Consider the following 226166-nt stretch of genomic DNA (forward strand, 5'->3'; position numbering starts at 1 on the left):
GGCGTCCAGAACGGATTGTTGTGATGTTCGCCGCCTTCCATCCGGTTGCCGATATAGGCGGCGTGCTCCGGCCGGCCTTTTTCGTAGATCACGACCGGCAGATAGCGGCTGTGCCCGATCGCATCCATTGCGGCGAAGAAGATGAATTTATAGCCGCCCAGCAGATATTCAACATTGTGCTTGGAGGTGGCGACGAGCACGTCGATGCCGGCCTCTTCCATGAGGCGGTCGACGCGGGCCTGATCGAACGGGATTTCGATGCCGGTATTCTTGCCGGAAGGTGCGTTCATGATCTCTCTCCCTGGCTGCATATAACTGGTAGGACCAGTTATATGCAATATCCAGCCGGCATGCGGGCGGCCTCAGGCCGCGTGCGATTCCCGGGCCGCCGCGCGCTTTCGGGCAAGCTGCAACCCGGCAATGGCGGCGGTAACGGCTAGCGCCGCCCCGATCGGAATCAGGCTGGACGGCTGGTCGGCCTTCTTCAGCACCGCTGTGACGTCATAACCGACATCGAGCCCGATGCGCTTGGCGTAAGAGCCGAAGCCGACATTGGTGATCATCAGCGTATCGCCGGCCGGCGTGATGGTGAGGCCGATGCGGCGCAGTCGCTCCAGCGGTTCGGCCGGCTCGCCGAGCGGCACGTTGACGGTCTTGCGTACGTCGTCGCCCATCAGGTCGATGCCCTCGACGACGAAGTTCAGCCGGCCGCCGGGCGGCGCCTGCTCGACGGCGGCAAGGAATTCGCTGGCCGGCAGTTCCTCATAAGGCGGCGAGACCTGATTGAGCCACCAGTCCGGGCGGAACAGCGTGAAGCAAACAAGCAGCAACACGGCGCTTTCCCAAAGCCGGCTCTTCGTGACGAAGAAGTTCATCGTCGCCGCCGAGAAGATGAGGATGGCGGCCAGCGAGACGGCGGCTACCCAGAAGATATGCGGCCAGGTGTCTACGCCGATCAGCAGGATCGACGGATTGAAGATGAAGACGAAGGGCAGGATCGCCGTGCGCAGGGAATAGAATGCACCCTGGAAACCGGTGGCGATCGGGTCTTCCTTGGAGATCGCGGCCGCCGCGAAGGAGGCCAGCCCCACCGGCGGCGTGATATCGGCCATGATGCCGAAATAGAAGACGAAGAGATGGACGGCGATCAGCGGGATGGCCAGCCCCGCTTGCGCGCCGAGATCGACCACCACCGGCGCCATCAGCGTCGCCACCAGGATGTAGTTGGCCGTCGTCGGTATGCCCATGCCGAGCACGAGGCTGATCGCGGCAATGAGTATCAGCATTAGGATGACATTGCCGCCCGAGATGAACTCGACAAGTTCGGTCATCATCAGTCCGAGGCCGGTCAGCGTGATCGTGCCGACGACGATGCCGGCGGTGGCGGTGGCGACGGCGATGCCGATCATGTTGCGCGCGCCGAGCGCTAACCCGTCGATCAGGTCGGCGCCTGCAGCCCGGGTCGCCCCAGTCAGGTTCTCGCGGCGAAAGATCGCCATCAGCGGCTTACGAGTGGCCACGATGGCGAGGATGGTCACCGTCGCCCAGAAGGCCGACAGGCCGGGCGAAAGCTGCTCGACCATCAGGCACCAGAGCAGGACCACAATCGGAATGAGGAAATCAAGCCCGGTCCGAGTAACGTCCCAGGCGCGCGGCAATTCCAGAATCGGCGTGTTGGGGTCGTCGAGTTCCAGGTCCGGATAGCGCGACGAATACCAGATGGTGGCGACGTAGAGGACGATGCCGGCAAGGGCGAGCAGGGTCGGCGCGGCCGCGCCGAAGGCGGCCTGGATGGCGATGATGCCGTAGTAGAGAATACAGATCGCAAGGATGCTGCCGGAAAGCCCGAGGCCCATGCGCAGCCACCGCTCCCGCCTTGGGGTCGGGCGTTGCGGGATAGGCTGCATGTCAAGCTTTACCGCTTCCAGATGCACCATGTAGAGCAGCGCCAGATAGGAAAAGACGGCGGGCATGATCGCGTGCTTGATGATCTCCGAATAGGGGATGCCGACATACTCGACCATCAGGAAGGCTGCCGCACCCATGACCGGCGGCATGATCTGGCCGTTGATCGAGGCCGTAGCCTCGATCGCGCCGGCCTTCACGCCGGACAGGCCCGTGCGCTTCATCAGCGGGATGGTGAAGATGCCGCCGGAAACGACGTTCGACACGGACGAGCCGGAGACGACGCCGTTCAGCGCCGAGGAAACCACTGCGACCTTGGCCGGGCCGCCACGCAGATGGCCGAGCAGCGCGATCGAGATCTGCATCATCCAGTTGCCCGCGCCGGCCTTTTCCAGCAGCGTGCCGAACAGCACGAACAGGAAAACGAAGCTGGTCGAGACGCCGAGCGCGATGCCGAATACCCCCTCGGTGGTCAGCCATTGGTGATTGAGGAATTTGACCAGCGAAGCGCCGCGGTGCTGGATAACGTCCGGCATGTACTGGCCGGCGAAGGTGTAGAAGATGAACACCGAGGCGACGACGACCATGGGCAGGCCGAGCGCACGGCGGGTGGCTTCGAGGAGAAGCACGATGCCGACCGTGCCGGTGACGAGGTCGAGCGTCGTGGGCTGGCCCGGACGCCCGGACAGCTGGACGTAGAAAAGGAACAGGTAAGCGCCGGCAAAGGCGCCGACTAAAGCCAATATCCAGTCCAGCAGGGGAACGCGGTCGCGCGGCGAGGATCTGAGAGCTGGGTAGGCGGTAAAGGTCAGGAACAGCGCAAAACCAAGATGGATGGCGCGCGCTTCGGTGTCGTTGAGGACGCCGAATCCGAAGATGAAAGGCAGGGGCGAGGCGTACCAGAGTTGGAACAGCGACCAGGCCACCGCCACCCAAAGCAGCGCCTTTCCGGCAAGCCCGACTGCATGGCGGCCTCCGGTATCCGCCTCGGCGACGAGCTGCTCAAGCTGCTCGAGATCGACCTCGGCCGGCTGTTCCTTGGCTTCGCTCATGACGCCCTCCCTCTTTATGGATTATCGCCGGCAGGTCCCCCACGAACCCGCCGGCGTATCGTCAGGTCGCGAAGCTTACTGCAGCCAGCCCTTCTCCTTGTAGTACTTTTCCGCGCCGGGGTGCAGAGGCGCCGAAATTCCGTCCGTGACCATCTTCTGCGGGTCGAGATTGGCGAATGCCGGATGCAGCGACTTGAACTCGTCGAAATTCTCGAACGTCGATTTCACGAGCTGATAAACCGTCTCCTCGGGAACATTGGCCGAGGTGACCAGCGTGGCGAGGACGCCGAAGGTCTCGGTGTCGTCCGGGTTGTTGTTGTAAAGACCGCCCGGAATGGTCGCCTTGGCGTAGTATGGATTGTCGGCGACCAGCTTGTCGACCGCTTCGCCCGTCAGCGGCACCAGCTTTGCGGCACAGGTGGTCGTCGGGTCCTGGATGTTCGCAGAAGGATGGCCGACGCCGTAGAAGAAGCCGTCGATCTTGCCGTCGCAGAGCGCCGGGCCGTGCTCATCGGCCTTCAACTCCGAAGCCAGCGAGAAGTCGGCCAGCGTCCAGCCCATGGCGTCGAGCAGGCGCTCCATCGAAGCGCGTGTGCCCGAGCCGGGATTGCCGACATTGAAGCGCTTGCCCTTGAAATCCTCGAACTTGGTCACGCCTGCATTCGGATGCGCAAGCACGGTGAAGGGTTCCGGATGGATCGAGAACACGGCCCTAAGATCGGTATGCGCGCCGCCTTCCTTGAAGGATTCCTGGCCGTTGAAGGCATTGTACTGGACGTCGGACTGGGCCATGCCGAAGTCGAGTTCGCCTTCCTTGATCGTGTTGACGTTGAAGGCCGAGCCGCCGGTCGATTCCACCGAGCAGCGAATGCCGTGGGTCTTGCGGTCCTTGTTCAGGAGCCGGCAGATCGCGCCGCCCGCGGCGTAATAGACGCCGGTGACGCCGCCGGTGCCGATCGTCACGAAATTCTGCTGCGCCATCGCGCCGCCTGAAAACAGCAGCGCAGCCGACAAGGCCACCGCCTGCGTTCCGCGACGCATAATCCGGTCATGTTTCATCTAGTTCTCCCTTGGTGTTGCGTGCCGATGCGGCCATCGCGTGCTTTTTGTATCGAAGGCACGTCGCGCCATGCTACGATTGTTGCGCTTTATCAATCAAGGGGAATACTTGTTACATGGATGGGCGGGACACGGGTTTCGAGGAGGTCCAGGGGCGCATACTGGCCGACCTGCCCGAGCTGAGTTCGGAGCTTCGCAAGGCGGCGCGCTTTCTGGTCGATCATCCCGACGAGGTGGCGCTGGTCTCGATGCGGGTGCTGGCCTCGCGATCGGAAGTGACGCCCACGACCTTTGTGCGGCTGGCGCGGCGGCTGGGCTTCGCCGATTGGGCGGCGCTGCGGAAGCCTTTCGAAGACCGGCTGCGCTCCGGCAACGCGCCTTTCGCGGCCAAAGCCGACGCGCTGGTCAAGCGCGGCGCGGAGGCGATCTTCGCGGAATCGCTGAAGACGATATCCGCCAACCTCGCCGCGGCCGAAGCGGTCAACGGCAGCGACGAAATCGCCAGGGCATGCGCCATACTGGAGCGGGCGCAACGCATACGCGTCGCCGGCTTCCGCAGCTGCCGCGCGCCGGCCCACGCGCTCGTCTATCTCTGCCGCATGTTCCGGCGCGACATCACGCTGCTCGGCGGCGACGGCGGCGCTCTGGAGGCGGAACTGGCCGCGCTCGGCAAGCGGGAAGCAATCGTGGCGATCGGCTTCTCGCCCTATTCGCGCGAGCTCGGGCCGGTGGTGGAAGCGGCGCGGCGGCACGGCGTGCCGATCATCGCCATCGCCGACAGCATGGCGGCGGCGGTCGCGCGGCACGCGGAGGTGACGCTGCGCTTCTCCACCGACAGCCCATCCTTCTTCCCGTCGGTGGCGGCGGCGATGGCCATCGTCGAAGCGCTGGCCGCGACGATGCTGGCGCGCAGCGGTCCGGCCGCCGCCGAACGGGTCAGGGAAACGGAGCTGGAACTGCAGGCGTTCGGGGCGTATCTGCCGGAGTGAAGGAACTATGCGGCAATTGCCGCGTCGATCGCGTCGCCGAGCCGTTCGACCACCGCATCGATCGTTGCGGCGTCTATGATGAAGGGCGGAGCGATCAGCACGTGGTCGCCATTGACGCCGTCGATCGTGCCTCCGCCGGGATAGACCAGCAGCCCTCGCGCCATCGCCTCGCGCTTGATCTTCGCATGGAATTTCAGCTTTGGGTCAAACGGCGTCTTGCTCAAGCGGTCCTCGACCAGTTCCACGCCCATGAACAGCCCGCGCCCGCGAATGTCGCCGACATGCGCATGGTTGCCGAAGCGTTCGCCCAGGCGGCGGGAAAGATGCGCGCCCATGGATCGGACATTGGCGAGCAGGTCGTCGCGCGCGATGACCTCCTGCACGGCGAGCGCGGCGGCGCAGGCCATTGGATGACAGATATAGGTGTGGCCGTGCTGGAACAGGCCCGAGCCGTTGGCGAAAGCGTCGAAAATCTTTTGGCTGAGCAGCACCGCACCGATCGGCTGGTAGCCGCCGCCGAGCCCCTTCGCCACCGTCATCAGGTCCGGCGCGATGCCGTCCTGCTCTGAGGCGTGCAGCGTGCCGGTGCGGCCCATGCCGCACATCACCTCGTCGAGGATCAGCAGAATGCCGTATCGGTCGCATATGGCGCGGATGCGCTTCAGATAGTCGGCGACGGGCGGCACCGCTCCGGCCGTGGCGCCGACCACCGGCTCCGCCACGAAGGCCATCACCGTCTCCGGACCAAGCTCGAGCACCTTGTCTTCCAGCGCCTGCGCCGCACGCGCGGCATAGCTTTCGTCGCTCTCGCCCGGCTCCTGGAACCGATAGGCGTAGCAGGGGTCGATGTGGTGTGTCTCGATCAGCAGCGGGCGAAACTGAGTGCGGCGCATTTCGTTGCCGCCGGTGGCCAGCGCGCCGAGCGTGTTGCCGTGATAGCTCTGGCGGCGGGCTATGATGTTGCGACGCTCCGGCTCTCCGGTTTCGACGAAATATTGGCGCGCCATCTTCAGCGCCGCCTCGATCGCTTCCGAGCCGCCGGAAACAAAATAGGCATGGCTGATGCCCTGCGGCGCACCTGCCACCAGCCTCTCGGCCAGCCTTTCGGCGGGCTCGTTGGTGAAAAAGCTCGTATGGGCATAGGCAAGCCTGTCCGCCTGGGCATGGAGCGCGGCAGTCACATCGGGATGGCCGTGGCCGAGGCACGACACTGCCGCACCGCCCGAGGCATCGATGTAGGAGCGCCCATCGGCGTCAAGCAGATGCACCCCCTGGCCGCCGACGGCCACCGGCAGGCTGGCATGGATCTGGCGATGCAGGATTTTGGTCATGATGTCCTCGGAGGGCCGGCTTGGCTATGGGAAGAACCTAGACCCGCTGCCGGAAAGATGCAACATATGTTACATCACAGCTTGAAGTGAAACAAATGGATTGAACCGCGTGACCGCACCAGACCTGAACGTTGCCGCCCCCGTCGCCATTGCGGTAGCGCCGAATGGCGGCAGGCGCACCAAAACCGACCATCCGGCGCTACCCATGACGGCGGCCGAACTTGCCGCGACGGCTGTGGCTTGCCTGGAGGCGGGCGCGTCTATGATCCACGCGCATGTGCGCAACCGGGATGGCGGACATCTGCTGGATGCTGAAGCCTATCGTGCCGCCATTGCGGCCATCCGGGCCGCGGTTGGCGACAGGCTGGTGATCCAGATCACGAGCGAGGCGCTTAGCATATATTCGCCCGCCGAGCAGATGGAGGTGGTGCGCCAGGTGCGGCCGGAGGCAGTGTCGCTCGCGCTCAGGGAATTGCTGCCGGACGATAGCCACGAGTCCGGCTTCGCTGAGTTTCTGGGCTGGCTTAGCCGGGAAAAAGTCATGCCGCAGATCATCCTCTACACGCCCGAAGAGGCGGTAAAGCTGGCCGGAGTGAAGAAGCGGGGCCTGATCCCGTTCGAAGACATTCCCGTGCTTTACGTGCTCGGCCGCTACAGCGCCGGCCAGAGATCGTCGCCCGCTGACCTCCTGCCGTTTCTCTCGCCCGGCATGCCGCGCTTTGGCCACTGGTCGGTCTGCGCTTTCGGCGGGCGCGAAACCGCCTGTGTGGCGACCGGAGCGCTGCTCGGTGGCCATGTCAGGGTCGGGTTTGAAAACAATCTATTCCTGCCCGACGGTTCGCAGGCAAAGGATAATGCCGATCTCGTCGCGGCGGCGGCAACCGCGATCGCCACTTGCGGCCTGCGCCCGGCAAGCGCGGATGAACTGCGCCAGGACTGGCAGCGGATTGGCTGACCCAACCCCGAGTGGACTTGGTTTGTCTTGCATATCGAGGGCGATGACAACCTCGCCCTTGCGGCAAGCCATGCCCTAGCTTGAGCTGCTCTTTTGCGCGGTCGACGGGTTGATCTGCAGATTCTTCGGCAATGGCAGACTTGAGCATCGCATATGCATCTCGCGGGCGAGGAGCTTTCGTTGCTTTTCCTGGTGCTCTTTGCCGGCTGCTACGAGCGCAAGCCCATACGGGCCAATCAAGAGACCGGACGCCCAGTTGAGGTTCCGCTCCTTGTAGTTCAAAGCCTGCGCGCGGATTTGTTCGCACTCCGGCGACAGCCATTTTGGGTCCTGGTTCGAGAGCGTGGCTGCATAGTCGGCGGGCGATGTCGTGCATCCGGCGACCATTGCCGCCACAACACCTACCGTGATCCAGATCTTAGCTGTTCGCATCATTTTCGGGTCCGCCTTCCCTGGCTTGTCATCCTTCGGTGAAGCCATCGAAGCGCATTGCCCAAACAGATGTTGGAAACCCGACGGGCCGCAACCCGTTGAAATATTTGGTGGAGCCAAGCGGGATCGAACCGCTGACCTCCTGCATGCCATGCAGGCGCTCTCCCAGCTGAGCTATGGCCCCATTCCGGCTTGAAGGCCGTCGCCGTTTCCGGCGGGAATTCCGGTTCGGGCATCCGGCCCGAGCCGTCATCGAAGGCGGCTTCTAAACCGGCTCCGTTCGCAGATCAAGCCTTTGCATCAGGCTTCGATCGAATTGTATGGCGCCGCGACATCATGGACAGGGCGCCATTTCCGGCTCAGACGTCGTCGTCGTCGCCGACGCCGATAATGTCGGAAACGTCGTCGTCGTCTTCCTCTTCGTCCTCGAGGAACACGTCCTCGTCGTCGTCGCCGAGGTCGACATCTTCCTCGTCCTCGATCTCGGGAAGATCGTCAGCGGTCTTGGCCTCGTCGTCGGCCTCTTCGAGCGAAACGATTTCGGCGCCTTCCTCCTCGGCGTCGAGTTCCTTCTCCTCGACCTCTTCCTCCTCTTCGTGGATCTTGCTTCCGGCCGATTCGAAATAGGAAAGCGGATACGTCTTCCCGGTGTACGGAGAGACGATCGGATCCTTGTTGAGGTCGTAGAATTTGCGGCCCGTTTCCGGGTCGATGCGCTTTGTACCGAGTTCGGATTTCGCCACTGCTGAGCCTCGTCCTTGAAAGTCGGTCCCCTTAGCCGCTGTTTCCGGGTCTGTCAAAGCCAAAATCCTGGCTTTACGGAACGGCCGCCGCGGGGGATGACCAAGGCTCCGACGCATGATAGGAACCGCCGCGAAGATCAGGAAAATGGGGGTTTTTGCCGCCGTTTCCGCATGGGGAAGAATATGGCGCACCACTCGCCCGCACAGCCGGCAACGGCAAAAAAATCAGCCGCGCTCGCCGGAACGGTCCGGATGCCCGGAGACAAGTCGATCTCGCACCGCTCGTTCATGTTCGGCGGGCTCGCTTCCGGGCAAACGCGCATCACCGGCCTGCTCGAAGGCGAGGACGTGATGCGCACCGGCGAGGCGATGAAGGCGATGGGCGCACGCATTGAGAAGCGCGGCGCGGAATGGATTATCGACGGCACGGGCAATGGCTGCCTGCTGGAGCCGACCGCGCCGCTCGATTTCGGCAATGCCGGCACCGGCTCGCGGCTGACCATGGGCCTCGTCGGCACCTATGACATGGAGACCACCTTCATCGGCGACGCCTCGCTGTCAGGCCGGCCGATGGGCCGCGTGCTCGACCCGCTGCGCGAAATGGGCGTCCAGGTGCTCAAGGCTTCGCCGGGCGCCCGCATGCCGATCACGCTGCGCGGGCCGAAGACCGCTGCGCCGATTTCCTATCGCGTGCCGATGGCCTCGGCGCAGGTGAAGTCTGCCGTGCTTCTCGCCGGGCTGAACACGCCGGGCATTACGACAGTGATCGAGCCGGTTATGACGCGCGACCATACAGAGAAGATGCTGAAGGGTTTTGGGGCGAACCTGGAGGTAGAAACCGACAGCGATGGCGTGCGCCACATCCGAATCGAGGGCCAAGGCAAGCTCGTCGGCCAGACCATCGCCGTGCCCGGCGACCCGTCTTCGGCCGGCTTCCCGCTGGTGGCGGCTCTGATCGTGCCGGATTCCGACATCATCATAGAGAATGTGCTGATGAACCCGACGCGGACCGGCCTCATCACCACACTTTTGGAAATGGGGGCGTCCATCGATCTGCTCAATCCGCGCAATGCCGGCGGCGAGGACGTCGCCGATTTGCGCGTCCGCTCTTCCCAACTGAAAGGCGTCAGCGTTCCCGCCGAGCGCGCGCCGTCGATGATCGACGAATATCCGGTTCTCGCCGTCGCCGCATCCTTCGCCGAGGGCGACACGCTGATGCAGGGGCTGGATGAGCTGCGCGTCAAGGAATCCGACCGGCTCGGCGCCGTGGCACGCGGGCTGGAGGCCAACGGCGTCGACTGCACGGAGGGCGAAGCCTCTCTCGCCGTGCGCGGCAAGCCGGGCGGCAAGGGGCTCGGCGGAGGGACAGTCGAGACGCATCTCGACCACCGCATCGCCATGAGCTTCCTGGTGATGGGTCTTGCCACCGATAAGCCGGTCACCGTCGACGATCGGGCGATGATTGCCACCAGTTTTCCGGAATTCATGGGGCTGATGACCGGAATGGGCGCGGAGATCGAGTGACATGTACCAGCCGCCGCATTTTCGCGAAGATGATCTCGCCGTTCAGCATGCGTTGATCCGTGCCCATCCGCTCGGCCTGTTGATCACGGCCGGAAGCGGCGGTCCGACGGCCAACGCATTGCCGTTTCATCTGGTCGCAGAGGGTTCGCCCAAAGGTGTGCTCCAGGTCCACATGTCGCGGGCCAACGGGCAATGGAAGGAAATTGCAGCGGGCGCGCCCGTCCTAGTCGTCTTCCAGGGCGAAAATGCCTACATCACGCCCTCCTGGTACGCTACCAAGCGCGAGACCGGCAAGGTCGTGCCGACCTGGAACTACGCCATCGTCCAGGTGCGCGGAACCGCAAGGGTCATAGATGACGCCGCATGGCTGCGCACCCAGATCGAGGCGTTGACCGGCGAGCACGAACAGCCGCGGCAGACGCCCTGGCGGGTAGACGATGCGCCGGAGGCATTCGTCGACGCACAGATCAAGGGCATCATAGGCGTCGAGATCGCGATCACCCACATCGAAGGCAAATGGAAGGTCAGCCAGAACCGGCCGAAAGCGGACATTGCCGAGGTCGTCGAAGGGCTGGGCGCAGCCGCTGAGGTTCATGCCAATCCGGGAATGGCCGACCTCGTGCGGCGCTATGGTGCCGATCGATGATCATCGCCATCGACGGTCCGGCCGCTTCCGGCAAGGGTACGCTCGCCCGGCGGCTTGCGGACTATTACCACTTGCCGCACCTCGACACCGGCCTGGCCTACCCGCGGTCGCGCAGCGCCTGATCGCCCACGGCCTGCCGCTCGACGGCGGGGTGATGCGAGGTGTTTAGGCGGCGAGTTATTGCCCCAAATTGATCTGAATGGGATCGCGGCTCAGCGCCTGCAATCGGAGTTCGGCGTCTTTCCACTTTTCGCGCGCCGCAACCCCCAGGTAGAGACGAGCGGCGTCGATGTCGCGCGGCGTGAGATCGCCATCGGCATAAAGCATCCCCAGTTCGTAAGCAGCGTCTTCAGTGTCTCCAATATTCGGTATCCAATCCAGCGTCGGTCGGCCGGTTCTGAACCCTTCACGCGGGGCTCCCGCCAAACGTTCACGCCTATCTGGGGGACGGGGCATCGATATCGACGCGGCGCGCTTCAGGAAGTGTATGGCCTTTTCGCCATCTATAGGCAGACCGTGCAGACCATACTTGTAAGCCTTGCCCAGCAAGGCGTTGGCGGGCACACTCAAGGGGTTGGCTGCCGCTTTTTCCATCTGAGCCAGCCAATCGGTTGTTTCGGGCGAAGGACCGTTCAGCAGTCCGAAAGCTAAATGTTCCATTGCCGAGAGAATGCCGGCATCTGCCGCCAAACGGTAGTGTTCGAGCGAAGCTTCGCGATCGGTCTGCGCGTGCAGGTGACCCATTTCAGCGTGGACATCTGGCCAGAGCGACGGATCAAATGGTAGCAGGGTGCCCCGGCTCCCAAGGATTGCGGAGAGCCGCCTGAGTTTGTCCTTTCTGTCCGGATGACCGGGCGTGCCGGAAAGATGAAGCGCGCATGCAAGCGCCGTAAGTTCATCTAACCCGCCGCGTTGGCATAGCCATTGCTTTCCTTCTTCGTAGCGAACCGGATCGTCGCGCATCCGATAAGACTGCATTCCGATGTTATATATCGCCGCCGCGACACTTCTGTCGGCAGGCGCGCGATACCATTCGCGTGCCTGCTGTTCGATCTGCTCAACCCTCGCTCGATTTTCGGGGAAGAATTTGCTGATCTCGATCATTGTACCCAGATTGTTTGCTGCGACATCATCGCCATTCCAGATCAGGGTCCGATAGAGCAGCTCGGCCTTCCAGGACTCCATGCCAAGGTCGGCGCGCATTGCCCATCGACGGCGCATTTCCATGGATGATTCAATCGGCGACAGCAGAAAGCCGATACCGAGCAGGCTAGTCGTGAGCGTGGCGATAACCAGGAGAGTGAGGCGCTTTCTCATGGCGCAATGGCTAACAGGGGCCCGCTAAGATTCACTGAATCAGTACCTCAAGGACGGCCTGAACCTTCCGCCTTTTGCATCCCAATGTCGTCGTTAAGGTCTGAGGTCCTCTTGCAATTTGACTGCCAGTCGGCTTCAAGCGCCGTCATGACCTCTCCGCTTCTCATCGCCATCGACGGTCCGGCCGCTTCCGGCAAGGGTACGCTCGCCCGGCGGCTGGCGGACTATTACCATCTGCCCCACCTCGACACGGGCCTGACCTACCGGGCGGTGGCGCATATGCTGATCCTGAACGGCTGGCCGCTGGACGACGAGGCGCACGCCATCGAGGCTGCAAGGCAGGTCGATCTGGCCAGTCTGGACAAGCATGCGCTCTCTGCGCATGAGGTTGGCGAGGCGGCATCGCGTGTGGCGGTCATTCCCGAACTGCGCCGGATACTGGTCGAAAAGCAGCGGGCCTTCGCCCGAAATCCGGCCGGCGCGGTGCTTGACGGGCGCGACATAGGGACCGTCGTCTGTCCGGATGCCTGCGTGAAGCTCTACGTCACGGCGAGCGCGGAGGTGCGCGCGGAACGGCGGCTTCGCGACATCGAATCGCGCGGCGGCAGGGCGGATTTCGGCGAGATCCTTGCCGATATCGTGCACCGCGACGAGCGCGACATGGGCCGCGCGGACTCGCCGCTCAAGCCCGCCGCCGACGCGCACTTGCTCGATACGTCGGAAATGTCTATAGAAGCCGCGTTTCTGGCAGCCAAAGCCATCGTGGACGATGCCTTGGCCAAAAGAGACAAGGCCTGAAATCCGGCCAGCCGTGCTTTTCCCGGGGGAATCTGCGGCACCGGATTTTGAACGAAGCACCGCCTGCCAGCATTCTCATGCGCCGGAAATCGCCGCGAAAGCGGCACCAGGGCCCTTTGGCCCGGAATGCGGGCAAGCTAAACGCAACGCAAACAACGGCGCCGGCTCCAGCGACAATGCCGGAGCGTTCCAGGAGAAAATATGTCAACTGCAAACCCCACTCGCGATGATTTCGCGAGCATGCTCGAAGAATCCTTTTCCGACGGCCACTCCGGCGAAGGCCAGGTCGTCCGCGGCACCATCACCGCGATCGAAAAGGACATGGCCATCATCGATGTCGGCCTGAAGGTTGAAGGCCGCGTGCCGCTGAAGGAATTCGGCGCCAAGGCCAAGGACGGCCAGCTCAAGGTCGGCGACACGGTCGAGGTCTATGTCGAGCGCATCGAGAACGCGCTGGGCGAAGCCATGCTGTCGCGCGACAAGGCCCGCCGCGAAGAGAGCTGGGTCAAGCTCGAAGAGAAGTTCAACAAGGGTGAGCGCGTCGAAGGCGTTATCTTCAACCAGGTCAAGGGCGGCTTCACCGTCGATCTGGATGGGGCCGTGGCCTTCCTGCCGCGCAGCCAGGTCGATATCCGTCCGATCCGCGACGTTTCGCCCCTGATGCACAACCCGCAGCCCTTCGAGATCCTGAAGATGGATCGCCGCCGCGGCAACATCGTCGTGTCGCGCCGCACCGTGCTTGAGGAAAGCCGCGCCGAACAGCGTTCGGAGATCGTGCAGAACCTCGAAGAGGGCCAGGTGGTCGAAGGCGTGGTCAAGAACATCACCGATTACGGTGCGTTCGTCGACCTCGGCGGCATCGATGGCCTGCTGCACGTCACCGACATGGCCTGGCGCCGCGTCAACCATCCGACCGAGATCCTCAACATCGGCCAGACGGTCAAGGTGCAGATCATCCGCATCAACCAGGAAACCCACCGCATCTCGCTCGGCATGAAGCAGCTCGAGAGCGATCCGTGGAGCGAGATCGGCACCAAGTTCCCGATCGGCAAGAAGATCACCGGCACCGTCACCAACATCACCGACTACGGCGCCTTCGTGGAGCTGGAGCCGGGCATTGAGGGCTTGATCCACGTCTCCGAAATGTCGTGGACGAAGAAGAACGTGCATCCGGGCAAGATCCTCTCCACTTCGCAGGAAGTCGACGTGGTGGTGCTCGAGGTTGATCCGGCCAAGCGCCGCATCTCGCTCGGCCTCAAGCAGACGCTCGAGAATCCGTGGGAAGCTTTCGCCCGCAACCATCCGGTTGGCGCGATCGTCGAGGGCGAGGTCAAGAACAAGACCGAGTTCGGCCTGTTCATCGGCCTCGAAGGCGACGTGGACGGTATGGTCCACCTCTCCGACCTCGACTGGAACCGTCCGGGCGAGCAGGTCATCGAAGAGTACAATCGCGGCGACATCGTCAAGGCGCAGGTACTCGACGTCGACCAGGACAAGGAGCGCATCTCGCTCGGCATCAAGCAGCTTGCGCGTGATGCCGTCGGCGAAGCCTCCACCTCCGGCGACTTGCGCAAGAATGCGGTCGTCACCTGCGAGGTCACCGGCGTCAAGGACGGCGGGCTGGAAGTCCGGCTCGTCGACCACGGTATCGAAACCTTCATCAAGCGCAACGATCTGTCGCGCGATCGCGACGAGCAGCGCCCCGAGCGCTTCACCGTCGGTCAGAAGGTCGACGCGCGCGTCATCGCCTGGGACAAGAAGACCCGGAAGATTCAGGTGTCGATCAAGGCGCTGGAAATCGCCGAGGAGAAGGAAGCGGTCGCCCAGTACGGCTCGACCGATTCCGGTGCTTCGCTCGGTGATATCCTCGGCGCGGCTCTGAAGCAGCGCGGCGGCAAGGACGAGTAATCGTCCTTACCAACGGTTGAGAAAAAGCCCCGCCGGAGTGATCCGGCGGGGTTTTTGTTTAGTGATATCCTGGAGGCTTCGCCGCTGTGCGTTTACCGGTACCGGAACGCCGGGCAGACGGAGCTTGCCTTCCCGGTTCCGCCCCGAAATTCAGGCGACGTGAATTTCGATCAGATAGGTTTTGCCCGAGGCCCGCTTGAGCGCGGCCGGCAGGTCGGAAATCTCATCCAGCCGCTCGGCCGAAACGCCATACGCGTCGGCGAGCCGACAAAAATCCGGCGGCGCGGGCGAGACGCCGACGGGTTCGACCCCGACTTCGCGCATCGAAGTTTCGATCTCGCGGTAGCCGCGATTGTTCCAGACCACGAAAATGACCGGCGTTCCGGCATCCAGCGCGGCGCCGAGTTCCGGCAGCGTGAACTGGAAGCCGCCATCGCCGGTTAGGCAGACAACTGGAGCACTCGGATCGGCGAGCGCCGCTCCAATCGCCGCCGGGGGCCCGTAGCCCAGCGCGCCGAAGCCGGTGGCGGCATTGAACCAGCCGCTCGGCCTGTCGTGATCGTAATAAAGATTGGCGGCATAGACGGGCTGCGTCGAATCCCCGACGATGACCGATCCAGGCAACGTATCGCGGATCATCTCGACCACTGAGACCTGCTCGCGCATAGCCCGGCCGATCTCGGCGAGGGCGGCGCCTCGCGCCTTCTCGGCCCGTGCGGCGCCACCGGATCGGGTTCTGCCGGCGGTTTCTGCGGAGCCGATGGCAGCTTCAAGCGCGTCAAGCGCGACCGCGCAATCGGCCTGGATACCGACGGTTGCGGGATGACGCCTGAGTTGATCTGCCCCGAGGTCGATCCGAACCAGGCGTGCCGGCAGCACAAATCCGCCATCGGCGTACATATCGTAATCGGTAGGGCCGAATTCCGTGCCGGCGGCGATGACGAAATCCGATTCCGCCATCAGCGCGCGAACGGCCTGCAGGCTCGGACTGGCGTGGACTCCGAGTGGATGGCGGTGGAGCAGCCCACGCGCGTTGGCGGTGGTGATCACGGGCGCGTCGAGACGTTCGGCCAGTCTCGCCAGCTCGGCTCCGGCACGCTTTGCTCCGCCGCCGGCAAGGATTAACGGGTTTTCGGCGGAAAACGCCAGCCTTGCCGATTCAGAAATTGCGGCTTTGTCGGGCGCTGGGGGCACAACGTTGCCCAGAAGCATCGCCAGTTCGCCGGCGGGCTTGCCCATGACATCGGTCGGTATCTCGATATGCACTGGTCCGGGCCGCTGAGTCGCGAAAATGGTGAAGGCCCGCGCCAGCACCGCAGGCAGCTCGGGTGCCTGCTCGACCCGGTGAGAGAACAGCGCGACCTTCTCCATCATGCCGCGCTGGTCGGGCAACTCGTGCAGGTAGCCGAGCCCCTTGCCGAGCGTGCCCGTCGCGTTGACCCCGGATATGACCAGCATCGGGACTGAATCGGCACGCGCCTGGCCCATGGCGGTGATGGTGTTGGTCAGGCCCGGTCCGGTAATGACGAAGGCGACGCCTGGCTTCCCCGAGACCCTCGCATAGCCGTCGGCCATGAACCCCGCGCCCTGTTCGTGCCGCGGGGTGACGTGCCGCATCTTCGAGCCCGCGAGGCCACGATAGAGCTCGACCGTATGGACCCCCGGAATGCCGAACACGGTGTCGACGCCATGCGCCTCGAGCAGCGAGATCAACGCTTCGCCTACCGTTGTCATATCGCTCCTCCTCCACGCAAATCCAATCCAAGAAGGGACTCGACCGTGGTGATTCCGATTTCGGCCAGTTCGCGGCTCTCGAACATGTCGCCGGCCAGGCAGCCCTCGATCCACAACCCGTCTATGATGGCATTGATGGCGATGGCATGTCGCCGCAATTCGCCGGGGCCTGCATTCCTGCCTGCCGCTATCAACACCTCGGCCACAAGCGCCTCCACCTCGTCGCGAAAACCCAGATAACCCTCGCGATGGGCGATTGAGAGCGCCGGGTCGGAGACCGCACGGCCGATGAAACCCGCCCAAAGCGAGAAGACGCGCGCATCGACCACCGGAGGCCCGAGATTGGCTCCGACAAAGGCTGCCAGCCTGCGTCTCGGACCTGCGCCTTCAAGACCGAGCGCTGCCTTCGCCTGCTCGGTCATGCGCCCGACAATGGTTGCATAAGCAGCCTGCAGCAGCTCTTCCTTGCCGGGGAAATAGTGGCGGATGAGGCCGCCTGTAACGCCGGCGCGCAACGCGATGGCGCGTACTGTCGCGCCCTGCAGCCCACGCTCGGCGACGCAATCGAGCGTCGCCTCGATCAGGTCCTGACGGCGACGCTCCTCGCCCTCACGGCGAAACTTGCGTCGGCCGGGAGCGGTCATTGGCGCAGGATCGGGCGCGTCAGGCAGGTCGGTCCGCCTTCGCAGGCAATGCATAGCGCATCGGCCTCGAAGGTTTTCACCGTGCAGCCGGCGGCTTCCATGGCAGCCTTGGTCTTCGGATAGCCGGCCACGGCGATCACCTCGCGCGGGCTCGTCGGCAGCACATTGAGGCTGAGCCCGCTGGAAGCGAAGAACTCATCGGCGTCGCCGGCGACGAGCGTTATGCCGCGGTCCTTCAGCATCTGGTAGAAAGGCGCCGGCAGAAGGGGCGCATAGACCAGCGCCAGGTCATCGGCCAACGGACTGATCACGGACATCAGATGCAGGCAGGCCTCCTCGCCATGCCAGAGCGGCAGGTCGTAGCCGTAGACCTCGATACCGAGCGGGGTCAGCATATTGGCGAGCTGCTGGATACCGTGCTGGTTGGTACGGACGCCCCTGCCCACCGCCAGGGTACGCGCGTCGACCCAGACGCAGTCGCCGCCTTCGACCTGACCGGGCGCCGCGATGCGCCCGAGAATCGGAATGCCCAGGCGCCTGTAGGTCTGTTCATGAAGTGCCGGCTCGGAATTCCGTAACTGCTTACCCATGGAAAGGACGATCGCGCCATGGTCCGTCATCAGCGACGGGTCATGGGTGAAAACCGAATCCGCAAGGCCGTCCTCCCGGTCCTCGATCCATTCGATGCCAGCGCCCGAAGCAGCTACCAGTTCGGCGAGAGCGGCATGCTGGGTCGCGGCTCTCGCAGGGTCGAAACCCGGACCGTAATGCCAGGCCGTCCGGTCCGCTCTGCGCATCGCATTCTTCGCCGACCGCATCAATACGCGCCGGAGCGGCGCCGCCATGGACTGAGAGCCGTAAGCGTTCACGAAAGCCTCTTGGTCTGGAGAAACGAGGAATGGTTTTGCTGACAACCTATTTATACACTTGCATAACAACGTCGCAAGTGCCGTAATGGGCGGGATTGACGGGTCCGCGCGATCGGGTCCATGCTGATCGGGGAAAGATGGTTGCGTGACGTAATGACGAGTAGCGGGGCAGGCATTCGGGGGATGGAAATGCATCCCGTAGAGGAGCGAGGATGAGCGCCAGCGGCGCATCACTCGCAACAGCGACCCCAGCGTCAGACGGCGCGGCCGAGGCCATTCACGTCGAGAATCTGCACAAGAAGTTCGGCCAGCTGCATGTCCTGAAAGGCGTTTCGATGTCGGCGCGCGACGGCGAGGTCGTGGCGATCATCGGCGGCAGCGGCTCGGGCAAGTCGACGCTGCTGCGCTGCATCAACTGCCTGGAGAACCCCACCAGCGGCCTCATCCGTGTCAATGGTGAGGAGATCCGGCTGAAACCGGACCATCACGGCGGTAGCGTACCGGCCGATCGCCGCCAGATAGAGCGCATCCGCTCCAGGCTCGGAATGGTTTTCCAGAGCTTCAACCTCTGGAGCCATATGACTCTGATCGAGAACGTCATCGAGGTGCCGGTGCATGTGCTCGGCGTCAAACGCGACGAGGCCATCGCCGGCGCGGAAAAGCTGCTGGAACGGGTGGGGCTCTCGGAAAAGCGCGACGTCTATCCGGCCTTCCTGTCGGGTGGGCAACAGCAGCGCGGCGCGATTGCGCGCGCGCTGGCGGTCCAGCCGCGCGTCATGCTTTTCGACGAGCCGACTTCTGCGCTCGACCCCGAACTGGTCGGCGAGGTGCTGAAGGTGATCGCCGATCTGGCGCGCGAAGGCCGCACAATGGTGCTGGTGACACACGAGATGAAGTTCGCCCGCCAGGTCGCGAGCCATGTCATCTATCTCTATAACGGGCTGGTCGAGGAGGAAGGACCGCCGGAGCAGATTTTCGGCGATCCAAAGTCCGAAAAGCTGAAACAATTCATCCGCAACATCCACTGATTGCGGGCGAATAGTGGGAACACGTCAATCAAAACAAAATGGGAGTGCGTTACATGAAAAACATACTGAAAACCGCCGCGCTGGCGTTGGCGCTGGGCATGGCCGGCCTCGCCGCCGCTGGCGCCGAACCGGTCAAGGTGGGCTTCTCGCCGGAAGCCTATCCGCCGTTCTATTCCGCCGACGCTTCCGGCAACTGGACCGGCTGGGAGGTGGAGATCGTCCAGGCGATCTGTGCCGAGGCCAAGTTCGAATGCGAGCTTACGCCGATCCCGTGGGACGGCCTCATCCCGGCGCTGACGACGAAGAAGATCGACACGATCATGAACTCGATGTCGATCACCGAGGAACGCAAGAAAACAATCGACTTTTCGGACAAGTATTACAACACGCCGACAGCCGTGGTCGGCGCCAAGGGCGAGGAATTCGACGCTACGCCCGAGGGCCTAAAAGGCAAGATCATCGGCGTTCAGGTCTCGACCGTTCATGCCGCCTACGTGAAGAAGCATTTCACCGAGGCGGCTGAGGTCAAGGAATACCAGACCCAGGACGAGGCGAACCAGGATCTTGCGGCCGGGCGCATCGATGCGACCCAGGCCGATTCCATCGCGCTCGATGCCTTCCTTAAATCCGAGCAGGGCATGGCCTGCTGCGATCTCAAGGGTCATGTCGCGGACGATCTCGAAATCCTCGGGCCCGGGGTCGGCGCCGGCGTGCGCAAGGAGGACACGGAGTTGAAGGAAAAGATCAACGCCGCGATCAAGGCCATCCGTGAGAACGGCAAGTACGACGAGATCACCAAGAAGTACTTCGACTTCGACATCTACGGTAGCTGACCAGCTGTGAAGGGCGGCTGCGCGGATCAAAATCCGTCGCAGCCGCGTCCACAAGGAAGCGGATTAACCCGCTCTAAAGTGCAGGACCGAGCCGATCGAAGCGTTTCTTCTTCCGCTGTCGCAGGCGAGCATTTTCGACCTTTTGGCGCTCGAGCCGCCGGGCTGGGGCGGCAACCTGTTGCGCGGCTTGATGAATTCCATAATCATCGCGCTCGGCGCGTTCGGCTTCGGCCTGGCCATCGGCACCGGCGGCGCCTATGGCAAGCTGTATGGCGGGCCGATCGTGCGCGATCTGTTGGAAGTCTACACCACTATCGTTCGCGCGGTGCCGGAACTGGTGCTGATCCTGCTTCTCTATTTCGCGGGAACCGACCTGATCAACCGCGTTCTGGAGGCCTTGGGATACGCACGCATCGATATTAACGGCCTTGTCGCCGGCATCTGGGTGCTGGCCTTCGTGCAGGGCGCTTACTCGACCGAGGTCATTCGCGGCGCAATCCTTGCCATCCCCCAGGGCCAGATCGAAGCCGCCCGCGCCTACGGCATGTCGCCTGGACTGCTCCTGCGCCGCATCACCGTGCCCGCAATGCTGCCCTTTGCCATACCCGGGCTCGCCAATCTCTGGCTGATCGCGACCAAGGATACGGCCTTGCTGGCCATCGTCGGCTTCAGCGAACTTACCCAGGAGACGAGGACGGCGGCCGGCCAGACCAAGGCCTATTTCACCTTCTTCATGGCTGCGGGGGTGCTCTATCTCCTGCTGACGATGTTCTCCAACGTCATCATCGCGCAAATCGAGCGCTGGGCGCGGCGCGGCACGCCTCGGATCGCCGGGGGCGACCGATGAGCGCAAACACCGCAACCGGCCTCGTCGATGCAACGGCCCGGGCTTCGCTCTGGCTGCAGCCGCATCGCATCGTGCTGATCGCAGTGGCTCTGGCGCTGGTCGTATCCGCCGCTGTCTTCATGCGCTGGGACTGGATTCCGGCCTATTACAATCTGGCGCTCCAGGGCATCTGGCGGACGATCTGGCTTCTCGTGGTCACCGGCATACTCGGCTTCGCGCTGGCGCTTCCGGTAGGCCTCGTGCAAGTGACGGGGCCACGTTGGCTCGCCTGGCCGGCCAACGCGTTCTGCACCGTGATCCGCGGGACCCCGCTGCTGCTTCAGCTCTGGCTCCTCTACTTCGGGCTGGGCTCGCTGTTCCCGCAATTTCCCTGGGTCCGCGATTCGTTTCTCTGGCCCTATCTCAGGCAGGCATGGCCATATGCGGTGCTGGCGCTGACGCTCTCCGTCGGCGGCTATGTCGGCGAGGTCATGCGCGGCGCCTTTGCCGGCGTGCCGCGCGGCCAACTGGAGGCGGCGCGCGCCTATGGCATGCGCCGGCTGACGATCTTCCGGCGCATATGGCTGCCGCAGGCGATCTACAGCGTGCTGCCGACGCTGGCCGGCGAGGTGGTGCTTCTGCTCAAGGCGACGCCGCTGGTGGCGACGATCACCGTTGTTGATATCTACGCCGTCGCCTCTCGGGTACGGCAGGACACTTTCATCGTCTATGAGCCGCTGCTGCTGCTCGCGCTGATCTATCTCTGCATAACAGGCATCATCGTCTTCGCCTTCCGCAAGCTCGAAGCGAAAATCCCCACGCGGCTTGGTTAGCATGACCGAAACCGTCACCATCGGCATGGAAGAGGCGCTGGCGCTGTGCGAAGGCGCAGCGAAGGGTGCAGGTGCAAGTGCTGAAGTCGCGGCTTCGCTGGCCCGGGCGGCGGTTGCTGCCGAAGCGGAAGGACAGGCATCGGTCGGGCTGGCGCATTTCACCGATTATCTCGAAGCCTTGGAAGCTGGCCGAATCGACGGACAAGCCGTGCCCGAGATCACCCGCCCGGCCGGCGCGATCATCCGGTCCAATGCAAGAGGCGGCGCGGCGCATCCCGGATTCGACCGAGCGTTCGAAGACCTCGTCGACACGGCCCAGAAATTCGGCGTCGCAATCTTCAGCCAGAAGAACGCCTTCACCTGCGGCGCGCTCGGCTATTTCGCCGGGCGGCTGGCCGCACGCGGACTGGCGGCGCTGGCTGCGACCAACGGACCGGCGCTGGTTGCCGGCGCCGGCGGCACAAAGCCGGTCTACTCCACCAATCCGCTCGCCTTTGCCGCGCCTGCGGCGGGAGGGCCGCCGCTGCTGATCGACCAGTCCTCCAGCGCCACTGCGTTCGTCAATATCCGCAGGGCGGCCCACGCCGGCCAGAGCATCCCGGAAGGCTGGGCGCTGGATGCGGCGGGCAATCCGACCACGGATGCACGCGCCGCGGTCAAGGGAACACTGCTTGCCTTTGGCGGCAGCCGCGGCGCAAACATCGCGATGATGGTGGAAGTTCTTTCCGCAGGCCTGTCGGGCGCGAACTGGTCGCTCGATGCGCCGGCCTTCGCGACCGGCTCGGAATCCCCGGGCACGGGTTTGTTTGTGGTCGCCATCGAGCCGAAACTCCTCGACCCGGATTTCGAGACCCGGCTGCAATCGCAGATCGACCGGCTGTCCGGAGAATACGGAGTCCATATTCCCGGCGCGGGCAAAGTCGCGGCGCGGCAGAAATCTCGCGAACGGGGTCTCGCGGTTCCGCAGCCCGTCTACGACGAGATCGCCCGCCGCGCGGACCGCGGTTCTTTCCGAGACAGGTAAGCTTCGTCTTCGTGGCCAAATCCGGAAACCAGTCGGTGGTGCGGCGTCGCGCCTATACCACGATCAGGCTGGCATTCAGGGGATAACGGCATCGAGGTCGCCCAGCCCACGGTTCAGGTGGGAGATGATGAGAAGTCGGCGGCGGCCGCCTCAACAACGACCGCAATGATGCGCAAGAAGGCCATCGAGGCGGTGCGGGCCTGGAGCCGTTCTCATCTAAACTGAAGTGTTCTGCCGGAGGAAATTCCGGTCAAGATCAAAGGATTTGTAGCAGCGCCGGTTACTGCTCGTTCCACTGCGCATCACCCCAATCCAGCCGCCTCGCGGCCTTGAACGCCGCACCCTCGCGCCGGGTCACGAGCCGCTCGGTTGCGGCGCCGTTGGCCTGGCATAGCTTCAGCCGCACTGTCCCGCTCGCCGTCTGAGGCGGCGCCAGCACGCGGGCGGCTGGCGCATCGGCGGGCGTTCTGGACGCGGCGATGAAAATGTATTTCTCGTCTTCCCACGGCACATCGCCGCCCTTGGCGAGGCGATGCAGCCTGGAGCGCGCGACGCGGCGTGCGAAATGGCACCAGTCGGGCGCAACGAGCGGGCAGGCGGCGCTATGCGGGCAGGGTGCGGCGAGATGGGCGCCGGCCGCGATAAGGCGCGACCGGACGGCCAATATGCGCTGCCAGCCAGCCGGCGTGCCGGGCTCGACGACGACAAGCGTGTCGCGCGTCAGGGCCCACAGCCGGTCGATCAGGGGCTCGATCGCCGATGGCTGAAGCTCGTCCAACACATAGGCGAGGGTGACCAGATCGGCGGGCTTCAGGTCGGCGAGCCCGGTGGCGAGGTCCGCGGCCAGCCACTCGGCGCGCACCGGCGCTGCCTCCGTGAGCTGTTTTCCGACGCGGCGAATCGCTTCGCTGGTCTCGACCAGCGTTGCGGTCTCCAGGCTTTCGAAACAGTCGCGGGCGGCCCACAGCGCCGTTCCCGGACCCGCGCCGACATCGAGAAGGCTTTTCGGAGCAAGTTCCGGCAGCACTTCGGCGACAGACCCTAGGCTGGCGCGGACCGCCGCATAAGTGGCCGGCAATCGTGTCGCCAGATAGGCTTTCGCCGCGAGATCGTCGGATATATGCAGCCTGCCGTCCCGGACTTCGCTGCGGTAACGGCGCGAAAGCAGGTCAGCCGCCTGCTTCAACTCCGAAAGAGATGTGCCTTCCAGCACCTGCTCTACGGCCTGCCGGAGTGGGGGAGGAAGTTCCATTGTGCGCCTTGTGTCTCAGGCAGCGCCGAATTTCCGGTTGGCGTCGAGCGCCAGGCCAAGACCGACGCTGCCGAACATGTCGCCCTCGACCGCGACCGCGGCCGGAAACATGTCCAACACGCACTGCTTTAGCAACGGAATGGCGGTCGAGCCGCCGGTCAGGAACAGCGTCGTGATCGCCGTCGGCTTTACCTGCGCGTCGCGCAGCGTGCCGGAGATGACATCGGTGATCTTCCGCACGGCTTCCTCGATCGTCGCATTCAGGCCGGCCTGGGTTATGGGCAGGCTCAGCAGCTCGTCGGTCAGGCGCAGTTCCATCGCTGTCTCCGCCAAATCCGTCAGCTCGATCTTGGCGCGTTCGATCTTTGATGCCAGCAAATGCCCCTGCCTGTGCCTGACGATGTCGATCATCCGGTCGACCAGTTCCGGCCGCGCCGCCTCGTAGCGGATCTGGCGAAGATCGGTCATCGCCTTGTTCGAGTAAAGCAGGTTGATGCGCTGCCATGTGGCGAGATCGAAGAAATAGCCGGCCGGCAAATTGCGCTTGCCGTCCTTGGTCTGCGTCTTGTAGCCGAGTTCCGGCATCAGATGCGCCATCGAAAGCAGCCGGTCGAAATCTGTGCCGCCTATATGGACGCCGGTGCTGGCCAGTATGTCGTCCTTGCGGGCGGCGGCGGCGGCGCGCTCGGGCGAGACCCGTACGATCGAGAAGTCGGACGTGCCGCCGCCAATGTCGACGATCAGCACCAACTCTTCTCTCGTGACACTCTGCTCGTAATCGAGCGCGGCGGCGATCGGCTCGAACTGGAATGCGATATGCTTGAAGCCCTGGGCGCGGGCGGCCTTTTCGAGCTGCGCCTGCGCCTCCGCGTCGGCTAGCGGGTCGCCGTCGACGAAATGCACCGGACGGCCGAGCACGACGGTATCGACGGTCTCGCCCAGCTCGGCGTCGAGCCGGCCTTTGAGGTAGCCGATGAACGAGCCGATAATGTCTGAGAAGGCGATAGAACGCGCCTTGATCCGGGTCTTTTCATGGATCAGTGACGAGCCGAGCACGCTTTTCAGCGCCCGCAGCAGGCGGCCTTCGGCATGGTCGGTGTAGTCCTCGATGGCGCGCCTGCCGAAATACGTGAAATTGTCCTCGAAATTGTAGAATACCGCGCTCGGCATGGTGACGTGGTCGCCCTCGAGCTGAACCAGCCGCGGGCGGCCGCCATTCATCACCCCGACGGTGGAGTTGGAAGTGCCAAAGTCTATTCCGCCGCTGACCGGTCGCATAATGGGTCCCGAGATCGTGGAGATTGCCGCCCGAAAGCGGAGTGAGGCGGTTACACAAGGATGCCGGCAATGTCGAGGCCGCATGGCGCATTGCAGCTCTGCGGCAATCTCGCCGATGCACGCGTCCGGCCATACCCATACCGGCAGAAACGCGCTATAGACGCCGCGCTGAAAGCGGAGATTCCACCCGGCGCGATGGCCAAGATTGCCCTGAAACTGGACGAACTGATCGATGGCGCAGCACTCCGCTGCGAGTTGACGGCGCTGACTGCAGCCTTTGAGGGCGACGGCTCGAGCCCGGCTGTTCGCGCGAAGGTTCTCGCAATTCTGAAGGAGCGCATCGCGACCGGACGGGCAGTGGCGGAACGGATGCTGACCGAGGACGGCGGCGGCACGGCTTGCGCGTCCAGGCTGTCGCATCTGATGGACGAAATTATCCGCGCGCTCTATGACTTCGCCGCGACGCATGTGTATCGCGCAAAAAACCCCTCATCGGCCGAGCGCATGGCGGTGGTCGCCGTAGGCGGCTACGGGCGCGGCACGCTGGCGCCGGGCTCGGACATCGACCTCCTGTTCCTCCTGCCATACAAGCAGACGCCATGGGGCGAGCAGATCGTCGAATACATGCTCTATATGCTATGGGACATGGGGCTGAAGGTCGGCCACGCTACCCGCAATATCGACGAGTGCCTGCGTCTGTCGCGCTCCGACATCACCATCCGCACCTCGATTCTGGAAGCGCGCTATTTGTGGGGCGAGCGCAAGCTCTACGACGAGTTGCTGGCGCGCTTCGACAAGGAAGTGGTGAAGAATACCGGCGCGGAATACGTCCAGGCCAAGCTCGCCGAGCGTGACGACCGCCACGCCAAGGCCGGCGAAAGCCGCTATCTGGTCGAGCCCAACGTCAAGGACGGCAAGGGCGGTCAGCGCGACCTGCACACGCTGTTCTGGATCGCCAAGTATTTCTACCGGGTGCGCACCGGCGAAGAACTGGTCGAGCAGGGCGTGTTCACGCGGGCCGAATACAACCAGTTCCTCAAAGCCGAGGATTTCCTGTGGGCGGTGCGCTGCCACATGCATTTCCTCACCGGCAAGGCCGAAGAGCGCCTGCACTTCGACATACAGCGCGATATCGCCGAGCGGCTCGGCTACACCAGCCATCCCGGCCTCTCAGCCGTCGAGCGCTTCATGAAGCACTACTTCCTGATCGCCAAGGATGTCGGCGATCTGACCCGCATCTTCTGCGCGGCTCTGGAGGAGGAGCAGGCCAAGCACGTGCCGGGCTTCAACCGGATCTTTCTCACCTTCTCCAGACGCCGGCGAAAACTTGCCGGCACCAGCGACTTCATCGTCGACAACCACCGCATCAACGTCGCCGACGATCAGGTTTTTGTGCGCGATCCGGTCAATTTGGTGCGGCTGTTCTGGTTCGCCGACAGGCATGGGCTCGAATTCCATCCCGACGCTTTGAAGCTGCTGACGCGTTCGCTCCGCCTGGTCGACAGGAGCCTGCGACGCGACGCCGAGGCCAATCGGCTGTTCCTCGACATATTGACCTCCGACCGCAACCCGGAGCTCAATCTGCGGCGGATGAACGAAGCCGGGCTTCTCGGCAAGCTGATCCCTGATTTCGGCAAGATCGTCGCCATGATGCAGTTCAACATGTATCATCACTATACGGTCGACGAGCATCTCCTGCGCTGTATCGGCGTCCTGTCGGAAATCGAGCGCGGTGGCGGCGAGAAGATACACCCGCTGTCTCACAAGCTGATGCCGGGTCTGAGGAATAAGCGCGAGGCGCTCTACGTCGCGGTGCTGCTGCACGACATCGCCAAAGGCCGCCCCGACGACCATTCCGAGGCGGGCGCAAAGATCGCCCGGCGGATCTGCCCGCATATGGGCCTGTCTCCTGCCGATACCGAAACGGTGGCCTGGCTGGTGGAAAACCATCTGGCGATGTCGATGACAGCGCAGACCCGCGATTTGAACGACCGTAAGACGATCGAGGATTTTGCCGCGTTGGTGCAGTCGGTGGAGCGGTTGAAGCTGCTTCTGGTGCTGACCGTCTGTGACATACGCGGTGTCGGGCCGGGCGTCTGGAATGGCTGGAAGGGGCAACTGCTGAGGACGCTCTACTACGAGACCGAGCTTCTCCTGACCGGCGGCTTCTCGGAAGTGGCGCGCGTCGAGCGGGCGGCGCAGGCGCGCGAAGTGCTGGCCGAAAATCTTGCCGGCTGGCCCGATGCGGCGCGCAAGCGCACCGTTGGCCTGCATTACGAAAACTACCTCTTGGCCGTCGATCTGAAGGATCAGCTGCGCCACGCCGAGTTCATCCGCGCGGCCGACGAAGCCGGCAAGAAACTGGCCACCATGGTCAAGACGCACGAATTCGAGGCGGTGACGGAAATCACCGTTCTGGCGCAGGACCACCCGCGCCTGCTGTCGGTGATCGCCGGGGCCTGTGCGGCCGCCGGCGCCAACATCGTCGACGCGCAGATTTTCACCACGTCTGACGGGCGCGCGCTGGACACGATCCTGATCTCCAGGGAATTCGACCGTGACGAGGACGAGCGGCGGCGTGCCGAACGGGTGGGAACGCTGATCGAGGACGTCCTTTCGGGCAAGAGCTGGCTGCCCGAGATGATCGCGAAACGGACCAAGCCGAAACGCGGCTCCAAGGCGTTCCGCATCGAACCGCGCGTTGAAATCCGCAACACGCTGTCGAACCGGTTTTCCGTGATCGACGTCTCGGGGCTGGACCGGCCGGGCCTGCTGTCGGAAATCACCGGCGCGCTGTCAGACCTTTCGCTGGACATCGCCTCGGCGCACATCACGACGTTCGGCGAAAAGGTCATCGACACCTTCTATGTCAGTGATCTGACAGGCCAGAAGATCGACAACCCGGCGAGGCTCCAGACCATACGCAATCGGCTCATTGCCACGCTCAACGGCGAGGCAGGCCAGCGCGGCGTCAAGGCGCGCGTCTCCGCCGCTGCCGAATGATCACCAACAACACAGCCGTTCCGGAAGCCCACAAGCGATGAGCCTGGTCAAAAAATTCGCCGGCGTGGGAAGCGCCACCATGGCAAGCCGCCTGCTGGGCTTCGTCCGCGAGGCGCTGATCGCGGCGACTCTGGGCGCCGGGCCAGTGACCGACGCCTTCTACGCCGCCTTCCGCTTCCCGAATCTCTTCCGCCGGCTTTTCGCCGAGGGAGCGTTCAACACTGCTTTCATCCCGCTCTTCGCCAAGGAACTGGAAGGCGGCGGCATGGAGGCGGCGCGGAAATTCGGCGAGGACGTGCTGTCCGTACTCATTGCGACGCTGCTCGTCCTGTCGGCCGGTGCTATCATCGCAATGCCGTTCCTCGTATCGACGATCATCGCGCCGGGCTTTTCCGACACGCCGGACAAGTTCGACCTGACCGTACTGATGACCCGCATCATGTTCCCGTATCTCTTCTGCATGTCGATGGTCGCCATGCTGTCGGGCGTGCTGAATTCGATGCGGCGCTATTTCCTCGCCGCGTTCGTGCCGGTCCTACTCAATATCGTCCTGATTCTGGTCCTGATGGCGGCGCTGCGCGGCGGCGTGGACGACCGCCTGACCGGCCTTTGGCTTGCCTGGGGTGTATTCCTGTCGGGCGTACTGCAACTCGTCTTCCTCGTCTGGGGTGTCTGGCGGGAAGGTTTTTCGATGCGGCTCCGGCTGCCGAGGCTGACGCCCGACGTGAAGCGCCTGCTCATCCTGATGGGGCCAGCGCTCCTCACGGGCGGCGTCGTTCAGATCAACCTCCTTGTCGGCCAAATCATCGCCTCGGCCCAGGACAACGCCATCAGCCTGCTCAACTTCGCCGACCGCATCAACCAGCTTCCGCTCGGCGTCATCGGCGTGGCGGTCGGTGTGGTGCTGTTGCCGGAACTGTCGCGGGCGCTGCGCAGCGGCGACCATGCCGACGCGGAGCATCTCCAGAACCGCTCGCTCGAATTCGCGCTAGGCCTGACGCTGCCCGCCGCGATCGGGCTGATCGCCATGCCCGGCCCGATCGTCGCAATGCTTTATGAGCGCGGCGAATTCACCGCCGAGGCGACTGTGCTGACCGCGCAGGCCCTCGCCGCCTTCGCTGCGGGCCTGCCCGCCTACGTCTTGATAAAGGTGTTCTCGCCGGCTTTCTTCGCCCGCGAGGACATGAAGACGCCCATGTGGTTCTCGATCGTCGCGGTCGCTGTCAATATCGTCGCGAGCCTGGCGCTGTTCCCGATCTACGGCCATGTGGCGATCGCGCTGGCCACCACGGTCTCGGCCTGGCTCAATCTTCTGCTTCTCGCCGGCACGCTGTGGGCGCGAAACGATTTCCGGCCGTCTGCCGTCACGGCCAGGCGCGTCGTGTTGATCGCGACGGCGAGTTTCGCCATGGGCGCACTGATATGGGTGCTGCAGATGCTGCTTGCGCCGATGATGGAAAACCCGTCGGGCCTGGTTCGTCTTGCCGCCGTGCTGGCGATCATCGCCGCCGCGGCGATCACCTATTTCGCCATTGTCATTGGCACCGGCGCGGTCGATAGACAGCAACTGGTCGGCGTCGTCCGGCGCAGAAGAGGCCGCCCTATCGAAGCCGGGACGGCGGCATCCGATCCGGAATAGGCCGAGTGGCCGAGGCTTTTGCTAAAACTGTTCGACGTCCCGACACCGGTTTCTTAACGAAATGCGTCCAGAACGGTGACCTGCCGGCTGGTGCGTAAGCGCCGGTCGCCTGTCGGGTGGGGGCATGCAGATGAGCGGCAGACTCTATTACGTCGACTGGTTGAGGGTCATCGCCTTCGCCATTCTCGTCGTCTATCACTGCTCGGTCGCGTTCTTTCCCGACATGTCCTGGCTGATGAAAAGCGCTCAGGGAAGCGAAACGCTCTCGCTAGTGATGAAATTCCCACGCGCCTGGCGGCTGGCGTTGCTGTTCTTCGTTTCGGGCATGGGTACGTGGTTTGCGTTCCGCTCCAATGCCGGGCTGGCCTTCCTGAAGGACCGGACCATTCGCCTTTTGGTGCCGCTGCTATTTGCCATGTGCGTCATCATCGTGCCGCAGGTCTGGTTCGAGCGCGTCTACGAGGACGGCTATGACGGCTCGCTGATGAGCTTCTGGCTGACACGTTACTTCACCGAAGGCAAATACCCGCAGGGCAATTTCACCTGGGCGCATATGTGGTTCGTCGCCTACCTGCTGGTGATGGCGTTCCTGTGCTATCCCATTTTCCGGCTGATCATCGACCCGCGCATGCGCCGGCTGACCGGCTGGTTCGAGACCGTGGCCCGCTCCAACGCAATCTACCTTTTGTTTCTGCTGCCGCTGGTGCTCAACATCGCGCTGTCGCCGATCTTCCCGCGCCAGACCAACTCGCTCTACAATGACGGCGCCTGGTTCGCCGTGTGGGCTAGTTGGTTCGGGCTCGGCTTCCTCGTCGCGCGCCACCACCACGCGGTAATCGAGGCGATCGTCGAGCGTCGCTGGTTGAGCGCGTCCTTTGCATTGGCGCTTACCGTGATGCTCTACCGGCATTCATGGGCCGCCGATCCGGATGACGCTTTCATCGGCGATTACGACAACATGACCGTGCTCTACAAGACGGCCCTCTTCGGCCTTGCCTGGAGCATGATCCTCACAGCCGTGGGTTTCGGCGCGCTTCATTTGAACCGGAAGAGCAATGGACTTGCCTGGCTGAATCGCAAGATATTCCCGCTCTATATCGTGCATCAGACCATTATCATCGCCGCGCTGTTCTACATCCTGCCGCTGGACGCGGTCGTGGCGGCAAAGATGTCGCTCGTGCTGCTTGCGACGATCGGCGGGTCGTTGGTGTTGTGCCTCCTGTTCGAACAACTCCCCTGGCCGTTCCGCGCCCTTGTTGGTCTTCCCGAACGGCCTGCCGGCGCGCCCGCGCCTGAAAAGAGCACGGTTCCGCTGCGCTATTAGCGTAGTCGTCGCCTGGAGTTCGCCCGTGCGCAAGGCTTGATCGCGCACGCGCCTTCGTCCATAAGCGCAACTCGATTTTCGCCGCGCGCGAAACGGCCCTCCACAAGCCACGAGGAAACCATGACCGCCTTCAAGCCGCTCGTCTTTTCGGGCGTTCAGCCCACCGGAAACCTGCATCTCGGCAATTATCTCGGCGCGATCCGCCGCTTCGTCGCCCTCCAAGACAGCCACGACTGCATCTACTGCGTGGTCGACCTGCATGCGATCACGCAGTGGCAGGAGCCTGCCGAACTGATGAAGGCGACACGCGAGGTGACCGCGGCCTTCCTGGCCGCCGGCATCGACCCGAAGAAACATGTAGTCTTCAATCAGAGCCGCGTGATGCAGCATGCCGAGCTCGCATGGGTGTTCAATTGCGTCGCCCGCATGGGCTGGCTCTCGCGCATGACCCAGTTCAAGGAGAAAGCCGGCAAGGACCGTGAGAACGCCTCGGTCGGCCTGTTCGCCTATCCGACGCTGATGGCCGCCGACATCCTGGTCTATCGCGCCACTCATGTTCCGGTTGGCGACGACCAGAAGCAGCATCTGGAGCTGACCCGCGACATCGCCCAGAAGTTCAACAACGACTTCTCCGACCGGATCGCCGATCTTGGGCTGGGCGTCGAGATGAAGGTAGGCGAGGAGAAGGTCAACGGCTTCTTTCCGCTTACCGAGCCGTTGATCGAGGGTCCCGCGCCGCGCGTCATGTCGCTTCGCGACGGGCTGAAGAAGATGTCGAAGTCGGATCCTTCGGACCTGTCGCGCATCAACCTGACCGACGACGCCGACGCGATATCCAAGAAGATCCGCAAGGCAAAGACCGATCCAGCCGGCCTTCCTTCCGAGATTGAAGGCCTGAAGGAACGGCCGGAAGCTGAAAATCTCGTCGTTCTCTATGCAGCTCTCGCCGAGACTTCGAAGGAAAAGGTGCTTGCCGAGTTCGGTGGTCAGCAATTTTCGGCATTCAAGCCGGCGCTGGCTGACCTTGCTGTGACGAAGCTCGCGCCGATCGCCGCCGAGATGCGGCGGATTTCATCGGACGAGGCCTATGTCGACGGGGTGCTGAGGGACGGCGGCGAGCGCGCCGGCGTCATGGCCGAAGCCAACATGAAGATGGTGCGCAATATCGTCGGCTTGCTGAACGGTTGAGAGCCGTTCAGCAAGCCCACTTGCCGACGCCCGGCGCGGGTGACAGATTGCGCCGGAACGGCATGTCGTCTCAGCAGGATTAGAACATGGTTTCCAAACGACTGATCCGGGAAGCCGGCCACCGTCGGAAATTCCTGGCGATCATCGACGATACGCCCGAATGCGAGCGCGCCGTCGCCTATGCCTCGACGCGCGCGAAGACGACCGGCGGCGTGCTGGTGCTGCTCTATGTGATAGAGCCGGGAGACTTCCAGCATTGGCTGGGGGTCGAGAAGATCATGCGCGACGAGGCCAATGCCGCGGCCAATGCGGCGCTCGACGGCTATGCCACGACCGTGCGCGCCAAGCTCGGAATCGAGCCGGAACTGGTGGTGAGAGAGGGCAAGCCGGCCGAGGAAATCCACAAGCTGATCGAGGAGGACCAGGACATCGCCATCCTGGTGCTGGCTGCAGGCGCAGGCAAGGAAGGTCCGGGGCCGCTGGTCGCTTCGATCGCGGGCAAGGGCGCGGCGTTTCCCATTCCGGTGACCGTCGTGCCACAGAACCTTTCCGACGACGACATCGCCAGCCTCGCCTGAGCCGTCTGCCTCGACAAAGCGGATGCCTCGGGAGAAAATCATTTCCGACGGCCGCCGAAAGTATGGCGCATTTGGCTTGAATGTCGCCGGAACCAGGCATATTTAGAACTATTCCAAACTTTGAGCGCACGGAGATGCGGCCATGTTCATCCAGACCGAGGCGACCCCCAATCCCGCCACGCTGAAATTCCTGCCCGGGAAGGAAGTGCTGATCGAAGGCACCGCGGATTTCCGCGACGCCGAAACCGCGCGCGCTGCCTCGCCGCTTGCCGGAAGACTGTTCGACATTCCGGGCGTCACAGGTGTGTTTTTCGGCTATGATTTCATTACCGTCACCAAGGATGGCCCCGACTGGCAGCATTTGAAGCCGGCCATCCTCGGCGCGATCATGGAGCAGTTCATGTCGGGCGCGCCGGTGATGAATGTCGGCCGGCCCGAAACGCCTTCTGACGAATCCGGCGAGTTCTACGACAAGGCCGATTCGGAGATTGTCGTCACTATCAAGGAACTGCTCGACACCCGCGTTCGTCCGGCAGTCGCCCAGGATGGCGGCGACATCACTTTCCGGGGCTACGAGAACGGCACGGTTTTCCTGCACATGAAGGGAGCTTGCGCCGGCTGCCCGTCCTCGACCGCGACGCTGAAGCACGGCATCCAGAACCTGCTGCGCCATTTCGTTCCTGAAGTCGAGCACGTCGAACAGATCGGCTGATCCTCGCGCTGAAAAGCCTCACAACAAAAAAGCCGGGCAAATTTGCCCGGCTTTTTGCTGTGGACGTCCGTTGTTGCCGAGACGGTCCGCGTAGTTATTTGACGATGACCTTGGCTCCGACTTCGGCGCGGTTGTAGAGGTCGATGATATCCTGGTTCATCAGCCGGATGCAGCCCGATGACATTGCCTTGCCGATCGAAGCCCATTCCGGCGTCCCGTGCAGGCGATAGCCGGTGTCGCCGCGCTTGTTGTAGAGATAGAGGGCACGCGCGCCGAGCGCGTTGGTGATGCCCGGCTCCATTCCGCCGCGATATTTCGCGAGTTCCGGCTGCCGCCTGATCATCTCGGCCGGCGGCGTCCATACCGGCCATTCGCGCTTTGCCGCGACACGGGCGGTGCCCTTCCATTCAAAGCCTTCGCGGCCGACGCCGATGCCGTAGCGCACCGCTTCGCCCCTGGGCAGGACGAAGTAGAGATACTTCTCGGCAGTGTCGACGATGATCGTTCCGGGCTCCTCGCCGCCGTTGTAAGCGACGATCTGGCGATGGTATTTCTTGGGCACCTTGTAGATGGGAATGCTCGGAAGGCGATAGCCGGCGTCCGTTCGGCTGCCGTAATCGGACGAAAACACCTTGTACGAGCCGAATGTGCTGCACCCGGAAACCGCGGTAGCGAGCGCCAGCCCGACTGCAAGGGCAAGTGTTTTCATCTGCATGATTAAATTCGCCGCTCCGGTCCAAATATCGATTTGGCCCGATTCGGGGCCGCAATTTCGCCTTTATTTACGGGGGCGAATTCCTGCTTGCCAAGAGCTTAGTGGCTGAGCCGGCTGCTTACGCAAGCGTAACCAGTTTGCTATTGCATTTCGGCAACAGCGTATCACGGGAACGTGATTGCTTGCCGCATGGGGTTGTGCGGTGCCAATCTTTGTTAGGGAGAACAAAAAGGGTTCAAAGCAGCGTTTGAAAATGCGATTATCTCCGCATGCCGATCATCAGCCCGATTCTCGCCAATCCGCTCGTCGACGGCCGCCAGTCTGAACGGGCGATGGTGGTCAGGCGCGGCGTCCAGCGACTGCTCATGCAGATGGGCGCGCATGTGCTGCCGGAACTGTGCCTGGCAACGGGCCGGCGCGCCGACCTCGTCGCGCTGACGCGGACGGGCGACGTCTGGATCATAGAGATCAAATCATCGATCGAGGATTTCCGGGTCGACCGCAAATGGCCTGAATACCGGCTGCATTCTGATCGCTTCTTCTTCGCCACGCACCCGGAGGTGCCGGCCTCGATCTTTCCCGAGGAATGCGGCTTCATCCTCTCCGACGGCTATGGCGCGGAGATCATGCGAGACGCGCCGGAGCACCGGCTGGCGGCGGCAACCCGCAAGGCGCTGATGCTGCGCATGGCCCGTGCCGGCGCGGCAAGGCTGCTGGCGGCGGAATTGGCGGGCGTTTCGGTGCCGGCGCTGGACGGAGAAAGTGAGTAGTGAATAGTGCGTGGCAAGTAGTGACAGTGAGGATCGCGGCTCGGTCGCAGAGCCGACGTTCTACTCACTATTCACCAATCGCTCAACGGGGCGCACGCTTGGCGAGGATGCGCTGCAGCGTGCGCCGATGCATGTTGAGCCGCCGGGCGGTTTCCGACACGTTGCGCTCGCACATCTCGTAGACGCGCTGGATATGCTCCCAGCGTACGCGGTCGGCCGACATCGGGTTTTCCGGTGGCGCGGCGCGCTCGCCGGCAGTGCGGGTCAGCGCCGCGAACACGTCGTCGGCATCGGCCGGCTTTGACAGGTAGTCGACCGCGCCGAGCTTCACAGCCGTCACTGCCGTTGCGATGTTGCCGTAGCCGGTGAGGATGATGGTGCGGGAATCGGTGCGCTTTTCGCGGATCGCCGCAACCACGTCGAGCCCGTTGCCGTCGCCGAGCCGCATGTCGACCACAGCATAGGCGGGCGGGTGGGCGCGGGCTTTCGCCACCGCTTCCTCGACGCTTTCGGCGGTCTCGACCTGAAAGCCCCGCGTCTCCATGGCGCGCGCCAGGCGGGTGAGGAACGGTTTGTCGTCGTCCACGATCAGCAGCGACACATCGCCTGCGCCGACGATGCCCTGAACGGTTTCTTCATTGATCATTTCTTGTTCGTCCGTGTTGCCCAGATTTGCTTCAGATATAGGCTCAAACCACACTATTTGCCACCTTGGGCCATCAGGCCTCAATCGAACTCTATGCGGTGTCGAACATCGTACTCGCCGCCGAGCCGGGGTTAAGGAAGGCTTCACGCGGCCAGCTTACCTGAACGACCGCCCCCTTGCCCCGCTCATTCGCATTGTAGAAGGAAAGCACAGCGCCCGAACGCTCGAGCAGCGTCTTGGCGATGAACAGGCCTAGCCCGAGGCCACCACCCGGTTCCGCCCCCTGGCGGGTCGACATATAGGGCTCGCCGATCCGGTCGATGATTTCCGGCGGAAAGCCCGGCCCGTCGTCGACGATATCGAAGGCGACTTCCCGCTCGTCCCAGCGCCAGCGTATCGTGACCGTGCTGGCAGCGAAGTCGACGGCGTTTTCGACGAGATTGCCGAGGCCGTAAATCACGCCCGGATTGCGCCGCGCGACCGGCTCGGGGCCGACCCGTTCACCGGGTTCGAGCCGTATAGCGATGCCGAAATCGCGGTGTGGTGCGATCACCTCCTCGACCAGCGAGGTCACCGGCAATCGGGCGAGATGCGCTTCGCCCTCGGACGACAGGCTGGTCAGGCGCTTCAGGATCTCGCGGCAGCGCTCACTCTGAGAACGCAGAAGAGTGACGTCCTCGTGGTATTTGGGATCGCCGCGCAGCGCGCGTTCCATCTCCCTAGCGACGAGGGCGATTGTGGCGAGCGGCGTGCCGAGTTCGTGCGCCGCCGCCGCCGCAAGCCCATCCAGCGCCGAAAGATGCTGTTCTCGCTGCAGGACGAGTTCGGTGGCGGCGAGCGCGTTTGCGAGCAGCCGCGCCTCCTCCGCGACGCGCCAGGCATAGACGGCGGTGAAGGTGGTCGAGCAGAACACAGCCGTCCACATGCCGGCGACGTAAATGAAGGGCATCGAAAGCTCGGCGCCTTCAAACCACGGCAGCGGCAGATGGAAGAAGGCCAACAGCGTGGCCATGGCCATGACGAGGACGCCAAGCAGGGCCGTGAGCGGCAGCGACAGGGACGTTGCCGAGATGATGACCGGCACCGTCAGCAGCAACGAAAACGGGTTTGTCAGCCCGCCGGTCATGTAGAGCAAGCCGGCAAGCTGCAGCGCATCGAAGGTGAGCGTGATGAAGGCTGCGCGCGGTGTCAGCCGGTGAGCGGCCGGGTAACGGAAGGTGAGGAACAGGTTGAGCCAGGCGGAGCAGGCGATGAGCGCGAAGCACAGGCTGACGGGAAGGGGAAAATCAAGCCAGTAGGCGACAAAAATGACGGTGACGCTCTGGCCGACGATCGCCAGCCACCGCAGCCTTATCAAGGTGTTCAGCCGCAGCCGGTGGCTCTGCTGGAGGTCGGGTGTTCGCAGCTTTTCGATCATGGGCCGTTTATGCCCCTCGCCGGCTCCCGACGCCAAGCGCTATTTAACGCGCGGCTTGGCCCGTGGCGTCGCTTCGGCCGAAGCCGGATCCTCCGGCCAGAAATGTTTCGGATAGCGGCCGCGCATTTCGGAGCGTACATCGGCCCAGGAGCCGCGCCAGAAGCCTGGCAGGTCGCGGGTCGTCTGGATCGGCCGATGCGCGGGCGACAGAAGCTCCAGCGTGAGCGGCACCGTGCCGCCGGCGATCGTCGGGTGCCGGTCGAGGCCGAAAAGTTCCTGCACGCGAATGGCCAGCACCGGCCATTCGCCATCGTACCTTACCGGCACGCGGCTGCCGGAAGGAGCATCGAAGTGGGTCGGCGCCAGCGAAGCGATCTTGCGCTGCAGGTCGTGCGGCACCAGCGACATCAGGCCGGCGTGGAGCACACCTGCGTCGAGGCGCTGGAAAGAAGCCTCGCCGGGGAGAAATGGCGCGAGCCAATCGTCGAGCGATGCGAGCAGCGCCTCGTCCGAAACGTCCGGCCAGGGCGCGCCGATACCACGATGCAGCCATTGCAGCCTATGGCGGAGCGTTTCGGCTTCCCTGCTCCACGGCAGCAGGGCGAGGCCGTGTGCCCTTAGCGCATCGAGTATGGCGCGGTCGGCCTCCGCTCCGGTCGGCGGCGGCAGCATGCGCTCGGAAAGCACGATCGCGCCGAGGCGCTCGGTCTCGCGCACCCTGACCGCACGCTTTTCAGGGTCGAAGCTTGAATCCACCTGCCGCGAAATGCGCGCGCGGAGCGCTTCGCGTATCTCACCGATCGGAACGGCGGCGGCGGCGGCGATCCGCGCATTCTGCGCCTTGCCCTTAAGGTCGGCGACGACAATGAAAGCCTCGCCGGCCAGCGGGTCGGCTTCGTCAAGCATGGCGCCGCTGCCGTTGGCGAGCACGAACCGGCCGCGTGCGCCGCGCGCCTTGGCGACGCGATCGGGCCAGGCGTGGACGAGGAGAGAGCCGATAGGCGGCGATATTTGTTCGCCACCTCCCGCGTGAGGGGCGGTTCTCGCTCCACCCGCCTGACGCGCCAGACGCTCGGCGAGTTGCCTGGCGGCAGTGGCGCGCGGCGACTTGTCACCGCGGAAGCGCATCAGCCGCCGTTCGAGGTCGGCGCTGTCGCCGCCGAGCCCGCGCTCGGTGACGAGCACCGCAAGCATGGCCGCCGCCAGAGTGTGACCCTCTTTCGCCGCATCCGCGACCATGTGCGCGAGCCGCACCGGCAGCGCCAGTTTGCGCATCGCTTCGCCCGACGGCGTCAGCCGTCCAGCAGCATCGATGGCGTCGAGATCGGCAAGCAGCGCTCGCGCCTCGGCAAGGGCCGGAGCCGGCGGCGGGTCGAGGAAGGCGAGGCTGGCCGGATCGGCCACGCCGAAGGCGGCGCAATCCAGAACCAGCGACGAGAGGTCAGCTTCCAGGATCTCTGGCGGCGTGAAGGCCGGCAGCGCCGCCGTCTGCTCGGCGCGCCAGAGGCGGATCGCAACGCCCGGCTGGGTGCGCCCGGCACGGCCGGCGCGCTGATCGGCCGAAGCGCGCGACACGCGCACAGTCTCCAGTCGGGTCAGGCCGGTGGACGGCTCGTATTTCGGCAGGCGCGACAGGCCGCTGTCGATGACCACGCGCACGCCATCGATGGTGATCGAGGTTTCGGCGATGGATGTGGCCAACACTACCTTGCGGCGACCCGGCGGCGGCGGCCTGATCGCGGCGTCCTGCGCCTTGCCGTCGAGCATGCCGTAGAGCGGCGCAACGTCGATATCCGCGCCGAGACGGCCCTGAAGGCGTTCGGCGGTCCGCTCGATCTCGCGCTGGCCGGGCAGGAAGGCGAGCACGCTGCCCGGCTCGGAAGCAAGCGCCTCTCGGATGGCCTTTGCCATCGCATCCTCGACAGGCACGCCTGCCGGGCGCTCGTCATAGCGAATGTCGACGGGGAAGCTGCGCCCCTGGCTCTCGATGACCGGCGCTTCGCCCAGCAGACGCGCCACACGGGCGCCGTCCAGGGTCGCCGACATCACGAGCAGCCGGAGATCGGGTCGCAGCCCGCCCTGCACATCCAGCGCCAGGGCCAGGCCGAAATCACCGTCGAGCGAGCGCTCATGGAACTCGTCGAACAGGACCGCCGAGACGCCGGGCAGTTCCGGATCGTCGAGGATCGTGCGCGCCAGCACGCCCTCCGTCACCACCAGTATGCGGGTCGCGGCCGAAACCCGGCGCTCCATGCGCATGGCATAGCCGACCGTACCGCCGACGTCCTCGCCGAGTAATTCGGCCATGCGCCGGGCCGCGGCGCGTGCGGCGAGCCGGCGCGGCTCCAGAAGCAGTATCTTTCCGCCGCCGAGCCATGGCGTGTCGAGCAGCGCCAGCGGTGCGAGTGTGGTCTTGCCAGCGCCCGGCGGAGCCACCAGCACGGCCTTGCCAAAACGCTCCAGCGCCTGGAGCAGAGCCGGAAGCGCCGCGGTGACGGGAAGGTCGGGGAGCGCTCGCACAATCATTCCCCGATGCGGATCACAGGCCCGTCGGCCGCTTCGGCGTCGGCTTCGTCATGAGTGACCAGCAGGACGGGCAAATAGCTGGTGCGGGCCTTCGCAAAGACGAGCTCACGCATCTGGCTGCGCAGCCCGGCGTCGAGTTTGGAGAAGGGCTCGTCGAGAAGCAGCATTCGCGGCCCCGAGAGCAGCACTCGCGCCAGCGCCACCCGCGCCTTCTGACCACCTGAAAGCGTGTCGGGGTCGCGCGCTGCCGTCCCGGCCAGGCCGACGCCATCGAGCGCCTCCTTAACCAAGGCCGAACGCGCGGCCCTGCCCCTGACCGAAGGCGGGATGGCGAAAAGGAGGTTACCGCCGACCGACATGTGCGGGAAAAGCAGCGGATCCTGGAATAGGATACCGGCATGGCGCTCCTCGGCCGGCAGCGCGGTGATTTCTTCGGTACCGGAAAACACCTTGCCGGTGGCCGAAAACGCCCGGTCGAGAAAGCCGCCGATATAGGCGAGCAGCGTCGATTTGCCCGATCCCGACGGCCCCATCACGGTCAGCACGCTTCCGGGCTCGACGCGGTGAGTGACGGAAAGCAGCATGCGCGCACCGAGCGCGATCGTCACCTTGTCAAGGAAAAGCTGCTGCTCGGCCATCTGTCCCGCTGGGTTGCACCTGAAAACCGGACGCCTGTTCTACATCCGCATGGCGCGGCGGTTGCGGAATACCAGCGCCGGGACAAGCGTGGCAACAGCAAAGCCCGCCGCCGGTAACAGCATCTGCAGAAAGGCATAGACGCCGATAACGCGGCGGTTGCCGCCCGACGCCAGTGCGACGGCTTCGGTGGTGATGGTTTCGAGCCGACCGGCTCCGATGAGCACGGTCGGTAGATATTGCCCGATAGACACCGCAAATCCGACCGCCGCTGCGACCAGTATGGCCCGCGACAGCATCGGCAGGCGGACCCGGAGCAACGTCGCTGTTCGCGACTTGCCGAGGCCGGCGGCGATCGCCTCATAACGGCGGTCGTAGGCGCGCCACGGATCCGACAGCGACAGGAAGACATAGGGCATGACGAAGATGAGGTGCGCAAGCACCAGCGCCGGCAGGCTGGCGACGCTGCCGGTGAAGACGAACAGCAGTTGCAGCCCGAACAGGAATGCCGCCTGCGGCACCAGCAGCGGCAGATAGAGGAAGAGCAGCGCCCGTCGGCCGGCAGTCCGGCCGGTCTCGTTCTCGCGCATCAGGCAAAGCAGCGCCAGCGCTGCAGCCAGGGCGGTGGACAGGGCGGCGACCACAAGCGTGACCGACAGCGGAGCGGCGAGCCGTGGCGCTGTTTTCATCCAGGTCTTCGCCGTGAACATTTCGGGCAAAGCATCCGGAAACTGCCACAGCCCGGCGAACGACCAGACGGCCAGCGTGGCAAGACCGGCGAGTACCGTCAGCGCGGCGGCGACCATGGCCGCGAGCGCGGCTCGGCGCAGCCATGCGTCCCGGCGGAAGCGCACCCCGGATCTACGCAGCCGGCGCAGCATCGCCGCACCGAGACGTTCAAGCGCAATCCAGATGAGCAGTGCCGTCGCGGTGACGCAGAGCTGGAGCAGCGCGCCGGCGCTGGCGAAGAAGCGCATCGACAGTTCGGGGTCGTTCATCCAGCCGACCAGGCGCACGGCAAGCGGCGCCGGCGTCGTCGGCCCGAGGATCGCCGCCACGTCGACGACCGATGTGGCGAAGGCGATGACGGCAAAAACCGCGAGCCGCATCTGCCGGTAGAGCGGCGGCCAGACGCCTTGCAGGAACCCGGCGATGCGGCCGTAGCCGAGCGATGCGGCCAGCGCGCGGGTGCGCGGAAGGTCGACCTGCGGCAGAGCCGCGAGCGCGATCAGCAGCAGGAAGGGGATTTCCTTGACGATCAGCCCGGCGATCATCGACAGGCCCATAGGGTCATTGACGATCAGGAGGTCGGGCGGACGCTCCCAGCCGGTCAGCCATGGTGACGCGATGCGCGCAATCATGCCGGATGGTGCGATCAGGAAGGCAAGGCCGAAGGCGGCTGCGGCATGCGGGACCGAAAGTAGCGGCGAAATCAGATGCTGGATGCGCGAGAAGATGCGTGTTCCGGCCCAGCCGGCGATGAACAGCATGACCACGCCGAGCGACACGGCGGTTGTGATCAGGCCGGCCGCAAGGCTGATCAGTGCCGACATCAGGATGCCGGGCTGGGCGGCCAGCTTCTCGACATGCACGAGCGTAAAGTCAGTCCCGCCAAGCGCAGGAAGGTAGCCGAAAGCCGGCAGCAGGGTGCCAGAGAGCCCGAGCAGGATCGGCCCGGCAAGGATCGCGACCGTAAGTGGCGGGCCGAGGCGGCTCAGCATGGGAGGCTAACCGCAAGGGGAGGGTAAAATGGCGGCGGCGTTCAATTCGCCGCGCCGTAGCGCTGCTTCCATTCCGTCTCGATCCTGTCCATCCAGCTTGGATGCGGCTCGTCGAGCGCCGGGCCAAGTTCGTCTGGTTTCAGCGTGGCGATGCCGAGGTCGAGAGCCTCAAAGCGGGCGCGGCCAGATGCCTCAAGCTTCGAGACGGCGAGCACCGTCGGATCGCCCCAGACCTGCGGATCCTGCTTGCGCGCCTGCGCCTCCGGCGAGATCAGAAAATCCGCCGCCACCAGCGCGCCGGCCTTGGCGGCGGCGTTATAGGGGATAGCGACGAAATGCGTGTTGGCGAGTGTTCCGGCCGGAAATGTGAAAGAGCGCACCGTGTCGGGCAATTCGCCATTGGCGATTGCGCTGGAGGCTTCCGACGGGTTGAAGGCGAAGGTGATGTCGACCTCGTTGTCAGCAAGCAACTGCTTCATAGCGGGGTAATTCTGCGGGAAGGCCTTTCCGCCGCGCCACAACAGCGGGTTCAACTCGTCCAGATATGAAAACAGCGGCGCGACGGTCGCCTCGAACGACGCCTCATCCACCGGTTCCAGGAGCGCCGAGCGGTCCGCGACCAGTTCGGAGAGAACCTGCTTCAGGAATGACGAGCCTGTGAAATCCGGCGGCTGCGGATAGGTGAAGCGGCCGGGATTCTGCTTCGCCCATGCGAGCAGTTCCTTCGCCGACTTTGGCAGGGAAGCCGGTTCGGTGCGCGCCGAATCGTGGAAGAAAACCAGCTTGGCCATGCCCCACGGGCTTTCCAGCCCCTCGACCGGAACGGTGAAATCGGTTCGGATGGTCGGCTTTCCCTCGACGTCTACGAAACGCCAATTGGGCAGCTTCTCGGCCCAGCCGGGCGAGAAAAGCAGTTGCTGCCGCTTCATCGACGAAAAATTTTCGCCATTGATCCAGATCAGGTCAACCGTGCCGCCTTCGTTACGGCCGGCGGTCTTTTCGGCCACCACCTTGGCGACCGCATTGGCAGTATCATCGAGCTTCACGTGGACGAGTTTGACGCCGTAGCGCTTTTCCAGCTCCCGGCCTGCCCATTCGATATAGGCGTTGATGTTTTCTGCGCCGCCCCAGGCGTTGAAATAGACCGTCTCGCCACGGGCATCGGCCAGTACCTCCTGCCACTTCTCCGGGTCGGGTTCTCCGGCCAGCGCCTGAAGCGTCATTGCGGCAACCGATAAGGCAGCGATGAGAAGCTTTTTCAATTGAATCCCCGGTTCCGGTTTGGGTCCGGCGCGATTGAGCATCGTTGCGACAAGCCGGTCAATGCGGGCTCCGGACGAGGGAGGTCAATTCGCGGTGAGAGACGCGTGAGAGCGCCTCAGGAGACGTCGGTCCAGCGGCCCTCGCGAAACGAGCGCGCCATGGCGTCGACGGTGCGCTCGATCGTGATTCCGTCCTCGAAGTCGATGGCGACAGCGGCCTCGCCGCGCATGCGTCCGATCAACTGGCGGCATTCGACGATCTTCAGCTCGTTGAAGCCGAGCCCATGGCCGGGAGCGGGAATGAAGCGATCATAGGGCGGGTGGTGCGGAGCGGTCAGCACGGTGCGGAAGCCCTGTTCGGTCGCCCGGTCCGCAGTCAGATAGAGCTGGAACTCGTTCATCCGCTCCTGGTCGTAGAGGATCGAGCCTTTCGATCCAAATATTTGCACGGCGATGCGGCCTTTGCGGCCCCAGGCAGTGCGGCTGAGCGCGATCATGCCGGATGCGCCGTTGGCGAGGCGCAGCAGGATGGTGGCGATATCGAAAACCTCGACCGGGCGCTCACCTTCGCTCGTCCTGCGGGTCGGGTAAGGCTTGGCCATGTCGCACATGACGCGCGACACCGGGCCAAAAAGCATCGAGATCAGCGACAGCGGATGCACGCCGAAGTCGTCGATCGCGCCGTGACCGTTGGAAGCCTCGTGCCTCTGCTGGAACGGCGCGTCTGGATCGGCCATGAAGTCCTCGTCCATCTCGATGCGGACGTTGTTGACCGCGCCTATTGCGCCTTCGTCGAGCAGCTTCCGTATGTGGCGGATGGCGGGGTTCTGGATATAATTGTAGCCGAGGATGGCGGTCTTCCCAGAGGCCCGCGCGGCGGCCAGCATCGCCTCGGCCTCGGCGAGTCTGGGCGCCATCGGCTTTTCGCACCAGACATGCTTGCCTGCCTCGAAGGCGGCGATTGCCATTTCGGCGTGGAACCGGTTGGGCGTCGTAATCGACACGACATCGACTTCGGGGTCGGCGATCACGTCGCGCCAGTTGCCGGACGCTTTGGCGAAACCGAATTCGGCAGCCTTCCTTGTGGCAAGATCCTGGTTGGCTTCGCCAAGATGGACGAGCCGGATGTCGGGCACGTCGCCGAATGCCGGCCTGACGCCGGTCCAGGCCATGGCGTGGCACTTGCCCATATAGCCCGTGCCGATCAGTCCGACGCCGATCTTGTTCATGTAGGATCTCGCAGCTTCAACCGGATGTGAAAAGACCGGGGCGTTGGAACGCCCCGGTCCGACAAGCGCGCAGACTTATTTGTACTGTTCAGCGTTGCTCTTGTCGACGAGCACCGTGCCGGTGTCGATTACCGGCGGGATGGTCTTTCCGGCCTTCAGGTCGACCAGTGCCTGGATGCCGAAGGCACCCATGTTCTTCGGCGCCTGCGCGACCGTTGCGGTCATCTCGCCGGCCAGGATGGAAGCGGCCGCGTCCGGATTGGCGTCGAAGCCGACGACCATCACGTCTGCCAGCTTGCCGGCTGATTTCAACGCTTCGACGGCGCCGAGCGCCATATTGTCGTTGGAAGCGAACACCGCCTTGATGTTCGGGTTGCCGGTGATGATGTTTTCCATCGCCGCCTGACCCTTGGCGCGGTCCCATTCGCCGGTCTGCTCGGCAACCACTTTCAGGCCACAAGCTTCGAGGCCTGCCTTGGAGCCGGTAGCGCGGGCCTGGCCGGTCGACTGCGTGATGATCCCTTGCAGGATCGCCACTTCGGAGCCCTTCTCGACCTTGCCGCAAATGTAGTCGGCGGCAAGCTTGGCGCCGGCCTCATTGTCGGTGCCGATGAAGGTGACGCCTTCATTGGAGCCCTTGGTGTCGACGAAGACGACCGGAATGCCGGCGGCCTTGGCCGCATCGACGACCGGGGCGAGGGCGTTCGGGTCGGTCGGCGCCAGCGCAATGCCGTCCAGACCCTGCGCGATCATATCCTCGATCTGCGCGATCTGCGCGGCGACGTCGGATTCGGTCGGCGGTGACATTACCATCACCTCTACGCCGAGTTCCTTGCCCTTTTCCATTGCGCCGGCTTCCACCGCCGCCCAGAACGGGTTACCGGCGCCCGGACCCTTCATGTCGAGCAGGAACTTGTCGGCGAGCGCCGTGCTGGACATCAGCACGAGCGCCGCGCCGGCCAGAATGAGTTTCTTCATGATATCCTCCCAGATCAAAACGTCTCCGATTGAGGATTGCGCCCGGCGCGGAGACGGCGCCGGGCGCAATTTTCGACTACCGTCTCACCGCTGCATGGCGGCGCAGAACGTCGATGTAGACGGCGGCGATGATGACCAGACCGATCAGGATCTGCTGCCAGAAAGGGCTGACATTGTTCAGGTTGAGGCCGTTGCGCATCAGTCCCATGATAAGCACCCCAGCCAAAACGCCCAGCACGGTGCCGCGGCCGCCGAAGAAGGACGCGCCGCCGATGATGACGGCGGCGATGGCGTCGAGTTCGGCGTTCTGGCCGGCGAGCGGAAAACCCGAATCGGTGCGGCCGGCGAGCAGCAGCCCGCCGAGCCCGGCGAAGAAGCCGCTGATCGCATAGACATATACCAGCACGCGGTCGACATTGATGCCGGACACGCGGGCGGCGTGCGGGTTGCCACCGATGGCGAAGATATGCCGGCCCATCGACGTCCGGTTGAGGAAGAACCACATGCCGACCGCGCTGATTACAACAACAAAAAGGCTGGCAGGCAGGCCGGTCGGCGGCGGGAAGATGCCGAAATCATAGTTCGCCTGGCCGAGGTAGCGCACCTCCGGCCCAAGCCCGGAAACGGGCGCGCCGCCGGTGAGCAGGCTGGAGAGGCCGCGCGCGATGTTGAGCGTGCCGAGCGTCATGATGAACGGATGCGGTAGCCTGAGCACGGTCAGCCCGAACCCGTTCACCAGGCCGGCGGTGATGCCGACCAGCGGCCCGATCAGAATGACGATTGGCCACGGCACGCCGGCCTTGGCGGCGACCGCCAGGCACATCATACCGAGCGCCATCACCGAGCCGACAGAAAGATCGATGCCGGCGGTCACGATGACCACGAACATGCCGAGCGCCAGCAGGGCCAGCGTGGCGTTCTGCTTGATGATGTTGGTGAGATTGGCCAGCGACAGGAACACGTCGGGTCGGGTGGCATAGAGCAGCGCCATCATCACCACGACGATGACGACGATGCCGTAATGCTCGAGGAAGCTGGAAATTTTTGGGCTGTTGCCGAGCATCAGTGCTGCACCTTGTCGTGGGCGAAGGACTGGGTGTGGCCTTTGGTGCCCATGATCCACCCGATGACCTCGTTGCGGTTGGTGTCCTTCAGCGGCGCGTCGGCGAAATTGGCGCCCTGGTAGAGCGCCATCACCCGGTCGCAGCAGTAGAAAATGTCGTCCATACGGTGCGAGATGATGATCACCGCGACGCCGTGCTCCTTCAGTGATTTGATGAGGTCGAGCACCTTGCCGACCTCCTTGATGGCAAGCGCCGCGGTCGGCTCGTCCATGATCACCACCTTGGCGTCGAAGGCGGTCGCCCGCGCGATCGCCACCGCCTGGCGCTGCCCGCCAGACAGTTCCTCGACATTCTGGTCGATGCTCTTGACGTGGATCTTCAGCTTGTCGAGGTGCTCGGCGGCCATGCGGCGCGCAAGCTCGCGGTCGATGATCGTCAGGCCTGCGAACTTCCGTCCCGGCTCGCGACCGAGATAAATGTTCTCGTAGATCGGCATGTTTCCGGCCAACGCGAAATCCTGGTAGACCATCTCAATGCCCACCTGGCGGGCGTCGCGCGGCGAATGGAATTTCACCGGGGAACCGGCGAAATAGAGCTGACCCTCGCTGGGCGTATAGAGGCCGGAGAGTATCTTCATCAGCGTGGACTTGCCGGCGCCGTTGTCGCCTACAACGCCTAGCGCCTCGCCCGGCGCGACGTGGAAGCTCACGCCGTTCAGCGCTGTGATGGCGCCGAAATACTTTTTAACGCCACGCGCCTCAAGCAATGGCTCGGCTGCCGGCCCGCTCCCGTCGGTCATACCGCGAACTCCTCCACACCGCTGTTTCGCAGTTCCAGAATTGGAACAAACAGTGCATTATGCTTTTAGGTGTGGAATATTCATTCCATTTCTGATTGACTACGTCAAGGGACAAAATGTCCGCCAAGGATGCCGGCCGATGAATGTCACGGATGCCTCTCCTAAGGATTACCAGGCACTTCGCGCGCTGATCGCGCAGCGCGCCGAGGATCTGCCGCGGCGGCTGATGCAGGTTGCCGGTTATGCGCTCGAAAATCCCGACGAGATCGCCTTCGGCACAGTGGCCAGCATCGCCGCCAAGGCCGACGTTCAGCCATCGGCGCTGGTGCGCTTTTCGCGCGCGCTCGGCTATCAGGGCTTTACCGAATTGCAGGACATCTTCCGCTCGCGGCTCAGAGAGCGGGTGCTGAACTATGATGAGCGGCTGGCCAAGATGCGCGAGCACGGCATCGCCACCAGCAAGTCCGGGCTGGTGCTGGACGGGTTCCTGGAAGCAGCCGAACAGTCGGTCGGGCGTTTTCGCGAGAAGGTCGACCATGAGGCCATCGAGCGGGCGGTCGACTTGATGGCCAGGGCGGAAACCATCTACCTGATAGGCCTGCGGCGCTCGTTTCCGATCACCTCCTATATGAGCTACGCGCTCGGCAAGCTCGGCATTCGCAACATACTGGTGGATGCAGTGGCCGGCATGGGCGCCGAGCAGGCGAGCTTTATCACCGAGCGCGACGCCGTCCTTTCGATCAGCTTTACTCCCTACGCCAGCGAGACGGTGACGCTCACCAATGCCGCCAAGGCGCGGAGCGCGGCCATCGTCTCGGTAACCGATTCGGTGTTCTCGCCGATTGCTCCCTCCGCCGATGTGTTGCTGGAGGTAGTCGAGGCCAACTTCGAGGGCTTCCGCTCCATGGCCGTCACCATGGCGCTGGCCATGACGCTGACGGTTTCGGTCGCGGCGCGCCGGGGGGAGAACCCTTAGCGACTGATTGCGTCAGCTTAAATGGTGGGACGTGGCTAAGGCGCAGTCCCTCCCTTCGATTGGCAGGTGGCCCTTAAATCGCCGGCAGCGCGGTCGGGCTGTCGCCGGCGCCCAGCACCTGCTGGTCGAAATCGATGATCGAGCCAGTCATCAGCCCGCTTTCGGCGCTGGCGAGAAACGCTACGGCGCGCGCGACTTCCTCGGTCTTGAGCAGTCTTCCGAACGGCTTTTGCGCCTCCGCGCCATGCAACCAGCCGTCATTGGCCCCGTGGAAGACCTTCATGATGCGGTCTTCGCCCGGCGTGTCCATATGGCCGATGGTCAGGCCGTTGACGCGGATCTGCCGGTTCATGACGCTGTAAGCGACGTTCTTCGTCAGCGTGATCAGCGCTCCCTTCGAGGCGGAATAGGCGGTGATGAAGCTTTGCCCGCCATGGCCTGACATCGAGATGATATTGATGATCGAGCCCTTTATCCGTTCACGGTCCATCACCTTCAGCGCCTGCTGCATCAGGAAGAACGGAGCGCGCACGTTGATGGCGAACATGCGGTCGAAAAATTCCGGCTGCGTATCCCATATCGTGCCGCGGTCGGTCAGCCCGGCCGAATTGACGAGGATATCGACCCGGCCGAACGTGCTATCTGCAGCGGCGATGATCTTGCCCGTGTCCTCCATGGCCGCAAGATCGGCCGGGACGAAAATGGTTTTCACTCCCTTGCCTTCCAACGCCGCCTTGACGCGCGCGCCATTTTTCTCGTTGCGGCCAGTCACGACCAAGCCGGCGATGCCGCGCTCGGCGAAGAGATGCGCGATGGTCTCGCCAAGCCCCTGCGTCGAACCGGTGACGACGGCGATTTTTCCTTCCAGCGAAGACAGCGCGAGCGAGGCCGGATCAAACATCGTGCCTGCTCCTATCGGACTGCCACGGCCTGGCCGGTCTTCAGCGATTCGGCCGCCGCTTCCGCGAGCTTCTGCGCCATCAGTCCGTCATGGCCGCTGGCGCGCGGCGCTTCGCCCTTCTCGATCGCCGTCAGGAAGGCGTTGATCTCAATGCGGTAGGCGTCCTCGTAGCGTTCGATGAAGGAGAACGGGATCAGATCACTGGTGAAGCCGGCGCTGTCGGCCTTTTCCAGCGTGGTCAGATGAATGTTGCCGGCCCGCAGCATGCCGCCCGAACCGTGCACTTCGATGCGCTGATCGTGCCCGTAGGTGGCGCGGCGCGAATTGGTGATGGTGCACATCTTGCCGGTCGCGGTCTGCATGTGCACGGCGGCCGTGTCGATGTCGCCGACCTGGCCGATCGCCGGGTCGACCAGCGAAGCTCCTAGCGCGTGAACCATGACGGGATCCTCGCCCAGCAGGAAGCGCGCCATGTCGAAATCGTGGATCATCATGTCACGGTACAGTCCGCCGGATCTCTCGATATACGAGACCGGGGGCGGCGAGGGGTCACGGCAGGTGATGGTGACCATTTCGACATCGCCGATCTCGCCGGCGCGCAGGCGGCGCTCGAGTACCGAGAAATTCGGATCGTAACGGCGGTGGAAACCGATCATCAGCGGCACGCCGGCCTGCTCGACGACCTTCAGGCACTCCTCGATGCGCTCGACCGATAGAGAGACTGGCTTTTCGCACAGGATCATCTTGCCGGCGCGCGCGGCCTGTTCGATCAGATCGGCATGGGTGTCTGTCGGCGTAGCGATCAGTATGGCGTCGACATCGCTCGCCGCAATCACGTCGTCGACGGAGGCGGTCTTCGCCCCGACCGAACCGGCGAGAGAGGACGCGGCGTCGGGCATTGCATCGGCGACATAGGCGACCTGCGCCCGCCCCGATTCATGCAGCGCCCTGGCGTGCACCTTGCCTATGCGTCCTGCCCCCAGAACTCCGAAACGCAGCATATGCCGTCTCCCTGACCGCGATTTCAAAAACGGAACAAACATTCTGAATTGACTAATTGGCAGAATGTCTGTTTCATAAAGCAATCTCTTATGCCGTAACGTGCGGCGCGTCCATAGGCAACTCCGCCGGCGCGCCAAAAATGAAAGGACCGGGTCATGTCCGAGGCGGACCCCAGGCGGCTCGACGTTATCACCATGGGGCGAGCCTCGGTCGATCTTTATGGCCAGCAGATCGGCTCACGGCTCGAGGACATCACCTCCTTTGCAAAATCGGTCGGCGGCTGTCCGGCAAACATCGCCATCGGCACTGCGCGCCTTGGCCTGCGCTCGGCTCTGCTCACCCGCGTAGGCGACGAGCAGATGGGCCGCTTCATCCGCGAACAGATGCAGCGCGAGGGCGTCTCGGTGGACGGTCTCGTCACCGATCCGGCCCGGCTGACGGCGCTGGCGATCCTCTCGGTCGAGAACGACAAGAGCTTTCCGCTGCTGTTCTATCGCGAGAACTGCGCCGACATGGCGCTGTCGCAAGACGATATCGATGCGGGCTTCATCGCCTCGGCGCGCGCGCTGGTGGTGACCGGCACGCATTTTTCACGGCCCAACACCGACGCCGCGCAGCGCAAGGCCATGCGGCTGATGAAGGAAGCGGGCGGCAAGGTCGTGCTCGACATCGACTACCGCCCGAACCTCTGGGGACTGGCCGGTCATGCGGCCGGCGACAACCGCTACATCGCGTCGGAGCGCGTCTCCAACCAGATGAAGACGGTGCTCGCCGATTGCGACCTTATCGTCGGCACCGAAGAGGAGGTGCTGATCGCCTCGGGCGAGAGCGAATTGCTGAGCGCTCTGAAAACGATCCGTGCGCTGTCGCCGGCCACGATCGTGCTGAAGCGCGGACCGATGGGCTGCATCGTCTATGAAGGGCCGATTTCCGACGACCTCGAGGACGGCATCGTCGGCGAGGGCTTTCCGATCGAGGTCTATAACGTGCTCGGCGCCGGCGATGCGTTCATGTCGGGCTTCCTGCGCGGCTGGCTTGGCGGCGAGAGCCTGGCGACTGCGGCGACCTGGGCCAATGCCTGCGGCGCGTTCGCGGTGTCACGGCTTTTGTGCTCGCCGGAAATTCCGAGTTTCGAGGAGTTGCAGTTCTTTCTGAAGCATGGCAGCCCGTATCTGGCGCTGCGCAAGGACGAGGCGATCAACCATGTCCATTGGGCGACCAACCGCCGGCGCGACATCCCTTCGCTCATGGCGTTCGCCTGCGACCACCGCATCCAGCTTGAGGAGATCGCCAGAAAGGCCGGCGCCGACCCGTCGCGCATCGCGGCTTTCAAGGTACTGGCCGTCAAAGCGGCGGCGCAGGTCGCCGCCGGTCGCGACGGCTACGGAATGCTGATCGACGAGAAGCATGGCCGCGAGGCGATGTTCGAATTCGCGCGTTCATCGCTGACCTGGCTCGGCCGACCGGTCGAGTTGCCAGGCTCGCGGCCGCTGCGCTTCGAGTTTTCGCAGGACATCGGCTCGCAACTGGCCGAATGGCCGGTCGACCACTGCATAAAGTGCTTGTGCTTCTACCATCCCGACGATCCGGCGGAGCTCAAGGAAGAGCAGCAGCAGAAGCTGCGCGCGCTGTTTGAGGCCGCGCGCAAAGCCGGCCGCGAGCTGCTCATAGAGATCATCGCCGGCAAGCATGGCGCGCTGGCCGAGGACACTATCCCGCGCGCGCTCGAAGAGCTTTACGCGCTCGGCATAAAGCCCGACTGGTGGAAGCTTGAGCCGCAGGCGTCCAGCGCGGCCTGGCGAGCCATTGGCGCAGTGATTGAAAATCATGATCCGTGGTGCCGCGGCGTAGTGCTGCTCGGACTGGAAGCGCCGCAGAACGAACTGGCGGCCGCCTTCGCCACGACCGCCGAGGCGCCGGTAGTCAAGGGCTTCGCGGTCGGGCGGACGATCTTCGCGGATGCCGCGGAAAAATGGCTGGCGGGCACGATTTCGGATGAGGCGGCAGTCGCCGACATGGCCGAGCGGTTCGAAAGACTGACCGAAGCCTGGCTTGCCGTGCGCGGCCGCAAAGCTGCATAGTCGGCCCTATCGGCCGGGAGGAAATAGAAGATGGGAAAGACCATTCGCCTGACCATGGCGCAGGCGCTGACTAGGTTTCTGGCGCGGCAGATGACCGAGATCAACGGCGAGAAGCTGCCGCTGTTCGGCGGCGTCTGGGCGATTTTCGGCCATGGAAATGTCGCCGGGGTGGGCGAAGCTCTGTATCAGGTAAGGGAAGACTTACCAACATTCCGCGCTCACAACGAGCAGGGGATGGCGCACGCCGCGATCGCCTACGCCAAGGCGAACTTCAGGCGGCGCATGATGGCCGCTACCACGTCCATCGGCCCCGGCGCGACGAATTTGGTCACGGCGGCTGCGCTGGCGCACGTCAACCGCCTGCCGTTGTTGTTGTTGCCAGGTGATGTCTTCGCCAACCGCATTCCCGACCCGGTGCTGCAGCAGGTGGAGGATTTCGGAGATGGCACGGTCTCGGCCAATGACTGCCTGCGTCCGGTGTCGCGCTATTTTGACCGCATCACGCGGCCCGAGCAGATCGTCCCCGCGCTCAATCGCGCCATGCAGGTTCTCACTGATCCGGCCGATTGCGGCCCGGTAACGCTGGCGCTCTGCCAGGACGTGCAAGCAGAAGCCTATGATTATCCCGAAAGCTTTTTCGACGAGCGAATCTGGACGCCTCGCCGGCCGCGGCCGGATGCGGGCGAATTGGACGCAGCGGTAGCCGCGCTGAAGGAATCCAGAAAGCCGGTGATCATCGCCGGCGGCGGCGTTCTCTATTCGGAAGCGGCAGCAACGCTGAAAGCCTTCGCCGAAAAGCATGACATCCCTGTCATGGAGACCAATGCCGGCAAGTCGAGCTTGCCGCACGACCACCCGCTCAACATGGGCTCGGTGGGGGTGACCGGGTCCTCAGCCTCGAACCTGCTTGCCGAGCAGGCCGATGTGGTGCTCGCCGTCGGCTCACGGCTGCAGGATTTCACCACCGGATCGTGGGCGCTGTTCAAGGCGGAAGGTGTCAAGATTGTCGGTCTGAACGCTCAAGCCTTCGACGCCGGCAAGCATCGCGCGCTGCCGCTGGTGGCCGACGCCCGGGCAGGGCTCGAGGCGCTGGAAGCGCGGCTCAAGGATTTCAAGTCGCCCGAGGCCTGGGTCGCGACGGCCAAGGCCGCCAAGACCGAATGGCTCAAGGCTGCCAAGGCTGTGACCGACCCGACCAACGCATTGCCTTCCGATGCGCAGGTAATCGGCGCGGTGCATCGCGCGCGCGGCTCGAAGGCGACGCTGGTCTGCGCGTCGGGCGGGCTGCCCGGCGAGTTGCACAAATTGTGGCCGTCCGGCGCGCCGGGCAGCTACCACATGGAATACGGCTATTCGACCATGGGCTACGAGATCGCCGGCGGCCTCGGCGTCAAGCTCGCCAAGCCCGACCACGACGTTATCGTCATGCTCGGCGACGGCAGCTACATGATGATGAATTCCGAGATCGCCACCTCGGTGATGCTGGGCTTGAAGCTGACCATCGTGGTGCTCGACAATCGGGGCTTCGGTTGCATCAACCGGCTGCAGATGGCGACAGGCGGGGCGAACTTCAACAATCTGCTCAAGGATGCCAGGCACGAAGTGCTGCCCGAAATCGACTTCGCCGCGCACGCCGCCTCGATGGGTGCGGTGGCACGTAAGGTTTCCTCGATCGCGGAACTGGAACACGCTCTGAAAGAGGCCGAGGCGGATACGAAAACCTCGGTGATCGTCATCGACACCGACCCGCTGATCTCGACGGACGCCGGCGGTCACTGGTGGGATGTGGCGGTGCCGGAAGTTTCGGTGCGGCCGAGCGTCAACGAGGCGCGCAAGGAATATGACGAAAAGCGCAAAATGCAGCATGTGGTGAATTGAAGAGCTGCTTATCCCGCTTTTGGGCATCTTGAAGATCGGAGAAAAGACTTGAAGGCCAAACTCGGCATGTCCCCCATTGCGTGGTGGAACGACGATCTTGTGGAGCTCAGCGATGATGTGTCGTTGGAGGAGTGCCTGCGGCAGTCGAGGTCGGCGGGCTTTACGGGCATGGAGAAGGGCCGGCGGTTTCCCGACGATCCCGACGTGATGCTGCCCATCCTCAAGAAGGCCGATGTGACCCTCTGCGGCGGCTGGTTCTCGGGCACGCTGGTCGACGAAGATCTCGCGGCGAACAAGGATCGCATCCAGCCGATGATCGACCTGTTCAAGGCCGTGAACGCGCCGTGCATAGTCTATGGCGAGGTCGGCCGTTCGATCCAGGGCGACCGCTCAAAGCCGCTTGCCACCAAGCCCAGGCTTTCGGGCGACGAGATGAAAGCCTATGCGAAGCGGGTCACGCAATTCGGTGAATGGTGTGCCGATCAGGGCATGCCGCTCTCCTATCATCATCACATGGCGGCCGTGGTCGAGACCGAGCCTGAGCTCGACGCCTTCATGAAATATTCGGGCGCCGGCATTCCGCTGCTCCTCGACGCGGGTCACCTGGCTTTTGCCGGCGGCGACGTTCTGCGGGCCATCGACAAGCACCACAAGCGCATCAACCATGTGCATGTGAAGGATGTGCGCATGGAGGTGATCGACAAGCTCGACCGCACGAAACAGTCTTTCCTCGATGCGGTGGCCCTCGGCGCATTCACCGTGCCGGGGGACGGCTCGCTGGATTTTGGCAAGATCGTGCAAAAATTCGCCGACTACGGCTACGAGGGCTGGTTCGTGGTCGAGGCTGAGCAGGATCCCCGGAAGAATCAGCCGCTCAGGATGGCGCAGGTCGGCTACAAGGAATTGATGCGGGTCATGACGGCGGCTGGTTATACAGTCGAAACACAGGGCTTTCCGAATGCCTGATTGCTGCACTCTCGACACCGGTATTAGCTGATGGCGGGTGAGGATCATCCGTTCCTGCGGCCGCTGTGGCGGCGGGTGGCGCTGGTCGCCTTCTGTGCGGCCTGGACCATATTCGAGGTCGTCTACGGCCAGTCCTTCTGGGCTATGATCGCCGCAGGCATGACCGCCTACGGCGCCTGGATCTTCCTGATCGCCTACAAGCCCGGACCCGAAAAGGAAAAGGAATAAGCGATGTCGAAACTGCTGGTGAAGCCGCAAGAAAGAGGCGGGCGCGTGACCCATGTCACACCGCAAAGCGCCGGCTGGACCTATGTCGGCTTCGACCTTCACCGCCTGAAACCGGGCGAGACGGCGTCGGCAGCCACAGCGGATCGTGAAGTTTGCCTGGTGTTCGTCACCGGAAAGGGCGCGGCCAAGGCGGCGGGCCAGGACTTCGGCACGGTCGGCGAGCGCATGTCGCCCTTCGAAGGCAAGCCCTGGTCGATCTATGTGCCGGAGGGCTCGAATTGGTCGGTGACGGCCGAAACCGATCTCGAACTCGCGGTCTGCTCGGCGCCTGGGCTGGGCGGCGGACTGCCGGCCCGGGTCATTGGGCCGGACGAGGTCGAGCAGGAGGTGCGCGGCAAAGGGAGCAATACGCGCCACGTCACCAACATCCTGCCGGAGGGCGAGCCGGCGGATTCACTGCTGGTGGTCGAGGTGATCACGCCGGCCGGGAACACGTCGAGCTATCCGCCGCACAAGCACGACCAAGACGATCTTCCCCACGAATCGCATCTCGAGGAAACCTATTATCACCGCCTGAACCCGTCTCAGGGTTTCGCCTTTCAGCGCGTCTATACCGACGACCGTTCGCTGGATGAGGCGATGGCGGTGGAGGACGGTGACGTCGTGCTGGTGCCGAAAGGCTACCACCCCTGCGCCACCTGCCACGGCTACGATCTCTATTATCTCAACGTCATGGCCGGGCCGAAGCGGACATGGAAGTTCCACAACGCGCCAGAGCACGAATGGCTTCTGAAAGCCTGAAACCGGATAGGGCCTGGCAGCCCGCTTGCGTCACCGGCTAATGACTTTGCAGGAGGCATCTGCTATCAGCCGAAATCTACCCGGCTTCGTCATTCCGTCATACAAATCGCCTATGGCATCGACGCTGGCGAAGGAATTTCGATGCGTTACGCAATCTATTTCACACCCGAACAGGACGATCCGCTCACCCGGCTCGCCGCAAGCTGGCTCGGCCGCGATCCGTTCACCGGCGCCGCAACCGAACCGCCGGCAAGCACCATTCTGTCGCCCGCCGAGATCGCTTTCCACACCGCCTCGGCCCGCCGTTACGGCTTCCACGCAACGCTAAAGGCGCCGTTCGGCCTCGCCGCGGGCGAGACCGAAGCCGGCCTCCAACGCGCCATGTCAGTCTTTACTCAACGGGCCGAGCCGGTCGTCATCCCGCGTCTCGTAATCAAGCAGATGGACGGCTTTTTTGCGCTGGTTCCCGGCGACGAAAACCCCGGCCTGCAGCGCTTCGCCGATGACGTGGTCACCGGCTTCGATCGCTTCCGCGCGCCGCTGAGCGAGGCGGATATGGAGAGGCGCAACCCGGATGCGCTGAGCCCAGCCGAATTCCGCAACCTCTGCCAGTGGGGCTACCCCTACGTGTTCGACGCGTTCCGCTTTCACATGACGCTAACCGGCCGCGTCGGTGCGGTAGAGAGCCCGCGCATCCGCGCCGCCATCGACGAGGTATTCGGAACTGCCCTCGACAGGCCAGTCGCGATCGACGGCCTCGCCCTTTTCGTGGAACGTGAAGCCGGCGCACCCTTCACTGTGCTATCCTATCATGCGCTCGGCGAACGGCGCGACCGAAAGACAGCCTGACATGACTTCCGAAACCATCCTGACCAATGCGCGCATCGTGCTTGCTGACGAGGTGATCGAAGGCTCGCTCGTCATGCGCGACGGCAAGATCGCCGATTTCTCCCCGGGCGTGACCCGGACCGGCGAAGACATTGAGGGCGACTTCATCATTCCCGGGCTGGTCGAGCTTCACACCGATCACCTCGAAGGCCACTACGCGCCGCGGCCGAAGGTACGCTGGAACCCGATTGCTGCCGTTCTGGCCCATGATGCGCAGGTGGCGACGGCCGGCATCACGACCGTGTTCGACGCGCTCCGCGTCGGTTTCGACGGCGACGCCGACACCAATGCAGCCGACATGCGCAAGCTTGCCGACGCCATCGAGGACAGCGTGCGCAACGACCGGCTGCGGGCTGACCACTTCATCCATCTCCGCTGCGAGGTCTCGGCGTCGGATTGCCAGAGCAGCTTTGCGCTATTCGACAAGGACGATCGTGTGCGCCTGGCCTCCCTGATGGATCACGCGCCTGGCCAGCGCCAATTTGCGCGCATCGAAGCCTACGCCATGTACTACCAAGGCAAGCTGAAAATGTCCGACGAGGCGTTCCGGCAGTTCTGCGAGCGGCGCATGGCGGAATCCGCGCTGAATTCCGCGCCGAACCGGGCGGTCATTGCCGCCGCATGCCAGGCGCGCGGCATCGTTCTGGCCAGCCACGACGATGCGACGGTCGCCCATGTCGATGAGGCCGTGTCGCAGGGCATCAAGGTGGCCGAGTTTCCGACCACGGCGGAGGCGGCTAAGGCATCCAAGGACGCCGGACTCGGCGTCCTGATGGGAGCGCCCAACGTCATGCGGGGTGGCTCGCATTCGGGCAATGTGTCGGCCCGCTCGCTCGCCGAAAACGGCCTGCTCGACATATTGTCGTCGGACTACATTCCGTTCAGCCTGATCCAGTCGGCCTTCTTCCTCGGTGAAGTCGTCGAAGAGATTTCGCTGCCGCAGGCGGTCGCCATGGTCTCGAAGACCCCGGCCGAGGCCGTTGGCCTCTTCGACCGCGGGACGATCGAAAAAGGCCGCCGCGCCGATCTGGTACGGGTGCGCGTCGACGAGCACGTGCCCGTCGTCCGCACCGTCTGGCGCGAAGGACGCCGCGTCGCATGATGGCGTCCGCGCTCATCGAACGTGAGCAGGCTCGCGCCGAATTCCCTATACGCAACGGTGTTTTCATTGCCGTGGTCGGCCCGAGCGGCGCCGGCAAGGACACCGTGATCGGTTATGCGGCGGAGCGGCTGTCGGCGGATGAGGGCGTCGATTTCGTGCGCCGCGTCATCACGCGTCCCTGCGACGGGTCAAGTGAAATCCACGACACGCTGGCCGACGCCGAGTTTGACGAGGCCGAGGCGTCGGGCGCCTTCGCGCTGACCTGGGAGGCGCATGGGTTGAAATACGGCATTCCGGCCAGCGTCGACGATGCCATCGCCAATGGCCGCGTAGCGATCGCCAACGGCTCGCGCAGCGCCATTCCCTTCCTGCGGGAGCGCTACGCCAACGTCGCCGTGGTCGAAATCACCGCTAGACCAGAAATCCTGGCCGAGCGGCTCGCTGCACGGGGCCGTGAATCGCGCGGCGAGGTTCTGGCGCGGCTGGCGCGTGCGGCCGCGGTCGAGCTTACCGGACCGGGTGTGGTTTCGATCGACAATAGCGGCCCGCGCGAGATCGCCGGCGAACGCTTCGTCGCTATTGTCCGCAAGGCCATCGCGCATTCGGACGTGTCGGGCACGGTCTGACCTCCATCTCCTGAACTGCGAGCGCGGGGAGCCTCGAAGAACGCACCTCACCCGATCCGGGACAGGTGATTGTCCCAGACGTAATCGTCGGCCGCAGCCGAGCCGCCCTCGGGGTCGACGATCTCTCCCGCGCCGGTCGTTGCGAGGAAGCCGCTCCGGTCGGGCGCGATACCGCAGACTTCGGCGAGCCGGCTTGTCGAAACGACACGCTCGCCGGCCGCTTCGATGATCACCAGCGCGTTCCCTTGCGGCGAGGAAACCGCGATCGTGCCGGCCTCGGTATTGGCGGCCACCGAACCAACATAATTGCGCAGGCCACCCAGCACCTCTTGCGGCATCTCGATCAGCCCGAAGCTTTCGCCGGGCCTTGCGCGCCCGACCAGCGCCGGCCGTTCGCTCGCCGGCCCCTCGTGCTGGCAGCCGAACCAGACCGTGCCGCTCTGGTCGACCGCCACGTGGCGGATCGACAATTGGTGCAGTTCGGGCGGCAGCTCATGGCGCTCGAGCAGGTCGCCCGACAGGCGGTCGACGAAGACGAGAGACGGCTTCATGGTCGCAAGGTTCAGCTTGGCGCGGCCGAAATCCGGATGCGTCTCGATGCCGCCATTGGCAATTGCCAGCGTGCGGCCATCGCCAAGAAGCAACAACTCATGCGGTCCGACGCCATGCGTCGGGAACTCGCCTAGCCGCCGGAAGCCGTCGCTCGCGTCGTAGACGCCGATCATGCCGGCCGCATTGTCGAAATCGTTTTCGGTGGCGTAGAGCAGCCGGCCGTCCCGCGAAAAAACGCCGTGGCCGAAGAAGTGTCGGCCGGCGATACTGGCGATGGTCGCCGGCTCTTTCTTGCCGGTATGGTCGAAAACGACCGCGAAAGTGCCGGGCTGGCGGGCGAACACCACCGAACGCCGCGACACGGGATCGAAGGTCACGTCGTGCCCCCGGTCGGGCAACTCGACCCGGTGCAGGATCGCTCCTGCTTCGGACAGTATCGCCGCCCCGTAGCTGCCGTCGCGCCGCTGGTAGGCCGTGGCGAACACCGCGTCGGCATCCAACGTCCTGGCATGGGCGCGGAGCGACAGCGATGCGAGAAAGCCGGCTCCGGCGGCTTTGAGGAAATCCCGGCGATCGATCAGCGCCGTTTTCACAGTCAATCCCCGTCCAGCGAGGAGAAGCCTGCGGTCAGCCCAAGCGCGGCGGTGAGCTTTGCGCCGAAAAGCTCCGACAGGCTTGAGGTGACAAGACGGGCATAGGCAAGCTTTTCCCGCTGTGCGGGGTCGGCCAGGATTTCGGCGATTGGCCCGTCCATGTCGAGGGCGCGCCCGGCATTGGCGAATTCGAAGCCGACGGAATCCGCGATCCAGGCGGAATCCTGCGGAAGCAGGCTGGAAAAGCCGCTTGCCTCGAAAAGCTTTCGCAGGCCGCGGAGATTGGCGTCGATTGAGGCGAGGGTGGCCCCGGATCGCCAGAAGATGGCCTGCTTCGGCTTGTCGCCGTCGGCCTCCTCCCCGAGAAAGCCGTTCAGACGCACGTCGCGCACCATTTCGAATCCGTGGATGAAGATGTCGAGCAGTTCGGTGAGCGCCTCGCCGTCGGTGCGATAGAGCGAATTGTCGGCGCCGGGATTTGCCCATTGCCGCGCTATGCCGTCGGGGGACTGCCAGCCGGCAAGAATGGCCGCGGCCATGCCCTGCAGATTGGCCGCGATCGCGCGGCCATAGGCGCAACGATAGGCGCCGCCTGGTTCCACGAGCCCTTCCGCTCCGGTGCCGAACAGGATGAATTCAAGCGCACCCAGTCCCTGCATGGCGACGCTTTTGCCTGCGAGCGTCGCAGGATCGGCGGCGCTGGCGTCCTCCTCCGCCAGCGCCCGCTGCACCTGCTTCAGGCCGATGCTCTTGCGGTCCGGCCAGAACAGGATGCGTTCCAGCCTGTTCTCCTCCGTCGCCGGGCCGAAGCGGATGATCTCGACCTCCGACCATGCGGTGACGGCTGCGAGGAAAGCGCGTTCGGCAGCGCTCAGCCTCTCCGCTGATGGCTTAGCGCAGAGCGCATCCATGTCACCGCCGAGTTTCGATGATGCCGAATGAAACGTCTCGTAGGCCGGCCTGACAAACCCTGCGATCACGTCCGGGATCACAGGATTTGCCCGGGCAGGGCCGCACAGCGCAAAAGCGATCGCCAGGAACGGCAGAAGCACGAGCTTCATCACAGCGACTCCAGGAATTTTATCAGCGCGTCACGGTCGGATTTCGGGAGGGCGGCAAAGCCGTCCCGGGAGGACCGCGCTTCACCGCCGTGCCAGAGGATCGCCTCGGCCAGATTACGCGCGCGGCCGTCGTGCAGGAAGAAAGTATGGCCGCTGACCCGCTCGGTAAGTCCAATGCCCCAGAGCGGCGGCGTGCGCCATTCCCTGCCGGTCGCGTCGCCGACGCTCTGGCCGTCGGCCAACCCCTCGCCCATGTCGTGCAGCAGAAAGTCGGAATAGGGCCAGATGAGTTGGAAGGCGTGCGCCTTGTTGGGCGCGTCGCGCCGCGTCACGAATTTCGGCGTGTGGCAGGAGGCGCAGCCGAGTTGGTAGAAAACCTGCTTTCCGGCAAGCACCTCCGGTTTTCCGACGTCGCGCCGCGCCGGTACGGCGAGGTTCTGGGAATAAAAGGTGACGAGGTCTAGCACCGGGTCGGGCGCTTCGGTTCCGCCGAGACGCTCTTGCACGCCGTTAGGCAGCGCAAGGCAATCTTTCTGGGCGCCGCTGCAATCGCCCCAGTGGCGCGGCGCATCCGGCGTCGAGATGCCGATATCGCCGGCGAAGGCTTCCGCCGATTGCTGGCGGATCGAAGGAGTCGACGCCTTCCAGCCGAACCGTCCTAGCGCCGGCTCGCCGCTCACCGGGTCGCTCATGATGGACACCTTTCCGGAAATGCCGTCACCGTCGCGATCGTCGGGGTCGGCCTTGGCGAGAATGTCAGCCGGATGGATCTGCTCGACCAGACCGAGCCCGATCATCGGCGGCGTCACCCGTGGCGACAGTGTCGTTGCTGGATGCAGCGGACCGAGTGACAGGCCGCTGATCGAATAGCTCGGCTCGCGCAGCGACAGGGCGGTTCCGTCTGCGAGCGTGACCGGCTTCTCCTCGTAGGCGATCGCCATTTTTCCCTCGGCGGCGAGCCCGGGGACGGCAAGGTCCTGCAACTGGCCGCCATAGACGGGATCAGGGAAGTTGAGTGCTGCTTTTTTTGCCAGCGCTGCTTCTTCCTCTGCGGATTCAGCGTCCCGGGCGAGCCGCAGAAACATGGAGGTCGAATCCGGATTGCCTTCGGGTGGATGTCCGCGCCCGTCCTTGAGATGGCAGCTCTGGCATGCCCGTGCGTTGAACAGCGGTCCGAGGCCGTCGGAAGCCTGCGTGGAGGAGGGGGAAGAGACCCAGAGCTTACGGAACAGGCCATTACCGACTTTGAACGTGCCTTGTTCCTCGAAAGTCAGATTGGCGGACGGATGGGAGAAGGCGTCCTGGTTGATGCGCTTGCGCGAGGTGGCGGCTCCGCCCGGCAACTGCTCAAAGTTCTCTGGTTTGGAGAAATCCGCCGTCGGCGCGGTGACCGCTTTGACGCGGGCGAGGTCTTTTGCGGTGAGGTCGGTGCGGGATGCCGGAAAAGCCGCCTGATCGGACGAAGCGGCGAGCCCTGCCAGCCCAAGCATCGCCGGGAGCAGGGCAGCGACAGAACAGCCGATGCGAACGCGGCGCGTCAGTGCTATGGCGCGCCGCATCGCATATCCTATTCGGCGTCTTCCGCCGAAGCTGCGTTGAGCAGGCCGTAGCGTTCCTCGCCGATGCTGCCGAGCAGCTGGAGTTGCGTTTCGAGGAAGTTGATGTGGCCTTCCTCGTCCTTCAGCAGGTCCTCGAAAAGCTGCATGGTGACGTAGTCGCCGAGTTCCTGGCAGATTTCGCGCGAGCGCTTGTAGGAGGTTCGCGCGTCATACTCGCCGGCCAGGTCGGATTCGAGCACTTCGCGGACATTCTGGCCGATGCGCAGCGGCGCCAGCGACTGGAGGTTCGGGTGACCTTCCAGAAAGATGATGCGCTCGATGATCTTGTCGGCGTGGTGCATCTCCTCGATCGATTCCTCGCGCTCCTTCTTGGCCAGCTTGAAAAAGCCCCAATCCTCCAGAAGGCGGTAATGGAGCCAGTATTGGTTGACGGCGCCAAGTTCCAGAAACAGCGCCTCGTTAAGCCGCTCGATGACTTGTATTTCGCCCTTCATGGCGTCTGCTCCCGAATTGGGACCGCAGCTCTCGGACGCGGTCCAGGTGTGAAACGACGTCCGCCCCGTTCGCCTCCGAACGAAGGTGGTAGTTTTCGGTTACCCGAATGATCGTTTCCACCACATTTGGGAAGCAGCCGCAACAGCGACCGCGTTTTTGCAGCCAATGATAGACCTTCGCCGGCACGATGAGGTGCCAGGGATCGGCTTCCAGAAGCTGGATGATGGCCTCTTCGATCTCCTTTTCGGTGATCAGGTTGCAGTGACAGACAATCATATTGAACTCTGTTGGGTCCCGGCGCAGGAGCGCCGGCCTGGATAGTGGGTAAGCTTACTGAAAGACCTTGTCGGGAGCGTCGAGGCTGTCGGAGCCTTCGAAGGCGATCGAATCGAGCTTCAGCGCCGCGACCGCGCGCTCGATCGACCTGGTCTGGTCGATCAGCCCGTCAATGGCGGCTTGCACGGCGGCATTGCCCTCGGCATTGCCTTCGCCGATCTGCTGGTCGTAGGCCTCGCCGCCTTCGGCGCGCTTCGCCACTGCTTCCATCGCGGCTATCGTGGCGTCGAGCTTGCCCGTCAGCTCGTTGTCGAGCGCGGGATCGGCTTCCCTGATCATCGCGGCGACCGACGGCCCCTCGATCACGGTTCCGTCGACGCGTTTGTACTTGCCGAGATAGGCGTCGCGAACGCCAATCGCGTCATAGAGATGCGAGATATGGGTATTGTCGGAGAAACAGTCATGCTCCTCTTCGGGATCGTGCAGCAGGAGCCCGAGCTTCATGCGCTCGCCGGCGAGTTCACCGTAGGAAAGCGAGCCCATGCCCGTCAGTATGACCGAGATGCCGGCTTTGGGGTCGCCGTCGAGCAGGGCTTTCCGCGCAGCACCCTCCCCGCCCCAGTTGGCGACAATTTCCTCTAGGTCAGCCACCAGCAGGTCGGTCGCGGCCGCCAGATACTGCGCGCGCCGCTCGCAATTCCCGCCGGTGCAGTTTGCCGTGTCGTAATCGGTGAAGGGGCGGTTGCCCGCGCCGGGGCCTGTCCCGTTCAGATCCTGGCCCCAGAGCAGGAATTCGATGGCGTGATAGCCGGTCGCGACATTGGCCTCGATGCCGCCGGCTTCCTGCAGCGTGCCGGCAAGGAATTCCGGCGTGATCTGGGAAGCGTCGACCTCAGCCCCGTTAATCTCGATCTGCGGGTTGGCGATCACATTGGCTGTGTAGAGCGTGTTCTCGTCGGATTCGGTGCCGTAACCGGCATCGACATAGTCGATCAGCCCTTCGTCCAGCGGCCAGGCGTTCACGCGGCCTTCCCACTCGTCCACAATCGCATTGCCGAAGCGATACACCTCGGTCTGCTGGTAAGGGATGCGGGAGGCCTTCCAAGCGGCGCGCGCGGCCTCGAGCGTTTCCGCCGACGGCTTCGCGATCAGCGCGTCGGTAGCCTCGTCCAGCTTGACGGCGGTCGCCAGCGCGTCTTCGTATTTCGCCTGGGCGATGTCAGCATAATTGGCCAGCACCGCCTTTGGATCGGTATCGGCCTTTGCCGGCAGCACGAAAATGGCCGCCGTCAGCATCGCCGTCGCGGCTATTGCCGCCAATCTGCTGCCCTGCGGCGTCGTGACCCATGCTTGCATCGTCGTCTTCTCCTCAGGATTGGCCGGCAAGCGGCGCGAAGCGGGAATGCCAGACGGCGCGCAGTTGCCCGCAACGATGGGCGGGAACGCGCAGTGCGGCCACTAGGCTGGCTGGAATGCCGGAAGGCGTACGCCGCTTCAAAGGAGGGCGGACCGCGCAGGGGCGCGGATCGGAAAAAGCAGACACAAAGGTCCTCCAATCGAAAGGGTTCAAGGCCCAGACATCAAAGGGATACGCTCTTCGAGCACGCGCCATAAAGACTTAAGACGCGCAAAAGTCAAGAAGCATTCCTACATTAACATTTGAAATCAATAGATTAGAACTGTTCTAAGTAGATGCGTGATACACTCGATCCTGCCATCGGCCCAAATGCGGCGCGCTTGACATCGCAGCATCCGGAGTGCGACCCGGAACGGGCCGGCAATGTCGGAATCGGGACGATCGACGGGTTGCGCGCCATCCTATCCTGCGCGTCGGAAACACAGGCATCATGAAGAATGGCGTAGTCATACTCGGTGCGGGACATGCGGGCGTGCAAGCGGCCGCGAGCCTGCGCGAGGAGGGTTTCGACGGCCGCATAACTTTGATCGGCGACGAGAACGAACTTCCCTACCACAAGCCGCCTCTGTCCAAGGCCTTCATGAAGGACGCCGGCGCGAAGCCGCAAATGCTACGCGCCGAGGCTTTCTACACCAATGGCCAAATCGACCTGATGCTGGGCGCCGGCGTCGAACGGATCGACCTTGCCGGCCGCCGGCTAGATCTGTCCGGCAGCCGCCATATCGCCTTCGATCGCGTAATCCTGGCTACCGGCTCACGGCCGCGCACGCTGGCCCTGCCGGGCTCCGACCTCGCCGGCGTGCTGTCGCTGCGCTCCGTCGCCGACGCGCGCGCCATCCGTGAGGCGGCCGCCGGCTGCGAAGACATTGTGGTTCTCGGCGGCGGCTTCATCGGGCTGGAAATTGCGGCGACGCTGGCGCTTGGCGGCCGTAATGTTGTTGTTGTCGAGGCGCAGGACAGACCGCTCGCCCGCGCTGCCGCGCCGGTGATCGCCGCCCATGTCCGCGCCCGCCTCGAGGAGTCGGGCGTGCGCCTTTTGACCAACACGACGATCGAGCGGCTGGAAGGCCAAAACGGCCATGTCACGGGAGCGGTCACGTCGTCAGGCGAGAGGCTGCCGGCAGGGCTTGTTCTTGTCGGCATCGGCGTCGTTCCAAATTCGGAACTCGCCGAGGTGGCGGGCATTTCGGTCGGCAACGGCATCCGCGTCGATCCCCAGATGCGCAGTTCGCAGTCCGAAGTCCTGGCCGTCGGCGACAACGCCAACTACCGGCATTGGCTTTCCGGCGCCGATGTACGGCTGGAATCGGTGCAGAACGCCACCGATCAGGCGCGGCTCGCGGCCCGCACCATCACGGGCCATGAAGAAGGCTATCGAAGCGTTCCCTGGTTCTGGTCCGATATCGGCGACATGAAGCTGCAGATGGTGGGGCTAGCCGCCGGCGGCGACCGCAATGTTGTTGTTGGCGAGGCGGCCGAAAACCGCTTCTCCGTGTTCCACTATCTGGGCGACAGGTTGATCTGCATCGAATCTGTCAACCGGCCCGCCGACCACATGCTGGGCAGGAAAATGCTCGCCGCCGGCTTCTCACCGCGGCCAGAAGCGTTGGGCGGCGACCTCAAGGCCGATTTCGCCGCCTGGCAGCAGCTGCAGCCGACAGAGCCTGCCTGACCGTGGCGCGAGCCGGCTGGCCGCCGCCGGGAACCTGCCCCGCCCTGTACACGTTCTGCGGAGAAGGTGAGGGCTTCATGCCGTCTCCGGCCGTAGGAGGTTCAAGGCATGACGTTGGACAGTACTTTCACCCGGATCGCTAACAGGGTGGCGCATGCCGCCGGCATGCCGGCGAGCTTTATCGCTTGTTGCCTGGTTGTCCTTCTTTGGGCCATCAGCGGCCCTCTCTTCGGCTTTTCCGATACTTGGCAACTCATCATCAACACCGGCACGACGATCGTCACCTTCCTGATGGTGTTCCTTATCCAGAACACGCAGAATCGCGACGGCGCCGCCGTTCAGGCCAAACTCGACGAACTGATCCGGGTCACGGCGGCGTCGAACAAATTCATCGGCATCGAGCATCTGACCGAGCAGGAAGTTGAGGAGTTCCGCTTGCGCTGCGAGCGCGCCGCCAAGAGGAAAGTCCTGGAGACCCCGCAAGCTCTGACGGACGAGTGGTGAGGGTAGTTTATTTACCGTCCGGCGCGGCGGCGGGCCGTTCGATCGGCTTCAGCCACGGTTCGCGCCGATGCGCCCACAATTCGTAATGCGGCGAAAGATCGGTGGGCGCAGTGTCCAGCGTGCCGATCTTGATCTCGGCCTCGCCGCCATCGATCTCGAACAGCCGCGAACCGCATTCAGGGCAGAAATGCCGGCGCTCCCACTGCCTCGTTTCGCCACTCGTTTCGAACGCGGATTCGGGCCAGACCGCGAAGGCCGTGAACACGCTGCCGGATTCCTTGCGGCAGCTTGTGCAGTGGCAGATGCCGGCTCGCAACGGTTCGCCCGCGACCCTATAGCGGACCGCGCCGCAACTGCATCCGCCTGACCTGTAGCGCATCGGCGCCTCCTCGGCATGATCCAGAACCAAAGGGCGGCGAAGCAAGATCATGCGGCAAAAGACTCTCGGACCTGAAAACCTCGCCGGCTCCAACTGGTTCCAACGGACGGACCGATGCGCGCCCCCGACGGCGGAACGCAAATCCGATTTCGGCGTTGGTGTGCGTTCGCGCGAACAAAGTTCCCGAAGCACCGGACCCGAATTTAGAGCACTGCAATCGAATAGTCGGCGGCGAACGAGAACGGAAAGCTGTAAAGGTGGCGTCCCTCACTGTCGGTCACGTCGAACTCCGCGCCACGCGGTACAGGCTCTCCCCTGAGCAATGCGTGGGCGATCATTTCCTTGGCGGCGAACATGGCTTCTCTGACGGCGGCCTCCTCGTCGGCGAGTTCCGTCCCTTCGAGATCTTTCGCGATCTTGCCGCCTTCGCGAAAATGAAAATGGTAGCGTGGCATTTCAGCCTCCGGCGCCGGGCCAAACCGCGGGCTCGCCGAATATGTTCCAGACATTGCTGCGCGAGCTTTCGGCGATGACAAGGGCGATAAATAGTTTGGCGGCGAAGGCCGCTATTCCGCCAGCAGATCCGGACAAGGAGGCGACGGCCGAGGCGCGCAGGAAAGTGATATCGGCCGCGCGGCCACGGAACATTCTTTTGAGGGGGTTGAGCGCCCAGGATTTTGCCTTGATCAGGCCTCGCCTCGAGCCGTCGACTTTGCAGGCTAGGGATGTGCTCGAAGAGGTGAACAGGCCGATAGAGCACGCCTATTTTCCCGAAGACAGCCTCATCTCGGTCATTGCGACGCTGCGCGACGGGAAGGCCGTAGAAGTCGGAATGGTCGGCCGCGAAGGCATGACCGGAACAGCTATCGTTCTCGGCAATGGCGAGGGGTTGAACGAGTGCCGCGTACAATTCGAGGGATCGGCGCTGCGAATTCCGGCGGCAGCGCTGCGCGATCTTCTCTCGCGCAGCGCCTCCCTCCATGTGCATTTCATGCGCTACGCACAGGTTATGCTGGTGCAGGCGATGCAAACCGCCCTGGTGAATTCGCATCTGACGGTTGAGAAGCGTCTGGCGCGCTGGCTGCTCATGATGCAGGACCGTGTCGGCAAGGACGAGTTCGACCTGACGCATGAATTCCTCGCCACCATGCTGGGAGTGAGGCGGCCTGGCGTCACTGTGGCCCTGCACATGCTGGAAGGCAGACGTTTCATCCGTTCCACCCGCTCGCATATCGGCATCCGCGACAGGGCCGGACTGGAGGAATTCGTCGCTTCGGGCTATGGGATTCCCGAAGAACATTACAGAAGGCTTTTTCCCGGCGCGGGCTTCTGAACCGCGGTCCCGCTTCTGATTGCCCTTTGCAGGGAAGAAACTGCATCGCCGTTGCCAATCCCGTTTATCTCCATCGAGGGAGGGAAGCCCACGTGCACCGATCTCCCTTTCGTACAACGGCCGCGTTAGTACGTTTCAACCTAACTTTTTGATCTTGCAGGATTTAGTTCTTCTGCCGTGCTCTGGAGCAGTGATCCCAATGCCGCGCTATTTTTTCCACTATCGGGACGGAGATCGGCTCAGCGAAGATTACGAGGGCGAGTTGCTCCCGGGAATCGCAGCTGTCGAGGAGACCGCCATGGCCTCGGCCAAGGAGATCATCGCCGAGGGGCTTTTGGGTGGCAATCCGGTTTTGACCGGATACAGCTACGAAATCCGCGATGAAGCCCGGAATCTGGTGCTCGTCTTCCCGTTTTCAGAAGCGGCTGGCTCGCTGGCTCCTGCTGTGCGACGATCGCGTCACCGGCGATAGGCTAACGATCACACATGAATTCCTGGCCATCATGTCCGGCGTCCGGGCGTCACCGCGTTGCAGATCCTGGAAGGCAAGGGCCTTATCCGAGTCAATCGCGGCGAGATCATCTTGCGCCACCGCAACGGCCTTGTCGAGCTCGCCGACGGCGCCTACAGCGAGCCGGAACGTGAATATCGACGCCTGGTCGGCGAGATGGGATAGCCCTTTCGCGCTCCGGCGGATGCTCTTAGACGAAAGTAGTGTCCCCCACCGTACGAAGCACCGTTTTGGCGTCGACAAGTGTCGTCGCCCCTGCCACATTTATCTGCTGCCTGAATACGATCAGACAAAAAAGGGAGGTATGAAATGAGTCTCGTTTCAATCTCTGTGCGGTCGGCTCAGGACGCCGCTGAAGCCTATGTCCTTTCACGGCGTAAATCCCCGGTCCTGTCCACCGCAATGGCCATCAGGGCCATTCGCACGCTGCTACCCAAATGTCAGTCTACCGACCGGGAACTCGCGGATATGGTCGCATCCGCCGCCATCCATCGCGGGCTTTCCGTCTCGTTCGACGGGGCAGATCGCGGCGAGGTCCGCGTTCCACATGAACTCTGACCGGGTTCCAAAGGCTGGAATCCTCGCAGCGCTTGCCGCCAGTTCCGAAGACGATCCAAGAATTGGCCGGGTGGTCTCGACATCCAAAGCGCTCGAAGCGCTTCGGCATTTGACGGGAGACCGGACGACGCCTGACGAAGAACTGGTGGCGCTCCTGGCCGATGCCGCTGTCGCGTCGAGTTGCTCGGTCATTTTCGACCACCGCGAAAGCGACTTGCACGGGCGGGCGGCTACCGCTGGTTAGCCGGCTCAGGGATGATCCTTCCAGCTTGTCTTGAGCACGCGGCGGCGCGGTTTTGCCTGTTTGCGTTCGGGGCTGATCTCCAGGCCGTGCGTGGCCGCGTAGCGCTTGATCATATCCGCGAGTTCGGTCTCGGAAATCGCCGCCCGGCCTATATGGGCGCGCACCCTGCGCACACCGTCTGCCACCGACACCGGCCATTGCCCGCCCTTTGTCGCAGCGAAGAACGCTTCGATCGCCGCTTCGACATCGACGGATTGACCTGCGCTGTGCCGTGTTCTCATCCAGGCGGCGTGCTCCGGTTCAAGCGGCGAGCCGCAACCGGCGCTGGGAGGAGCATCGTCGATGAAGACGCCGGCCGCGTCTCGTCCGCACTCCCAACAATATGCCCTTGCGATTGTTCCTTTAAACGCATCGGGCCGCCGAACGCGGCCCGATCTGCCCTGGAACAAACCATCTGGCCTGCGGTCAGCTAGAGCACCAGCCTTGGCACCGCGACGAGGAGACTTGGATGAGAGCATTGTGTCGGCGGGCCGGTCGAGCGCCGCCTGACCCGATGCGGCCGTCGACGCTCAGGGACGATCCGCACAACCGGAGGAAATTCTCGAATTTTGGGGTCCCGCTCGGCTGATTGCGGTTCTGCTCAGGCCGGCTCGACAGCCGGCCTGCGGCGCTCGCCTCCTTCTTTCGCCACGAGATTCGCGACCGGCGCCTCGATACGGCATTCGACGCCGGAGCGCCGGTAGCTGAGTTCGACCTTGGCCCCCAGCTCCGATGAAAGCATGCGCTCGATCATGCGTGTGCCGAAGCCTGTCTGGGAGGGCCGTTTAACCGGTGGGCCTTGATGTTCCGTCCACTGCCAGGCGAGGCTGTCGCCCGACACCGCCCATTTGATGCGCACACAGCCGTCGGTATTTTGCAGGGCGCCGTATTTGGCCGCATTGGTGGCCAGTTCGTGCACCGCCATGGAAAAAGCCAGCGCCGCTTTCTCGCCGATGCGCAGCGGCGGGCCCTCGATCTCGAACTGTTCGTTGCGGAACGGTTGCAGCGTGTTGACGACTGTTTCCTTCAGATCGGCGCTCGTCCAGTTGCTGGCCATCAGCTGCTGGTGGGCGCTGGCCATTGCGCTGAGGCGGCCGCTGAATACAGCGAGCGCATTGCTCGATGCCTCGCCCCTGAATGTTTGCGCTGCCACCGCCTGGACGGTGGCCAGTATGTTCTTGATCCGGTGCTCCAGTTCCCTGGCCAGCATGTCGCGATGTTCTTCCGCTTTTTGGCGCGCCGACCTGCCTTCCACCACTTCGTCCATGAAGCCGTCGATCGCCGCGCCAACTTCCGAAAGCTCGCCGCTATCATGCGACATGCCCGTGCGCGATGCCGTATCGCCGGCGCGCCACGCCTCGATCGTTGCTAACATGCGATTCACCGGCCTGCTCACCAGACGGTTACCGGTCAGGGCGGCGAGTGCGAATGCAATCACGGCTCCCAGCCCGGCAATTACGACACCGCGTTGCGTCGCCTGGTAGACGGGCAGCATGGCGGCGTCATAGGAGACGCCCGCGCTGACATAGATGCCGCCATCGGGCGCCGCCGTCACGGGGCGGTAGCCGAGAATCCGCCGCGTGCCGTCCTGGCTCATCACCTCGAGCGTTCCAGGCCCCTCCGCGGTGACGAGATGCAGGTAAGACTCGGGTATGCGCGTTCCCACGAACCGCTCGGGAAATGGGTGGCGCGCGATAATCACTCCGTTGCGGTCGGCCAAGGTCAAGGCGTCGTTTTCGGGATACTGGCGCTCGGCGAGCGCATTATTGAGCCAGTCTAGGCTGAGACCGGCGACGATCACTCCCTTGAAGGCCCCATCCCTATCACGGATCGGGACGGCGAGAGGCAGCGACGGCTCACCTGAGATTCTGCTCGTCTCGTACGTTCCGACGACGAAATCGCCATGCGCCATGACTTCGCGGAAATAACTGCTTTCATTTACCCGCACCGGTGTCGCCGGCGCATCCGGCCGGCACCGGACCACTCCTTCTGCGTCCACTGCCGCGATCGAGGTGAACTGCGGCGATTGCGCCTTCACATCTGCCAGGAAAGGGGCGCAAAGAGCGGCGTCGAAATCGCGGATCGAAGGGGCGTTGGCCAGTGTGCGCAGCACGCCTTCCGACCCATCGATGATCCGCTGAATCTCCAGCGACGCCAGTTCGCCGACGCGCATAGCGGTGCGATGCACTTCGACCTCGCGTTCCCGGCTCGTCACGACCTCGTTGTACAGGAGGATTATCAGCGCGGGAGCCAGCGCCACCGCTGTCAGCAGATACAGGCGCTGACGCAATGAAAGCGTGCTCAGTCTCACTCCGTGCTTTCTCCTCGTTGCCCCACCCGCAACGCGGCAAGCTAATCATGAATGCCACCTGCCTGCAAATTGGATGAAGACCGGATCGAGCCTCCCGCCGGCGCTGGAACTCCGGGCAAGGATCGGCGTTGATCCGCAAGGCGGGCGATGGAGCGATTTTGATGTTGAGACTGTTGCTTCTCGGGTTGATCGGCGTGGCGGCCTACCGGATCGGCAGCGAGATTTTCCGGACAATCCCATCCGATTTCGAGCCGGTGCCGGCGCCGGCCGGAAATCCGGAACAATCCCGCACGACCGACAAAGGAAAGAGCAACTCCGAGTTTCGAGGTGGCGATGTTGGCGACCGCTAGCGCGCTCGTGGCCGGCTCGATCGGAATGGCGGTCGTCGATGTGAGCTTTCTTGTGCTGGCATCCACCATAGGGCTGCTGCTCATCCATTACGAAGGCAATTGATCCCAGGCCGGCTAATCGCCGTTCATGGTCTCGCGCCTTCGTTGCAGCGCGGCCTGCAATTGTTGGGCAAGCCTGGTCAGATTCTGCGGAACCGGCTCGTTTTCGATCTGAACCAGAATATTCCTGATCTCGCGATCGAGTCGGTGCGTTTGGGTCGATTCCCGACGGTCCGACTGATTGGCGTCGTTCGGTTTCATGCCTCAAGCCTAGACTCGGTTCTTTGACCGGCAATGCTCAGATAACCGAACCGCCATTTCAACGGATTGTTGCCAACGTGACTGAAGTTTCGACCGTCATCTACACTTTTTTGGGAGGCCGGCGCTGTTCATGAAAAGCGACGGCTCAGAAAGGGCGATCCGGCCAGGCCGAAGCGCCAGGGCGTTTCGATCCCCTTGGTGATGCCCACCCTCCTTCCGATAGCGAGGTCGGTGATTGCCGGCGCATCGAAAATCCGGAACGGCGGAGCGGTCAGGGAAAGACCGTCATGGCTTTTGTCGATCGCAAGAGCCGAGCAGAGCCGACCCGGCCCCGAGCATAGTTTCAGTGACTCCGTGGTTTCTCGCCGCTCCTGCATTTGCTCGATCCCGAAAATCGGCTGGATCGCTCTGATAAGAACCGCGCTGGCGGGCAGGCAGACGAAGTTCAGGCACCAGTGCATGCCGTAGGACCGGTACACATAGGCGTGGGCCGGCGGCCCGAACATCGTGGCGTTGGCGTTCTTGAGGCCGCGGAAACTGTGCGAAGCGGGATCGTCCGGACTGTAGGCCTCTGTTTCGACAATGGTGCCGCCCACGCCATCGACGGTGAGTTGCTTGCCGATCAGGTCGCGGGCGACGGCAACCGCTTCACGGGCGTAGAAGGCAGTGGGGAGCGTCGCGGCCTCCCTCGGCAATGTTTGTTCCAACGGCAAACGTCCTTTCTGATGCGCGCTCCAGATGAGGCGGGGCTTTGCTTCGGCCTTGGCAGCAACCAGTACTGTCCGCAACCGTACTTTATAGGAACTCCCCTCTTCGCGCCTGCGTTGGTTCGCCAGTTGCCCCTAAGCAATCCTGAAATTCAAAGGAATCGGTCATGAGTCATACCGATATTCCAACCGAGGCCACAACCCAACGGGACGGCCGGCGCGCAGACCGGGGCGAGGTTGTGACACTCATCCCCGCATTGCGCGCTTTTGCCCGAACCTTCTGCAGCGACGCCAACGACGCCGACGATCTCGTCCAGGAAACGCTGATGAAGGGCATCGCCAACATCAGCCGTTTCCAGTCCGGCACCAACATGAAATCCTGGCTTTTCACCATCATGCGCAACACCTTCTACACGCGCATCAAGATGGCGAACCGCGAGGGTCCAGGCCTGCTCGATTGCGCTTCGAGCCGGCCCGCCACGGCGGCCAGCCAGGAGTGGTCGCTGCGCAGTCAGGAGATGGCGCGCGCCATCGAAGCGCTGCCCGATGATCAGCGTCAGGTCATCGTGTTGATCGGCGTCCTCGGCACCAGTTACGACGACGCGGCAAACATATGCGGCTGTGCTATCGGAACCATAAAGAGCCGCCTGAGCCGCGCGCGCAACCGACTGCTTGAGACACTTGGCGAAACATCTCCGCACGACGCGGTGATCACGCCCGACGTCTCGGCGGCCGCCATCCGTTCCGATGAGGCGGTCGTCTGAGCCTGCCGGCATACGCCAAGTGGATTGCGCCAGTGCAACCTCAATAAAAACCGGCTGTCTTGCCGGGCAGCTGTCGATAATCTCCACGCGACCGGGTTAAGAAGGGTTGGGCGAGAGAGTCGTCCTGTTTCTTACGCCGGTTGAGGAGGCTTTCTTGAGCGAATCGCTGTTCGATCTGACAGGCACGCGAGCGTTGATCACGGGATCGAGCCAGGGCATAGGCTTGGCGCTGGCGGAGGGTCTAGCGCGACACGGCGCCGAGGTCGTGCTGAACGGCCGCAACGTAACGAAGATCGGCGAAGCCGCCGATGCGCTCGCCACCAAAGGCTACAAGGCTGCCAGCGCCGTGTTCGACGTTACCGACGCGGCGGCGGTTGCGGCAGGCGTCGCCGATGTCGAAGCGCAGCTCGGCCCCATCGACATATTGGTCAACAATGCCGGGATGCAGTTTCGCGCGCCGCTGGAGGACTTTCCGGCGGAGAAATGGGACGAGCTGCTGCGCACCAACATTTCAAGCGTGTTCCATGTCGGCCAGGCCGTGGCGCGACACATGATCCCGCGCCGTCGGGGCAAGATCATCAACATCGCATCCGTGCAGAGCGAGCTGGCGCGCCCGAACATCGCGCCCTACACGGCGACCAAGGGTGCAGTCCGGAACCTGACGCGGGGCATGTGCGTGGACTGGGCGAAATACGGCCTGCAGATCAATGCGATCGCACCGGGCTATTTCAAGACGCCGCTCAATCAGGCGCTAGTCGACGATCCGGAATTTTCGGCCTGGCTGGCCAAGCGCACGCCTGCCGGCCGCTGGGGGAATGTCGACGAACTCGTCGGCGCCGCGGTCTTCCTCGCCGGGCCAGCTTCGTCCTTCGTCAACGGGCATACGCTCTATGTAGATGGCGGGATCACGACCGCGCTTTGATCAGCGCTGCCGATCTGCCCGGAAGCGCGGCGAGGTCGTCACTTTTCGGTGGGAATTATGCTTAGGTGGCCGCCGACCTCGAGAACGGCGAACTTGATCTGGTCCAGCCGTTCCAGCCCATGCTGCTCGCGGGCGGCGTCCAGTACGTCGTCGAGCGCGACCCGCGCGCGCTGCATGGCGCGCTGGTCGGGCTTGCCAAGGCTGATTAGCACTGTTGGTGTCCCGTCGATCCATTTGGCGGCGCTTGGCACCCATGCCTTGACGTAGGAGAGCAGGATGTCGGTCACGAACAGGGTCAGGATCAGCAGCACGGCATTTGCGATCGAAAAATCGTCGCCGAGCAAAGCCTGCTGCGTCGTCTCGGCGATGATCAGCAAGAGCACGAAGTCGAAGGCCGTCATCTGCGCGAGCGTCCTGCGGCCCGAGAGCCGCAAGATGACGAGCAGGATCGCATAGATCGCTATGCCGCGTAGAACCGATTCCATAGCCCTCTCCTACGGCAGAACGACTGTGGTCACGTTGACCGGACTGCCGCCATCGAGCGAAATATCGTAGCGAGCGATGCCTGGCCTCTGAGACCGCATGTGCAGGACGACCTTCGCTGGCGCGCGGTTGTCCGACCGGAACACCATGACCTCGCCGGCGGGTGTTGCCAGCGACCGCTCCGGCAGCGGCTGGATGTCTTCGATCTGGAAGAATTGCGAAAATTGCGGCGAGAGCGTTAGCCTATGCTCTTCGCCTGGCTGGCCGAAGGTTACGGTCACTTCGTCCGACGATTCCCATCGGGCAATGCGCGGATATTCGACCTCTCCGGCTTCCATCTCGGCCTTGGTATGAGCCAGGAAGCCGCCGCCGCCGCCCAAGCCTGCAAGTGCGAGGAGGAGGATCAGGCCGAAAATCATCCACGCCCAGCGTTCGACGGTCCAGAACCGCTCCTGGAAACCGCGTTGTTCTTCAAGTTGCAGTCCGTCGTCTCTGATGGGGATGGGGGATTGAGAGGTTTCGGCCTTGTTCAACTTGCGCTCCCTTGCACATCCAGAAACAAAGATGTCGCTGGTTGGTTCCGGGCGTGAAGGCGGGCGGCTGCCGGCTCAGATCGCCGGCACCCATTTCCAGAACACCCCCTCCATGCGCTCCGGGTAGTATTTGAACTCGCATTCGAAGCGCCAGCCATAGGCCTTGGCTGCGCTCAGCGCCTGATCGCTCGCGGGCTTCATGCCGGTTCCGGGTGCAAACCAGTCTTCGAGGAGATCGTCAGGCACATATGCGCCGATCCTGAGCGGCAAGTGCTTCAGAACGGCGTCCATCGATTTCGGCGGCACGTCTCTTCCCTCCGTGCAAACCGCAACATCAACAATTCCGCTACCCAATAAGTTCCCGGGGCTGAAACGATAGCGTTTGAAAGGCGGTTTATCTGGTCTTGACCAGCCTGAACGCCGCTCCGTCCCAGTGGCGGAACGGCCGCACGCCGGCCAAGACACTTTCCAGTTCAGCGGCATGTCCTAGTCGTTGGACATCGGTCCGGGCCTGCTCAAGCGAACCCTCGTACGAGTAGTTGAGGATAACAAGCTCACCGCCGGGCTTCAGCACCCGCCCCACTTCAGTGAAATGGCGTTCGGCCAAATCGTCGCCCGCCGCAACCAGGTACGGAAACGCATCGACCGCCAGCACGCAGTCGAAGCTCGCATCGGCGAACTCAGCCAAATGCATGCCTGAGGTGAGTCGGAACTCGACATTGCTGCATCTCGCGCATCGCTCTTGCGCGATCCTGATCATCTCCGCGGAAACATCCGTTCCGACGATGGGGCCGACTTCGGCGGCGAGCACGGCTTCAAGCCGGCCGATACCGCAGCCTATATCGAGGACGGTTTTGTCTGATCCCAGCAACCTCTTTTCGCGCAACCAAGCCACGATTTCAGCGGTTGCGGCAGCCAGCCGCTCGGGATCGCCGAGCGAATAGAGCGCGACGCTCGCCTCCGGCGATAGTTTTGCCGCCCGGTCGAACGATGCGGCAATATCCGCGATGGCTTTGTCGGCAGGTTTATCCGCGGCGGCCTCATGCGACACGGCGGCGGCGGCCACATGCAATTTGCGCCAGGCTTCCGGGTGGCGGCGGGCGAGACCGGCAAGCTTGCGCAGACGGGCCGCCGATTTCCGATTGAGAGCCGGGATTGCGAGCGCGAGATGCCGGTCGAGGTCGTCCGCGCTCTCGGTCACCATGACCAGCCGCATCAGCGCGACATTCTCAGGTAGCGACGCGTCGGCGCAGACGCGCAGCACCGTGACCAGCGTTGCCGGCGGGCTGCGGGCGGTCACGGCGGCGAAACCCTCCGGAACGTGCGCCGCCGGTTCCAGCGATCGGTCGCGCCCCAGCTGTATTTGTAGGCTTCGCGGCCGCGCAGGAAATGGAACTCCTTCGCTCCTTCGCGGATCGTCTCGGCGATGGCGTGGCCGGTCAGGATTGAACCGGGACTTTCTTCGCTGAAGGCTGGATCGAAGCCGCCCAGATAGGCATAGGCGCGCCTGCCGTCGCACATGCCGTAATAGGCTCCGGCAATGCTTCCGCCTATCCGGATTTGGTAACAGCGCGCCAGGCTCGCATCGCTCAGCGCCGCCAGTGCCGTGCGGTGGAAATCCTGGACGGGCCTGTCTCGGACGACACCGGCCTCGCCACGCTTTGCCCAACGCGCGCCATGCAGCCGGAACAGACGATCAAGAAACCCATCGGTGTCGCCGGATGCCGCTTCGATAGACACTGACCAGCGTTTGGCCGTGGCGGCATGGGCCCGCCGGAGCTGTCTGCGCCGTCGCGCCGGCACGCAGCCGGTTAGGTCGGTCCCGCCTTCGAGGACAACCACGGGGCAGGCGCTTTGCTCGTCCGCCGCGTTGGCCAATGTCTCCGGGCAGGCAAGGCTGGCGGCAAGCGCTTCGGGACGAAGCTCCTCGAATTCCCATCGGTTCCAGCTGAGGTTTAACCCCGCCTTGAAGATCAGCACTGCCGCCTCGTTCTCCATCCCCGGTTCGATCAGCAAATCGAGATAATCCGAAAGCGCGATGCCGACCGGCAGCAGACGCGTCTCTTTGCCGTCTTCGAGGTAGAAGGGGGCGAGGCCGACAAGGCGGCCGTCCCGCCACACGGCGATCGCCGCGAGCCTGCCCGGCGCGAAATGCCGCCACCAGGGCAGCAGCCAGGCCGGTGTCTGAAAGGGCGTGGCAGAAGGGCAACTCCGCCATAGCTCCCACCACTGCGGCGCAAGCGCTTCGAACGCCTTGCCGTCGGTGATGATCTCGGCCCGGAGCGGCATCGCGCTCACATTGCGGCCGCCGGGACCGCCTCCTTGCGGCCCGTCGCGGCCAGGGCTTTGTAAACGTCCAGATAGGTGGCGGCCATGCGGTCGAGCGAAAAGCGTCTGCGCGCCGCAGCCTTGCATTCTTCGGGATCGAGGGTTCTTGCTGCGATCATCGCGTCGGCCATTTCGGCGACGTCGTTGACAAGGAAACCGGTGCGGCCATGCTCGATCACGTCGGGCAGCGCACCGTTCGGGAAGGCCACGACCGGAGTTCCGCAGGCCAGAGCCTCCATCGCCACCAGCGAACTCGTCTCTGCGGCGAGACTCGGCACCACCAGGCAGCGGGCGGCATTGAGAAAGCGGCGCTTGCGCCGGAAGCCGAGCGGGCCGAGGAAGCGGCACCGCCGGTCGAGGCGGGGCAGGATCTCTTCCGAGAAATAGCGCTCGTGCCATTGGTAGCGGTAGACCTGGCCGCCGACGATCAGCGGCAACTCGGCAAGGCGCGCCGCATCTAGCGCCAGATGCACGCCCTTTTCCGGGCATATGCGGCCAAGAACGAGCGCGAACTCACGACGCGCGTGGCGGCGGTCAAGCGCCTCGATATCGACGCCGTTCGGGATAGGCGGCTTGAGTTTTGCGGCGGCCGGCGCACTGGCCTGCTGCGATTCCGAAACAGGATGCATCCAGAGATCGTCCCTCGCCGGGCTGAGGGCCCCCGGCGGATACCAGCCCAGCGGCAAGTGGAGCGTCACCAGCGTCGGGCCATCTTCCGGCAGGTAGTCATGGAAATCGATGCCGTGCAGGTGCACGAGATCGATCGGCCACCGTCGCCGCACCGCTGTCATCGCCTTGCGGTGGCGGACATGGGCGCGTTGCTTGGCTGCCTCATCCAGCACGCCGCTTTCAGCCGGTACGGCAAACAGCGTGCCGGCTACGCTCGATCCCTCGCAGGCCAGAACGATCGAGCGGTGGCCGGCTTCGACAAGCGCCTTGTCCAGCGCGACCAGCACCTGCTCGGCGCCGCCGACGGCGTCCTGGCTGACCGGCGCGAGCGGATAGGCGACGTTTAGCACGGTTAGCGTCATGTCTCCTCCAGGCCCAACTCGCGAACGGTGCGATGGACCAGTTCCGGCCAGTCCTTGCCGCGGAATCCCACGGGCAAGGTTTCGTAGAAGAGGCGACCGCCATTCGGCAGCTTGCGAAAATTGTAATGCGGCGCCGCGCGGAAGCGCTCGACGCTTGCCGTGAAGGGCGCAAGCGTGCGGCGCTGGGTGACGTGGCAGGCGAGCATGCGCCGCTTCGCTGCTAGTGACTCTTCATCGAGGAGGATTTCCAAACTTGGCGCTGCTGGCTCGGCGGCAAAGTTCTGGAATATGGGTCCGTTCGGGCCGGCATGATAGCAGGCGAATTCGATAATCTGCGGAGCAATGCACCCCTCCCGCCGCATCAGCCGGCAGGCGGCATCGACCGCAAAGGCGGTCGCGTCGTGGTCGGGGTGCCCGCCTTCGAACGGATGCGTGCAGACGAGGCGTATCTCGCGCGCGGCAAAAAGCCAGGCCAGGCGGCGGGCGAGCGACGCCATCGCATATGCAACCTGCTCGTCCGGAAGGCCGATGGCAACCAGGGCCAGGGGATCGATGCCGGCGATCGCCATACCGGCTCGCAGTTCCCTGTGACGTGCATCGGCATAAGACTGCCAATCGTCAAAACCGTTCGCCCGCGCATCAGCGAGATCGCGTGGCGCGCCGTCGGTCACATGCGCGATCATTGCTCGCCTCAATCGTCGAAGCTGGCCGCCAAGCCCAACCGTCTCGTCGTCGGGATGCGCCGCGACGACCAGAAGCGCATCGCCGCCTGAGTTTTCAGCCGAAGAGAGCAGCTGCGCAAATGCGGTCAGCGATGGATGCACGGCCGCCCTGGCGCGTTCCATCGCCGCCGCTCCTCATGCCGCCGGAAGCCGCATGGGCTCGGCGGCGGCGATACGGGCGCTTCCGGCGTAGCGGCGTATCATCGAGGCGCAGAATTCAGCGAATTCCTCTGGAACCAGCGGTGCGCTGGTGTGATGCGGCATCATCCCGCGGTGTTCAGGCGTGAAGCAGAAAGTCAGTGTCACGTCGAAATCGGCGAGCGCCTCCATCTGGCGGTCGAACCAGTCGAGAGCATTGGGGCGGAAGCTGTCGGCCCATGACAGGCCGGTGCGCAGATAGGTGATGCCGAGCCGCTTCATCCAGCGCACAGCCTCATCGAGTCGGTGGTCCTCGAAATGGAACCATTGAGCCACCCCGAGGTCTGGGGTGTGCCGCGCGAATTCTTCTGCCGCCGGCTTGGGCGAGCCGTCCTCGCGCAGCAGCCCCATATAGAAATGGCGGTAATAGGACGATCCCTCCGCCTCGCGGTGCCGTGTCGTCGCGCCCCACGCCATTGGCAGGTCGTAGAGGCTGTACCATTGTATCCGCGGCGCCTTGCCGATCAGTAGTTCGGCGGTCCGCTTCAGGCCCCAGAGCTGCACCTCCTCAGCACCGAAAGTCGAGATGCCGACCTCGCTCACCCAGATCGGTAAATCGGTCTCGGCCCGGATCTCGTCGAGCTTGGCTGGCCATTCGTCGATCTGCCAGAGGTTCCAGTCGAGCGGGAAACCGTGCACCGCAATAGCGTCGATATGGTCCAGCACGCCGTGCGACCGCATGCGCTGCACGAACAGCGGATCGATGGGCGAGATGCCGCCGAGCACTCTGGTGACATCCGCATTTTCGGCTTCGATCGCGTCGCCGGCCATCATTGCCATCTCTGAAAAGCGCAGCCATTCGGGATCGACTTCCGGATCCCAGTGCGACTTGTTGTTGGGTTCGTTCCAGATCATGGCGGCTTCAATCATGCACTCTTCCTTTCGCGGGATAGACTGCGCCGTCGTCCCCGTTCCTTTCGGCGAGCCGGCACAGATAGACCTCCTGTTCGGGATGGCTGATGATTTCGAAGCCGGCGCTCCGTAGCATCGCCTCGGCGCAGGCGCGGTTGGGGACCCACCAATTGGTGGGATCGTCGGCATAGCGGTGCTCGATGAAATGAAGCTTTGGGAAATCCGGCTCGTTGAAGAGCTCGTAGTCCCAGAACGGATAGTTCTTCTCCAACGCCGCGGCTTCCGTGCTGCCGCGCTGCATGGACTGGAACACCATCAGATCGCCCGCGACGTGCTCGCGGATAAGGTCTAGCGCCAGAAGCGGGTGGCGCAGATGGTAGAGCACGCCCATGAACAGCACGATGTCAAAACGCTCGCTGAGCGCACCGACATCGTAGACGGACAGGCGGCGAAACTCGATATCCATGTCGGCGACTTCGGCGGCAAACCGGGCCTGGGCCAGATAGGCGTCGTCGAAGTCTATGCCGAGCACGCGGTCGGCGCCCCGCTGCTTCATCTCGATCGAGTAGAAGCCGGCATTGCAGCCGATGTCGAGCACGCTCTTGCCGCTGAGGTCGGTAGGGATGGCCGATGCGAACTTCTGCCATTTCACATAGGGATAGTTGCCCAGGAAATGATCCGGCGCGGTCGCCACGCCGGCAAGGTCGATATTGTGGAACCAGGGCCCGAGCGCTTCAACCTGTCGGCGGATTTCGATGCTGGAGAGCGGCATGGGTGCTATCCCTTGATTGCAGAGACCGCGGCCGAGCCGACACGGCCTCCGCCGTTCCCACCCCGGCCCGCCGGAACGGCCGCAGACCACCCGTCCCGGGCCTTGCTAAGCAGGTTGATGGCTTCGCGGTAGCCGTTGAACGTGCCGACATCGACATAGGCTGTGCCGACCTTGACGCCGACCGCTTCGCCGCCTTGCGCCAGCCAGGCGTTGACCAGCGTGCCGATATATTCGTCGCGCCCGTCGCGGGCGCGCCACAGCGCTCTGAGTTCGTGGAGCACACGGCCTGGCATTTTGAAGGCACCCCAGACCCAGTTGGATGCAGCATTGAGCTTCTTGACCTGGATCTCGCGCACCATGTCGTTCCCGCCCACTACAACCGCATCGAAGAATTCCGGATGGTCGACCGGAAACAGCAGGAAGGCTAGCCGGTCGTCGGGCAGCGCGCAAAATCCGTCTGCTGGATACCAGACCGTATCGGGCAGGCCGATCAGCACCGGCTCGTCATCATGCACCAGGGGCGCGGCGCAGAAGATCGCATCGCAGAGGCCGGCGGGTGTGGGCTGCACCACGAAGACCGCCGAGGTTTCGCCATAGCCGCCGGCATAATATTCCAGGATGTCGGATTTTCCCGGTCCGATGACGAAGCAGATCTTGTCGGCTCCGCCCTCAACCATTCGCTGGACCAGATACTCGCTGACGGCGCAGGGCCGCTCGACCAGCCCCTCGACCCGGCTGCCGACAGGCAGGAGTTCCTTGGAGAAGCCCAGCGGCTGAATGCGGCTGCCACGTCCCGCGGCCGGCACGATGCCCAGCATGTCACGCCACCTCCGAGATCTGGTGCGGCGGCCGGCGCGCCGCGAAGGCGTCGGACAGGATCGCTTCGAGTTCCTGGGCGCGGCGCTCGGATGTGTGGTCGGAAAGAACCCGCTCGCGAGCGTTTCGTCCGACCTGCGCCAGTTCGGCATCAGTCAGGTCGAGCGCGGCGATCACGTCCTCCGTACCGCGCATCGTGATCACCTCGCGGCCGGGTTCGAAGAAATCGTCGAGACCTTGCCAGACATCGGTGGCGATAGCCGTGCCACAGGCCGCCGCTTCGAACAGGCGGCCGGAGGGGCACCAGCCCATTTCGGCCATCGCGCCCCGCGTGACGTTCAGCGTCAGCCGCGACGAGGCGTAGAAGGCCGGGTGGTCGGGTGGCGGCAGATGGCGGACGAAGTGAATGTTCGCCGTCCATGGAAAATCGTGGGGATAGAGTGCGCCGCCAATCACGAACCGTTGGTCCGGCCGCAATCTGGCGGGCGCCACTAGGTACCGCTCGACATCCGCCTGCCGGTCAGCCGCATAGGTGCCGAGATAAGAGAGGTCACCCGCAAAGTCGGGCCGAGGCTCCGCCGGCCGATACTGGTTCGGATCCACATGGCCATAGAGCGGCGCCGTCCGTCGCGCGCCGAGTGCGGTTTGGAGTTCGGTCAACGCTGCGCCGCCCGTGTAGCTCAAGACGAGATCGAATCCGCCGAGGCCGTCCGGCCCGATATATTCGGCCCTGCCGTCCTGCTTCAGATGCGAGAGCGTCACCGGCGTATCGAGATCGTAGAAGACACGCAGGGCCGAGGCCGCGTCGAGCACCAGGCCGGATGCCGCTATAGCGTCGGGGCAGTAGGAGGTGACGATCGCGACATCGGCATCTGCGATCTCGCGCTCGGCCTTCTGCCGCACTTCGCCCCAGTCGGCGTAGAAAACCAGTTGTCCGCCGTCGATGTGATAGAGGTCGCGCGCGCCGGCATAGTAGGAAACGTCATGTTCGAAGAAGGTGACCCACCAGCCGCGACGGGCCAGCGCGCCGATCAGCCCGCGCCACAGGGTGGCGTGGCCGTTGCCCCAGGACGAACTGACGGTCAGGCCGAAGATGACGATCTTCACGTCCGCGGCTCCCTCTGATTGATCATGCCACGACCTCGTTCAGCCCGAGCACCTTGCCGCCCCAGTCGCCGGTGACGACGGCGGTGATCGATGCCGGCGCAACGTCGAAGCGGAAGCAGCTCTGGACCGGCAGGCCGAAGTAGTGGCAGAGAGCAGCCTTGATCACGTCGGCGTGGCTGACCAGCACCACGGCTCCGCCGCGATGCTGTCTGGCCAGTGCTTCCATGCAGCCAAGCACGCGGCCCTGCACGTCGAGCATCGTCTCACCACCCGGTGTCCTGGCGATGCTACGGTCCTCGTTCCACCGCTTCCAATCCGGATCGTCGTTCAACTCGTCAAAAGTCCGGCCCGACCATTCGCCGAAGTCGATTTCATCAAGCGCGGGGTTGGCCTGGATCTCGCCGAGCCCGCATGCGCCGGCGATTGCGATCGCGGTTTCCCGCGTGCGCTCGCGCGGGCTGGCGTGTATCGCATCGAACTTCTCTCGGCGCATGCGCTGCGCAAGCCGTGCGGCCTGCGCCAAGCCGGTCTCGCCAAGTACGACACCGCTGGACCGGCCGGCGAGGAAATCGCCTACATTGTCATGCGCGGCGTGCCGGACCAGGAAGAAGGTGGTGGTCATTCCGCCGCGCCGAGCAGCAGCTCGTCCTCGCCCGCGATGAAGCGCAATGTGCGATCGCGCGCCTCCGCATCGGTGAATTGCTGCGGCGGCGACTTCATGAAATAGCTCGACGGACCAGTGAGCGCGCCGGCGATGCCGCGGTCCAGCGCCAGCTTGGCGCAGCGAACCGCATCAATCACGACGCCTGCCGAATTGGGGGAATCCCAGACTTCGAGTTTCAGCTCGGCATTGAGCGGCACCCCGCCGAAAGTGGTGCCTTCCAGCCTAATATAGGCCCATTTGCGGTCCGTCAGCCACGGCACGTGATCGCTCGGCCCGACATGGATGTCGCCGGCGGCCAGCGGAATGTCGATCTGGCTTGTCACGGCCTGCGTCTTTGAGATCTTCTTCGATTCCAGCCTTTCGCGCTCCAGCATGTTCAGGAAATCGGTATTGCCGCCGAAATTCAGTTGGTAGGTCCGATCGACCCGCACTCCGCGCTCGCGAAACAGATTGGCGAGCATGCGATGGACGATGGTTGCGCCGACCTGGCTTTTTATGTCGTCGCCAATGATCGGCAGACCGCGCTTCTCGAAGCGCCGGCGCCATTCCGGACGCGACGCGATGAACACCGGGATGCAGTTGACGAAGGCGCAGCCGGCCTCCAGAGCCCGCTCGGCATACCATTCGGTCGCCCGCTGCGATCCGACCGGCAGGTAGGAGACGAGCACGTCGGTTTCGCTGCGCCCGAGGATTTCGGTGACGTCGGCGACCGGCTCATCGGCTTCCTCGATCTTGTCCTCCAGATATTTGCCGATGCCGTCGAGCGTATTTCCTCGTTCGACCCGAACCCCGGTCAATGCTACGTCGGCGAAACGGTGGGTGTTGTTGGGCGGCGCGTAGATCGCTTCCGCCGCGTCCCTGCCGACCTTTGTCGACGCCACGTCGAAGGCGCAGGCAAGCTCGATATCGCCGACATGATAGCCGCCGAGATCGACATTCATCAGCCCCGGAACGGGCTCGTTGCTCTGCGAATTGCGATAGTAGGTAATGCCTTGCAGAAGCGAGGAAGCGCAGTTTCCAACTCCCACAACCCCAATCCGAACCTTTTTGGACTTCATGAAAATACCGCCTGTAGGCTGACTGAAATACGGTCTCCGGCCGCCTAACCGCGATGATGCCGGTTTGTTCCCGAGCCGCTGCAGCCGTCCTAAGCGAGGATGCCAGCTGCAGCCGCTCCTCCCAGATTGAGCCTCCGCTCAGGGTCGCGAGACGCGGAACATGTCGATGGCGTTTCCGTTCTAGAAACGGGCGGAGCTAATCAAAGGAGAAGAAAATGGCGAACGGCAGAGGAAGGTCCGGCGGAAGCGGATATGACAACGAATACGAGACCGAGGATCTGAGGTATGGCGGCCCCTACGAGCGAGGACGCCGGCCGGGCATGGGCGGTCAGGATTACGGACAGCAACGCGGCGAGCAGTTTTCCGGCGGCGGCTATTCGGGAAGCCGCACCTACGGCCAGAGCGATTATGCACGCGGCGGCTCACAGGGCGGAGGCTATGACGAATGGAGCAGCGGCGGCGGGCGGTTTTCGAGTGGGCAGGGCGGCTACCGCGGCGGTGGCGGCTATGGCGGACAGGAGCGCTATTCCGAGTATGGCGGGCCGGAACGCTATTTCGATTACCGCGGCCGGGAACGGCCGATGCGCTATGGCGCCCCCGGCCGCTTCTACGGCGGCGAAGAGCGTGGCTATGAACGGGGCGGCCGGGATTTCTGGGACAAGGCGAGCGACGAGGTCTCGTCCTGGTTCGGCGATCGTGAAGCCGAACGACGCCGGGAGATGGACCAGTATCGCGGGCGCGGGCCGAAGGGCTACACGCGCTCTGACGACCGCATCAAGGAAGATGTCAACGACCGCCTGACCGATGACGGCAGCCTCGACGCCACCGAGATAGAGGTCGATGTGAACGATCGCGAGGTTACGCTTTCCGGCACCGTCAACAGCCGCATCGACAAGCGTCGCGCCGAGGATTTGGCGGAAGCAGTTTCGGGCGTCTCGCATGTCCAGAACAACATCCGGGTGAGACAGAGCGAGCAATACACCCCCGGCGCCGCGACAATGCCGGTGCGCTGAGCTCAGGTCCGGCAATCAAAACCCTCCTCCGGTTGCGGAGGAGGGTTTTGCCGCCTGCTCTGGTCTGCATCAAACGATCGCTGACCGCCGAAAATAGCCCCAGAACTATCGCTGCCTCAGCGTTCCTGTTGCGAACCCATCTTGTCTCGGACGGTTTCTTCGGTTCGTTCAGCCGCGGATTTGAATACCTCGCCGACCCGGTCGGCCACCGTGGTCTTGTCGTCTCCGGTCAGCCCCTGCCGGTCGGCCTCTTTCTGGGCCGCACCATAGGCTTCAGCGGCGACGTCCTTGGCCTCGTCCATGCCTTTCTCGTACAGGTCCTCGCCAGCATGGCGCAGCTTCCTGCCGTATTTGCCGAGCGTCTCGTCCTCCAGGCGCGTATGCGGCAGCATGGCGCCGATCGCGGTTCCAAGCGTCAGGCCAAGTGCAGCAAGCACCAGCGGCTCGCGCTCGAACATGTCTTCCGCCGCATGGCGGGCCTGCGCGCCCATGCCACGCGACCTGTCGGCGAAGCTCCGGGCGCCGCCAGCAACGCCGCGGGCGCTCCCGGCTATGCTTTCTCCGGCGCCTGCGAGCGTCTGTCCGACCGAGCCGGCGGCTTCGCTAGCCATTTCCATGGCGGAACTGGCCGCGCCGGCAGCCTTGTCGGCGATCGAACCGCCGCCGCGTCCCGCCGAGCTGTAATCGCCCAGATCCGCATCGCTTGATGGGTAGTCGCCGTTCCAGCCCTCGCGCGCGCCATACTCGCCCATGCCGTAGCGGGCCTCGGCGTGCCGCGAGGAGGACGCGCCCTGCCCAAACATCAGCCAGGCCAGGCCTGCGCCGACAAGGGTCAGCGGCAGCGGGTTGTCGCGTACCTGCGCCTTCAGATTGTTGAGCGCGGCCGAGCCGTCGCCGCCCGCGAACATGCCGGTTATTTCGTCGATCATCTGGCCGGGCGTCATCTTGCTTCTGAGCGTTTCGGCGGTATTGGCCACTCTTGCCCGCGCGGCTTCCGCCTCGCGTTCCAGTTCGGCTGCGGATTTGTCCATCATTTCAATTGCTCCTTGACCACCCGGACGTCGCGCTTGAGCTGCTCCTCGGTCCGATCAGGGTTAAGTTCCGATGGTGACAGATTGGCTCTGCCGGTGCGAAGTAGGATGACGCCGATCACCGCGACCACCACGCCGACGGCCAGCGACGACCAACCGGCGCCGAGGCCGGCATTGGCGAGCGCGATCACCAGCGCCTGCAGGAGAACGATCAGCGCGGCGAGCAGGCAAACGGCGCCGCCGAGGATTTCGACCGCGCCGCTGCCAACGTTGCTGACTTTCTCCGACATTTCCGCGCGCAGCAGTCTCGCTTCGGTCTGCAGAAGCGTTGTCACCTGTTGCGCAAGATCGCTGAGCAGCGTCGTGACGCTGCGGCTGTCCTGATGCTCATTCATAGCCGCTGCTCCGGGTTTCGGTTCCGCCATATGGTTGCTGTGCTTCGCCGGTACTCTGCTGCATTTGCTGGCCGCTTCCAGCCGTCGGACCGAATTCATCGGCGGTCCACGGCTCGTCGCCGCCAGCCCGTCGTTGTGGCTGCTTAGAATCGGCGGACGCAGGCATGCTGCTCTTCACGAACCGGCCGAGCGCCAGTCCGGCAAGAAGCGATCCGGCGATGAGCGCGCCGGAATTTTCACGGCCAAAAGTTCGCACGTCCTCGATGACATCGGCGAAGGGCTTGTTCTTCAAAGAGCCGGCGAAGCGTTCGATGCCGTTCGCCGCCTGCAGCATGAACTGCGAGGCGGCGCGCTGATCGCTTCCGGCCAGATGGTCGCCTGCCGCCCGCAATGCGCCGCCGAAGGCGGCAAGACTGGCGCTGACGTCCTGTTGGGCGGCTTCCGCCTGCTCCGTTGCCGCGGCCTTGGCCTCGGAGGCGTATTCGCCGGCCTTCCGGGTAACCTCGTCGCGTGCATCGTGCAGCGCCTCTCTGGCCGATTGCGCTTCACGTCTGATTGTATCCTGCGCGCTGCCGACGTTCATGTCAGCCTGTTGCTGACGGCGGTCTGGATCGTTGGTTGGCATGGCTGCTCTCCTCACGAGAATCCGAGAAACGAAAGGATGGCCAGCACGACGACAATGAGGCCGATGAGATAAATGACACTGTTCATGCGGGGCACCTCCTGTTGGGGATCGAACTTCTGAAGTCACCCTGATGTTCCTGCGATGAGTGCATTTTTTTCCGGCTGGAGCCGCAGTCGTTACTGGGCTGTTCATGGGCGCTATTTGCAACCGATGCGGCCACTGGGAGTTCTTCGGCGGCAGGGCCTGAAATCCGGAGATGGCAGTGGCGGCGAAAACCGAATTTGCTGAGTTGGAAAATGGACGTGGCCGCGACGCCGACCGGCCGTCCGAAATCCCGCTGGCGGGGTGGAGGGATATTGTCTGGCGCGTCTGGCGGGAAGTCGGCCAGGACCGGGTTCTTCTGATCGCCGCCGGCGCAACCTTCTACCTTCTGCTAGCCCTTTTCCCCGCGCTCGCCGCCTTCGTTTCGCTGTATGGCTTCGTCGCTAACCCCGCCACGGTAGCTGACCATGTCTCCCATCTCGGAGGCCTGCTGCCTTCGGCCGGCGTCGACATCATCCGAAGCCAGTTGGAGGCGCTCGCTTCGCAGGACCAGCAGGCCTTGGGAATAGGCTTCCTGATCGGACTGGCGATCGCGCTGTGGAGCGCAAACAACGGCGTCAAGGCGCTGTTCGACGCCATGGACATTGCTTACGAGGAGACCGAAAAGCGCGGCTTCATAAAGCTGAATCTGATTTCGATCGCCTTCACAATGGGTGCGCTGCTGATCGCGATAGGTCTCATCCTGACGGTCGGCGTGGTCCCCGCCGTGCTCGCTTATCTGCGACTCGACGCCTGGACGGAAGCGCTCGTCGCCATGGGGCGATGGCCGGTGCTGCTCGTAGCCATCCTTGCCGGCATCTCGCTGATCTACCGCTTCGGGCCCAGCCGACGCCCGCCGAAATGGCGATGGCTGAGTTGGGGCGCGGTAATCGCCACCGTGGTATGGATCGGGGCGTCGTGGACTTTCTCGTTTTACCTGCGCAATTTTGCCGATTACAACGCGACCTACGGATCGCTGGGTGCAGTAATCGGACTGATGATGTGGACCTGGATTTCGGTGATCATCCTGATCATCGGCGCGGAGATCAATGCCGAGATAGAGCACCAGACGGCGCGCGATTCTACTGTCGGCGAGCGCCCCAAGCCGATGGGTGAACGCGGCGCCGTGGTCGCGGACACGCTCGGCAAGACCGCCGGGGAATTGTAGCTTTGGCTCGCTTGCTTACAAACGTTCGGACCGCCGTTCCGCGATCCTGTTGTGGATGGCGGTGGCGGCGATGGCCGCGTGCCCAACCGCCACGGAAATCTGGTTCAATTCGTTGACAATGTCGCCGGCCGAAAAAAGGCCGGGTACCGTGGTCTCCTGATGCGCATCGACGACAAGGCAGCCGGCCCTGTTGACCTCGCCTCCCAACATCAGCGCAAGGTCTGTCCTGGGCCTCGACCCCATTGCCAGATAGACGCCGTCGAACCAATTCGTCTGGCCATCGGGATGGACTGTGACAATTGCGTCCTCGGGCTCTTCAAGCCTTGTTACTGGAGTTTCGACCACTTCGACACCGGCCTCAGCCAGACCTTTTCGGTCGGATGCGCCGATGCAGCCCGAGGCCACCAGAAGGGTGATTGCTTCGCTGAAACTGCGTAGGAAAAGCGCCTCTTTCGCGGCGCGTTCGGCCTCTCCCCATACAGCGATCGTCTTGCCGATGAATTCGAAGCCATCGCAGATCGGACAAAGCCTGACCTTGTCGCGCATGATCAACTCTTCGCTGAAGCCAGGCACATCAGGCAGCTTGTCCTCGACTCCGGCGGCGGTCAGAATGTTGGCGGCGCTCAGTGTTCGGCCGCAGGCGGAGACCACGAACCCGTCACCCGAACGTTTGATCTCCGAAACCGTCCCGGTCTCGATAATGGCGCCAAAACGCTGCGCTTGGGCATGCATGTGACCGAGCAATTCCAGGCCGGAAAGTCCGCCGGGAAAGCCGGGATAATTGCGTATGGAACTGATCCACTTCGCGCGGCTGCGGCCGGCGTCGATCACCATGGCCCTGCGGCGAAACCTGGCGAGGTAGGTCGCAGCCGCCAGGCCTGCAGGTCCGCCGCCGATGATCAGGCAGTCCAGTTGCATATCGTTCATGTCACATCGATCGCGAAGTCGGCATGCGTGGTCGCCTGAACAGGCGGGCTTGGCGGTGATTATTCAAGATATCGTTGATGAGATCGGCGGGGCGGGCGCTGTCGCCGCCCCGCCGATAGACAAAGGTCATCCCATTTACATCGAGTCGACCCAGGAGCAGAGCTGCGTCATAGCAGTGCTGTAGGTGCCCGATCCCGCCGTGCCGCTTGCGGCCATATCGGACGAAGTGCCTGTCCCGGTCGTCGTGTCCGAACCTGTCGTTCCGGTGGTCGTCGAAGCCGTCGTATCGGTGGACGTGCCGGCGGCCTGGCCGGTTGTGTCGGTTGTTGTCGAAGCCGTTGTATCCGTCGATGTGCCGGTGCCCGTCGTTGTATCCGAGGCCGTGGTGTCGGACGGGGTTGTCGTCGTTGTTCCCGAAGCGGTTGTGTCCGTCGACGTCCCGGTGCTGGGGGCGGCGGCTGTGCTGCTCGAGGAAACGGTTGCGCAATCCTGCTTCACCTGCGCCTGCTGCTCGGCGCTCAGCGACTGCCAGCTGGACTGGATTTCAGCCTGGCTCTTGAGGGTGGTCATCGAGTCGTCGGTGAAGAAGGCGTCGCCGATCGGTCCCGACCAGTCCTTGGTCAGTGTCTTGTCCGCTTCCGTCATCATCATGGTGTCGGTCGCGCCAGGCGACGCGGTCGTGGCACCGCTAGTGCCTGTGGTGCTGCTTTGCGCAATGGCGCTTGTGCCCAGCGCCAGTGTCAGCATCGACGCTGCAAGAAGTTTGTACATCATGTTCATGAATCCCGTTTGTGGTTGGAGTTCGCCCCGCTCGGGGCGCAACCAAAACCGGTCTGTACGGCTGATGTTCCGATATTTTTTCCAAAAAATTCCCGACCCGGCCCAGCACTCGCGGCGGCCGAAATCCGCAAGTTCGTTCGTCTTTGCCGAGCCGCCGGAACATCGTCGGCGTCTCGCCGTTCGGCTAATGAGAGGAGGACGAAGCGGATGAAAAGGTCTTGGGAACTGACAAGTATCCTCGTGGTGGCGACAATAGCCGTCTTGATGCTGGTCGCTTTTCTATGGATCAACGGCGGCTTCGGCACGGCTCCTGTTGCAACTCCGGGGGGTGAGCACCCGGCCACCAGGGCGCCGGCCGGCGTCGAGCCGCCTGAGCCGAACACGCCTGGCGCCGAGCCGCAGTGAGCCCGGCCTAGAATGTTACCGAAAGAACTGCACTCACCGGATCAGAGGTGGTTCGGCGCAGCGGTCGCGAGTTCCGGCCGCTTTGACGCTTTCGAGACCACCGCGCCGGCTGCCTTAGGCGATGCGGACTTGCCCAGACTGATATAGCGCAACCCGTGCAGCGCGATCCTCTGAGCCGTGAACAGGTTGCGATAATCGATCAGCAGGCTTCCGGACATGGCATTCGCCAGCCGTTTCAGGTCAAGCGCGCGGTAATCCTCCCATTCCGTGAGGATGAGCACGGCGTCCGCACCTTGCGCCGCGGCATAGGGACAGTCGTGCATTTCGACGCCTTTGAGATGACGCGCGGCGTTGGCTTCAGCTTGGGGATCGTGCGCGCGCACCGATAGTCCTGCCTCCTGCAGCAGGGGAATTATCGTCAGCGCCGCCGATTCGCGAACATCGTCGGTATTGGCCTTGAAGGCGAGGCCGAACACCGCCACCCGCGCGCCCCGAGCCCGGTCGCCGAGTTCCGAGACGACACGGCGGGCCAGGCTGCTCTTGCGGGTCTCGTTCTTCGCGACAAGTGTCTCCACGAGCGACTGGCGGGCGCGGTGCTTGCGTCCCGTCGCCACAAAGGCTCGCGTATCCTTCGGAAAGCAGGATCCGCCGAAGCCCGGGCCGGGCGACAGAAAGCTCGTGCCGATGCGGCGATCGAGGCCCATTCCCCTGGCCACCGCCTCGATCTCGCCGCCGACCTGCTCGCAAAGATCCGCAACATCGTTGATAAACCCGATCTTGAGGGCGAGGAACGCGTTCGATGCGTATTTGATCAGCTCGGCATTTGCCGTGTTGGTGACGACCACAGGCGTTTGGCGCCGCGTGAGCGGCTCATAAAGCTCTTCGAGCAGGGCGGCTGCGCGCCGATCGTCGGCGCCGATGACGATGCGGTCCGGATGCAGGAAGTCCTCGATCGCCGAGCCCTCGCGCAAGAACTCGGGATTGGAGGCGACCGAGAAGTCCAGCCCCAGCCGTTTCTCGGCAATTACTTCGCGCAACCGCCGGCAGGTGCCGACGACAACCGTCGATTTCACGACCACGACGGTGTTCGGCTTCATGATGGGCGCAATCTGTCGGGCGGCTGCTTCAATGTAGCTCAAATCGATGTCGCCATTGGCCCCGGCCGGCGTGCCCACTGCAAGGAATATCGCGTCGGCCTTGCTGGCCGGTCTCTTCGTGTCGGCCGAGAAATCGAGCCGGCCGCTATCGCGATTCCTGCGTATCAAGGCATCCAGGCCGGGCTCGTAGATCGGCGTCTCGCCTGCGGCGAGGGCTTTGATGCGCGCCGCGTCCGTATCGACGCAGGTTACCGAATGGCCGAGTTTTGCCAGGCAGGCGCCTGTGGTCAGTCCGACATAGCCTGCGCCGATCATCACCACTTTCATGTGTTTTTCCTGCGTCCCGTGAAATCGATACTGAAACGGCTCTCCTAACAATCCTGCGCCTTGTGTTCCCGCAGGGGTGGATGGCGAAGAGCTGGCTTCGCCCGGCTCGCTGGACTAGTCGCGCGACTGCTCCGAACTCTCGAGTTCATCCAAAACGGTTTCGGGATCGACATCCTTCTTCAATTCGTCCAGTTCGGGGCTGATCGCTTCGGACAGACCGAGATGGTCGGTGATCGCCGACACCATGGTGATCAGTCTCGTGACCTCGTGTTCGGACAAAAGGCTGATCTGAAGATTGAGGTCTGCGCGCCGGGCATCGTTTTCCGCCATGCGGTTCTGGCTGATCAAGACGAAGCTGGTCAGGAAGATCGCCTCGACCGAAGCAGCCATCGCCAGGAGAACCAGCGACGGGTCCCATGGCTCCATTACCGGTAGCCAGCCGGTATTGACGACTATCCAGAAGGCGACGGCGGCCAGATGTAGATAGACGAAGGTCATGCTCCCTGTGAAAGCGGTGATGGTTTCGGCCAGACGCTCCTGAAAGCCGGCCGTTGCCGCCTCCTGGTCGCGACGCCGCACCATGGCGCGGATGTTATTTTCGAGCGCGGAACTCAGTCCTGCCGACTCCTCCCGCGACCGCTCTGGCGGTTGCCGTTTGCTGGACTCGGAGCGCTGCATGGGCCGCCTGCCTTATTCCGATGAGTCTCCCTAACTGCGTCGCGGGCGATCGGTTGCGTCTATGCGGATGCAGAGCCCAAGCAGCGAAATTCCCGCAATAATTGCAATCAGCCACCTTCCTGATGGACGCCGGGAACATTTTCGGGAGCTTGCGGTTCGGGAGCCGTATTTCGTGCAGAAATGTCGAGGAGCAATTTCTTGAAGAGGATCCTTATTACCGGTGGCTGCGGCTTCATCGGTCGATATGTAACGGACGAACTTTTGGCCAATGACTTCGAAGTGCGCATCCTGGACAGCTTTATCGAGCAGGTCCACGGCAAGACCGCGGCCGGAAATGCACAAGGGGTCGAGATTGTCAGGGCCGATTTGCGGGACGCAGAAGCCTTGGACGCTGCGCTCGACGGCATCGATGGCGTGGTGCATCTGGCGGCCGAAGTCGGCGTCGGCCAGTCCATGTACGAGATCGCCCGCTATGTCGGCGGCAACGATCTCGCCACGGCGGTTCTTCTCGAAGGGCTGATCCGCAAGCCCGTCAAGCGCATCGTAGTAGCCTCGTCGATGAGCGTTTACGGCGAAGGGCTCTACGAGACGCCCGACGGGCGGCGCATCGGCAATGCCCGGCGACAGCAGGCCCGTGTCAGGGCCGGCGCCTGGGACCTCGTCGGCCCTGGCGGCGAGCGGCTGACGCCGGTGGCAACTGACGAGGAGAAACCGGTGGATCTGGCCTCCATTTATGCGTTGACCAAATACGCGCAGGAGCGGGCAGTGCTGATCTTCGGCGATGCCTACGGGGTCGATGCCGTGGCTCTGCGTCTGTTCAACGTGTTCGGCCCCGGCCAGGCGCTGTCAAATCCCTACACGGGCGTGCTGGCGAATTTCGCCTCCCGCCTGGCAAACCGCCAGCCGCCGATGATCTTCGAGGACGGACGCCAGCGCCGCGATTTCGTCCACGTCAAGGATGTGGCGCGGGCGTTCCGCCTCGCGCTCGAGCAGCCGCAGGCGCGCGGGCACGTGATCAATATCGGCAGCGGCCAGGCTTATGCCATAAGCGAGGTGGCTGCGCTGCTGGCCGAAGCGATGGGTGTGCCGGAGATCAAGCCGGACATTCTGGGGAAGGCCCGTTCCGGCGACATACGCAACTGCTTCGCCGACATCTCCAAGGCGCGTGAGCTTCTCGGCTTCGCACCGCAGTTCCGGCTGGAGAACTCGCTCGGGGAACTGGCGGAGTGGGTGGGAGAGACCGGCGCCGAAGATCGAGGGTCGGAGATGAAGCGGCAACTCGAAGAGCGGGGATTGGTTTCATGACGAAACATCTATCCCCGCCCGCGGAACGCGGCGCCGCGGCGGGCGTTGGCGCGCTGGCAAAGCCGCCGATGATCGGCAAGGCCGCGCCTGTCGTCGTCATCGGGGGCAGCGGCTTCATCGGCTCCAACCTCGCGGCGAGTTTTCTGGCCGATGGCGAGGATGTTGTTGTTGTCGACAATCTGAGCCGCCCCGGCGTGGACCAGAATCTGGCGTGGCTGAAGGAGCGCTATGGCGCCAGGGTGCATCCGCTTGTCGCCGACATCCGCGATCGCGCCGCGATCGAGCCTGCTTTCGCGAACGCCAGGGCGGTGTTTCATCTGGCCGCGCAGACCGCGGTGACCACCAGCCTCGCCGATCCGGTCGAGGATTTCGAGGTCAATGCTCGCGGTACGATCAATGTGCTTGAAGCGGTGCGCAAGGGCGGCAGGCGTATCCCGATCATCTTCGCCAGCACCAACAAGGTCTATGGCGGTCTCGACGACCTGGCCATGGTCGAGATCGATGACCGCTATATCCCAGCCGACGAAGCCATCCGCAGCTTTGGGGTGGCCGAAAACCGCGGCCTCGATTTCTGTACGCCCTACGGCTGCTCCAAGGGCGTAGCCGATCAGTATGTGCTCGATTATGCCAAGAGCTACGGCCTGCCCACGGCCGTGCTGCGCATGAGCTGCATCTATGGGCCGCGCCAGTTCGGCACCGAGGATCAGGGCTGGGTGGCGCATTTTCTCATCCGCGCCCTCGAAGGCCGCCCGGTCTCGATTTATGGCGACGGCAAGCAGGTGCGCGACATATTGCATGTCACCGACGCAGTCGCGGCTTACCGGGCGGTTCTGGACGCCATCGGCTCCGTAACGGGAAACGCCTTCAATCTTGGCGGTGGACCGCTCAACGCCGTCAGCCTGCGCCTTCTGCTGCGCGAAATCGGTCGCATCACCGGCAGCGAAATTCCAGTGACTTACGGGGACTGGCGCCAGGGCGATCAGTTCTACTTCGTCGCCGACACCCGCAAGATCCAGTCGGCGCTGGGCTGGAAGCCGCGGATCGGCTGGCGCCAAGGCGTTCGAGATCTGGCGCACTGGCTGGAGACGAACCGCATCACGCCCGAAATGCCGGCGGCCATTCCCGAGCGGAGGATCACCGCATGAGAGTAGCCCTGGTAAATCCGTCCTGGACTTATGACGGCAGCATCTATTTCGGATGCCGCCATCCGCACCTGCCGCTGGAGCTCGGCTATTGCAAGGCGCTGCTCGAAAGTGATGGGCATGAGGTGCTGATGCTCGACGGGCAGCTGCAGCGTCTCGACAATCAGGCGCTCGCATCCCGCGTGGCGGATTTCTCACCCGGTATGACCGTCGTCACCACCGCCCCAACCTATCTTTTCTGGCGCTGCGCGCCGCCGGAACTTCGGGTGCCGGCCGAATTTCTTAGCGCATTGGGCGACAGCGGCGGCGCAACCGTGGCGGTCGGCCCGCATGCATCGGCCACGCCCGCTCCGACGCTGCGCAAGCTAAGCGTCGACATCGTCGTGCGCGGCGAATGCGAGGAAGTGGTCGCCGAACTCGCATCGACCCGCGACTGGAGCAACATCGCCTCGACGGCCTATCTCGAGGAGGGCCGCACAATCGTCATCGGACCCGTCCACGCCAGCTCTTTCGTGAACCATCCGGCGCTGAAATGGCCGGCGGACTGGCTCGCCAATCACCATCATCACCACCACCGCTTCGATAGCGAGCCACACGGTCTTGGGGCCGAGGTCGAAGCCTCGCGCGGGTGCCCCTACAATTGCAGCTTCTGCGCCAAGATCGATTTCCGCGATGCCTATCGGCGGCGAAATCACGAGGTGATCGTCGAGGAGATAGACGCGCTGATCGCGCAGGGCGTCGGCTACATCTATTTCATCGACGAGATTTTTTTGCCGCAGAAGGCACTGCTCGAAGCCCTTGTCGGACGGGACGTCCAGTTCGGGGTGCAGACGCGGATCGATCTCTGGAAACCGGAACTGCTGGAGTTGCTCGGCGCCGCCGGCTGCGTGTCGGTCGAGGCTGGGCTCGAAAGCCTGACGGTCGAAGGCCGCGAAATGCTGGCCAAGCGCTGCCGGCTCGGCACCGAGGAATTGGCGGAGCTGCTGATCAAGGCCCGCCGCCACGTGCCGTTCGTTCAGGCCAATCTGATTGGCGTGGTGCAGGACGAGAAGTCGCTGGTCGACTACTGGCGCAAGCACCTCATCTCCAACGGCGTGTGGGCAAACGACCCGGTGCCGCTCTATCCCTATCCGAGTTCGCCGAGCTACCGCGAAAAGTGGGGCGAGCCCGATGACCACGCCTGGGAGCGCGCCCACGATCACTACCTCGCCTCGTTCGACGCCTTCAGCGAAATCCAGGAACAGCAGCCGCTGCCGCTGCCGGTCCTGGAGCAGCAATGCTGCAGAGCGTGACCATGCCGCCGCGCCGCATATTGATGACGATCGACGCCGTGGGCGGCGTCTGGCGCTACGCCATGGATCTGGCGGCTGCGTTGCTAGCGGAGGACGTCGAGACTATTTTCGTCGGCCTCGGACCCCTTCCCTCGGCAGGTCAGCGGCGCGAGGCAATGGCGATCGGAACCCTCGAGTGGCTCGACGCGCCGCTTGATTGGATGGCGAAGGATGAACCGGAACTCGATGTGCTGCCGCGGCTCATTGCGCGGATGGCCGACAGGCACCAAGCCGATCTCATTCATCTCAATCTGCCGTCGCAGGCGCGCGGGCTCGACGTCTCCTGCCCGGTCGTGGTGGTTTCTCATTCATGCGTGGTGACCTGGTTCCGCGCAATGCGAGGCGCGCCGGTCCCCGAGGGGTGGGCATGGCAGCAAGGGGCCAACCGCGCCGGCTTTGACCGGGCCGATGCCATCATGGCCCCGAGCCGCAGCCATGCGGACATGCTTCGCGCCTGCTACGGGCCGCTTCCGCGCCTCACGGTAGTTCCCAATGCGGTGGCCGACCATTCGCCGGCGGTCTCTGCCTCCAGGGAAGACTTCGTCTTCGCCGCCGGGCGTTGGTGGGACGAGGGCAAGAATGGCGAGGTGCTCAGCAAGGCCGCTAGTGCGATGGCCTGGCCGCTCCTGATCGCCGGACCGACGACTGGCCCCGGCGGCCAATTCGTGTCGATGCAAGGCGTCAGGCAAATCGGCGAGGCGTCAAACACAAAAGTTCGGGCGCTGATGGCCGGCGCCGGCATCTTTGTCTCGCCGTCGCTCTACGAGCCCTTCGGGCTCGCCGCTCTGGAGGCCGCGCATTCGGGAACGCCGTTGGTCCTGTCCGATATCGCGACCTATCGCGAGATCTGGCATAGCGCGGCGCTGTTCGCCGATCCTCATCGGCCTGAAGCGTTTTCGGATGCTGTCAATCTGCTTGTCCTCGATGAGCACCTGCGCATGGAAATGGGCGCGAAGGCACTTGCCCGTTCACGCCGGTTTACGCCGGAGTCGCAGGCGGCTGCGGTACTCCGCGTCTATGAGGCGGCGGCTCAGTCGGCATGCCCGCTCGGCGTGGCGGTGTAGCGATGCGTATCATTTTCTATACCCACTCGCTGGTGTCGGATTGGAACCACGGCAACGCGCATTTCCTGCGCGGCGTCATGCGTGAACTCATCGCCCGCGGCCATGACGCGATCGCTCTCGAGCCTGAGGATTCTTGGAGCCGTCAGAATCTCTTGGCCGAGCGCGGCCCGCTTGCAGTCGAGCGCTTCCGCCGCGATTTCCCCGGCCTGGTTTCAAAGAGCTACGGCCCGGAGTTCGACCACGAGGCAGCGTTGCACGATGCAGACGTGGTGATCGTACATGAGTGGACGGAGCCTGAACTTGTAGCGCGGATCGGCCGCGCTCGCCGCAATGGCGGCAGGTTCACCCTGTTCTTTCACGACACGCACCATCGCGCCGTCTCGCAGCAGCGCGCCATCGCCGATCTCATCCTGCAGGATTACGACGGCATACTCGCCTTCGGCGAGACACTGCGGCAGCGCTATCTCGACTCCGGTTGGGGCCGTCTCGTGTTTACCTGGCATGAGGCGGCGGACGACCGGCTGTTCCGGCCGCTGCCGGACGTCGAGAGGACCGGCGATCTCGTCTGGATAGGCAATTGGGGCGATGACGAGCGCACCGCCGAGCTGGAAACGTTTCTGATCAGGCCGGTCGCCGAACTCGGCATAGACGGGACGGTCTGTGGCGTCCGTTACCCGGAGGAGGCGCTGGCCGCTCTTCGCGGCGCGGGTTTGCGCTACCGCGGCTGGATCGCCAATGCCGATGTGCCGCCGGCCTTCGCCCAGCACCAGGTGACGGTGCACATTCCGCGCCGTCCCTATGTGAAATCACTGCCAGGCATTCCGACGATCAGGATGTTCGAGGCTCTGGCCTGCGGCATCCCGCTGATATCGGCGCCGTGGGACGACGCGGAAGGCCTGTTCCGGCCGGGCGAGGATTTCCTGTTCGCGCATAGCGGCGCGGAAATGACCGCGCTCCTAAGGCAGGTGCTCTCCGACCGCGCGATGGCCGACAATTTGGCCGCCTCAGGCTTGGAGACAATCCGCGAGTGGCATACCTGCCGCCACCGCGTCGACGAACTGCTCGCCATTTTGGCCGATCACGGTTCGGCTCGCGTTATCGATCAACTTGCGCCGAAGGAAGCTGCACAATGAAGATCGCGTTCTACGGTTCCAGCCTGCTCTCGTCCTACTGGAACGGGGCGGCGACCTATTATCGGGGCCTGCTGAAAGCGCTTGCGGCACGCGGTTACGACATCACCTTCTACGAGCCCGACGTCTACGATCGCCAGAAGCATCGCGACATCGATCCGCCCGACTGGTGCCGGGTGGTCGTCTACGACGGCACGATCGAGGCGTTGCGGACCGTGACCCGCGAAGCGGCAAACGCCGACATTGTCGTGAAGGCGAGCGGCGTCGGCTTCGAGGATACTGCGCTGCTCGAGCACTCGCTGGCCTGGGCCCGCCCGGGAGCGCTCAGGATATTCTGGGATGTCGATGCGCCGGCAACCCTCGCAGAGCTGCGCGCTGACCCCGCCCACCCGATGCATCGTGCGCTGAAGCGGATCGATGTCGTGCTGACCTATGGCGGCGGCGATCCGGTCGTTTACGACTACCGGCAGATCGGGGCGGCGGAATGCATCCCGATATACAATGCGCTCGACCCCGAGACGCATCACCCTGCGGAGCCTGACCCGCGCTTTGCCGCAGATCTGAGCTTTCTCGGCAACCGCCTGCCCGATCGGGAGGAACGGGTCGAAAGCTTCTTCTTTGCGCCGGCAGCAAGGCTGCCCGGCCAGAGATTTGTCCTCGGCGGCGCCGGCTGGGGCGACAAGCCGATGTCGGGAAATGTCGACTACATCGGTCACGTCCCGACCCGCGACCACAATGCTTTCAATTCGACGCCCAAGGCGGTGCTCAACATCAGTCGCTCCAGCATGGCTGAGAACGGCTTCTCGCCGGCCACGCGCGTTTTCGAGGCGGCAGGCGCCGCCGCCTGCATGATCACCGACGCATGGACCGGTATTGACCTGTTCCTGAAGGACGGTGAAGAAATACTGGTCGCCCGCGACGGACAGGATGTCCAGGAACTGCTGCAGGAGCTTTCGCCGGATCGCGCCCGCGACATCGGGAAACGCGCCCTGGAGCGCGTCTTGCGCGAACATACCTACGCACACCGGGCCGCCGACGCGGATCGCATCTTCCGGAGCTTCGCCGGCAGGGCGCTAGTGGAGGCAGCGGAATGAAGAATCCGTCGCTGGACATAGTCGTTATCGGGCTTTCCCTTTCCTCATCCTGGGGAAACGGCCACGCAACCACGTTCCGCAGCCTGCTGCGCGGCCTTCATGCCCTCGGCCATTCGGTTCTGTTCCTGGAGCGGGATGTCCCATGGTACGCAGACAGTCGCGACCTGCCGGATCCCGACTTCTGCGTCCTGAAATACTACGACGGCATATCGGACATGACGAGCCGCTTTGCCAAGGCAGCGCGCGACGCCGATGCGGTGATCGTAGGGTCATACGTACCGCAGGGCGTGCAGATCATCGATGCTGTCGCCGCCATACGGTCAGGGCGCCCGCTGTTCTTCTACGACATCGACACGCCGGTCACCTTGGCCAAGCTCGCCAACCGCGACGAGGAATATCTGGCGCGCCGCCAGATTCCGCGGTTCGACACCTATTTCTCCTTTTCCGGGGGTCCGGTGCTCGACAAGCTTGAGAGCGAATTCGGCGCGCGCAACGCTGCCGCTCTTTACTGCTCGGTTGACGCCGGGCAGTACCGCGCCACCGGCGAACCAATCGAATGGGATCTCGGCTATATCGGCACCTACAGCCCCGACCGCCAGCAGACGCTCGAGCGGCTGCTGATCGAGCCCGCCCGGCTTCTTCCCGACAGGCGCTTCGTCGTCGCCGGGCCGCAATATCCGGCCGACATTGCCTGGCCGGCCAATATCGAGCGGATCGAGCATTTGCCGCCGGCCGAGCACGCCTCCTTCTACAGCCGCCAGCGTTTCACCCTCAACGTCACGCGCGCCGACATGATCGAGGCCGGCTGGTCGCCCAGCGTCCGGCTGTTCGAGGCGGCCGCCTGCGGCACGCCGATCATCAGCGATTTTTGGAACGGCCTCGACCATCTGCTGCCGGATGGCGACGCGATCGTGGTCGCCCGCTCGACGGATGATGTGATCGCCGCCCTTACGCAGACAAGCGACACCAGGCGGGAGGCTATAGCCCGAGCCGCGCGGGCGCGTGTGTTGGCAATGCATACGGCCGAAGTCCGGGCGCGCGAACTCGCTGCGCATTTTTCACCGGAGAGGCAGAGCCTGCGGATTCCGCAGGGGATTGCCGGCGGATTGACCGAAAGCGCGGCGTAAGGCGGCGTTGGTGAGAAGGAAAAGCGGCATGCATGGCGGGAATGGACGGCTCAAAACAAAGACCGCGCTGGTGGCCGGCGGGGCAGGTTTCGTTGGCTCGCATCTTTGCGATGCTCTGCTGGCGGCAGGGCACAGAGTGATCTGCGTCGACAATTTCCTGACAGGCTCGCTTCGCAACGTGGCGCCGCTCCAAAATTACCCCGACTTCAAGCTTTTGAAGCATGACGTGTGCGATGCGCTTTCCCTGCCGCGGCCGGTCGACTGGGTGTTCAACCTTGCCTGTGCGGCCTCGCCACCGCGCTACCAGGCCGATCCGGTACATACGATGATGACCAGCGTCGCGGGCACAAAGAATCTCCTGTCGCTTGCTGAGGAGCATGGCGCTGTCTTCGTCCAGGCGTCGACCAGCGAGATCTATGGTGATCCCGAGGAGCATCCCCAGCGCGAGGACTATCTCGGCCACGTAAACTGCACCGGCCCGCGCGCCTGCTACGACGAGGGCAAGCGCGCCGCCGAAGCGCTTTGTTTCGATTTTCTGCGCGCCGGCCGCGTCGATGTGCGTGTGGCGCGCATCTTCAACACCTATGGGCCGCGCATGCAGGCCGATGATGGGCGCATCGTCTCCAATCTGATCGTCCAGGCGCTCAAGGGCGAACCGCTGACCGTCTATGGCAGCGGCGAACAGACGCGATCGTTCTGCTACGTATCCGACCTTGTGCGGGGGCTGATCGCGCTGATGGAAGCCGATCCCAACCCGGGCGTCCCGGTCAATCTCGGCAATCCCGGCGAGTTCTCGATCAACGAACTGGTCGAAATGGTTTTGGCTCTGATCCCGACATCTTCCACGATCGCATACGGGCCGCTGCCCGCCGACGACCCGCAACGCCGCCGGCCCGATATCGGGCGAGCCATAAAGCTCCTCGGCTGGAAGCCGCGGGTGGCGCTGGAGCAAGGCCTGCGCGAGACCGTGTCGTGGTTCGAGGCGACTCTGAGCCGCGCGTCCGCTCGCCGGAGCCGGCGGAAGCTCGGCGTCACGACCACGGGCGGCCGCGTGGCGCTTCAGGCGGGCGAATAGCCCGCTATCCGAACTCCCTCAACTGACGCGCTTCCTCCTCGAGGATTTCGGCGATCTCATCGACGCTGATATGTGTTGCCATCAAGTGAATGGCGCATTCCAGGAAAGATATGGACGACCGCCGCAGATAAGCCTCGGTCGCCTCGGCCGCCATCTGTTTGGCACGCTTGACCTCATTCTTGCGCATGGCGCGCTCCCGCTCGGTTCTCCGATAAGCCAACCGACGAGCCGGTCACTTGTTCCGAATCCGCCATGAAACATACGGAACAATTGCCGAATCCTGCCGTTGGGCCGCCAAAACCGGGATTCGGAAACCATGCCGAGAAGATACAGAGCCGTGGTGCGGGACGAATTGTCCGCCGATGTGATCGACCAGTTCACTGGTCTGCCGGCGCGCTGGTTCGCCCATCCGCTGGTCGATATCGAAAGCGACGAGGCCACTGATCTCGCCGACCTTCTGAACCTGCTCGACCGCCGGCGGCGCATGCAGCACCAGCCGCGCGGCGCTGCTCGCTAGCGCCCGCCCACCGCCCGAGAGCAGCTGCGTCTTGCCCGAAGAGCGGCGGGGATTTGCCCCGAAGCGGAACGAACGGGCGGGCGGGTGGTTTTGGTTGTGAAGGAGACGTCGATGTTCGACACGCAACCGATATGGATGTTCGCCACGGTGCTTGGACCGGTGGTCCTGGGCGCAATTATCGCTTACGCCCTTTTGGCGCGCCGCCGCCTTTCGCCGCGTGAAAAGCGCGAGCGTGATGCCGCAACGCGCAGGCTCTATGACGAAGAAAGCAGCAAACACTCATAGGCCGCAGCGCGCCAGATCATACCTGCCGTTGGCCTCCAACGGGGCGGAACCTTTTCGCGTCACGATAGTTTGAAGGCTCAGCCAGCGCTGCCTGCATCCGCTTGCTCAAAAGACGATCGATAAGAAACTGGAGGAAGTGATGGACGACAAACGCTTTCCCTCGCCGCTCGAATTGCGCATTGCCGGAACCCATACGAGGCGGGTGGCCACCGTTTGGGAAGCCATCGAATGCCTTCAATCGCAATGGCCAATAACGACCCCGCCGGCGTACCGCGCGGCAATGCGCGCCTGCCGGGATGCGCTCGACGGGCTACGGCCGGTGTCGGAGGCGCGCCGTGCATTCCGCGCTGCTGCGCGTGAGGCCGGTCTTCTCGGCGCGAAAGCCCATCCACACGCACGATCCGTTTCGCAACTTGTGAATCCGAACCGGACCGGTGCGCTGCAATTAATCCCAAATCCGCGTGAAAAAGGCCACGATGCTGCAGAGCGTGTTTGAAAAGCCGGTTCAGGTGGTTCTTGGCCGGCAGGGCATAACCTCAGTCGTCGGCCCGGAACAGGCCACGCAATGTCTGACCAGCGGCTTCTGGCCGGATAAATCGGGCGTCGCCTTCGAAAACGCGATGAGCGCTTGTCTCAAATCGCTTTCCGGCGTCTGCGCGCCCGAAATGGCGCGCGAGGCCTTCATCTCGGCGGCCAGACGCGCTCATATTTTGGTGGAGGACGAGATCGCGCATTGAGTCCGCGGCCGATCCATCGGCGCCACCACGCATCCTTCCCGACGCCTGGGAGCCCAGGAACGAATCAGGCTTCCGGCCGTTCGCCTTCACTTGTATAGTAAAGGGCTTGGACGCCGTGGAGATGTATTATGGTAGCACGGGCGGTATGGAAGGGTTTTATGAAACTTGGCACCGTCACGTGCGGCGTCAAGCTGACGGGGGCGACGAGCGAAGCTGAGAAGGTGCATTTCCGCACCCTCAATCGCAAGTCGAAGCTGCCGGTTAAGGCCCGCTACGTCGACGAGGAGACCGGAGAGCCGGTCGAACGCGAAGACCAGATCAAGGGCTATGAGCTCGACAATGGCGACTTCGTGCTCATCGAGCCCGAGGAGATCAAGAGCCTGAAGGTGACGTCGGAGCACACGCTCGACATTGAAGGCTTCGTCGACAAGGCTTCCGTCCAGTCGCTCTACCTCGAAAAACCTTATTATCTCTATCCGGCAGATCGGGCCTCAGCCGAGGCTTTCGCCGTCGTTCGCGAGGCGATGAAGCGCAAGAAGCGGGTCGGCACCGCCTGCATAGTGCTTTATCAGCGCGAGCGCCCTGTCGTCATAGAGCCGCTCGGCAACGGCATGATCATGACGACGCTGCGCAACCACAATGAGGTCGTCGCCGCCGATACCGTGTTTGACGACATTGGCGACCGCAAGGTCGATCCCGACATGGCCGAGATCGCCTCGCTGATCATCGAGAAGAAGATAACGAAATTCGATCCGTCGAAATTCGAGGACCGTTACGAGAACGCCCTGATCGAGCTGATCAATGCCAAGCGCACTGGCAAGAAGTTGCCCAAGGCAGCCCCTGCGCCGAAGGAGAACGTCATCAACCTCGCCGATGTGCTGCGCAAGAGCTTGGAGAAGGAAGGCGTAAAGGCTCCGGCCAAGAAGCCGGCCGCCAGGGCCGAGCCGAAGCTCAAATCCGCCTGACGCCGTCAGGACGGGATGAAGATCGCGACGTTCAACATCAACGGCGTCAATGGCCGGCTGTCTCGACTGCTGGAATGGCTGGAGGAGGCGGAACCGGATGTCGTTTGCCTGCAGGAGTTGAAATGCTCCGACCGGCAGTTCCCGGCGAAGACGCTCGCCCGCGCCGGCTACGGAGCGGTATGGCACGGGCAAAAATCCTGGCATGGCGTCGCGATACTGGCGCGCGGGGCAGAGCCGGTCGAAACCGCCCGCGGCCTGCCAGGCGATGATGAAGACAGCGAGAGCCGATATATCGAGGCCGCGGTCAAAGGGGTGATCGTGACCTCGCTCTACGCACCCAACGGCAATCCGCAGCCCGGCCCGCGCTTCGACTACAAGCTGGCCTGGATGGAGCGGCTGCAGGCGAGGGCCGGCGAGCTATACGAAGCCGGCCTGCCGGTGGTTCTCGCCGGCGACTTCAACGTCGTTCCCACCGAAGCCGACATCTATCCGACCACTTCGTACCGCGACAATGCGCTGATTCAGCCCCAAAGCCGGGCCGCTTTCCGCGCCCTCCTCGCCCAAGGCTGGACCGACGCAATTCGGGCGCGATACCCGACCGAGACCATCTACACGTTCTGGGATTACAAGCGCGGTCGCTGGTCGCGCGATGCCGGCCTCAGGCTCGATCATTTGCTTTTGAGCGACGAGCTCGCCGGCAAGCTGATAGACGCCGGAGTTGACAAGGCGGTACGCGGCCGGGAAGGCGCAAGCGACCATGCGCCGACATGGATCGTGCTGCGGTAGCAGCCGCGCTTGAATGAGCCGAATTCAATCGGCTGCCGGCGCGCTGTTGGTGGTAGCGTCGGGCGTGTCGGTCTGCTGCTGGCCGCCTGTACCGGTCTGCGGTGTCGGGTCTGCGTCCACTTCGGGTGCAGGGACCGGCTCTTGCGACCCGGGCGCGTTCGGATCGGTTTCGCCGCAGCCTGCAAGCATGGCCAAAAGCCCAATGGCGAGTATGTCGATCTTCATTCCGTCTCCGTGGAGCCTGATCCCGTTGTTGGGATCGCGCACTTGCTCTCGTCAACAGACCGGCGGCTGATTCGTTCCGGTTCGGGGCGGGCGGAACTTTCCTTCGGATCCACTGTTTCGGAAAAGCCGGGCAATGCCGGCTGGCGACTTCTGGAGCATTATCCCATGAACACTGCGAACTTGCAGCTCGAGGGCCTTTATCTGGCCATTGCGTCCATCAACAGCGCTCTGGTGCGCAAAGGGCTGCTTACTGTTGAGGAGGTCGATATGGCGCTCCGCCGGGCGGAAGCGAACGCTATCGGCGAAGATCGGCTGACCGAAGATCTTTCGCCAGCCAACCGCGACGCGGTCTGCTTTCCGATCCGCCTGCTCCAGATCGCCAACAACAGCCAGGCGGCGGGCGAAGTTCCGCAATTTTCGGAGCTGGCGAGGCTCGTCGGCGAAACCAAGCGGCCCTACAACGACCAGATGTGACTGGCCGCTTCAGCTTCAGCGGCCGGGCGGTTAAGTCGAGGAGTCATCAGGCGCTCATCAGAAAGGTGAGAGCTGGCAGTTACATTGAGAAGTAGAATGGGCCAGCGACTCTTGCTTCGCGCCCGCCCAGTTCGGCGCTGCAGTTGGACTTGATATTCGAATTGCCGCTCATCTTGATTGTATCCGCGACAATGCGCATGCAGGTGCTGTTGGCGCTGTTGTTGCCGTTATACGTGAGTGCGCCATACGGAAAATAGAGAACGCCATCAAGGTCGGTGGCTCCGTTTCCGTTAAATAGATGTGATGCCGTGTTTGTGCGCGCCGACATGATGAGCATGCCTGCATAATCTCCGGTTTGAGGCGCGCTCAGCGACAACGATCCGTTGCCATTCACCGTTATGCCTCCGTCAGCCATGTAGATGGTTACCCCGGCCCCAGAGACCTTTCCTTTGACCGATAGCGTTCCCTCGACATAATAAAGGCCCGGCTCGAGCGTTTTGTCGCCGTTCAGATCGAGGTTACGATATCGTCCCGGCCTGACGGTCAAATCGCTTGAGCTCGGGTTTGGGTATAGTACAGGCGGTATCGGTTCCTTTAGGTTCCCCCAAGGATCGGGAAGTCGCCACGCGTTCAGCCGATTGTGCTCGCAATCAGTAGTCAGTCCGCTGGTTGCGACTATACCACCGGAGGATTGAAGGCAGTCTGCTTCAAGGGATGCACTGCCGCCAACGTAGATGGAATCCGTGGCTGATGAATTGGAGGCGATGATGCAGCCGTCCATGCTGACTACAGTACTCCCGGCTGCTTCGAAGGCACGGGGCGCAGTCCGATTAAGCGCATAGACGCACGCTGCGTCGCCGTTGTTGGAGGAAATTCGGGACTGCACGAGAATATTTGTCGAGGTGGGACTATCACCGGCGAAACGGGGAATAAGATAACGATAGGTGAGACGGGTTTCGGTCCTGAGACTTTGCGTCCCGTCCTGCTCCATTCCCATGCCAAGGTAGGTAAGCGACGGAGTGTCGTTCGCATCTATGTCGAGCGAAGCCAAGTTAGCCTTCAGAAGATTGTCTCCATAAGCTTGCAATTCGCTATCGCTGAGGCCGGAGTTTACCTTTACCGCAATCTCCATACTTGCTGCGTCCAAGGCCAATTGCAGCCTGCTTCTCTCCAAGGTCATGTTGGTCACATCCACAGCCACGCCGACCGCCCCCATAAGGGGGAGGAGCATGATACAAATACCCACGGCAAAGTTACCGCGGCGGTCTTGGACGAACCGTTTCAAAGAAACTCGCAGCTGGGATAGCAAGACCATGCGCCGCGCAGGGAAAATTCCTGCCAGGCCGGTCGCCAGCGCACAATTGCCTCTGGTATCCTGCAGAAACCTGCGGAACATGGAATTTCGCCCCCGTATCGCGGGGACATTCCCACAAAACCCCTAAACAGCCTGTTTTGGAAATCGCTCGATTGCCGCCGGCGCGTTTCATGCCGCGGTAACCAAAACCCCACATAGATCGAAACCGAACATTCCAGGTTTCTAATTATTCAGGATTGCCGCCTAGCGTCCGCTCCACAAAGGGGCGCGAAAGGCTGGTGGCGTGAGGGGCAAGGCAATTACCATGATAGGCATCGCCGCCGTGTTCGGCGCGATCTCGATCTTTGCCGCCGATCTGTGGATCAAGAGCGAGGCCAGCGCCCGCACAACGGAAGTTGCGGCGCCGTTGCCGGCCGTTCCGGAAGTCGAATTCAACACGATCGTCGTCGCCACCGACCCGCTGCGCTTCGGCATGCCGATTGATCGGGCGCAATTACGGGAGATTCCATGGCCGCAGGAGGCGCTGCCGCAGGGGTCGTTCAGCACCATAGACGCGCTTCTGGCCGAAGGCAGCCGCGTCGTGCTGTCGCCCATCGAGATCAATGAGCCGCTGCTGCTGGCCAAGCTGTCGGGTCCAAACGGCCGCGCAACCCTCTCCAACCTACTTTCGCCGGGTATGCGCGCCGTGACCATCCGCACCGACGAGATCGCGGGCGTCGGCGGCTTCGTCACGCCGGGCGACCGCGTCGATGTCGTGCTGACGCGCGACGCCGGCGCGATCAGCGAAGTCGAGAAGAATGCCAAGGGTGCAGCCGGCTCGACAATCACCACCGAGATCGTGGTCGAGAACGCCAAGGTGCTGACGGTCGGCCAGGGCGCCGACACACGCCAGACCAGCCCGCAAATCGTGGAATCGGTCACCATCGAAGTCGATGGCGAGGGCGCGCAGAAGGTTGCGCTCGCTCGCACCGTGGGGACACTGTCGCTGTCGCTCAGGTCGTCCAGCCAGGGCGGCGCATCGGTCGACGGCGTGACGACCATCTCGGCCTTTGGCGGTTCAGTGGCTGCCGGTGTGGCTGAAGCCACGGGCGTGCTGTTCGAGACCGCCGCCCAGGAGCCGGAAGGGCCGAAATTCACGACAGTCATCGTGACGCGCGGTACCGAGCCGCAAAGTTATCAGGTCGTATCGCCTGACGAATGAAATGCCGGCAGGGGCGCCGGTTGGGGACAGTGCAATGTTGGGGTGGATGAGGAATTCAGGACTGCGAGCCGTGGCGACTGCGCTTCTGGTCGTTGGGATCGCTGGCTCGATGCTGCTTGCGCCGCATGGCGCGCAGGCCGCCAATGATGTCGTTCACATCACTTCGGCCAAGAACGCTTCGATCAGGCTCGCCAAGGGCAAGCCCAAGACCGTCAAGACCGACGTGCCCTTCTACGAAATCGTTATCGGCGATCCCGAGATCGCCAACGTCAATCCGCTGACAGACCGCTCCTTTTATGTGCTTGGCAACAATCTCGGCACGACCGGCATCGCTCTGTTCGACGAGAACAAGCAACTCGTCGGCACGATGGATATCGAGGTATCGCTCGACACCGATCGGCTGGCCAGCACTATCCGCGACAGCGTGCCCGGCTCCGACATCAAGGTAAGTTCGGCCAACGGCCGCGTGGTCCTGTCCGGTTCGGCCGAGGATGCCGTCGCCGTCGACAAGGCAACGCGGATCGCGACACGCTTTTCCGGCGAAGAGGAGATCATCAATTCCGTAAACATCTCGTCGTCGCAGCAGGTCCAGCTCAATGTCCGCTTCGTCGAGATCAACCGGCAGGTCGGCCAGGAGCTAGGCACCAAGATCGGCGTCCGTTATCTCGGCTCCGGCGGCGGTATCTTGTTCAACTCCAATCCGTCGGCGACCACTTCGCCTCCTGCGGCCCAACTCATCGGCACACTGCTGACCAACGGCGTTTCGATTGACGTCGCCATCAAGGCGCTGGAGGATCGTGGTGTCGCCCGCCGCCTCGCCGAGCCGAATCTGATTGCGCGCTCCGGCGAAAAGGCCAGCTTCCTCGCCGGTGGCGAGTTTCCGATCCCGGTCTCGGAGGAGGAGGGCAAGATCACCGTCGACTACAAGAAATTCGGCGTCAGCCTCGATTTCACGCCGACAGTTTTGAGCGACGGTCTTATCGCCCTCGACATCGAGCCCGAGGTTTCGTCGGTCGACACCTCGGCTTCCTACAATATCGGCAATATCTCCATTCCCGGCTTCGTTGTCCGGCGTGCGCGCACCTCGATCGATCTGAAGAGCGGCCAGAGCTTCATGATGGCCGGCCTGCTGCAGAGCGAAAATGACATGGTGCAGCAACGCGTGCCGGGGCTCGGCAAGTTGCCGATCCTTGGGCCGCTGTTCAGCTCCAGGGCCTACCAACGCCGCGAGACCGACCTGGTGATCATCGTCACGCCCTTCCTGGTCAAGCCGATCGATCCAACCAAGAAGCCGCTGGCGCCTACGGACGGCACGATGGCGGCGAGCAACGTCGATTATTTTCTGGGCAATGTGGAGGAGGTGAAGGCCGGCGCTCCGCGAAACGCGCTCACGCCGGCCGCGCCTGTCGCCTCCGTCGGCCACTTCCTTGATCTGCCGAAGGAATGAACATGCGCAAGCTTCCGGCCACAGCCCTGTTGGCGATCGTCGCTCTCTCCGCCGGATGCGCCACCGAGGAGACGGCGCGCATGGACGGCCTGACCGTCGGGGCCGGCAACGCCATGGCGGCCAATACGGTCATGCAGATGGTCGACCCTTGGCCGCGCGGCGTAGAGGACACCAACCTCATCGTGCCTGCCGATATGGGCCAGTACAGGACTGACGAAGCGGCCGCCGTCGCGGCGGAGCGCGTCGACAGTTCGATCGGCGACAAATGACCAATCGGACAACACGACATGGCAGCCACCGGTAACAGCAAGCGCATTCTCCTCGTCTCGACCGACAAAGCGTTCCTGCAGGACACCAAGGCGGCATTCGCCTCGTCCGAGAAGATCGATCTGGTCGTTGTCGAGAAGAATGTCGGCGAACTGCGTGCCGAGATCCAGGAAGCCGACTGCGGCGCGGTCATCATCGACATGGACGCCGCGAGGCTCGACGAGATCGATGCGCTCCAACGCATCACGCGCCGACTCGAAGGCCGCGCCCCGATCATCGTCGTCACTCAGGAATTCAACGCTGCGGCGGTGCGCATTCTGGTGCAACTCCAGATCGCTGATTTCCTGGTCAAGCCGATCACCACGGCCGACCTCGTACGCTCCTGCATTCGCGCGCTGCAGGGGCCGGGCCGCGAAGAGAACGCGGAATCGCAGATCTATACCTTCATGCCAGCCGCCGGCGGCGTCGGCACGACGACGCTGACCCTGCAGACGGCGTTCCAGTTGCACAACTCGATGACCCGCGGCGCCTCCACCTGCGTCGTCGACCTGAACTTCCAGCAGGGCTCCTGCGCCGAGTACCTCGATCTCGAGCCGCGCTTCGACATCACCGAGATCGAGAACCAGCCCGAGCGCCTCGACCGCCAGCTTCTCGACGTCATGCTGTCGAAGCATTCGAGCGGACTGTGCGTGCTCGCAGCACCCACCCGGCCGTCCGAAATGCGCACGTTCAACGCTGATGTCGTCGTGCGTATGCTCGACCTGGTATCGGCCTATTTCGACAATGTCGTCATCGACATGCCGCGCACCTGGTTCCCGTGGACCGAAACGGTGCTGCTTGGCTCCAACAAGCTCTACATAGTCGCCGAGATGACGGTGCCGTGCCTTCGCCACACGCAGCGTCTGATCCAGGCCGTTTACGAGACCGCCGGCAAGGAAGTGAAGCCGAATGTGATCGTCAATCGCTTCGAGCAACGCATGTTCGACACCGGCATCAAGCAGGCGGACGTTCAGGAGATACTCGGCGACCATTTTGTCGGCGGCATCTCGAACAATTACCGGCTGGTGCGCGAGGCGGTCGATCGCGGCGTGCCGCTGCACGAGATCGACCCCAATGCCAATGTCGTGAGCGATTTGAAGCGGATCATCCTGCCCGAGGAAGCGGCGGCCGCGGTCAAGAAGTCGCGCTCGCTATTCGGCATCGGCAAGGGACTGTTGAGGAAGGCCGGATGACCAGCCGTTTCTCCGCACTGCAGAATCGCGATGTAAGGCCCGAGCGCCCGCCGGAGCCGGCCGCCAGCCAGCAAATAGCGGTGGTTATCCCGACGACGCGCAAGCCCGCGCCGCCAAAGGCCGAGGTAGGGCCGGCCAAGCCGACCAAGGTGCTCGACGCGCGCGTGCGCATCCACCGCATGCTGATCGAGGAGATCAATCTGGTGGCGCTCGAGCGCCTGCCGCGCGACGAGATGCGCCGACAGGTGCACGATTTCGTGTCGGAGAAGACCCGGCAGGAGCGGCTGGCGATCAACGTCGCCGAACTCGACGCGCTGGTCGACGACATCGTCGATGAGATGGTCGGCCTCGGTCCGCTGGAACCGCTGCTCAAGGATCCGACCATCAACGACATCCTCATCAACGGCCACGAGAACTGTTTCGTCGAGCGTCGCGGCAAGCTGGAGCAAGTGCACATCCCGTTCAAGGACGAGGCGCATCTTCTGCGCATCATCAACAAGATCGTCGCGGCCGTCGGGCGGCGCGTCGACGAATCGCAGCCGATGGTCGATGCGCGCATGCTCGATGGCTCGCGCTTCAATGCTGCGATCCGTCCGGTCGGCGTCGACGGACCGCTGGTCTCCATCCGCAAATTCTCGAAGAACAAGCTCGGCCTGCACAAGCTCGTCGAGTTCGGCGCCATCACCCAGAACATGGCCGAAGTGCTCGCCGCCGCCGTCCACGCCCGCAAGACGACGATCATCTCGGGCGGCACCGGCACCGGCAAGACCACCATGCTGAACGCCCTGTCGGCTTTCATCCCGGAAGACGAGCGGCTGATCACCATCGAGGACGCCGCCGAACTGCAACTGCAGCAGCCGCATGTCGCGCGCATGGAGACGCGCCCCGCCAACATTGAAGGGCATGGCGAGTTGAAGCAGCGCGACCTCGTCAAGAATGCGCTTCGCATGCGGCCCGACCGGGTCATCCTCGGCGAATGCCGCGGCGAAGAGGCGTTCGACATGCTTCAGGCCATGAACACCGGCCATGAAGGGTCGATGGCGACCATCCACGCCAACACGCCTCGCGACGCCATCAGCCGCCTGGAGCAGATGCTCGGCATGACCGGCATGCCGATGACGGTGCAGTCGATCCGCAGCCAGATTGCCAGCGCCCTCGACATCATCGTGCAACTGACCCGCCTCTCCGACGGTAAGCGCAAGGTGACGAGCGTCGCCGAAGTCACCGGCATGGAAGGCGACGTCATCCAGATGCAGGAGATCTTCCGCTTCGTGCGCACCGGCATGGAGGCCGACGGAAAAATCCTCGGCCACTTCGAGGCGACCGGCATCCGCCCGCGATTCCTCGAGGACATGAAAGCGATGGGCATCGAGTTTCCGGGCAAATATTTCGAGCCCGGCCGGCCGCTGGAATAGCCGCAATGTTCGACGGTTTCAGCGCCATCTACCTGATCTACGCCGGCGCGGCGCTCACCGGTATCATGATCGCCGAGGCGTTTTATCTGCTCTACGCCGGCAGTAGTGATCGCCGCGCCGCGATCAACCGCCGCGTCAAGCTGCAGGAGAAGAAGCTCAGTCAGGAGCAAGTGCTGATCCAGCTTCGCAAGGAGCGCGGTCTGGAAAGCGCGCCGATGTTGTCGCTCGACCGCTTCCGTGCGCTGCGGACCCAGTCCGGCCTGATAACTCCGCTGCCGAAATTCCTCGCCATCACCAGCGGCGCGGCCGCCCTATCCGTCTTTGTGGCGATCTGGAAGGGGCTTCCCGTCATGTTCGGGCTCGCAGCTTTCCCGGTTCTTTGCCTTCTTATTCCTGTGATGACGCTGCGCTTCCTGCGCAAGCGTCGCCACAAGATGTTCGGCCTGCAGCTTCCCGAAGCCCTGGAACTGATTACGCGCAGCCTCAAGGCCGGCCATCCCGTTCCGGTCGCCATTTCCATGGTCGCCCGCGAAATGCCTGACCCAATCGGCACCGAGTTCGGCGTCGTCGCCGACGAGGTGACCTTCGGCTCGGACCTGGTTACGGCGCTGCATTCGCTGTTCGAGCGTGTCGGGCACGAGGATCTGCCGCTTTTCGTGACCGCAGTCTCGATCCAGAGCAGTTCCGGCGGAAATCTGCGCGAGATCCTCGACGGGCTTTCCTCCGTGATCCGCGAGCGCGGCAAGCTCAAGCGCAAGGTCCGCGCCATCTCCACCGAAGGTCGGATGTCCGCCTACATCCTGACCGCTGTTCCTGCGCTGCTTATGACCGGCGTTCAGGTACTGATGCCGCAGTTTTACGAAGACGTCTGGGGCGAACCGATGACTTGGTATCTGCTCGGCGGGTCGTTCGTCTGGCTGATGATCGGCAACGCCATGATGTTCAAAATGTCGAACTTCAAATTCTGATGGAAACGCTGATCGCCTTCCTCGCCGCACTCCGGCCAACCTCCCTGGCGCCGGTTGCCTTGCTGCTTCTGGTTCTCGGCGGCGGCGCGGTGGCGTGGCCGCTGCTTGTCCATCGTGGCGGCCACAGCAACGTGAAGCGGCGGCTGAAGGTCGAGACCGACGTCCCGGTGGCGGCTGCGGATGCCGCGCCGAAGAAGAACCCTCGCGCGGTTCGCGAAAAGGCGATGAAAACCGCACATGATTTTTACGCCAAAAGCGATCCCGAAAACGTCGCGCGGTTGCGCATGCGGCTGATTCAGGCGGGCCATATGGATCCGTCCGCGGTCGGCAAGTTCTTCCTCATCCGCTTCATCGGCTTTGCCGTGGGCGCCGTCGGCGCGTTTCTAGCCGACCACTGGATGGGCGGCGACTCTTCTGCAATGAGCCGCGGGGCCTTCGTGATCATGGCGGGCGGCGCCGGCTATTTCTTCCCCGGCCTGGCGCTTTCCCGGCAGATCAGCGTGAAGATGCGCGAATATCGCAACGGCTTTCCCGATTTCATGGACCTGATGATCATCTGCTCCGATGCCGGCATGAGCATGGAAGCCGGCATCGAGCGCGTCGCCAAGGAACTGTTTCTCACCTATCCGTCGCTCAGCCAGAATCTCACACTGGTTTCGCTGGAATTACGGGCGGGACGCGGCCTCGACGATGCGCTGAAGTCTCTGGCCGACCGTTTGAGCCTCCAGGAAGTACGGTCTTTCGCCACGCTGCTGCAGCAGTCGAAGGAACTTGGCACCAGCCTGTCGGGGGCGTTGCGCGTATTTTCAGACGAAATGCGCCACAAGCGCATGTCGATGGCCGAGGAGAAGGCGCACGCGCTGCCGGCCAAAATGTCGGTGCCGGTCACGGTCTGCATTCTGCCTGTCGTTCTGATGGTGGCGGTCATTCCGATCATCGTGAAGATGACGATGATGGGCGAGTAAGCGTCGCTCTGGTTAACGCTTCCTATTAGAGCTTCCTAATTTTAACGACGTTCCGGCACTTTGATTTAACGGCTAGGCTGTAGTGTCGATCCTGGGTAACGACCCGGAAAACGGGCTCTACGGGACGGGGCAGATGCGTCACATCCATTTCGCGGCCATGGCCGCCATCGCGCTTGCGTCGGGCTGCACATCGAGCAAGATCGATCAGACCGAGACGACGGCTATAGTACCGGTCGCGCAGGACATCAGCGCAGCCGATCTTAACGTCGGCAAGACGCAGTTCCGCGAAGCCAATTACGGTCTGGCCGAGAAGCACTTCCGCAAGGCGGTCGAGCTCAACGCCGATAACGCCGAGGCCTGGATGGGCCTCGCCGCGTCCTACGACCAGCTCGGTCGGTTCGACTTTGCGGACCGCGCCTATGAGCAGCTCCTCAAGGTCGCCGGCCGCAAGGCGCGGATCGTGAACAATATGGGCTATTCGCAGTTCCTGCGTGGCAACAGGAAGAAGGCGCAGGCCCTGCTCCTGGAAGCCAGAGCGGGCATGGCCGACCCCACCATCGTCGACGCCAATCTGGCGCTCCTTGATAAATCGTAGAGTACGGTCGCGCTGAGAGGTGGACCTATTCGGATGGGCGCTCGGCAAGCAGCGCGCCATCCAGCGACGAAGGCAGACACGGCAGATCGCTATCGAGGCAAAGTTGCGCCTTAGCGCCTGATGCGGCTTCTTCCGACTGGTTTTTGCTCTCCAGGCCCAGATAGGTCAGCCGTACCGTTTCGGGCTGTCTGATATCGCTCAGGAAGTAGAACGACAAGAAAACCGCCACCGCCAGGACCGAAGCGGACAGGATGGCTTCGAAGAAGCCGAATGGCTGTTTTGGTTCCCAATGCATGTCTGGCCCGTGGTAGATCTGTCCTCATGAAACTGCTTTCTCGCGCCGGCGGTTCCGAAATTAATCTCCCGCATTGCCATCGGGTTTCGTCCACGGACCCAGGCGACTGTTGATCTCGATCGCAGGCTGCATCCGGTCTCGATGGAACGCTCCGCTGTCAATTGCATTGTTGCAGGAATACAACCGGGCATCGACGGAGGCTGGCAATTTGTCCGGCCATGACCGGCGTCGACAGGCGGCATTCCCGCCGTGCCCGAAACAGTGCATTATGCCATTGGATTTTTGAGAGAGGAGAGCGATATGGAAGACGCAGGCGTGGGTTGGATAGCTGCCATCATAATCGGCGGGGTAGCGGGATGGCTGGCCGAGCAGTTCATGAAGAGCAATCTCGGGCTCCTTATGAATATCGTTCTCGGCATCGTGGGGGCGATCGTGGCGAATGCCCTTCTTGGCCTCGTGGGCGTGAGCCTGGGTGGCTGGATCGGTTACCTGATCGCCGGCTTCATCGGCGCCTGTATCCTGATCGCCATCGGACGGATGTTCAAGCGCTAGCTAGAGCCGGCAGGCTGATCGAGCCGACAGTTAACCTCCAGCGTCAGGCTGGAGGTTAACTTGTGTTGCATGTCGCTCAGGCGGTCGTCTTGTCGCGAATAAGGCTTTTGCGCTTGTCGAACATGCGTACGATATTGTCTCCCAGATTCTGCTGCTGCGGATTCTCAGTTACTTTCTGGATGCTGTTGCGCTTACGCAGCCGCGCGGCGTCTTGCAGCATGCTGCCGGCCCAGCGATAGATGTTGTTGTCGCGCACGATTTCGCGCATCCGCCGCATGCGCTGGCGCTGTTCCTCCGCCGACATCGTCAGAGCGCGCATCATGGCCTCGCCCATCGCGGTTGCGTCGTAGGGATTGACGATCACCGCTTCGAGCAGTTCGCGCGCCGCCCCGGCGAAGGTGCTTAGGATAAGCACGCCCTGCTCGTCGTCTCTGGACGCCACGAACTCCTTGGCCACCAGATTCATGCCATCATGCAGGCTGCTGACCACGCAGGCGTCGGCGGCGCGATAGACGTTGTAGATGTCCTCCTGCGTATGGTGTTCCGCCAGCATGATGATCGGCTTGTAACCGTCGGTTCCGTACCGCTGGTTGAAGGCGTCGACGAAGCCGACGCATTCCTGGTGGAGGTGTTGGTAGGCCGGCAGCGTGCCGCGGCTTGGTGCTGCGATCTGCAGGAAGACCAGCCGGCCAATCCACTCGGGATGGTTGGTAAATAGCTCCTCGATGGCCTGGAAACGATCGACGATACCCTTTGTATAATCCATACGCTCGACCCCGACGAACAGCTTGGTGTCGTCCGACAGGCCGTACCGCTCGAAGATCTTGCGCCGGCACTCCTCGACCGGCGGCTGCGTTTCGAGCGCCGCGGGTGGCCACTCGATCGAGATCGGATAGGAATGCACCAGGGTCGTCTGGCCACCATAGGAGATTGAGGAGTGCTCGCGCTCGATCCGGCTTTCCAGGAAGCGGTCGACGCTTTCCATGAAATTGTTGCAGTGGAATTGGATGTGGAAGCCCATGATAGAACTGCCGAGCAGGCCGTCGAGGATCTGTTCCCGCCACGGGCAGATGCTGAACACTTCCGAGTTGGGCCACGGTATGTGCCAGAAGGTGATGATGATCGCTTCCGGCAGCCGCCGCCGGATCATGCGCGGCAACAGTGCGAAGTGATAATCCTGAATCAGCACGATCGGCCGTTCGTTGCGCGCCTCCTCGACGACGATGTCGGCGAATTTCTGATTTACCGCCTCGTAAGTCTCCCAGTCCGAGGCGCGGAACAGAGGCCGCGTGAACGCGATATGGCAAAGTGGCCACAGCCCGTCATTGGAGAAGCCGGAGTAATGACCGTGCTGCTCTTCCTCGCTTAGCCACACCCTGCGCAGCGTGTACGCCGGCTTGCCCGGCGGCACCTGCACGTGGTCGTGCTCGTCGACGGTGATCTTGTCGGCCGAACCGCCGCCATGCGCGATCCAGGTGCCGGCGCAGGCGCGGGTCACGGGTTCCAGAGCGGAAACCAGCCCGCTCGCTGGCACGATGAGATCGACCTCGCCGTCCTTCAGATTATGGATATAGGGTTCGCGGTTCGAGACCACGATGACCTGCGCGCCCGGCAGTTCCGTCCGCAGGATGCGGCGCAGCGTGTCGGGCGTCCATGAGACGAGGGGGTCGTCGACCGCTCCGCTGTTCTTTTCGAACTCGCGCAGCAACTGGCGTGCTGTTTCAGCTACTGGGCCGGTGTTCTCAAAAAACGGCTGGTGCGCGCCGTCGGCGAGCCGCCATCTCCAAAGCACGGCCGCCGAAAGGGCGACCGCCAATCCGGAAAGCAAAAGGCTGGTTGCAAGCAATCCCCACATTCCGCCGGGATATGCTTGCAGAAGACTGGGATCGACGTCTGTCATGATGGATTACGGGTTATAGTTGATGAAACTAACATCGGGTGGGTGTTTTCCTCGCGAGGGAGACAGGATGCGGCGGCCGGAAGCCGGCCACGGCATTCGGTCTGGAAGAGAACTCCCGGCGCACCGATCCGTTCCGGAAAAAATCGCCCTTCGCGGCTCTTGGTCAGGAACGCACGATCAGCGGCGCCAGCCCCTCATGGCGCGTCTCCAAATAGGCCACCACGCGGTCGCCGACGCGCTGGAACGACAGGTCCACTTCGGCGGCGCCGACGCTCAACCGGCGTATGGTAAGATGGTCGATGCCGATCGGCAGGCGCGGCCGGGTAACCTGGATTTCGCCTTTCAGCCCATCGATCTCCAGGCCGAGGCAGGCCTGCATCAGCATGAACACCGATCCCGACGACCAAGCCTGCGGCAGGCAGGCGACGGGATAGGCGATAGGTGCTTCGCCGGGCGCGCGGGTGAAGCCGCAGAACAGTTCCGGCAGCCGCATGTTGAAATGCACCGCCGCCTCGAAAGTGCCGCTCAGCAGCCTGACCAGGCTGTCGCGGACGCCGTAGCGGGCGAGCCCGGCGGCGCAGATTGCTGTGTCGTGCGGCCAGATCGAGCCGTTGTGATAGGACATCGGGTTGAAGAGGACCTCGTCGTCGGCAAGCGTACGCACGCCCCAGCCGGAATGAAACGGCGCCGACAGCAGTTGATCGGAGACATGCTGCGCCCGCTCCGGCGACGGCAGGCCGACAAAAAGCAAATGACCGGCATTCGATGTCCTGACTTCGCAGGGTCGCCCGTCACCGTCGAGCGCCAGGGCGTAGAAATTCCGGTCGTCCATCCAGAAATGCTCTTCCACGTTTCGGCGCATGGTTTCGGCGCATTCGGTCCAGTGCACCGCCTTACCGGCGTCCTCGCGCTGCAAAGCGAGCTCGGCGAGGCCGCGATAGGCGGCGTAGACGTAGCCTTGCACCTCGACCAGCGAGATCGGGCCTTTCGGGATCGTGCCATCCGCGTGGAAAACGGAATCGAAGCTGTCCTTCCAGCCCTGATTGGCTAGACCGGATTCGGCGGCCCTCTGGTAAGTGACGAAGCCATTGCCGTTCTGCTGGCTCGCCTCATCCATCCAGTTCGCGGCGGCGCAAAGCGAAGGCCAGAGAGAGTTGATGAACTCCATGTCGCCGGTGCGTTCGACATAGGCGCAGGCCAGGTATATATAGAGCGGCGTCGTATCGACCCCGCCATAGTAGCGCCCGAACGGCAGTTCGCGCAGCACCGCCATCTCGCCTTTGCGGGTTTCGTGCATGATCTTGCCCGGTTGCGAGTCGCTGAAGGGCGACGTTTCCGTCGCCTGGTGCTGCGCCAGGAACGACAGCACGCCCCGTGCCAACCCCGGATTGAGCCACAGCATCTGCAGCGCCGAGATCACGCCGTCCCGGCCGAAGGCGGTCGAGAACCAGGGTATGCCCGCATAGGGGTAGGGTCCGGTCGGCAGGTCGGTGGTGAGCAGTGCAATGTCAGCCCTCGCCCGCGACAACCAGTCGTTGAACACGCGGCCGGAACTGAAAACGGTGGCGCCGTGCCGTCGCTTCGCCCGCATGCCGAAGCGCGCCCGCGCCGCCGCCGCCCGGTATCTCTCGCGGCTCGGCTGGGCCGGCCTGTCGGCGCCGACTTCGATGAACAGCGTTTCGCTGCCCCGCTTCGACAGGCGCATGGTGAAATCGGCGCGGTCTGCAAGTATACGGTCAGGCCGCACCGAGAAGGCGATGGTCGAGTGGCGGTCGAGTTTGTCCAGCCCCTCGTAGCGCATGCTGACGCTGTCTTCCGTCGTTTCCACGTCGTAGTTCCGGCCGCGCCTGCTGCGGATCGAGCCGCGCACTTCGAACATGTCGCGGAAGTCGGCGGCGAAGCGCAGCGTCACGGGCACAAGCGCCTCGCGTTCACTGAAGTTCGAGAACTTGATGCGCTCGAACATCCGGTCCTCCCACAGCAGGCGCGAGCGCTCGATATAGATGACGCCTTGCGGGGTGGCGCTGCCGTCTAGCGTTGTAAGCGGCAGATTGGTCAAATTGGCTGTGAAAATCATATTGTCCTGGCTGAGCGATGCTCCCAGCAGGGAGGGAACGCGCTCGCCGACCAGCAACCTGAAATGCGATAGGACGCGTGTGTCGTCGCGGAACAGGCCGTCGCCGCTGCCGCGTATATCGCCATAGGCGTCGGCCACCACGAAACAGTCGGCATGCTTCAGCGCAAACTGCCGGTGCGGCTCGCGCGGGGCGGTATCGTCGAGTCCCGCCAGAGCGATGGCTGGATCGAGTTTGCGCTCGTCGAGTATGGTCATTGCTGTTCAACCAGTTTCGTCGACGCCGCGAGGCAGATCGCTTCGCGACGGTTTGCCATCGAGGAATCAGACGGCCACCGCGCCAATTCTATGTCCGTGGGATGCTGTGTCGAGCAGTTGCCTGTAGATGGCGGCATAATCGCGAGCCATCCGCGTTGCCGAGAAGCGCTTCTCGAACGCAGCCCGCACCAGGTTTCGGTCGAACTTTACAGCCCTTCCGACCGCCGCGACCGCCTCATCGATGGAATCGACGATATGGCCGGTCACGCCTTCGTCGATGATTTCGTGCATTGCGCCGCTGTTCCACGCGACCACCGGCGTGCCGAAGGCCATGGCCTCGATCACCACCAGCCCGAAGGGTTCGGGCCAGTCGATCGGAAACAGCAGCGCCGCCGCGTTCCCCAGGAAATCCGCCTTCTGTTCCTCGCCGATTTCACCCAGATATTCGACCGAAACGCCGTCGATCAGCGGCTCGACCGTGTCGTGGAAATAGGCGCGGTCGTCCTCGCCCACCTTGGCCGCCATCCGGAGCTTCAGGCCGCAGCGGCGGGCGATCTCGATGGCCCGGTCGGGTCGCTTGTCGCGTGAAAGCCGGCCGAGGAAGGCGAGATAGCCGGCCTCCTCACGCCGCGGGATCGGCCGGTATAGATCGAGCGGCAGGCCGTGGTGAACCGTTCCGACCCAGTTGGCCTCAGCCAACGGCTGCCGCTGGCGATGCGAGATCGAGATCATAGGAAAATGCGGCCAGCGCCGATATGCGCCGGCGAGATCCTTGTAATCCAGCCGTCCGTGCGGTGTGGTGACCGTCCGTTCGGGCATGTCCTGGAAGAACGGGAAATGCAGGAAATGGCTGAGGTGAAAATGGATGATATCGAATTCGTCGGCCCGCCGGCGGACATCGTCCAGCATGGCGAGATGCGCAGCGATCTGCGACTTCAGCGGATACGGATCGAGTCGCAGCGCCTGATCCCTGACAGGCACGAGGGTCGCCGTGGTTTTGGAATCGCCGCTGGCAAACAGCGTCACCTCGTGACCGAGCTCCACCAGTCCGTCGACGAGATATGCGATGATGCGTTCGGTTCCGCCATAATAGCGCGGAGGCACGCTCTCAAACAGCGGCGCGACATGCGCAATTTTCATAAAACATTCCTTTGGAATCCATCTTGTCGCAGGGCGCAATTCATCGCCCCACCAGACAGAAAGCCGGTTTCGGGAGGAAAGTTCCATGCCCGGCGCGTGCCGGATTCGGGCGGCGACGAGACGCCGCCGGTCGCGACGCGTTGCCGGGTGGGGAGGAAGACGATCGGCCGCATCTCGTCGGCGCCGAACAGCTCGGCTCGACTTATGTTCCATCGCAGCTGATTCCTGCATGCATGCCGGGCATTGCGCAAATCCGCGCCAGAAACCAAACTGGCTTGCTCGCGTTGGTCCGCTGCGGAGAACCTGATGGCAGAGACGAAGCTTTCGAAATACCGGTCGAAACGCGACTTCACCAAGACCGCCGAGCCGAGCGATAAGGCGGAAGCGTCGCCGTCTCCGCGCCTTCGCTTCGTCATCCAGAAGCATGCTGCGACGCGCCTGCATTACGATCTGCGCCTCGAAATGGGCGGCGTCTTCAAGTCCTGGGCGGTGACGCGTGGCCCGTCGCTTGATCCGCACGACAAGCGCTTGGCGGTCGAGACGGAAGATCACCCGCTCGCCTATGGCGATTTCGAAGGCACAATCCCCAAAGGCCAGTATGGCGGCGGAACGGTGCAGCTCTGGGACCGCGGCTATTGGAGCGTCGAAGGCCGCAAGACGCCCGAGAAGGCGCTGGAATCCGGCGATCTGAAATTCACGCTGGAGGGCAAGCGCCTGCACGGAAGCTGGGTTCTCGTGCGTATGAAGAATGACCGCGACGGCGGCAAGCGCACCAACTGGCTGCTCATCAAGCACCGCGACGCGGCTGCGCGCGAGGGCGACGGAGACGCCATCCTCGCGGAAGACCGCTCGGTCGCCTCAGGCCGCACCCTGGCCGAAATCGCCAAGGGCAAAGGCAAAGGCCCGACGCCCTTCATGCTGGCCGGCGACGGAGCGGCGAGCCCGGATGCGGTCTGGAACTCCAACAGGGGCGATAGCGAAAAGCTTTCTCCCAGGCAGGAATTGCGAAAGCCGGTCGCGCGCAAGCGCAGCAAGTCGGCGGGCATGCCCGATTTCATTGCGCCGCAGCTTTGCGAAACCGTGAGCCGTGCACCGAGCGGGTCCGATTGGCTTCACGAGATCAAATTCGATGGCTACCGCATGCAATTGCGCGTCGAGGACGGCCGCGCGGTGCTGAAGACACGCAAGGGCCTCGACTGGAGCGGCAAGTTCAGCGCGATCGCCGCGGAAGCCGATACGCTTCCGAACTGTATTATCGACGGCGAGATCGTTGCGCTGGATGGCTCCGGCAGGCCGGATTTCAGCGCGCTTCAGGCCGCTTTGTCCGAACAGGATACCGGCGATCTGGTGTTTTTCGCCTTTGACCTGTTGTTCGACGGGTCTGACGACCTGCGGCCGCTGCCGCTCACCGAGCGCAAGGCGAGGCTGCAGGAATTGCTGGCGGACAGCGCGGACGACGTGCCGCATATCCGCTTCGTCGAGCATTTCGAAGGCGATGGCGAGGCGGTGCTTCGTTCGGCAAGCAGTCTCGGCCTGGAAGGCATCATCTCCAAGAAGGCGAGCGCGCCTTACGAATCCGGAAGAACTGCGAGCTGGACCAAGGCCAAGAGCCGGGAAGGTCAGGAAATCGTGATCGGCGGATGGACGACGACAAACGGCAAGTTCCGCTCGCTGCTCGCCGGCGTTTTTCACGACGGGCATTTCGTCCATGTCGGCCGCGTCGGAACCGGCTTCGGCCGCGACAAGGTTGAGAAGCTGCTACCGAAGCTGAAGGCGATGAAGACGACCAAATCCCCCTTCACCGGCGCCAACGCGCCGAAAAAAGCCGCCAATATTAACTGGACCAAACCCGAACTAGTCGCCGAGATCCAGTTCGCGGGCTGGACCGATGGCGGCCAGATCAGGCAGGCGGCGTTCAAGGGATTGCGCGAGGACAAGCCTGCGCGTGAGGTTAGGGCGGAAACCCCGGCGCCCGTCGAGCAGGCGCAAGCCGCCGAACCCAACGCCGATGTCAAGCAAGCCGCAAAGCCTGTCAGGATCCGTGGCAAGGGAGGAAAGCCGATGGTCATGGGCGTAGCGATATCGAACCCGGAGAAGGAGATGTGGCCCGACGCCGGCGATGGCGAGCCGGTAACCAAGCTCGATCTCGCAGAGTATTTCGAGGCCGTCGGGCGCTGGCTGATCGAGCACATAAAGGGCCGTCCATGCTCGATAATTCGCGCGCCGGACGGCATCGGCGGCGAACAGTTCTTCCAGCGCCATGCAATGCCCGGCACGTCGAAACTGATCGAACTGGTGCCGGTATTCGGCGACAAGAAGCCCTATCTGCAGATCGACCAAGTCGAAGGTCTCGCCGCCGTCGCCCAGATCGGTGCGCTGGAACTGCACCCTTGGAACTGCGAACCCGGAAAGCCGGAAGTGCCGGGCCGGCTGGTTTTCGATCTCGATCCTGGGCCGGAGGTCGAATTTGCCGACATCATCGTGGCGGCCAGGGAGATGCGCGAGCGGCTGGAGGCGCTTGGCATGGTCAGCTTCTGCAAGACCACCGGCGGCAAGGGCCTGCATGTGGTGACGCCGCTGAAAGCGCCGGCCAAGGGCGGGCCTGACTGGAAGGAAGCCAAGGCGTTCGCCCAGGAGATCTGCAAGCAGATGGCGCGCGACAGCCCCGACCGCTATCTCGTCAATATGTCCAAGAAGCTGCGCACCGGCCGTATCTTCCTCGACTACCTCCGCAACGACCGCATGGCGACGGCGGTAGCGCCGCTGTCGCCTCGTGCGCGGCCGAGCGCAACTGTGTCGATGCCGCTGAACTGGGAAGAGGTTAAACCGGGTCTCGACCCGAAGCGCTATACGCTCCGTACCGCGCCGGCGCTGCTCGCCAAAACCACCGCCTGGCAGGACTACTGCGATAGCGAGCGGCCGTTGAAACCGGCCATCAAGCGGCTCGGCAAGGTGAAGGCGGCTGCCTGACGGCGGAACGTTTGCCGTCCGTTGCTGTTGTCAGTAGACGACAGTGACGGAGGCGAACATGCCCGATCAGGCGAAGAAAATCGAGAAGGATGCGGCCGGCCAGTTTGTCCGCTCCAAGCATGGCTGTGACAATGACGGTCTCTCCAGCGCTGAGCCGCGTGTGATTTCCGGCGGCGACGCCACCTTTGATGACGAGCCTGATTTTCCTCCGGAAAGCCGCAACGACCGGGCGACCGGCGCACGCAAGCTGCAATCCGTCGGTGGTGGCGGCATGGAGGACAGTCCAGACGAGCGCACCCATGAGGGGCCGCCGGAACACGGCCTGCAGGAAGATATGGACGAGACTCCCGAAAAGACGCGTCACGGCGACGGCCAGAACCCGCCAGGCAGCTTCGGCGCATCGAAGCCGAAAAGAGACACCTGATCGGTTCGACTGGCGTTCGCAGCCGCGTCGCTTCAAGGCTCGCTGGCAAAACCGCCGCCCAATCGCTATGTGAACGCAGGCAAATGACATTGCCTGCGTGCTGTGCAAAACTTTCGCCGGCGCGAAGCGAGCGGAAGGACATCATGGCGACCAGGGAAATGCTGACGAAGAACCAGTTGCGGGTGCTCGAAAAACTCGAGGCCGCGACCGGGCCGCTCAGCGCCTACACGCTTCTCGACCAGTTGCGCAGTGAGGGCTTTCGCGCGCCGCTTCAGGTCTATCGTGCGCTCGACGGGCTGATGAATGCCGGTTTCGTGCACCGCCTTGAAAGCATGAACGCCTTCGTCGCCTGTTCGGAGCCGCACGACCACAGCCACCGCATGATCGCCTTCGCCATCTGTGACAAATGCGGCCAGGTGGCCGAGTTCTCAGACGAGAAGGTGGGAAAGAGCCTCGACGCCTGGGTCGGCTCCACCGGTTTCGCCGCCAAAAAGGCGGTCATCGAGTTCCGCGGCACCTGCGCGGCTTGTGCGGCCGTGGCGGCTTAATAGCCTGATCACGCCCAAGGCGCGCCGAGGCGGGCCGACCTTATCTCAAACGCGCACTAATGCGCCTCGTCCCAATTATCGGCCGCTCTTGCATCCACCTGCAGCGGCACGGCGAGGTTGACTGCCGGCATCGCGGCGCCCGCCATCACTTCGCGCACGACCGGCAGTGTCGCCTCGACCTCTTCCTCCGGCGCCTCGAAGATAAGTTCGTCATGCACCTGAAGCAGCATGCGCGCCGAAAGCTTCGCCTCGGCGAGCGCGGTATCCATCCGCGTCATGGCGCGGCGGATGATGTCGGCGGCCGAACCTTGGATCGGCGCGTTGATCGCCGCGCGCTCGTTGAAGGCGCGGTGCTGCGGGTTTGACGAGCGGATTTCGGGGTAATGCGCCCGCCGGCCGAAAATCGTCTCGACATAACCCTTGTCGCGGCAGGAGGCTTTGGTCGATTCCATGTAGTCGCGGATGCCGGGAAAGCGCTCGAAATAGCGCTTGATGTAGTCGCCCGCCTCTTCGCGCGCGATCGAGAGCTGGTTGGCGAGGCCGAAGGCCGAGATGCCGTAGATAATGCCGAAATTGATCGCCTTGGCGCGGCGGCGCACTTCGGACGGCATGCCTTCGACCGGAACCGAGAACATCTCCGAGGCCGTCATGGCGTGGATGTCGACGCCGTCGGCGAAAGCCTGGGTCAGCTGCGGAATATCGGCTATGTGGGCGAGCACCCGGAGCTCGATCTGGCTGTAGTCGGCCGAGATCAGCTTGTTGCCCTTCTCGGCGATGAAGGCCGTCCTGATCCGGCGTCCCTCTGCCGTGCGGATCGGGATGTTCTGCAGATTGGGTTCGGATGAGGAGATGCGCCCGGTCGGGGTCGACGCGAGAGCGTAGGAGGTGTGAACGCGCTTCGTCTCGGGGTGGATATAGTCGGGCAGCGCGTCCGTGTAGGTCGATTTCAGCTTGGTCAGCTGCCGCCAGTCGACGATCTTGCGCGGCAGTTCGTAGCCTTCGGCGGCCAGCTCCTCCAGGATCTGCGCGGTGGTCGACCATTGGCCCGATTTGGTCTTCGAGCCGCCGGGAAGCCCCATGCGGCCAAACAGAATGTCGCCGAGCTGTTTTGGCGAGCCGATGGTAAACCGCTCGCCGGCGATCGTGTAGATCTCGTCCTCGAGGGCTGCCGCGCGCTGCGCCAGTTCGCCCGAAAGCCGGCTGAGCATCTGCCGGTCGACCGAGATGCCGCGCCCCTCCATTCGCGCCAGAACCGGCACCAGTGGGCGCTCCAGCCGCTCATAGACCGATGTGAGGCCATTGGCGACCATCCGCGGCTTCAACACGCGCCACAGCCGCATGGCGAGATCGGAGCCCTCCGTCGCATAGGTCGTCGCCCGCTCGATCTCCACGAAATCGAAGGTGACGAGGTTGCGGCCGGAGCCGACCACGTCCTTGAACGGAATGACGGCATGGCCCAGCCAACGCTCCGCCAGTGTTTCGAAAGCATGGTTGCCATTGCCCGCGTCGAGTACATAGGAAATCAGCATCGTGTCGTCGAACGGCGCGATGTCGACGCCCAGCCGGTGCATCAGCAGCCAGTCATATTTGATGTTGTGGCCGATCTTGAGCACCGAGGGATCGGTGAGCAGCGGCCGGATTGCCGCCAGAGCCTCGTCGAAGGGGACCTGGTTGGGCGACCGGCCGCCGCCGAGCAGGTCGCCTTCGCTGGAGCGATGCGCGATCGGCACATAGGCAGCGCGCCCCGGCCGGATGGCGAGCGAGAAGCCGACCAGTTCGGCCAGCATCGGGTCGATCGACGTGGTTTCCGTACGGAAGGCGACCGTACCCGCATCGCGCGCCTCGGCGATCCATGCCTGCAGCGTGGCGATATCGCGGATGCATTCGTATTTCGAGCGGTCGATCCTGGCGGCGGCGGCGGCCTCGGCGCGCGATTTGGCAAGCGCGGCCGGTGCCGCGCCCTCCGCCCTCGAGGGGCCGGCGAAGCCGCCGGAGGGCGCTGCCGAAGGTTCCGCGCCTGCAGCCACCTCGGCGGGAAAGAGAACGCCTGCATCCAGATCAGGGCCGTGCGCAGCCTCACCGGTCTGCACGATGATCCGCGCCGCCTCGATCTCGTTCGGCTCCGCCCCGGTCGCCTCGGCGACGCGGCGAGTGAGCGAGGAGAATTCCAGCGCCTTGAGAAAGGAGATCAGCTTCGGCCCGTTCGGCGGCTGAAGCGCAAAATCGTCGAGCCCGTCAACCAGCGGCACGTCGTTCTTCAGCCGCACCAGTTCGCGTGAAATCCGCGCCTTCTCGGCATTGTCGATGATCGACTGGCGGCGCTTGTCCTGCTTGATTTCGCCCGCTCGGGCGAGCAGCGCGTCCAGATCTCCGAACTGCTCGATCAGCTGCGCCGCCGTCTTCGGCCCGATGCCCGGCACCCCCGGAACATTGTCGACCGAATCGCCGGTCAGCGCCTGCAGGTCGATCATTTTTTCGGGCGGCACGCCCCATTTCTCGATCACTTCCGGAACGCCGATCTGACGGTCCTTCATCGGGTCGTACATCGACACGGTCGGGCCGACCAGCTGCATCAGATCCTTGTCGGAGGAGATGATCGTGGTGTCGCCGCCCGCTTCGCAGGCCAGCCTTGCATAGGTCGCGATCAGATCGTCGGCCTCGAAACCCTCGATCTCGATGCAGGGCAGGTCGAAGGCGCGCGTCGCCTGCCGGATCAGGCCGAATTGCGGGATCAGATCGTCCGGCGGCGCCGAGCGGTTCGCCTTGTACTCGGCGTAGAGCTCGTTGCGGAAGGTTTTGGAGGAATAATCGAAGATCACGGCCAGATGCGTCGGCACTACACCGACATCCGTGTTGCGCGCATCCTGCATCAGCTTCCACAGCATGTTGCAGAAGCCCGACACCGCTCCGGTCGGCAGTCCGTCCGATTTGCGGGTCAGCGGGGGAAGCGCATGGTAGGCGCGGAAGATGTAGCCGGAGCCGTCAACGAGGAAGAGGTGATCGCCTTTTTTCATGGCGAAAGCGATAGCGTGGAGGGCAAACACTGTCCACTTCCAAACATCCGGAAGCAGCCGTCCAGCGCTGGCCAACTGACATTCCGGACCGATCACGTGTTTGTTACGAAACTGTAATGTTGTTGCCCTTGAATCAACACTTTCCGGTTTCCAAATGATCTCCATCGGCGTTTTTTGCCGAGTCCGGAGTATGGCCCGTCCCCCGCCTAGCCCGGACACAGCGGCAGCCTAATCCCCCCTCTCCGGGCTGCCGCTCCATTTTGAAGTACCGCCGCCGTGGTCTCCCCCTCCGCCACGGCGGCATTTTTTTGCCTTCAGTTTGGAGCCGCGCCAGTTTCTCCGGGCTTTTCGTCGCCGTTCCGACCCATTAGGGTGCGGCCAGATTCGCGAAAGGCTCTTGAATGCTGCCATTATCACCCGTCCTCGACCGCCTCGACCAGAACCTCGGCCAGAGCGTGGAGCGCCTGTTCGGGCTGCTCCGCATCAAATCCATCTCGACCGATCCGGCTTACGCCTCCGAATGCCGCCGCGCCGCCGAATGGCTGGTGGCGGACCTGGCCTCGATCGGCTTTGACGCCAGCATCCGAGACACGCCCGGCCATCCCATGGTAGTCGCCCATCACGACGGCCCGACGCCGGCCGCGCCGCATGTGCTTTTCTACGGCCATTATGATGTCCAGCCGGTAGATCCGCTCGAGCTTTGGGAGAGCGATCCGTTCGACCCGGCCCTGAAGGACATCGGCGGCGGCCGCAAGATTATCACCGGCCGCGGCTCCTCCGACGACAAGGGCCAGCTGATGCTCTTCGTAGAGGCGTGCCGCGCCTACAAGCAGGTTCACGGCAAGCTGCCCTGTAGGGTGTCCATCCTGTTCGAGGGCGAGGAAGAGTCCGGCTCGGCTTCGCTGAAGCCGTTCCTGGAAGCCAATGCGGCGGAGTTGAAGGCCGATTTCGCGATGGTCTGTGACACTTCGATGTGGGACCGCGAGACGCCGGCGCTCTGCATCGGCCTGCGCGGCCTTGTCGGCGAGGAGATCACGGTCCACGCCGCCGACCGCGACCTGCATTCGGGCGAATTCGGCGGCGCGGCGGCCAATCCGATCCGCATTCTGGCCAAGGTGCTGGCCGACATGCATGACGAGACCGGCCGGGTCACCATTCCCGGCTTCTACGAAGGCGTCGAGGAGACGCCGTCGCAGATCCTGAAATCCTGGGAGGCGCTGGGCGAAACCGCAGAGAGCTTCCTCGGCGAGGTCGGTCTGTCGATCCCGTCCGGCGAGAAGGGCCGCTCGGTGCTCGAATTGACCTGGGCCAGGCCGACCTGCGAGTTCAACGGCATCACCGGCGGCTACACGGGCAAGGGATTCAAGACGGTCATCGCCTCGCAAGCATCCGCCAAAGTCTCCTGCCGCCTGGTCCACAAGCAGGATCCGAAGAAGATTCGCGAAGCGCTGCGCGCATTCGTCAGCGAGCGCATTCCCGCCGACTGTTCCGTCGAATTCCACGAGCATGGCGGCTCGCCGGGCATCCAGCTTTCCTACGATGCGCCGTTCCTGACCAAGGCCAAGGCGGCGCTGTCCGACGAGTGGGGCAAGCCGGCGGTGATGATCGCCATGGGCGGCTCGATCCCGATCGTCGGCGACTTCCAGAACTATCTTGGCATGGAATCGCTGCTCGCCGGCTTCGCGCTTGTTGACGACCGCATCCACTCGCCCAACGAGAAATACGACCTGTCTTCCTTCCATAAGGGCCAGCGCTCCTGGGCCCGTATCCTCGACGCGCTGACCAGGTGAGGCCTTGATGACCATCCGCTTCCACAGAAACGACCTACCTGACCTCGCACATTACCAGGTCGAGGCCGTCGCCATCGACACCGAGACGCTGGGGCTCAAGCCGCACCGCGACCGTCTATGCGTCGTGCAGATCTCGCCCGGCGACGGCACCGCCGACGTTATCCAGATAGCGCCCGGCCAGACCCAGGCGCCCAACCTGGTCGCCATCCTGCGCGACGCGCGTATAACGAAGCTGTTTCACTACGGTCGCTTCGACCTGGCCGTGCTCTACCACGCCTTCGGCGCCATGGCCGAGCCGGTGTTCTGCACCAAGATCGCCTCGCGCCTGACCCGCACCTACACCGACCGCCATGGGTTGAAGGACATCTGTGCCGAGTTGATAGGCGTGAACCTCTCCAAGGCGCAGCAATCCTCCGACTGGGCCGCCGAGATGCTGTCGCAGGATCAACTCGAATATGCGGCCTCGGACGTGCTCTACCTGCACCGGCTTCGCGACGTGCTGGCCGGAAGGCTGGCGCGGGAAAATCGCACTGAGGTAGCCGAGGCCTGCTTCCGCTTCCTGCCGACGCGCTCGAAGCTCGATCTTCTCGGCTGGGACGAGGAAGACATCTTCGCCCACAGCTGAAAGTGGTTAGCGCTCATCCCGGATTGACCGGTTGGCGGCGCGGCGGCGTCCGTTTCGGCGGCGCGGAAGGCGCGGCCGGCTGCTCGGGTTGGCTGTTCCACCATCTGTAGAATGCATAAGCCGCAAGGGCGAAAAGAATGCGCTTCATCGGCTGTCTCCCGGATATGGTTCGTTTAAAAATCTCGGTGAAGCGATTTCGTTCCCCCGTGCACGGCTTGGACGCGTGCTGGATCAAACCTGCGTGAAAAGGCGGTTTTGCAGCTCGGAATGATGGAAATTCCGCCGGTTTCAGGCCGAAAACCGCGCGGTTTCGGCTCGCTGGAATACGGAACCTTTCATCGGCGCGGCTGTTGGAGATTTGAGGGTCACCGAATGATCGGTGAAATCGATATCAGGAAGGAAAACGCCATGAAAATTCTTCTAGCCACGGCATTCTCCGTCATTCTCTCGCTCTCCGGAGCGGCCCTTGCCCAGGAGACCGGGGCCACGCAGCCGGATGCGCTCGGAGCCGATAATCAGCGCGGCGGCGGCGGAACCGACGCTTCGAACTACCTCACCGGGCCCAACATTCATCAATTCTATATGGATGAAGGGCTGACGACCCTGCGTCCGGAAGCTGAGATCAGGACCACATATCTGGCCTTGCCGGATCCCGACAGGATGAGCCTGAGAGCTGCCTGCGAAACCAACACCGACATCAAGTTCACGGACCTTTGCCGGGCCGTCAACGCGATGTGACGGTGCCTTAAGTGAACGGAAAAGCCCGCTCCGGCAACCGGGGCGGGTTTTTTGCGGCGGGACGTAACTGCCCGCTGTAATTATAATAGTGTTTTCTCCGCGCCGCCTTTGCCGGGCCGAGCGCCCAAGCCGGCTTAACCCCCCCTTAAATCGCCGCATTTACTGTCCAGTTGGCGTCGCTAACGGGACGGAAACAGCGGGACGGCATGGCGAACCGAAACAAGACGCGCATCGAACCGACTTTTGATGGGCCGTCACGGGTAAAATCTACGTCGGAACTGTCGGTGAGCGAGGAAGATCGCGTGGTTCCGAACAGTCGACGCAAGAACCCGGCCAAGGGAAAATCGGCAAAGAGCAAGCCGTCGCGCCGCAGTCGCGGAAAACAGCGGCGCGGCCTGCTCGGAGGTTTCGCAAGACTGTTCTACTGGTGCTTCGTGCTGGCGCTCTGGGGCGGCATCGCCGCTGCCGGCACAGTCGCCTGGTATGGCGCCAAAATGCCAAGCGCCACTACTTGGGCCATTCCCGACCGCTCGCCCAACATCAAGATCGTTTCCGTCGACGGCAAGCTTCTCGCCAATCGCGGCATGACCGGCGGCGAGGCGGTCGGCCTGCACGAAATGTCGCCCTATATCCCGCAGGCGGTCATGGCGATCGAGGACCGCCGCTTCTATTCGCATTTCGGCATCGATCCCATCGGGCTCGCGCGGGCGATGGCCGCGAACCTGATGGATGGCCGCTTCACGCAAGGCGGTTCGACGCTGACGCAGCAGCTGGCAAAGAACCTGTTCCTGAAACCCGACCGGACGATCGAACGCAAGGTCCAGGAGGTGCTTCTGGCGCTCTGGCTGGAGCATAAGCACACCAAGGATCAGATCCTCGAAATGTATTTGAACCGGGTCTATTTCGGCTCCGGCTCCTACGGCGTGGAGGCGGCCTCGCGCCGCTATTTCGGCAAGTCCGCGCGCGACGTGACGCTCTCGGAGGCAGCGCTCCTCGCAGGTCTCCTGAAGGCGCCGTCGCGCCTGTCGCCGGCGCGCGATCCAAAGGCAGCCGAAGCACGCGCGCAGCTCGTATTGGCCGCAATGCGTGATGAAGACATGATCGGCGAGAAAGAACTCACCTTCGCCATGAGTGCGCCCGCTACTCGCGCCGCCGCCTACTGGACCGGCTCCGAGCATTACGTCGCCGACCGCATCATGGAGGAGCTACCTGGCCTGATCGGTGATGTCCGCACCGACATCATTGTCGACGCGACCGTCGACCTGACGCTTCAGGAACTCGCCGAAAAGTCCATCCGCCGGCTGATCTCCGAGAATGGCGAAAAGCTCAACGTCAGCCAGGGGGCCCTGGTGTCGATCGACAATTCGGGTGCGGTGCGCGCCATGGTCGGTGGCTACGACTACGCCAACAGCCAGTTCGACCGCGCTTCCGAAGCCCGTCGCCAGCCGGGTTCGGCGTTCAAGCCGTTCGTCTTCCTGGCGGCCCTCGAGCAGGGCCGCACGCCCGACAGCGTACGCACCGACGCGCCTATCAGGATCGGCAAATGGACGCCTGAAAACTACAACGGCAAATATTACGGCAAGGTCACGCTGGCGACCGCTTTGGCGAAGTCGCTGAACTCCGTCTCGGCTCAGCTCACCATGGAAGTCGGCCCGGAAGCGGTCGTCGAGGTCGCGCACCGAATGGGCATCGAATCCGATTTGCAGGCCAACACCTCGATCGCGCTAGGCACGTCCGAAGTGACGCCGCTGGAGCTGACGGCTGCCTACGTTCCCTTCGCCAATGGCGGCTACCGGCCTGAAGTGCATTTCATCCGGCGCGTCACCACGACCTCTGGCGAGGTGCTTTACGAAAACACCGGCGGCTCCGCCCCACGCGTCATCCGGCCCGAAATCGTCGGCATGATGAATTCGATGATGACCGGGACGGTGGAGACCGGAACCGCCACCAAGGCCGGCTTCGCCTGGCCGGCCGCCGGCAAAACCGGCACCAGCCAGAAGTCGCGCGACGCCTGGTTCGTCGGCTACACCGCCAACCTGACCACCGGCGTCTGGTTCGGCAACGACGACGACGCTCCGATGAAGAAGGTCACCGGCGGCGCCCTGCCGGCGCAGGCGTGGCATGAGTTCATGGTGGCGGCGCATGAAGGCGTGCCGGTGGCGCGCCTGCCCGGCTCATGGACCCCCACGCCGCAGACGACACCGGGCTTCGAAGACGCCGTTTCCGAGGCGATCTCCAGCGCGGACGCGCCGGTGCCTCAGCCGGCCCGTCAAAAGCGCGCCATCGAGACCGTTGAAGCCGTCGGCGGCTTCGAGCTGCCGCGCCAGGATGCGCCCACCGCCTCGATCCGACGCCCGGTGCCGCCGGCCGATGTCGGCGGCCCCGCGGTCAAGCGCCAGACCTCCATCCTCGACATCATCTTAGGTAATTAAGCCCCAGAATCGGCCCCTCGCCACCGGCCTGGCGTTCGGCTACATAGCGGGGCTGGAGATTTGACCCGATGGCCGAGATCGATACGCGAAAAACCATTGTGCTCACCGGCGCCAGCCGCGGCATAGGCCATGCCACGGTGAAACGCTTTTCGCGCGAGGGCTGGCGCGTCATCACCTGTTCGCGGCAGGCCTTCACCGCCGACTGCCCCTGGCCCGCAGGCCCCGACGACCACATTAAGGTCGACCTTGCCGATCAGGAGGATGTCGGCATCGCCATTTCGGAAATCCGCCACCGCCTCGAGGCGCATGGCGGCAAGCTGCACGCGTTGGTCAACAATGCCGGCATTTCGCCCAAGCTCAAGGACGGCAGCCGGATGAACTCGATCGACACGCCGATGCATCTCTGGCGCGACGTGTTCCAGGTCAATTTCTTCGCGCCGATCATGCTGGCGCGAGGACTATTCAAAGAATTGGCGGCGGCCGGCGGATCGATCGTCAACGTCACCTCGATCGCCGGCACCCGCGTGCATCCATTTGCAGGCACGTCCTACGCCACTTCCAAAGCCGCCCTCGGCTCGCTGACCCGCGAAATGGCCGCGGATTTTGGCCCGCACGGCATTCGCGTCAACGCCATCGCCCCCGGCGAGATCGACACAGCGATCCTGTCGCCGGGCACGGAAAAGATCGTCGAGACGATACCGCTGCGCCGGCTCGGCGCGACCTCGGAAGTCGCCGACATCATCTTTTTCCTGTGCTCGACCCAGGCATCCTATGTCACCGGGTCCGAGATCCATATTAATGGCGGCCAGCACGTCTGAGCTGATTCCGAACCGGGCAAACCAGACAATTTCGGCGAGGCGCGCCCCCGCTCACGCCATTTTGGCCAGCAGCTTCATGAAAGTCGCGACTTCTTTCGGCGACAGCGGCGAAAGCGTTTCCTCGGTTATCTTCTGCGCCAACGGTATCAGCCGCTCGACCGCTTCGCGGCCCTCCGGCGTCAGGCTGACCAGCAGCCGACGCTTGTCGATTTCATGCCTGGTCAGCTCGACAAAACCCCGCGCCTTGAGCCGGTCGATCACGCCCTTCACCGTCGCCGCATCCATGGCGATCAGCTGGCCTAGCTGGTTCTGCGAGGTCTCGCCGACATCGTGCAGCTTGGCAAGCGCTGCAAATTGCGGCGGCGTCAGGTCGGCGATGTGGGCGGCAAAGATCGAGACGTGGCGCTGGTGCGCCCGCCGCAGGATAAAGCCGACCTGGTCCTGCAGCCGGTAGTCGTCACCGGGTTCCTCCGCCTCGACCAGCTTGAGGATGTTTTCCTCCGCGCTCATCGCAGGCCGTCCCATGCCTTGATGCTGCCGGCTTCCAGTCCTCCCATACGGTTGTGGACACGCGGGCCGATGGTCATGGCGAGACAGAACAGGATCTCGTCCGGCCGCGGGCCGTCGGCGATACCGACCTCCATGGCGTCGAAATGGCTGCGCACGTAAGCTGCGTTGATGTGGCCGAGCGGCACGTCGAGCCGCGAACCGAAGGCGCCGACCTTCTTGGCCGAAGGCACGATAGCCTTGGCGTGGCCCAGCCTTTCGCGCATGGCGTAGCCACCCGGAACGTGCCACAGCGCGCCATGTTCGAGCTCGCCAGCCGTTCCGACGATTGCGCCCTTGCCGTAGCCGTCGATCGCCTTCGGATCCCCGCCAAGTGCAGCGATCAGCCGGTCGGCGAGCATGAGGCCGAGCGGCTTCAAATCGTCCATGCCGCTTTGCAGCTCCTCCACGTAACGTCCGGCGAAGGGGTTTTTTACCAGCGCCATGGCCGCCGCACGCCGCCGCGGTTCGGCCGAAGCCGGCCCGCCCTCGTGGAAAATCTCCTCGGTTAGCACGGCAATCTTGCGGATCGGGAATTCAGGCATGGGTTCCTCGTTTTTTATGCATGGCAAAAATCACCCCTTCACCGGTTCGCTTTGCTCGCCACCTCTCCCCCTGCCCGGGGGAGAGGAATCGCGGCGGCAAGTTTGGCGCCTTTCCTTTCTCCGTTACGAAGGGGGAAGGTGGCCGCGAAGCAGAGGGGGCTCTTTCGTTACGCAACGCCAGTGTCTGGAAATCTATCGTTACAGCCACTTCGCCACCCAAAAACAGCGCCGCGGCATGGATCAAGCCCCGCCTGCGCAAATCCTCGGCGACTGCAAGCCCGGCGTCGAGCGCCTCCGCCACCTCGCCGGTTGAGAGCGCGCCGACTCCCACCGTCACCAACCGCTCGCCGAGATCGTTGTCGGGCGACAGGCTGGAAGCCGGAACGCGCTCGATCGCCGGATGACCGGGCAGGTCGACAGCATTGGCTATGACGGTGGCGGCAGCGTCCGCGGCTGCGGCGTTCCGCGCTAGCACAGTCACGGCATCGGCGATGCCAAGCGAATGGCTGCGCCCGCGCCAGCCGGACGTGGCGACGCCGCGCACCGGGTCTTCGGCCCGGATCGTCACGCGGTCGGCAAAGCCGTGCCCGGTACCAGCAATGGCGACGCGCATCTCCTGCCCACCGGCAATGTGCAGCGCGCTATCGCCGCCATTGTTGACATAGGCCTTCTGAAGCGTTTTCCCGGCCAGCATCGCCGCCATGACCTCGTCGGCAACCGAGCCTGCCACCGCCGCCATCGGCGTGATGAAGTTTTCGGCATAGGGCCAGACGGCGCGCTCCATCCGCCGCCCGGTAGGTCCGGCGAAGGCCCGCGGGCGAGAACCGGCAGGGCGGCGCAGTTCCGGCAGTTCCTCTACAAGCTCCGTCAGGATTGTCTGAAAGCGCGCTACCGCCTGCGTATAGGCGGCGCGGACCTCGGCTACATCGCCGAAAGCCTCGACGATCAGGTCGATCGGGCCGTGATTGAGGTGAAGCCTCCGGCCGTCTTCCAGCCAGTTCGCCTGCGGCCCGGTCACTTTGCGCTTCCGGGCGGCGAACGCCGCAACTGCTGCAGCGGCGGCCAGGGATTGACGGCAGCAGCCGCTCTCTGCGCGCGCGGGTTGAGATACTCGCCACCGGCCGCAAGAATGTCGTCGACGGTGCGGATTTCGGAGGCGTAGCCGCCAAGGCGCAGATAATCGTCGCGGCGGAGCGTGAATTCGATCGGCGCGACCAGGGCCGGCGTCGGGACGTAGCCGAAGGCGTTCTCCGGTACCCGCATGACGTCGACCATCAGAGTGATGCCGCCGCCCGGCCAGACATAAGTCGGGGCGCCGCCGACCGTCACATAGGTATTTAGGCCCTGCACCGACCGGGTGAGATTGACCGGGTTCTCGACCACGCCTGCCCTCAGCGACCCGCCCGCCCCCCGACGAACAGCACGGTGCACAGCGCCGGCTCGCAATTCTCCTCGATCAGGCCGACGGATTTTCTCAGCCGCTCCGGGAATGGCTTTTCTACCGGCTTCAACTCCTGGTCGAGCTCGAAATAGGCGAACTGCTCGCCGGTGGTCGAGACCATCAGCAGCGACAGACCGGGGCGCGCGCCCTTCTTCGGGTTCCAGTCGCCGAGGATCGAGAGCGGGTCGGAGATCGTCGTGCCGCCCCAGCCTACGCCCGGCTCCGAAACCTTGAAATAGCGTCCCGGCGTCGACCGCCGCCCGATGATCTTGATACCGGTATCTTCCCAGCCCAGCACTTTGCCGGCCTGGTGCTCGGAAACCACGCCGGTGATGTGGTCGTCGACAACAACAACTTCGTCGACCAGCCCGCGCCACTGCGTAGCAAACATGCCGATGGTCGCAGAGCCGCAGCCGACTCGCATGCGGTGCTCCGTCTGGCCGTCGATGATCGGCGCCTTGCCGGCCTCGACGATGACAGTCGCGCCGCCGTCGATCGCAAGCTCAACCGGCTTCCTGTTGCAGAGATCGAGCAGTGTTTCGCAGGTTACGCGGCCTTCCGCCTTCGATCCGCCGGTCAGATGATGGACGCCGCCGAGCGACAGCATCTGCGAGCCGTATTCTCCAGTGGTGACGTGACCCACCGCCTCGCCCTGTGCCCGCACTGTCGCCGTTTCAGGGCCGATATGACGGTCGGTGTCGATCTTCACCTTGACGCCGCAATAGGAGAAGATGCCTTCCGTCACAACGGTGACGAGATCGACGCCTTCGACCTCCTGGCTGACGATAAAAGGCGCCGGCTTGTAGTCGGGATAGGTGGTACCGGCGCCTATGGCGGTGACGAAGCGCTGCCCGGTATTGACCAGTTCTCCGTTCCATTCCTCGCCGGCAAACGGCAGGATTTCGCCGCCGGCCTCGGTCGCATGGTGAAGAATGGTCAGCGGGTCGCTGCGAACGATCCGGCCACCGACATTGCCGTAGCGGTCGCAGGCGCCGGTGCGGCCCTCTGCGATATAGCACATGACCGGGCAGGCATCGCAGCGGATCTTCTCGCCGACCTGCTTCGCGCCTGCCTCCGTCGTCTCGAAGCGTTCGGACAATTCGCTCATGCCGTGACCTCCGCTTCGCGGATTGCCGCCCGGATGCGGCTCGGTGTGGCCGGAATTTTGGTAACCAGAACGCCGGTGGCATGGCGGATCGCGTTGAGGATCGCAGGCGCGGTCGGGATCAGCACATGCTCCCCCAACCCCTTGGCGCCAAACGGTCCTTCCGGATCCGGAACTTCTATCAGGATGGTTTCGATCGGTGGCACATCGCCGATCGTCGGGATCAGATAGTCGTGCAGATTCTCGGTACGGCCCGGTATATATTCCTCCATCAGCGCCATGCCGATGCCCTGAGCGATGCCGCCCTCGATCTGGCCTTCGGCGAGGATGGGGTTGATGGCCTTGCCGACATCGTGCGCGGCCGTGATCTTTATCAGCTTGACCGTGCCGAGCTTGAGGTCGACCTCCAGTTCGGCGATCTGCGCGCCAAAACCATATTGCGCGTAAGGTTTGCCCTGGCCCCTGGCATCGAGCGGCGTCACCGGCGGGTCGTATGTCTCCTCGGCGCCGAAGACAAAGCCGTCGGGATTGGCCTTCATACCGGCGAGATCGAGTCGGCGGATCGCAGCTCCTTCGCGAATGACAAGCGTCGGGCCCTCAAACTGCAGTGTCGCCTTTTCCGAGACGTTGGCGAAGCGCAGGATCTTTTCGCGCAACGCCCGCGCGGCCTTTTCGGCGGCCTTGCCCGAGACAAAGGTCTGGCGAGACGCCGATGTCTTGCCCGCGTCGGGCGTGATCGCCGTATCGGCGCTTTTCAGCCGGAATTTTTCGAGAGGCAGGCCGAGCGCATCGGCCGCGATCTGGGCGATGACCGTGTTGGAGCCCTGGCCGATGTCGACAGCGCCTTGATGCAGGACGACCGCGCCATCGGGCGAGATGCCGAGCTTTATGGTGGAAGGGTTCGGCAGCGAGGTGTTGCCGCAGCCGTACCAGCATGAAGCGATGCCGACACCACGCTTTTTCGCGCGACTTTCGGCATTGAACTTTTCAGCATCGGTCAACGCTCGGGTCCAATGCGGCTTCAGCGCTTCCAGGCAGGCTCCTATGCCCACCCCCTCGGAAAGGTGCTGTCCGGTAACCGTTACGGAGCCGTTTCGAAGAGCGTTTTTCAACCGAAACTGCAGCCGATCCATTCCGAGCCTTGCGGCAAGCTCGTCGTACAGCGTTTCCTGCATGATCGTTGCCTGCGGCACCCCAAAACCGCGAAACGCACCCGAGATCGGTCCGTTAGTGTGGATAGCGCGGCCTTCGGCGCGGTAGTTCGGCGTCACATACGGGCCTGATGCATGGACCGGAACGCGGTTGGCGACCGTCGGCCCCCAGCTCGCATATGCGCCGGTGTTGAAATCGCCGGAAAAGATCATGCCGCAGACGGTGCCATCCGCATTCGCTCCGATCGTCGCGCGCATCGAGGCGGGATGACGTTTTGTCGTGGACATCATGGATTCGTTACGGGTGTAGGCGAGGGCCGCCGGACGCCCGGTTTTCATGGCGACAAGGCCGATAAGCGGCTGCAACGACACGTCGAGCTTGGAGCCGAAGCCGCCGCCTGTGGCGGTGGGCACGATGCGGACCTTTTCGGGCGGCAGGCCGAGCACCTTAGCGGTTTCGTCACGGTCCATATAAGGCGCCTGCGTGCAGGCGGTGATTACCAGCGTGTCGCCGTCCATAGCGGCGAAACCGGCCTCCGGCTCGATATAGGCGTGCTCGACATAGGAGGTTTCGATAGCGCCGCTGACTACGTGCGCCGCCTCGGCGATGGCGCCGTCGGGATTGCCACGTTCGACGAAGCCCGCCGTCAGCAGATTCTTGTCTCGCCCGTCGTGAATGCAAAACGCACCCTCGGCCTGCGCCTCGCCAGGCTGCAGCACATGTGGCAGCTCGGTCCATGTCACTGGAAATTTGGTCAGGTCGAGATCGGCGACCGCGGCTCGTTCGCCCGCGATCAGCGCCACCGCCTCGCCGCGGAAGCGTGCGCTGCCCTGGGCAAGCGCCGGCTGGTCGGCGAAGGGCGGGATCACGCCAAAGCAGTTCTTTCCCGGGATATCGGCGGCGGTGAAGACGTCGACGATGCCCGGATTTGCCGCTACGTAGGCGTCGAGATCACCGAAGGAAAAGCGTGCGTGGTGATGCGGCGAGCGGACCACCAGAACGGAAAGTGCACCGGCTGGAAACGAATCGCCGCCGAATTTTTCAGCCCCGCAGACTTTTGCAACGCCGTCGAGCCGGATCGGCGACGCCCCGACGGCGTGGCCGGCTGGCGGGACGCGGGCATCCAATTCAGATTGGGCGTGGCCATATGCGGTGCCAGCGCCCATCACCGCGGCGATGATCTTCCGATAACCAGTGCAGCGGCACAGTATGCCGCCAAGCGCATCCTGCACCTCGGTTTCGCGGGGCTGCGGATTCTTGTCGAGGAGCGCCGCCGCCGCCACCAGCAGGCCGGGCGTGCAGATGCCGCACTGGGCCGCGCCGTGCTCTAGGAAGGAGGCCTGCAGCGCCGACAGCTTGCCGTTGGCAAGTCCTTCCACGGTATGCACTTTCCGGCCCGAAGCTGAAGCCGCGGGAAACAGGCAGCTGCAGACCGGCTCGCCGTCGAGAAGCACGGTGCAGGCGCCGCAATCGCCGGCGTCGCAACCGACTTTGGTGCCGGTCAGCCGCAGTTCGTCGCGCAGTACAGAAGAAAGCCGCGCTACCGGCGACACCTCGACCGATACGGCCGCGCCATTGAGTTCGAAGTCGAGGCGCGTGTTCATGCAGCCACCGTTTCGGTCGCGGAATGACCTATGGCAGCCACTATTGCGCGGGAAACGATCTCGCGCGCTGCGTCGAGCCGGTATTCGGCGGTGCCACGCACGTCGTCTATCGGAGCGAGTTCGGAAAAACGCGCCCCACCGATCGCTCGGGCAAGCTGCGGACCGGCAGGCAACCCATGCAAGGCCGCCTCTAAGTCGCCCAGCCGCCTGGCAACTGCGGAGCAAGAACCGACAGCGATCGCCGCGTCACTGACGACGCCATCCTCAATGATGATCCGCGCCGCGGCCATAGCTATGGAGATGACGAGGTAGCGCCGCGCGCCCAGTTTCTGGAAATTCGACGTGCCGGCGGACGAGCTTTTCGGAACGCGGATTGCGGTCACCATTTCGCCGGGTTGGAGCGCCGTGCGGCGGTTGCCTAGAATGAAATCGCCCAGCGCCAGATGCCGCGTCCCGCCGAGTGAACGCAGCTCGACATCCGCATCAAGGATGAGCAGCGGCGGCACGCCATCTGCGGCCGGCGAAGCGTTGCAGAGATTGCCGGCCACGGTGGCGGTATTCTGGATCTGCACTGAGCCGACTTCGCGCGCAGCCTGCTTCAGCGCGTCGAAAGCCGGCGGCAGGTCCGCCTTGACGATGTCGGTCCAGGTCGCGCGCGCGCCGATGACAATGTGCCCGTCAGTCTCGGCAATCCCGCGCAATTCGCCGAGCCCGTTAACGTCGAGCACATTTTCCTGGAGAGGCTTGGCCCCCAGCGCCGGATAGAAATCCGTGCCGCCGGCCAGGACCCGCCATTGCGCCTCGCCCAGCAGGATAAGCGCATCGTTGAGGTTGGTGGGTTTCGCGTAACGGATCACGCAATGCCTCCCGGCGTGGGCCGGCCAAAATTCATTCGTACGCAAATGATATCAAGGCCGCATCGATTGTCAAAGCGGAGTTTTGCCAGGCAATTCTTTGCGATCGAATTCGAGCTTGAAACCGGTTGACGGCGCGGGCACTTTCGGTCGAACCTCGGCAGCGGCCAGGTATAGGGCAGACCTTTCATGAACGAGCAGGCATTGATCGTCATCGACATGCAGAACGATTTCTGCCCCGGCGGTGCGCTTCCGGTGGCCGGCGGGCACGAGATCGTGCCGCTGGTCAACGACCTGATTGCACGCTTCGAGCATGTTGTCCTGACGCAGGACTGGCACCCTGCCGGTCACGCGAGCTTCGCGTCGGGCCATCCCGGCAAACAGCCATTCGAGACGATCCAGATGCCTTATGGCGGCCAGACGCTGTGGCCCGACCACTGCATCCAGGGCACGGAGGGCGCAGCATTCCACCCGGCCCTTGAATGGACGAAGGCCGAAATGGTCATCCGCAAGGGATTCCGTACGGCGATCGACAGCTATTCGGCGTTCTACGAAAACGACCACGCAACGCCGACCGGCCTCGCCGGCTATCTGCGCGAAAGGGGCATCGGCGAGATTACGCTGGTCGGGCTGGCGACGGATTATTGCGTCGCCTACTCGGCACTCGATGCGGTGCATCAGGGATTTCATACGACCGTGCGGCTTGACGCCAGCCGCGCCATCGATCTCGGTGGCTCGCTGAAGCAGATGACGGACACGATGCGCGAAGCGGGAGTGCGACTGGTCTAAGCTTGCCTCTCTCGGCGAAGGCCTTATCCCACCCCGACATAGCGCTGCACAAAGGCCGGATCCTCGCGCAGTTTTTCCACGCCGACGGTCTCGCGGTTGCGGCCGTTCTCGATAAACGACACGCGGTCGGCGACGGACAGGACGGCGTCGACCCGCTGCTCGACCAGAATAGTGGAAACGCCGCGTTCGCGCAGTTTAGCCACCGTCTCGCGTATCTTCGCGATCATCGACGGCATCAGCCCTTCGGTGGGCTCGTCGAGCAGCAACACGTCGGGTTCGAGACACAGCGCCCGGGCCATCGCCAGCATCTGCTGCTCGCCGCCCGACAGGGTTCCGGAACGCTGGCGAAGCCGGTCGCGCAGCAGCGGAAAAAGCTCGAGCACGCTTTGGCGGGTCTGTTCACCCTTGCCGCGCGTCATCAGCCCGATTTCGACGTTTTCGGCGACCGTCATTTCGGCGAACAGCCGCCGACCCTGCGGTACATAGGCGACGCCGGCCTTGGGCACGTCATGCACGGCAAGTTTCGTCAAGTCGCTGTCGCCAAGCATGATCGAGCCGGAGCGTGCTTTCACCAGTCCCATGATCGCTTTCAGCGTCGTTGTCTTGCCTGCGCCGTTTCGGCCGAGCAGGCAGAGCACCTCGCCTTTCCTGAGTTCAAGGTTCAAGCCGTGCAGTACCTGCACCTCGCCGTAGAAGCAGTCGAGCCCGGAAATCGTCAGCGCGGCCGTCATGCTTCCGTCCCGAGATAGGCGCGCTGGACCTCGGCATTGGCGCGGATCTGGTCGGGGGTCCCCTCGGCCAGGATTTTGCCGGCGTTCATAACGGTTATGCGGTCGGCCAGCCCCATCACCACCTGCATATTGTGTTCGATCAGGAGCACCGTCGCGTCGCGCGCGATTTCCCGCACAAGCTGCATAAAACCTTCGATCTCGCCGTCGGACAAACCTTGCGTCGGCTCGTCGAGGATGAGCAAACGCGGCTTCAGCGCCAAGCCCATCGCCACTTCGAGCAAGCGCTGGTGGCCGTAGGACAACGCCCCGGCAATCCTGTCCGCACGGTCGGCGAGGCCGGTGCGCTCGAGCGCCGACATTACCCCGGAATGCAGGTGCCCCCTGGAGCGCCTGTCGGTCAGCGTGCGCTGCACCGGCAACGCGACATTGTCGTAGGCGGTGAGATTGGAAAACACGCTGGTGATCTGGAATGTGTAGGCGATGCCGCGCCGCACGCGTTCATGCGCCGGCAGGTCGGTGATGTCGTTGCCGTCGAAGACGATCTGGCCGGAGGAGGGGGGCACACGGCCGCAAATCAGGCTGACGAAGGTTGTCTTGCCGGCTCCGTTGGGTCCGATCACGGCCCGGATCTCGCCGGGCATGACAGCAAAGTCGACGCCGTCGACGGCGCGCAGGCCGCCGTAGTTCTTGCACAGGCCTCGTGTCGTCAGCAGCGGCGTCATGGCAGCCATCTTATCCACCGCTCGCGCACCGTGCCCAATATGCCCTTCGGGAAATAGAGCACGAGCAGGATCAGCGCGATGCCAACAATCAGGAGGTAAGCGGATGTGTAGCCGCTGGTGATGTCGACCACATAGAACATGAAAAGGGTCCCAATCAGCGGGCCCAGAGTGGTCGCCGCGCCGCCGAGCAGCACCCAGAGCAGCGGCAGGATTGAATATTGCACCGTGGCGAAAGTCGAGCCGACATAGCCGAACAGGAGCGCATAGGCAGCGCCTGCGGCTGCGCAGATCACGCCCGAAACGACGACGGCAGCGAGCTTGTTGGCAAACGTATCGTAGCCGAGCATCCGCGTGCGCTCCTCATTTTCGCGGATAGCCACCAGTACCCTTCCATCCGCCGAGCGGACGATCGCCAGAGTCGCCAGAAGCACGACGGAGAAAAGGAACAGCGCGGCCAGGTATCGGGTCGCCGGGTCTGTCAGATTGAAATGCAGGTCACCCATATCGATCCTGCGTGCATTCTGGGTGAGCACAAAACCCTCGTCGCCGCGCGTCCATTCCGCGAAATAGAGCGTCAGCAAATAGAACACCTGGGCGAACATCATGGTGACGATCATGAAGGCGACGCCGGTTGTACGCAGCGCAAGCACGCCTATGATCAAGGCGAGCAGCGCGCCGGAAACGAGGCCTGCGGCAAAGCCAGCCGCCATGGTCCAGCCGAGATGCGAGACGGTCAGTCCCGCGCCGTAAAGCCCCGCCGAGAAGAACATTGCGTGGCCGAGGCTGAGCAAGCCGGAATAGCCGAACAGCAAATTGTAGCCCATGGCAAATACCGCGAGCACCATGACGCGCGCCAGCACGCCGTGGTGATATTCGGGCAGAAGGAAGTTCAGCGCGAACAGCAGAGCGATGACTGCCCCGTGCAGCAAATAGACTTTGCTGGCCGAGTTTCCCTGCTTCATCTGGCCGCCGTGCCGAACAGGCCCTGCGGCCGGAATACCAGCACCATGGCGACGATCATCGTGGCGATGATCTTGGCGAGCGTCGGCGAGAAGAACACCGAGATGATGCCGTCGCTCAGGCCTATCAGCACGGCTGCGACGACGGTGCCGCGCAGCGATCCCAGGCCGCCTATGATCACAACGATGAAGGAAAGGAGCAGCGGGTCGAGCCCCATCAGGTAATGCGCCTGCTGGATCGGCACGATCAGTACCGCGGCGATTGCCGCCAACATCGCGCCCAGCGCGAAGACGCCGGCATAGACGCGGCCGACCGGGATTCCGAAGGCCTGCGCGGTTTCGCTGTCGTATTGCGTGGCGCGCATGACCAGGCCGATCTTCGTGCGGGTCAGCACGAACAAGGTGGCCAGAAGCATGATTGCGGAGAAGGCGATGACCGAGAGCTTGTAGCCGGAATAGCCGAACCACGGGAACAGGATGCGATAGCTGAACGGCGCCTCGACCGGCCGCGCCTCGGGACCATAGAACGTCAACGCCAACTGCTGGATGATGTAGAGCATGCCGATAGTGGCGACGATAGTGGCTTCGGGATTGTAGTCCAGCCTTCGCAGCACCAGCCGCTCTGCAACCAGCGCGATCGCGCCAACGATGAGCGGACTGACCCCGAGCGCCAGCAGAAAGCCGATCGCCGGATGGCCGGTGGCCAGCGACGCGATCCACCAGGCGAGAACCGCTCCTAGCATGAAAAACTCGCCATGCGCGACATTGACCACACGCATGACGCCGAACACCAGCGACAGGCCCAGCGCCGTTAGCGCCAGCACCGCGGAGGTGACGAGGCCTTCAAGCGTGGCGAGGAGGAGATGGGGGCCGAAGGACATTCAGGCAGGCCGCATTGGAGATGCATGTAAGGTGTCCCACTCCGCCCGGCAGCGCAGAGTGGGCATTGTAGAATTCGGCGGTCTCATCCCGCCGGATTACAGCGGCTGCGTGGTGTAATCGCCTTCAGGCTCGTAGAGGCCGTCCTCGATCGAGGTCCGGTGCACGACCTTCAGCTTGCCGCCCTCGACGATCGAGATGTTCTGGTGGCCGAAGCATTGGTGGATCTTGCCGTTGAAAATCTTGTCGCCCTGCGGGTGTTCCTTGCCTTCCTTGAATTCCGTCAGCGCTTCCGTTGCCTCGACGAGTTTGGCGCGGTCGTCCGGACCCTGATAGCCCGCCGCCTCCATCGCTTGCTTGATAACATAGAGTGTCTCCCAGCAGCCGAACATGTGAGAGGCCGTCGACACATCCTTGGGATCGCCGACCGCCGCACCATTCTCGTCGATACCCACCGCGTCGCGGTAGAATTTCACGGCTTCGGAGGCGTCCGGCTGGAGATAGCGCGGCATGCCTTCCCAGAAATGGCTGCCTTCGAGGAATTCGAGGCCGGGGCTCGCCATGTCGACTGCTTCGAGCGAGTCGATGAAGCCGAACAGCTGCGGCCGGTTTGTACCGTAGAACTCGCCGAGTTCCTTCACGAAGGTGAGGACCGCAGGGCCGACCATGACGTGGTAGATCACCTCGGTTTCCGCCGGTATCTGCGGGAAGTAGCGCGTGAAGGAACTTTCGGTCGGCGGAATCGGGATCTGGGCGATGACTTCACCGCCCTGCGCCTTAATGGCCGGCGTGAAATAATCGCGGTGATCGTGGCCGAAGGCGAAGTCGGGATAGATCATCGTAATCTTCTTGCCCACATTGCCCGCGATCCACGGGGCCATCGAGATCACCTGGCTCTTCACGTCGGTGATGCCCGGCTGGAAGCAATAGCGGTTCATCTTGGTCGAGGCGACGTGATGGCCTTCGCTGACCACGTAGTAGGGCATCTTCAGTTCACCGGCGGTCGGCGCGGAGCCGATCACGACATGCGAAAACAGCGTGCCGAAGACGATATCGGTCTTGTGCTGGCTGGCGAATTTGCCCACCACCTCAGCGCCGCGCTTGGGATCGGTGCCGTCATCCTCGGTGATGATCTCGACAGGCCGGCCGTTAATGCCGCCTGCCTCGTTGATGAGCTTGAGCGCGGCGGCGGTAGTCTTCTCGTACCAGCGCCCATAAGCGGCGCCGATGCCGGTGCGGTGCGCCTGAAAGCCGATCTTGATCGGAGCCGAGCTTTGCGCCTGCGAATAGCGTACGAAGCCGGGCGCCGCCATCAGGCCGGCCGACGCGGCCAGTCCTTTCAGCGCGGTGCGGCGGTTCAGGCCTTTCAGGCCCGAATTCCTGGACTGGTCGATCATGCCGGTTCCCCTTGTTTTCGAGTTATGAACGCGTGCTCGCTTCGCCCATTTTCGAAGCGGAAAATTGCATGTGTACAAACTAAATCACCAAACCCTGGGCATGGCAAGTGCGCTGCCGCAGCGTTATTTCGCAATCCTCGGCAGGCTCATCCGGCGGTCGGTGCCGACAGCAGCCACAGCCCGAAAACCGTGTAGAAAATCATCAGCAATGTCAGCGGCAATTGGCTGATCGCGGCTTTCGTCTGCGATGGATGCAGGCGGAAAGCCAGCGCGTGCGCAATGAGCACGGCCAGCACATGCCCGCCTATGATAGCCGCCGCCTGAAAATTCCAGATGGTCCACGCGGCGCCGGAGCCCATTGCGACGCCGGCACCGACATGAAGATGCGCCGTTCCAAAAAGGTTCCAACCCCGTCCGAACGGATCGGAAATCGCCACCAGCGCATATTGTCCATTGACCAGCAATGCGGTCAGGTAATGCGAAAAATGGTAGGCGAGCGCGATCGGCACGATCGACCAGACCAGCAGGCCCGCAGCCTTCTTGAACGATTGACCGCTGCCGGCCAGCCGCTCGCCCGCAAACACCGCCAGCAGATAGATCGAGGCGAGCGCTGCGAACATCAGCGCGAGACCGGTGCTGTTGATGCCGACGAGCGCCGAGCGGCCGGGGAATTCCAGCGGATTGACGCCATTGAAGCCGAGCCACGTGAATGTCTTTGAAAAGCCGTCGAAAGATACCGAGCTCAGCGTCAGCAGGAGAAAGAACATGCCGCTCGGCGGCAGCGATTCAGCGCGCCACAGTTTTGCGCCGGGAAAGCACAGCGACAGGCGACGTTTCCCGTCCCCCTCCTTCGGCGATGCTTCCACGATCCCAAAGCGCGAAACCATGCGGAAGAACACCGAAAGGAATTCGCCGCACCGGCTCCAGCCCTCGTAGCCGAAGATCATCATACAGACGAACGTTGCCAGCCAGTACAGGGCGACCGCGAGCGCCAGCCGTGCCGGATCGTCGGGAGCGGGGTAGACCAATTCGAACCATGCAAAGCCGGCAAACAGGAACAGTGCCGGCCAGTAGCCGAACCAGGCCGGCATGGTGCGGCGGTCTGGATTCGGAAATGCGGCAGAGACAAGCCGCCACGGCCCATACCACGGGTTGATCCACGCCCAGAAATTGCCGGATGCGCCCTGCGCCAGCGTCAGCCCGACCCAGAGCAATGTCCAGACCGCCAGTGGCAGCGGGTTGGATAGCGGATCGCGGCTGCCGAGAAAGCCGGCGGCGGCCAGCACGGCGAGGATCGCGAAGGAAAGCAGGCTGGTCCACAGCCTCGCGCCGTCGCCGATCCGGCCGAGCGGAAGGCGCAGCGCCGCTGCGCGCCCGAGCAGGTTCGGCGGGAGCACGGCCAGAACGAGAAAGCTCGCTGCCACGGCCACTGCCCCGCCAATCACATAGTAGCCGGTCGGCAGCAGAAGCACATGGCCGCGCTCGGAGGCGTGGGCGAAAGCGGGAGTGGGCGCCAGGAGCACTAGTGCGAGCGCAAGGGCCAGATAGCGAAGCGCATAGATGTCCGGAAGGACAGAGGGGTGTTGTAGTAGCAGACTTGGGCGAACGATCGCGGCCACCTCGAAGGGCCCCTTAAACCTTCACCAATTGCTCCACCCGGTCCTTCTTGCCGAATATCCGCAAATAGCGCTCGATTTCGCGCGGGTCGCCGGTGGCCTTGGCCGGATTGTCGGCCAGCTTGACGGCCGGCCGGCCGTTCGCCTCTGTCACCTTACAGACCAGCGAAATCGCCTTCAGGCCGTCCGTCTCCTGCGGCGCGCAATCTTCGAAATCATTGGTCAGATTGGTGCCCCAGCCGAAGGACATGCGCACCTTTCCCTCGAAATGCTTGTAGGTCTCGATGATCGTGTCGACCTCCAGCCCATCCGAAAAGATCAGAAGCTTGCCGCGGGGATCCTTGCCCTTCTCGCGCCACCAGGAGAGGATGCGCTCGCCGCCCTCGATCGGTGGAGCGCTGTCCGGGCGGAAGCCGGTCCAGTCGGCCACCCAGTCCGGCGCGTCGCGCAGAAAGGCCGCAGTGCCGAAGGCATCGGGCAGCACGATCAAAAGATTGCCGCCATAGTAGCGCTGCCAGTCCCGCAGTACCTTGTAGGGCGCCTTCCTGAGCTCCGCCTCGCTGTCGGCGAGCGCCGCCAGCACCATCGGCAGTTCGTGCGCATTGGTGCCGAGCGCCTCGAGGTCGGTGTCCATAGCTAGCTTGACGTTGCTGGTGCCGGTGAAGGCCTCGCCAATGCCTTCCTTCAGGGCCTCGACACACCAGCGCTGCCACAGAAAACTGTGCCGCCGGCGTGTCCCGAAATCCGAGATGCGGATACCTGGCAACTTCTTCAGCCGCTCCGTCTTGGCCCACATCTTTGCTTTCGCGCGGGCATAGAGCACGTCGAGCGCGAAGGGCCCGAAGGCCTTCATCGCCGCGCGCGAGCGCAGCTCGTTGATGATGGCGAGCGCGGGTATCTCCCACATCGTCGTGTACATCCACGGCCCGTGGAATTCGAGTTCGAACTGCCCGTCTCGCTTGCGCAGCTCGTACTCCGGCAGCTGGAAATCCTCCAGCCACGCCAGGAACTCCGGCTCGAATATCTGCTTGCGGCCATAAAAAGTATTGCCGCCCAGCCAGATCATTTCCTTCTTGGTGAAGCGCAGCGTGCGGACATGGTCGAGTTGCGCACGCAGCTCCTGCTCGTCGATCTCGTCGGCAAGCCTGACCGAGGTGGCGCGGTTGATAAGCGAGAAGGTCGCGTCAACCTTGGGATACATACCCCAGATCATCTGCAGCATCAGGAGCTTGTAGAAATCCGTGTCGAGCAGGCTGCGCACGATCGGATCGAGCTTCCAGGTGTGGTTGTAGACGCGCCGCGCAATGTCCGTCCGTGCCACCATTTGCACCTTCCCGATTTGCCAGACTGCGCCTATAGCACCGAAAATGCCGCCGCGCTTTCGGATTGCAGCGCTGGACCGACAAAAATGCAACCCTGCCGGCCTACCCCGCGGCAACCGCGCCTTGCTTCTGCGGCGAGCGGCGTCGGCGGATCGCGATCTGGCCGGCGACCGCCGCATCCGCGCCGCCGGCCGACTGGTCCCGCTCGGCGAACAGCCAGTCGATGAACACCTGGGCGATCGGCGCCGACTTCACCTCGTTGCGGCACACCACGTAGAAGGCGTCGACGGCCGGCACCGACAGGTTGAACGGCGTGACCAACTGACCTTTGGCGAGCAGGCCACTGGCGGTGACGGAATCGCCCAGCGCCACACCATGGCCGTGAATCGCCGCCCCGATCGCCAGATGCGCGTCGCTCATATGGTGACGCTGCCCGCGGGCGAGATCCAGCGCGTCAGCGGCCGCGAGCCATGTGTGCCATTCACGCCCGTCGTCGGCATGCAGCATCACGTGGTCCGCAAGATCGCGAACGGTGCGGATCGGCCGGTTATTGATCAGTGTCGGGCTGACCACCGGAAACAGCTCCAAATCCGACCATTTCTTCAGCCAGCAATCGGTCCAGCTTCCGTCGCCATAGTGCAGGCAGACGTCGATGTCGGGTGAGCGAATGTCTGCCGCGTCGTTGGAGCCGACGAGCTTCAGCCTGATGTCGGGATATTGCGCGGTGAAGCTGCCGAGCCTGGGGATCAGCCACAGCGACAGCAAAGCCGGTACGCAGCTGACCGACAGCGCGCCGGAACTGCACGGCCGCGTCATGCGCTGGGTGGCGGCGGCGATGCCGTCGAAAGCGGTTGAGACGGCCGGCAAAAGCTCGGCCCCATGCGGCGACAGCTTCAGCTTCTGCCCGGCGCGGTCGAACAGTTTTACCTTGAGCGACTGTTCCAGCGCGCGGATCTGGTGGCTGATTGCGCCATGCGTGACGTTGAGTTCGCCCGCCGCCTTGGTGAGCGAGCCATGCCTGGCGGTCGCCTCGAAGGCCCGCAACGGGTTGAGCGGCGGCAGGCGTTTGGCCATGGATATCGGTCCAACTGTGAGAAAACCTCACACCGGACGCTACAACAATATCAATTGATTTTCCAACGGCGCTGCCGCATCAATTCGGGACAGCACAAAAATAAGAAGAGACGTGGAGGGCATGCCCGGGGACAGCACGACGCGGCCAGCGATGGCCGGCGCGGGTTGTCGGGTGTCCGTACCGAAAGAGGAGACCGAAATGGGCTACGATCGCGGAAAGCTCGAAGCGCTTCGCCAGAAATATGGCGAAAGCCATGGCGGCGAACTGTTCAACCCGCAGTTCCGGCGCGTCGCCGACAAGATCTTCACCAAGAGCGGCACACGGCTTGCGCCCTATTCGGGCATCCCGACATTCCTCACCGCACCCTATTTGCCGGTCGACCACGACGATCCGGATTTCGGCGACCTGCAGGTCGCTATGGTCGGCGTGCCGATGGATCTCGGCGTCACCAATCGGCCGGGCTCACGCTTCGGTCCGCGCGCGCTGCGCGCCATCGAACGCATCGGTCCCTACAACCACGTGCTCGATTGCGCCCCGGTGCAGGATCTACGTGTTGCCGACATTGGCGACGTCCGCTTCCAGAGCCGCTACCGGCTTGAGCTCAGTCATGACGACATCGAGCGCCGCATCAATCAGATCGTCGAAGCCGGCGTCATCCCGCTGTCTGTCGGCGGCGACCATTCGATCAGCCATCCGATCCTGAAGGCGGTCGGCAGGGAGCGGCCTGTCGGCATGATCCACATCGACGCGCATTGCGACACCGGCGGCGCTTACGATTTGACCAAGTTCCACCATGGCGGACCGTTCCGGAACGCGGTGCTCGACGGCGTGCTCGACCCGACGCGCACCATCCAGATCGGCATTCGCGGCTCTGCCGAATATCTGTGGGAGTTCACCTACGAGTCCGGCATGACCGTCATTCACGCCGAGGAAATTTCCGGCATGGGCATTCCGGCCGTCATCGAAAAAGCGAAAAAGATTATCGGCGACGGCCCGACCTACCTGTCCTTCGACGTTGACAGTCTCGACCCGGCCTTTGCACCGGGTACCGGCACGCCGGAAGTCGGCGGGCTGACGACGCGCGAGGTGCTCGAAATTATCCGCGGGTTCAAGGGCGTCAATCTAGTCGGCGGCGACGTCGTCGAGGTCGCGCCGCAATATGACTCCACCACCAACACTGCCCATGCCAGCGCGCAGGTCCTGTTCGAGATCCTGAGCCTGATGGTGTTCAGCCCGGCTATCACAGGCAAGGGAGCCTGACATAAAACAGAAACAAACCCGGCGGAAAGACCGCGCCTGAGATGCTGGCATCGTCATTGAGGCGCAATCGCCCCGGTGATTTAATGAACCAGAAACAAGGGAACAGCCGCAAAGCCGGCAAACAGAGGAGAACAACAATGAAACGAGTTCTGAATGGCCAAGTGAGCCGCCGTGCGGTGCTGGGCGCGGGCCTTGCCGGTGTTGGCATGCTGGCGATGCCGTCCATCCTGCGGGCTCAGGACAAGTCGCTGAAGATCGGCGTCTATGGCGGCTATTTCAAAAATTCCTTCGACGAGAACATCTTTCCGGAGTTCACCAAGGCGACCGGCATCGCCGTCGAATCGATCGCCGAGCCGACCGGTGAGGCCTGGCTGGTGCAGCTCGAACAGGCCGCCAAGGCCGGCCAAGCTCCGGCAGACGTTTCGATGATGTCGCAGACCTCCACCCTGAAGGGCCTCGGGACCGAATTGTGGACGCCGATTGACCCGGCCAGGATCAAGAGCTTTGACAGCCTGCTCCCGCATTTCTCCAGCAAGTATCCGGATGGCCGCATCGCCGGCGTCGGGGCAGTGGCGTGGTACATCACGCTGGTCACCAACACCGACGTTTACAAGGAGCCTCCGACGTCCTGGGCCGACATGTGGGATCCAGCCACCAAGGACAAGCTCGGCCTTCTTGCGCTCGCCTCCAACTCTTTCCTGCTCGAAGTGACCTCCACGACCTTCATGGGCGGCACCAACGCGCTCGACTCCGAGGAAGGCATCCTCAAGGCGATGGAAAAGCTTGCCGAACTGAAGCCGAACGTCCGCCTCTGGTACCGCGACGAGGCCCAGTTCGAGCAGGCGCTGAAGTCCGGCGAAATCCCGATGGGCCAATACTATCACGACGTGACGGGCCTCGCCGCAGCCGACGGCCAGCCGGTCCGCTCGACCTTCCCGAAGGAAGGCGGCATCCAGGATTCGGGCAACTGGGTTCTGTCGCGCGCTTCCGAAAAGATCGACGAAGCCCATGTCTTCATCGACTATATGAGCCAGCCGGCTATCCAGGGGCTGATGTCGCGCAAGGTCGGCACGGCACCGACCTTGAAGAAGGACGTGCTCGACCTGACGGCCGAGGAATTCGCGGCTGTGTCGTCGGAGATTCCGCCGATCCTGCCGCGCTACGACCTCTACACCACCAAGTCCGACTGGATAAACCAGAAGTGGACCGAGCTGATCGTCGCGGCGTAGCGTGGGCGCAGCCCTCACCCTGGGGGAGAGAGCCATCAATTTGCCGCTTTACCTTCTCCTCGTTTTCTACGGGGAGAAGGTGCCGGCAGGCGGATGAGGGGCTACAAAACCCGCTAGACCGCCTGCAAGATCTCAACTAGTCGGCCGGCCGTCGGCGGCCCAGGTAACCCCAGAGGCGGGTGAAGCTATGTCCGGACTGGCACTGCAAGACGTCACCAAGCAATTCGGCGACTTCAAAGCGGTCAACAACGTCAATCTGTCGGTGCCGCACGGCAAGTTCGTCTGCTTGCTTGGCCCGTCCGGCTGCGGCAAGACCACGCTGCTGCGCATGATCGCCGGCCTCGAGGAGCCGACGGAGGGCGCCATCATCCTCGACGACGAGGACATCACCCCCGTGCCGACGCATAAGCGCAATCTCGGTATGGTGTTCCAGTCGCTGGCGCTGTTCCCGCACCTTTCCGTGGGCGACAATATTTCCTACGCCCTGCGCATCCGCGGCGCTTCACGCGACGAGCAGAAGAAGCGCGCCGAGGAGCTTTTGAAGCTCGTCCACCTGCCCGGCTTCGCCGACCGTCCGGTGGCAAAACTTTCCGGCGGCCAGCGCCAGCGCGTCGCCATCGCCCGGGCGCTAGCTTTGTCGCCGAAGCTCTTCCTGCTCGACGAGCCGATGTCGGCGCTCGACGCGAAACTGCGCGAATCCATGCAGGTCGAGCTGCGCCAGTTGCAGCAGCGGCTAGGCATCACCACTTTCGTCGTCACCCACGACCAGCGGGAGGCCATGACCATGGCCGATATCGTCGTCGTCATGGGCGAGGGGCGCATCCGCCAGGCCGCCTCGCCGATGGAGATCTACCGCAAGCCGGCCGACGCCTTCGTCGCCGATTTCATCGGCTCGACCAATCTCCTGGATGTCACCGCCGATAGCTCCGGCCGCGCCACGGTTCTCGGGCAAGTGATCCCCGATCTGGCTTTGCCGGCCGGAACCGGTAAGGCGTCGATCTCGATCCGGCCTGAGGACGTGCGGCTTGGCAAGCCGGGCCCCGGCGCGATCCCCGGCACGGTCACCTTCGTGCGCGATCTCGGCGGCACCATCGAAACCTTCGTTGAGGCGGGTGGCGCCACGATTATCGCGGTCTCCACGCCGCGCGAGCGGGTCAATGTCGCCGCTGGCGACAATGTCGGCATTATCCTGCCGCCCGAGGCATGCGTGGTGGTGAAGTCGTGAGACGCGAGCCGCCGAAATCGCTAGCCGACTACACGCCGCTTTTCTTCCCGGCGATCATGCTGGTCGTCTTCTTCGTCATGCCGTTCTCGACGATGATCGCAGTTTCCTTCTTCAAGCGCGACCCGGCGGGGTTCTACACGCCCGATTTTGTCATCGACAACTACGCGCGCTTCCTGTCGGCCTTCTTTGGAAGGGTGCTCGGTTTCTCGCTGATGCTGTCGGTGATGGTCGCGATCTGCTGCGTAGTCATCGCTTTTCCCTTTACCTATATGCTCACCCGGCGCTCGCGCGCGGTGCAGACCGTCTGGCTGGTCTGCCTGCTGTCGGTTCTGTCCCTGTCCGAGGTCATCATTGGTTTTGCCTGGTCGACGCTGTTCTCGCGCACTGCCGGCATCACCAATCTGTTCGTCTGGCTCGGCCTGATGCAGGAGCCCGTGGCGCTGCTGCCGGGCTTCGGCGCGGTGCTGACCGGCATGGTATATCAGGCGCTGCCCTATACGATCCTGGTGCTCTACCCGGCCCTGGTGAGGCTCGATCCGACTTTGCTGGAGGCCGCGCGCACGCTCGGCGCATCGCCGGTCCGCGCCTTCGTTAACGTCGTAACCCCGGCCCTGCGAAACACCATCGTCGCGACGCTGATCATGGTCTTCGTATTTGCGCTCGGCTCTTATCTTCTGCCGCAAATCCTCGGCCGGCCGCAGCACTGGACGCTGTCGGTGCTGATCACCGATCAGGCGATTTACCAGTCGAACATGCCATTCGCAGCGGCCATGGCGGTGTTCCTGGTGCTGATCTCGCTGGCGCTGGTCGGCTTGACCCTGCTCGTCGGGCGCAAGGAGAATGCGCTATGAAGCAGATGTTCCTTCGCCGGCTCTATTTCGTCGCTGTGGCTTTATTCCTCGCAGCACCGCTGATCGTCGTCGCTGGCGTCTCGGTGAACGAAAAGCAGGATCTCGCCTTCCCGCCGGTCGGCTTTTCGCTCTCCTGGTACGCGCAGATTTTTCTCGATCCGGAATGGCGGCGCGCGCTGATCGCCTCGGTGGTGCTGGCGCTCACGTCGGCCGCACTCGCGGTCGCTATCGCGCTGCCGTTGGCCTGGTTTCTGTGGCGGCGCATTGCGCCATGGGCCAACATCTTCCAATTGCTCGGCGTCGCGCCCTTCGTCCTGCCGCCGGTCATCACGGCGCTCGGTTTCCTGACCTTCTGGGCGACGGTCGGCCTTTACGGCCAGCCCTGGACGGCGGCGATCAGCCACGCCATCTTCTTCGTCACCCTGCCGCTGGTCACGCTGTCGCTCGGCTTTGCGTCGATCGACCGCTCTTTGGTCGAGGCCGCCTCGACTATGGGGGCGGACGACCGCACCGTGCTGAAAACCGTCGTTCTGCCGCTGATCCTGCCCTATCTGGTCTCCGGCTACGCCTTCGCCTTCGTCTTGTCGCTCAACGAATACATCGTCGCCTACATGACAATCGGCTTCGTCATGGAAACACTGCCGATCAAGATATTCAACGCGCTGCGCTACGGCTACACGCCGACCATGGCCGCCGTTTCGGTTTTCTTCGTGGCGATCGCCGCGCTGGTCTTCGGCCTGATCGCCTGGTTCGGCGACATCAGGCGGCTGCTCGGCGCCATGTCGTCGGAGGAGAACTGATGAAGCTTGCCGCGCTCCAGATGCACGCGGTGGCCGGCGACCGGACGGCCAATATTTTCCGCATCGAGAAGGCCGCGCGGGAAGCTGCCGAAAACGGCGCCGACCTTCTCGTCGCACCGGAACTGGCGGTCACCGGCTACGGCGCCGGCGACATGATTTCAGAGCTTGCCGAGCCGGCCGACGGCGATCTGTCGAAACGGCTAACCGCCCTATCACGCGAGACCGGCGTGGCTTTGGTCGTCGGCTTCGCCGAACGCGACGGCGAAACAATCTTCAACAGTACGATCTACGCCGATGGCCGGCGCAGCGTCGTCTATCGCAAGTCGCACCTCTTCGGCCCTTACGAGCGCAAGCTCTTCTTACCCGGAAAGCCCGCCGCCTGCATCGTCGAGCATCGGGGCATGAAGCTGGGGATGCTGATCTGCTACGATGTCGAATTCCCGGAAAACGTCCGTCGTCTGGCGCAGGCTGGGGCGCAGGCGGTGATCGTGCCGACTGCGCTTCCCGCCAGCGACCACGCCGAATTCATCGCGCGCAAGCTGGTCCCGGTGCGCGCCTTCGAAAACCAGGTCTTCGTCGCCTATGCTAATCATTGCGGAGGCGATGCGCTGTTTTCCTATGCCGGCCTGTCGGGCATCGTCGCGCCCGACGGCACGATGCTGGCCGAAGCGCCCGAAACCGGCGAGGCGCTGCTTTTCACGGAACTCGATCCTGCTGCCTACGCCGCCTCGATCGCTGCCAACAGCTACCTCTCCGACCTCAGAATTTGAGCGGCGTTGGAGCTTCTTCCTTCTCCCCGTCACACTATACGGGGGAAGGTGCCGGCAGGCGGATGAGGGGCAGCTCTGACTCGGCAAGAAATCGCCTACCGCCAGACCGTCAGCCCCAGTTCTTCTCTTCGCAGCCAGCGCGCCAGCAACAGCACGGCGACCACCGCCAGCCCCGCCGACAGCCCGATCCAGATGCCGTTGCCGGCAAGCCCGAAATGGAACGCGAGCAGCACCCCGAGCGGCAGGCCCACGCCCCAATAGCCGATCGCCGCGAACACCATGGGCACCTTGGTGTCGTGCAGTCCGCGCAGCATTCCCGACGCCACCGCCTGCGCGCCGTCGAAAATCTGAAACAGCGCCGCGAACGCCAGGAAAGACACGGCGAGACCGATAACCGTCGCATTGGCCGGGTCGCCGAGGTCGATGAAGGCGCTGATCAGGAGATGCGGCCAGAGAATCATGATCAATCCCATCAGCGCCATGAAGCCGACGCCGAGCGCGTAGGCAGTCCAGCCGGCACGGCTGATGCCCTCCTTGTTGCGGGCGCCGTAGGCGAGGCCCACGCGCACGGTCACCGCCTGGTTCAGGCCGAGCGGCACCATGAAGCTGATCGAGGCGATCTGGATGGCGATAGCATGGGCAGCGAGCGAGGCGGCGTCAATCAGCCCCATCAGAAGTGCGGCCGCGTTGAAGATGGTCACCTCGAAAGCCAATATGCCGGCGATCGGCAGGCCGAGCCTGAGCAGCGCCGTGAAGCGCGGCCAGTCCGCCCGCCAGAACCGTCCGAATAGCCGATAGCGGCGGAAGAGCGGCTCGAGCGACACGACCGCCGCCAGCCCGAAGAACATCAGCAGGCTGGAAAGCGTAGTCGCCATGCCCGCGCCGGCGATGCCGAACACCGGAAAGCCGAGATTGCCGAACATCAGGCACCAGTTGGCGAACGCATTGAAGGCTACGGCCGCGAACACGATGATCAGCGCCCTGCCCGGCCGCTCCAGTGCCGAAATGAACGAGCGCAGCACGATATAGCCGTAGAACGGCAGCACCGCCCATTGCAGCCAGACCATGTAAACTGCGGCCTCGCGCGCCAATGCTGGCTCCTGGCCCATCCAGACGAGGATCGACTCAGTGTTCCACAGCACGATCCAGATCGGGATGCAGACGAGTATCGCCAGCCACAGGCCCTGGCGCACGGTGCGGCGTATATCGCGCACCGAATGCCGCTTGCGGCCGAGTTCGGTAGCGATCATCGGCGAGGTAGCCAGCATCAGGCCGAGCCCGAAGATCAGCGGCGCGAAATAGAGGTTGCTGCCCAGTGCGCCGGCGGCAAGCGTCGCCGGGCCGAGCCGCCCCATCATCATCACGTCGGTGGCGTTCATCGCCACCTGGCCGAGATTGGTTAGCACCATCGGCCACGACAGCGCGAGCATTGCCCGCACCTCGCCACGCCAAGGGTTTGCAGGCGCTCTCGCGCCGGCCTCGAACGCAGTCATTGTTCGTCTTTCTGCAAGGTGGCACCCGCGAAAATGCGCGGAATGCCGCAAATCTGGCGGCAAAACGTCAGCCGCCATCTGTTTGCGACCGTATTTGGACGAAATGAGCCTCGGAGACAAGGGACGAAGCCTGGCAATAGTTGAGCCAGCGAGATCATGGCCTGGCCGAAGTCGTCAGGCGGGTGATCTCAAGTCCGGCTGACGTCGCTGATCATTTCTCGCTGGTTTTTGCAGGTTGGGCTTTCGCCGGCGCGCAAACGGACGAGGCTTGCGCGGTCGACAGGCCCGCCTCATCCGGGAGAATATCGTACGAATGCGAAGCGTCGGCCATCCGGCGCCCAGCAGGGCACGTTGATCGTTCCCTGGCCACCGAACAAGCCAAGCAACACCCGCGGTTCGCCCCCTGCGGCCGGCAGCAGGCGAAGTTCCACCTGCTTGTTGCGCGGATGGCCGGTGACGCCGGGCTCATAGGAGAGATAGAGCACATGCCGGCCGTCCGGCGAAGGATGGGGAAACCAGTTGACCCGCTCGTCGTCCGTCATCTTCTGGGCATCGCTGCCGTCCGGGCGTATCCGCCACAGATCGATGGCGCCGCTCTTCTCGCCGTTGAACCAGATCCACTTTCCGTCAGGCGTATAGTCGGGCCCGTCGCAATGGTCGAAGTTCCGCGTGACCTCGAACTCCGGGCCGCCGCCGACCGGGCAGGCATAGACCTGATAGGTGTCGCCACGCTTGGCTACATAGGCGAGGGTGCGTCCGTCCGGCGACCAGCCGTGCCAGTAGGAGGGCGCCTTTTCCGTCACCCGGGCGGGCGGGCCCCCGGCGAACGGCAGCGTATAGATCTGACTTGAGCCGTGCTCGGTGGAATCGCTTATGACGAGCATCGTGCCGTCGGGTGAAATGCCGTGGTCGTTGTTGATGTTGCGGGCGAAACCGGTGTCGATCTCGACGAAACCGGGATCGGCCAGATCGATGCGGTAGAGCCTGCCGTTCCGATTGACGACCAGCGCAGCGCCGTCCGGCGTCCAGTTCGGCGCCTCGACGAGATCCGTCGTTTCCAGCACCGTCGTCACCGTTTCGCCCGCAAGCTCGAAGATCGCCAGTTCGCTTTTCATCCTGCTCTCCCTGGCTCTCATGAAGCGGTCGCCATCAGGGCCCAAGAGGAGCGTCACCCGATTGCGTCGAGCACCTGCCGCTGCCGGTGCATCTCAAGGAAAACCCGGTAATCGCGGTCGAACCGTTCACGAGCCTTGGGATTGGGTTGCCGCTCCCTTCCACCCTGCTGCATGGCGGCGCAGGCTTCGGCCAGCGTCGGGAACAGGCCGGCGGCGGTTGCGGCCACCATCCCCGTGCCGAGCAGCATCGCGTCTTCGGCCAACGGCTCGATAACCGTGCAGCCGGTGGCGTCGGCATACAGCTCCATCAGAAGCGGGTTCTTCGAATGGCCTCCGGTAACATGCAGAGTGTCGATGGGCTGGCCGTTCTCGTTGAGCGCCTCCAATATGTGGCGCACGCCGAGCGCGATGCCGACGCAGGTGCGCCAATAAAGCCGGCAGAGGCTGTCGAATGAGGCGTCCAGCGTCAGCCCGCTGATGACGCCGACCGCGTGCGGGTCGGCCAGCGGCGAGCGGTTGCCGTGGAAATCCGGCAGCACATGCAGCCGTCCGGCAAGATCCAGCTTCTCCTCCGCGCGCAGTTCCATCACCCGCGCAGCAATTCGGCGATGAATGGCGGCGTCGGGTTCGCCGCCCGCGCCGTGCCAGCGAATGATGTGGTCGAGCAGTGCGCCGGTGGCAGACTGACCGCCTTCGCTCAACCAGCAGCCGGGCAGCGCCACGCCGAAATACGGCCCCCACCCGCCGACGAAGGGGCGCTGCTCGGCCGACATCGCCATCACGCAGCTCGAGGTCCCGGCAATCAGCGCGACATGCCGGTCGAGGCTGCCGAGATCGCCGGCCTGCCCGCCGAGCACGCCGAGTGCGCCGGCATAGGCGTCGATCAAGCCCGCACCGACGCGGCAGTTCACGGTCAGGCCGAGCGCCTCGGCCGCCTTTTCCGTCAGCATCCCAAGATCCGCGCCCACCGGGCTAGCTTTGTCGGGCAGGCGGCCGCGTTCCAGCATGTCGGGAATGCCGACGAGTTTGAGGAAGTCGCGCCGCCAGCCTTCCTGCTCATGCGCGAGATAGGTCCATTTGCAGGTCAGCGTGCATTGCGAGCGGGCCAGCGAACCGGAGGCCCTGTAGGTCAGGAAATCGGCCAGGTCGAACATGTAGCCGGCGCGCGCCCAGCTTTCGGGCAAACTGCGCTTCAGCCACATCAGCTTCGGCGCCTGCATTTCGGGCGACATGACACCGCCGACGAAATCGAGCACGCGGTGGCCGGTGGCCGTGCATTCGTCGGCTTCCTTCAGCGCGCGGTGGTCGAGCCAGACGATCGTGTCCCAGCGGTCGCCGCCGCCGGTCGAGACGGTCAACTGGCCGCCATCGAAATCGCGCAGCACCAGCGAGCAGGTGGCATCGAAGCTGATCCCGGCGACATCTCCGGCCGAGATGCCGGCCTTCTCGCGCGCCGCCCGAACGGCGATGCAAACCGCCGACCAGATGTCCTCCGAGTCGTGTTCGGCATGGCCGGCCTTAGGCCGGTTAAGCGCGATCGGGTGTTCGGCGCGCCCGAGCAATCTGCCGCTTTTGTCCAGAATGCCGGCGCGGGCGCTGCCGGTGCCAACATCGACGGCGCAGACGAAGCGCTCCATCAGCGGGAGGTCTTTCGCACTTGCGCTTCTGGAGAATGTCGCGACCGTTGCAGCATGGCGGCGAGCATAATGGCCGCCCGAAACGGCGCAAGAGGCAAGCGGGCCGGCTACGCCGCGGAGAATACGCTTTCGCCGCCGATCCAAACGCTCTCCACGTCGAGCGCATCCGACAGATGCACGATGTCGGCGCGGGCGCCCGGCGCAAGCCGGCCGTAGCGTTTTGCCTGGCCTATGCTTTCGGCTGGGTAGAGTCCGGCCATGCGCAGCGCCTCGCCTAGCTCGATCCCGATCGTCCGGTGCATGAAGCGGACCGCCGAGATCATATCGAGATCGGCGCCCGCCAGCGTGCCGTCCACCAGCGTCAGGCGGCCATTCTCGCGCCGGATCGTCCGGCCGTTCAGCGTGAAGGAAGTCATGTCGGTGCCGATCGTCGCCATGGCGTCGGTGACGAGGAAGATTTTTCCCGGCCCTTGCTTGGCGCGCAGCGCGATACCGATCGTCGCCGGGTCGACATGGATGCCGTCGGCGATCAGCCCGCAAGACAGCGCACCAGTGTTGAGCGCGGCGCCTACCAGTCCCGGTTCGCGGTTGCCGATCTGGCTCATTGCGTTGAAGAGATGCGTGACCATGGACGCGCCGGCTTCAGCCGCGGTCGCGGCCAGCGCGGAGCGGGCGTCGGAATGGCCGAGGCTGACGACGACGCCGGCTGCGGCCAGCGCCGCGATCCGCCAGGCGGGCACGGTTTCCGGAGCCACGGTGGTCAACAGCACCGGCATCTGCTTTCGCGCCGCGATCAGCGCCGCCTTGTCGGCATCGCTCATCGGGCGGATCAGCGCCGGGTCGTGCGCGCCCTTCCGCGACAGAGAAAGATGCGGTCCTTCGAGATGCAGGCCGAGAAAGCCGGGTATTTTCAGCTGAGCCGCCTCGGCCCCTGCCGCGACCGCCGCCGCCGTGATTTCCGGCGTGTCGGTGATCAGCGTCGGCAGCAGCGCCGTGGTTCCGAACGGAGCGTGCGCCCGGCAGATCGTGCGGATCGTCTCGGCGTCGGGCCGGTCATTGAACATCACGCCGCCGCCGCCATTGACCTGAACGTCGACGAAGCCCGGCGCAAGCAGGCCGCCTCCGGCTTCCACAACGCGCAGACCGGCCGGAATCCTGTCATCGGCAACGATCGCATCGACCGACCCGTCGCGGATAACGAGGGCGGAGCGTTCATGCCACGTCTCGCCGTCGAAGATCGTGGCGCCTTTTATGGCGAAGGATCCGTTCATACGGTCTCGGTCACTTTTCTGAGGTTCGGCGGCTCATCCGGATTCAGCCCGCGATGCCGCGCAAAGGCCTCGACGAAGCCGTAGAACGACACGATCAGCGCCAGCGGGTCCGTCAGCGGATGCCCGGTATCGACATGGGGAAGCATCTTCGCGGCGCTGGTCCGCGCTGAGGTCAGGAATACCGACGCGCCCTTTTCGGCCAGCCGGCCGGCGGCTTCCACCATGGACGGCTCCGAAGCGTCGCGGGCAACGAGCGCCAGCACCGGAAAACCCGGACCGACCAGCGCCAGCGGCCCGTGCATCACTTCGGCCGCGCTGTAGGCCTCGGCATGCATGGCGCAGGTTTCCTTGAATTTCAGCGCCGCCTCGCTGGCGATGGCGAAGGACGGGCCGCGCCCGAGAATGAACAGGGAACTCTGCCCGGTCAGCGAGCCGGAAATTTCCATCCAGTCGCATTCGATCGCCTTGCGGAAATGGCCGGGCAGTTCCGCCAGAGCGGCAAGCAGCGCATCGTCGCCGGTGCAGTGCGCCATCAGGGCCAGGCCGGCGACCGCCGAATTGATGAAACTCTTGGTCGCCGCCACGCTTCGCTCCGGCCCTGCAAGAATGTCGATCGCGTAGTCCGAAGCGCGGGCGAGCGGAGAATTCGCGGTGTTGGTGAGCGCGATGGTCAGAGCGCCGGCATCGCGCGCGCTCTCGGCCATCGCGACAATATCGGGGCTCTTGCCCGACTGCGAGATCGTCAGGCAGGCCGACCCCGCTAGCCTGAGTTTTGCCCCATAGATCGAAGCGACCGACGGGCCGACCGAGGCCACGGGAATGCCGGCGGTCAGCTCCACCGCATATTTCATGAACGAGGCGGCGTGGTCGGACGAGCCGCGCGCCACGGTGACGAGGAACCCGGGATTGCGTTCGCGCACGCCGCGCCCCGCCTCCGCCAGCGCCTCCTTCGAGCCCTTGAGCAGTCGCGCGACGGCATCGGGAATCTCGGCGATCTCGCGCAGCATATGGGTCATCGTGGTCAAACCGTCGCTCCCGGAGTGTCCGCACGCCCGCTCAAGCGCAGTTCGGCGACGAAATCATAGGCATCGCCGCGATAAATGGAGCGCGTGAATTCTATCACCTTGCCACTGGCAAGATAGGAAATCCGCTCGATATTCAAGCTGGCGGAGCCCGCCGGCACGTCGAGCAGGGCGGCGTCGGCCGCGCCGAGATTGGCGGCCGAAATGCGTTGCACGGCGCGCACCGGGCGGTTGCCGGTTTTTTCCAGTGCCGCATAGAGCGATGAGTCGACCGCGGCGGGATCGGGGAGCGCTGTTGCGGACAGCGACGCCCGCTCGATGGCGAGCGGCGTATCGTTGGCAATCCGCAAGCGGCTGACGCGCGCCACGAACTCCTTCGACGACAGGCCCAGAACCATCATCTCGTCGGGCGAGGGCGGATAGATGCCCCGGTCGAGCCAGGTGGACCGCACTGTCATGCCGCGCCGGGCCATGTCTTCGGTGAAGGAAGTGAGCAGCGACAGCGACTGCTCGACACGCTCGACACGCGGCGCAACGAAGGTGCCGGAGCCGTGGCGCTGGACGAGGATGCCGCCCCTGACCAGATACTGCACGGCCTTGCGCACGGTCACCCGCGATACGTCGGCCTTGAGCGCTATGTCGCGCTCGGAAGGCAGCGCGTCGCCCGGGCCGATGATGCCGGCGTGGACCGCGTCCTCGATACTCTTCTTCAATTGCAGATAAAGCGGCGCGCCGCGCTGCGCGGAGTTCCTCAGGCCGGAAAAGATCTGCTCGGCGGCGTCAGCCATCGGCATTGCCTCGGTCCTGTCCGAACAGGCGCACCGCCATGGCGACCGCGCCGCCAAGCGCATCCTGCAGCGGCGGGCGCACCAGCGTCCGGTATTTCTGCGACAGGCGCGGTTCCAGAAGCGGGGCCAGGCCACCGAGCAGGCAGAGCGGATCGCTGTCGCGCAGGTCGAGCACGCCGAGGGACGCCTCGATGTCGGCCACCCCGCGGGCCAGGATATGCTCGGCGACCGTATCGCCCTTGGCCGCGTATTCGAACACCATCGGTGCGAAGCCGCCGAAATCGCCCGGCTTGGCGGTCGTGGTGAATTCGACGACGTCTCGCGGATTGCCACGGAACACCGCGAGCAGCGCTGCGGTGAGCGGCGAGCCTTCGCGGATGTGGTCATAGGCCAGCATCGTCTCCTCGAGCAGGTCGCGGCCGATGCGGCCGCCGCTGCCCTGGTCGCCGATGAGAAACCCCCAGCCGCCGACGGTCCGTACCTGCCCATCCCGGCGCACCATGAAGGCGGTGCCGGTGCCGAGCACTGCGATGGCGCCGTCGGCCTCGCCGAGCGCGCCTTCGAGCGCTATCAGCGCATCGCTCTCGACGACGCTGCGCCGAAAGGGCAGGATGGCCTCCAACTGCTGGCGGTAGGTGCCGACATTGCTGCCGGCCAGACCGAGCAAGGCGGGGGTCTCGGGAATGAGAGCCGGATCCCTGCCGGCGTCGAGAAAGGCGAGCCGCGCGGCCTCGACGATGTTGGCGCGGGCGCCTGTGAGGTCGGTGCGGATATTGGCCGGGCCGCTCTTGGCGCGGCCGATGATAGCGCCGTCGGGTCCAGCCACCGCCGCCCTGCAGCTCGTGCCGCCGCCATCTATGCCGAGCACCAGTTTCATATCGCGAAATCTCCTCTGGCCAGAGGATACCAATAAAATACCAATAGCCAAGTGTTAATTTGTTCGCACCATGCTACTGCGGTTCATGTGTTTGAATGGATTGCATTTTACCGATGTCACAAGCAATCTCCCAGACAAATTTGTTAACGCCGCTGGACAAGTGGTATTTTTTTGGTATTGTCGGCTGAAGGAGGGACATAATGGCCATTGCGCGTACCGAAGCGGTGCACAGAAATGCCAGCGGGCTGGATCTGCAGCCGCCGGAGGCCATTGTCCGTATTCTCGCCGATGCGCAGGTTGAGGCGGCAAAAAGCGTCCGTGATGCCGCCGAGGATATCGCCAGGGCGGCAGGCGTCGCCGCCCATTGCCTGTCTACCGGGGGCCGGCTTGTTTATGCGGCCGCGGGCAGCTCAGCTCTGATGGCGCTCGCAGACGCCCTCGAACTTCCCGGAACTTTCGGCATTTCGCGTGACCGCATCGTCATCCTCCTGGCTGGCGGCCTCGCCAGCCTCTCCGACCTCACTGGCGGCCCCGAAGATGATGCTGGTCAGGCAAGACGGGAAATCGCCGCCACGGGTGTTTCCAACAAAGATTGCGTGATCGCGGTTTCGGCCAGCGGTTCGACACCCTACGCGGTGGGCGCGCTGGAAGAAGCCAGAAGCCGGGGTGCAGCTACAATCTCTCTCGCCAACAATGCCGGTGCGCCGCTGACCGCGCTAGCCGATGTCGGCATCGTCATTCAGACGCCGCCGGAAGTGATCGCCGGCTCCACCCGCATGGGCGCCGGCACCGCGCAGAAGATCGCGCTCAACATGATGTCGACGCTGATGGCGATCCATCTCGGCCATGTGCATGACGGCTACATGGTCAACCTCAATCCAGACAATCTCAAGCTGAAGGGCCGCGCGGGCCGCATTGTTGCGGCGATATCCGGCTGTACTGAGACTGAAGCTGCGTCGTGGCTCGACAAGAGCGGCGGCTCGGTGAAGGCCGCGATTCTGCTGGCTGCCGGCGCAGCCAGCAGGGACGCGGCGCAGGAACTACTCGCAAGCTCGGGCCAGAAGCTCAGGCCGGCGCTTGCGAAACTCGAGGGGAGCGCGGGCGCAGTGTCCGCCTCGTCATAACCGAACCTGAACAGGTCAACCAGGGAGACTGAAATGAAGAACAAGGCACTGACTACGCTCCTGATGGCGTCCAGCATTCTCGGCTCCGCCGGGCTTGCCGTCGCCCAGGATAAGACGATCACCATCGAAAGCTGGCGCAACGACGACCTCGCCATCTGGCAGGAAAAGCTCATCCCGGCCTTCGAGGCCAAGAATCCCGGCATCAAGGTGGTGTTCGCACCGTCCGCGCCGACGGAGTACAACGCAGCCCTCAACGCCAAGCTCGATGCGGGCTCGGCCGGCGACCTGATCACCTGCCGCCCGTTCGACGCCTCGCTCGAACTCTACAACAAGGGCCATCTGGCCGATATTTCCGACCTGCCCGGCATGGAGAACTTCTCCGACGTGGCGAAGTCGGCCTGGACGACCGATGACGGCTCGGCCGATTTCTGCGTGCCGATGGCGTCCGTCATCCACGGCTTCATCTACAATGCCGATGCTTTCCAGCAACTCGGCATCACGCCGCCGGCCACCGAGGAAGAGTTCTTCGCCGCCCTCGACAAGATCAAGGCCGACGGCACCTACATTCCGATGGCGATGGGCACCAAGGACCTCTGGGAAGCCGCTACCATGGGCTACCAGAACATCGGCCCGAACTACTGGAAGGGTGAGGAAGGCCGCCTCGCGCTGATCAAGGGCGAACAGAAGCTGACGGATCCGCAATGGGTCGAGCCTTTCGTCGCGCTGGCCAAGTGGAAGGATTATCTCGGCGACGGCTTCGAGGCGCAGAGCTATCCGGACAGCCAGAACCTGTTCACGCTTGGCCGCGCCGCCATCTACCCGGCTGGCTCGTGGGAGATTTCCGTCTTCAACACGCAGGCGGAATTCAAGATGGGCGCCTTCCCGCCGCCGGTGAAGAATGCCGGCGACGAGTGCTACATCTCGGACCACAACGACATTGCCATCGGCCTGAACCCGAAGAGCCCGAACGCCGACGCGGCCAAGACCTTCCTGTCCTGGGTCGCTTCGCCGGAATTCGCCACGATCTACGCCAATGCGCTGCCGGGCTTCTTCAGCCTGTCTTCGACGCCGGTGAAGATGGAAGACCCGCTCGCGCAGGAATTCGTGTCCTGGCGCGACAAGTGCAAGTCGACCATCCGCTCGACCTACCAGATCCTGTCGCGCGGCACGCCCAACCTCGAGAACGAGACCTGGGTGAAGTCGGCGAATGTCATAAATGGCACCGAGACGCCGGAGGACGCGGCCAAGGCGCTGCAGGACGGTCTCGACAGCTGGTACAAGCCGGCCAATTAAGGCTCGGCGGCAGTTCTCCCTCCCCTCTATGGGGAGGGTTGCCGCGAAGCGGCCGGGTTGGGTGACGCAGCATCCGCGCCACCTCAAATTCGATTGCCGACGCTGCCCCTCACCCTTGCCCTCTCCCCGTAAATGCGGAGAGGGGCGTCAGCGTCGCACCAGCTCCTCTCCCCCGCTCTTGCGGGGAGAGGAGGCCGGCAGACAGGTGAGGGGCAGCTCTGACTCCTCAGAATTGGCGAAAACCGGGAAAGCCGCGAGACGACGCGCATGGCGACCGAAGCAAAAAAACCCATCCGCTGGCACGTCGCCGTTTTCCTGGCGCCGGCTCTGCTCGTCTACACGGCGGTGATGATCATACCGCTGTTCGGCACGCTGCAGCTTTCCCTATTCAGTGCCGAGGGCCAGGGCCGCGTCTTCGCCGGGCTCGACAATTTCCGCACCCTGTTCTTCGACCCGCGCTGGTCGGCGAGCTTCTGGAACGCGCTCTGGAACAACACCTGGTTCTTCATCATCCACATGCTGGTCCAGAATCCGATCGGCATCGTGCTGGCCGCGCTCCTGTCCTCGCCGAAGCTGCGCTTTTCCGCCTTCTACCGCACCGCGATCTTCATCCCGACCATTCTGTCCTTCGTCATCGTCGGCTTCGCCTGGAAGCTGATCCTGTCGCCGCTCTGGGGCGTAGCCCCCAATTTGCTCGACCTCGTCGGGCTGAAGAGCCTGTTCACGCCTTGGCTCGGCAAGGAGCAATACGCGTTGACGACGCTCGGGCTGATCTCGGTGTGGCAGTTCATCGGCATCCCGATGATGCTGATCTACGCGGCGCTGCTATCGATCCCGGACGAAGTGATCGAGGCCGCCGAATGCGATGGCGTCACCGGCATGGCGCAGTTCTGGAAGATCAAGCTGCCTCTGATCCTGCCCGCCATCGGCATCATCTCGATCCTGACTTTCGTCGGCAATTTCAACGCGTTCGATCTCATCTATTCCGCACAGGGCGCGCTCGCCGGGCCGAACTTCTCGACCGACATCCTTGGCACGTTCCTCTACCGCACCTTCTTCGGCTTCCAGTTGCAGATCGGCGATCCCTATATGGGCTCGACCATCGCCTCGATGATGTTCTTCATCATTCTCGCCGGCGTGTGCCTGTATCTGTTCACCGTGCAGACGCGGCTGCGGCGCTACCAGTTCTGAGCGGGTGAAAAAGAATGAGCACCGCCACCTCCTCCCTCCCGCGCACCATCGCCGCCCATGCGGTTCTGCTTGCCTATACTGCGATCGCGCTGTTTCCGGTCGTCATCATCGTCGTCAACTCGTTCAAGTCGCGCAACGCAATCTTCCGCTCGCCGCTCGCGCCACCGACAACCGAGACTTTCGACCTGATCGGCTACACGACTGTCCTCAACCAGGGCGATTTCTTCCTCTATTTTCAGAACAGTTTCATCGTCACTGTCATGTCGCTGTTTTTCGTGCTGCTGTTCGGCGCGATGGCGGCGTTCGCGCTGTCGGAATACCGCTTTCGCGGCAATTCTCTGATGGGACTCTACCTGGCGCTCGGCATCATGATCCCGATCCGGCTGGGCACCGTGGCGATCCTGCAGTTGATGGTGGCGAGCGGGCTGGTCAACACGCTGACCGCTCTGATCCTCGTTTACACCGCGCAAGGGCTGCCGCTGGCCGTGTTCATCCTGTCGGAATTCATGAAGCAGGTGTCCGACGATCTGAAGAATGCCGGCCGCATCGACGGGCTTTCGGAATACCGCATCTTCTTCCGCCTCGTTCTGCCGCTGGTGCGGCCTGCCATGGCGACGGTTGCGGTCTTCACCATGATCCCGATCTGGAACGATCTTTGGTTTCCGCTGATCCTCGCGCCTTCCGAGGCGACCAAGACCATCACGCTCGGCGCTCAGCTTTTCATCGGCCAGTACGTCACCAACTGGAACGCGGTGCTTGCGGCGCTGTCACTGGCGATCCTGCCTGTGCTCATCCTCTATCTCATCTTCTCGCGGCAACTGATCCGCGGTATCACCTCGGGAGCGGTGAAATGAATTCTGAAAAACCCCTTCGCGTCCTGGTTGCCGGGCTCGGCAATATGGGCCGCAGCCACGCGCTCGCTTATCACGGCAATCCCGGCTTCGAGATCGTCTCGCTGGTCAACCGCTCGGACGTGCCGTTGTCAGCGGAACTTCGCGGCTACGAAATCCGGCGTTCGTTCGGCGACGCGTTGCGCGAGTTGAAGCCGGACGTCGCATCGATCAACACCTATTCCGACAGCCATGCCGATTATGCCGTCACGGCGCTGGAAGCGGGCTGTCACGTCTTCGTCGAAAAGCCGCTGGCGACCACGGTTGCCGACGCCGAGCGCGTGGTCGCGGCCGCCAAGGCGAACGGCCGCAAACTCGTCATCGGCTATATCCTGCGCCACCACCCGTCATGGAGGCGGCTGATCGAGGAAGCGCGCAAATTGGGCGGCCCTTACGTCTTCCGCATGAACCTGAACCAGCAGTCGAGCGGCCATACCTGGGAGACGCACAAGGCGCTGATGAAGACCACGTCGCCGATCGTCGATTGCGGCGTCCACTATCTCGACGTGATGTGCCAGATCACCGATGCGAACCCGATCGAGGTCCGCGGCATGGGCTTGAGGCTGACCGACCAGATCGACCCGGCAATGTACAATTACGGCCATCTGCAGGTGCTGTTCGACGACGGCTCGGTCGGCTGGTACGAGGCCGGCTGGGGGCCGATGATGTCGGAAACCGCCTTCTTCGTGAAGGACGTGATCTCGCCGAAGGGCTGCGTTTCGATCGTCATGAAGGAAGGCGCGAAATCCGACGACATCGACACGCACACCAAAACCTCGGTGATCCGCGTGCATGAGGCGGTGACGGGCGCCGACGGGCGGTTTCTGCGCGCCGATCAGGACCTGACGATGGCGGGCGAGCCGGGCCATCAGGAACTGTGCGACCGCGAGCAGGCTTTTCTCCTGAAAGCCATCCGCGAGGATCTCGATTTGACCCGCCACATGGATGACGCGGTGAAATCGCTCCGCGTCTGCCTGGCAGCGGACGAAAGCGTTCGCACCGGCCGCGCTGTCACCCTTTAGAACTGGATCGGATTAGCCGTGGGCTCGCTGAAAATCGAAAACATCAAGAAATCCTTTGGCGCGGTCGAGGTCCTGAAAGGCATCGACCTCGAAGTGAAGGACGGCGAGTTCGTCGTCTTCGTCGGCCCGTCAGGCTGCGGCAAGTCCACGCTGCTCCGCATCATTGCGGGGCTCGAGGATTTGACCTCAGGCGGAGTGCTGATCGACGGCGTCAATGTCGGCAACGTGCCGCCGGCCAAGCGCGGCATCGCCATGGTGTTCCAGACCTATGCGCTCTACCCGCATTTGACCGTGAAGAACAATATGAGCCTTGGCCTCAAGCAGGCCGGCGCACCGGCCGACGAGATCGCGCGTCGCGTCGGCGTCGCCTCGTCGATGCTATCGCTCGAGCCCTATCTCGAGCGCCGGCCTGCTGAACTCTCCGGCGGCCAGCGCCAGCGTGTCGCGATCGGCCGGGCAGTGGTGCGCGAACCCAAGCTTTTCCTGTTCGACGAGCCGCTGTCGAACCTCGACGCGGCGCTGCGCGTCAACACTAGGCTGGAGATCGCCCAGCTTCACCGCCGGCTCGCCGCGACCATGATTTACGTTACCCATGACCAAGTCGAGGCGATGACCCTGGCCGACAAGATCGTCGTGCTCAACAACGGCCAGATCGAGCAGGTCGGCGCGCCGATGGAGCTATACAATTCGCCGGCAAACGAATTCGTGGCCGGCTTCATCGGCTCGCCCAAGATGAACTTCATCGACGGTGCGCGCCTTGGCGAGACTGCAAAAACCCTCGGCGTCCGCCCCGAACACATCACCGTCGACCCCAATGCCGGCACCTGGAAAGGCACCGTCATCCATGCCGAACATCTCGGCGCCGACACCAACCTCTATATCGACACGGAAAAAGCCGGCCTGCTGACGGTGCGTATTTTCGGCGTCTACGATGCGGAGCCGGGCGCAGCGATCTATGCCACGCCCGATCCGGCCAGAACCTATCGCTTCGGCGCGGACGGCCGCACGCTGGCTTGAAAGCGGGCCTTGTTCATCGCATCGTCTGAATCGCAAGAACCACGAGGACGAGGATGGACCACGCCAAGATTGCCGGCATAGCTGACTGGATCGTTCGGCGCGGTCTGGCTGGCGACGACGAGACGAGCCTGTTGCAGGGATTCTGCACGCGCTGCGTCGATGCGGGTCTCGGAATTTCGGATGGGACGGCGATCATCGATACGCTGCATCCGGTTTATGAGGGACGCGTCTTCTTCTGGAGCGGCGACAATCCTCTCGATGCCCGCGTGACGGAATACGAGCCGACCGCAGCAAGCGGCAACGAAGAAAGCTGGCGTAGAAGCCCATTCTACCATCTCCTTCAAAGCGGCGACGACGAGCTGCGTTGTCGCATCGAATTGGGCGAAACAGGCGGGTTCCCGATCCTGGAAGAGTTGACGCAGAAAGGCCAGACCGACTATTTCGCGATGATCCAGCGCTTCAACCGCGAGGCGGCCATCGGCGAGATGGACTGCTTCATGTCGCGCTGGTCTACATCCCGAGCCGGTGGGTTCAGCAATGCCGATCTCGACGCGCTGCGCAGGCTGGCGCCGGCGCTCGGTCTGGCGATCAAGTCGACGTCGCTGGCGCGGGTCGCGGAATCGCTGGTCGAAGCCTATCTCGGCCGCGACGCCGGTCGGCGCGTGCTCCAGGGCCGGATGTCGCGCGGCGTGGTCGAGAAGATAAACGCCGTACTTTGGTTCTCGGACATGCAGGGCTACACCGCCCTTTCTGAAAGCATCGCCTCCGACCAGTTGATCCCGCTCTTGGACGATTATGCCGAGGCGGTCATTTCAGCCGTTCATGGAGCTGGTGGCGACGTGCTCAAGCTTATCGGCGACGGCACGCTCGCGATCTTCACGGCCGACGATCCCGAGGAGGCCTGCCGCTCGGCGCTGCGGGCCGAGGCGGATCTGAGGCTGCGGTTGGTAGATCTGAACCGGCGCCGCGAAGCAGAAGGAACACCGACCACCTCGATCTATCTCGGGCTGCATATAGGCGATGTCTTTTACGGCAACATCGGCAGCAAGGACCGCCTCGACTTCACCGTCGTCGGCCAGGCGGTGAACGAGGTAAGCCGCATCGCCTCGATGTGCAGTTCGGCCGATCGATACGTTCTTTTTTCAGCCGCATTCCGCGAGTCGCTGCCCGAGGCGGAGGGGGCAAAGCTCGTCTCTGTCGGCCGCTACGCATTGCGCGGTGTCGGTCGCGCCCAGGAATTGTTCACGCTCGATCCGGAACTGGCAATTTTTCCGCTCCCTTGAGGGAGGGTGCCGAGCGAAGCGAGGCGGGCGGGTCGGTGCGGCAGCGCTCGCCTATTTGCGCCGCCAGAAGACACGCCTCGCGCTGCCAGCCCGGGGAGGGAGGCGCCTCGCAATACTACCCGTCGGCGCGAACCAGCTGGCGCTGCGATCCGAGCCCCTCGATGCCGAGTTCCACCACGTCTCCGGCCTTCAGGTAGCGCGGCGGCTTCATGCCCATGCCGACGCCGGGCGGCGTGCCGGTAGAGATGATGTCGCCGGGCATCAGGGACATGAACTGGCTGAGATAAGAGACCAGATACGACGCCCCGAAGACCATGGTCCTGGTCGAGCCGTCCTGCATGAATTCGCCATTGACCGTCAGCCACATCTTCAGGTTTTGCGGGTCGGGAACCTCGTCCTTGGTCACCAGCCAAGGTCCTGTCGGGCCGAACGTGTCGCAGCTCTTGCCCTTGGTCCACTGGCCCGAGCGCTCGATCTGGAAGGCGCGCTCGCTGACATCGTGGACGACGCAGTAGCCGGCGACGTAATCCAAGGCCTCGGCCTCGGAGACGTATTTCGCTTGCCTGCCGATGACGATGCCGAGTTCGACCTCCCAGTCGGTCTTTTCCGACCCGCGCGGGATCAGAAGATCGTCATTGGGACCGACGATCGCCGACGTGGCCTTCATGAAGATGATCGGCTCCGGAGGAACGGTCGCGCCCGTCTCTGCGGCGTGATCGGAATAGTTGAGGCCGATGCAGATGAATTTGCCGGTGCCCGTCACGCAGGGGCCGATCCGAGGACTGCCGTCGACCGGCGGCAGCGTTGCCGGATCGATGCGGGCCATGTCCGCAAGCGATCGTGGATCGAGCGCCGATCCGCCTATGTCGGCCACATGCGCCGACATATCACGGATCTTTCCATCCGCGCCGACCACGCCCGGCCGTTCGCTGCCGGCCTCTCCATATCGAACCAGTTTCACATCGAACTCCTTGAGAAAGATCAGATCGCCATGCCGCCATCGATGGCATAGGCTTGGCCGGTCGTATAGGTCGCGCCGGCGAGATAGACGGCGAGGTCGGCTATTTCCTCGGGCGTGCCGAGGCGGCCCATAGGCTGGCGCGCGATGAAGGCGGCGCGCGCGGCCTCATAGTCGCCCTGCGCCCGCATGCGGTCCTCCAGCGAGGGGCTTTCGACCGTTCCCGGGCAGATGGCGTTGCAGCGTATGCCCTGGCCGACGAAGTCCGCGGCGACCGATTTGGTCAGGCCGATCACCGCCGCTTTCGTGGTGGAGTAGGCGAAGCGGTTCGGAACGCCTTTGATGCTGGAAGCGACCGAAGCCATGTTGATGATGGCGCCGCCGCCGCGCGCGATCATGCCGGGCAGCACGGCGCGAATGGTTCTCACCATCGATTTCACATTGAGGTCGAAGGCGAAATCGAGGTCGCCCTCTTTCATGTCGAGGATCGTGCCGGCATGGACGAAGCCGGCGCAGTTGAACAGCACGTCGACCGGGCCGATAGCGGCCAAGGCATTGGCGACCGTCGCATCGTCGAGAACGTCGAGCCTTTGCACCGAAAGCCCGCCCTCGCGGCCAAGTTCGGCAAGCAGCTTCTCATTGATGTCGGTCGCATGCACGGTCGCGCCGGCGCGCGCGAAGGCGAGCGCGGTCGCCCGGCCGATGCCTTGCGCCGCCGCAGTGACCAGAACCGTCTTGCCCGCCAGATTTCCCGTCATCGCCATTTCCTCTCCTGGCGCAGTCGTAGGTTTGCACGCCGGATTCGTCAACGCGGCCAGCACGCGGAGAGGAGCGCCTGGCGGCGAACGTGTCTGTTTATCGGTAAAGAACAGCTTTTTTGCCGTCAAGCCTGAGTGAGGCTTGCGGTGCGGCTTTCCTCGTCTATGAATTTGGCCGGTCCTGGGGAGAACGGGAGAGAGCCATGCTGGTCGACACGCATCTTCACATCATCAACAGATCGCGCCTCAGCTATCCGTGGCTTGCCGAGGTTCCGGCGCTCGACCGCGACTTCCTCTATGCCGAGTACAAGCGCCAGGCGCTGCGCGCCGGCATCTCCGACGCTATCCACATGGAAGTGGATGTAGCGCCTGACCAGATCGAGGCGGAAATCGCCTTTGCCGACGAACAATCGCGGCAGCCGGAGAGCCTGATCCGTGGTTGCATCGCCGCCTGCCGGCCGGAGGAGCCGGGCTTTGCCGCTCTTCTCGAGCGGCATCTCGCCGATCCGTTCGTCCTGGGTTTCCGCCGTCTCATCAACCCGCTGCCGGACGGCGTTTCCGACAACAACATCTTCGTTGAGAACATCCGCCGCCTCGCCGGAACAAGGCTGACTTTCGACGCGCATGTCCACGGCCATCAGTTGCCGCGGGCGATGGCGCTTGCCGACGCGGCGCGGGAGGTGCGCTTCATCCTCGATCATTGTGGCGTGCCGGACATTCGCGGCGGCGATTTTTCTGCCTGGCGGGAAGGCATCACGGATCTCGCGAGGCGGGAGAATGTCACCGCAAAGATTTCCGGCATCGTCGCCTATGCCGATCCCGACGGCTGGACGGTCGAGACGCTGCGACCCTATGTCGAGCACATCATCGAGAGCTTCGGCTGGGACCGCGTGGTGTGGGGCAGCGACTGGCCCGTCTGTACGCTGGGCGGCGGCTTGCTTGCCTGGACAAGTGCCACCCATGCGCTGCTTTCAGGCTGCTCCAACGGGGAGCGCGAGAAACTGTTTTGGCGAAATGCCGACCGGATCTGGCGGCTGGGGCTGGGGCGAAGATGGAATAGCGCCCGGGCGCCTTAATCCCCGTAAGGCACCCAGACGTTCTTCACCTCGACAGCCCGCCTCAGAAACGCATCCCCCGCAACAAGATCGGACGTCCAGTCGACGGAGCGGCCATTGCTGGTCCAGACCCGCTTGAGATTGCCGATAGATTCGGCTTCGGCCGACTTGCAGACATCGGAATCGGCGACGATCCACAGCCCGTCGACATCGTCGTGCCTGGCCAGCACGCCGGCCAGTTCGGCGGTTTTGCCGGTCACGATGTTGATAGCACCGGCAGGCACGTCGGAATATTCGATGACCTGATAGAGGTCGGTCGCAAGCAGCGGATATTTCTGGCTCGGAACGGCCACCACTGTATTGCCCATGGCGAGCGCGGGAGCGATCAGCGAAATCAGGCCGAGCAGCGGCGCTTCGTCGTCGGCCGCGATGCCGATCACCCCGACCGGCTCATGCAGCGCCAGAGTGACGGCGCGAGCCGGCGGCGCATGCACCCGCCCTTCGAACTTGTCCGCCATGCCGGCGAACGAGAAGAGCCGCTCGATCGACAGTTCCACCTCTTCGCGTGCGGCTTTGGCGCTCGCGCCGGTCAACTGAACCAGCCTTGCCGCAAATTCGTCGGCGCGGCCGGAAAGATTTTCGGCCAGGAAATAGAGCACTTGGCTTCGGTTGTAGCCGGTCGCCTCGGCCCAGGCTTTCGCTCCCCGCGCCGCCGAAACCGCATCGCGGATGTCCTTGCGGTTGCCAAGCCCGACTTCGCCGGCGAGCTTTCCCTTTCGGTCGGCGACGGCCAGCGAATAATTGCCGTCGGGCCGCACCTGTTTGCCGCCGATGAACAGCTTTGCCGTGCGGTCGATGCCGAGACCTTCGCCATCGGCGCGTTCGCTGGCTGTAGTAGGCGCAGCGGCCGGCTTGATCGGCGCACCGAGCGGCAGCTTGGCTACCAGATATTCGTGCATGCCCTCGCGGCCGCCCTCGCGTCCAAAGCCGCTCTCGCGATAGCCGCCGAAGCCGCAGGCGGCGTCGAACATGTTGGTGCCGTTGATCCAGACGACGCCGGCCTTGAGCTGCGGCGCCGCGTGCAGCGCGAGGTTGATGTTCTCGCTCCACACCGATGCGGCAAGGCCGTAGCGCGTGTTGTTGGCAAGTTCGATCGCCTCTTCCGTCGTGCGGAAGGTCATGGCCGCCAGCACCGGGCCGAACACTTCCTCCTGCGCCAATATGTTGGCCGGCGCGACGCCGGTTGCGAGCGTCGGCAGGTGGAAATAGCCTGTCGACGGCAGCGCACAGTCCGGCTGCCAGCATTCCGCGCCCTGGCTGGCGCCCTGGGCGACCAGGCCGCGCACGCGGTCGAGCTGCGTCTTGTCGACGAGCGGGCCGATGTCGGTGTTCTTGTCGAGCGGGCTGCCTAGGCGCAGCCGAGCCATCCGGGTCTTGACCTTGGCGACAAAAGCTTCGGCGACGCCCTCCTGCACCAGCAGCCGCGAGCCGGCGCAGCAGACCTGGCCCTGGTTGAACCAGATGCCGTCGACCAGGCCCTCGACCGCGCTGTCGAGATCGGCGTCCTCAAAGACGATGAAGGCCGATTTGCCGCCGAGCTCCAGAGATATCTTTTTGCCCGACCCGGCGGTCGCCTTGCGGATGATTTTTCCCACCTCGGACGAGCCGGTGAAGGCGATCTTCTGCACCCCGGAATGGTTGACGATGGCAGCGCCCGCATCCGGGCCGCCAGGCAATATGTTGACGACGCCCTTCGGCACGCCAGCGCGCTCGCAGATATCGGCGAACAGGATGGCCGTCAGCGGCGTGAACTCGGCCGGCTTCAGCACGACAGTGCAGCCGGCGGCCAGCGCCGGCGCAATCTTCCAGGCAAGCATCAGCAGCGGGAAATTCCACGGGATGATCTGGCCCACGACGCCGACGGGCTTGTGATCGGGAAATTCCCTATCCAGCGACTGCGCCCAGCCGGCATGGTGGATGAAATGGCGGATCGCCAGCGGCACGTCGATGTCGCGGCTCTCGCGGATCGGCTTGCCATTGTCGATCGATTCCAGCACGGCGAACAGCCGCTGATGGCGCTGCATGGCGCGGCCGATCGCGTAAAGCACCTTGGCTCGGCTGTAGCCGGAGCTTGCGCTCCATCTCGGCAGTGCCCTGGCTGCGGCCGCGACCGCCGCGTCGATATCGGCATCGCCCGCGTCCGAAACCTTCGCCAGCAGCTTGCCGGTGGCCGGATCGTTCGTGTCGAACGTCTTGCCGCCCGCAGCCGCCTTCCATTCGCCGCCGATGAAAAGCGATTTCGAAAAATCCCTGGCCGCCAGCCACGCATCGGCCTCGTTGCGGGACTCCGGCGCGGGAGCGTAATCCATCGCGTGGTAGCGTTCGAGGATGTTCATGTCAGGTCTCCGAACCGCCCTAAGCCTAAGCCATCGCGTGTCTGTGATTGGCCGAGTAGCGCCCGGTCAGATGATGCTCGAGCTGCAGCTCTATGTCGGTGAGCAGGCTCGACGCGCCGAAGCGGAAAAGCTCCGGCTCCAGCCACGGCCGGCCGAGTTCTTCCTTCATCAGCACCAGCCAGTCGAGCGATGCCTTCGCCGTCGAAATGCCGCCGGCCGGCTTGAAGCCGATGAGATAGCCGGTGTGCTCGAAATAAGCGCGGATCGACCGAACCATGGCCAGCCCCACCGGCAGCGTGGCGTTGACGCTTTCCTTGCCGGTCGAGGTCTTCACGAAATCCGCGCCGGCCATCATCGCCACCATCGATGCCAGCATGACATTGCGCAGGGTCGCGAGATCGCCCGTACCGAGGATCACCTTCAGGTGCGCATTCCCGCACGCCGCGCGGAACGCCACGATCTCGTCGTAAAGTTCCTGCCATTTGGCTCCGAACACCAGCCCGCGCGGGATGACCACGTCGATCTCGTCGGCACCGTCGGCGACCGAAGCCTCGATTTCCGCAATCCGGGTCTTCAGCGGCGACAGCCCGTGCGGAAAGGCAGTCGAGACCGCGGCCACATTGATGCCCGTGCCCTTTACCGCGTCGGCGGCGGTGGCGACAAACGGGTGGTAGACGCAAACCGCAGCCGGCCGGATTTTCTGGTCTCCGAGGCCGAGCCCCTCGACGATGTCGGCCCGCAACGGGTTGATCGCCTTGGCGCAGAGCCGACGCACGCGCTCGTCGGTATCGTTGGAATTCAGTGTCGTAAGGTCCATCAGCGAGATCGACCGCAGCAGCCATGCCGCCTGGTTGTCTGCCTTGATCGAGCGGCGCTTGGTCAGGCTGGCGACACGGCGCTCCAGCGCCGAGCGGTTGACGTTGCGCATCGACTCCAGGAAGCCGAGATCGAGCTTCATGCCCGGATTGCGGGCAATGCCATGGGTCTCGGCTGGCGCGTTGGCCGCCACGCGCACGGGCAGCGCCGTAACCGGAGGAGCCTCCGCCTTCAAATCCGCCGCAGCCTTGGTCATGTGTGCCTGTCCTCGCGATCCCGGCCGAAGCCGCCCCTGTTCTACCCGCCATCATGGGCCGATATCAAGGAGAGGGATTGCGGCGCTGTCCGCAGCGTTGCCGTTTATCCCTTCTCCCCGTCTCTGTACGGGGAGAAGGTGCCGGCATGAGGGGCGGCACTAACCTCGGGGCTAAACCTGGCAGATGATCCGCGCGAAGAACCGGTCGCGGCGATTGTATTCCGGCCTGAAGCCTGAGAACTTCTGTTCCATAGCTTTCAGCGATGTCACGCCGTCGATCGGGAAGGTGCGGAAACCGACGCCGCTGCCGCCCGCTGTCTGCACGGCCGAAAGAACCAGTTCGCCATGCTCGTCATAGCCGAGGATGAAGGGCTCGGCGATCCGCGCTTCGGACTTATAGGTGAAGGAAAGCAGGCGCCGTTCCGCAATGGCTCCGCAGATCACATCGACGACAGACATTGCGCTCCCTCTTCACCAGTGGGAGCAGATACTAGCGCGGACGGTGCGACTATCCAGTGGTGGCCACGGCGCGCCGCGCCGAATCGACGCTCCAAACGCCCGGTCCGGCGACGAACAGATAGAGGTAAATGAAGCAGTACAGGATGGCCGCGTCGCCCATATTGTTGACGGGGAAGAAATTCTGCGGCGCATGCGCCATGAAATAGGCGACGGCCATGAAGCCGGACAGGATGAATGCCACCGGCCGCGTCAGGAAGCCGATCAGGATCAGAAAGCCGCCGAAGGCCTCCAATATGGCGGTGACCAGCATCAGGCCGCCCAATTCGCCGGCTCCGCCTTCCATGGTGGACGGCGGGAATCCGATCAGCTTCTGCGTGCCATGCTCGATGAACAACAGCGCGGCCATGATGCGCAGCACCGCGAGCGCCTGCGGTTGATAACGGGAAAGATTGTCTAGCATTGCAGGTCGCCTCCTTGGGAACCGTTCCGCGAGTCAGCCCGCCGCCCTTACCCGGACGAGGCGATATATGGCAAAGTTCCCGGAAAGGACAGGCCGGACGCAACGCTGCGCCCGCCGGCACGTCAGCCGACGAAGGCGCGCTCCACGACGAAGCTGCCGGGATGGCTGAGCGAGCCTTCGACGAAGCCGAGGCTTTCGACCAGTTCCTTGACGTCCTTCAGCATGTGCATCGAGCCGCAGATCATGACGCGGTCGGTTGCCGGATCGAGCTTTTCGATGCCGAGGTCCGCGTAAAACTTGCCGGAACCGATCAGGGAGGTGATGCGGCCCATAAACTCGGACGGCTCGCGCGTCGTCGTCGAATAGAGCGTGACGCGGCCGCCGGTCAACTCGCCGATTAGCGGATCGTTTTCGAGTTCGTCATAGAGTTCGCGGCCATAGGCCAGTTCAGCTATGTCGCGGCAGGTATGGGTGAGAATGACCTGCTCGAACTTTTCATAGGTCTCCGGGTCGCGCAGCAGGCTGGCGAAAGGCGCAATGCCCGTGCCGGTGGAGATCATGAACAGCCGCTTGGCCGGCGTCAGCGCGTCGACCACCAGCGTGCCGGTAGATTTCTGGCGCATCAGCACCGTATCGCCAGGCTGGATCTTCTGCAGTTCGGAGGTCAGCGGCCCATCCGGCACCTTGATCGAGAAGAATTCCAGCTCCTTGTCCCAGTTCGGGCTGGCGACGGAATAGGCGCGAAACACCGGCTTCTCGGCGTTGGGCAGGCCGATCATGACGAACTCGCCGGAGCGGAAGCGCAGCGACTGCGGGCGGGTGATGCGGAACGAAAACAGCCGGTCGGTATAGTGCTTCACCGACACCACGGTTTCGGCATAGACATTGGCCGGGATTGGAAAGCCGAGCGGCTTTGCCTCGTTGACGTTCAGGGCTGCTGCAGTATTCATGAACCCAAGCCTTTGTCCTGACGGCAAATTCCTGCCGCTGCGCCGCCAAGCCATTCGGTCGGGGCGCCGCAAAAAATCCCGAAGCGGGAAACTCTTGTCTAGCAAACTTATTAGTGTACAAACGATATTCAGGTCAAGATAGCGGCGGGAAACACTCTTCCAAACTGCGCCGCATCCTTAGTCCGGGCATTTCGGGTTTGGCGCATGGCTGAGAATTTTCCGGCAAACGCGGGCAATGTCGTCGCCGGCATCGATGTCGGCGGCACCTTCACCGATCTTCTGCTGATCGACGGGCGTGGTGGCGGCAGGGTCCACATCGCCAAGACGCCGACAACCGTCGACAACCAGGCCTTCGGCGTGGTGGCCGCACTGGCCGACACCAAATTCCCGGTCGAGAAAATCGACCTGATCGTACACGGCACGACCACCACCACCAATGCCGTGCTGGAACGCCGGCTGGCAAAGACGGGCATGATCACCACGCGCGGCTTTCGTGACGTGATCGAGCTTGGCCGGCGCACCCGGCCGCAGGCTTACGGCATGACGGGCGTCTTCGTTCCCGTCATCCCGCGCGACCTCAGGCTGGAGGTTTCCGAGCGGGTAGAGGCGTCGGGCGCGGTGCGCATCCCGCTCGACGAGGACGAGGTACGGGCGGCGGTCTCGGCGCTGCTCGCAGCCGGCTGCGAGTCCCTTGTCATCCACTTTCTTCACTCCTACGCCAACCCGGAGCACGAGCGCAGGGCCGCAGAAATCGCCGCGGAACTCTGGCCGAATGGCTATATCACCACCGGCCACGCGCTGCTTTCGGAAGCACGCGAATTCGAGCGGGGCGTTACCGCATCGGTCAACGCCTCGGTGCAGCCGATTCTGGAGCGCTATGTCGAGCGGCTGCGGCGCGAACTGGAGGCGAGAGGCTACGCCCGCGACTTCCTCATCATGAACGGCAATGGCGGCATGATCTCCGCCCGCTTTGTCACCCAGGAATCGGCGAAGACAGTGATGTCCGGCCCGGCATCCGGCGTCATCGCCGCCGCCTATACCGGCAAGCGCGCCGGCTACGAAAATCTCGTCACCTACGACATGGGCGGAACCTCGACCGATGTCGCGCTTATCCAGAACGCCGAACCGGCGGTATCGAACGAGACCGAGATCGAATACGCCATGCCCATCCATGTGCCGATGGTTGCGGTACATACGGTCGGCGCCGGCGGCGGCTCGATCGCCAGGGTCGACGCTTCCGGCCTGATCCGCGTCGGCCCGGAAAGCGCCGGCGCAAATCCCGGCCCGATCTGCTACCGCCGCGGCGGGACCGAGCCGACAATCACCGACGCCAATCTTGTGCTCGGCCGGCTCGATCCGAAGAAGCTTTTGGCCGTGGAAAATCCCGTGACCGTCGACCACGTCCGCTCGATTTTCGAGGAGCGGATAGGCGCACCGACCGGCCTGTCCGGCGTCGAAGCGGCCGGCGCGGTGCTGCGTCTAGGAAACCTGAAAATGGCCGGCGCGATCCGCATGGTTTCGGTATCGCGCGGCCACGACCCGCGCGATTTCGCGCTCTTCGCCTTCGGCGGAGCAGGCCCGCTGCATGCCACGGCGCTCGCCCGCGAGCTCGGCCTGCCGAAGGTGCTGGTCCCGGCCCGCCCCGGCATCACCAATGCGCTCGGCTGCGTCGTCGCCGATCTGCGCCACGATTTCGTCAATACCGTCAACCAGCCGGTGGCGACGATCGAGGAGGCGAGGGTCAGGGAAATCCTGGAGCGCCATCGCGCCGAGGGCGCGGCGCTCATCGCCAAGGAAGCGGTGCAGCCCGAGACAATCCGCTTTTCGCACTCCGCCGACATGCAGTTCGTCGGCCAGACCCACATCCTCAACATCCCTCTTCCCTCGGTCGATGCCGGCCGGGACCTGCTGCAGCGCCTGTTCGAAGAAGCCTATTTCGCGCGCTTCAAGGTCGCGCTACCGGAAATCCGCGCCAATCTGGTCAATCTCAACACCTCGGTTATCGGCGTGCGCCCGGCGGTCGACCTGTCGCGACTGATCGACCCGGACGGACGTGCCCAGACGCTGGAAGCCGCGCTCCGCGAAATCCGCCCGGTTTGGTATGAAGGAGTTTGGCATGAAACGCCGGTGTATTCGCGCGAAAAACTGCCGCTCGACGCGGTGATACAGGGGCCGGCGATCCTCGAGCAGATGGACGCAACCACCGTTCTGGAGCCCGGTGACTGGGCCAAGACCGACGCAGACGGGAATATTGTTATCGAGGTTGGGAAGCCATGATCGCCAGAGTCGGAACATGACCTCGCTCGACGCCATCACTCTTTCCGTCATCCAGGCTGCGCTCCAGCAAACCTGCGACGAGATGGACCTGACTTTCAGCCGAGCCGCGTTTTCGCCGGTCATCGCCGAAGCCAACGATCGCTCCGACGGTATCTATTCGGCAGAGGACGGCTCCCTGATCGCGCAGGGTTCGCAAGGGCTGCCGGTCTTCGTCGGGGTTATGCAATATTCGACGAAGACGATCATGGAGATGATCGCCGACGGCCGCTGCCTGCCTCCGGAAGAAGGCGACATCTATATCGTCAACGATCCCTATCTCGGCGGCACGCATCTGATGGATGTGCGCTTCGCCATGCCGGTCTGGCGCGGCGGCAAGATTTTTTGCTGGCTGTCCAATACCGGCCACTGGCCCGATATCGGCGGCTCGGTGCCGGGCGGGTTTTCGGCGTCGGCGACTGCCGTGGAGCAGGAGGGGCTGCGCCTGCCGCCGGTGAAGCTGTTCAAGAACAAAAAACTCGATCCGGAAATCTACGCGATCATTTGCTCCAACATCCGGGTCGCCGACCAGCGCATCGGCGACATACGAGCGCAAGCCGCTGCCCTCTATGTCGGGCAGGAAAGGCTCTTTGCCATACTGGATCGTTACGGTGACGAAACGGTGCTTGCAGCGATTTCGGAACTGCGCAAGCGCGCGGCCGAGCAGATGCGGGCGCATATCGCGCCGATCGCCGACGGTACCTACCGATCGAAGGCTTTCGTCGATTCCGACGGCGTGGTCGACCAGCCGCTGACCATCGCCCTGTCGGTGGAGAAGCGCGGCGACACGCTCACCTTCGACTTTTCCGAATCCAGCCCGCCCTGCATCGGCCCGATGAACAGCGTGCTCGCCACCACGCTATCCTCCGTCTATCTCGCCATGCGGCACATCTTCCCGGATGTGCCGATCAGCGCCGGTGCCTTCGAGCCGCTGATCGTCAAACGGCCGGAAGGCACCTTCCTCGACGCGAAATATCCGCGGCCTGTTTCGGGCTGTGCCGCGGAAGTGTCCCAACGCATCGCCGAGGCGGTGTTCGCGGCCATGGTCCAGGCGCTGCCCGACAAGGTCACCGCCGCGCCCGCTGGCTCCAGCGGCAATTTCGCACTCGGCGGCAACGACCCGGCGCGCGGCCGTGACTATGTCATGTACCAGATTTCCGGTGGCGGCTATGGCGGCAACGTCGCGCATGACGGCCTCTCCAACGGCTGCTCCACCATCGGCATTTCCAAATCGCCGCCGGTCGAGATCATGGAGCAGGCCTATCCCGTACTCTACCGCCACTATGCGCTGCGCGAAGGCTCAGGCGGAGCGGGGGCGCATCGCGGCGGCTTCGGCCTCGCCTACGAGGTCGAGATCCTGAGGGGCGAGGCGCGGGCATCCTTCGTCATGGATCACGGCCGCTTCGGCCCGCAGGGCGCATGCGGCGGCAAGGACGGCGCGGTCAACACGGTCACCGTCTTCCGCGACGGCAAACCGCATGTGCCGAAGCACCTGTCCAAGGAACAGGACATTCCGCTGAAGGCCGGCGACCGGGTCCGGGTCGGCACACCCGGCGGCGGCGGCTACGGCGATCCGTTCAAGCGCGATCCGGCGCTGGTGCTGCGCGATGTGAGGCTCGGGTACTATACGCCCGAACAGGCGGCGGAGATGTTCGGCGTGGCGCTGAGCGCCGACGGCCGGATCGACCACGCCGCGACCGAAAGGCTCCGCTCGGCGCTCAAGTAGCGCGCGAACAATTGCCGCCGCGCATTGGCAATTGCGCATTCTTCGATTCCCTGCGAGACTGGGCCAAAACGGGCAGGAGGCAGGACAGGATCGTGAATATCCGGCAGGACACCGGCAGCACCCGGCTCGACGACGCGGCGCGGGCGGGCTGGCTCTATTACGTCGCCGGCAACACCCAGGACCAGATCGCGGCGAAGCTCGGCGTGTCACGGCAGACCGCGCAGCGGCTGGTTTCGCTCGCCGTGTCGGAAGGGCTGATCAAGGTCCGTGTCGACCATCCGATCGCAAATTGCCTCGATCTCGCGTCCAGGCTGAAGGCGCGCTTCGCGCTCGATCTGGTCGAAGTCGTGCCGAGCGACCCTTCATCCACCTCGACGACGCTCGGCGTCGCGGAAGCGGCGGCCGCCGAGATCGAGCGGCGGCTGCGCTCGACCGAGCCGATCGTGATGGCGATCGGCACCGGCCGCACGCTGAAGGCGGCGATCGAGCAACTGCCCTCCATGGAGTGCCCGCAGCACAAGGTCGTGTCCTTGACCGGCAACATCTCGCCGGACGGCTCAGCCGCCTTCTACAACGTCATCTTCACCATGGCCGACCGCATCAAGGCGCGCTCGTTCCCGATGCCGCTGGCTGTCATCGCCTCCTCGCCCGAGGAGCGCGAAATGCTGCTTTCCCAGCCGATGATCCAGCCGACGCTGGCGCTCGCCGCCCGAGCCGACGTGACCTTCATCGGCATAGGCGATCTCGGCCCGAACGCGCCCCTCTACGAGGACGGCTTCATCAGCGAGGCCGAGTTGAAGGCATTGCAGAAGGCCGGCGCGGTGGCCGAGATCGTCGGCTGGGCCTATGACCGCGAGGGCCGGCTGATCGAAGGCATCACCAATGACCGCGTCGCCTCGGCGCCGCTGCCGTCGCGCGAAAAATCGCTGGTCATCGCGCTGGCCATGGGCGAGCGCAAGATCGCAGGCATACTGGCGGCTGCCACACGGCGGCTGATCAACGGGCTGATCACCGACGAGCGCACCGCCGAAGCGCTGCTTGAAGCCTGACCCATTCCGATAGGATCGGAACGGGCTCCAGATTATTGTCTGGCCGCATGATCTTGTCCGAAAAGTCTGCAACTTTCGCTGACGCGACCTTCGGTTCGGGATCATGCTCGCGGCGGGATAGTCACTTCCCGACGACCAGCGCCCAGTATTTGCGGCCGTCCGCCTCGCCGGCATAGGCCAGGCCGAAGCGGTTGAAGCGCGGGTCGAGCATGTTGCGGCGGTGGCCGGAGGAGTTCAGCCACATGGAGAACAGCTTCTCCATGTCCATGCGGCCCTGGGCGATGTTTTCTGCCGCGGGAGCATCGACGCCGTTCTTCTTCATGCGACGGCCGAAATCCTTGCCCCAGCCGGTGGTGTGCTCCATGCGGCCCGACCGCGCCATATAGGCGGCCTGCTGCAGCGCCGCCTTTTCCAACCGCGCATCATAGGCGAGAGGCGGCAGGCCGTGCGAGGTGCGGATCTCGGTGAGATAGGAAACGCCGGACACCGACGCGCCGCCGCTGTCGCCGACGGATCCGCCGGTCTGGCAGGCCGAAAGCGCGAGCGTCGCGCAGAGAGCCGCCATCGGAACAAGCCGCCGCCCGATGGCGGGAATGTAGGAATCCGGCATGATCATCCCCGGGCTTAAAAATCGGTCACGAGCATTTTCGGCCCAAACCGCTAATGCCGGGTTCCCGGAATAACGTTCATTGTGGCATTTGCCGGGCAGGGCGAACTGGTCGCCACTTGTAAGCCACGGCGGCGTTTCGGGGGCCGTTCTGCGCCGACTCTAATTCGCCCCGCGTTGAGGGATGGATTCCCGACACTCTCCGCTTCGCTCCGCGCGCTCACGAGGTCGGAATGACGGACTTCCTGGGCCCTTCTGCAATTGCCAACGCTGGGCTTGGGGCCAGTCACCAACGCTGGAGATTGGCGGAGTCATCAGCGCAATTCGTCATTCCCGACCTCATGAGCGAGGAACGAGCGGAGAGTGTCGGGAATCATGCCGGAACGGAGGCGACATCAGAGTCTGGGTAAGGATGCGTTCTTCCTTAGGAGGGACACCCGCGCCGGAGCATGAGACAGATCACCGCTTGGCCGTCACTTCCGCCGCCCCACGGGATTTCCATCGAGAAAACCCATGTCGCGCTTTAGATGATCGGATAAGTCCCTGACATCCAGCCTCGCCTGGCGGCGGCCGCGCCGCGCAAACCACGTCGCCAGCCATGAATTCAGGAATCCGCTATGGGTTTGTTCGAGCCGTGCCGTCGCATGTGTCATCGTATCGACAACCTTTTCAAGGGTTGCTCCCTTTATCCATCGGCCTTCAATTTGGAGGTGAAAGGCGCTAGTTTCCAATTGAATGTCGATCGGCATGCATAAGGCAGTTTAATCCATCATGGCTTCGCAACGCCCTCCGCTCCCTCCGTCCCCTCCACTCCCTCCGCTCCAGGCGCTTCGGGCGTTCGAGGCCGCTGCACGGCATATGAGCTTCACCAGGGCCGCGGACGAGCTCGGCATGACGCAGGCGGCAGTCAGCTATCAGGTGAAGGTTTTGGAGGAGCGGTTCGGCGCAGCGCTTTTCTTGCGCCGGCCGCGCCAGGTCGCGCTGACGGAAGCGGGCCAGCGGCTCGCGCCCGCGATCACCGAGGCGTTCGAGACGATCGCCTCCGCCTGGGCCTCCGGCCGCAGCGGCGCGCAGGGCACGTTGTCGATCAGCACTGTCCAGACCTTTGCGTCGCACTGGCTGGCCCAGCACCTCGGCTCGTTCCAGATGGCGCATCCAACGCTTGCCGTGCGCCTCGACACCTCGCCGCGTTTCGTCGATTTCGCGCAGCAGGAAGTCGACGTGGCGATCCGCGCCGGCGGCGGCAAATGGCCGGGGCTGGAGACGCATTTGCTGATGTACACAGACTTCACGCCGATGCTCAGTCCAAAACTCGCCGAAAGCATAGGCGGCGTGAAAGAGCCGGCCGACCTTCTACGGCTGCCGATCGTCGATCCCGACGACCCGTGGTGGACACAATGGCTGACCGAGGCGGGCGTGCCCACCGACGGACTGGCCAACCGGACGCGCAGCCGCATGGGCTCGCAGTCGCTCGAGGCCGGCGTGGCGATCGCCGGCGGCGGCGTCGCCATGCTGACGCCCGCCTTCTTCGCCGCCGACCTTGCCGCCGGACGGCTTCTCCAGCCCTTCGACCTCGTCTGCAATGACGGCCACGCCTATTGGCTTGCCTATCCCGAGGCGCGCCGCAACGCTCCGAAGGTCAGCGCCTTCCGCACCTGGATTCTGGCCGAGATGAAGGCGTTTCTGGGCGAGATTCGCGAATGATCTGGTTTGGGAATCCAGTTTGAACCGGCATCAGCGGTTCAAACGAAGGATACGGGGTGACCGGAGGGCTGCGCGTGCATAGAAATCCCGGGACAGCGCTCGGGCTGCACGGAAAAACCGCTGCGATAACAGCGGTATCGGATGGCCGTTTTAAGCGCTTAATTTTTTACACAATGCCCGCTGAGGGTGTGAATGGCGGCGGTTCGGCGCGATGGCCGCGCAGGTTCGAGGCGTTTCGGCGCCAAGCTCCGGGCGCCGATCCTCTCGCATTGCAGCCACAGAATCACGCTTGACATAAATCACGGCAAGTGAATAATTGCCCATAGCCAAGGCAAATGCTCAACTTGGTTCAAGGGAGGAATTCATGAGACTGACCACGCTCATTCTGGGCTTATGCTCCGCAAGCGCGCTTGCGTTTGCCGCTCACGCCGAATCCATCACCATCGCCACTGTCAACAATGGCGACATGATCCGGATGCAGAAGCTGACGGACGATTTCACCGCCAAGAACCCCGACATACAGCTGCAATGGGTGACGCTCGAGGAGAACGTGCTGCGCGAGCGCGTGACCACCGACATCGCCACCAAGGGCGGCCAGTACGACGTGATGACCATCGGCACCTATGAGGTTCCGATCTGGGCCAAGCAGGGCTGGCTGCTGCCGCTGGAAAATCTCGGCGCGGACTATGACGTCGGCGACATCATCCCGGCCATCGCCGGCGGCCTGACCGTGGACGGCAAGCTCTACGCCGCGCCGTTCTACGGCGAGAGTTCATTCATTATGTACCGCAAGGACCTGATGGAAAAGGCCGGGCTCACCATGCCCGACGCGCCGACCTGGGAGTTCATCGCCGACGCCGCCCGCAAGATGACCGACCGCGCCGCCGACATCAACGGCATCTGCCTGCGCGGCAAGGCCGGCTGGGGCGAGAACATGGCGTTCCTGACCGCCACCTCGAACTCGTTCGGCGCGCGCTGGTTCGACGAGAACTGGGTTCCGCAGTTCGATCAGCCGGAATGGAAGAATACGCTCGACTTCTACGTCAACCTGATGAAGGACGCTGGTCCTTCCGGCGCTTCCTCCAACGGCTTCAACGAGAATCTGGCGCTGTTCCAGCAGGGCAAATGCGGCATGTGGATCGACGCGACCGTCGCGGCTTCCTTCGTGTCCAACCCGAAGGATTCGACGGTGGCCGACAAGGTGGGCTATGCGCTCGCCCCCGACAACGGTCTCGGCAAGCGCGGCAATTGGCTGTGGGCATGGTCGCTGGCGGTTCCGGCCGGCACGCAAAAGGCGGACGCCGCGCAGAAGTTCATCTCCTGGGCGACCAGCAAGGACTATCTGGCGCTGGTGGCCGAGAAGGAAGGCTGGGCCAACGTGCCGCCCGGCACCCGCACCTCACTCTACGAGAACCCGGAATACCAGAAGGCCGCGCCCTTCGCCAAGATGACGCTGGATTCGATCAACGCCGCCGACCCGACCAAGCCGACGGTGAAGCCCGTGCCCTATACCGGCGTGCAGTTCGTCGCCATCCCCGAATTCCAGGGTCTCGGCACGACGGTTGGCCAGCTGTTTTCGGCCGCACTTGCCGGGCAGATGACGGTCGACGACGCGCTTGCCCAGGCGCAGTCGGTGGCGACGCGGGAAATGACCCGCGGCGGCTATATCAAATAGGCATCCTCCCGGTGCCTTGGCCGTCCGGGTCCCAGCTCGGGCGGCCCCTTTCCAGACAGCGCTCTTCTCCCCGTCCTTACGGGGAGAAGATGCCGGCAGGCAGATGAGGGGCAGCGCGACCCAATCATATCCTGGCGCCGCCCCTCACCCTTACCCTCTCCCCGTGAAGAACCGGGAGAGGGGGCGTCAGCGCCGCGCTCGGCCTTACGCATCCAGACGCACCAGGCATGAACGGTTGAAGATTCAACCAGACGGAGCAAGACGATGGCCACGCGACAGACCGGCACGCTAGCGCGCTTCATGATGGCGCCGTCGGTGATCCTGCTGCTCGTCTGGATGACCGTGCCGCTGGCGATGACGCTGTGGTTCTCGTTCCTGAACTACAATCTGCTCAACCCGGCCAATGTCAGCTTCGCCGGCCTGTTCAACTACCAGTATTTCTACACCGACCCGGCCTTCTTCCAGTCGATCTGGAATACGCTTCTGATCGTGGTCGGGGTCCTGCTGATCACCGTCATCGGCGGCATAGCGCTGGCGCTGCTGCTCGACCAGCCGATCTTCGGCCAGGGAATCGTGCGCATATTGGTGATCTCGCCGTTCTTCGTCATGCCGCCGGTGGCGGCACTCGTGTGGAAGAACATGATCATGCACCCCGGCTATGGCGTCTCCGCCGACATATCCCGGTTCTTCGGGGCGCAGCCGGTCGACTGGTTCGCCCAGTATCCGCTGTTTTCGATCATCGTCATCGTCGCCTGGCAGTGGCTGCCCTTCGCCACGTTGATCCTGCTCACCGCGCTGCAGTCGCTCGACGGTGAGCAGAAGGAAGCGGCCGAGATGGACGGCGCGAATTTCGTCAACCGTTTCATCTATCTGACGCTGCCGCACATGGCCCGCGCCATCACGGTGGTCATCCTGATCCAGACCATCTTCCTGCTCGGGGTCTATGCCGAGATCCTCGTCACCACCAATGGCGGTCCGGGCTACGCCACGACCAACCTGCCCTTCCTGATCTACCGCACCGCGCTGCTCGGCTACGATGTCGGCGGGGCTTCGGCGGGCGGGGTCATCGCCGTCGTCCTGGCCAACATCGTCGCCTTCTTCCTGATGCGTGCGGTCGGCAAGAATCTGGATAGGTAGAAAGATGCGAGCGTTGTTGCCTTTCGATCGCCCCTCACCCTTACCCTCTCCCCCTGAAGGACGGGGAGAGGGGGATCGTCAGCGTTGCGGCCAGCGGTCTTCTCCCCGTTTTTCACGGGGAGAAGTGCCCGGCAGGGCGATGAGGGGCAGCGCAGACAACTCAATTCTCGGTGTGGAGGTTTAACATGGCGCGCGCAGTCTCGACCCGACGCAAGGCAGCTTTCACCGCCGCCGCATGGCTGGTGGCGTTCGTGATCTTTTTCCCGATCCTCTACACGATCCTGACCTCGTTCAAGACCGAGCCCGAAGCGATCGCCGGGTTCAGCCTGGTCCCAAGCTGGACCGTCGAGAACTATGTCGAGGTGCAGACGCAGCGCGACTATTTCAAGCCGTTCATGAACTCGGTGATCATCTCGGTCGGCTCGACGCTGCTGGCGCTGCTGGTCGCCATACCCGCCGCCTGGTCGATGGCGTTTTCGCCGACGAAGCGGACCAAGGACATATTGATGTGGATGCTGTCCACCAAGATGATGCCGGCGGTGGCCGTGCTGGTGCCGATCTACCTGATCCTCCGCGACACCGGCCTGCTCGACACCCGCATCGGCCTGACCATCATGCTGACGCTGATCAACCTGCCGATCGTGGTGTGGATGCTCTACACCTATTTCCGCGAGATCCCCGGCGAGATCCTCGAGGCCTCGCGCATGGACGGCGCCTCGCTATTGAACGAAATCGTCTATGTGCTGACGCCGATGGCTATCCCCGGCATCGCCTCGACCATGCTGCTCAACATTATTCTCGCCTGGAACGAGGCGTTCTGGACGATCCGCCTGACGACGACCAACGCCGCCCCGCTGACGGCCTTCATCGCCTCGTTCTCCAGCCCGCAGGGGCTGTTCTGGGCGAAGCTGTCGGCGGCTTCGACGCTGGCCATCGCGCCGATCCTGATCATGGGCTGGTTCTCGCAGCGGCAATTGGTGCGCGGCCTGACCTTCGGCGCCGTCAAATAGAATCCCCGGGGAGGAAGCCATGGGCCAGATCACGCTGAAAAAAGTGTCGAAATCCTTCGGGGCGACGGTGATCATTCCGGAGATCGACCTGACCATCGAGGATGGTGAGTTCGTCGTCTTCGTCGGCCCGTCGGGCTGCGGCAAGTCCACGCTTCTGCGGCTGATCGCCGGGCTGGAGGACACCAGCGCCGGCGCGATCGTCATCGACGGTCGCGACGTCACCGGCGAGGCGCCGGCCAAACGCAAGCTGGCGATGGTGTTCCAGTCCTACGCCCTCTATCCCCACATGACGGTGGCGAAGAACATCGCCTTCCCGCTGAAGATGGCCGGCGAGGACAAGGCGGTGATCGACCGCAAGGTGGCGGAGGCGGCGCGCATCCTCAACCTCACCAATTATCTCGACCGGCGGCCGGGGCAGCTTTCCGGCGGCCAGCGCCAGCGCGTCGCCATCGGCCGCGCCATCGTGCGCCAGCCTTCGGCCTTCCTGTTTGACGAGCCGCTGTCCAACCTCGACGCGGCATTGCGCGGGACGATGCGGCTGGAGATCAGCGAACTTCACCACCAGCTCAAGACGACGATGATCTACGTCACCCACGACCAGGTCGAGGCGATGACCATGGCCGACAAGATCGTGGTGCTGAACGCCGGCAATATCGAGCAGGTCGGCTCGCCGATGGAGCTCTACAAGACGCCGAAGAACCTGTTCGTGGCGGGCTTCATCGGCTCGCCGAAGATGAACCTGATCAACGGCGCAGTCGCTGCCAAACAAGGTGCTGCGACGATCGGCATCCGCCCCGAGCACATGCAGATTTCGACCAGTGCGGGCGAATGGAAGGCGACGGTCGGCGTCGCCGAGCATCTCGGCTCGGACACCTTCCTGCATGTCAACGCCGACGGGGTCGGGCCGCTGACCGTGCGCGCCGACGGCGAAATCTCGGTGCGCCACGGCGACACGGTTTTCCTGACGCCCGATCCAACAAAACTGCACCGGTTCAGCGAAGACGGGAGAGCCATGTGACGAAGAGATTAGCCGGCAAATCGGCGCTGATAACGGGCGCTGCGCGCGGCATAGGCCGCGCCTTCGCCGAGGCCTATGTGCGGGAGGGCGCGACTGTCTGCATCGGCGACATCAACCTGGATGCGGCGATGAAGGCTGCCGACGAGATCGGCGAGGCGGCCTACGCGGTCAGCCTCGACGTCACCGACCTTTCCTCGATCGATGCGGCAGTGAAGGCGGTAGAGAACAGAGCGGGCGGGCTCGATATACTGATCAACAATGCGGCCCTGTTCGACGCCGCGCCCATCGTGGAGATCGCCAAGGCGAGCTACGACCGGCTGTTTTCGGTCAATGTCGCCGGCACGCTGTTCATGATGCAGGCCGCGGCCCGCTCGATGATTGCCGCTGGCCGGGGCGGGAAAATCATCAACATGGCGAGCCAGGCGGGGCGGCGAGGCGAGGCGCTGGTGGCGGTCTATTGCGCGACCAAGGCCGCCGTCATCTCGCTGACCCAGTCGGCGGGACTCGACCTCATCAAGCACGGCATCAACGTCAACGCCATCGCGCCGGGCGTCGTCGACGGCGAGCACTGGGACGGCGTCGACGCGCTGTTCGCCAAATACGAGAACCGGCCGCGGGGCGAGAAGAAGCGTCTGGTCGGCGAAGCCGTGCCGTTCGGCCGCATGGGCAGGGCGGAAGATCTGACCGGCATGGCGGTTTTCCTAGCCAGCGCCGAGGCCGAATACATCGTCGCGCAGACCTACAATGTCGACGGCGGCAACTGGATGAGCTGAGGGGGATGAACGCTCTCTTCTCCCCGTCCTTACGGGGAGAAGATGCCGGCAGGCAGATGAGGGGCACGCTCACTATCTCAGAAGTTCGTGCTGCCCCTCATCCGACCCTTCGGGCCACCTTCTCCGAGACGGGGAGAAGGGGTCGTCGAGGGCGGCGCGACGCAGCGAAATGAGGTGCGGTTCACATGATCATAAAACTTTCCGCCGATGCTCTGACAAAGCTCCCCCCAAACGTAGCGCGCCTGCGGTACGACCGCACCGACCTCACTCCCGGCATCCTGCATTTCGGCGTCGGCAATTTCCATCGCGCGCACCAGGCGGTCTATCTCGACGATTTGTTCAACGCCGGCATCGACCGCGATTGGGCGCTGGTCGGGGCGGGGGTTTTCGAGGACGAGAGAGCGGGGCGCGAAAAGCTCGCGAGCCAGGATTTCCTGACCACGGTGGTCGAACAGGACGACGGCCACATGCAGGCGCGGGTGACCGGCGCGATGGTCGATTTTCTCGTCCCCGGCGACAGCGCCGCCATCATCCGCCGTCTCGCCGATCCCGCGATCCGTATCGTTTCGCTAACCATCACCGAGGGCGGCTATTTCATCGATCCGGCTTCGGGGAAATTCAATCCGGCGTATCCCGCGATCGTTGCCGACGCGGCTGAGATCGACCGGCCGTCCACCGTGTTCGGCATCATCCTGGCCGGACTGAAGCAGCGTCGGCAGGCAGGAGCGCCGCCCTTCACGGTCATGTCGTGCGACAACATCCCTCACAACGGCCACGTCACCGCCGACGCGATCATCGGCTTGGCACGGATCGCCGATGAGGGCCTGGCTGACTGGGTAAGCGAGAACGTCGCCTTTCCCAACGGCATGGTCGACCGCATCACGCCGGCCACGACCGACCGCGAGCGCTCTCTATTGGCCGAAAAATTCGGCGTCGACGACCATTGGCCGGTGTTCTGCGAGCCGTTTCGGCAATGGGTGCTGGAGGACAATTTTCCGGCCGGCCGGCCGGCGCTGGAGAAGGTCGGCGTGCAGTTCGTCGACGACGTCTCGCCCTTCGAGCTTATGAAGATCCGTATTCTGAATGGCGGCCACGCGACGATCGCCTATCCGGCCGGGCTGATGGACATCCATTTCGTGCACGAGGCGATGCAGGAGCCGCTGGTTCGGGCATTTTTGGCCAAGCTCGAGCGCGACGAGATCATCCCGACTGTGCCGCCGGTGCCGGGCGTGGTGCTGGAGGAATATTTCGAGCTCATCGAACGGCGATTTTCCAACCCGAAGATCGGTGACACGGTGCGGCGGCTCTGCCTCGACGGCTCAAACCGGCAGCCCAAATTCATCATCCCGACCATCGCCGACCGGCTGAAGGCGGGCACGGGCGTGGAGGGGCTGGCGCTCGAATCAGCTCTGTGGTGCCGCTACTGTTTCGGAACCACCGAATCCGGCGCCGAGATCGCGACCAACGATCCGAATTGGGACCGGTTGCTGACGACCGCCCGCGCGGCACGGGCCGATCCCGCCGCCTGGCTTGCCATGGAGGACATTTACGGCCAGGTCGGCCGCTCGCCGGTTTTTTCGGCGGCGTTCGCCGACGCGCTGAAGGCGCTATGGCGGGAGGGTACGCGAGAGACGCTGAGGAGGTATTTGGAGGGTGGCTTATGAGTGCCCCTTGGCCAAGACAAAGCCGCCCCTCGCCCTTACCCTCTCCTGGTGAAAACGGGGAGAGGGGGGCGCCAGCGTCGCCGCCTATCTCCTCTCCCCGTCCTTACGGGGAGAGGATGCCGGCAGGCAGGTGAGGGGCAACTCTGTCTATGCTAAAGCTTGTGCGGAAACGATCGGGGAGACTTTCATGAACCTCGGACTGAATGGAAAGGTCGCCGTCATCACCGGCGCGAGCGTCGGCATCGGGCTCGGCGTAGCCGAGGCCTTCGCCAGGGAAGGCGCGAACCTAGTGATGGCCGCGCGCGGCGAAGAGCGCCTTGCCGCCGAGGCCGCACGGATTGCGCGCGAGCATGGCGTCACTGCTCTTCCGGTCGCCTGCGACGTGGCGACGGTCGAAGGCGCCGCCGCCCTGATCGAAGCGGCGCGGCAAAAATTCGGCGGCGCGGATATTCTCATCAACAATGCCGGCACCGGCTCCAACGAGACGATCATGGAAACCGCGGACGACAAGTGGCAGGCCTATTGGGAACTGCATGTGATGGCGGCGGTGCGGCTGGCGCGCGGCTTCGTGCCGATGATGCGTGCGCGGGGCGGAGGAGCCATACTTCACAACGCCTCGATCTGCGCCGTGCAGCCGCTGTGGTACGAGCCGATCTACAACGTCACCAAGGCGGCGCTGCTGATGTTTTCAAAAAACCTCGCCAATGAGGTGATCAAGGACAATATCCGCGTCAACACGGTCAATCCCGGGCTGATCCTGACGCCAGATTGGGCGAAAACTGCCAAGCAATTGACCGCCGACAGCGGCGGCGACTGGGAAGGCTACCTGCAATCCGTCGCCGACGAGAACGCGCCGATCAGGCGTTTCGGCACGGTCGAGGAACTGGCCAACTTTTTTGTCTTCCTGTGCTCGGACCGGGCAAGCTACGCGGTCGGATCCACCTACCATGTCGACGGCGGCATGTTGAGAACGGTTTGAGGGGTGGCGGTCGGCGTCGCCCCCGCAAACGAACGGGGCGGCCCAAGCCGCCCCGCCGGTAATGTCCGGCATTCCGTTTACTTCTGCCGGCGCAGCTGACGCCTCGCCTTAGGCAGTTCGAGCGGGCGGAAGGCGGACGCCTTGTTGCGCTTCGGCTTCGGCGCGATGAAGGTCTTGACCGGAGCGCGGTCGGGCTTGCCGACGCAATTGCCGCGAACCAGTTTTTCGCCCCTGGCGCAATTCTTGGTCAGCGTCGGGATGCGGACGCAATTCTTGCCGACGAGCCGAAAACCCTTTTTGCAGAGAATGCTGACTTCCGGCTTCTTGATGCATTTGCCATTGACGCGCAGTTCGGTGCGCTTGCAGGCCTGCGCGATCGCCGGTTTCTTCACGCACTTCTTGCCGACCAGGTCGAAGCCCGGCTTGCAGAGGATGCTGACGTCCGGCTTGCCGACGCATCTGCCGCGGATCAGCTTTTCGCCGCGTTCGCATTTCGGTTCCGGCGTCACGACGATCGCGGGGAAGATAGGTTTCGCCGGGTTCGGCCGCGGGTCGGAGGTAACGTCGTCGACATTCGGGTCGATCGCCGGGTTGTTGCAGGTGAAGTCTTCCTTGTCGACGGCGACCGTCACCGGCGCAGGCCGCAATTCCTGCAGCGTGCACTGGATCGAGCGCGTCTTGGTGATCGAGAGGTCATGCGCGCCATAGGCTTCGAACACGCCGCTGCCCTGGTCGTAGCCGGTCGCGGTTCCGGTGAAGAAGGCGCCGTTGGAGCAGCTTATGCGGTAGTCGAAATCGCCTGGCGCCTGGCGGGTCACCTCGAAAAACACCTGTCCTTTACGCGGGCAGGATTTGTCATGGCCGGCGCTGTCGGCGACGATCACCTCGCCCTGCCATTGAGCCTGCGGGGGCGGAAACAGCGGATCGTTGTCGTTGGGCACGGTTGTCAAGCCGCCGCCGCCCGGGCTGGTGCAGTGGACGGTGATATCCTTCCAGCCGTCGAACGGCGCGAAGGGCTCGTTCTCGACGATCTCGGTCTTGAACTGGAAGTAAGAGGTCGTGCCGACGTCTTCCCAGCTCTCATATGTGGCGAAATAGCCGTTCTTGGCGGCGTCGAAGGATGCCCAGGCCTGCGTGAACTCCGAGGTGATCGGCCCCCCATTCTTCTGCCGCCAGATGCGCATCGAGACCGGCCCGGCCTGGTTTGCCTGGGCGCGGGAAGTCACCTTCAGCGCAGGGCAGACGGCGCCCGGATTGGAGCCTTGCTGAAAGTTCTGGTAGGTGGTCAGGAACAGCTTCACGTCTTTGACGTCGAACGCGCCATGATCATGCGCGAGATCATTGGTCGGCGATTTTATCACGGGATCGCAGACCACATGCACGTCGAACTCGCCATGCGCCGAGTGGGTGGCGTAGGTGACGTCGAATGGCCATTCACCGATATTCGCCTCGGTGATGACGTTGTTCATATTGAGGATCTTGTCGGTCTCGGCGACGAAGGTGGCGTTGAACTTCTGCGAGAACGAATAGGATTTCGTGGGGCCGTCGGGCTGGAGATGCTGGTTGCATTTGGCGATGATCTGGTCGCCATAGGGGACGACCGCAATCCCGCCCGCCGACACCGGTATTTTCGACGTGCTGAAGGTGAAGTTCTGCTGGTGCGAATAGTCGCGGCTGTTCGCCAGATCGCTCCAGATCATCGGGAAGGTCGCGCATTGCTGCGCTCCGCAGACGCCGAGCGCAACCCCCACTTCGCCGACATAGCCTGGCCATCTGGTGTCGAGCTTCATGTGCCCCCAGAACTGAACGTTGCCGCTTTTCAGCTTGTCCCATTTGTGGCCGTCAGTGGAGATGACATGGATGGTGGTGTTGACGCTCTCGGTACTGAACGACATCGATTTGACGTTCGCGGGGTCCGAAAGAGCAGGCGTGGCGGAGAGGGCGGCAGCAGCGGCGAGCGCCAAGGCCGGGACGGTACATTTCATTGATTTCGCAGTTGTAAGCATTGGTTCCTCCTGGATGATGTTCATTTCCGGAGGTGTGTCGCCCGGCCTCGCAAAATGGTTCACGGGCCGGCCCGAGTCATGCGTGGCAACAAAAACCCGCCGGCTGGACCGGCGGGGTTCTGGTCGAGGCTTCGCAGTTACTGGACCTGCCTGTTGTTTGACGGCTGCTGCTGCTCGCGTCGGGGCAGTATCCTCCTCAGCGTATCCGGATTGATCTGGATGTTCGGCTGAGTGGGTTGTGTCACCCTGCGGCAGTTCGGAGGCGTGCCGACCGTGCCGCGCGGGCAGCGGAGCGGCTGGACCTCCACTTTGCGGCAGTTCGGCGGCGTGCCGATCGTGCCACGCGGGCAGCGCTGCGGCTGGACGGCCACGCACTGTCCGTTGCGCAGCACCGTGCCTTTCGGACACTCGACCGCGACCTGCCGGCACTGGCCGCGCACCAGGCGCGTACCACGCGGGCAGATGCAACGCCCGTCTTGCGTCCGGATCTGGCCGGGAAGCAGCGTGCACTGGCGCACCGGCGGCTCGTCCCTGACGCAGCGGTTGTTGCGCAGCTCGGTACCGCGCGGGCAGATGCATCGACCGTCCTGCGTCCTGATCTGGCCGGGCAGCAGCGTGCACTGGCGCACCGGCGGCTCGTCTCTGACGCAGCGGTTGTTGCGCAGCTCGGTGCCACGCGGGCAGATGCAGCGCCCGTCCTGCGTCCGGATCTGGCCGGGCAGCAGCGTGCACTGGCGCACCGGCGGCTCGTCCTTGACGCAGCGGTTGCTGCGCAGCTCGGTTCCGCGCGGGCAGATGCAGCGACCGTCCTGTGTCCGGATCTGGCCGGGCAGGAGGCGGCATTGCTCGGTCTGCGGGTCGCGCGGCTTCGGCGTCGGGGTCGGTATCCCGCCCTGGTCGCCTGTGCAGCGGCCGTTGCGGAATGTCGTCCCTTCCGGGCAGACGCAGCGGCCCGCATCGTTCATCACGAACCCTTCCGAGCACCGGTCCTTGGGCTGCTCGGGCTTCGAGATCGTGAACAGGTGGCAGGCATACTGCCCTTCTTCCGGCGAGCCTTCGACGAGCGACTGGCCCTCCGAAAGGCCGCCATTGCGCACTGGCGTGCCGGGGCTGAGCACGGCCACGCAGTTGCGGCCGTTGATCGAACCGTTCTGGTTGTCGAAGCGGCCGTCGTCCGGGATCACCACGGTGACCTGGTGGACCCTGGCTTCCCCTGCTCCAAGCGAGAGGTCGGCGACGCACGAGATGGGCAGCGTCGTCGGCTCCGGCGCGCAGCCAAAGGGCGGCACGATCTCGGCGATCTCGACGCCTTCGAGACGGCCGAGGCCTTCGACGCCGATAGCGTCGCCGATCCGCACCGGCCCGTTGAACGCCGTGTCGCTGTCGTTGCGGATGGTGACCTCGAACGTGCAGGGCTCGCCGACGCGGCATTCGCGGTCGCCGGTCTTCTCGACCCTGATGCTCGATCCGCCCTGATCGCAGGCTTCGCCGATCGGGTAGACGATGTCGTCTCCCGGAGCGGGCCCGTACGAGGCGCGTGCGCAGTTCTCGAACCGTTCGTTCGGCGAGACATTCACGGTCACGTCGAAATGGCGGCTCGTTCCGGGCGTCATTACCTCGCCCGGGATCTGGCACGACAGCGTGTCGGCCGGAACCGGTCCGCAGCTCCACTCCGCGCCGTCGGGTGTGACGGTCTGGATCTGGACGGGCGTGCCGGCGCCGATCAGTTCGGCCGCGTCGGTGACCCGGACCGGACCCGAAGGCGCGGTGGTGCCGAGGCTGGTGACGGTGATGCGGCAAGCATATCCGGCAGCGCCCGCAATCGCCTCGCAGGTCTTGGTTACGCGCAGCGTCGGCTTGCCCGGATCGCGGCGGGGGATACGCGCGGTAGCGCAGGCCTTGTTGTTGGCGAGATCGCTCTCGTCGGCAACGGGCAGCACTTCGGCGCAGTTCTCGAGTAGGTCGGCGGGGAAATCGTCGCCGACGATCGCCTTGACGCCAAGCGGGATGGAAGCGCCCGGAACCAGCACTACGCCCGGATGGTCGCAGCGGAACCGCCCGGCCACCTCTGGCACGCACGACCATGGCGGCGAGGGCACGAAGTCGGACGAAGCCGGGACGTTTACCGGATATTCGTCGATGACGGTGATCGGGCCGTCGATGGTCTCCGTGCCGGTGTTGATGACGTTGATGATGAAGAAGCAGACGCCGTCCGGCGAGCAGACCGGTGTGCGGGCGTGCTTGGTGATGCCGAGGTCGACCTTCTTCTCCACCGGAGGCCGGCAATCCCGGTCGTTGGGACGGCAGAGCTTGATTGCCGCGCAGGCCCTGTCGTTCGCCTGCGAGCCGAACAGCTCCTTCCCGCTCGCCGGATAATCATACGCGGCGCAGTTGCGGATGTAGCGCGCGTCCCAACCGGGACCCGGCTTGAAGCCGAGCTTCAGGTAGATGGATTCGCCCGGATTGAGCGTGGTCGCGGGATGCTCGCAACTCATAGGGCTCACCAGCGGGGCGCAGACCCAGGGCGGGTTAGGGCCGCTGTCGACCGTCGCGTTGCCGGGCAGGGTGACCTCGTCCAGCACGATCTTGCCGTTATAGGGCGCGTCGCCGACATTGGAGACGGTGATGGTGAAATTGCAGCCGCCCTCCTCTGTGCAGGTCGCCACGTCCGCGCGCTTTTCGACCTTGATGTCGGGTTCGCCGCGCTCGTCCGGGCAGTCGAGATCGTCGGGGATGACGAGGTCGACGGTCTGCGTGCAGCAGAGGCCGACGCCTTCTTGCGGTCCGGCATAGGTTTCGATGCCGGTGACGATCAGGTGGACGACATCGCCCGGCAGTGCGCCGGTGATGGTCCAGGCGAGAACGCCGCCGCCGGCCGGCACGAGCTGCGCCGCCGGCGCAACGGTTACGCCCGGCGTCGTGGTGCGAAGCTGCACCCACTTGCCGGCCATGTCGGCGCCGACAGGCATGTGGTAGATGAAGGCGCCGCCGCCAGGCACGCAGTCGACATCGCCGGTTTCGACCTCGAAGCAGGCCTCGTCGCCGCCCGGGGGTGGTGGCGGAGGCGGCTCGCAATCGGTCACGTCGATGCCGATTTTCGTCGGCTTGCCGGTCAGGAAATCGCCGTCGTCCGGCAATGCCGGGTCATGCGAAGGGATCTCGATTGCCGCCGCGCCCGGGCGGGCGAGCGTGACGAAACCCTGATTGTCGACCGTGGTCGCCGCCGGGAAGGCGGCGTGGTCGATTTTTGCCGTAATGATCACATCGAAATAGCGCCGGTCCAGAAGGCCGTCCCCGTCGAGGTCGGCTCCCGACAGGCGGAAATCCTCGATCGTCACCGTGTCGTCGAGCGAGCCTGTCGTCGAGACGGAAGCCGCCGGGGCGGGTCCGCCCGCGGCGTCCGTGATGTCGCCGTTTATCTCGACATTGACCACCGAAAGCCCGGCCGGAAGCTGGTCGCGGAAATCCATGCGGATCGCCTTCAGCTGGTTGCTGAACACGTCGCTGTTCAGGACTTCCGGTTCGCCTTCCGCGCCGAAGCGCAGCCGGTATTTGACGTAGTCGCAGGATATCTGCTTGCCGATCTTCTCGAAGAACGGCTCGACGCGCTCGCGTTCGCGCAGCGGTTCGTCTCTCCTGTCGAGTTCGAGGAGTGGCGTTTCGGGTTGTGCGGCGGCGGGTGCGATGCCCAGGGAGGCAAACGCTAGCCCGGCCGCCATCAGCCAGCGCGACGCGCGCGCGGCGATGGTTGCAGGTTTCATGATCGTCTCCGTGACATCGGTTTCGGGGCGCCCCGCAGCGGGAAGATGTGAGAACATGGTCATCTCTCCCTCCCTCACGGTTCGCAGCTTGCGGGTGGCGTTTCGAGCGTCACCGTGACTTTGCAGCACGGGTAGTAGCCGCCCCGTTCGGAATCGGCTTCCTTGTAGAAGCAGAGCCCGACATCGACATTCTCGCCGGGGAAGTGCCCGGTGATGCCCAATGTGAACGGAGCGCCTGCAGGCTGGGTCTGCTGCAGGGGCGAAACGCCGATCCCCGGTGTCCTGGAGTCGGCCTTGATCGTGTCGCCGCCGATGCCGGCGACGTCACGCACGTAGAGATCGGCCTCGAGCCCGGCCGGCGTGCAGAAATACTCGACGGCATCGAGATCGATGCAGGGTGGGATGTTCTCGCCCGGAGGCGGGAAGATCGGCGGCCAGATAGGCGGCAGGTAGCCGCCGCCCGGAACCGGCTCGTAATAGCCCGCGCGCCCTTCGCAGGGCCGCCAGACTTCCACGTCGCCGACATGGCCCTCGACTTCCGGGTCCTCGAAGAAGCCATCGAAATCGACGAACCAGCTGCCGAAAGGCGGCTCGTTCTTCGGTCGGACCAGCGGCGTCGGCGTGATCTGCACCCCGTGCACCGCAGTTGGCCCGCCGGCGATGAGCTGCTCTTCGAGCGCCGGATTGTCGCGCAGCTTGTCGCCGGTCTTCACCAGCGTGTCGGCGCAGGCATTGCTGTTCAGATTGCCCTGCGCGTCATAGCCATATTGCAGGTCGATGCCGCCCGCGCTCTGGCGGTGGCCTTCGGGAAAGCCGACGGCATATTCCTCCGGCGCTTCCACCCAGAGCGATTCCGTCGCCGGATCGTCGGGGCTCTCGCGCCAGTAGCGCAGCACGACGCCATCGCCGGAATCGGCGAAGCGGCTGTAGTCGTAGCGGTTGTCGATCTCGCCCCGCTGGGCGAGATACATGAAGCCGCGCGTATCGAAAGCGATGTCGGTTACGGGCAGTTCTTCGGGTGCGGCGACCGTCAGCTCCCAGCGCGGATCGCCGGCGAAAGTCCCGTCGCGGGCGATGCCGACGGACCAGATTTCCGCCTTCTCGCCGACCGCGTAGTAGAGCCGGCGGCCATGCACCTGGACGCCCCAGACACGCCGTTCGTCCTGCGTGAAGCCCCACGTGTCGGGATCCTCGCTGTCGAAGGCGGCGCCCTCTATGTCCATCACCGCGCCGTCGTCCGCGACCGGCTCGAGGCCGCGCGCCGGCCGCCCGGCAACGCCATGATCGAAGATGTCGATCAGGACGCCGTCGGCGCCGATGCGGTGGATCAGCCCGGTGTCGAGGTCGGAGGCGAAGAACTGCCGGTGCGCCTTGTCAAAGGCGATATTGCCGATGCCCGGCCCGCTATTGCCGTCGATATCGGCGAACAGCGAGACCTGTCCGGTCAGCCCGTCGATCTTCCAGAGCGTGCCGGGACCGCCGCCATTCTCCTCGGCGAACTGGCCCTCCATGAAGGTCGCGCCTGCGGCGCCGCGGCGCTGGCGTTCCGGCCTGCCGTCATCGTCCTCGTCGGGCGTGACGATGCGGACGCCGTGCAGCGAGCTTGCGGCCGCGTAGAGGTTCGGCACGTCGCTCGGAATGCCGTCGCGGACGCCGTCATCATAGGCGAGGCCGAACACCTGGCCGATCTGCCCGGCCATCACCTCGAAGGGCTGCGGCGTATAGACGAGCTGGCCGGTCGGCGGGCCGCCGAGCGCATTGACGTCGAAAACGCGCAAGGTCGCGCGATCGAGGTCGATGAAGGTTTCGTCGACCGGGTCGACGCCGGGCGGCAGCCCCTCGTCGAAATTGGGAATGATGGTGCCGGAGAACCCTGTCACCGCCATCGATCCGGGATAAATGATCTGCGTTTCCTGCGCCCTGCCGGGGCCGGCGAACCATAGCCCGGCGGTCAGCGCCAGCGCGACGATCGCGCTCGTCGAGGCAAGAGCGCTGCGGCGGCGATGGGGAAGGGCGTGCAGGATTGATGTTCCGCGGACATGCGGCATGAGGCTTCTCCCGAATTTCGTCGGAGAAACCACCGGTGCGGCCGCGCGAGCTATCGCTGCGTGTCCGGCACTTTCCCCCCTGGCAATACGGTATCCGCCCCTCATCTGCACGTTACGCGGGCAATGACGTTGCGTCAACGGGAACAGGCCAAAGCCCAGCGCATCCGTTCCGTCGCGAAGACGGTGGTTGCGCCGAACGCCGGCCGGGCCCGTTGACCCGTAACTGTTCATGGTCATGGGTTTTCCTTTCCGGGGCCGCACCATGCGGCTCCTGGACGCTCAGTCGCGGTGGAAAGGAAAAAGGTTCATTGGGTCGGTCGAGCAGTCACCGGTCGGAAAGCGCCAGCCGCAACCCCAGCGCGGCAAAGGCGCCGGCGAAACCGCGCCGCAGCCAGGCAAGCACGCTGGGCCTTGAAATGACGTAGCGCCTTGTCGCCGAGGCGAACGCGCCATAGCCGACGAAGACGATGAAGGTGAGCGCCATGAACACGCCCGCCAGTCCCAGCATGGTGGAGGTCGGGTTCGGCGTGTTCGCCGGCACGAATTGCGGCAGGAAGGCCAGGAAGAACAACGACAGCTTCGGGTTGAGGATGTTCAGCATGAAGCCGCTGGCGATGATCCTTGCCGGCGATAGCGCCGCGTGGCGTTCGGAAATCTGCAGCGCGCCGCCATCCCGCATCACGCCCCAGGCCATGTAGAACAGGTAGGCGACGCCGAGATACTTGACGATCTGGAAGGCCAGCGCGCTGGTGTGCAGCAGCGCCGCCAGCCCGGCGATGCTGGCCGCTATATGCGGGACGATGCCGAGCGTGCAGCCGATTGCCGCGAGCACGCTGGCGCTCCAGCCCCGGCTCAGCCCGAAGGCCAGCGTGTAGAGCACGCCAGTGCCCGGCAGGAGAATGACGATCATTGAGGTCAGCAGGTATTCGGGTGTCATGGGAGGCGCTCCTTCGTTTGAAGGCCTGATCAAAAACCGGCCGGCCGGCTTCCGTCTTGAACGAAATTGCGGCGCGAAGGCCATTCCGGTTCCAACGGAATGCACGGGTTGCCGGCCACGCGAGCCGAAGACTGTGTCGATATTGCTGGCCTGCAGGTCGACTCCGCGATGGTGCACCCGCGGTCCGGTGATATTTTCCGTGGGCAAGGGCTTTTGGGGACAAGTTTCCAAAATGGGCACCTGCGGCTGGCGGCTGGCCCTATCCGGCCGCCAGCCTTGCGCGCCGGCGCCAGCTCGCCGTGGCGGTTTTACAGCAGAATCTCAGTTCACGGCTTCGGCATAGGCGCCGGGCGATATGCCGTATTTGCGGGTGAAAATCCGGGTCATGTGGCTCTGGTCCGAGAATCCGCAGGCCGCGGCCGCCTCGGCCAGCGGCGTGCCGCGCCGGATCAGCCGCCTTGCCGCGTCGACGCGGCGCTGGACCAGATAGGCGTGCGGCGTGAGCCCCGTGGCCCTGGCAAACGCCCGCAGCAGCTGAAAGCGGCTCAAGCCGCTGTCACGCGCCAGGTCCGAAAGCGTCACGGTTGCCGTTGGATCGTCGTCGATGCGGCTGCGGGCCATGGAAATCGCGTCGGGAACGGACCGGTCACGATCGACATCCCCACGCATCACCTCCGCCAGCAGCATCAGCAGCCGTTCCTCCCGCGCGACCGCCTTTGCTGTTTCGACTGGCGTCGCTGCTTCCGCTCCGCCGGCCGTCACGGCCGAAAACAGCGCGCCGAAGCGGGCTGCGATGCGGGCGTCCGCAATGACGGGCTGGGCGAATTCGAACGTGCTTGTCCTCCCCTGGCTTAGGTCGCGGGCGGCGTCCGCGATCAGCGGAGGGTCGAAATAGAGCATGCGCCATGAGCGGCCGGCATCACCGATCGGAGCGCCGTCATGCACTTCGCCGGGATTGACGGTGATCGTGTCTCCGGCGCCGGCCTCCACCATGCCGCGCCCGCTCAGAGACTTCTGCGCGCCGCGATGGATAACGCCTATCCCGAACTGCTCGTGCGTATGGCGCGGAAAAGCGTGGCGCGTCTCCGCCTCCACCGCATCCACGCCGGCGATCAGGCACCGGCGCATTTTGAATTGGCGCTTTGCCACGTCTCGCGCTCCAGCCCTCTATTGGCGCCTGCTGCGGCCAGTTTGCCCGTGCGCGCGTGAAACCGCAACGAGTCGTCAGAGCGAGGGGGGACAGTTTACTTTCTTTCCGTGGAAAGGCGGCAGCAGTCGAGAGTTTCGTGAGCGGAAAAAAGTAAGCAGTCCCCTGCGGCAGACCGGCGAGATGCGCACCAGCGCCCCTCACGCTGGCGCAGTTTCCGCTCTTGGGCTAATCCTTCACCAACAGGATGAACCTTTCCGGGTCCGCATGCGACAGAGCCGACAGAAGCGCCGGTCATGACGAACGATACCGATCGTGACCTGGTCGGCCGCGTCGCCAAGGGCGATCGCGCCGCCGTGCGGCTTCTGTTCATGCGCCACCACGCGCGGGTCTACCGCTTCGTGGCGCGCCAGACGGGATCGGAAGCGATGGCGGACGACATAGCCAACGAAGTTTTTCTGGAGCTGTGGCGGCAGGCGCCGCGCTTCGAAGGTCGGTCGGAAGTCTCGACCTGGCTGCTCGGCATTGCCCGCTTCAAGGCGCTGTCGCATCTGCGCAAGAAAAGCGAGGCGTGGATCGACGATGACGACGCCGCGGCCGTGGCGGATACCGCCGACACGCCGGAAGTGACGGTGCTGAAGGAGAACAAGGCGGCTGCGCTGCGGCGTATGGTCGACGCGCTGCCCGAGGAGCATCGCACCGTGGTCGACCTCGCCTACTATCACGGCAAATCGGTCGCCGAGATCGGCGAGATCCTTTCGATACCTGTGGCGACGGTGAAGACCCGGATGTTCTATGCCCGCAAGAAGCTCGGCGAGGCGTTGAAGGCCTCCGGGCACGACAGGGGTTGGCCATGAGCGCCGGAGAGAACATGTCGCGCCGCGACGAATTGGAAGCGCTGCTGCCCTTCTACCTGAACGGCACGCTGGAAGGCGACGACCTCGAAGCCGTCGAGGAATGGTTGGCCTCCGACCCGGAGGCAGCGGTGGCGCTCGCCGAGGCCGACGCTGAATTCGCCGGCGCGGTCGCCGCCAACGAGGCGCTGCGGCCGCCGCCCGATGCGCTCAGCCGCTTTTCGAAGGCGCTGGAGGCGGAAGCCAGGCCTGCGAGGGCAGAGGCCGGAACATCCTGGCTCGCCGGCCTGTGGGAACGGATTGCTGGCCTGCCGGCGGGGCTCGCCTGGGCGACGGCTGCCGCTGCGGTCATGCTGCTTGTCGTGCAGGCGGCGCTCGACAAAGGCAGGCAGGGCGGCGATTTCGAGATTGCGGGCGAGGAAAGCGGCGTCGGCTCGATGCCATTCGCCTTCGTCAAGTTCAGGCCGGAAGCGGAGATGGCAGACATCTCGGCCTTCCTGGTGGAAAACGGCGCGGCCATCGCCGGCGGGCCGACCGCGGGCGGCGTGTTCCGCATCGCCATCCCCGCCGAGACCGCCGCCGACTACGAGAGGCTGGTCGGCCTTATTGCCGCCCAGCCCTTTGCCGAAACTGTTTCCGAAGGCAGGAAACCGGCCAATGGCGGGTAAGGCATTCAGGATTGCGGCGTTTTCAGCGGCCATGCTTGCGGGCGTGGCTCCGGCCTTGGCTCAGACCAACGATCCGTCCGGCGCGCTGCCGACAGATCGGCTGACGGCCCGGCCTGAAGGCGCCAGTCCGGCAAACGGTGCGGCGGAGGATGCGGTGCTGCTGCCGGACCTTCTGTTCGACCTGTTTCCCAATCCGGCCGGCGGCGAACCGCCCCAGCCGGATGACGGCGGACAGACGCCGCCCGCGACCTCGCAAACGGGAGGACCGCCGCCCGTGCCGGCGCAAAATCCGCTTGGCCCCGCCGCTGCCGCCGCGGCGCGTCGGCCGCTCGCAGCACCGGCGCGGGCGATCGCCGGCGAATTTGTGCCCGATGAGGTGCTGGTGACGATCGAGGGCGACGGCGCGGTGGTCCTGCAACTCGCCGCCGAGTTCGGGCTGGAAGTCCGCTCGCAGCGGCTTTCGGCGCTGCTCGGCCTGACGATCGTGCGCTTCGGCATTCCCGATGGCCGGCCGGTCGGCGTCGTGCTGGCCCAGCTCGCCGCCGACGGCCGCGCGCAAAGCCGCGCGCCCAACCATGTCTACGATCTGCAGCAGGCGCCGGCCGTGATCAACTACGCCTTCCAGCGCATCGCGCTCGATTCGGCTGCGGCCAGCGGCAAGGATGTGCGCATCGCCGTCATCGACACGGCGGTGGACGAGACGCATCCCGCCCTGGAAGGTGTCGTTGCCGAGATTTTCGACGCCATGCCGGAGGTCGAGATCACGTCGCGCGACCATGGCACTTCCGTTGCCGGGCTGATCGCCGGCACAGGGCCGTTTCGCGGCATGGCGCCGGGGTCGAGCATCTATCATGCCCGCGCCTTCGAGGACGGCAAGTCGACCATGGACACGATCCTGAGCGCTCTCGACTGGGCGGCGGGCAAGGATGTGCGCATCATCAATATGAGCTTTGTCGGGCCGCGCAACGAGCTGCTGGAGACCGCATGCCGCAATGCGCGGGCGCGAGACATGGTGCTGGTGGCGGCGGCCGGCAATAACGGCCCGAAGGCGCCGTTCGGCTACCCCGCCGCCTATCCCGGCGTCACCGCCGTGACCGCGACCGACGAGCAGGATCAGCTGATGCAGCAGGCCAATCGCGGCGCTTACGTCTATCTGTCGGCGCCCGGCGTCGACATGATCGCGCCGGTCGGCGGCGGCTCCGATCTTGTCACCGGCACATCGTTTGCCGCGGCGATCGTCTCGGGAGCGGTGGCCAACCTGATCCGCAGCAATCCCCAGCGCTCGGCCGAGTGGATCGAGAAGGCGCTGGCCGAGACCGCCACCGACCTCGGCAGCGCCGGCCGTGACGGCGATTTCGGCTACGGCCTGCTCAACGCAAAGGCGGCGGATGCGGAGAAGGAATAGGCGCGGTCAGCCTGCCGCTCCGGCGATCGAACCGCGAACGACGAGATCGACCGGCCAGATCTCGCCGCGCGCGCCTTCCTCCAGGCCCGAAATCCGCGCTGCCAGGCGTTCGGCGATGCGCGCTCCGGCCGCCCGGATCGACGAGCGCGTTGTCGACAGCGGCACTGAAAAATGCTCGGGTTTCAGCCAAGGGAACACGTCGTCATGGGCGATGAGCGACACGTCGCCGGGGATAGTCAGGCCGAGATCGCGCACCGCGCGCACCACGCCGAGCGCCATGATAAGGCTGGAACAGGCGATCGCCGTCGGCGGTTCGGGCTGCTCGAGCAGGCTGCGCGCCGAGCGGTAGCCGTTCTCCTCGATCATCGCCACAGAGCGGATCCTTTCGGGCGGCAGCGCCAGGCCGGCCGAAGCCAGCGCGCGCCTGACGCCACGCTCGCGGAAAATCGCAAAGGTCTGCCCGTCATCGCCATTGATCAGCGCGATGCGCTTATGGCCGAGCTGGACCAAAAGCCGCGCCGCTTCGTGGAACGCGCCCTCATTGTCGATGTCGAGGAAGGGGTAGTCGAAATCGAGCCCTTCGGCGCGGCCATGCACCAGGAAGGGCAGGCCGAGCTGGTTGACCAGCGAGATGCGCCGGTCGGCAGGTCGCGGCGCGGAGATATAGACAGCGTCGACCTGCTTGTTGGCGGCGACGCGGCGATAGGTCGTCTCCTCGTCGTCGGCGTCGGCGGGGCTCAGCACGAGGTCGAGCTCGTGCGAGCGCGCATAATCGCCGAGGCCCGACAGAAATTCCACGAAATGCGGGTCGATGTCGACCGAGGCGCCGGTCGGCAGCACATAGCCGATCATGCCCGCCTTGCCGGTGGCCAGGCGCCTGGCGCTCGGGTTCGGCCGGTAGCCGTGGCGCTTGGCGGCGTCGGTCACGCGGCGGCGGGTTTCCTCGCTGACTTCCGGATAGCCGTTCAGCGCCCGGCTCACCGTCGTCTGCGAGAGTTGCAGCATGTGCGACAGCTGTTTGAGGTTCACAGCAGGGCTCCAGGTTCTCAAAGCGCTTTGAAATGCAGCCGGATTGCTGCTTTTGCCTCTCGTTGCGCAACGGTCAATATAAGCCGCGGATCGTCTCTCCAGAAGTGATATTGCATGCTGCAGCGCCAAAAAAGCATGCTGCGCTGCGCGAGCCGGACATTTTAAATCGGTTTATGCTCCCGACCTCTTGACTCTTCGCAACTTCGGTGGCGTCATACGCTTAGCCAAAGCGCTTTGGGAGCTCTGTCCGCGCGGTTGCGATCCGCGCGGGGCTGGGGCACATTCGAGCGGCCGTCGGCAGGACGGAATGGAGGTTCCGTCTCCCTTGAGAACCGTTGGGAGGACTATCATGAAAAAAACCCTGATGCTGGGCGCCGCCCTTGCCGCGCTCGCCCTTGGCACGCCGGCTAACGCCGAACTGAAATTCCAGCCGGGTGAAGACGCCGCCCGCTTCACCTGGGCCAACTACGATGAATTGAAGAAGGTCGACCTGAAGGGCGAGACCCTGTCGATCTTCGGGCCGTGGCGCGGCGAGGACGAGGCTCTGGTACGCTCGGTGCTGGAGTACTTCAGCGAGGCCACGGGCGCCACGATCAACTATTCCTCGTCGGAAAACTACGAGCAGCAGATCGTCATCGATACACAGGCCGGCAGCCCGCCCAACATCGCGATCCTGCCTCAGCCCGGCCTTCTCCAGGATCTGGCGTCCAAGGGACTGCTCATCCCGCTCGGCGACGACGTCGCCACTTTCGTGAAGGACAATTACGGCGCGGGACAGTCCTGGGTCGACCTCGGCACCTACAAGGACAAGGACGGCACCGAGAAATTTTTTGCGTTCCCCTACAAGGCGGACCTGAAGTCGCTGGTCTGGTACGTGCCGGAGAATTTCGAGGAAGCCGGCTATGAAGTTCCCAAGACCTGGGAAGAGATGATGGATCTCACCGACCAGATAGTCGAAGACGGCGGCGTGCCGTGGTGCATCGGCCTCGGCTCGGGCGGAGCGACCGGCTGGCCGGCGACCGACTGGGTCGAAGACATCATGCTGCGCACGCAACCGCCGGAAACCTACGACAAGTGGACCACGAACGAGATCCCGTTCACTGATCCGGCGGTGGTAAACGCCTTGCAGATCTTCGCCGACATCGCCACCAACGACAAATATGTCGACGGCGGCAGCGCGGCGGTGGCGGCGACCGACTTCCGCGACAGCCCGAAGGGCCTCTTCGGCATCCCGCCGAAATGCTACCTGCACCGCCAGGCCTCGTTCATCTCGTCCTTCTTCCCGGAAGGCACGCAGCTCGGCGAGGACGCAGACTTCTTCTACCTGCCGCCGATGGCCTCCAAGCCGGAACTCGGCAGTCCCGTTCTCGGCGCCGGCACGCTGGTCGCAATCACCAAGGACTCGAAAGCCGCGCGCGAATTCATAAAGTTCCTCGAAATGCCGATCGCGCACGAGATCTGGATGGCGCAGTCGGGCCTGCTCACGCCGCTCAAGACGGCCAACAAGGACGCCTACGCCAATGAGCAGTTGAAGAAGCAGGGCGATATTCTGGTCAATGCGTCCACCTTCCGCTTCGACGGTTCCGACCTGATGCCCGGCAAGATCGGCGCCGGCGCCTTCTGGACCGGCATGATCGACCTCGTCGGCGGCAAACCGGCAGCAGACGTGGCGGCCGACATCCAGAAGAGCTGGGACGCGATCAAATAGCTTTCGATCTGGCGGAGGGGATTTCCTCTCCGCCTCGCTTTGCTCGGCGGACGGGAGCCAAGCTGGACGAGCATCATCTCCCCTCACGGAGCGAGGAGAGGTGTGTCGCGCGCAGCGCGACGAGGGGCATACCGGAAAGTCAGGATGAATACCCAAAGAGCCTGACGCGAATTGGTCTTCATGAGGGGAGGAACCTATGGCGGCTCAGATTTTTTCGGCGATCCTGGTCATCATCATCGGCGTCGGCGGTTGCGTCGGCTATTTCTGGGGCGCCAACAAGCTGCTCGACGTGATCTTTCCCTCGCGCGGCGTGAAAGGCGGGGCGGCGATCGACAATCTGCGCCGCCAGGGAGTTATCCGGCCATGGCTCTTCATCGGGCCGGCGCTTATCATTCTGACGGTCTATCTGATCTATCCCGTGGTCCAGACGCTGATCCTGTCCTTCCACGGCCGCAGCGGCGAAAATTTCGTCGGCCTCGACAACTATTCCTGGGCGTTCGGGGACCGCGAGTTCCGCAACTCGATTTTCAACAACCTGCTTTGGCTGCTGGTCGTTCCGGCCGCCTGCACGTTCCTCGGGCTGGTGATCGCCGTTCTGACCGACAAGATTTGGTGGGGCACGATCGCCAAGAGCCTGATCTTCCTGCCGCTCGCCATTTCCTTCGTTGGCGCCAGCGTCATATGGAAGTTCGTCTATGAATATCGCGGCGAGGGCCAGACCCAGATCGGCATCCTCAATTCCATCGTGCAGTTCTTCGGCGGCGAGCCACAGGTGTGGATATCGCTGCCGTTCTGGAACAATTTCTTCCTGATGGTCATCCTGATCTGGATCCAGACCGGCTTCGCCATGGTCATTCTGTCGTCGGCGCTGCGCGGCATTCCCGAGGAGACACTGGAAGCCGCCGTGATCGACGGGGCCAACCCGTTCCAGATTTTCTGGAAGATCATGATCCCGCAGATCTGGGGCACGATCGCTGTCGTGTGGACCACCATCACCATACTGGTGCTGAAAGTGTTCGACATCGTTCTGACGATGACCAATGGCCAGTGGAACAGCCAGGTCCTCGCCAATCTCATGTTCGACTGGATGTTCCGCGGCGGCGGCGATTTCGGCCGCGGCGCGACGATAGCCATCATCATCATGCTCGCGGTGCTGCCGATCATGATCTGGAACATCCGTCAGGCAAACAAAGAGACCGGAGGACACTGAGATGGCCAATCCGACCGGCAAGTCCTACGTCGGCCGCTTCGGCGTCCATATCGCGGTCCTCTTCTTCGTGGCGCTGTGGACCCTTCCGACGCTCGGCATCCTGATTTCCTCGCTGCGCGACAAGGATCAGATCATAGTCTCCGGCTGGTGGACGGCGCTCACGAGTTCCACCCAGACCGAGGCCGGGCGGCTGCCGCCGCCGAACACGGCCGTCGAAAAGGACGGCCAGTTCGTCCTGGAAGGAAATCTGTTCGAGGAGCCGGGAAGCCGCGAGATCGCCAGTTTCGGCATCCGCGCCCAGGCGCCGACCGAGTTCGAAGCCGGCAGCGTCGCCGATCTCGGTGACGGCGAGACCCTGCAGGTCAACGCCGATGGCGGCTTCATCATGACGATGCCGGCAGCTTCCGACTCAACGCGCGGCCGGCGCGTCTATTACGCCGCGACGGTGCCGCCGCGGTTCACCACCGAAAACTACGAGAATGTGCTGTTTTCGGAAGGCATCGGCCGCTCCTTTATCAATTCGCTGACGGTGACCATCCCGGCGACCGTGATCCCGATCATGATCGCCGCCTTCGCCGCCTATGCGCTCGCCTGGATGCGCTTTCCCGGCCGCGCGCTGCTGATCGCCACAATCATCGGCCTGCTCGTCGTGCCGCTGCAGATGACGCTGATCCCGTTGCTGGAAATGTACAACAACATCGGCAATCTGTTCGGCGTGCCGTCCAAGACCTATCTCGGCATCTGGCTGGCTCATACCGGTTTCGGCCTGCCTTTCGCGATCTACCTCCTGAGGAGCTACATGGCCGGACTGCCGCGCGAACTGATGGAATCGGCCCGCATCGACGGCGCTAGCGACTTCGAGATTTTCGTCAAGATCGTGCTGCCGCTGTCTTTCCCCGTGCTCGCCTCCTTCGCGATCTTCCAGTTTCTCTGGGTATGGAACGATCTGCTGGTCGCCATGGTTTTCCTGGGATCGGGCGCGAACCAGCTTGTTCTGACCGGCAAGCTCAACGCGCTCCTCGGTTCGCGCGGTGGCGATTGGGAAATCCTGACGGCTTCGGCCTTCGTGACGATCATCGTGCCGCTGATCGTGTTCTTCTCATTACAACGCTATTTCGTCCGCGGTCTGCTCGCGGGCTCGGTAAAAGGAGGCTGATATGATGCAGTCCGTTCTGCGCAAGGCGGAAGAGCCGGACCTGGCTGTCGACCGCGACTGGTGGCGCGGCGCGGTGATCTATCAGATTTATCCCCGCAGCTATCAGGATTCCAACGGCGACGGCATCGGCGACCTCAAAGGCATCATCCGCCGGCTGCCTTACATCGCCTCTCTGGGCGCCGACGCCATCTGGATCTCGCCCTTCTTCAAGTCGCCGATGAAGGATTTCGGCTACGATGTATCGGATTATTGCGACGTCGATCCGATGTTCGGCACGCTGGCCGATTTCGACGAACTCATCGCCGAGGCGCACCGGCTGGGCCTGCGGGTGATGATAGACGAGGTCATCTCGCATACGGCCGAAGAGCATCCCTGGTTCAAGGAAAGCCGCTCCTCGCGCGACAATCCGAAGGCCGACTGGTTCGTCTGGGCCGACCCCAAGCCCGACGGCACGCCGCCCAACAACTGGCTGTCGATCTTCGGCGGCTCGGCCTGGCAGTGGGACACGCGCCGGCAGCAATATTATCTGCACAATTTCCTGGCCGAGCAGCCGGACCTCAATTTCCACAACAGCGAGGTCCAGGACGCATTGCTGGACGTGACGCGCTTCTGGCTGGAGCGCGGGGTCGACGGCTTCCGCCTCGATACCATCAACTTCTATTTCCATTCGCAGGGGCTTGAAGACAATCCGCCGCTGCCGCCGGAAAAGCGCAACGATTCCATCGCGCCCGCCGTCAACCCGTACAATTATCAGGACCATCTCTACGACAAGAGCCGGCCCGAGAATCTTGCTTTCCTGGAGCGGTTCCGGGCGCTGCTCGACGAGTATCCGGCGGCGGCGGCCGTCGGCGAGGTCGGCGACGCCCAGCGTGGGCTCAACATCGTCGCGGCCTACACGTCCGGCGACCGCGTCCAGATGTGCTATTCGTTCGATTTCCTCGGACCCGAGAAGATCAGCGCCCCGAAAGTGCGGACGGTGCTGGAAACTTTTGGAAAAGTGGCAAGCGACGGCTGGTCGTGCTGGGCTTTCTCCAATCACGACGTGATGCGCCACGCCTCGCGCTGGGGCAAGGGCGAGGCCGACCAGACCGCCTATCTGAAGGTGATTTCCGCACTCCTGATGTCGCTGCGCGGCTCGGTCTGCCTCTATCAGGGCGAGGAACTCGGCTTGCGCGAAGCCGACCTTGCCTTCGAGGATCTGCAAGATCCCTACGGCATCCGCTTCTGGCCGGAATTCAAGGGCCGCGATGGCTGCCGCACGCCGATGGTGTGGGACGGAAACGCCAAGAATGGCGGCTTCTCGTCGGCCAAGCCGTGGCTTCCGGTGCCACGCGAGCATCTCGCTCAGGCGGTCAGCGCGCAGCAGGGCGATCCGAATTCGCTGCTCGAGCACTACCGCCGCTTCCTAGCCTTCCGCCGCGCGCATCCGGCCTTCGCCAAGGGCGAGATCGAGTTTCTGGCGGCCGACGGCGACGTGGTCGCCTTCACCCGGCGCCAAGGCAATGAGGAGATCGTCTGCGCCTTCAATCTTGGATCCGCGCCCGCTTCCCTCGATCTCGGCGGCGATCGTTCGATTCAGGCGCTGAGCGGGCACGGCTTTACCGGGCAGGCGGATGCAGGCAAAATCCGGCTGGGCAGCTATGGAGCATGGTTCGGGCGCATCGTCTGAGCGGGACACGTCGATCAATTCGGGAGGAAAAGCATGGCCGATCTCACTCTCAGGCAAATCAGGAAATCCTACGGCAATCTGAACATCCTTCATGGTATCGATCTCGACATTAAGTCGGGCGAATTCATAGTGTTCGTCGGACCGTCGGGCTGCGGGAAGTCGACGCTGCTGCGTACCATCGCTGGGCTCGAGGAGATCACCTCCGGCACGTTGCAGATCGCCGGCGAGACGGTAAACGACGTGCCGCCTTCGAAGCGCGGCATCGCCATGGTGTTCCAGAGCTACGCGCTCTATCCGCACATGACCGTCTACGACAATATGGCGTTCTCGATGAAGATCGCGCGCGAGAGCAAGGCCGAGATCGACAAGCGGGTGCGGCAAGCCGCTGAGATCCTGCAGCTGACCAAATATCTCGACCGCCTGCCCAAGGCGATGTCGGGCGGCCAGCGCCAGCGCGTCGCCATCGGGCGCGCCATCGTGCGCAACCCGAAAGTCTTTCTCTTCGACGAGCCTCTATCAAACCTCGATGCGGCATTGCGCGTGGCGACCCGCATCGAGATCGCCAAGCTCAAGGAGTCTATGCCCAACACGACGATGATCTATGTCACCCACGACCAGGTCGAGGCGATGACGCTGGCCGACCGCATCGTCGTGCTCAAGGATGGCCATATCGAGCAGGTCGGAACGCCGATGGAGCTCTACCGCCATCCCGGTAATCTGTTCGTGGCGCAGTTCATCGGGTCGCCTGCCATGAACATATTGCCGGCGACGATCGAGAAACCCGGCGCCCAGACCTCCATCACCCATGTCGGCGGCCGCAAGGTCAGCCTGCCGGTGACGACGCCGGCCGAGAGCGCCGGCGCGGCGATCAGCTTCGGCGTCCGCCCGGAGGATCTGAGAGTGGCGACGGGCGCGGACTACCTTTTCGAGGGACCGGTCGACTATGTCGAGCAGCTTGGCGAGGTGCAACTGGTCTATGTCGGCATCGGCCGCGCCGACGAGCCGCTGGTGGCCAAGCTGCCCGGCAATGCGGAGATCAAGCGCGGCACGGTGCTGCGCCTGACTGCGGACGCCGGCGACCTCCACATTTTCGACGCGGAGGGGCGTTCATTCGCACGCGAAAGGCTGGCGGCGCAGGCGGCGTAGCTACGGCGTTTCCGTCGCAAGCAGCCGTTCCATGCGGGCGGCCTTGCGGCGCGAGATGAAGAAGGCTGCGACGAAGGTCAGGCTCATCAGGAGCACGATTGTCGGCGCGGGCGCCGAATCGAGGAAGAAGCTCAGATAGACGCCGAAGAACGACGCCAGGACCGCAATGGCGACCGCGATCATGAGCATGCGTTCGAAGCGGTCGGTGAGCAGGAAGGCGATGGCGCCGGGAGCTATCAGCATGGCGATGGCGATGATGATGCCGACCGCCTTCAGCGCGCCGACGATGGTCAAAGACAGGATCGACAGCAGCCCGTAATGCAGGAGCCGGACCGGCAGGCCGATGGCGCGCGCATGCTGCGGGTCGAAGGCGTGGACGAGGAGATCGCGCCGGAAGATCATGATCGCGCCGCCCGCGATCGCTGCGATGACGCCGCTCTCAGCCACGTCGCGCCAGGTGACGCCGAGCATGTCGCCGAACAATATGTGGTCGAGATGCACGTCGGTCTCGATCTTCGTGTAGAGCACGATGCCGAGCCCGAACATGCCGGAGAAGACGACGCCCATGACGGTGTCTTCCTTGACCCGGCTGTTCTCCTTGAGAAAGCCGGTGGCGAGTGCGCAAACCATGCCCGCGCCGAAGGCGCCGATGGCGAGCGGCAGGCCGGCAATATAGGCGAGCACGATGCCGGGCAGAACGGCGTGGCTGATGGCGTCGCCCATCAGCGACCAGCCCTTCAGCACCAGGAAGGACGAAAGCAGCGCCATCGGCACGGCGACCAGCACGGCGATGGCGAAAGCCTGCTGCATGAAGGGGAACTGGAAGGGAAGCAGGAGGGTTTCGGTCATGTTCCCGCCTCCAGCGCTTCACGGGCCCGCCGCCTGGCCGCCAGCATGCCGTGCTTGGGCGCCAGCGCGAAGGCAGCAAGGAAGATGGCCGTCTGCAGCACGACGATGATGCCGCCTGTCGCGCCGTCGAGGAAATAGCTGGCATAGGCGCCAACGAGGCTGGTAGCAGCGCCGATCGCCACGCTGATCACGATCAGCCGCGGGAACCGGTCGGTCAGCAGATAGGCGGTCGCGCCGGGCGTCACCACCATGGCGATGACCAGGAATGCGCCGACGGTCTGCAGCGCCGCCACCGTGCAAGCCGAAAGCAGCGTGAAGAACATCGCCTTCAGCCAGTCGGGATTGAGGCCGACGGAGCGGGCATGGTTCTCGTCGAAGAAGGTGACCATCAGGTCCTTCCATTTGACGAGGAGTATGGCGAGCGACACGCCGGCTATGATGACCAGTTGCAGCGTGTCTCCGGGGGTCACCGCGAGGATATTGCCGAGCACGATGGTCTGGATGTTCACCGAGGCCGGCGACAGGGAGATCATGAACAGGCCGAGACCGAAGAAGGAGGTGAAGATCAGACCGATTATGGCGTCTTCCTTGAGCTTGGTGCGCTGGTTCAGAAACAGCATCGCCGCCGCTGCCAGCCCGCCCGAAATAAATGCGCCGAAGGCGAAGGGCAGCCCGATCATGTAGGCGCCGGCAACGCCCGGCACGATGGCGTGGGAGAGCGCGTCGCCGATCAGCGACCAGCCCTTCAGCATCAGATAGGCCGACAGGAAAGCGCATACGCCGCCGACCAGCGCCGACACCCACATGGCGTTGACCATGTAGCCGTAGGCGAAGGGTTCGGCGAAGGTGGCGATCACTTCTGTTCGTCCGGTTCTTCGGGGCTTGCCGAGTCGCGCGGATCCGCGCCATTGCCGTAGATGACGAAGGGCCGCTCGTCGTCGGTCAGTACCGTCACCCGGCGCGGATCGGCGTCGTCATGCAGGTCTGCGCCGCCGAGGATGAACTGGCGCAGCACGCCGCCGAACGCTTTTTCCAGATTGGCATGGGTGAACACTTCCTTGGTCAGGCCCTCGGCCAGCACCGTCCTGTTGATCAGCACGGCGCGGTCGCAGAAGCGCGGCACCGAGCCCAGATTGTGCGTCGACACCAGCATGATGCGGCCTTCGTCGCGCAGCGATTGCAGGAGCGTGATGATCGCCTCCTCGGTGCGCACGTCGACGCCGGTGAAAGGCTCGTCGAGCAGGATGATTTTTCCCTCCTGAGCTAGCGCGCGGGCGAGGAAGACACGCTTCTTCTGGCCGCCGGAAAGCTCGCCGATCTGCCGCCTGCGGTAGTCGGCCATGCCGACGCGCTCCAGCGCCTCCTCCACCGCCTGCCGGTCGGAAGGTCGCGCCATGCGCAGGAAATTCATGTGGCCGTAACGGCCCATCATCACGACGTCCTCGACCAGAACCGGAAAGTTCCAGTCGACGTCCTCGCTCTGCGGAACGTAGGCGACGGCGTTCTCCTTCAGGGCGTCGGCCGCCGGTCCGCCGAAGATCCGCACCCGACCGGCGGCGAGCGGCACAAAACCCATGATCGCCTTGAACAGGGTCGACTTGCCGCTGCCATTGACGCCGACCAGCGCAGTGATGCTGCCCTTCGGGATCGAGAAGGAGGTGTTGCGCAACGCCGTGTGACCGTTGCGGTAGGCGACCGCTATGCCCTCGACCGAAAGCCCGTCGCCGGGCTGCGGCGCGCTGCGGGGTCTCGTCGGGAGCGGTGCGTTCACTCGGCAAGACCTTTCGCTATGGTCTCGGTGGTGACGCGGAGCAGGTCGAGATAGGTCGGCACCGGCCCGTCCGCGGCGCTAAGCGAATCGACATAGAGCACGCCGCCATATTTGGCGCCGGTCTCTCGCGCCACTTGTTCGGCGGGATCGGGGGATACGGTGCTTTCCGAAAACACCGCCGGAATGTTGTTGGCGCGCACCGCGTCGATGACCTTCCGCACCTGCTGCGGCGTACCCTGCTGGTCCGCATTAATGGGCCAGAGGTAAAGCTCCTTCAGGCCGAAATCGCGCGCCAAATAGGAGAAGGCGCCCTCGCTGGAAACCAGCCAGCGCCGTTCCTCGGGAATGGCGGCGAGCCGCGCGCGGATCGGCTCCACCGTCGCCCTGATCTTCTCCGAATAGGCGGCGGCGTTCTTGGTGTAGGTCCCGGCGTTCTCCGGATCGTGCTCCGCGAAGGCTTTGCTAATGTTCTCGACATAGATCAGCGCCGCTTGCGGCGACATCCAGGCATGCGGGTTGGGCTTGCCTGTATAAGGGCCCTCGGCGATGCCCATCGGCTCGACGCCTTCGGAAACGACGACACCCGGCACTTCGCTCAGATTGGAGAAGAATTTTTCGAACCAGAGTTCGAGGTTGAGGCCGTTCCAAAGGATCAGGTCGGCCTTCTGCGCTTTGATCAGGTCGCCCGGCGTCGGTTGGTAATTGTGGATCTCGGCGTCGGGCTTGGTGATCGATTCGACCACGGCCGCGTCTCCCGCGACATTGCGGGCAATATCGGCAATCACCGTGAAGGTGGTCACTACTACCATCTTTTCGCCCGCCCCACCGCTTCCAGCGTCGCCTTCGGCGGAGCATGCGGCGAGAACAAGGGCGAGGAGCAGAGCCGAAGCGGTCGCGAGCAATCTCATAAGACATCCTGATTTGTGCGCCGCGCAATACGGCAGCAGCCTAGGCATAGGTAGGGCAGGTCCTTGCGACTGTCAATGCAATTGCAAATCGTTTGCAACAAGGATGAAGACGGCGAAGCATACTTTGTCAGGAACGACCCGGCAGATGCTCGATCCGGACCAGAAGGGCTCAGCGGCTGTTGATACACAACAGACTAGGCGGCCGCGGGTGGTTCCGTCGGTTTCGTGTCGTCCGGCGTCTCCGGTTCGTCATTTGCCAAGGGCGGCTCGACATCGCCTTCCAGAATCTGCTCGACAATACCGCGCGCGATCTCGCGTTCGCCCATGATCACGGTGTCGGCGCCGAGCCTCCTCAAATGCTCGACCTCGGCGTCGGAATGGGCGCGGGCGATGATGGCGATGGCCGGATTGGCCGCCCGCGCGCGCAGGATGATCTGGCCGGCCTCGAATGCGTTGGGGATGGCCAGGATCAGCCGCTTCGCCCCGGCTGCATTGGCCGATGCGAATACCTCGCCTTTGGCGGCGTTGCCGGCCACCGTTTCGATGCCGTCGGCTTGCAGCCGGGCAAGCGTCTTGTCCGAGTCTTCGATGACGAGAAACGGCAGACCTGCTTGCTTGAGCGATTGACCGACAAGATCGCCGACCCGGCCGTAACCGACCAGAATCGTATGCTCATTCATCCTGGTCAGTGGCGGCGCACCATCCCCCGCGTCGCCCGGGGCCTCTGCCAAGGTCGCGACCTGGCCGGGCTCCGTTGCCGGCGCGACCGGTTTGGCCGCAGGCGCGGCCGCGATCTTGCCCACCCGCTTCTCCAGCCAGGGCTTCAGGCGCTCGGCGCCGGCAAAAACCAGCGGGTTGAGCATGATGGACAGGATCGCGCCGGCAAGGATCAGGTCGCGCCCCTGCTCGGGAAGCAGGTCCAGCCCGACGCCGAGTTCGGCCAGAATGAAGGAGAATTCGCCGATCTGCGCCAGACTGGCCGAGATGACCAGCGCCGTGGCGATCGGGTAGCCGAAGGCCAGGACGATCAGGAAGGCGGCCACCGATTTTCCTATGACGATGATGAACAGCGTCGCCAGGATGGGCCAAGTTTCGTGAAACAGGGTCGTCGGATCGAACAGCATGCCCACCGAGACGAAGAACAGCACCGAAAAGGCATCACGCAGCGGCAGCGATTCCTCCGCCGCCTGCTGCGACAATTCGGATTCGCTCATGATCATGCCGGCGAAGAACGCGCCGAGCGCCAGCGAGACGCCGAACAGTTGCGCCGCGCCGAAGGCGACGCCGAGCGCTATTGCGAGCACCGAGAGCCGGAACAATTCGCGCGAGCCGGTGTGGGCGACATAGTGCAGCATCCACGGGATGATCCGGCGGCCGACCACGACCATGATGATGACGAAGGCGGCGACTTTGGCCAGCGTTACGCCGACGACCCCCCACAGACCGAGATCGAACCGTAGCGACAGGATATTGGCGCTGGTTTCCACACCCTGCCCTGTGCTGCCGAGCATGCCGGCCAGCGCCGGCAGCAGAACCAGCGCGAGCACCATCGCCAGATCCTCGACGATGAGCCAGCCGACGGCGATGTGGCCGCGCTCCGTGTCGATCATGCGGCGTTCCTGAAGTGCGCGCAAAAGCACGACAGTACTCGCGACCGACAGGGCCAGGCCGAAGACGATGCCGGCGCCGACCGGCCAGCCCAGCATCCAGGCGAGGCCGGCGCCAAGCGCCGTTGCAAATCCGATCTGCACCACGGCGCCGGGGATCGCTATGGCGCGCACCGACAGAAGATCCTTGAGCGAGAAATGCAGGCCGACGCCGAACATCAGCAGGATCACGCCGATCTCGGCGAGTTCCAGTGCCAGGTTTTGATCGGCGACGAAGCCGGGCGTGTTCGGCCCAACCAGAACGCCTGCGATCAGGTAGCCGACAAGCGGTGGAATGCGGAAACGGTTGGCCAGCGCACCGAAGACGAATGCCAGCCCCAGACCGGTGACGATCGTTGCGATCAGGGGCGTTTCATGCGGCATTGCTGTGGCTGCACCTTTCACTCAAAATGGAGGACTGCCGCGAAATTCGCCGCGATTCCAATATGGTGGAGAGGTCCGCCCCGACGCAAGCCCGGCTGGCCGCGGAGGTTCAACTGGCTGAAACAGCAGGATTTCTTACGCGGGCTGGATGAGCAGGGATTTGCGGCGGACGGCGCGCATTTTCTCGGTGAACTGAATGCCATTCATCCGTTTCGCGAAGGGAATGGCCGCACTCAGATGGTACTCTTCGGACTTTTGGCCGACCAAGCTGGACATCCTCTCGATCTGGAGCAACTGGAACCGGAGATTTTTCTGCCTGCTATGATCGAAGCCTTCAACGGCGACGAAGTGCGGCTGGCTGCTGAGATAAGGCGGATGCTCGAGACGGCAACTCGTCCCGATCGGCGCGGCGCGTGCCGAATCTCTGCCAATTGCAATTCATCGGGAAAGCCCGCAATCTGTTTGCCGCCGCACCGAAACGGAAACGTTTCGTAAGACGGCAAACGACCAGGGAGGAGTTTTTCGATGACAAGCAAGAATCTGCTGGGCGCCACTATGCTGGCGGCCGGCCTGTTTTCCGGCATTTCGGGAGCGAGCGCGGAGAGCCTGACGCTCTATTGCAGCGCCGACGAAGCATGGTGCCAACAGATCAAGACCGGCTTCGAGGCCGAGACCGGGATCACGGTCGATAT

211 protein-coding genes, 1 tRNA gene and 4 pseudogenes (2 of these 216 cut by a window edge) are annotated in these 226166 nt (G+C 63.8%); 108 read left to right on the forward strand and 108 right to left on the reverse strand.

The features are described from left to right. The 3 genes from ABVK50_RS26265 to ABVK50_RS26275 form a co-directional block, all read right to left on the reverse strand. Positions 1-290, reverse strand: partial view of a Xaa-Pro peptidase family protein gene (locus ABVK50_RS26265; protein WP_353643789.1) — the 5' end (the start) only. The gene continues 895 nt to the left of window position 1, outside the view; the window shows 290 of its 1185 coding nt (coding positions 1-290); it begins with the start codon at positions 288-290; its stop codon lies beyond the left edge, outside the window. A gap of 72 nt (positions 291-362) precedes the next feature. Beyond that, positions 363-2957, reverse strand: coding sequence for a TRAP transporter permease (locus tag ABVK50_RS26270; RefSeq protein WP_353643788.1), 2595 nt, complete (start codon positions 2955-2957; stop codon positions 363-365). A 75-nt stretch (positions 2958-3032) separates the two neighbouring features. Next, positions 3033-4016: a TAXI family TRAP transporter solute-binding subunit gene (locus tag ABVK50_RS26275; protein ID WP_353643787.1), complete on the reverse strand. Its 984-nt coding sequence runs from the start codon at positions 4014-4016 to the stop codon at positions 3033-3035. A gap of 116 nt (positions 4017-4132) precedes the next feature. On the opposite strand from ABVK50_RS26275, the gene ABVK50_RS26280 reads away from it, so the two are divergent. Continuing rightward, on the forward strand, positions 4133-5005 hold the full coding sequence (locus tag ABVK50_RS26280) for a MurR/RpiR family transcriptional regulator (protein WP_353643786.1): 873 nt from the start codon (positions 4133-4135) through the stop codon (positions 5003-5005). Positions 5006-5010: 5 nt separating this feature from the next. Here the strand turns inward: ABVK50_RS26280 and ABVK50_RS26285 are convergent, their stop codons facing one another. Beyond that, positions 5011-6336 (reverse strand): aspartate aminotransferase family protein, encoded by a 1326-nt coding sequence (locus ABVK50_RS26285; protein ID WP_353643785.1) that lies wholly within the window; start codon positions 6334-6336, stop codon positions 5011-5013. A 109-nt stretch (positions 6337-6445) separates the two neighbouring features. Between ABVK50_RS26285 and ABVK50_RS26290 the strand changes: the two genes are divergently transcribed. After that, positions 6446-7291, forward strand: a complete 846-nt coding sequence (locus ABVK50_RS26290) for a 3-keto-5-aminohexanoate cleavage protein (RefSeq protein WP_353643784.1) — start codon at positions 6446-6448, stop codon at positions 7289-7291. A gap of 75 nt (positions 7292-7366) precedes the next feature. Here the strand turns inward: ABVK50_RS26290 and ABVK50_RS26295 are convergent, their stop codons facing one another. The 3 genes from ABVK50_RS26295 to ABVK50_RS26305 all read right to left on the reverse strand — a co-directional run bounded on the left by ABVK50_RS26295 (position 7367) and on the right by ABVK50_RS26305 (position 8466). Further along, positions 7367-7771, reverse strand: coding sequence for a hypothetical protein (locus ABVK50_RS26295; protein ID WP_353643783.1), 405 nt, complete (start codon positions 7769-7771; stop codon positions 7367-7369). Positions 7772-7831: 60 nt separating this feature from the next. Beyond that, positions 7832-7907 (reverse strand) — tRNA-Ala (locus ABVK50_RS26300). A 175-nt stretch (positions 7908-8082) separates the two neighbouring features. Continuing rightward, the gene (locus tag ABVK50_RS26305; protein ID WP_353643782.1) at positions 8083-8466 is read right to left on the reverse strand and encodes a TIGR02300 family protein; all 384 of its coding nucleotides are present in this window, start codon (positions 8464-8466) and stop codon (positions 8083-8085) included. A gap of 183 nt (positions 8467-8649) precedes the next feature. Here ABVK50_RS26305 and aroA point away from each other — a divergent pair, with 183 nt between their 5' ends. The 3 genes and pseudogenes from aroA to ABVK50_RS26320 form a co-directional block, all read left to right on the forward strand. Then, positions 8650-9990 (forward strand): 3-phosphoshikimate 1-carboxyvinyltransferase, encoded by a 1341-nt coding sequence (aroA, locus tag ABVK50_RS26310; protein ID WP_353643781.1) that lies wholly within the window; start codon positions 8650-8652, stop codon positions 9988-9990. Between the two features lies 1 nt (position 9991). After that, entirely contained in the window at positions 9992-10636 is a 645-nt protein-coding gene (locus ABVK50_RS26315) for an FMN-binding negative transcriptional regulator (protein WP_353643780.1), read from the forward strand. Then, positions 10633-10737 (forward strand): annotated as a pseudogene (locus ABVK50_RS26320) ((d)CMP kinase); the annotation flags it as partial. The gene ABVK50_RS26315 and the pseudogene ABVK50_RS26320, both read left to right, overlap by 4 nt. A 76-nt stretch (positions 10738-10813) precedes the next feature. Here ABVK50_RS26320 and ABVK50_RS26325 read toward each other — a convergent pair. Next, positions 10814-11953 carry a hypothetical protein gene (locus tag ABVK50_RS26325; RefSeq protein WP_353643779.1) on the reverse strand — a complete coding sequence of 380 codons (1140 nt, stop codon included), beginning with the start codon at positions 11951-11953 and terminating at the stop codon, positions 10814-10816. A 147-nt stretch (positions 11954-12100) separates the two neighbouring features. Between ABVK50_RS26325 and cmk the strand changes: the two genes are divergently transcribed. Together cmk and rpsA are read left to right on the forward strand one after the other, a co-directional pair. After that, a complete protein-coding gene (cmk, locus tag ABVK50_RS26330; RefSeq protein WP_353643778.1) occupies positions 12101-12751 on the forward strand; it encodes a (d)CMP kinase in 651 nt (216 codons plus the stop codon). Positions 12752-12952: 201 nt separating this feature from the next. After that, positions 12953-14659, forward strand: a complete 1707-nt coding sequence (rpsA, locus tag ABVK50_RS26335; protein WP_353643777.1) for a 30S ribosomal protein S1 — start codon at positions 12953-12955, stop codon at positions 14657-14659. A 150-nt stretch (positions 14660-14809) separates the two neighbouring features. Here rpsA and ABVK50_RS26340 read toward each other — a convergent pair whose 3' ends face one another. From ABVK50_RS26340 to ABVK50_RS26350, 3 genes are read right to left on the reverse strand one after another with little or no spacing between them, the layout of a single operon-like run. Next, entirely contained in the window at positions 14810-16393 is a 1584-nt protein-coding gene (locus tag ABVK50_RS26340; protein ID WP_353643776.1) for a 5-guanidino-2-oxopentanoate decarboxylase, read from the reverse strand. Beyond that, positions 16390-17037 (reverse strand): TetR family transcriptional regulator C-terminal domain-containing protein, encoded by a 648-nt coding sequence (locus tag ABVK50_RS26345; protein WP_353643775.1) that lies wholly within the window; start codon positions 17035-17037, stop codon positions 16390-16392. The genes ABVK50_RS26340 and ABVK50_RS26345 overlap by 4 nt, the downstream gene beginning before the upstream one ends. Continuing rightward, positions 17034-17882, reverse strand: coding sequence for an arginine deiminase family protein (locus ABVK50_RS26350; protein ID WP_353645803.1), 849 nt, complete (start codon positions 17880-17882; stop codon positions 17034-17036). Before ABVK50_RS26350 ends, ABVK50_RS26345 begins: the two co-directional genes overlap by 4 nt. 236 nt (positions 17883-18118) lie before the next feature. On the opposite strand from ABVK50_RS26350, the gene ABVK50_RS26355 reads away from it, so the two are divergent. The 5 genes from ABVK50_RS26355 (at position 18119) to ABVK50_RS26375 (ending at position 22450) form a co-directional block, all read left to right on the forward strand. Continuing rightward, the gene (locus ABVK50_RS26355; protein WP_353643774.1) at positions 18119-18934 is read left to right on the forward strand and encodes an ABC transporter ATP-binding protein; all 816 of its coding nucleotides are present in this window, start codon (positions 18119-18121) and stop codon (positions 18932-18934) included. A 53-nt stretch (positions 18935-18987) separates the two neighbouring features. After that, positions 18988-19767, forward strand: coding sequence for a transporter substrate-binding domain-containing protein (locus ABVK50_RS26360; protein WP_353643773.1), 780 nt, complete (start codon positions 18988-18990; stop codon positions 19765-19767). A gap of 94 nt (positions 19768-19861) precedes the next feature. Then, positions 19862-20614: an ABC transporter permease gene (locus ABVK50_RS26365; protein WP_353647053.1), complete on the forward strand. Its 753-nt coding sequence runs from the start codon at positions 19862-19864 to the stop codon at positions 20612-20614. After that, a complete protein-coding gene (locus ABVK50_RS26370; protein WP_353643771.1) occupies positions 20611-21426 on the forward strand; it encodes an ABC transporter permease subunit in 816 nt (271 codons plus the stop codon). The genes ABVK50_RS26365 and ABVK50_RS26370 overlap by 4 nt, the downstream gene beginning before the upstream one ends. Before the next feature lies 1 nt (position 21427). Continuing rightward, a complete protein-coding gene (locus tag ABVK50_RS26375) occupies positions 21428-22450 on the forward strand; it encodes an Ldh family oxidoreductase (RefSeq protein ID WP_353643770.1) in 1023 nt (340 codons plus the stop codon). Between the two features lie 280 nt (positions 22451-22730). Here ABVK50_RS26375 and ABVK50_RS26380 read toward each other — a convergent pair whose 3' ends face one another. Together ABVK50_RS26380 and ABVK50_RS26385 are read right to left on the reverse strand one after the other, a co-directional pair. Next, positions 22731-23702 carry a small ribosomal subunit Rsm22 family protein gene (locus ABVK50_RS26380; RefSeq protein WP_353643769.1) on the reverse strand — a complete coding sequence of 324 codons (972 nt, stop codon included), beginning with the start codon at positions 23700-23702 and terminating at the stop codon, positions 22731-22733. A gap of 15 nt (positions 23703-23717) precedes the next feature. After that, positions 23718-24980 carry an Hsp70 family protein gene (locus tag ABVK50_RS26385; protein WP_353643768.1) on the reverse strand — a complete coding sequence of 421 codons (1263 nt, stop codon included), beginning with the start codon at positions 24978-24980 and terminating at the stop codon, positions 23718-23720. Positions 24981-25175: 195 nt separating this feature from the next. Between ABVK50_RS26385 and ABVK50_RS26390 the strand changes: the two genes are divergently transcribed. From ABVK50_RS26390 to ABVK50_RS26415, 6 genes are all read left to right on the forward strand, one after another. Continuing rightward, positions 25176-27983 (forward strand): [protein-PII] uridylyltransferase, encoded by a 2808-nt coding sequence (locus ABVK50_RS26390; protein ID WP_353645802.1) that lies wholly within the window; start codon positions 25176-25178, stop codon positions 27981-27983. Between the two features lie 37 nt (positions 27984-28020). After that, positions 28021-29622: a murein biosynthesis integral membrane protein MurJ gene (murJ, locus tag ABVK50_RS26395; protein WP_353643767.1), complete on the forward strand. Its 1602-nt coding sequence runs from the start codon at positions 28021-28023 to the stop codon at positions 29620-29622. 130 nt (positions 29623-29752) lie between these two features. Further along, positions 29753-30946 carry an acyltransferase family protein gene (locus ABVK50_RS26400; protein WP_353643766.1) on the forward strand — a complete coding sequence of 398 codons (1194 nt, stop codon included), beginning with the start codon at positions 29753-29755 and terminating at the stop codon, positions 30944-30946. Positions 30947-31066: 120 nt separating this feature from the next. Continuing rightward, positions 31067-32134 (forward strand): tryptophan--tRNA ligase, encoded by a 1068-nt coding sequence (gene trpS, locus ABVK50_RS26405; RefSeq protein WP_353643765.1) that lies wholly within the window; start codon positions 31067-31069, stop codon positions 32132-32134. Positions 32135-32220: 86 nt separating this feature from the next. After that, positions 32221-32712, forward strand: a complete 492-nt coding sequence (locus ABVK50_RS26410) for a universal stress protein (RefSeq protein ID WP_353643764.1) — start codon at positions 32221-32223, stop codon at positions 32710-32712. A gap of 142 nt (positions 32713-32854) precedes the next feature. Further along, positions 32855-33424 carry a NifU family protein gene (locus tag ABVK50_RS26415; protein ID WP_353643763.1) on the forward strand — a complete coding sequence of 190 codons (570 nt, stop codon included), beginning with the start codon at positions 32855-32857 and terminating at the stop codon, positions 33422-33424. Between the two features lie 94 nt (positions 33425-33518). Here ABVK50_RS26415 and ABVK50_RS26420 read toward each other — a convergent pair whose 3' ends face one another. Further along, positions 33519-34139 carry a L,D-transpeptidase gene (locus ABVK50_RS26420; RefSeq protein WP_353643762.1) on the reverse strand — a complete coding sequence of 207 codons (621 nt, stop codon included), beginning with the start codon at positions 34137-34139 and terminating at the stop codon, positions 33519-33521. 269 nt (positions 34140-34408) lie between these two features. Here ABVK50_RS26420 and ABVK50_RS26425 point away from each other — a divergent pair, with 269 nt between their 5' ends. Next, positions 34409-34909: an MmcB family DNA repair protein gene (locus ABVK50_RS26425; RefSeq protein ID WP_353643761.1), complete on the forward strand. Its 501-nt coding sequence runs from the start codon at positions 34409-34411 to the stop codon at positions 34907-34909. Positions 34910-34991: 82 nt separating this feature from the next. On the opposite strand, the gene ABVK50_RS26430 is transcribed toward ABVK50_RS26425, so the two are convergent. The 10 genes from ABVK50_RS26430 to ABVK50_RS26475 form a co-directional block, all read right to left on the reverse strand. Continuing rightward, entirely contained in the window at positions 34992-35555 is a 564-nt protein-coding gene (locus ABVK50_RS26430) for an ActR/PrrA/RegA family redox response regulator transcription factor (RefSeq protein ID WP_353643760.1), read from the reverse strand. 91 nt (positions 35556-35646) lie between these two features. Beyond that, on the reverse strand, positions 35647-36972 hold the full coding sequence (locus tag ABVK50_RS26435) for an ActS/PrrB/RegB family redox-sensitive histidine kinase (protein WP_353643759.1): 1326 nt from the start codon (positions 36970-36972) through the stop codon (positions 35647-35649). Between the two features lie 39 nt (positions 36973-37011). Next, positions 37012-39498: an ATP-dependent helicase HrpB gene (gene hrpB, locus ABVK50_RS26440; protein WP_353643758.1), complete on the reverse strand. Its 2487-nt coding sequence runs from the start codon at positions 39496-39498 to the stop codon at positions 37012-37014. Then, a complete protein-coding gene (locus ABVK50_RS26445; protein ID WP_353643757.1) occupies positions 39495-40136 on the reverse strand; it encodes an ATP-binding cassette domain-containing protein in 642 nt (213 codons plus the stop codon). The genes hrpB and ABVK50_RS26445 overlap by 4 nt, the downstream gene beginning before the upstream one ends. Before the next feature lie 39 nt (positions 40137-40175). Continuing rightward, positions 40176-41855 carry an ABC transporter permease gene (locus tag ABVK50_RS26450; RefSeq protein WP_353643756.1) on the reverse strand — a complete coding sequence of 560 codons (1680 nt, stop codon included), beginning with the start codon at positions 41853-41855 and terminating at the stop codon, positions 40176-40178. Positions 41856-41896: 41 nt separating this feature from the next. Further along, positions 41897-43078: an ABC transporter substrate-binding protein gene (locus ABVK50_RS26455; protein WP_353645801.1), complete on the reverse strand. Its 1182-nt coding sequence runs from the start codon at positions 43076-43078 to the stop codon at positions 41897-41899. Positions 43079-43233: 155 nt separating this feature from the next. Continuing rightward, positions 43234-44346, reverse strand: a complete 1113-nt coding sequence (locus ABVK50_RS26460) for a Gfo/Idh/MocA family oxidoreductase (RefSeq protein WP_353643755.1) — start codon at positions 44344-44346, stop codon at positions 43234-43236. Between the two features lie 75 nt (positions 44347-44421). Next, positions 44422-45324 carry a sugar ABC transporter substrate-binding protein gene (locus ABVK50_RS26465; protein WP_353643754.1) on the reverse strand — a complete coding sequence of 301 codons (903 nt, stop codon included), beginning with the start codon at positions 45322-45324 and terminating at the stop codon, positions 44422-44424. A 76-nt stretch (positions 45325-45400) separates the two neighbouring features. Beyond that, positions 45401-46387: an ABC transporter permease gene (locus ABVK50_RS26470; RefSeq protein ID WP_353643753.1), complete on the reverse strand. Its 987-nt coding sequence runs from the start codon at positions 46385-46387 to the stop codon at positions 45401-45403. Beyond that, positions 46387-47187, reverse strand: a complete 801-nt coding sequence (locus ABVK50_RS26475; RefSeq protein WP_353643752.1) for an ATP-binding cassette domain-containing protein — start codon at positions 47185-47187, stop codon at positions 46387-46389. Before ABVK50_RS26475 ends, ABVK50_RS26470 begins: the two co-directional genes overlap by 1 nt. A gap of 139 nt (positions 47188-47326) precedes the next feature. Between ABVK50_RS26475 and ABVK50_RS26480 the strand changes: the two genes are divergently transcribed. Continuing rightward, positions 47327-48163 carry a MurR/RpiR family transcriptional regulator gene (locus ABVK50_RS26480; protein WP_353643751.1) on the forward strand — a complete coding sequence of 279 codons (837 nt, stop codon included), beginning with the start codon at positions 47327-47329 and terminating at the stop codon, positions 48161-48163. A gap of 73 nt (positions 48164-48236) precedes the next feature. On the opposite strand, the gene ABVK50_RS26485 is transcribed toward ABVK50_RS26480, so the two are convergent. Together ABVK50_RS26485 and iolG are read right to left on the reverse strand one after the other, a co-directional pair. Beyond that, positions 48237-49064, reverse strand: a complete 828-nt coding sequence (locus ABVK50_RS26485) for an SDR family oxidoreductase (protein ID WP_353643750.1) — start codon at positions 49062-49064, stop codon at positions 48237-48239. A gap of 11 nt (positions 49065-49075) precedes the next feature. Continuing rightward, positions 49076-50065, reverse strand: a complete 990-nt coding sequence (iolG, locus tag ABVK50_RS26490; RefSeq protein WP_353643749.1) for an inositol 2-dehydrogenase — start codon at positions 50063-50065, stop codon at positions 49076-49078. Positions 50066-50221: 156 nt separating this feature from the next. On the opposite strand from iolG, the gene iolC reads away from it, so the two are divergent. The 8 genes from iolC to phnN all read left to right on the forward strand — a co-directional run bounded on the left by iolC (position 50222) and on the right by phnN (position 58636). Next, positions 50222-52147 (forward strand): 5-dehydro-2-deoxygluconokinase, encoded by a 1926-nt coding sequence (gene iolC, locus ABVK50_RS26495; RefSeq protein ID WP_353643748.1) that lies wholly within the window; start codon positions 50222-50224, stop codon positions 52145-52147. A 30-nt stretch (positions 52148-52177) separates the two neighbouring features. Beyond that, positions 52178-54025 (forward strand): 3D-(3,5/4)-trihydroxycyclohexane-1,2-dione acylhydrolase (decyclizing), encoded by a 1848-nt coding sequence (gene iolD, locus ABVK50_RS26500; protein WP_353643747.1) that lies wholly within the window; start codon positions 52178-52180, stop codon positions 54023-54025. A 48-nt stretch (positions 54026-54073) separates the two neighbouring features. Further along, positions 54074-54991: a myo-inosose-2 dehydratase gene (iolE, locus tag ABVK50_RS26505; protein WP_353643746.1), complete on the forward strand. Its 918-nt coding sequence runs from the start codon at positions 54074-54076 to the stop codon at positions 54989-54991. 30 nt (positions 54992-55021) lie between these two features. Then, positions 55022-55219: a DUF3329 domain-containing protein gene (locus ABVK50_RS26510; RefSeq protein ID WP_353643745.1), complete on the forward strand. Its 198-nt coding sequence runs from the start codon at positions 55022-55024 to the stop codon at positions 55217-55219. 3 nt (positions 55220-55222) lie between these two features. Beyond that, entirely contained in the window at positions 55223-56020 is a 798-nt protein-coding gene (iolB, locus tag ABVK50_RS26515) for a 5-deoxy-glucuronate isomerase (RefSeq protein WP_353643744.1), read from the forward strand. 141 nt (positions 56021-56161) lie between these two features. After that, positions 56162-56869 carry a DUF1045 domain-containing protein gene (locus tag ABVK50_RS26520; RefSeq protein WP_353643743.1) on the forward strand — a complete coding sequence of 236 codons (708 nt, stop codon included), beginning with the start codon at positions 56162-56164 and terminating at the stop codon, positions 56867-56869. A 1-nt stretch (position 56870) separates the two neighbouring features. Then, entirely contained in the window at positions 56871-58010 is a 1140-nt protein-coding gene (locus tag ABVK50_RS26525; protein WP_353643742.1) for an alpha-D-ribose 1-methylphosphonate 5-triphosphate diphosphatase, read from the forward strand. Then, positions 58007-58636 carry a phosphonate metabolism protein/1,5-bisphosphokinase (PRPP-forming) PhnN gene (gene phnN, locus ABVK50_RS26530; RefSeq protein ID WP_353643741.1) on the forward strand — a complete coding sequence of 210 codons (630 nt, stop codon included), beginning with the start codon at positions 58007-58009 and terminating at the stop codon, positions 58634-58636. Before ABVK50_RS26525 ends, phnN begins: the two co-directional genes overlap by 4 nt. Positions 58637-58683: 47 nt before the next feature. Here the strand turns inward: phnN and ABVK50_RS26535 are convergent, their stop codons facing one another. The 6 genes from ABVK50_RS26535 to ABVK50_RS26560 all read right to left on the reverse strand — a co-directional run bounded on the left by ABVK50_RS26535 (position 58684) and on the right by ABVK50_RS26560 (position 64528). Continuing rightward, entirely contained in the window at positions 58684-59781 is a 1098-nt protein-coding gene (locus ABVK50_RS26535; RefSeq protein ID WP_353645800.1) for a DUF1513 domain-containing protein, read from the reverse strand. Between the two features lie 2 nt (positions 59782-59783). Next, positions 59784-60842, reverse strand: a complete 1059-nt coding sequence (locus ABVK50_RS26540) for an imelysin family protein (RefSeq protein ID WP_353643740.1) — start codon at positions 60840-60842, stop codon at positions 59784-59786. Then, positions 60842-62332: a di-heme oxidoredictase family protein gene (locus ABVK50_RS26545; RefSeq protein WP_353645799.1), complete on the reverse strand. Its 1491-nt coding sequence runs from the start codon at positions 62330-62332 to the stop codon at positions 60842-60844. Before ABVK50_RS26545 ends, ABVK50_RS26540 begins: the two co-directional genes overlap by 1 nt. 77 nt (positions 62333-62409) lie before the next feature. Continuing rightward, positions 62410-62895, reverse strand: a complete 486-nt coding sequence (bfr, locus tag ABVK50_RS26550) for a bacterioferritin (protein ID WP_353643739.1) — start codon at positions 62893-62895, stop codon at positions 62410-62412. Further along, entirely contained in the window at positions 62861-63172 is a 312-nt protein-coding gene (locus ABVK50_RS26555; protein ID WP_353643738.1) for a (2Fe-2S)-binding protein, read from the reverse strand. The genes bfr and ABVK50_RS26555 overlap by 35 nt, the downstream gene beginning before the upstream one ends. Positions 63173-63226: 54 nt before the next feature. Further along, positions 63227-64528: an imelysin family protein gene (locus ABVK50_RS26560; RefSeq protein ID WP_353643737.1), complete on the reverse strand. Its 1302-nt coding sequence runs from the start codon at positions 64526-64528 to the stop codon at positions 63227-63229. Between the two features lie 491 nt (positions 64529-65019). Here ABVK50_RS26560 and ABVK50_RS26565 point away from each other — a divergent pair, with 491 nt between their 5' ends. Then, positions 65020-66261: an FAD/NAD(P)-binding oxidoreductase gene (locus ABVK50_RS26565; RefSeq protein ID WP_353643736.1), complete on the forward strand. Its 1242-nt coding sequence runs from the start codon at positions 65020-65022 to the stop codon at positions 66259-66261. A gap of 108 nt (positions 66262-66369) precedes the next feature. Continuing rightward, the gene (locus tag ABVK50_RS26570) at positions 66370-66765 is read left to right on the forward strand and encodes a low affinity iron permease family protein (protein WP_353643735.1); all 396 of its coding nucleotides are present in this window, start codon (positions 66370-66372) and stop codon (positions 66763-66765) included. A 7-nt stretch (positions 66766-66772) separates the two neighbouring features. Here the strand turns inward: ABVK50_RS26570 and ABVK50_RS26575 are convergent, their stop codons facing one another. Beyond that, the gene (locus ABVK50_RS26575) at positions 66773-67144 is read right to left on the reverse strand and encodes a GFA family protein (RefSeq protein WP_353643734.1); all 372 of its coding nucleotides are present in this window, start codon (positions 67142-67144) and stop codon (positions 66773-66775) included. Between the two features lie 203 nt (positions 67145-67347). Continuing rightward, a complete protein-coding gene (locus ABVK50_RS26580; protein ID WP_353643733.1) occupies positions 67348-67599 on the reverse strand; it encodes a hypothetical protein in 252 nt (83 codons plus the stop codon). A gap of 227 nt (positions 67600-67826) precedes the next feature. On the opposite strand from ABVK50_RS26580, the gene ABVK50_RS26585 reads away from it, so the two are divergent. The 4 genes and pseudogenes from ABVK50_RS26585 (at position 67827) to ABVK50_RS26600 (ending at position 69546) form a co-directional block, all read left to right on the forward strand. Continuing rightward, positions 67827-68477: a Crp/Fnr family transcriptional regulator gene (locus ABVK50_RS26585; RefSeq protein ID WP_353643732.1), complete on the forward strand. Its 651-nt coding sequence runs from the start codon at positions 67827-67829 to the stop codon at positions 68475-68477. A 199-nt stretch (positions 68478-68676) separates the two neighbouring features. Continuing rightward, the gene (locus ABVK50_RS26590) at positions 68677-68949 is read left to right on the forward strand and encodes a hypothetical protein (protein ID WP_353646980.1); all 273 of its coding nucleotides are present in this window, start codon (positions 68677-68679) and stop codon (positions 68947-68949) included. Beyond that, positions 68894-69153 (forward strand): annotated as a pseudogene (locus ABVK50_RS26595) (helix-turn-helix domain-containing protein); the annotation flags it as partial. The gene ABVK50_RS26590 and the pseudogene ABVK50_RS26595, both read left to right, overlap by 56 nt. 144 nt (positions 69154-69297) lie before the next feature. Continuing rightward, a complete protein-coding gene (locus tag ABVK50_RS26600) occupies positions 69298-69546 on the forward strand; it encodes a hypothetical protein (protein ID WP_353643731.1) in 249 nt (82 codons plus the stop codon). Between the two features lie 249 nt (positions 69547-69795). Here the strand turns inward: ABVK50_RS26600 and ABVK50_RS26605 are convergent, their stop codons facing one another. Together ABVK50_RS26605 and ABVK50_RS26610 are read right to left on the reverse strand one after the other, a co-directional pair. Then, positions 69796-70071: a hypothetical protein gene (locus ABVK50_RS26605; protein WP_353643730.1), complete on the reverse strand. Its 276-nt coding sequence runs from the start codon at positions 70069-70071 to the stop codon at positions 69796-69798. A gap of 359 nt (positions 70072-70430) precedes the next feature. Then, positions 70431-72140, reverse strand: a complete 1710-nt coding sequence (locus ABVK50_RS26610) for a cache domain-containing protein (RefSeq protein WP_353643729.1) — start codon at positions 72138-72140, stop codon at positions 70431-70433. A 128-nt stretch (positions 72141-72268) separates the two neighbouring features. Between ABVK50_RS26610 and ABVK50_RS26615 the strand changes: the two genes are divergently transcribed. After that, a complete protein-coding gene (locus ABVK50_RS26615) occupies positions 72269-72490 on the forward strand; it encodes a hypothetical protein (RefSeq protein ID WP_353646981.1) in 222 nt (73 codons plus the stop codon). 114 nt (positions 72491-72604) lie between these two features. Here the strand turns inward: ABVK50_RS26615 and ABVK50_RS26620 are convergent, their stop codons facing one another. Further along, a complete protein-coding gene (locus ABVK50_RS26620; RefSeq protein ID WP_353643727.1) occupies positions 72605-72790 on the reverse strand; it encodes a hypothetical protein in 186 nt (61 codons plus the stop codon). Positions 72791-72918: 128 nt separating this feature from the next. Then, positions 72919-73497, reverse strand: a complete 579-nt coding sequence (locus tag ABVK50_RS26625; RefSeq protein WP_353643726.1) for a DNA-3-methyladenine glycosylase — start codon at positions 73495-73497, stop codon at positions 72919-72921. 167 nt (positions 73498-73664) lie between these two features. On the opposite strand from ABVK50_RS26625, the gene ABVK50_RS26630 reads away from it, so the two are divergent. Both ABVK50_RS26630 and ABVK50_RS26635 read left to right on the forward strand, forming a co-directional pair. Further along, the gene (locus ABVK50_RS26630) at positions 73665-74261 is read left to right on the forward strand and encodes a sigma-70 family RNA polymerase sigma factor (protein ID WP_353643725.1); all 597 of its coding nucleotides are present in this window, start codon (positions 73665-73667) and stop codon (positions 74259-74261) included. 154 nt (positions 74262-74415) lie between these two features. Further along, complete coding sequence (locus tag ABVK50_RS26635; RefSeq protein WP_353643724.1) at positions 74416-75183, forward strand: SDR family oxidoreductase; 768 nt, start codon at positions 74416-74418, stop codon at positions 75181-75183. 38 nt (positions 75184-75221) lie between these two features. Here the strand turns inward: ABVK50_RS26635 and ABVK50_RS26640 are convergent, their stop codons facing one another. The 13 genes from ABVK50_RS26640 to ABVK50_RS26700 all read right to left on the reverse strand — a co-directional run bounded on the left by ABVK50_RS26640 (position 75222) and on the right by ABVK50_RS26700 (position 85747). After that, the gene (locus ABVK50_RS26640) at positions 75222-75668 is read right to left on the reverse strand and encodes a YetF domain-containing protein (RefSeq protein ID WP_353643723.1); all 447 of its coding nucleotides are present in this window, start codon (positions 75666-75668) and stop codon (positions 75222-75224) included. Positions 75669-75677: 9 nt separating this feature from the next. Further along, positions 75678-76199, reverse strand: coding sequence for a hypothetical protein (locus ABVK50_RS26645; protein WP_353643722.1), 522 nt, complete (start codon positions 76197-76199; stop codon positions 75678-75680). Positions 76200-76274: 75 nt separating this feature from the next. Beyond that, positions 76275-76505: a hypothetical protein gene (locus ABVK50_RS26650; RefSeq protein WP_040589477.1), complete on the reverse strand. Its 231-nt coding sequence runs from the start codon at positions 76503-76505 to the stop codon at positions 76275-76277. A gap of 88 nt (positions 76506-76593) precedes the next feature. Next, complete coding sequence (locus tag ABVK50_RS26655; protein WP_353643721.1) at positions 76594-77499, reverse strand: class I SAM-dependent methyltransferase; 906 nt, start codon at positions 77497-77499, stop codon at positions 76594-76596. After that, entirely contained in the window at positions 77496-78488 is a 993-nt protein-coding gene (locus ABVK50_RS26660; protein WP_353645798.1) for a GNAT family N-acetyltransferase, read from the reverse strand. Before ABVK50_RS26660 ends, ABVK50_RS26655 begins: the two co-directional genes overlap by 4 nt. Before the next feature lie 5 nt (positions 78489-78493). Continuing rightward, positions 78494-79558 (reverse strand): glycosyltransferase, encoded by a 1065-nt coding sequence (locus ABVK50_RS26665; protein WP_353643720.1) that lies wholly within the window; start codon positions 79556-79558, stop codon positions 78494-78496. Beyond that, positions 79555-80403 (reverse strand): PIG-L family deacetylase, encoded by an 849-nt coding sequence (locus ABVK50_RS26670; RefSeq protein WP_353643719.1) that lies wholly within the window; start codon positions 80401-80403, stop codon positions 79555-79557. Before ABVK50_RS26670 ends, ABVK50_RS26665 begins: the two co-directional genes overlap by 4 nt. Before the next feature lie 12 nt (positions 80404-80415). Next, positions 80416-81348 carry a beta-xylosidase gene (locus ABVK50_RS26675; RefSeq protein ID WP_353643718.1) on the reverse strand — a complete coding sequence of 311 codons (933 nt, stop codon included), beginning with the start codon at positions 81346-81348 and terminating at the stop codon, positions 80416-80418. Further along, entirely contained in the window at positions 81341-82102 is a 762-nt protein-coding gene (locus ABVK50_RS26680; RefSeq protein WP_353643717.1) for a TIGR04290 family methyltransferase, read from the reverse strand. The genes ABVK50_RS26675 and ABVK50_RS26680 overlap by 8 nt, the downstream gene beginning before the upstream one ends. Positions 82103-82107: 5 nt before the next feature. After that, positions 82108-82920 (reverse strand): nucleotidyltransferase family protein, encoded by an 813-nt coding sequence (locus ABVK50_RS26685; protein ID WP_353643716.1) that lies wholly within the window; start codon positions 82918-82920, stop codon positions 82108-82110. A gap of 1 nt (position 82921) precedes the next feature. Then, positions 82922-84025 (reverse strand): glycosyltransferase, encoded by a 1104-nt coding sequence (locus ABVK50_RS26690; protein WP_353643715.1) that lies wholly within the window; start codon positions 84023-84025, stop codon positions 82922-82924. 22 nt (positions 84026-84047) lie between these two features. Beyond that, the gene (locus tag ABVK50_RS26695; RefSeq protein ID WP_353643714.1) at positions 84048-84647 is read right to left on the reverse strand and encodes a histidine phosphatase family protein; all 600 of its coding nucleotides are present in this window, start codon (positions 84645-84647) and stop codon (positions 84048-84050) included. Beyond that, positions 84644-85747: an inositol-3-phosphate synthase gene (locus ABVK50_RS26700; RefSeq protein WP_353643713.1), complete on the reverse strand. Its 1104-nt coding sequence runs from the start codon at positions 85745-85747 to the stop codon at positions 84644-84646. The genes ABVK50_RS26695 and ABVK50_RS26700 overlap by 4 nt, the downstream gene beginning before the upstream one ends. A gap of 215 nt (positions 85748-85962) precedes the next feature. Here ABVK50_RS26700 and ABVK50_RS26705 point away from each other — a divergent pair, with 215 nt between their 5' ends. Further along, positions 85963-86760, forward strand: a complete 798-nt coding sequence (locus tag ABVK50_RS26705; protein ID WP_353643712.1) for a BON domain-containing protein — start codon at positions 85963-85965, stop codon at positions 86758-86760. Between the two features lie 116 nt (positions 86761-86876). Here the strand turns inward: ABVK50_RS26705 and ABVK50_RS26710 are convergent, their stop codons facing one another. The 3 genes from ABVK50_RS26710 to ABVK50_RS26720 are packed head-to-tail and all read right to left on the reverse strand — an operon-like array spanning position 86877 to position 88811. Continuing rightward, positions 86877-87794 (reverse strand): hypothetical protein, encoded by a 918-nt coding sequence (locus ABVK50_RS26710; RefSeq protein WP_353643711.1) that lies wholly within the window; start codon positions 87792-87794, stop codon positions 86877-86879. Further along, complete coding sequence (locus tag ABVK50_RS26715; RefSeq protein ID WP_353643710.1) at positions 87791-88186, reverse strand: phage holin family protein; 396 nt, start codon at positions 88184-88186, stop codon at positions 87791-87793. The genes ABVK50_RS26710 and ABVK50_RS26715 overlap by 4 nt, the downstream gene beginning before the upstream one ends. Beyond that, complete coding sequence (locus ABVK50_RS26720) at positions 88179-88811, reverse strand: hypothetical protein (protein WP_353643709.1); 633 nt, start codon at positions 88809-88811, stop codon at positions 88179-88181. Before ABVK50_RS26720 ends, ABVK50_RS26715 begins: the two co-directional genes overlap by 8 nt. Positions 88812-89067: 256 nt before the next feature. On the opposite strand from ABVK50_RS26720, the gene ABVK50_RS26725 reads away from it, so the two are divergent. Beyond that, positions 89068-90060: a YihY/virulence factor BrkB family protein gene (locus ABVK50_RS26725; RefSeq protein WP_353643708.1), complete on the forward strand. Its 993-nt coding sequence runs from the start codon at positions 89068-89070 to the stop codon at positions 90058-90060. A 15-nt stretch (positions 90061-90075) separates the two neighbouring features. Here the strand turns inward: ABVK50_RS26725 and ABVK50_RS26730 are convergent, their stop codons facing one another. Together ABVK50_RS26730 and ABVK50_RS26735 are read right to left on the reverse strand one after the other, a co-directional pair. Further along, a complete protein-coding gene (locus tag ABVK50_RS26730; protein ID WP_353643707.1) occupies positions 90076-90987 on the reverse strand; it encodes an NAD(P)/FAD-dependent oxidoreductase in 912 nt (303 codons plus the stop codon). A 135-nt stretch (positions 90988-91122) separates the two neighbouring features. Next, entirely contained in the window at positions 91123-91761 is a 639-nt protein-coding gene (locus ABVK50_RS26735; protein ID WP_353643706.1) for a hypothetical protein, read from the reverse strand. A gap of 213 nt (positions 91762-91974) precedes the next feature. Between ABVK50_RS26735 and ABVK50_RS26740 the strand changes: the two genes are divergently transcribed. Further along, positions 91975-92172, forward strand: coding sequence for a hypothetical protein (locus tag ABVK50_RS26740; protein WP_353643705.1), 198 nt, complete (start codon positions 91975-91977; stop codon positions 92170-92172). Between the two features lie 41 nt (positions 92173-92213). On the opposite strand, the gene ABVK50_RS26745 is transcribed toward ABVK50_RS26740, so the two are convergent. Both ABVK50_RS26745 and ABVK50_RS26750 read right to left on the reverse strand, forming a co-directional pair. Further along, positions 92214-93596 carry a UDP-glucose/GDP-mannose dehydrogenase family protein gene (locus tag ABVK50_RS26745; RefSeq protein WP_353643704.1) on the reverse strand — a complete coding sequence of 461 codons (1383 nt, stop codon included), beginning with the start codon at positions 93594-93596 and terminating at the stop codon, positions 92214-92216. A gap of 114 nt (positions 93597-93710) precedes the next feature. Then, positions 93711-94178, reverse strand: coding sequence for a DUF1003 domain-containing protein (locus tag ABVK50_RS26750; protein ID WP_353645797.1), 468 nt, complete (start codon positions 94176-94178; stop codon positions 93711-93713). 294 nt (positions 94179-94472) lie between these two features. Here ABVK50_RS26750 and ABVK50_RS26755 point away from each other — a divergent pair, with 294 nt between their 5' ends. From ABVK50_RS26755 to ABVK50_RS26790, 8 genes and pseudogenes are all read left to right on the forward strand, one after another. Continuing rightward, on the forward strand, positions 94473-95579 hold the full coding sequence (locus tag ABVK50_RS26755; protein WP_353643703.1) for an NAD-dependent epimerase/dehydratase family protein: 1107 nt from the start codon (positions 94473-94475) through the stop codon (positions 95577-95579). Between the two features lie 80 nt (positions 95580-95659). Further along, positions 95660-96724 (forward strand): annotated as a pseudogene (locus ABVK50_RS26760) (NAD-dependent epimerase/dehydratase family protein); the annotation flags it as partial. Next, positions 96721-98013: a TIGR04295 family B12-binding domain-containing radical SAM protein gene (locus ABVK50_RS26765; RefSeq protein WP_353643702.1), complete on the forward strand. Its 1293-nt coding sequence runs from the start codon at positions 96721-96723 to the stop codon at positions 98011-98013. The pseudogene ABVK50_RS26760 and the gene ABVK50_RS26765, both read left to right, overlap by 4 nt. Then, positions 97998-99116, forward strand: coding sequence for a glycosyltransferase family 4 protein (locus ABVK50_RS26770; protein WP_353643701.1), 1119 nt, complete (start codon positions 97998-98000; stop codon positions 99114-99116). The genes ABVK50_RS26765 and ABVK50_RS26770 overlap by 16 nt, the downstream gene beginning before the upstream one ends. Before the next feature lie 2 nt (positions 99117-99118). Next, positions 99119-100249: a glycosyltransferase gene (locus ABVK50_RS26775; RefSeq protein ID WP_353643700.1), complete on the forward strand. Its 1131-nt coding sequence runs from the start codon at positions 99119-99121 to the stop codon at positions 100247-100249. Beyond that, complete coding sequence (locus ABVK50_RS26780; RefSeq protein WP_353643699.1) at positions 100246-101340, forward strand: glycosyltransferase; 1095 nt, start codon at positions 100246-100248, stop codon at positions 101338-101340. Before ABVK50_RS26775 ends, ABVK50_RS26780 begins: the two co-directional genes overlap by 4 nt. Continuing rightward, positions 101337-102467 carry a glycosyltransferase gene (locus ABVK50_RS26785; RefSeq protein ID WP_353643698.1) on the forward strand — a complete coding sequence of 377 codons (1131 nt, stop codon included), beginning with the start codon at positions 101337-101339 and terminating at the stop codon, positions 102465-102467. The genes ABVK50_RS26780 and ABVK50_RS26785 overlap by 4 nt, the downstream gene beginning before the upstream one ends. Positions 102468-102495: 28 nt before the next feature. Next, positions 102496-103542: a UDP-glucuronic acid decarboxylase family protein gene (locus tag ABVK50_RS26790; RefSeq protein WP_353643697.1), complete on the forward strand. Its 1047-nt coding sequence runs from the start codon at positions 102496-102498 to the stop codon at positions 103540-103542. A 4-nt stretch (positions 103543-103546) separates the two neighbouring features. Here ABVK50_RS26790 and ABVK50_RS26795 read toward each other — a convergent pair whose 3' ends face one another. Continuing rightward, positions 103547-103729 carry a hypothetical protein gene (locus tag ABVK50_RS26795; RefSeq protein ID WP_040584441.1) on the reverse strand — a complete coding sequence of 61 codons (183 nt, stop codon included), beginning with the start codon at positions 103727-103729 and terminating at the stop codon, positions 103547-103549. Between the two features lie 129 nt (positions 103730-103858). On the opposite strand from ABVK50_RS26795, the gene ABVK50_RS26800 reads away from it, so the two are divergent. The 6 genes from ABVK50_RS26800 (at position 103859) to xth (ending at position 106832) form a co-directional block, all read left to right on the forward strand. Beyond that, positions 103859-104059 (forward strand): hypothetical protein, encoded by a 201-nt coding sequence (locus tag ABVK50_RS26800; protein WP_353643696.1) that lies wholly within the window; start codon positions 103859-103861, stop codon positions 104057-104059. A 111-nt stretch (positions 104060-104170) separates the two neighbouring features. After that, positions 104171-104344: a hypothetical protein gene (locus tag ABVK50_RS26805; protein ID WP_353643695.1), complete on the forward strand. Its 174-nt coding sequence runs from the start codon at positions 104171-104173 to the stop codon at positions 104342-104344. A gap of 139 nt (positions 104345-104483) precedes the next feature. Continuing rightward, entirely contained in the window at positions 104484-104840 is a 357-nt protein-coding gene (locus ABVK50_RS26810; protein ID WP_353643694.1) for a DUF982 domain-containing protein, read from the forward strand. Next, complete coding sequence (locus tag ABVK50_RS26815) at positions 104821-105081, forward strand: DUF982 domain-containing protein (RefSeq protein ID WP_353646982.1); 261 nt, start codon at positions 104821-104823, stop codon at positions 105079-105081. The genes ABVK50_RS26810 and ABVK50_RS26815 overlap by 20 nt, the downstream gene beginning before the upstream one ends. A gap of 128 nt (positions 105082-105209) precedes the next feature. Further along, positions 105210-106046, forward strand: a complete 837-nt coding sequence (locus ABVK50_RS26820) for a Ku protein (RefSeq protein ID WP_353643692.1) — start codon at positions 105210-105212, stop codon at positions 106044-106046. A gap of 15 nt (positions 106047-106061) precedes the next feature. Beyond that, the gene (gene xth / locus ABVK50_RS26825; RefSeq protein WP_353643691.1) at positions 106062-106832 is read left to right on the forward strand and encodes an exodeoxyribonuclease III; all 771 of its coding nucleotides are present in this window, start codon (positions 106062-106064) and stop codon (positions 106830-106832) included. A gap of 24 nt (positions 106833-106856) precedes the next feature. Here the strand turns inward: xth and ABVK50_RS26830 are convergent, their stop codons facing one another. Beyond that, positions 106857-107057, reverse strand: coding sequence for a hypothetical protein (locus ABVK50_RS26830; RefSeq protein WP_353643690.1), 201 nt, complete (start codon positions 107055-107057; stop codon positions 106857-106859). Positions 107058-107222: 165 nt separating this feature from the next. Here ABVK50_RS26830 and ABVK50_RS26835 point away from each other — a divergent pair, with 165 nt between their 5' ends. Further along, positions 107223-107531 (forward strand): hypothetical protein, encoded by a 309-nt coding sequence (locus ABVK50_RS26835; protein WP_353643689.1) that lies wholly within the window; start codon positions 107223-107225, stop codon positions 107529-107531. 79 nt (positions 107532-107610) lie between these two features. Here ABVK50_RS26835 and ABVK50_RS26840 read toward each other — a convergent pair whose 3' ends face one another. After that, positions 107611-108927, reverse strand: a complete 1317-nt coding sequence (locus ABVK50_RS26840) for a TadE/TadG family type IV pilus assembly protein (RefSeq protein ID WP_353643688.1) — start codon at positions 108925-108927, stop codon at positions 107611-107613. 223 nt (positions 108928-109150) lie between these two features. Here ABVK50_RS26840 and cpaB point away from each other — a divergent pair, with 223 nt between their 5' ends. The 8 genes from cpaB to ABVK50_RS26880 all read left to right on the forward strand — a co-directional run bounded on the left by cpaB (position 109151) and on the right by ABVK50_RS26880 (position 116936). Beyond that, on the forward strand, positions 109151-110047 hold the full coding sequence (cpaB, locus tag ABVK50_RS26845) for a Flp pilus assembly protein CpaB (RefSeq protein ID WP_353643687.1): 897 nt from the start codon (positions 109151-109153) through the stop codon (positions 110045-110047). 109 nt (positions 110048-110156) lie between these two features. Continuing rightward, positions 110157-111494, forward strand: coding sequence for a type II and III secretion system protein family protein (locus ABVK50_RS26850; protein ID WP_353645796.1), 1338 nt, complete (start codon positions 110157-110159; stop codon positions 111492-111494). 2 nt (positions 111495-111496) lie between these two features. Then, positions 111497-111763 carry a hypothetical protein gene (locus ABVK50_RS26855; protein WP_353643686.1) on the forward strand — a complete coding sequence of 89 codons (267 nt, stop codon included), beginning with the start codon at positions 111497-111499 and terminating at the stop codon, positions 111761-111763. An 18-nt stretch (positions 111764-111781) separates the two neighbouring features. Continuing rightward, positions 111782-112993 carry a response regulator gene (locus ABVK50_RS26860; RefSeq protein WP_353643685.1) on the forward strand — a complete coding sequence of 404 codons (1212 nt, stop codon included), beginning with the start codon at positions 111782-111784 and terminating at the stop codon, positions 112991-112993. After that, a complete protein-coding gene (locus tag ABVK50_RS26865; RefSeq protein ID WP_353643684.1) occupies positions 112990-114408 on the forward strand; it encodes a CpaF family protein in 1419 nt (472 codons plus the stop codon). Before ABVK50_RS26860 ends, ABVK50_RS26865 begins: the two co-directional genes overlap by 4 nt. A gap of 5 nt (positions 114409-114413) precedes the next feature. Beyond that, positions 114414-115376 carry a type II secretion system F family protein gene (locus ABVK50_RS26870; RefSeq protein WP_353643683.1) on the forward strand — a complete coding sequence of 321 codons (963 nt, stop codon included), beginning with the start codon at positions 114414-114416 and terminating at the stop codon, positions 115374-115376. Continuing rightward, positions 115376-116341: a type II secretion system F family protein gene (locus ABVK50_RS26875; protein WP_353643682.1), complete on the forward strand. Its 966-nt coding sequence runs from the start codon at positions 115376-115378 to the stop codon at positions 116339-116341. The genes ABVK50_RS26870 and ABVK50_RS26875 overlap by 1 nt, the downstream gene beginning before the upstream one ends. 133 nt (positions 116342-116474) lie before the next feature. After that, the gene (locus tag ABVK50_RS26880) at positions 116475-116936 is read left to right on the forward strand and encodes a tetratricopeptide repeat protein (protein ID WP_353645795.1); all 462 of its coding nucleotides are present in this window, start codon (positions 116475-116477) and stop codon (positions 116934-116936) included. 25 nt (positions 116937-116961) lie between these two features. On the opposite strand, the gene ABVK50_RS26885 is transcribed toward ABVK50_RS26880, so the two are convergent. Further along, on the reverse strand, positions 116962-117231 hold the full coding sequence (locus ABVK50_RS26885; protein WP_353643681.1) for a hypothetical protein: 270 nt from the start codon (positions 117229-117231) through the stop codon (positions 116962-116964). Positions 117232-117531: 300 nt separating this feature from the next. Here ABVK50_RS26885 and ABVK50_RS26890 point away from each other — a divergent pair, with 300 nt between their 5' ends. Beyond that, positions 117532-117783 (forward strand): GlsB/YeaQ/YmgE family stress response membrane protein, encoded by a 252-nt coding sequence (locus tag ABVK50_RS26890; protein WP_353643680.1) that lies wholly within the window; start codon positions 117532-117534, stop codon positions 117781-117783. A gap of 76 nt (positions 117784-117859) precedes the next feature. On the opposite strand, the gene ABVK50_RS26895 is transcribed toward ABVK50_RS26890, so the two are convergent. The 3 genes from ABVK50_RS26895 to ABVK50_RS26905 all read right to left on the reverse strand — a co-directional run bounded on the left by ABVK50_RS26895 (position 117860) and on the right by ABVK50_RS26905 (position 123155). Continuing rightward, complete coding sequence (locus ABVK50_RS26895; RefSeq protein WP_353643679.1) at positions 117860-119683, reverse strand: trehalose-6-phosphate synthase; 1824 nt, start codon at positions 119681-119683, stop codon at positions 117860-117862. 163 nt (positions 119684-119846) lie between these two features. Further along, entirely contained in the window at positions 119847-122015 is a 2169-nt protein-coding gene (locus ABVK50_RS26900) for an amylo-alpha-1,6-glucosidase (protein WP_353643678.1), read from the reverse strand. 66 nt (positions 122016-122081) lie between these two features. Then, positions 122082-123155 (reverse strand): glycosyltransferase family 4 protein, encoded by a 1074-nt coding sequence (locus ABVK50_RS26905; RefSeq protein ID WP_353643677.1) that lies wholly within the window; start codon positions 123153-123155, stop codon positions 122082-122084. 306 nt (positions 123156-123461) lie between these two features. Here ABVK50_RS26905 and ligD point away from each other — a divergent pair, with 306 nt between their 5' ends. The 3 genes from ligD to ABVK50_RS26920 all read left to right on the forward strand — a co-directional run bounded on the left by ligD (position 123462) and on the right by ABVK50_RS26920 (position 127097). Next, positions 123462-126125 (forward strand): DNA ligase D, encoded by a 2664-nt coding sequence (gene ligD / locus ABVK50_RS26910; protein ID WP_353643676.1) that lies wholly within the window; start codon positions 123462-123464, stop codon positions 126123-126125. A 58-nt stretch (positions 126126-126183) separates the two neighbouring features. Then, positions 126184-126549 carry a hypothetical protein gene (locus ABVK50_RS26915; protein WP_353643675.1) on the forward strand — a complete coding sequence of 122 codons (366 nt, stop codon included), beginning with the start codon at positions 126184-126186 and terminating at the stop codon, positions 126547-126549. Positions 126550-126692: 143 nt separating this feature from the next. Then, the gene (locus tag ABVK50_RS26920) at positions 126693-127097 is read left to right on the forward strand and encodes a Fur family transcriptional regulator (RefSeq protein WP_353643674.1); all 405 of its coding nucleotides are present in this window, start codon (positions 126693-126695) and stop codon (positions 127095-127097) included. 56 nt (positions 127098-127153) lie between these two features. Here the strand turns inward: ABVK50_RS26920 and polA are convergent, their stop codons facing one another. Further along, a complete protein-coding gene (polA, locus tag ABVK50_RS26925; RefSeq protein WP_353645794.1) occupies positions 127154-130111 on the reverse strand; it encodes a DNA polymerase I in 2958 nt (985 codons plus the stop codon). Positions 130112-130512: 401 nt separating this feature from the next. Between polA and ABVK50_RS26930 the strand changes: the two genes are divergently transcribed. Continuing rightward, a complete protein-coding gene (locus ABVK50_RS26930) occupies positions 130513-131901 on the forward strand; it encodes a M20/M25/M40 family metallo-hydrolase (protein ID WP_353643673.1) in 1389 nt (462 codons plus the stop codon). 7 nt (positions 131902-131908) lie between these two features. Beyond that, entirely contained in the window at positions 131909-132526 is a 618-nt protein-coding gene (locus ABVK50_RS26935) for a ribonuclease D (RefSeq protein WP_353643672.1), read from the forward strand. Positions 132527-132539: 13 nt separating this feature from the next. Here the strand turns inward: ABVK50_RS26935 and ABVK50_RS26940 are convergent, their stop codons facing one another. After that, complete coding sequence (locus ABVK50_RS26940; protein WP_353643671.1) at positions 132540-132674, reverse strand: hypothetical protein; 135 nt, start codon at positions 132672-132674, stop codon at positions 132540-132542. Positions 132675-132934: 260 nt separating this feature from the next. On the opposite strand from ABVK50_RS26940, the gene ABVK50_RS26945 reads away from it, so the two are divergent. The 3 genes from ABVK50_RS26945 (at position 132935) to ABVK50_RS26955 (ending at position 136514) form a co-directional block, all read left to right on the forward strand. Continuing rightward, a complete protein-coding gene (locus tag ABVK50_RS26945; RefSeq protein ID WP_353643670.1) occupies positions 132935-133264 on the forward strand; it encodes a hypothetical protein in 330 nt (109 codons plus the stop codon). A 206-nt stretch (positions 133265-133470) separates the two neighbouring features. Then, positions 133471-135696: a transglycosylase domain-containing protein gene (locus ABVK50_RS26950; RefSeq protein WP_353643669.1), complete on the forward strand. Its 2226-nt coding sequence runs from the start codon at positions 133471-133473 to the stop codon at positions 135694-135696. Between the two features lie 68 nt (positions 135697-135764). After that, positions 135765-136514, forward strand: a complete 750-nt coding sequence (locus ABVK50_RS26955) for an SDR family oxidoreductase (RefSeq protein WP_353643668.1) — start codon at positions 135765-135767, stop codon at positions 136512-136514. A 51-nt stretch (positions 136515-136565) separates the two neighbouring features. On the opposite strand, the gene ABVK50_RS26960 is transcribed toward ABVK50_RS26955, so the two are convergent. From ABVK50_RS26960 to ABVK50_RS26985, 6 genes and pseudogenes are all read right to left on the reverse strand, one after another. Next, positions 136566-137024 carry a MarR family transcriptional regulator gene (locus ABVK50_RS26960; RefSeq protein ID WP_353643667.1) on the reverse strand — a complete coding sequence of 153 codons (459 nt, stop codon included), beginning with the start codon at positions 137022-137024 and terminating at the stop codon, positions 136566-136568. Continuing rightward, positions 137021-137605 (reverse strand): amino acid synthesis family protein, encoded by a 585-nt coding sequence (locus ABVK50_RS26965; protein WP_353643666.1) that lies wholly within the window; start codon positions 137603-137605, stop codon positions 137021-137023. Before ABVK50_RS26965 ends, ABVK50_RS26960 begins: the two co-directional genes overlap by 4 nt. Next, positions 137598-138623, reverse strand: coding sequence for a UPF0280 family protein (locus tag ABVK50_RS26970; protein WP_353643665.1), 1026 nt, complete (start codon positions 138621-138623; stop codon positions 137598-137600). Before ABVK50_RS26970 ends, ABVK50_RS26965 begins: the two co-directional genes overlap by 8 nt. Next, positions 138620-140154, reverse strand: a pseudogene (locus ABVK50_RS26975) (6-hydroxynicotinate reductase). Before ABVK50_RS26975 ends, ABVK50_RS26970 begins: the two are co-directional and overlap by 4 nt. After that, positions 140151-142907: a molybdopterin-dependent oxidoreductase gene (locus ABVK50_RS26980; RefSeq protein WP_353643663.1), complete on the reverse strand. Its 2757-nt coding sequence runs from the start codon at positions 142905-142907 to the stop codon at positions 140151-140153. Before ABVK50_RS26980 ends, ABVK50_RS26975 begins: the two are co-directional and overlap by 4 nt. Further along, positions 142904-143764, reverse strand: a complete 861-nt coding sequence (locus ABVK50_RS26985; RefSeq protein ID WP_353643662.1) for a xanthine dehydrogenase family protein subunit M — start codon at positions 143762-143764, stop codon at positions 142904-142906. Before ABVK50_RS26985 ends, ABVK50_RS26980 begins: the two co-directional genes overlap by 4 nt. A gap of 186 nt (positions 143765-143950) precedes the next feature. Between ABVK50_RS26985 and pncA the strand changes: the two genes are divergently transcribed. Beyond that, positions 143951-144550, forward strand: a complete 600-nt coding sequence (gene pncA / locus ABVK50_RS26990; RefSeq protein WP_353643661.1) for a bifunctional nicotinamidase/pyrazinamidase — start codon at positions 143951-143953, stop codon at positions 144548-144550. Positions 144551-144573: 23 nt separating this feature from the next. Here pncA and ABVK50_RS26995 read toward each other — a convergent pair whose 3' ends face one another. The 8 genes from ABVK50_RS26995 to gcvA all read right to left on the reverse strand — a co-directional run bounded on the left by ABVK50_RS26995 (position 144574) and on the right by gcvA (position 153250). Continuing rightward, the gene (locus ABVK50_RS26995) at positions 144574-145281 is read right to left on the reverse strand and encodes an ABC transporter ATP-binding protein (RefSeq protein WP_353643660.1); all 708 of its coding nucleotides are present in this window, start codon (positions 145279-145281) and stop codon (positions 144574-144576) included. Then, positions 145278-146003: an ABC transporter ATP-binding protein gene (locus tag ABVK50_RS27000; RefSeq protein ID WP_353645793.1), complete on the reverse strand. Its 726-nt coding sequence runs from the start codon at positions 146001-146003 to the stop codon at positions 145278-145280. Before ABVK50_RS27000 ends, ABVK50_RS26995 begins: the two co-directional genes overlap by 4 nt. Continuing rightward, the gene (locus ABVK50_RS27005) at positions 146000-146965 is read right to left on the reverse strand and encodes a branched-chain amino acid ABC transporter permease (protein ID WP_353643659.1); all 966 of its coding nucleotides are present in this window, start codon (positions 146963-146965) and stop codon (positions 146000-146002) included. The genes ABVK50_RS27000 and ABVK50_RS27005 overlap by 4 nt, the downstream gene beginning before the upstream one ends. Beyond that, positions 146962-147843 (reverse strand): branched-chain amino acid ABC transporter permease, encoded by an 882-nt coding sequence (locus tag ABVK50_RS27010; RefSeq protein ID WP_353643658.1) that lies wholly within the window; start codon positions 147841-147843, stop codon positions 146962-146964. The genes ABVK50_RS27005 and ABVK50_RS27010 overlap by 4 nt, the downstream gene beginning before the upstream one ends. A gap of 96 nt (positions 147844-147939) precedes the next feature. Continuing rightward, on the reverse strand, positions 147940-149238 hold the full coding sequence (locus ABVK50_RS27015; RefSeq protein ID WP_353643657.1) for an ABC transporter substrate-binding protein: 1299 nt from the start codon (positions 149236-149238) through the stop codon (positions 147940-147942). 146 nt (positions 149239-149384) lie between these two features. Continuing rightward, positions 149385-150800, reverse strand: coding sequence for a hypothetical protein (locus ABVK50_RS27020; protein ID WP_353645792.1), 1416 nt, complete (start codon positions 150798-150800; stop codon positions 149385-149387). A gap of 70 nt (positions 150801-150870) precedes the next feature. Further along, positions 150871-152175 carry a nicotinate phosphoribosyltransferase gene (gene pncB / locus ABVK50_RS27025; RefSeq protein WP_353645791.1) on the reverse strand — a complete coding sequence of 435 codons (1305 nt, stop codon included), beginning with the start codon at positions 152173-152175 and terminating at the stop codon, positions 150871-150873. Positions 152176-152278: 103 nt separating this feature from the next. Next, positions 152279-153250 carry a transcriptional regulator GcvA gene (gene gcvA, locus ABVK50_RS27030; protein ID WP_353643656.1) on the reverse strand — a complete coding sequence of 324 codons (972 nt, stop codon included), beginning with the start codon at positions 153248-153250 and terminating at the stop codon, positions 152279-152281. 199 nt (positions 153251-153449) lie between these two features. Here gcvA and speB point away from each other — a divergent pair, with 199 nt between their 5' ends. The 6 genes from speB (at position 153450) to ABVK50_RS27060 (ending at position 159386) form a co-directional block, all read left to right on the forward strand. Then, entirely contained in the window at positions 153450-154511 is a 1062-nt protein-coding gene (gene speB / locus ABVK50_RS27035; RefSeq protein ID WP_353643655.1) for an agmatinase, read from the forward strand. 137 nt (positions 154512-154648) lie between these two features. Then, positions 154649-155740 carry an extracellular solute-binding protein gene (locus ABVK50_RS27040; protein ID WP_353643654.1) on the forward strand — a complete coding sequence of 364 codons (1092 nt, stop codon included), beginning with the start codon at positions 154649-154651 and terminating at the stop codon, positions 155738-155740. A 187-nt stretch (positions 155741-155927) separates the two neighbouring features. Continuing rightward, positions 155928-156965: an ABC transporter ATP-binding protein gene (locus ABVK50_RS27045; RefSeq protein WP_353643653.1), complete on the forward strand. Its 1038-nt coding sequence runs from the start codon at positions 155928-155930 to the stop codon at positions 156963-156965. Continuing rightward, positions 156962-157816, forward strand: coding sequence for an ABC transporter permease (locus tag ABVK50_RS27050; RefSeq protein WP_353643652.1), 855 nt, complete (start codon positions 156962-156964; stop codon positions 157814-157816). Before ABVK50_RS27045 ends, ABVK50_RS27050 begins: the two co-directional genes overlap by 4 nt. After that, positions 157813-158616 carry an ABC transporter permease gene (locus ABVK50_RS27055; protein ID WP_353643651.1) on the forward strand — a complete coding sequence of 268 codons (804 nt, stop codon included), beginning with the start codon at positions 157813-157815 and terminating at the stop codon, positions 158614-158616. Before ABVK50_RS27050 ends, ABVK50_RS27055 begins: the two co-directional genes overlap by 4 nt. Continuing rightward, complete coding sequence (locus ABVK50_RS27060; protein WP_353643650.1) at positions 158616-159386, forward strand: carbon-nitrogen hydrolase family protein; 771 nt, start codon at positions 158616-158618, stop codon at positions 159384-159386. The genes ABVK50_RS27055 and ABVK50_RS27060 overlap by 1 nt, the downstream gene beginning before the upstream one ends. A 95-nt stretch (positions 159387-159481) precedes the next feature. On the opposite strand, the gene ABVK50_RS27065 is transcribed toward ABVK50_RS27060, so the two are convergent. The 7 genes from ABVK50_RS27065 to ABVK50_RS27095 all read right to left on the reverse strand — a co-directional run bounded on the left by ABVK50_RS27065 (position 159482) and on the right by ABVK50_RS27095 (position 167589). Further along, positions 159482-160879 carry an MATE family efflux transporter gene (locus ABVK50_RS27065; protein WP_353643649.1) on the reverse strand — a complete coding sequence of 466 codons (1398 nt, stop codon included), beginning with the start codon at positions 160877-160879 and terminating at the stop codon, positions 159482-159484. 290 nt (positions 160880-161169) lie between these two features. After that, positions 161170-161994, reverse strand: coding sequence for a hypothetical protein (locus tag ABVK50_RS27070; protein WP_353643648.1), 825 nt, complete (start codon positions 161992-161994; stop codon positions 161170-161172). Between the two features lie 53 nt (positions 161995-162047). After that, positions 162048-163631, reverse strand: a complete 1584-nt coding sequence (locus tag ABVK50_RS27075) for an FGGY-family carbohydrate kinase (RefSeq protein ID WP_353643647.1) — start codon at positions 163629-163631, stop codon at positions 162048-162050. A 107-nt stretch (positions 163632-163738) separates the two neighbouring features. Continuing rightward, positions 163739-164902, reverse strand: coding sequence for an N-acetylglucosamine-6-phosphate deacetylase (gene nagA / locus ABVK50_RS27080; RefSeq protein WP_353643646.1), 1164 nt, complete (start codon positions 164900-164902; stop codon positions 163739-163741). Beyond that, the gene (locus ABVK50_RS27085) at positions 164899-165909 is read right to left on the reverse strand and encodes an SIS domain-containing protein (RefSeq protein WP_353645790.1); all 1011 of its coding nucleotides are present in this window, start codon (positions 165907-165909) and stop codon (positions 164899-164901) included. The genes nagA and ABVK50_RS27085 overlap by 4 nt, the downstream gene beginning before the upstream one ends. Before the next feature lie 14 nt (positions 165910-165923). Continuing rightward, positions 165924-166712 (reverse strand): GntR family transcriptional regulator, encoded by a 789-nt coding sequence (locus tag ABVK50_RS27090; protein WP_353643645.1) that lies wholly within the window; start codon positions 166710-166712, stop codon positions 165924-165926. Then, on the reverse strand, positions 166705-167589 hold the full coding sequence (locus ABVK50_RS27095) for an N-acetylglucosamine kinase (RefSeq protein WP_353643644.1): 885 nt from the start codon (positions 167587-167589) through the stop codon (positions 166705-166707). The genes ABVK50_RS27090 and ABVK50_RS27095 overlap by 8 nt, the downstream gene beginning before the upstream one ends. A 200-nt stretch (positions 167590-167789) precedes the next feature. On the opposite strand from ABVK50_RS27095, the gene ABVK50_RS27100 reads away from it, so the two are divergent. From ABVK50_RS27100 to ABVK50_RS27130, 7 genes are all read left to right on the forward strand, one after another. After that, positions 167790-168713, forward strand: coding sequence for an N-acetylmuramic acid 6-phosphate etherase (locus ABVK50_RS27100; protein ID WP_353643643.1), 924 nt, complete (start codon positions 167790-167792; stop codon positions 168711-168713). A gap of 33 nt (positions 168714-168746) precedes the next feature. Then, a complete protein-coding gene (locus ABVK50_RS27105; protein ID WP_353643642.1) occupies positions 168747-170006 on the forward strand; it encodes an ABC transporter substrate-binding protein in 1260 nt (419 codons plus the stop codon). 267 nt (positions 170007-170273) lie between these two features. Beyond that, positions 170274-171197, forward strand: a complete 924-nt coding sequence (locus ABVK50_RS27110; RefSeq protein ID WP_353643641.1) for a sugar ABC transporter permease — start codon at positions 170274-170276, stop codon at positions 171195-171197. 14 nt (positions 171198-171211) lie between these two features. Beyond that, positions 171212-172051 carry a carbohydrate ABC transporter permease gene (locus ABVK50_RS27115; protein ID WP_353643640.1) on the forward strand — a complete coding sequence of 280 codons (840 nt, stop codon included), beginning with the start codon at positions 171212-171214 and terminating at the stop codon, positions 172049-172051. Then, positions 172048-173109, forward strand: a complete 1062-nt coding sequence (locus ABVK50_RS27120) for a Gfo/Idh/MocA family oxidoreductase (protein WP_353643639.1) — start codon at positions 172048-172050, stop codon at positions 173107-173109. Before ABVK50_RS27115 ends, ABVK50_RS27120 begins: the two co-directional genes overlap by 4 nt. A gap of 18 nt (positions 173110-173127) precedes the next feature. Further along, positions 173128-174126 (forward strand): ABC transporter ATP-binding protein, encoded by a 999-nt coding sequence (locus ABVK50_RS27125; RefSeq protein WP_353643638.1) that lies wholly within the window; start codon positions 173128-173130, stop codon positions 174124-174126. A 53-nt stretch (positions 174127-174179) separates the two neighbouring features. Further along, positions 174180-175409: an adenylate/guanylate cyclase domain-containing protein gene (locus ABVK50_RS27130; RefSeq protein WP_353643637.1), complete on the forward strand. Its 1230-nt coding sequence runs from the start codon at positions 174180-174182 to the stop codon at positions 175407-175409. Between the two features lie 115 nt (positions 175410-175524). Here the strand turns inward: ABVK50_RS27130 and ABVK50_RS27135 are convergent, their stop codons facing one another. Beyond that, the gene (locus ABVK50_RS27135) at positions 175525-176370 is read right to left on the reverse strand and encodes a fumarylacetoacetate hydrolase family protein (RefSeq protein WP_353643636.1); all 846 of its coding nucleotides are present in this window, start codon (positions 176368-176370) and stop codon (positions 175525-175527) included. Between the two features lie 20 nt (positions 176371-176390). Next, positions 176391-177125, reverse strand: a complete 735-nt coding sequence (locus ABVK50_RS27140) for an SDR family oxidoreductase (RefSeq protein ID WP_353643635.1) — start codon at positions 177123-177125, stop codon at positions 176391-176393. A gap of 203 nt (positions 177126-177328) precedes the next feature. Between ABVK50_RS27140 and ABVK50_RS27145 the strand changes: the two genes are divergently transcribed. Next, the gene (locus ABVK50_RS27145; RefSeq protein WP_353643634.1) at positions 177329-178201 is read left to right on the forward strand and encodes an amidohydrolase; all 873 of its coding nucleotides are present in this window, start codon (positions 177329-177331) and stop codon (positions 178199-178201) included. Here ABVK50_RS27145 and ABVK50_RS27150 read toward each other — a convergent pair. The 5 genes from ABVK50_RS27150 to ABVK50_RS27170 all read right to left on the reverse strand — a co-directional run bounded on the left by ABVK50_RS27150 (position 178198) and on the right by ABVK50_RS27170 (position 183517). Further along, positions 178198-180576: an aldehyde dehydrogenase family protein gene (locus ABVK50_RS27150; protein ID WP_353643633.1), complete on the reverse strand. Its 2379-nt coding sequence runs from the start codon at positions 180574-180576 to the stop codon at positions 178198-178200. The two genes, ABVK50_RS27145 and ABVK50_RS27150, sit on opposite strands and share 4 nt — an antisense overlap. A gap of 25 nt (positions 180577-180601) precedes the next feature. After that, entirely contained in the window at positions 180602-181648 is a 1047-nt protein-coding gene (gene deoC, locus ABVK50_RS27155; protein WP_353643632.1) for a deoxyribose-phosphate aldolase, read from the reverse strand. A gap of 171 nt (positions 181649-181819) precedes the next feature. Continuing rightward, positions 181820-182107 (reverse strand): hypothetical protein, encoded by a 288-nt coding sequence (locus ABVK50_RS27160; protein WP_353643631.1) that lies wholly within the window; start codon positions 182105-182107, stop codon positions 181820-181822. 49 nt (positions 182108-182156) lie between these two features. Next, complete coding sequence (locus tag ABVK50_RS27165; protein ID WP_353643630.1) at positions 182157-182567, reverse strand: DoxX family protein; 411 nt, start codon at positions 182565-182567, stop codon at positions 182157-182159. Positions 182568-182689: 122 nt separating this feature from the next. Beyond that, entirely contained in the window at positions 182690-183517 is an 828-nt protein-coding gene (locus ABVK50_RS27170) for a ferredoxin--NADP reductase (protein WP_353643629.1), read from the reverse strand. A 204-nt stretch (positions 183518-183721) separates the two neighbouring features. Between ABVK50_RS27170 and ABVK50_RS27175 the strand changes: the two genes are divergently transcribed. From ABVK50_RS27175 to ABVK50_RS27185, 3 genes are all read left to right on the forward strand, one after another. Further along, the gene (locus tag ABVK50_RS27175) at positions 183722-185794 is read left to right on the forward strand and encodes a hydantoinase/oxoprolinase family protein (RefSeq protein ID WP_353643628.1); all 2073 of its coding nucleotides are present in this window, start codon (positions 183722-183724) and stop codon (positions 185792-185794) included. 16 nt (positions 185795-185810) lie between these two features. Next, positions 185811-187556 (forward strand): hydantoinase B/oxoprolinase family protein, encoded by a 1746-nt coding sequence (locus ABVK50_RS27180; RefSeq protein ID WP_353643627.1) that lies wholly within the window; start codon positions 185811-185813, stop codon positions 187554-187556. Between the two features lie 92 nt (positions 187557-187648). Next, the gene (locus ABVK50_RS27185; RefSeq protein ID WP_353643626.1) at positions 187649-188605 is read left to right on the forward strand and encodes a sugar-binding transcriptional regulator; all 957 of its coding nucleotides are present in this window, start codon (positions 187649-187651) and stop codon (positions 188603-188605) included. 121 nt (positions 188606-188726) lie between these two features. Here the strand turns inward: ABVK50_RS27185 and ABVK50_RS27190 are convergent, their stop codons facing one another. Further along, on the reverse strand, positions 188727-189215 hold the full coding sequence (locus ABVK50_RS27190) for a CAP domain-containing protein (protein WP_353643625.1): 489 nt from the start codon (positions 189213-189215) through the stop codon (positions 188727-188729). A gap of 470 nt (positions 189216-189685) precedes the next feature. Further along, entirely contained in the window at positions 189686-189961 is a 276-nt protein-coding gene (locus ABVK50_RS27195) for a hypothetical protein (RefSeq protein WP_353643624.1), read from the reverse strand. A gap of 109 nt (positions 189962-190070) precedes the next feature. Between ABVK50_RS27195 and ABVK50_RS27200 the strand changes: the two genes are divergently transcribed. The 8 genes from ABVK50_RS27200 (at position 190071) to ABVK50_RS27235 (ending at position 199172) form a co-directional block, all read left to right on the forward strand. Then, positions 190071-190916: a LysR substrate-binding domain-containing protein gene (locus tag ABVK50_RS27200; RefSeq protein ID WP_353643623.1), complete on the forward strand. Its 846-nt coding sequence runs from the start codon at positions 190071-190073 to the stop codon at positions 190914-190916. Between the two features lie 364 nt (positions 190917-191280). Continuing rightward, positions 191281-192591 carry a sugar ABC transporter substrate-binding protein gene (locus ABVK50_RS27205; protein WP_353643622.1) on the forward strand — a complete coding sequence of 437 codons (1311 nt, stop codon included), beginning with the start codon at positions 191281-191283 and terminating at the stop codon, positions 192589-192591. 264 nt (positions 192592-192855) lie between these two features. Beyond that, on the forward strand, positions 192856-193728 hold the full coding sequence (locus ABVK50_RS27210) for a sugar ABC transporter permease (protein WP_353643621.1): 873 nt from the start codon (positions 192856-192858) through the stop codon (positions 193726-193728). Between the two features lie 185 nt (positions 193729-193913). Further along, positions 193914-194738 carry a carbohydrate ABC transporter permease gene (locus ABVK50_RS27215; RefSeq protein WP_353643620.1) on the forward strand — a complete coding sequence of 275 codons (825 nt, stop codon included), beginning with the start codon at positions 193914-193916 and terminating at the stop codon, positions 194736-194738. A gap of 19 nt (positions 194739-194757) precedes the next feature. Continuing rightward, positions 194758-195756, forward strand: a complete 999-nt coding sequence (locus tag ABVK50_RS27220) for an ABC transporter ATP-binding protein (RefSeq protein ID WP_353643619.1) — start codon at positions 194758-194760, stop codon at positions 195754-195756. Beyond that, entirely contained in the window at positions 195753-196529 is a 777-nt protein-coding gene (locus ABVK50_RS27225) for an L-iditol 2-dehydrogenase (RefSeq protein WP_353643618.1), read from the forward strand. The genes ABVK50_RS27220 and ABVK50_RS27225 overlap by 4 nt, the downstream gene beginning before the upstream one ends. Before the next feature lie 185 nt (positions 196530-196714). Continuing rightward, positions 196715-198193 (forward strand): mannitol dehydrogenase family protein, encoded by a 1479-nt coding sequence (locus ABVK50_RS27230; RefSeq protein ID WP_353643617.1) that lies wholly within the window; start codon positions 196715-196717, stop codon positions 198191-198193. A gap of 187 nt (positions 198194-198380) precedes the next feature. Then, positions 198381-199172: an SDR family oxidoreductase gene (locus tag ABVK50_RS27235; protein ID WP_353643616.1), complete on the forward strand. Its 792-nt coding sequence runs from the start codon at positions 198381-198383 to the stop codon at positions 199170-199172. A 77-nt stretch (positions 199173-199249) separates the two neighbouring features. Here the strand turns inward: ABVK50_RS27235 and ABVK50_RS27240 are convergent, their stop codons facing one another. The 5 genes from ABVK50_RS27240 to ABVK50_RS27260 all read right to left on the reverse strand — a co-directional run bounded on the left by ABVK50_RS27240 (position 199250) and on the right by ABVK50_RS27260 (position 209073). Then, entirely contained in the window at positions 199250-201178 is a 1929-nt protein-coding gene (locus tag ABVK50_RS27240) for a hypothetical protein (protein ID WP_353643615.1), read from the reverse strand. 137 nt (positions 201179-201315) lie between these two features. Then, complete coding sequence (locus tag ABVK50_RS27245) at positions 201316-205002, reverse strand: hypothetical protein (protein WP_353643614.1); 3687 nt, start codon at positions 205000-205002, stop codon at positions 201316-201318. A gap of 11 nt (positions 205003-205013) precedes the next feature. After that, a complete protein-coding gene (locus tag ABVK50_RS27250) occupies positions 205014-206987 on the reverse strand; it encodes a hypothetical protein (protein ID WP_353643613.1) in 1974 nt (657 codons plus the stop codon). 325 nt (positions 206988-207312) lie between these two features. Continuing rightward, on the reverse strand, positions 207313-207924 hold the full coding sequence (locus tag ABVK50_RS27255) for a LysE family translocator (RefSeq protein ID WP_353643612.1): 612 nt from the start codon (positions 207922-207924) through the stop codon (positions 207313-207315). Positions 207925-208245: 321 nt separating this feature from the next. Next, positions 208246-209073 carry an AraC family transcriptional regulator gene (locus tag ABVK50_RS27260; RefSeq protein ID WP_353643611.1) on the reverse strand — a complete coding sequence of 276 codons (828 nt, stop codon included), beginning with the start codon at positions 209071-209073 and terminating at the stop codon, positions 208246-208248. Between the two features lie 294 nt (positions 209074-209367). Here ABVK50_RS27260 and ABVK50_RS27265 point away from each other — a divergent pair, with 294 nt between their 5' ends. The 3 genes from ABVK50_RS27265 to ABVK50_RS27275 are packed head-to-tail and all read left to right on the forward strand — an operon-like array spanning position 209368 to position 211998. Further along, a complete protein-coding gene (locus ABVK50_RS27265; protein WP_353643610.1) occupies positions 209368-209928 on the forward strand; it encodes a sigma-70 family RNA polymerase sigma factor in 561 nt (186 codons plus the stop codon). Then, positions 209925-210593 (forward strand): anti-sigma factor, encoded by a 669-nt coding sequence (locus ABVK50_RS27270; protein WP_353643609.1) that lies wholly within the window; start codon positions 209925-209927, stop codon positions 210591-210593. Before ABVK50_RS27265 ends, ABVK50_RS27270 begins: the two co-directional genes overlap by 4 nt. Next, the gene (locus ABVK50_RS27275; protein ID WP_353643608.1) at positions 210583-211998 is read left to right on the forward strand and encodes a S8 family serine peptidase; all 1416 of its coding nucleotides are present in this window, start codon (positions 210583-210585) and stop codon (positions 211996-211998) included. The genes ABVK50_RS27270 and ABVK50_RS27275 overlap by 11 nt, the downstream gene beginning before the upstream one ends. A gap of 6 nt (positions 211999-212004) precedes the next feature. Here the strand turns inward: ABVK50_RS27275 and ABVK50_RS27280 are convergent, their stop codons facing one another. Beyond that, positions 212005-213027, reverse strand: coding sequence for a substrate-binding domain-containing protein (locus tag ABVK50_RS27280; protein WP_353643607.1), 1023 nt, complete (start codon positions 213025-213027; stop codon positions 212005-212007). A gap of 349 nt (positions 213028-213376) precedes the next feature. Between ABVK50_RS27280 and ABVK50_RS27285 the strand changes: the two genes are divergently transcribed. The 5 genes from ABVK50_RS27285 to ugpC all read left to right on the forward strand — a co-directional run bounded on the left by ABVK50_RS27285 (position 213377) and on the right by ugpC (position 219916). Continuing rightward, on the forward strand, positions 213377-214735 hold the full coding sequence (locus tag ABVK50_RS27285) for an ABC transporter substrate-binding protein (RefSeq protein WP_353643606.1): 1359 nt from the start codon (positions 213377-213379) through the stop codon (positions 214733-214735). Positions 214736-214931: 196 nt separating this feature from the next. Further along, positions 214932-215945 (forward strand): sugar ABC transporter permease, encoded by a 1014-nt coding sequence (locus tag ABVK50_RS27290; protein WP_353643605.1) that lies wholly within the window; start codon positions 214932-214934, stop codon positions 215943-215945. A 1-nt stretch (position 215946) separates the two neighbouring features. After that, a complete protein-coding gene (locus ABVK50_RS27295; protein WP_353643604.1) occupies positions 215947-217101 on the forward strand; it encodes a carbohydrate ABC transporter permease in 1155 nt (384 codons plus the stop codon). A 4-nt stretch (positions 217102-217105) separates the two neighbouring features. Next, complete coding sequence (locus tag ABVK50_RS27300; RefSeq protein ID WP_353645789.1) at positions 217106-218770, forward strand: alpha-glucosidase family protein; 1665 nt, start codon at positions 217106-217108, stop codon at positions 218768-218770. A gap of 33 nt (positions 218771-218803) precedes the next feature. Beyond that, entirely contained in the window at positions 218804-219916 is a 1113-nt protein-coding gene (gene ugpC, locus ABVK50_RS27305; RefSeq protein ID WP_353643603.1) for a sn-glycerol-3-phosphate ABC transporter ATP-binding protein UgpC, read from the forward strand. Here the strand turns inward: ugpC and ABVK50_RS27310 are convergent, their stop codons facing one another. The 5 genes from ABVK50_RS27310 to ABVK50_RS27330 form a co-directional block, all read right to left on the reverse strand. Then, positions 219917-220765, reverse strand: coding sequence for a metal ABC transporter permease (locus ABVK50_RS27310; RefSeq protein ID WP_353643602.1), 849 nt, complete (start codon positions 220763-220765; stop codon positions 219917-219919). Further along, a complete protein-coding gene (locus tag ABVK50_RS27315) occupies positions 220762-221622 on the reverse strand; it encodes a metal ABC transporter permease (RefSeq protein ID WP_353643601.1) in 861 nt (286 codons plus the stop codon). Before ABVK50_RS27315 ends, ABVK50_RS27310 begins: the two co-directional genes overlap by 4 nt. Further along, positions 221619-222536 carry a manganese/iron ABC transporter ATP-binding protein gene (locus ABVK50_RS27320; protein ID WP_353643600.1) on the reverse strand — a complete coding sequence of 306 codons (918 nt, stop codon included), beginning with the start codon at positions 222534-222536 and terminating at the stop codon, positions 221619-221621. Before ABVK50_RS27320 ends, ABVK50_RS27315 begins: the two co-directional genes overlap by 4 nt. Next, positions 222533-223345, reverse strand: coding sequence for a metal ABC transporter substrate-binding protein (locus tag ABVK50_RS27325; RefSeq protein ID WP_353645788.1), 813 nt, complete (start codon positions 223343-223345; stop codon positions 222533-222535). The genes ABVK50_RS27320 and ABVK50_RS27325 overlap by 4 nt, the downstream gene beginning before the upstream one ends. 293 nt (positions 223346-223638) lie before the next feature. After that, positions 223639-225474, reverse strand: coding sequence for a cation:proton antiporter (locus ABVK50_RS27330; RefSeq protein ID WP_353643599.1), 1836 nt, complete (start codon positions 225472-225474; stop codon positions 223639-223641). On the opposite strand from ABVK50_RS27330, the gene ABVK50_RS27335 reads away from it, so the two are divergent. Next, positions 225466-225969, forward strand: a complete 504-nt coding sequence (locus tag ABVK50_RS27335; RefSeq protein WP_353643598.1) for a Fic family protein — start codon at positions 225466-225468, stop codon at positions 225967-225969. The two genes, ABVK50_RS27330 and ABVK50_RS27335, sit on opposite strands and share 9 nt — an antisense overlap. Positions 225970-225999: 30 nt before the next feature. Continuing rightward, positions 226000-226166 carry the 5' portion of an ABC transporter substrate-binding protein gene (locus tag ABVK50_RS27340; protein WP_353643597.1) on the forward strand. The gene runs 862 nt beyond the window's last position, so 167 of the gene's 1029 nt are visible here — the first part of the coding sequence; it begins with the start codon at positions 226000-226002; its stop codon lies beyond the right edge, outside the window.

Origin of the sequence: Mesorhizobium sp. WSM2240, assembly GCF_040438645.1 — a bacterium.
GTDB lineage: Bacteria > Pseudomonadota > Alphaproteobacteria > Rhizobiales > Rhizobiaceae > Allomesorhizobium.

Coding starts and splice junctions, on each gene's coding strand:
- ABVK50_RS26270 (WP_353643788.1), bottom strand. CDS start 2,957: ATGAGCGAAGCCAAGGAACAGCCGGCCGAGGTCGATCTCGAGCAGCTT.
- ABVK50_RS26275 (WP_353643787.1), bottom strand. CDS start 4,016: ATGAAACATGACCGGATTATGCGTCGCGGAACGCAGGCGGTGGCCTTG.
- ABVK50_RS26280 (WP_353643786.1), top strand. CDS start 4,133: ATGGATGGGCGGGACACGGGTTTCGAGGAGGTCCAGGGGCGCATACTG.
- ABVK50_RS26285 (WP_353643785.1), bottom strand. CDS start 6,336: ATGACCAAAATCCTGCATCGCCAGATCCATGCCAGCCTGCCGGTGGCC.
- ABVK50_RS26295 (WP_353643783.1), bottom strand. CDS start 7,771: ATGGCTTCACCGAAGGATGACAAGCCAGGGAAGGCGGACCCGAAAATG.
- aroA (WP_353643781.1), top strand. CDS start 8,650: ATGGCGCACCACTCGCCCGCACAGCCGGCAACGGCAAAAAAATCAGCC.
- ABVK50_RS26315 (WP_353643780.1), top strand. CDS start 9,992: ATGTACCAGCCGCCGCATTTTCGCGAAGATGATCTCGCCGTTCAGCAT.
- ABVK50_RS26325 (WP_353643779.1), bottom strand. CDS start 11,953: ATGAGAAAGCGCCTCACTCTCCTGGTTATCGCCACGCTCACGACTAGC.
- cmk (WP_353643778.1), top strand. CDS start 12,101: ATGACCTCTCCGCTTCTCATCGCCATCGACGGTCCGGCCGCTTCCGGC.
- rpsA (WP_353643777.1), top strand. CDS start 12,953: ATGTCAACTGCAAACCCCACTCGCGATGATTTCGCGAGCATGCTCGAA.
- ABVK50_RS26340 (WP_353643776.1), bottom strand. CDS start 16,393: ATGACAACGGTAGGCGAAGCGTTGATCTCGCTGCTCGAGGCGCATGGC.
- ABVK50_RS26345 (WP_353643775.1), bottom strand. CDS start 17,037: ATGACCGCTCCCGGCCGACGCAAGTTTCGCCGTGAGGGCGAGGAGCGT.
- ABVK50_RS26350 (WP_353645803.1), bottom strand. CDS start 17,882: ATGGCGGCGCCGCTCCGGCGCGTATTGATGCGGTCGGCGAAGAATGCG.
- ABVK50_RS26355 (WP_353643774.1), top strand. CDS start 18,119: ATGAGCGCCAGCGGCGCATCACTCGCAACAGCGACCCCAGCGTCAGAC.
- ABVK50_RS26360 (WP_353643773.1), top strand. CDS start 18,988: ATGAAAAACATACTGAAAACCGCCGCGCTGGCGTTGGCGCTGGGCATG.
- ABVK50_RS26370 (WP_353643771.1), top strand. CDS start 20,611: ATGAGCGCAAACACCGCAACCGGCCTCGTCGATGCAACGGCCCGGGCT.
- ABVK50_RS26375 (WP_353643770.1), top strand. CDS start 21,428: ATGACCGAAACCGTCACCATCGGCATGGAAGAGGCGCTGGCGCTGTGC.
- ABVK50_RS26380 (WP_353643769.1), bottom strand. CDS start 23,702: ATGGAACTTCCTCCCCCACTCCGGCAGGCCGTAGAGCAGGTGCTGGAA.
- ABVK50_RS26385 (WP_353643768.1), bottom strand. CDS start 24,980: ATGCGACCGGTCAGCGGCGGAATAGACTTTGGCACTTCCAACTCCACC.
- ABVK50_RS26390 (WP_353645802.1), top strand. CDS start 25,176: ATGGCCAAGATTGCCCTGAAACTGGACGAACTGATCGATGGCGCAGCA.
- murJ (WP_353643767.1), top strand. CDS start 28,021: ATGAGCCTGGTCAAAAAATTCGCCGGCGTGGGAAGCGCCACCATGGCA.
- ABVK50_RS26400 (WP_353643766.1), top strand. CDS start 29,753: ATGAGCGGCAGACTCTATTACGTCGACTGGTTGAGGGTCATCGCCTTC.
- trpS (WP_353643765.1), top strand. CDS start 31,067: ATGACCGCCTTCAAGCCGCTCGTCTTTTCGGGCGTTCAGCCCACCGGA.
- ABVK50_RS26410 (WP_353643764.1), top strand. CDS start 32,221: ATGGTTTCCAAACGACTGATCCGGGAAGCCGGCCACCGTCGGAAATTC.
- ABVK50_RS26415 (WP_353643763.1), top strand. CDS start 32,855: ATGTTCATCCAGACCGAGGCGACCCCCAATCCCGCCACGCTGAAATTC.
- ABVK50_RS26420 (WP_353643762.1), bottom strand. CDS start 34,139: ATGCAGATGAAAACACTTGCCCTTGCAGTCGGGCTGGCGCTCGCTACC.
- ABVK50_RS26425 (WP_353643761.1), top strand. CDS start 34,409: ATGCCGATCATCAGCCCGATTCTCGCCAATCCGCTCGTCGACGGCCGC.
- ABVK50_RS26430 (WP_353643760.1), bottom strand. CDS start 35,555: ATGATCAATGAAGAAACCGTTCAGGGCATCGTCGGCGCAGGCGATGTG.
- ABVK50_RS26435 (WP_353643759.1), bottom strand. CDS start 36,972: ATGATCGAAAAGCTGCGAACACCCGACCTCCAGCAGAGCCACCGGCTG.
- hrpB (WP_353643758.1), bottom strand. CDS start 39,498: ATGATTGTGCGAGCGCTCCCCGACCTTCCCGTCACCGCGGCGCTTCCG.
- ABVK50_RS26445 (WP_353643757.1), bottom strand. CDS start 40,136: ATGGCCGAGCAGCAGCTTTTCCTTGACAAGGTGACGATCGCGCTCGGT.
- ABVK50_RS26450 (WP_353643756.1), bottom strand. CDS start 41,855: ATGCTGAGCCGCCTCGGCCCGCCACTTACGGTCGCGATCCTTGCCGGG.
- ABVK50_RS26455 (WP_353645801.1), bottom strand. CDS start 43,078: ATGACGCTTCAGGCGCTGGCCGGAGAACCCGACCCGGAGAAGTGGCAG.
- ABVK50_RS26460 (WP_353643755.1), bottom strand. CDS start 44,346: ATGAACAAGATCGGCGTCGGACTGATCGGCACGGGCTATATGGGCAAG.
- ABVK50_RS26465 (WP_353643754.1), bottom strand. CDS start 45,324: ATGAAGAAACTCATTCTGGCCGGCGCGGCGCTCGTGCTGATGTCCAGC.
- ABVK50_RS26470 (WP_353643753.1), bottom strand. CDS start 46,387: ATGCTCGGCAACAGCCCAAAAATTTCCAGCTTCCTCGAGCATTACGGC.
- ABVK50_RS26475 (WP_353643752.1), bottom strand. CDS start 47,187: ATGACCGACGGGAGCGGGCCGGCAGCCGAGCCATTGCTTGAGGCGCGT.
- ABVK50_RS26480 (WP_353643751.1), top strand. CDS start 47,327: ATGAATGTCACGGATGCCTCTCCTAAGGATTACCAGGCACTTCGCGCG.
- ABVK50_RS26485 (WP_353643750.1), bottom strand. CDS start 49,064: ATGTTTGATCCGGCCTCGCTCGCGCTGTCTTCGCTGGAAGGAAAAATC.
- iolG (WP_353643749.1), bottom strand. CDS start 50,065: ATGCTGCGTTTCGGAGTTCTGGGGGCAGGACGCATAGGCAAGGTGCAC.
- iolC (WP_353643748.1), top strand. CDS start 50,222: ATGTCCGAGGCGGACCCCAGGCGGCTCGACGTTATCACCATGGGGCGA.
- iolD (WP_353643747.1), top strand. CDS start 52,178: ATGGGAAAGACCATTCGCCTGACCATGGCGCAGGCGCTGACTAGGTTT.
- ABVK50_RS26510 (WP_353643745.1), top strand. CDS start 55,022: ATGGCGGGTGAGGATCATCCGTTCCTGCGGCCGCTGTGGCGGCGGGTG.
- iolB (WP_353643744.1), top strand. CDS start 55,223: ATGTCGAAACTGCTGGTGAAGCCGCAAGAAAGAGGCGGGCGCGTGACC.
- ABVK50_RS26520 (WP_353643743.1), top strand. CDS start 56,162: ATGCGTTACGCAATCTATTTCACACCCGAACAGGACGATCCGCTCACC.
- ABVK50_RS26525 (WP_353643742.1), top strand. CDS start 56,871: ATGACTTCCGAAACCATCCTGACCAATGCGCGCATCGTGCTTGCTGAC.
- phnN (WP_353643741.1), top strand. CDS start 58,007: ATGATGGCGTCCGCGCTCATCGAACGTGAGCAGGCTCGCGCCGAATTC.
- ABVK50_RS26540 (WP_353643740.1), bottom strand. CDS start 60,842: ATGAAGCTCGTGCTTCTGCCGTTCCTGGCGATCGCTTTTGCGCTGTGC.
- ABVK50_RS26545 (WP_353645799.1), bottom strand. CDS start 62,332: ATGCTTGGGCTGGCAGGGCTCGCCGCTTCGTCCGATCAGGCGGCTTTT.
- bfr (WP_353643739.1), bottom strand. CDS start 62,895: ATGAAGGGCGAAATACAAGTCATCGAGCGGCTTAACGAGGCGCTGTTT.
- ABVK50_RS26555 (WP_353643738.1), bottom strand. CDS start 63,172: ATGATTGTCTGTCACTGCAACCTGATCACCGAAAAGGAGATCGAAGAG.
- ABVK50_RS26560 (WP_353643737.1), bottom strand. CDS start 64,528: ATGCAAGCATGGGTCACGACGCCGCAGGGCAGCAGATTGGCGGCAATA.
- ABVK50_RS26565 (WP_353643736.1), top strand. CDS start 65,020: ATGAAGAATGGCGTAGTCATACTCGGTGCGGGACATGCGGGCGTGCAA.
- ABVK50_RS26570 (WP_353643735.1), top strand. CDS start 66,370: ATGACGTTGGACAGTACTTTCACCCGGATCGCTAACAGGGTGGCGCAT.
- ABVK50_RS26575 (WP_353643734.1), bottom strand. CDS start 67,144: ATGCGCTACAGGTCAGGCGGATGCAGTTGCGGCGCGGTCCGCTATAGG.
- ABVK50_RS26580 (WP_353643733.1), bottom strand. CDS start 67,599: ATGCCACGCTACCATTTTCATTTTCGCGAAGGCGGCAAGATCGCGAAA.
- ABVK50_RS26590 (WP_353646980.1), top strand. CDS start 68,677: ATGCCGCGCTATTTTTTCCACTATCGGGACGGAGATCGGCTCAGCGAA.
- ABVK50_RS26600 (WP_353643731.1), top strand. CDS start 69,298: ATGAGTCTCGTTTCAATCTCTGTGCGGTCGGCTCAGGACGCCGCTGAA.
- ABVK50_RS26605 (WP_353643730.1), bottom strand. CDS start 70,071: ATGAGAACACGGCACAGCGCAGGTCAATCCGTCGATGTCGAAGCGGCG.
- ABVK50_RS26620 (WP_353643727.1), bottom strand. CDS start 72,790: ATGAAACCGAACGACGCCAATCAGTCGGACCGTCGGGAATCGACCCAA.
- ABVK50_RS26630 (WP_353643725.1), top strand. CDS start 73,665: ATGAGTCATACCGATATTCCAACCGAGGCCACAACCCAACGGGACGGC.
- ABVK50_RS26640 (WP_353643723.1), bottom strand. CDS start 75,668: ATGGAATCGGTTCTACGCGGCATAGCGATCTATGCGATCCTGCTCGTC.
- ABVK50_RS26660 (WP_353645798.1), bottom strand. CDS start 78,488: ATGCCGCTCCGGGCCGAGATCATCACCGACGGCAAGGCGTTCGAAGCG.
- ABVK50_RS26665 (WP_353643720.1), bottom strand. CDS start 79,558: ATGACGCTAACCGTGCTAAACGTCGCCTATCCGCTCGCGCCGGTCAGC.
- ABVK50_RS26670 (WP_353643719.1), bottom strand. CDS start 80,403: ATGGAACGCGCCAGGGCGGCCGTGCATCCATCGCTGACCGCATTTGCG.
- ABVK50_RS26675 (WP_353643718.1), bottom strand. CDS start 81,348: ATGATTGAAGCCGCCATGATCTGGAACGAACCCAACAACAAGTCGCAC.
- ABVK50_RS26680 (WP_353643717.1), bottom strand. CDS start 82,102: ATGCCGCTCTCCAGCATCGAAATCCGCCGACAGGTTGAAGCGCTCGGG.
- ABVK50_RS26685 (WP_353643716.1), bottom strand. CDS start 82,920: ATGCTGGGCATCGTGCCGGCCGCGGGACGTGGCAGCCGCATTCAGCCG.
- ABVK50_RS26695 (WP_353643714.1), bottom strand. CDS start 84,647: ATGACCACCACCTTCTTCCTGGTCCGGCACGCCGCGCATGACAATGTA.
- ABVK50_RS26700 (WP_353643713.1), bottom strand. CDS start 85,747: ATGAAGTCCAAAAAGGTTCGGATTGGGGTTGTGGGAGTTGGAAACTGC.
- ABVK50_RS26705 (WP_353643712.1), top strand. CDS start 85,963: ATGGCGAACGGCAGAGGAAGGTCCGGCGGAAGCGGATATGACAACGAA.
- ABVK50_RS26710 (WP_353643711.1), bottom strand. CDS start 87,794: ATGATGGACAAATCCGCAGCCGAACTGGAACGCGAGGCGGAAGCCGCG.
- ABVK50_RS26715 (WP_353643710.1), bottom strand. CDS start 88,186: ATGAATGAGCATCAGGACAGCCGCAGCGTCACGACGCTGCTCAGCGAT.
- ABVK50_RS26720 (WP_353643709.1), bottom strand. CDS start 88,811: ATGCCAACCAACGATCCAGACCGCCGTCAGCAACAGGCTGACATGAAC.
- ABVK50_RS26725 (WP_353643708.1), top strand. CDS start 89,068: ATGGCAGTGGCGGCGAAAACCGAATTTGCTGAGTTGGAAAATGGACGT.
- ABVK50_RS26730 (WP_353643707.1), bottom strand. CDS start 90,987: ATGAACGATATGCAACTGGACTGCCTGATCATCGGCGGCGGACCTGCA.
- ABVK50_RS26735 (WP_353643706.1), bottom strand. CDS start 91,761: ATGATGTACAAACTTCTTGCAGCGTCGATGCTGACACTGGCGCTGGGC.
- ABVK50_RS26740 (WP_353643705.1), top strand. CDS start 91,975: ATGAAAAGGTCTTGGGAACTGACAAGTATCCTCGTGGTGGCGACAATA.
- ABVK50_RS26745 (WP_353643704.1), bottom strand. CDS start 93,596: ATGAAAGTGGTGATGATCGGCGCAGGCTATGTCGGACTGACCACAGGC.
- ABVK50_RS26750 (WP_353645797.1), bottom strand. CDS start 94,178: ATGGTGCGGCGTCGCGACCAGGAGGCGGCAACGGCCGGCTTTCAGGAG.
- ABVK50_RS26765 (WP_353643702.1), top strand. CDS start 96,721: ATGAGAGTAGCCCTGGTAAATCCGTCCTGGACTTATGACGGCAGCATC.
- ABVK50_RS26770 (WP_353643701.1), top strand. CDS start 97,998: ATGCTGCAGAGCGTGACCATGCCGCCGCGCCGCATATTGATGACGATC.
- ABVK50_RS26775 (WP_353643700.1), top strand. CDS start 99,119: ATGCGTATCATTTTCTATACCCACTCGCTGGTGTCGGATTGGAACCAC.
- ABVK50_RS26780 (WP_353643699.1), top strand. CDS start 100,246: ATGAAGATCGCGTTCTACGGTTCCAGCCTGCTCTCGTCCTACTGGAAC.
- ABVK50_RS26785 (WP_353643698.1), top strand. CDS start 101,337: ATGAAGAATCCGTCGCTGGACATAGTCGTTATCGGGCTTTCCCTTTCC.
- ABVK50_RS26790 (WP_353643697.1), top strand. CDS start 102,496: ATGCATGGCGGGAATGGACGGCTCAAAACAAAGACCGCGCTGGTGGCC.
- ABVK50_RS26795 (WP_040584441.1), bottom strand. CDS start 103,729: ATGCGCAAGAATGAGGTCAAGCGTGCCAAACAGATGGCGGCCGAGGCG.
- ABVK50_RS26800 (WP_353643696.1), top strand. CDS start 103,859: ATGCCGAGAAGATACAGAGCCGTGGTGCGGGACGAATTGTCCGCCGAT.
- ABVK50_RS26805 (WP_353643695.1), top strand. CDS start 104,171: ATGTTCGACACGCAACCGATATGGATGTTCGCCACGGTGCTTGGACCG.
- ABVK50_RS26810 (WP_353643694.1), top strand. CDS start 104,484: ATGGACGACAAACGCTTTCCCTCGCCGCTCGAATTGCGCATTGCCGGA.
- ABVK50_RS26815 (WP_353646982.1), top strand. CDS start 104,821: ATGCTGCAGAGCGTGTTTGAAAAGCCGGTTCAGGTGGTTCTTGGCCGG.
- ABVK50_RS26820 (WP_353643692.1), top strand. CDS start 105,210: ATGGTAGCACGGGCGGTATGGAAGGGTTTTATGAAACTTGGCACCGTC.
- xth (WP_353643691.1), top strand. CDS start 106,062: ATGAAGATCGCGACGTTCAACATCAACGGCGTCAATGGCCGGCTGTCT.
- ABVK50_RS26830 (WP_353643690.1), bottom strand. CDS start 107,057: ATGAAGATCGACATACTCGCCATTGGGCTTTTGGCCATGCTTGCAGGC.
- ABVK50_RS26835 (WP_353643689.1), top strand. CDS start 107,223: ATGAACACTGCGAACTTGCAGCTCGAGGGCCTTTATCTGGCCATTGCG.
- ABVK50_RS26840 (WP_353643688.1), bottom strand. CDS start 108,927: ATGTTCCGCAGGTTTCTGCAGGATACCAGAGGCAATTGTGCGCTGGCG.
- cpaB (WP_353643687.1), top strand. CDS start 109,151: ATGATAGGCATCGCCGCCGTGTTCGGCGCGATCTCGATCTTTGCCGCC.
- ABVK50_RS26850 (WP_353645796.1), top strand. CDS start 110,157: ATGCTGCTTGCGCCGCATGGCGCGCAGGCCGCCAATGATGTCGTTCAC.
- ABVK50_RS26855 (WP_353643686.1), top strand. CDS start 111,497: ATGCGCAAGCTTCCGGCCACAGCCCTGTTGGCGATCGTCGCTCTCTCC.
- ABVK50_RS26860 (WP_353643685.1), top strand. CDS start 111,782: ATGGCAGCCACCGGTAACAGCAAGCGCATTCTCCTCGTCTCGACCGAC.
- ABVK50_RS26865 (WP_353643684.1), top strand. CDS start 112,990: ATGACCAGCCGTTTCTCCGCACTGCAGAATCGCGATGTAAGGCCCGAG.
- ABVK50_RS26870 (WP_353643683.1), top strand. CDS start 114,414: ATGTTCGACGGTTTCAGCGCCATCTACCTGATCTACGCCGGCGCGGCG.
- ABVK50_RS26875 (WP_353643682.1), top strand. CDS start 115,376: ATGGAAACGCTGATCGCCTTCCTCGCCGCACTCCGGCCAACCTCCCTG.
- ABVK50_RS26880 (WP_353645795.1), top strand. CDS start 116,475: ATGCGTCACATCCATTTCGCGGCCATGGCCGCCATCGCGCTTGCGTCG.
- ABVK50_RS26885 (WP_353643681.1), bottom strand. CDS start 117,231: ATGCATTGGGAACCAAAACAGCCATTCGGCTTCTTCGAAGCCATCCTG.
- ABVK50_RS26890 (WP_353643680.1), top strand. CDS start 117,532: ATGGAAGACGCAGGCGTGGGTTGGATAGCTGCCATCATAATCGGCGGG.
- ABVK50_RS26895 (WP_353643679.1), bottom strand. CDS start 119,683: ATGACAGACGTCGATCCCAGTCTTCTGCAAGCATATCCCGGCGGAATG.
- ABVK50_RS26900 (WP_353643678.1), bottom strand. CDS start 122,015: ATGACCATACTCGACGAGCGCAAACTCGATCCAGCCATCGCTCTGGCG.
- ABVK50_RS26905 (WP_353643677.1), bottom strand. CDS start 123,155: ATGAAAATTGCGCATGTCGCGCCGCTGTTTGAGAGCGTGCCTCCGCGC.
- ligD (WP_353643676.1), top strand. CDS start 123,462: ATGGCAGAGACGAAGCTTTCGAAATACCGGTCGAAACGCGACTTCACC.
- ABVK50_RS26915 (WP_353643675.1), top strand. CDS start 126,184: ATGCCCGATCAGGCGAAGAAAATCGAGAAGGATGCGGCCGGCCAGTTT.
- ABVK50_RS26920 (WP_353643674.1), top strand. CDS start 126,693: ATGGCGACCAGGGAAATGCTGACGAAGAACCAGTTGCGGGTGCTCGAA.
- polA (WP_353645794.1), bottom strand. CDS start 130,111: ATGAAAAAAGGCGATCACCTCTTCCTCGTTGACGGCTCCGGCTACATC.
- ABVK50_RS26930 (WP_353643673.1), top strand. CDS start 130,513: ATGCTGCCATTATCACCCGTCCTCGACCGCCTCGACCAGAACCTCGGC.
- ABVK50_RS26935 (WP_353643672.1), top strand. CDS start 131,909: ATGACCATCCGCTTCCACAGAAACGACCTACCTGACCTCGCACATTAC.
- ABVK50_RS26940 (WP_353643671.1), bottom strand. CDS start 132,674: ATGAAGCGCATTCTTTTCGCCCTTGCGGCTTATGCATTCTACAGATGG.
- ABVK50_RS26945 (WP_353643670.1), top strand. CDS start 132,935: ATGAAAATTCTTCTAGCCACGGCATTCTCCGTCATTCTCTCGCTCTCC.
- ABVK50_RS26950 (WP_353643669.1), top strand. CDS start 133,471: ATGGCGAACCGAAACAAGACGCGCATCGAACCGACTTTTGATGGGCCG.
- ABVK50_RS26955 (WP_353643668.1), top strand. CDS start 135,765: ATGGCCGAGATCGATACGCGAAAAACCATTGTGCTCACCGGCGCCAGC.
- ABVK50_RS26960 (WP_353643667.1), bottom strand. CDS start 137,024: ATGAGCGCGGAGGAAAACATCCTCAAGCTGGTCGAGGCGGAGGAACCC.
- ABVK50_RS26965 (WP_353643666.1), bottom strand. CDS start 137,605: ATGCCTGAATTCCCGATCCGCAAGATTGCCGTGCTAACCGAGGAGATT.
- ABVK50_RS26980 (WP_353643663.1), bottom strand. CDS start 142,907: ATGAACACGCGCCTCGACTTCGAACTCAATGGCGCGGCCGTATCGGTC.
- pncA (WP_353643661.1), top strand. CDS start 143,951: ATGAACGAGCAGGCATTGATCGTCATCGACATGCAGAACGATTTCTGC.
- ABVK50_RS26995 (WP_353643660.1), bottom strand. CDS start 145,281: ATGACGGCCGCGCTGACGATTTCCGGGCTCGACTGCTTCTACGGCGAG.
- ABVK50_RS27000 (WP_353645793.1), bottom strand. CDS start 146,003: ATGACGCCGCTGCTGACGACACGAGGCCTGTGCAAGAACTACGGCGGC.
- ABVK50_RS27005 (WP_353643659.1), bottom strand. CDS start 146,965: ATGAAGCAGGGAAACTCGGCCAGCAAAGTCTATTTGCTGCACGGGGCA.
- ABVK50_RS27010 (WP_353643658.1), bottom strand. CDS start 147,843: ATGTCCTTCGGCCCCCATCTCCTCCTCGCCACGCTTGAAGGCCTCGTC.
- ABVK50_RS27015 (WP_353643657.1), bottom strand. CDS start 149,238: ATGATCGACCAGTCCAGGAATTCGGGCCTGAAAGGCCTGAACCGCCGC.
- gcvA (WP_353643656.1), bottom strand. CDS start 153,250: ATGGCCAAACGCCTGCCGCCGCTCAACCCGTTGCGGGCCTTCGAGGCG.
- speB (WP_353643655.1), top strand. CDS start 153,450: ATGGGCTACGATCGCGGAAAGCTCGAAGCGCTTCGCCAGAAATATGGC.
- ABVK50_RS27040 (WP_353643654.1), top strand. CDS start 154,649: ATGAAACGAGTTCTGAATGGCCAAGTGAGCCGCCGTGCGGTGCTGGGC.
- ABVK50_RS27045 (WP_353643653.1), top strand. CDS start 155,928: ATGTCCGGACTGGCACTGCAAGACGTCACCAAGCAATTCGGCGACTTC.
- ABVK50_RS27055 (WP_353643651.1), top strand. CDS start 157,813: ATGAAGCAGATGTTCCTTCGCCGGCTCTATTTCGTCGCTGTGGCTTTA.
- ABVK50_RS27060 (WP_353643650.1), top strand. CDS start 158,616: ATGAAGCTTGCCGCGCTCCAGATGCACGCGGTGGCCGGCGACCGGACG.
- ABVK50_RS27065 (WP_353643649.1), bottom strand. CDS start 160,879: ATGACTGCGTTCGAGGCCGGCGCGAGAGCGCCTGCAAACCCTTGGCGT.
- ABVK50_RS27070 (WP_353643648.1), bottom strand. CDS start 161,994: ATGAAAAGCGAACTGGCGATCTTCGAGCTTGCGGGCGAAACGGTGACG.
- ABVK50_RS27075 (WP_353643647.1), bottom strand. CDS start 163,631: ATGGAGCGCTTCGTCTGCGCCGTCGATGTTGGCACCGGCAGCGCCCGC.
- nagA (WP_353643646.1), bottom strand. CDS start 164,902: ATGAACGGATCCTTCGCCATAAAAGGCGCCACGATCTTCGACGGCGAG.
- ABVK50_RS27085 (WP_353645790.1), bottom strand. CDS start 165,909: ATGCTGCGCGAGATCGCCGAGATTCCCGATGCCGTCGCGCGACTGCTC.
- ABVK50_RS27090 (WP_353643645.1), bottom strand. CDS start 166,712: ATGGCTGACGCCGCCGAGCAGATCTTTTCCGGCCTGAGGAACTCCGCG.
- ABVK50_RS27095 (WP_353643644.1), bottom strand. CDS start 167,589: ATGAAACTGGTGCTCGGCATAGATGGCGGCGGCACGAGCTGCAGGGCG.
- ABVK50_RS27100 (WP_353643643.1), top strand. CDS start 167,790: ATGGCCATTGCGCGTACCGAAGCGGTGCACAGAAATGCCAGCGGGCTG.
- ABVK50_RS27105 (WP_353643642.1), top strand. CDS start 168,747: ATGAAGAACAAGGCACTGACTACGCTCCTGATGGCGTCCAGCATTCTC.
- ABVK50_RS27110 (WP_353643641.1), top strand. CDS start 170,274: ATGGCGACCGAAGCAAAAAAACCCATCCGCTGGCACGTCGCCGTTTTC.
- ABVK50_RS27115 (WP_353643640.1), top strand. CDS start 171,212: ATGAGCACCGCCACCTCCTCCCTCCCGCGCACCATCGCCGCCCATGCG.
- ABVK50_RS27120 (WP_353643639.1), top strand. CDS start 172,048: ATGAATTCTGAAAAACCCCTTCGCGTCCTGGTTGCCGGGCTCGGCAAT.
- ABVK50_RS27130 (WP_353643637.1), top strand. CDS start 174,180: ATGGACCACGCCAAGATTGCCGGCATAGCTGACTGGATCGTTCGGCGC.
- ABVK50_RS27140 (WP_353643635.1), bottom strand. CDS start 177,125: ATGACGGGAAATCTGGCGGGCAAGACGGTTCTGGTCACTGCGGCGGCG.
- ABVK50_RS27145 (WP_353643634.1), top strand. CDS start 177,329: ATGCTGGTCGACACGCATCTTCACATCATCAACAGATCGCGCCTCAGC.
- ABVK50_RS27150 (WP_353643633.1), bottom strand. CDS start 180,576: ATGAACATCCTCGAACGCTACCACGCGATGGATTACGCTCCCGCGCCG.
- deoC (WP_353643632.1), bottom strand. CDS start 181,648: ATGACCAAGGCTGCGGCGGATTTGAAGGCGGAGGCTCCTCCGGTTACG.
- ABVK50_RS27160 (WP_353643631.1), bottom strand. CDS start 182,107: ATGTCTGTCGTCGATGTGATCTGCGGAGCCATTGCGGAACGGCGCCTG.
- ABVK50_RS27165 (WP_353643630.1), bottom strand. CDS start 182,567: ATGCTAGACAATCTTTCCCGTTATCAACCGCAGGCGCTCGCGGTGCTG.
- ABVK50_RS27170 (WP_353643629.1), bottom strand. CDS start 183,517: ATGAATACTGCAGCAGCCCTGAACGTCAACGAGGCAAAGCCGCTCGGC.
- ABVK50_RS27175 (WP_353643628.1), top strand. CDS start 183,722: ATGGCTGAGAATTTTCCGGCAAACGCGGGCAATGTCGTCGCCGGCATC.
- ABVK50_RS27180 (WP_353643627.1), top strand. CDS start 185,811: ATGACCTCGCTCGACGCCATCACTCTTTCCGTCATCCAGGCTGCGCTC.
- ABVK50_RS27190 (WP_353643625.1), bottom strand. CDS start 189,215: ATGCCGGATTCCTACATTCCCGCCATCGGGCGGCGGCTTGTTCCGATG.
- ABVK50_RS27195 (WP_353643624.1), bottom strand. CDS start 189,961: ATGCCGATCGACATTCAATTGGAAACTAGCGCCTTTCACCTCCAAATT.
- ABVK50_RS27200 (WP_353643623.1), top strand. CDS start 190,071: ATGAGCTTCACCAGGGCCGCGGACGAGCTCGGCATGACGCAGGCGGCA.
- ABVK50_RS27205 (WP_353643622.1), top strand. CDS start 191,281: ATGAGACTGACCACGCTCATTCTGGGCTTATGCTCCGCAAGCGCGCTT.
- ABVK50_RS27210 (WP_353643621.1), top strand. CDS start 192,856: ATGGCCACGCGACAGACCGGCACGCTAGCGCGCTTCATGATGGCGCCG.
- ABVK50_RS27215 (WP_353643620.1), top strand. CDS start 193,914: ATGGCGCGCGCAGTCTCGACCCGACGCAAGGCAGCTTTCACCGCCGCC.
- ABVK50_RS27220 (WP_353643619.1), top strand. CDS start 194,758: ATGGGCCAGATCACGCTGAAAAAAGTGTCGAAATCCTTCGGGGCGACG.
- ABVK50_RS27230 (WP_353643617.1), top strand. CDS start 196,715: ATGATCATAAAACTTTCCGCCGATGCTCTGACAAAGCTCCCCCCAAAC.
- ABVK50_RS27235 (WP_353643616.1), top strand. CDS start 198,381: ATGAACCTCGGACTGAATGGAAAGGTCGCCGTCATCACCGGCGCGAGC.
- ABVK50_RS27240 (WP_353643615.1), bottom strand. CDS start 201,178: ATGCTTACAACTGCGAAATCAATGAAATGTACCGTCCCGGCCTTGGCG.
- ABVK50_RS27245 (WP_353643614.1), bottom strand. CDS start 205,002: ATGACCATGTTCTCACATCTTCCCGCTGCGGGGCGCCCCGAAACCGAT.
- ABVK50_RS27250 (WP_353643613.1), bottom strand. CDS start 206,987: ATGCCGCATGTCCGCGGAACATCAATCCTGCACGCCCTTCCCCATCGC.
- ABVK50_RS27255 (WP_353643612.1), bottom strand. CDS start 207,924: ATGACACCCGAATACCTGCTGACCTCAATGATCGTCATTCTCCTGCCG.
- ABVK50_RS27265 (WP_353643610.1), top strand. CDS start 209,368: ATGACGAACGATACCGATCGTGACCTGGTCGGCCGCGTCGCCAAGGGC.
- ABVK50_RS27270 (WP_353643609.1), top strand. CDS start 209,925: ATGAGCGCCGGAGAGAACATGTCGCGCCGCGACGAATTGGAAGCGCTG.
- ABVK50_RS27275 (WP_353643608.1), top strand. CDS start 210,583: ATGGCGGGTAAGGCATTCAGGATTGCGGCGTTTTCAGCGGCCATGCTT.
- ABVK50_RS27285 (WP_353643606.1), top strand. CDS start 213,377: ATGAAAAAAACCCTGATGCTGGGCGCCGCCCTTGCCGCGCTCGCCCTT.
- ABVK50_RS27290 (WP_353643605.1), top strand. CDS start 214,932: ATGGCGGCTCAGATTTTTTCGGCGATCCTGGTCATCATCATCGGCGTC.
- ABVK50_RS27295 (WP_353643604.1), top strand. CDS start 215,947: ATGGCCAATCCGACCGGCAAGTCCTACGTCGGCCGCTTCGGCGTCCAT.
- ABVK50_RS27300 (WP_353645789.1), top strand. CDS start 217,106: ATGCAGTCCGTTCTGCGCAAGGCGGAAGAGCCGGACCTGGCTGTCGAC.
- ugpC (WP_353643603.1), top strand. CDS start 218,804: ATGGCCGATCTCACTCTCAGGCAAATCAGGAAATCCTACGGCAATCTG.
- ABVK50_RS27310 (WP_353643602.1), bottom strand. CDS start 220,765: ATGACCGAAACCCTCCTGCTTCCCTTCCAGTTCCCCTTCATGCAGCAG.
- ABVK50_RS27325 (WP_353645788.1), bottom strand. CDS start 223,345: ATGGTAGTAGTGACCACCTTCACGGTGATTGCCGATATTGCCCGCAAT.
- ABVK50_RS27335 (WP_353643598.1), top strand. CDS start 225,466: ATGCGGCATTGCTGTGGCTGCACCTTTCACTCAAAATGGAGGACTGCC.
- ABVK50_RS27330 (WP_353643599.1), bottom strand. CDS start 225,474: ATGCCGCATGAAACGCCCCTGATCGCAACGATCGTCACCGGTCTGGGG.